Annotated in this window: 212 protein-coding genes, 1 tRNA gene, 1 rRNA gene, 2 pseudogenes and 1 riboswitch (1 of these 217 cut by a window edge); of the genes and pseudogenes, 133 read left to right on the forward strand and 83 right to left on the reverse strand. The window is 74.5% G+C overall.

Annotated elements, in window-relative coordinates:
* Positions 1-41: 41 nt before the first annotated feature.
* The 9 genes from rrf (at position 42) to ABD990_RS02450 (ending at position 14,887) form a co-directional block, all read left to right on the forward strand.
* Positions 42-158: ribosomal RNA gene (gene rrf / locus ABD990_RS02410) — 5S ribosomal RNA — on the forward strand.
* Between the two features lie 326 nt (positions 159-484).
* Complete coding sequence (locus ABD990_RS02415) at positions 485-1,000, forward strand: single-stranded DNA-binding protein (RefSeq protein WP_345378015.1); 516 nt, start codon at positions 485-487, stop codon at positions 998-1,000.
* Between the two features lie 25 nt (positions 1,001-1,025).
* Positions 1,026-2,702, forward strand: a complete 1,677-nt coding sequence (ettA, locus tag ABD990_RS02420; RefSeq protein ID WP_345378017.1) for an energy-dependent translational throttle protein EttA — start codon at positions 1,026-1,028, stop codon at positions 2,700-2,702.
* 802 nt (positions 2,703-3,504) lie between these two features.
* Positions 3,505-7,377 (forward strand): hypothetical protein, encoded by a 3,873-nt coding sequence (locus ABD990_RS02425; RefSeq protein ID WP_345378018.1) that lies wholly within the window; start codon positions 3,505-3,507, stop codon positions 7,375-7,377.
* Between the two features lie 413 nt (positions 7,378-7,790).
* A complete protein-coding gene (locus tag ABD990_RS02430; protein WP_345378019.1) occupies positions 7,791-12,512 on the forward strand; it encodes an NAD-glutamate dehydrogenase in 4,722 nt (1,573 codons plus the stop codon).
* A gap of 168 nt (positions 12,513-12,680) precedes the next feature.
* The gene (locus ABD990_RS02435; protein ID WP_345378020.1) at positions 12,681-13,079 is read left to right on the forward strand and encodes an STAS domain-containing protein; all 399 of its coding nucleotides are present in this window, start codon (positions 12,681-12,683) and stop codon (positions 13,077-13,079) included.
* Positions 13,080-13,125: 46 nt separating this feature from the next.
* Positions 13,126-13,782, forward strand: coding sequence for an alpha/beta fold hydrolase (locus tag ABD990_RS02440; RefSeq protein ID WP_345378021.1), 657 nt, complete (start codon positions 13,126-13,128; stop codon positions 13,780-13,782).
* Between the two features lie 20 nt (positions 13,783-13,802).
* The gene (locus ABD990_RS02445; protein WP_345378022.1) at positions 13,803-14,246 is read left to right on the forward strand and encodes an acyl-CoA thioesterase; all 444 of its coding nucleotides are present in this window, start codon (positions 13,803-13,805) and stop codon (positions 14,244-14,246) included.
* On the forward strand, positions 14,243-14,887 hold the full coding sequence (locus tag ABD990_RS02450; protein WP_345378023.1) for a DUF8185 domain-containing protein: 645 nt from the start codon (positions 14,243-14,245) through the stop codon (positions 14,885-14,887). Before ABD990_RS02445 ends, ABD990_RS02450 begins: the two co-directional genes overlap by 4 nt.
* Positions 14,888-14,958: 71 nt before the next feature.
* Here the strand turns inward: ABD990_RS02450 and ABD990_RS02455 are convergent, their stop codons facing one another.
* The 5 genes from ABD990_RS02455 to ABD990_RS02475 all read right to left on the reverse strand — a co-directional run bounded on the left by ABD990_RS02455 (position 14,959) and on the right by ABD990_RS02475 (position 20,810).
* Complete coding sequence (locus tag ABD990_RS02455; protein WP_345378025.1) at positions 14,959-16,710, reverse strand: alpha-amylase family glycosyl hydrolase; 1,752 nt, start codon at positions 16,708-16,710, stop codon at positions 14,959-14,961.
* Positions 16,711-16,749: 39 nt separating this feature from the next.
* On the reverse strand, positions 16,750-17,133 hold the full coding sequence (locus ABD990_RS02460) for a globin (RefSeq protein WP_345378026.1): 384 nt from the start codon (positions 17,131-17,133) through the stop codon (positions 16,750-16,752).
* Between the two features lie 73 nt (positions 17,134-17,206).
* Positions 17,207-18,199 (reverse strand): mechanosensitive ion channel family protein, encoded by a 993-nt coding sequence (locus ABD990_RS02465; RefSeq protein WP_345378027.1) that lies wholly within the window; start codon positions 18,197-18,199, stop codon positions 17,207-17,209.
* Positions 18,196-20,292, reverse strand: a complete 2,097-nt coding sequence (locus ABD990_RS02470; protein WP_345378028.1) for a prolyl oligopeptidase family serine peptidase — start codon at positions 20,290-20,292, stop codon at positions 18,196-18,198. The genes ABD990_RS02465 and ABD990_RS02470 overlap by 4 nt, the downstream gene beginning before the upstream one ends.
* A gap of 11 nt (positions 20,293-20,303) precedes the next feature.
* Positions 20,304-20,810, reverse strand: coding sequence for a GNAT family N-acetyltransferase (locus ABD990_RS02475; RefSeq protein ID WP_345378030.1), 507 nt, complete (start codon positions 20,808-20,810; stop codon positions 20,304-20,306).
* A gap of 46 nt (positions 20,811-20,856) precedes the next feature.
* Between ABD990_RS02475 and ABD990_RS02480 the strand changes: the two genes are divergently transcribed.
* On the forward strand, positions 20,857-21,396 hold the full coding sequence (locus ABD990_RS02480) for a TetR/AcrR family transcriptional regulator (RefSeq protein ID WP_345378032.1): 540 nt from the start codon (positions 20,857-20,859) through the stop codon (positions 21,394-21,396).
* A gap of 70 nt (positions 21,397-21,466) precedes the next feature.
* Here ABD990_RS02480 and ABD990_RS02485 read toward each other — a convergent pair whose 3' ends face one another.
* Positions 21,467-21,838, reverse strand: a complete 372-nt coding sequence (locus ABD990_RS02485) for a hypothetical protein (protein WP_345378034.1) — start codon at positions 21,836-21,838, stop codon at positions 21,467-21,469.
* A 132-nt stretch (positions 21,839-21,970) separates the two neighbouring features.
* Positions 21,971-22,648: a pyridoxamine 5'-phosphate oxidase family protein gene (locus tag ABD990_RS02490; RefSeq protein ID WP_345378036.1), complete on the reverse strand. Its 678-nt coding sequence runs from the start codon at positions 22,646-22,648 to the stop codon at positions 21,971-21,973.
* Positions 22,649-22,688: 40 nt separating this feature from the next.
* On the opposite strand from ABD990_RS02490, the gene pdxR reads away from it, so the two are divergent.
* A complete protein-coding gene (gene pdxR, locus ABD990_RS02495; protein ID WP_345378037.1) occupies positions 22,689-24,065 on the forward strand; it encodes a MocR-like pyridoxine biosynthesis transcription factor PdxR in 1,377 nt (458 codons plus the stop codon).
* 38 nt (positions 24,066-24,103) lie between these two features.
* Entirely contained in the window at positions 24,104-24,460 is a 357-nt protein-coding gene (locus ABD990_RS02500) for a nuclear transport factor 2 family protein (protein ID WP_345378038.1), read from the forward strand.
* Positions 24,461-24,584: 124 nt separating this feature from the next.
* Here ABD990_RS02500 and ABD990_RS02505 read toward each other — a convergent pair whose 3' ends face one another.
* Both ABD990_RS02505 and ABD990_RS02510 read right to left on the reverse strand, forming a co-directional pair.
* Positions 24,585-27,140, reverse strand: coding sequence for an MFS transporter (locus ABD990_RS02505; RefSeq protein WP_345378555.1), 2,556 nt, complete (start codon positions 27,138-27,140; stop codon positions 24,585-24,587).
* A gap of 229 nt (positions 27,141-27,369) precedes the next feature.
* Positions 27,370-27,801 carry a TIGR03618 family F420-dependent PPOX class oxidoreductase gene (locus tag ABD990_RS02510; RefSeq protein ID WP_345378040.1) on the reverse strand — a complete coding sequence of 144 codons (432 nt, stop codon included), beginning with the start codon at positions 27,799-27,801 and terminating at the stop codon, positions 27,370-27,372.
* Between the two features lie 49 nt (positions 27,802-27,850).
* On the opposite strand from ABD990_RS02510, the gene ABD990_RS02515 reads away from it, so the two are divergent.
* Positions 27,851-28,735 (forward strand): isocitrate lyase/PEP mutase family protein, encoded by an 885-nt coding sequence (locus ABD990_RS02515; RefSeq protein ID WP_345378042.1) that lies wholly within the window; start codon positions 27,851-27,853, stop codon positions 28,733-28,735.
* Positions 28,736-28,864: 129 nt separating this feature from the next.
* Positions 28,865-29,998 (forward strand): D-alanine--D-alanine ligase family protein, encoded by a 1,134-nt coding sequence (locus ABD990_RS02520; protein ID WP_345378043.1) that lies wholly within the window; start codon positions 28,865-28,867, stop codon positions 29,996-29,998.
* A gap of 193 nt (positions 29,999-30,191) precedes the next feature.
* Here ABD990_RS02520 and ABD990_RS02525 read toward each other — a convergent pair whose 3' ends face one another.
* Positions 30,192-30,770, reverse strand: coding sequence for a DUF3515 domain-containing protein (locus ABD990_RS02525; protein WP_345378045.1), 579 nt, complete (start codon positions 30,768-30,770; stop codon positions 30,192-30,194).
* Positions 30,771-30,793: 23 nt separating this feature from the next.
* Complete coding sequence (locus ABD990_RS02530) at positions 30,794-31,027, reverse strand: Lrp/AsnC ligand binding domain-containing protein (RefSeq protein ID WP_345378046.1); 234 nt, start codon at positions 31,025-31,027, stop codon at positions 30,794-30,796.
* Positions 31,028-31,111: 84 nt separating this feature from the next.
* Between ABD990_RS02530 and ABD990_RS02535 the strand changes: the two genes are divergently transcribed.
* Positions 31,112-32,122 (forward strand): thiamine-phosphate kinase, encoded by a 1,011-nt coding sequence (locus ABD990_RS02535; RefSeq protein ID WP_425569355.1) that lies wholly within the window; start codon positions 31,112-31,114, stop codon positions 32,120-32,122.
* A gap of 146 nt (positions 32,123-32,268) precedes the next feature.
* On the opposite strand, the gene ABD990_RS02540 is transcribed toward ABD990_RS02535, so the two are convergent.
* Positions 32,269-33,978, reverse strand: coding sequence for a hypothetical protein (locus tag ABD990_RS02540; RefSeq protein ID WP_345378048.1), 1,710 nt, complete (start codon positions 33,976-33,978; stop codon positions 32,269-32,271).
* 122 nt (positions 33,979-34,100) lie between these two features.
* Between ABD990_RS02540 and ABD990_RS02545 the strand changes: the two genes are divergently transcribed.
* Both ABD990_RS02545 and ABD990_RS02550 read left to right on the forward strand, forming a co-directional pair.
* Complete coding sequence (locus ABD990_RS02545) at positions 34,101-35,288, forward strand: MFS transporter (RefSeq protein ID WP_345378050.1); 1,188 nt, start codon at positions 34,101-34,103, stop codon at positions 35,286-35,288.
* Positions 35,289-35,423: 135 nt separating this feature from the next.
* The gene (locus tag ABD990_RS02550; protein WP_345378051.1) at positions 35,424-36,524 is read left to right on the forward strand and encodes an MFS transporter; all 1,101 of its coding nucleotides are present in this window, start codon (positions 35,424-35,426) and stop codon (positions 36,522-36,524) included.
* A 10-nt stretch (positions 36,525-36,534) separates the two neighbouring features.
* Here the strand turns inward: ABD990_RS02550 and ABD990_RS02555 are convergent, their stop codons facing one another.
* The 3 genes and pseudogenes from ABD990_RS02555 to ABD990_RS02565 all read right to left on the reverse strand — a co-directional run bounded on the left by ABD990_RS02555 (position 36,535) and on the right by ABD990_RS02565 (position 39,584).
* A complete protein-coding gene (locus ABD990_RS02555) occupies positions 36,535-37,875 on the reverse strand; it encodes an ABC1 kinase family protein (protein WP_345378052.1) in 1,341 nt (446 codons plus the stop codon).
* A 355-nt stretch (positions 37,876-38,230) separates the two neighbouring features.
* A pseudogene (locus tag ABD990_RS02560) lies at positions 38,231-38,638 on the reverse strand (AarF/UbiB family protein).
* A 418-nt stretch (positions 38,639-39,056) separates the two neighbouring features.
* Positions 39,057-39,584, reverse strand: a complete 528-nt coding sequence (locus tag ABD990_RS02565; protein ID WP_345378054.1) for a DUF1697 domain-containing protein — start codon at positions 39,582-39,584, stop codon at positions 39,057-39,059.
* 168 nt (positions 39,585-39,752) lie between these two features.
* On the opposite strand from ABD990_RS02565, the gene ABD990_RS02570 reads away from it, so the two are divergent.
* The 4 genes from ABD990_RS02570 (at position 39,753) to ABD990_RS02585 (ending at position 42,714) form a co-directional block, all read left to right on the forward strand.
* Positions 39,753-40,424 carry a DedA family protein gene (locus ABD990_RS02570; RefSeq protein WP_345378055.1) on the forward strand — a complete coding sequence of 224 codons (672 nt, stop codon included), beginning with the start codon at positions 39,753-39,755 and terminating at the stop codon, positions 40,422-40,424.
* 71 nt (positions 40,425-40,495) lie between these two features.
* Positions 40,496-40,747: a hypothetical protein gene (locus tag ABD990_RS02575; RefSeq protein ID WP_345378057.1), complete on the forward strand. Its 252-nt coding sequence runs from the start codon at positions 40,496-40,498 to the stop codon at positions 40,745-40,747.
* A 99-nt stretch (positions 40,748-40,846) separates the two neighbouring features.
* Positions 40,847-41,293, forward strand: a complete 447-nt coding sequence (locus tag ABD990_RS02580) for a nitroreductase family deazaflavin-dependent oxidoreductase (protein ID WP_345378058.1) — start codon at positions 40,847-40,849, stop codon at positions 41,291-41,293.
* A 464-nt stretch (positions 41,294-41,757) separates the two neighbouring features.
* Positions 41,758-42,714 carry a cation diffusion facilitator family transporter gene (locus tag ABD990_RS02585; protein WP_345378557.1) on the forward strand — a complete coding sequence of 319 codons (957 nt, stop codon included), beginning with the start codon at positions 41,758-41,760 and terminating at the stop codon, positions 42,712-42,714.
* A 179-nt stretch (positions 42,715-42,893) separates the two neighbouring features.
* Here the strand turns inward: ABD990_RS02585 and ABD990_RS02590 are convergent, their stop codons facing one another.
* Both ABD990_RS02590 and gltB read right to left on the reverse strand, forming a co-directional pair.
* The gene (locus ABD990_RS02590) at positions 42,894-44,345 is read right to left on the reverse strand and encodes a glutamate synthase subunit beta (protein WP_345378059.1); all 1,452 of its coding nucleotides are present in this window, start codon (positions 44,343-44,345) and stop codon (positions 42,894-42,896) included.
* Positions 44,338-48,903 carry a glutamate synthase large subunit gene (gene gltB, locus ABD990_RS02595; protein WP_425569419.1) on the reverse strand — a complete coding sequence of 1,522 codons (4,566 nt, stop codon included), beginning with the start codon at positions 48,901-48,903 and terminating at the stop codon, positions 44,338-44,340. Before gltB ends, ABD990_RS02590 begins: the two co-directional genes overlap by 8 nt.
* 571 nt (positions 48,904-49,474) lie before the next feature.
* On the opposite strand from gltB, the gene ABD990_RS02600 reads away from it, so the two are divergent.
* On the forward strand, positions 49,475-50,212 hold the full coding sequence (locus tag ABD990_RS02600) for a (2Fe-2S)-binding protein (protein WP_345378061.1): 738 nt from the start codon (positions 49,475-49,477) through the stop codon (positions 50,210-50,212).
* Here the strand turns inward: ABD990_RS02600 and ABD990_RS02605 are convergent.
* From ABD990_RS02605 to ABD990_RS02615, 3 genes are read right to left on the reverse strand one after another with little or no spacing between them, the layout of a single operon-like run.
* Entirely contained in the window at positions 50,209-50,622 is a 414-nt protein-coding gene (locus ABD990_RS02605; RefSeq protein WP_345378062.1) for an Asp23/Gls24 family envelope stress response protein, read from the reverse strand. The genes ABD990_RS02600 and ABD990_RS02605 overlap by 4 nt on opposite strands.
* Positions 50,619-51,281 (reverse strand): Asp23/Gls24 family envelope stress response protein, encoded by a 663-nt coding sequence (locus tag ABD990_RS02610; protein WP_345378063.1) that lies wholly within the window; start codon positions 51,279-51,281, stop codon positions 50,619-50,621. Before ABD990_RS02610 ends, ABD990_RS02605 begins: the two co-directional genes overlap by 4 nt.
* Positions 51,272-51,904: an RNA polymerase sigma factor gene (locus ABD990_RS02615; RefSeq protein WP_345378064.1), complete on the reverse strand. Its 633-nt coding sequence runs from the start codon at positions 51,902-51,904 to the stop codon at positions 51,272-51,274. Before ABD990_RS02615 ends, ABD990_RS02610 begins: the two co-directional genes overlap by 10 nt.
* A gap of 174 nt (positions 51,905-52,078) precedes the next feature.
* Between ABD990_RS02615 and ABD990_RS02620 the strand changes: the two genes are divergently transcribed.
* The 6 genes from ABD990_RS02620 (at position 52,079) to clpX (ending at position 57,487) form a co-directional block, all read left to right on the forward strand.
* Positions 52,079-52,252: a CsbD family protein gene (locus ABD990_RS02620; RefSeq protein WP_425569356.1), complete on the forward strand. Its 174-nt coding sequence runs from the start codon at positions 52,079-52,081 to the stop codon at positions 52,250-52,252.
* 106 nt (positions 52,253-52,358) lie between these two features.
* Positions 52,359-52,826 carry a hypothetical protein gene (locus tag ABD990_RS02625; RefSeq protein ID WP_345378065.1) on the forward strand — a complete coding sequence of 156 codons (468 nt, stop codon included), beginning with the start codon at positions 52,359-52,361 and terminating at the stop codon, positions 52,824-52,826.
* A 144-nt stretch (positions 52,827-52,970) separates the two neighbouring features.
* On the forward strand, positions 52,971-54,503 hold the full coding sequence (gene tig, locus ABD990_RS02630; RefSeq protein ID WP_345378067.1) for a trigger factor: 1,533 nt from the start codon (positions 52,971-52,973) through the stop codon (positions 54,501-54,503).
* Positions 54,504-54,769: 266 nt separating this feature from the next.
* Positions 54,770-55,375, forward strand: coding sequence for an ATP-dependent Clp protease proteolytic subunit (locus tag ABD990_RS02635; protein WP_345378561.1), 606 nt, complete (start codon positions 54,770-54,772; stop codon positions 55,373-55,375).
* Complete coding sequence (locus tag ABD990_RS02640; protein ID WP_345378068.1) at positions 55,372-56,001, forward strand: ATP-dependent Clp protease proteolytic subunit; 630 nt, start codon at positions 55,372-55,374, stop codon at positions 55,999-56,001. The genes ABD990_RS02635 and ABD990_RS02640 overlap by 4 nt, the downstream gene beginning before the upstream one ends.
* Before the next feature lie 208 nt (positions 56,002-56,209).
* Entirely contained in the window at positions 56,210-57,487 is a 1,278-nt protein-coding gene (gene clpX, locus ABD990_RS02645) for an ATP-dependent Clp protease ATP-binding subunit ClpX (RefSeq protein ID WP_345378069.1), read from the forward strand.
* A 59-nt stretch (positions 57,488-57,546) separates the two neighbouring features.
* On the opposite strand, the gene ABD990_RS02650 is transcribed toward clpX, so the two are convergent.
* Entirely contained in the window at positions 57,547-58,719 is a 1,173-nt protein-coding gene (locus ABD990_RS02650) for a CaiB/BaiF CoA transferase family protein (protein WP_345378070.1), read from the reverse strand.
* Positions 58,720-58,841: 122 nt separating this feature from the next.
* Between ABD990_RS02650 and ABD990_RS02655 the strand changes: the two genes are divergently transcribed.
* The 3 genes from ABD990_RS02655 to ABD990_RS02665 are packed head-to-tail and all read left to right on the forward strand — an operon-like array spanning position 58,842 to position 60,714.
* Entirely contained in the window at positions 58,842-60,227 is a 1,386-nt protein-coding gene (locus tag ABD990_RS02655; RefSeq protein WP_345378071.1) for an OFA family MFS transporter, read from the forward strand.
* Positions 60,224-60,361 carry an MFS transporter small subunit gene (locus ABD990_RS02660; RefSeq protein ID WP_345378072.1) on the forward strand — a complete coding sequence of 46 codons (138 nt, stop codon included), beginning with the start codon at positions 60,224-60,226 and terminating at the stop codon, positions 60,359-60,361. Before ABD990_RS02655 ends, ABD990_RS02660 begins: the two co-directional genes overlap by 4 nt.
* A gap of 44 nt (positions 60,362-60,405) precedes the next feature.
* The gene (locus ABD990_RS02665; protein ID WP_345378073.1) at positions 60,406-60,714 is read left to right on the forward strand and encodes a DUF6457 domain-containing protein; all 309 of its coding nucleotides are present in this window, start codon (positions 60,406-60,408) and stop codon (positions 60,712-60,714) included.
* Here the strand turns inward: ABD990_RS02665 and ABD990_RS02670 are convergent.
* Entirely contained in the window at positions 60,711-61,136 is a 426-nt protein-coding gene (locus ABD990_RS02670) for a PPOX class F420-dependent oxidoreductase (RefSeq protein WP_345378074.1), read from the reverse strand. The two genes, ABD990_RS02665 and ABD990_RS02670, sit on opposite strands and share 4 nt — an antisense overlap.
* Before the next feature lie 107 nt (positions 61,137-61,243).
* Here ABD990_RS02670 and ABD990_RS02675 point away from each other — a divergent pair, with 107 nt between their 5' ends.
* The 11 genes from ABD990_RS02675 to dapA all read left to right on the forward strand — a co-directional run bounded on the left by ABD990_RS02675 (position 61,244) and on the right by dapA (position 72,574).
* The gene (locus ABD990_RS02675; RefSeq protein WP_345378075.1) at positions 61,244-61,945 is read left to right on the forward strand and encodes a hypothetical protein; all 702 of its coding nucleotides are present in this window, start codon (positions 61,244-61,246) and stop codon (positions 61,943-61,945) included.
* A 132-nt stretch (positions 61,946-62,077) separates the two neighbouring features.
* Positions 62,078-64,744 (forward strand): valine--tRNA ligase, encoded by a 2,667-nt coding sequence (locus ABD990_RS02680; RefSeq protein ID WP_345378076.1) that lies wholly within the window; start codon positions 62,078-62,080, stop codon positions 64,742-64,744.
* Positions 64,745-64,778: 34 nt separating this feature from the next.
* Positions 64,779-66,272: a bifunctional tetrahydrofolate synthase/dihydrofolate synthase gene (folC, locus tag ABD990_RS02685; RefSeq protein ID WP_425569360.1), complete on the forward strand. Its 1,494-nt coding sequence runs from the start codon at positions 64,779-64,781 to the stop codon at positions 66,270-66,272.
* 28 nt (positions 66,273-66,300) lie between these two features.
* A complete protein-coding gene (locus tag ABD990_RS02690) occupies positions 66,301-66,693 on the forward strand; it encodes a DUF4233 domain-containing protein (RefSeq protein WP_345378077.1) in 393 nt (130 codons plus the stop codon).
* A 52-nt stretch (positions 66,694-66,745) separates the two neighbouring features.
* A complete protein-coding gene (locus tag ABD990_RS02695) occupies positions 66,746-67,294 on the forward strand; it encodes a DM13 domain-containing protein (protein WP_345378078.1) in 549 nt (182 codons plus the stop codon).
* Between the two features lie 45 nt (positions 67,295-67,339).
* Positions 67,340-67,750, forward strand: a complete 411-nt coding sequence (ndk, locus tag ABD990_RS02700) for a nucleoside-diphosphate kinase (RefSeq protein ID WP_345378079.1) — start codon at positions 67,340-67,342, stop codon at positions 67,748-67,750.
* An 86-nt stretch (positions 67,751-67,836) separates the two neighbouring features.
* Positions 67,837-68,115 (forward strand): hypothetical protein, encoded by a 279-nt coding sequence (locus tag ABD990_RS02705; RefSeq protein ID WP_345378080.1) that lies wholly within the window; start codon positions 67,837-67,839, stop codon positions 68,113-68,115.
* Between the two features lie 10 nt (positions 68,116-68,125).
* The gene (locus tag ABD990_RS02710) at positions 68,126-69,049 is read left to right on the forward strand and encodes an ABC transporter ATP-binding protein (RefSeq protein ID WP_345378081.1); all 924 of its coding nucleotides are present in this window, start codon (positions 68,126-68,128) and stop codon (positions 69,047-69,049) included.
* Positions 69,049-69,906, forward strand: coding sequence for an ABC transporter permease (locus ABD990_RS02715; protein WP_345378082.1), 858 nt, complete (start codon positions 69,049-69,051; stop codon positions 69,904-69,906). The genes ABD990_RS02710 and ABD990_RS02715 overlap by 1 nt, the downstream gene beginning before the upstream one ends.
* Positions 69,903-70,733 carry an ABC transporter permease gene (locus tag ABD990_RS02720; protein WP_345378083.1) on the forward strand — a complete coding sequence of 277 codons (831 nt, stop codon included), beginning with the start codon at positions 69,903-69,905 and terminating at the stop codon, positions 70,731-70,733. The genes ABD990_RS02715 and ABD990_RS02720 overlap by 4 nt, the downstream gene beginning before the upstream one ends.
* Before the next feature lie 962 nt (positions 70,734-71,695).
* Entirely contained in the window at positions 71,696-72,574 is an 879-nt protein-coding gene (gene dapA / locus ABD990_RS02725) for a 4-hydroxy-tetrahydrodipicolinate synthase (RefSeq protein ID WP_345378084.1), read from the forward strand.
* Positions 72,575-72,658: 84 nt separating this feature from the next.
* Here the strand turns inward: dapA and ABD990_RS02730 are convergent, their stop codons facing one another.
* Positions 72,659-74,257: a hypothetical protein gene (locus tag ABD990_RS02730; RefSeq protein ID WP_345378085.1), complete on the reverse strand. Its 1,599-nt coding sequence runs from the start codon at positions 74,255-74,257 to the stop codon at positions 72,659-72,661.
* A gap of 87 nt (positions 74,258-74,344) precedes the next feature.
* Entirely contained in the window at positions 74,345-75,178 is an 834-nt protein-coding gene (locus tag ABD990_RS02735; protein WP_345378086.1) for a class I SAM-dependent methyltransferase, read from the reverse strand.
* A gap of 113 nt (positions 75,179-75,291) precedes the next feature.
* Here ABD990_RS02735 and ABD990_RS02740 point away from each other — a divergent pair, with 113 nt between their 5' ends.
* On the forward strand, positions 75,292-77,238 hold the full coding sequence (locus tag ABD990_RS02740) for a TIGR03960 family B12-binding radical SAM protein (RefSeq protein WP_345378564.1): 1,947 nt from the start codon (positions 75,292-75,294) through the stop codon (positions 77,236-77,238).
* Positions 77,231-77,755 carry a GNAT family N-acetyltransferase gene (locus tag ABD990_RS02745; RefSeq protein WP_345378087.1) on the forward strand — a complete coding sequence of 175 codons (525 nt, stop codon included), beginning with the start codon at positions 77,231-77,233 and terminating at the stop codon, positions 77,753-77,755. The genes ABD990_RS02740 and ABD990_RS02745 overlap by 8 nt, the downstream gene beginning before the upstream one ends.
* A 6-nt stretch (positions 77,756-77,761) precedes the next feature.
* Here the strand turns inward: ABD990_RS02745 and ABD990_RS02750 are convergent, their stop codons facing one another.
* Positions 77,762-80,623, reverse strand: a complete 2,862-nt coding sequence (locus ABD990_RS02750; protein WP_345378088.1) for a lysylphosphatidylglycerol synthase domain-containing protein — start codon at positions 80,621-80,623, stop codon at positions 77,762-77,764.
* Between the two features lie 325 nt (positions 80,624-80,948).
* Here ABD990_RS02750 and ABD990_RS02755 point away from each other — a divergent pair, with 325 nt between their 5' ends.
* From ABD990_RS02755 to ABD990_RS02785, 7 genes are all read left to right on the forward strand, one after another.
* Positions 80,949-81,770: a TIGR03936 family radical SAM-associated protein gene (locus ABD990_RS02755; protein WP_345378089.1), complete on the forward strand. Its 822-nt coding sequence runs from the start codon at positions 80,949-80,951 to the stop codon at positions 81,768-81,770.
* 163 nt (positions 81,771-81,933) lie between these two features.
* Positions 81,934-85,662: a translation initiation factor IF-2 N-terminal domain-containing protein gene (locus tag ABD990_RS02760; RefSeq protein WP_345378090.1), complete on the forward strand. Its 3,729-nt coding sequence runs from the start codon at positions 81,934-81,936 to the stop codon at positions 85,660-85,662.
* 136 nt (positions 85,663-85,798) lie between these two features.
* Entirely contained in the window at positions 85,799-86,107 is a 309-nt protein-coding gene (gene rplU, locus ABD990_RS02765; protein ID WP_345378091.1) for a 50S ribosomal protein L21, read from the forward strand.
* Positions 86,108-86,120: 13 nt separating this feature from the next.
* Positions 86,121-86,378, forward strand: coding sequence for a 50S ribosomal protein L27 (gene rpmA, locus ABD990_RS02770; RefSeq protein WP_037043345.1), 258 nt, complete (start codon positions 86,121-86,123; stop codon positions 86,376-86,378).
* Positions 86,379-86,468: 90 nt separating this feature from the next.
* Positions 86,469-88,052 carry a GTPase ObgE gene (obgE, locus tag ABD990_RS02775; RefSeq protein WP_345378092.1) on the forward strand — a complete coding sequence of 528 codons (1,584 nt, stop codon included), beginning with the start codon at positions 86,469-86,471 and terminating at the stop codon, positions 88,050-88,052.
* Between the two features lie 127 nt (positions 88,053-88,179).
* The gene (gene proB / locus ABD990_RS02780; protein WP_345378093.1) at positions 88,180-89,292 is read left to right on the forward strand and encodes a glutamate 5-kinase; all 1,113 of its coding nucleotides are present in this window, start codon (positions 88,180-88,182) and stop codon (positions 89,290-89,292) included.
* Between the two features lie 68 nt (positions 89,293-89,360).
* On the forward strand, positions 89,361-90,551 hold the full coding sequence (locus ABD990_RS02785; protein WP_345378094.1) for a methyltransferase domain-containing protein: 1,191 nt from the start codon (positions 89,361-89,363) through the stop codon (positions 90,549-90,551).
* Here ABD990_RS02785 and ABD990_RS02790 read toward each other — a convergent pair.
* Positions 90,517-90,960: a nitroreductase/quinone reductase family protein gene (locus ABD990_RS02790; RefSeq protein ID WP_345378095.1), complete on the reverse strand. Its 444-nt coding sequence runs from the start codon at positions 90,958-90,960 to the stop codon at positions 90,517-90,519. The genes ABD990_RS02785 and ABD990_RS02790 overlap by 35 nt on opposite strands.
* A gap of 268 nt (positions 90,961-91,228) precedes the next feature.
* Between ABD990_RS02790 and ABD990_RS02795 the strand changes: the two genes are divergently transcribed.
* Entirely contained in the window at positions 91,229-91,489 is a 261-nt protein-coding gene (locus ABD990_RS02795) for a hypothetical protein (RefSeq protein WP_345378096.1), read from the forward strand.
* A 219-nt stretch (positions 91,490-91,708) separates the two neighbouring features.
* Here ABD990_RS02795 and ABD990_RS02800 read toward each other — a convergent pair whose 3' ends face one another.
* Together ABD990_RS02800 and ABD990_RS02805 are read right to left on the reverse strand one after the other, a co-directional pair.
* On the reverse strand, positions 91,709-92,167 hold the full coding sequence (locus ABD990_RS02800) for a DUF6918 family protein (RefSeq protein WP_345378097.1): 459 nt from the start codon (positions 92,165-92,167) through the stop codon (positions 91,709-91,711).
* A 474-nt stretch (positions 92,168-92,641) separates the two neighbouring features.
* On the reverse strand, positions 92,642-94,735 hold the full coding sequence (locus tag ABD990_RS02805; protein WP_345378098.1) for a RecQ family ATP-dependent DNA helicase: 2,094 nt from the start codon (positions 94,733-94,735) through the stop codon (positions 92,642-92,644).
* 154 nt (positions 94,736-94,889) lie between these two features.
* On the opposite strand from ABD990_RS02805, the gene ABD990_RS02810 reads away from it, so the two are divergent.
* Together ABD990_RS02810 and ABD990_RS02815 are read left to right on the forward strand one after the other, a co-directional pair.
* A complete protein-coding gene (locus ABD990_RS02810; RefSeq protein ID WP_425569364.1) occupies positions 94,890-95,774 on the forward strand; it encodes an AAA family ATPase in 885 nt (294 codons plus the stop codon).
* Between the two features lie 10 nt (positions 95,775-95,784).
* Positions 95,785-97,215 (forward strand): vWA domain-containing protein, encoded by a 1,431-nt coding sequence (locus tag ABD990_RS02815; protein WP_345378102.1) that lies wholly within the window; start codon positions 95,785-95,787, stop codon positions 97,213-97,215.
* Between the two features lie 40 nt (positions 97,216-97,255).
* On the opposite strand, the gene ABD990_RS02820 is transcribed toward ABD990_RS02815, so the two are convergent.
* The gene (locus ABD990_RS02820; RefSeq protein WP_345378103.1) at positions 97,256-98,095 is read right to left on the reverse strand and encodes a S41 family peptidase; all 840 of its coding nucleotides are present in this window, start codon (positions 98,093-98,095) and stop codon (positions 97,256-97,258) included.
* A 95-nt stretch (positions 98,096-98,190) separates the two neighbouring features.
* On the opposite strand from ABD990_RS02820, the gene ABD990_RS02825 reads away from it, so the two are divergent.
* The 3 genes from ABD990_RS02825 to ABD990_RS02835 all read left to right on the forward strand — a co-directional run bounded on the left by ABD990_RS02825 (position 98,191) and on the right by ABD990_RS02835 (position 100,338).
* Complete coding sequence (locus ABD990_RS02825; RefSeq protein ID WP_345378105.1) at positions 98,191-99,204, forward strand: iron-siderophore ABC transporter substrate-binding protein; 1,014 nt, start codon at positions 98,191-98,193, stop codon at positions 99,202-99,204.
* Positions 99,205-99,337: 133 nt separating this feature from the next.
* Positions 99,338-99,700: an SPW repeat domain-containing protein gene (locus ABD990_RS02830; protein ID WP_345378106.1), complete on the forward strand. Its 363-nt coding sequence runs from the start codon at positions 99,338-99,340 to the stop codon at positions 99,698-99,700.
* Positions 99,701-99,768: 68 nt separating this feature from the next.
* Entirely contained in the window at positions 99,769-100,338 is a 570-nt protein-coding gene (locus ABD990_RS02835; RefSeq protein WP_345378107.1) for a TetR/AcrR family transcriptional regulator, read from the forward strand.
* A gap of 1 nt (position 100,339) precedes the next feature.
* Here the strand turns inward: ABD990_RS02835 and ABD990_RS02840 are convergent, their stop codons facing one another.
* On the reverse strand, positions 100,340-101,527 hold the full coding sequence (locus ABD990_RS02840; RefSeq protein WP_345378108.1) for an MFS transporter: 1,188 nt from the start codon (positions 101,525-101,527) through the stop codon (positions 100,340-100,342).
* Between the two features lie 142 nt (positions 101,528-101,669).
* On the opposite strand from ABD990_RS02840, the gene ABD990_RS02845 reads away from it, so the two are divergent.
* The 9 genes and pseudogenes from ABD990_RS02845 to ABD990_RS02885 form a co-directional block, all read left to right on the forward strand.
* Complete coding sequence (locus ABD990_RS02845) at positions 101,670-102,293, forward strand: alpha-ketoglutarate-dependent dioxygenase AlkB (RefSeq protein WP_345378109.1); 624 nt, start codon at positions 101,670-101,672, stop codon at positions 102,291-102,293.
* 31 nt (positions 102,294-102,324) lie between these two features.
* Positions 102,325-102,936 carry a TetR/AcrR family transcriptional regulator gene (locus ABD990_RS02850; protein ID WP_345378111.1) on the forward strand — a complete coding sequence of 204 codons (612 nt, stop codon included), beginning with the start codon at positions 102,325-102,327 and terminating at the stop codon, positions 102,934-102,936.
* Positions 102,937-103,064: 128 nt separating this feature from the next.
* Positions 103,065-103,679, forward strand: coding sequence for a nicotinate-nucleotide adenylyltransferase (nadD, locus tag ABD990_RS02855; protein WP_345378112.1), 615 nt, complete (start codon positions 103,065-103,067; stop codon positions 103,677-103,679).
* A 75-nt stretch (positions 103,680-103,754) separates the two neighbouring features.
* On the forward strand, positions 103,755-104,141 hold the full coding sequence (rsfS, locus tag ABD990_RS02860) for a ribosome silencing factor (RefSeq protein ID WP_345378113.1): 387 nt from the start codon (positions 103,755-103,757) through the stop codon (positions 104,139-104,141).
* Positions 104,138-104,764 carry a histidine phosphatase family protein gene (locus ABD990_RS02865; RefSeq protein WP_345378114.1) on the forward strand — a complete coding sequence of 209 codons (627 nt, stop codon included), beginning with the start codon at positions 104,138-104,140 and terminating at the stop codon, positions 104,762-104,764. Before rsfS ends, ABD990_RS02865 begins: the two co-directional genes overlap by 4 nt.
* Complete coding sequence (gene octT, locus ABD990_RS02870; RefSeq protein ID WP_345378116.1) at positions 104,751-105,551, forward strand: diglucosylglycerate octanoyltransferase; 801 nt, start codon at positions 104,751-104,753, stop codon at positions 105,549-105,551. Before ABD990_RS02865 ends, octT begins: the two co-directional genes overlap by 14 nt.
* Positions 105,552-105,771: 220 nt before the next feature.
* A complete protein-coding gene (locus tag ABD990_RS02875; RefSeq protein ID WP_345378565.1) occupies positions 105,772-106,617 on the forward strand; it encodes a DegV family protein in 846 nt (281 codons plus the stop codon).
* A 256-nt stretch (positions 106,618-106,873) separates the two neighbouring features.
* Positions 106,874-108,016, forward strand: coding sequence for a helix-hairpin-helix domain-containing protein (locus ABD990_RS02880; protein WP_345378117.1), 1,143 nt, complete (start codon positions 106,874-106,876; stop codon positions 108,014-108,016).
* Positions 108,017-108,411: 395 nt separating this feature from the next.
* Positions 108,412-110,157 (forward strand): annotated as a pseudogene (locus ABD990_RS02885) (ComEC/Rec2 family competence protein); the annotation flags it as partial.
* A gap of 378 nt (positions 110,158-110,535) precedes the next feature.
* Here the strand turns inward: ABD990_RS02885 and thrC are convergent.
* Positions 110,536-111,801 (reverse strand): threonine synthase, encoded by a 1,266-nt coding sequence (gene thrC / locus ABD990_RS02890; RefSeq protein WP_345378119.1) that lies wholly within the window; start codon positions 111,799-111,801, stop codon positions 110,536-110,538.
* A gap of 6 nt (positions 111,802-111,807) precedes the next feature.
* Positions 111,808-111,952, reverse strand: a riboswitch (SAM riboswitch).
* A 213-nt stretch (positions 111,953-112,165) separates the two neighbouring features.
* On the opposite strand from thrC, the gene holA reads away from it, so the two are divergent.
* On the forward strand, positions 112,166-113,134 hold the full coding sequence (gene holA, locus ABD990_RS02895; protein ID WP_345378121.1) for a DNA polymerase III subunit delta: 969 nt from the start codon (positions 112,166-112,168) through the stop codon (positions 113,132-113,134).
* 290 nt (positions 113,135-113,424) lie between these two features.
* On the opposite strand, the gene rpsT is transcribed toward holA, so the two are convergent.
* The gene (gene rpsT / locus ABD990_RS02900; RefSeq protein WP_345378122.1) at positions 113,425-113,691 is read right to left on the reverse strand and encodes a 30S ribosomal protein S20; all 267 of its coding nucleotides are present in this window, start codon (positions 113,689-113,691) and stop codon (positions 113,425-113,427) included.
* A 403-nt stretch (positions 113,692-114,094) separates the two neighbouring features.
* On the opposite strand from rpsT, the gene ABD990_RS02905 reads away from it, so the two are divergent.
* Genes ABD990_RS02905 through ABD990_RS02915 form a run of 3 tightly spaced genes read left to right on the forward strand, consistent with a single transcriptional unit; the run spans position 114,095 to position 117,524 of the window.
* Positions 114,095-115,735 carry a circularly permuted type 2 ATP-grasp protein gene (locus ABD990_RS02905; RefSeq protein ID WP_345378566.1) on the forward strand — a complete coding sequence of 547 codons (1,641 nt, stop codon included), beginning with the start codon at positions 114,095-114,097 and terminating at the stop codon, positions 115,733-115,735.
* Positions 115,735-116,679: an alpha-E domain-containing protein gene (locus ABD990_RS02910; protein WP_345378123.1), complete on the forward strand. Its 945-nt coding sequence runs from the start codon at positions 115,735-115,737 to the stop codon at positions 116,677-116,679. The genes ABD990_RS02905 and ABD990_RS02910 overlap by 1 nt, the downstream gene beginning before the upstream one ends.
* Positions 116,680-116,681: 2 nt before the next feature.
* Positions 116,682-117,524 carry a transglutaminase family protein gene (locus ABD990_RS02915; RefSeq protein WP_345378124.1) on the forward strand — a complete coding sequence of 281 codons (843 nt, stop codon included), beginning with the start codon at positions 116,682-116,684 and terminating at the stop codon, positions 117,522-117,524.
* A gap of 58 nt (positions 117,525-117,582) precedes the next feature.
* On the opposite strand, the gene ABD990_RS02920 is transcribed toward ABD990_RS02915, so the two are convergent.
* Positions 117,583-119,019 (reverse strand): DHA2 family efflux MFS transporter permease subunit, encoded by a 1,437-nt coding sequence (locus tag ABD990_RS02920; protein ID WP_345378125.1) that lies wholly within the window; start codon positions 119,017-119,019, stop codon positions 117,583-117,585.
* A 156-nt stretch (positions 119,020-119,175) separates the two neighbouring features.
* On the opposite strand from ABD990_RS02920, the gene ABD990_RS02925 reads away from it, so the two are divergent.
* The gene (locus tag ABD990_RS02925; RefSeq protein ID WP_345378126.1) at positions 119,176-119,928 is read left to right on the forward strand and encodes an alpha/beta fold hydrolase; all 753 of its coding nucleotides are present in this window, start codon (positions 119,176-119,178) and stop codon (positions 119,926-119,928) included.
* 10 nt (positions 119,929-119,938) lie between these two features.
* Here the strand turns inward: ABD990_RS02925 and ABD990_RS02930 are convergent, their stop codons facing one another.
* Positions 119,939-121,012: a glycosyltransferase family 9 protein gene (locus ABD990_RS02930; RefSeq protein ID WP_345378128.1), complete on the reverse strand. Its 1,074-nt coding sequence runs from the start codon at positions 121,010-121,012 to the stop codon at positions 119,939-119,941.
* Between the two features lie 102 nt (positions 121,013-121,114).
* On the opposite strand from ABD990_RS02930, the gene ABD990_RS02935 reads away from it, so the two are divergent.
* Entirely contained in the window at positions 121,115-121,708 is a 594-nt protein-coding gene (locus ABD990_RS02935) for a maleylpyruvate isomerase N-terminal domain-containing protein (protein WP_345378130.1), read from the forward strand.
* A 65-nt stretch (positions 121,709-121,773) separates the two neighbouring features.
* Here the strand turns inward: ABD990_RS02935 and ABD990_RS02940 are convergent, their stop codons facing one another.
* Entirely contained in the window at positions 121,774-122,739 is a 966-nt protein-coding gene (locus ABD990_RS02940) for a YrzE family protein (protein WP_345378131.1), read from the reverse strand.
* A 108-nt stretch (positions 122,740-122,847) separates the two neighbouring features.
* On the opposite strand from ABD990_RS02940, the gene lepA reads away from it, so the two are divergent.
* Entirely contained in the window at positions 122,848-124,689 is a 1,842-nt protein-coding gene (lepA, locus tag ABD990_RS02945) for a translation elongation factor 4 (protein ID WP_345378132.1), read from the forward strand.
* Between the two features lie 123 nt (positions 124,690-124,812).
* On the opposite strand, the gene ABD990_RS02950 is transcribed toward lepA, so the two are convergent.
* Both ABD990_RS02950 and ABD990_RS02955 read right to left on the reverse strand, forming a co-directional pair.
* Entirely contained in the window at positions 124,813-125,247 is a 435-nt protein-coding gene (locus ABD990_RS02950; protein WP_345378133.1) for a MarR family winged helix-turn-helix transcriptional regulator, read from the reverse strand.
* A 123-nt stretch (positions 125,248-125,370) separates the two neighbouring features.
* Complete coding sequence (locus ABD990_RS02955) at positions 125,371-126,336, reverse strand: zinc-binding dehydrogenase (protein ID WP_345378134.1); 966 nt, start codon at positions 126,334-126,336, stop codon at positions 125,371-125,373.
* A 43-nt stretch (positions 126,337-126,379) separates the two neighbouring features.
* Here ABD990_RS02955 and ABD990_RS02960 point away from each other — a divergent pair, with 43 nt between their 5' ends.
* Positions 126,380-126,562, forward strand: coding sequence for a hypothetical protein (locus tag ABD990_RS02960; protein ID WP_345378135.1), 183 nt, complete (start codon positions 126,380-126,382; stop codon positions 126,560-126,562).
* Here the strand turns inward: ABD990_RS02960 and ABD990_RS02965 are convergent, their stop codons facing one another.
* Positions 126,563-127,462 (reverse strand): Sir2 family NAD-dependent protein deacetylase, encoded by a 900-nt coding sequence (locus tag ABD990_RS02965; protein ID WP_345378136.1) that lies wholly within the window; start codon positions 127,460-127,462, stop codon positions 126,563-126,565.
* A gap of 65 nt (positions 127,463-127,527) precedes the next feature.
* Here ABD990_RS02965 and ABD990_RS02970 point away from each other — a divergent pair, with 65 nt between their 5' ends.
* Positions 127,528-128,118 (forward strand): TIGR03086 family metal-binding protein, encoded by a 591-nt coding sequence (locus ABD990_RS02970; RefSeq protein WP_345378137.1) that lies wholly within the window; start codon positions 127,528-127,530, stop codon positions 128,116-128,118.
* A gap of 15 nt (positions 128,119-128,133) precedes the next feature.
* Here the strand turns inward: ABD990_RS02970 and ABD990_RS02975 are convergent, their stop codons facing one another.
* The 4 genes from ABD990_RS02975 to ABD990_RS02990 are packed head-to-tail and all read right to left on the reverse strand — an operon-like array spanning position 128,134 to position 130,020.
* A complete protein-coding gene (locus ABD990_RS02975) occupies positions 128,134-128,904 on the reverse strand; it encodes an enoyl-CoA hydratase-related protein (protein WP_345378139.1) in 771 nt (256 codons plus the stop codon).
* A gap of 39 nt (positions 128,905-128,943) precedes the next feature.
* Positions 128,944-129,378 carry an MmcQ/YjbR family DNA-binding protein gene (locus ABD990_RS02980; protein WP_345378140.1) on the reverse strand — a complete coding sequence of 145 codons (435 nt, stop codon included), beginning with the start codon at positions 129,376-129,378 and terminating at the stop codon, positions 128,944-128,946.
* Between the two features lie 13 nt (positions 129,379-129,391).
* Positions 129,392-129,814: a VOC family protein gene (locus ABD990_RS02985; protein WP_345378141.1), complete on the reverse strand. Its 423-nt coding sequence runs from the start codon at positions 129,812-129,814 to the stop codon at positions 129,392-129,394.
* A complete protein-coding gene (locus ABD990_RS02990) occupies positions 129,811-130,020 on the reverse strand; it encodes a DUF4177 domain-containing protein (protein WP_345378142.1) in 210 nt (69 codons plus the stop codon). The genes ABD990_RS02985 and ABD990_RS02990 overlap by 4 nt, the downstream gene beginning before the upstream one ends.
* A gap of 117 nt (positions 130,021-130,137) precedes the next feature.
* Here ABD990_RS02990 and ABD990_RS02995 point away from each other — a divergent pair, with 117 nt between their 5' ends.
* The 4 genes from ABD990_RS02995 (at position 130,138) to ABD990_RS03010 (ending at position 134,201) form a co-directional block, all read left to right on the forward strand.
* Positions 130,138-131,100 (forward strand): helix-turn-helix domain-containing protein, encoded by a 963-nt coding sequence (locus tag ABD990_RS02995; RefSeq protein ID WP_345378143.1) that lies wholly within the window; start codon positions 130,138-130,140, stop codon positions 131,098-131,100.
* Positions 131,101-131,213: 113 nt separating this feature from the next.
* Positions 131,214-132,452 (forward strand): LLM class flavin-dependent oxidoreductase, encoded by a 1,239-nt coding sequence (locus ABD990_RS03000; RefSeq protein WP_345378144.1) that lies wholly within the window; start codon positions 131,214-131,216, stop codon positions 132,450-132,452.
* Positions 132,449-133,270 (forward strand): alpha/beta fold hydrolase, encoded by an 822-nt coding sequence (locus ABD990_RS03005; protein WP_345378146.1) that lies wholly within the window; start codon positions 132,449-132,451, stop codon positions 133,268-133,270. The genes ABD990_RS03000 and ABD990_RS03005 overlap by 4 nt, the downstream gene beginning before the upstream one ends.
* A 1-nt stretch (position 133,271) precedes the next feature.
* Positions 133,272-134,201: an alpha/beta hydrolase gene (locus ABD990_RS03010; protein ID WP_345378147.1), complete on the forward strand. Its 930-nt coding sequence runs from the start codon at positions 133,272-133,274 to the stop codon at positions 134,199-134,201.
* A gap of 22 nt (positions 134,202-134,223) precedes the next feature.
* Here ABD990_RS03010 and ABD990_RS03015 read toward each other — a convergent pair whose 3' ends face one another.
* Positions 134,224-135,024 (reverse strand): helix-turn-helix domain-containing protein, encoded by an 801-nt coding sequence (locus ABD990_RS03015; RefSeq protein ID WP_345378148.1) that lies wholly within the window; start codon positions 135,022-135,024, stop codon positions 134,224-134,226.
* 88 nt (positions 135,025-135,112) lie between these two features.
* Here ABD990_RS03015 and ABD990_RS03020 point away from each other — a divergent pair, with 88 nt between their 5' ends.
* The 3 genes from ABD990_RS03020 (at position 135,113) to ABD990_RS03030 (ending at position 137,883) form a co-directional block, all read left to right on the forward strand.
* Positions 135,113-135,505 (forward strand): PaaI family thioesterase, encoded by a 393-nt coding sequence (locus tag ABD990_RS03020; RefSeq protein ID WP_345378149.1) that lies wholly within the window; start codon positions 135,113-135,115, stop codon positions 135,503-135,505.
* 103 nt (positions 135,506-135,608) lie between these two features.
* On the forward strand, positions 135,609-136,469 hold the full coding sequence (locus ABD990_RS03025) for an LLM class F420-dependent oxidoreductase (protein ID WP_345378150.1): 861 nt from the start codon (positions 135,609-135,611) through the stop codon (positions 136,467-136,469).
* 40 nt (positions 136,470-136,509) lie between these two features.
* A complete protein-coding gene (locus tag ABD990_RS03030) occupies positions 136,510-137,883 on the forward strand; it encodes a phenylacetate--CoA ligase family protein (protein WP_345378151.1) in 1,374 nt (457 codons plus the stop codon).
* A 16-nt stretch (positions 137,884-137,899) separates the two neighbouring features.
* Here the strand turns inward: ABD990_RS03030 and ABD990_RS03035 are convergent, their stop codons facing one another.
* From ABD990_RS03035 to ABD990_RS03045, 3 genes are all read right to left on the reverse strand, one after another.
* Positions 137,900-138,991, reverse strand: a complete 1,092-nt coding sequence (locus ABD990_RS03035) for an LLM class flavin-dependent oxidoreductase (protein ID WP_345378153.1) — start codon at positions 138,989-138,991, stop codon at positions 137,900-137,902.
* A 95-nt stretch (positions 138,992-139,086) separates the two neighbouring features.
* The gene (locus ABD990_RS03040) at positions 139,087-140,235 is read right to left on the reverse strand and encodes a hypothetical protein (protein ID WP_345378154.1); all 1,149 of its coding nucleotides are present in this window, start codon (positions 140,233-140,235) and stop codon (positions 139,087-139,089) included.
* A gap of 91 nt (positions 140,236-140,326) precedes the next feature.
* Entirely contained in the window at positions 140,327-140,518 is a 192-nt protein-coding gene (locus ABD990_RS03045; protein ID WP_345378155.1) for a hypothetical protein, read from the reverse strand.
* A gap of 230 nt (positions 140,519-140,748) precedes the next feature.
* On the opposite strand from ABD990_RS03045, the gene ABD990_RS03050 reads away from it, so the two are divergent.
* Entirely contained in the window at positions 140,749-142,632 is a 1,884-nt protein-coding gene (locus ABD990_RS03050) for an FAD/NAD(P)-binding protein (RefSeq protein WP_345378157.1), read from the forward strand.
* A 101-nt stretch (positions 142,633-142,733) separates the two neighbouring features.
* On the opposite strand, the gene ABD990_RS03055 is transcribed toward ABD990_RS03050, so the two are convergent.
* The 9 genes from ABD990_RS03055 to ABD990_RS03095 all read right to left on the reverse strand — a co-directional run bounded on the left by ABD990_RS03055 (position 142,734) and on the right by ABD990_RS03095 (position 151,404).
* Positions 142,734-143,711: a sulfite exporter TauE/SafE family protein gene (locus ABD990_RS03055; RefSeq protein WP_345378158.1), complete on the reverse strand. Its 978-nt coding sequence runs from the start codon at positions 143,709-143,711 to the stop codon at positions 142,734-142,736.
* A 93-nt stretch (positions 143,712-143,804) separates the two neighbouring features.
* On the reverse strand, positions 143,805-143,930 hold the full coding sequence (locus ABD990_RS03060) for a hypothetical protein (RefSeq protein WP_345378160.1): 126 nt from the start codon (positions 143,928-143,930) through the stop codon (positions 143,805-143,807).
* A 318-nt stretch (positions 143,931-144,248) separates the two neighbouring features.
* Positions 144,249-144,941: a sirohydrochlorin chelatase gene (locus ABD990_RS03065; protein WP_345378162.1), complete on the reverse strand. Its 693-nt coding sequence runs from the start codon at positions 144,939-144,941 to the stop codon at positions 144,249-144,251.
* Positions 144,942-145,124: 183 nt separating this feature from the next.
* Complete coding sequence (locus tag ABD990_RS03070) at positions 145,125-146,402, reverse strand: sulfate adenylyltransferase subunit 1 (protein ID WP_345378163.1); 1,278 nt, start codon at positions 146,400-146,402, stop codon at positions 145,125-145,127.
* A 2-nt stretch (positions 146,403-146,404) separates the two neighbouring features.
* Entirely contained in the window at positions 146,405-147,319 is a 915-nt protein-coding gene (gene cysD, locus ABD990_RS03075; protein ID WP_345378164.1) for a sulfate adenylyltransferase subunit CysD, read from the reverse strand.
* Positions 147,316-148,020 (reverse strand): phosphoadenylyl-sulfate reductase, encoded by a 705-nt coding sequence (locus ABD990_RS03080; RefSeq protein WP_345378165.1) that lies wholly within the window; start codon positions 148,018-148,020, stop codon positions 147,316-147,318. Before ABD990_RS03080 ends, cysD begins: the two co-directional genes overlap by 4 nt.
* Positions 148,017-148,187, reverse strand: coding sequence for an Insertion element protein (locus ABD990_RS03085; protein ID WP_181782410.1), 171 nt, complete (start codon positions 148,185-148,187; stop codon positions 148,017-148,019). Before ABD990_RS03085 ends, ABD990_RS03080 begins: the two co-directional genes overlap by 4 nt.
* Positions 148,184-149,866, reverse strand: a complete 1,683-nt coding sequence (locus tag ABD990_RS03090; protein ID WP_345378170.1) for a nitrite/sulfite reductase — start codon at positions 149,864-149,866, stop codon at positions 148,184-148,186. Before ABD990_RS03090 ends, ABD990_RS03085 begins: the two co-directional genes overlap by 4 nt.
* A gap of 281 nt (positions 149,867-150,147) precedes the next feature.
* Positions 150,148-151,404, reverse strand: a complete 1,257-nt coding sequence (locus ABD990_RS03095) for a serine/threonine-protein kinase (protein WP_345378171.1) — start codon at positions 151,402-151,404, stop codon at positions 150,148-150,150.
* Between the two features lie 258 nt (positions 151,405-151,662).
* Between ABD990_RS03095 and ABD990_RS03100 the strand changes: the two genes are divergently transcribed.
* From ABD990_RS03100 to ABD990_RS03110, 3 genes are all read left to right on the forward strand, one after another.
* Positions 151,663-152,847 (forward strand): hypothetical protein, encoded by a 1,185-nt coding sequence (locus ABD990_RS03100; RefSeq protein ID WP_345378173.1) that lies wholly within the window; start codon positions 151,663-151,665, stop codon positions 152,845-152,847.
* A gap of 485 nt (positions 152,848-153,332) precedes the next feature.
* Complete coding sequence (gene hemW, locus ABD990_RS03105; RefSeq protein WP_345378174.1) at positions 153,333-154,499, forward strand: radical SAM family heme chaperone HemW; 1,167 nt, start codon at positions 153,333-153,335, stop codon at positions 154,497-154,499.
* Positions 154,496-155,290, forward strand: a complete 795-nt coding sequence (locus ABD990_RS03110) for an esterase/lipase family protein (RefSeq protein ID WP_345378175.1) — start codon at positions 154,496-154,498, stop codon at positions 155,288-155,290. Before hemW ends, ABD990_RS03110 begins: the two co-directional genes overlap by 4 nt.
* A gap of 383 nt (positions 155,291-155,673) precedes the next feature.
* On the opposite strand, the gene ABD990_RS03115 is transcribed toward ABD990_RS03110, so the two are convergent.
* The 5 genes from ABD990_RS03115 to ABD990_RS03135 form a co-directional block, all read right to left on the reverse strand.
* Positions 155,674-156,504 carry an ABC transporter permease gene (locus tag ABD990_RS03115; RefSeq protein ID WP_345378176.1) on the reverse strand — a complete coding sequence of 277 codons (831 nt, stop codon included), beginning with the start codon at positions 156,502-156,504 and terminating at the stop codon, positions 155,674-155,676.
* Positions 156,501-157,454 carry an ABC transporter ATP-binding protein gene (locus tag ABD990_RS03120; RefSeq protein ID WP_345378177.1) on the reverse strand — a complete coding sequence of 318 codons (954 nt, stop codon included), beginning with the start codon at positions 157,452-157,454 and terminating at the stop codon, positions 156,501-156,503. Before ABD990_RS03120 ends, ABD990_RS03115 begins: the two co-directional genes overlap by 4 nt.
* Positions 157,451-158,548, reverse strand: a complete 1,098-nt coding sequence (locus tag ABD990_RS03125; protein WP_345378179.1) for a hypothetical protein — start codon at positions 158,546-158,548, stop codon at positions 157,451-157,453. Before ABD990_RS03125 ends, ABD990_RS03120 begins: the two co-directional genes overlap by 4 nt.
* Positions 158,549-158,594: 46 nt before the next feature.
* Positions 158,595-159,458, reverse strand: coding sequence for a DMT family transporter (locus ABD990_RS03130; protein WP_345378180.1), 864 nt, complete (start codon positions 159,456-159,458; stop codon positions 158,595-158,597).
* 142 nt (positions 159,459-159,600) lie between these two features.
* Positions 159,601-160,158, reverse strand: a complete 558-nt coding sequence (locus ABD990_RS03135) for an ASCH domain-containing protein (RefSeq protein ID WP_345378182.1) — start codon at positions 160,156-160,158, stop codon at positions 159,601-159,603.
* 199 nt (positions 160,159-160,357) lie between these two features.
* Here ABD990_RS03135 and hrcA point away from each other — a divergent pair, with 199 nt between their 5' ends.
* The 6 genes from hrcA to ABD990_RS03165 all read left to right on the forward strand — a co-directional run bounded on the left by hrcA (position 160,358) and on the right by ABD990_RS03165 (position 167,322).
* Complete coding sequence (gene hrcA, locus ABD990_RS03140; RefSeq protein ID WP_345378183.1) at positions 160,358-161,377, forward strand: heat-inducible transcriptional repressor HrcA; 1,020 nt, start codon at positions 160,358-160,360, stop codon at positions 161,375-161,377.
* 70 nt (positions 161,378-161,447) lie between these two features.
* The gene (gene dnaJ / locus ABD990_RS03145) at positions 161,448-162,605 is read left to right on the forward strand and encodes a molecular chaperone DnaJ (protein WP_345378567.1); all 1,158 of its coding nucleotides are present in this window, start codon (positions 161,448-161,450) and stop codon (positions 162,603-162,605) included.
* A gap of 10 nt (positions 162,606-162,615) precedes the next feature.
* On the forward strand, positions 162,616-163,368 hold the full coding sequence (locus ABD990_RS03150) for a 16S rRNA (uracil(1498)-N(3))-methyltransferase (protein WP_345378185.1): 753 nt from the start codon (positions 162,616-162,618) through the stop codon (positions 163,366-163,368).
* 209 nt (positions 163,369-163,577) lie between these two features.
* Entirely contained in the window at positions 163,578-164,351 is a 774-nt protein-coding gene (locus ABD990_RS03155) for a cyclase family protein (protein ID WP_345378187.1), read from the forward strand.
* Positions 164,352-164,358: 7 nt separating this feature from the next.
* Positions 164,359-165,981 (forward strand): thiamine pyrophosphate-binding protein, encoded by a 1,623-nt coding sequence (locus ABD990_RS03160; RefSeq protein ID WP_345378189.1) that lies wholly within the window; start codon positions 164,359-164,361, stop codon positions 165,979-165,981.
* 285 nt (positions 165,982-166,266) lie between these two features.
* Complete coding sequence (locus tag ABD990_RS03165) at positions 166,267-167,322, forward strand: PhoH family protein (protein ID WP_345378190.1); 1,056 nt, start codon at positions 166,267-166,269, stop codon at positions 167,320-167,322.
* Positions 167,323-167,371: 49 nt separating this feature from the next.
* Here ABD990_RS03165 and ABD990_RS03170 read toward each other — a convergent pair whose 3' ends face one another.
* Positions 167,372-168,136: an IclR family transcriptional regulator gene (locus tag ABD990_RS03170; protein ID WP_345378191.1), complete on the reverse strand. Its 765-nt coding sequence runs from the start codon at positions 168,134-168,136 to the stop codon at positions 167,372-167,374.
* Between the two features lie 91 nt (positions 168,137-168,227).
* Here ABD990_RS03170 and dhaK point away from each other — a divergent pair, with 91 nt between their 5' ends.
* The 9 genes from dhaK to ABD990_RS03215 all read left to right on the forward strand — a co-directional run bounded on the left by dhaK (position 168,228) and on the right by ABD990_RS03215 (position 178,324).
* Entirely contained in the window at positions 168,228-169,226 is a 999-nt protein-coding gene (gene dhaK, locus ABD990_RS03175; RefSeq protein WP_345378193.1) for a dihydroxyacetone kinase subunit DhaK, read from the forward strand.
* Positions 169,223-169,849, forward strand: coding sequence for a dihydroxyacetone kinase subunit DhaL (dhaL, locus tag ABD990_RS03180; RefSeq protein WP_345378194.1), 627 nt, complete (start codon positions 169,223-169,225; stop codon positions 169,847-169,849). Before dhaK ends, dhaL begins: the two co-directional genes overlap by 4 nt.
* A 4-nt stretch (positions 169,850-169,853) precedes the next feature.
* Positions 169,854-172,682, forward strand: coding sequence for a phosphoenolpyruvate--protein phosphotransferase (gene ptsP, locus ABD990_RS03185; protein WP_345378195.1), 2,829 nt, complete (start codon positions 169,854-169,856; stop codon positions 172,680-172,682).
* 110 nt (positions 172,683-172,792) lie between these two features.
* On the forward strand, positions 172,793-173,350 hold the full coding sequence (gene ybeY / locus ABD990_RS03190) for an rRNA maturation RNase YbeY (protein WP_345378197.1): 558 nt from the start codon (positions 172,793-172,795) through the stop codon (positions 173,348-173,350).
* Between the two features lie 32 nt (positions 173,351-173,382).
* Positions 173,383-174,780 (forward strand): hemolysin family protein, encoded by a 1,398-nt coding sequence (locus ABD990_RS03195; protein ID WP_345378198.1) that lies wholly within the window; start codon positions 173,383-173,385, stop codon positions 174,778-174,780.
* Positions 174,767-175,123 (forward strand): cytidine deaminase, encoded by a 357-nt coding sequence (locus ABD990_RS03200; protein ID WP_345378199.1) that lies wholly within the window; start codon positions 174,767-174,769, stop codon positions 175,121-175,123. Before ABD990_RS03195 ends, ABD990_RS03200 begins: the two co-directional genes overlap by 14 nt.
* Positions 175,120-176,352, forward strand: a complete 1,233-nt coding sequence (gene lhgO, locus ABD990_RS03205) for an L-2-hydroxyglutarate oxidase (protein WP_345378201.1) — start codon at positions 175,120-175,122, stop codon at positions 176,350-176,352. Before ABD990_RS03200 ends, lhgO begins: the two co-directional genes overlap by 4 nt.
* Positions 176,353-176,395: 43 nt before the next feature.
* Positions 176,396-177,322 carry a GTPase Era gene (gene era / locus ABD990_RS03210; RefSeq protein ID WP_345378202.1) on the forward strand — a complete coding sequence of 309 codons (927 nt, stop codon included), beginning with the start codon at positions 176,396-176,398 and terminating at the stop codon, positions 177,320-177,322.
* Between the two features lie 168 nt (positions 177,323-177,490).
* The gene (locus ABD990_RS03215) at positions 177,491-178,324 is read left to right on the forward strand and encodes a class II glutamine amidotransferase (protein ID WP_345378203.1); all 834 of its coding nucleotides are present in this window, start codon (positions 177,491-177,493) and stop codon (positions 178,322-178,324) included.
* Between the two features lie 4 nt (positions 178,325-178,328).
* Here ABD990_RS03215 and ABD990_RS03220 read toward each other — a convergent pair whose 3' ends face one another.
* The gene (locus ABD990_RS03220; RefSeq protein ID WP_345378204.1) at positions 178,329-178,478 is read right to left on the reverse strand and encodes a hypothetical protein; all 150 of its coding nucleotides are present in this window, start codon (positions 178,476-178,478) and stop codon (positions 178,329-178,331) included.
* Between the two features lie 78 nt (positions 178,479-178,556).
* Between ABD990_RS03220 and recO the strand changes: the two genes are divergently transcribed.
* From recO to ABD990_RS03265, 9 genes are all read left to right on the forward strand, one after another.
* Positions 178,557-179,312 carry a DNA repair protein RecO gene (recO, locus tag ABD990_RS03225; RefSeq protein ID WP_345378205.1) on the forward strand — a complete coding sequence of 252 codons (756 nt, stop codon included), beginning with the start codon at positions 178,557-178,559 and terminating at the stop codon, positions 179,310-179,312.
* 219 nt (positions 179,313-179,531) lie between these two features.
* Positions 179,532-180,491: an NAD-dependent epimerase/dehydratase family protein gene (locus ABD990_RS03230; protein ID WP_345378206.1), complete on the forward strand. Its 960-nt coding sequence runs from the start codon at positions 179,532-179,534 to the stop codon at positions 180,489-180,491.
* Positions 180,488-182,431, forward strand: coding sequence for a hypothetical protein (locus ABD990_RS03235; RefSeq protein ID WP_345378207.1), 1,944 nt, complete (start codon positions 180,488-180,490; stop codon positions 182,429-182,431). The genes ABD990_RS03230 and ABD990_RS03235 overlap by 4 nt, the downstream gene beginning before the upstream one ends.
* A complete protein-coding gene (locus ABD990_RS03240) occupies positions 182,428-182,775 on the forward strand; it encodes a DUF3492 domain-containing protein (RefSeq protein WP_345378210.1) in 348 nt (115 codons plus the stop codon). Before ABD990_RS03235 ends, ABD990_RS03240 begins: the two co-directional genes overlap by 4 nt.
* Positions 182,772-183,959 (forward strand): GT4 family glycosyltransferase PelF, encoded by a 1,188-nt coding sequence (pelF, locus tag ABD990_RS03245; RefSeq protein WP_345378568.1) that lies wholly within the window; start codon positions 182,772-182,774, stop codon positions 183,957-183,959. The genes ABD990_RS03240 and pelF overlap by 4 nt, the downstream gene beginning before the upstream one ends.
* Positions 183,956-185,371 carry a hypothetical protein gene (locus ABD990_RS03250; RefSeq protein WP_345378212.1) on the forward strand — a complete coding sequence of 472 codons (1,416 nt, stop codon included), beginning with the start codon at positions 183,956-183,958 and terminating at the stop codon, positions 185,369-185,371. The genes pelF and ABD990_RS03250 overlap by 4 nt, the downstream gene beginning before the upstream one ends.
* Positions 185,372-185,379: 8 nt before the next feature.
* A complete protein-coding gene (locus ABD990_RS03255) occupies positions 185,380-185,922 on the forward strand; it encodes a spherulation-specific family 4 protein (protein WP_345378214.1) in 543 nt (180 codons plus the stop codon).
* A gap of 12 nt (positions 185,923-185,934) precedes the next feature.
* Complete coding sequence (locus tag ABD990_RS03260) at positions 185,935-186,738, forward strand: endo alpha-1,4 polygalactosaminidase (protein WP_345378215.1); 804 nt, start codon at positions 185,935-185,937, stop codon at positions 186,736-186,738.
* A complete protein-coding gene (locus ABD990_RS03265) occupies positions 186,717-187,352 on the forward strand; it encodes a trimeric intracellular cation channel family protein (RefSeq protein ID WP_345378216.1) in 636 nt (211 codons plus the stop codon). The genes ABD990_RS03260 and ABD990_RS03265 overlap by 22 nt, the downstream gene beginning before the upstream one ends.
* A gap of 4 nt (positions 187,353-187,356) precedes the next feature.
* On the opposite strand, the gene ABD990_RS03270 is transcribed toward ABD990_RS03265, so the two are convergent.
* Entirely contained in the window at positions 187,357-188,259 is a 903-nt protein-coding gene (locus tag ABD990_RS03270) for a hypothetical protein (RefSeq protein WP_345378217.1), read from the reverse strand.
* A gap of 62 nt (positions 188,260-188,321) precedes the next feature.
* Here ABD990_RS03270 and ABD990_RS03275 point away from each other — a divergent pair, with 62 nt between their 5' ends.
* Both ABD990_RS03275 and ABD990_RS03280 read left to right on the forward strand, forming a co-directional pair.
* A complete protein-coding gene (locus tag ABD990_RS03275) occupies positions 188,322-189,098 on the forward strand; it encodes an isoprenyl transferase (RefSeq protein ID WP_345378219.1) in 777 nt (258 codons plus the stop codon).
* Positions 189,095-189,487, forward strand: coding sequence for a hypothetical protein (locus tag ABD990_RS03280; protein WP_345378220.1), 393 nt, complete (start codon positions 189,095-189,097; stop codon positions 189,485-189,487). The genes ABD990_RS03275 and ABD990_RS03280 overlap by 4 nt, the downstream gene beginning before the upstream one ends.
* Before the next feature lie 59 nt (positions 189,488-189,546).
* On the opposite strand, the gene ABD990_RS03285 is transcribed toward ABD990_RS03280, so the two are convergent.
* Positions 189,547-190,164 (reverse strand): hypothetical protein, encoded by a 618-nt coding sequence (locus ABD990_RS03285; RefSeq protein WP_345378221.1) that lies wholly within the window; start codon positions 190,162-190,164, stop codon positions 189,547-189,549.
* Between the two features lie 196 nt (positions 190,165-190,360).
* Between ABD990_RS03285 and ABD990_RS03290 the strand changes: the two genes are divergently transcribed.
* A complete protein-coding gene (locus ABD990_RS03290) occupies positions 190,361-191,134 on the forward strand; it encodes an SDR family NAD(P)-dependent oxidoreductase (protein WP_345378223.1) in 774 nt (257 codons plus the stop codon).
* Positions 191,135-191,197: 63 nt separating this feature from the next.
* Here the strand turns inward: ABD990_RS03290 and ABD990_RS03295 are convergent, their stop codons facing one another.
* Both ABD990_RS03295 and ABD990_RS03300 read right to left on the reverse strand, forming a co-directional pair.
* Complete coding sequence (locus tag ABD990_RS03295; RefSeq protein WP_345378224.1) at positions 191,198-191,599, reverse strand: Fur family transcriptional regulator; 402 nt, start codon at positions 191,597-191,599, stop codon at positions 191,198-191,200.
* A complete protein-coding gene (locus tag ABD990_RS03300) occupies positions 191,596-191,943 on the reverse strand; it encodes an ArsR/SmtB family transcription factor (RefSeq protein ID WP_345378569.1) in 348 nt (115 codons plus the stop codon). Before ABD990_RS03300 ends, ABD990_RS03295 begins: the two co-directional genes overlap by 4 nt.
* Positions 191,944-192,055: 112 nt before the next feature.
* Between ABD990_RS03300 and ABD990_RS03305 the strand changes: the two genes are divergently transcribed.
* Both ABD990_RS03305 and ABD990_RS03310 read left to right on the forward strand, forming a co-directional pair.
* The gene (locus ABD990_RS03305; RefSeq protein WP_345378226.1) at positions 192,056-192,382 is read left to right on the forward strand and encodes an antibiotic biosynthesis monooxygenase family protein; all 327 of its coding nucleotides are present in this window, start codon (positions 192,056-192,058) and stop codon (positions 192,380-192,382) included.
* An 88-nt stretch (positions 192,383-192,470) separates the two neighbouring features.
* Positions 192,471-193,868: a glycine--tRNA ligase gene (locus tag ABD990_RS03310; protein ID WP_345378227.1), complete on the forward strand. Its 1,398-nt coding sequence runs from the start codon at positions 192,471-192,473 to the stop codon at positions 193,866-193,868.
* A gap of 68 nt (positions 193,869-193,936) precedes the next feature.
* Here ABD990_RS03310 and ABD990_RS03315 read toward each other — a convergent pair whose 3' ends face one another.
* From ABD990_RS03315 to ABD990_RS03325, 3 genes are all read right to left on the reverse strand, one after another.
* Entirely contained in the window at positions 193,937-194,803 is an 867-nt protein-coding gene (locus ABD990_RS03315) for a DUF559 domain-containing protein (RefSeq protein ID WP_345378228.1), read from the reverse strand.
* A gap of 138 nt (positions 194,804-194,941) precedes the next feature.
* Positions 194,942-195,928, reverse strand: a complete 987-nt coding sequence (locus tag ABD990_RS03320; RefSeq protein WP_345378229.1) for a hemolysin family protein — start codon at positions 195,926-195,928, stop codon at positions 194,942-194,944.
* Positions 195,925-197,268 (reverse strand): hemolysin family protein, encoded by a 1,344-nt coding sequence (locus ABD990_RS03325; RefSeq protein WP_345378230.1) that lies wholly within the window; start codon positions 197,266-197,268, stop codon positions 195,925-195,927. The genes ABD990_RS03320 and ABD990_RS03325 overlap by 4 nt, the downstream gene beginning before the upstream one ends.
* Positions 197,269-197,484: 216 nt before the next feature.
* Here ABD990_RS03325 and ABD990_RS03330 point away from each other — a divergent pair, with 216 nt between their 5' ends.
* The 4 genes from ABD990_RS03330 to ABD990_RS03345 all read left to right on the forward strand — a co-directional run bounded on the left by ABD990_RS03330 (position 197,485) and on the right by ABD990_RS03345 (position 201,367).
* A complete protein-coding gene (locus ABD990_RS03330; protein ID WP_345378231.1) occupies positions 197,485-198,546 on the forward strand; it encodes an XdhC family protein in 1,062 nt (353 codons plus the stop codon).
* 137 nt (positions 198,547-198,683) lie between these two features.
* Positions 198,684-199,301 carry a YdcF family protein gene (locus ABD990_RS03335; RefSeq protein WP_345378570.1) on the forward strand — a complete coding sequence of 206 codons (618 nt, stop codon included), beginning with the start codon at positions 198,684-198,686 and terminating at the stop codon, positions 199,299-199,301.
* Positions 199,302-199,303: 2 nt separating this feature from the next.
* On the forward strand, positions 199,304-200,611 hold the full coding sequence (locus ABD990_RS03340) for a deoxyguanosinetriphosphate triphosphohydrolase (protein ID WP_345378232.1): 1,308 nt from the start codon (positions 199,304-199,306) through the stop codon (positions 200,609-200,611).
* A 150-nt stretch (positions 200,612-200,761) separates the two neighbouring features.
* Positions 200,762-201,367, forward strand: a complete 606-nt coding sequence (locus ABD990_RS03345; protein ID WP_345378234.1) for a carboxymuconolactone decarboxylase family protein — start codon at positions 200,762-200,764, stop codon at positions 201,365-201,367.
* On the opposite strand, the gene ABD990_RS03350 is transcribed toward ABD990_RS03345, so the two are convergent.
* The 4 genes from ABD990_RS03350 to ABD990_RS03365 form a co-directional block, all read right to left on the reverse strand.
* Entirely contained in the window at positions 201,349-202,194 is an 846-nt protein-coding gene (locus tag ABD990_RS03350) for a DUF732 domain-containing protein (protein ID WP_345378236.1), read from the reverse strand. The two genes, ABD990_RS03345 and ABD990_RS03350, sit on opposite strands and share 19 nt — an antisense overlap.
* A 61-nt stretch (positions 202,195-202,255) precedes the next feature.
* On the reverse strand, positions 202,256-202,981 hold the full coding sequence (locus tag ABD990_RS03355) for an HNH endonuclease family protein (RefSeq protein WP_345378237.1): 726 nt from the start codon (positions 202,979-202,981) through the stop codon (positions 202,256-202,258).
* 93 nt (positions 202,982-203,074) lie between these two features.
* A complete protein-coding gene (gene sigJ, locus ABD990_RS03360; protein WP_345378238.1) occupies positions 203,075-203,953 on the reverse strand; it encodes an RNA polymerase sigma factor SigJ in 879 nt (292 codons plus the stop codon).
* A 4-nt stretch (positions 203,954-203,957) separates the two neighbouring features.
* Positions 203,958-205,037, reverse strand: coding sequence for a serine hydrolase domain-containing protein (locus tag ABD990_RS03365; protein ID WP_345378239.1), 1,080 nt, complete (start codon positions 205,035-205,037; stop codon positions 203,958-203,960).
* Positions 205,038-205,114: 77 nt separating this feature from the next.
* On the opposite strand from ABD990_RS03365, the gene ABD990_RS03370 reads away from it, so the two are divergent.
* From ABD990_RS03370 to ABD990_RS03405, 8 genes are all read left to right on the forward strand, one after another.
* Entirely contained in the window at positions 205,115-206,035 is a 921-nt protein-coding gene (locus tag ABD990_RS03370; RefSeq protein WP_345378241.1) for an RNA polymerase sigma-70 factor, read from the forward strand.
* Positions 206,036-206,049: 14 nt separating this feature from the next.
* Positions 206,050-206,796, forward strand: coding sequence for an SDR family oxidoreductase (locus ABD990_RS03375; protein ID WP_345378242.1), 747 nt, complete (start codon positions 206,050-206,052; stop codon positions 206,794-206,796).
* Positions 206,793-207,251 carry a hypothetical protein gene (locus tag ABD990_RS03380; RefSeq protein WP_345378244.1) on the forward strand — a complete coding sequence of 153 codons (459 nt, stop codon included), beginning with the start codon at positions 206,793-206,795 and terminating at the stop codon, positions 207,249-207,251. Before ABD990_RS03375 ends, ABD990_RS03380 begins: the two co-directional genes overlap by 4 nt.
* A 70-nt stretch (positions 207,252-207,321) precedes the next feature.
* The gene (locus ABD990_RS03385; RefSeq protein WP_345378245.1) at positions 207,322-207,900 is read left to right on the forward strand and encodes a hypothetical protein; all 579 of its coding nucleotides are present in this window, start codon (positions 207,322-207,324) and stop codon (positions 207,898-207,900) included.
* A 1,028-nt stretch (positions 207,901-208,928) separates the two neighbouring features.
* The gene (gene dnaG, locus ABD990_RS03390) at positions 208,929-210,794 is read left to right on the forward strand and encodes a DNA primase (RefSeq protein WP_345378246.1); all 1,866 of its coding nucleotides are present in this window, start codon (positions 208,929-208,931) and stop codon (positions 210,792-210,794) included.
* The gene (locus tag ABD990_RS03395; RefSeq protein ID WP_345378247.1) at positions 210,791-211,240 is read left to right on the forward strand and encodes a hypothetical protein; all 450 of its coding nucleotides are present in this window, start codon (positions 210,791-210,793) and stop codon (positions 211,238-211,240) included. Before dnaG ends, ABD990_RS03395 begins: the two co-directional genes overlap by 4 nt.
* Positions 211,241-211,303: 63 nt before the next feature.
* Complete coding sequence (locus ABD990_RS03400; protein WP_345378571.1) at positions 211,304-212,062, forward strand: trans-aconitate 2-methyltransferase; 759 nt, start codon at positions 211,304-211,306, stop codon at positions 212,060-212,062.
* A 117-nt stretch (positions 212,063-212,179) separates the two neighbouring features.
* A complete protein-coding gene (locus ABD990_RS03405) occupies positions 212,180-213,580 on the forward strand; it encodes an FAD-binding oxidoreductase (protein WP_345378248.1) in 1,401 nt (466 codons plus the stop codon).
* Between the two features lie 42 nt (positions 213,581-213,622).
* Here ABD990_RS03405 and ABD990_RS03410 read toward each other — a convergent pair whose 3' ends face one another.
* Together ABD990_RS03410 and ABD990_RS03415 are read right to left on the reverse strand one after the other, a co-directional pair.
* A complete protein-coding gene (locus ABD990_RS03410; RefSeq protein WP_345378249.1) occupies positions 213,623-214,576 on the reverse strand; it encodes a thioredoxin family protein in 954 nt (317 codons plus the stop codon).
* Positions 214,577-214,660: 84 nt separating this feature from the next.
* Positions 214,661-215,452, reverse strand: a complete 792-nt coding sequence (locus ABD990_RS03415; protein ID WP_345378250.1) for an NAD(P)H-dependent oxidoreductase — start codon at positions 215,450-215,452, stop codon at positions 214,661-214,663.
* Positions 215,453-215,496: 44 nt separating this feature from the next.
* On the opposite strand from ABD990_RS03415, the gene ABD990_RS03420 reads away from it, so the two are divergent.
* On the forward strand, positions 215,497-216,504 hold the full coding sequence (locus ABD990_RS03420; protein ID WP_345378252.1) for a GlxA family transcriptional regulator: 1,008 nt from the start codon (positions 215,497-215,499) through the stop codon (positions 216,502-216,504).
* Here the strand turns inward: ABD990_RS03420 and ABD990_RS03425 are convergent.
* Both ABD990_RS03425 and ABD990_RS03430 read right to left on the reverse strand, forming a co-directional pair.
* On the reverse strand, positions 216,489-217,139 hold the full coding sequence (locus ABD990_RS03425) for an AAA family ATPase (RefSeq protein ID WP_345378253.1): 651 nt from the start codon (positions 217,137-217,139) through the stop codon (positions 216,489-216,491). The two genes, ABD990_RS03420 and ABD990_RS03425, sit on opposite strands and share 16 nt — an antisense overlap.
* A 98-nt stretch (positions 217,140-217,237) precedes the next feature.
* Complete coding sequence (locus ABD990_RS03430) at positions 217,238-217,447, reverse strand: hypothetical protein (RefSeq protein ID WP_345378254.1); 210 nt, start codon at positions 217,445-217,447, stop codon at positions 217,238-217,240.
* A gap of 161 nt (positions 217,448-217,608) precedes the next feature.
* Between ABD990_RS03430 and ABD990_RS03435 the strand changes: the two genes are divergently transcribed.
* A tRNA-Asn gene (locus ABD990_RS03435) sits at positions 217,609-217,681 on the forward strand.
* A gap of 255 nt (positions 217,682-217,936) precedes the next feature.
* Here the strand turns inward: ABD990_RS03435 and ABD990_RS03440 are convergent.
* The gene (locus ABD990_RS03440; protein WP_345378255.1) at positions 217,937-218,296 is read right to left on the reverse strand and encodes a DUF6616 family protein; all 360 of its coding nucleotides are present in this window, start codon (positions 218,294-218,296) and stop codon (positions 217,937-217,939) included.
* A gap of 344 nt (positions 218,297-218,640) precedes the next feature.
* Between ABD990_RS03440 and ABD990_RS03445 the strand changes: the two genes are divergently transcribed.
* Positions 218,641-219,552, forward strand: a complete 912-nt coding sequence (locus ABD990_RS03445) for an MEDS domain-containing protein (RefSeq protein ID WP_345378256.1) — start codon at positions 218,641-218,643, stop codon at positions 219,550-219,552.
* Between the two features lie 126 nt (positions 219,553-219,678).
* Here ABD990_RS03445 and ABD990_RS03450 read toward each other — a convergent pair whose 3' ends face one another.
* The 5 genes from ABD990_RS03450 to ABD990_RS03470 form a co-directional block, all read right to left on the reverse strand.
* On the reverse strand, positions 219,679-220,671 hold the full coding sequence (locus ABD990_RS03450) for a helix-turn-helix transcriptional regulator (RefSeq protein WP_345378257.1): 993 nt from the start codon (positions 220,669-220,671) through the stop codon (positions 219,679-219,681).
* Positions 220,671-221,627, reverse strand: coding sequence for a helix-turn-helix transcriptional regulator (locus tag ABD990_RS03455; protein WP_345378258.1), 957 nt, complete (start codon positions 221,625-221,627; stop codon positions 220,671-220,673). Before ABD990_RS03455 ends, ABD990_RS03450 begins: the two co-directional genes overlap by 1 nt.
* Positions 221,628-221,991: 364 nt before the next feature.
* Positions 221,992-223,236, reverse strand: a complete 1,245-nt coding sequence (locus tag ABD990_RS03460) for a PP2C family protein-serine/threonine phosphatase (protein WP_345378259.1) — start codon at positions 223,234-223,236, stop codon at positions 221,992-221,994.
* Between the two features lie 282 nt (positions 223,237-223,518).
* Positions 223,519-223,773 carry a hypothetical protein gene (locus ABD990_RS03465; protein ID WP_345378261.1) on the reverse strand — a complete coding sequence of 85 codons (255 nt, stop codon included), beginning with the start codon at positions 223,771-223,773 and terminating at the stop codon, positions 223,519-223,521.
* 42 nt (positions 223,774-223,815) lie between these two features.
* Positions 223,816-224,928, reverse strand: coding sequence for a sodium:calcium antiporter (locus tag ABD990_RS03470; RefSeq protein WP_345378262.1), 1,113 nt, complete (start codon positions 224,926-224,928; stop codon positions 223,816-223,818).
* Positions 224,929-225,139: 211 nt separating this feature from the next.
* On the opposite strand from ABD990_RS03470, the gene ABD990_RS03475 reads away from it, so the two are divergent.
* The 3 genes from ABD990_RS03475 to ABD990_RS03485 form a co-directional block, all read left to right on the forward strand.
* Positions 225,140-225,499, forward strand: a complete 360-nt coding sequence (locus ABD990_RS03475) for an STAS domain-containing protein (RefSeq protein ID WP_345378263.1) — start codon at positions 225,140-225,142, stop codon at positions 225,497-225,499.
* A gap of 58 nt (positions 225,500-225,557) precedes the next feature.
* The gene (locus tag ABD990_RS03480) at positions 225,558-225,905 is read left to right on the forward strand and encodes a hypothetical protein (protein WP_345378265.1); all 348 of its coding nucleotides are present in this window, start codon (positions 225,558-225,560) and stop codon (positions 225,903-225,905) included.
* A gap of 74 nt (positions 225,906-225,979) precedes the next feature.
* Positions 225,980-226,177 carry the 5' portion of a hypothetical protein gene (locus ABD990_RS03485; protein ID WP_345378266.1) on the forward strand. Its footprint extends 222 nt past the window's final position, so only the first 198 of its 420 coding nucleotides appear in the window; its start codon is at positions 225,980-225,982; its stop codon lies off the right edge, out of view.

Genomic DNA, 226,177 nt, shown 5'->3' on the forward strand with positions numbered 1-226,177 from the left:
CTCCGGACAGAGGGGGTGGGCGGGGATAGGTGAATAGTGTTGTCGGTGGTCATGGCGGAGGGGGAACGCCCGGTCCCATCCCGAACCCGGAAGCTAAGCCCTCCAGCGCCGATGGTACTGCACTCGCCAGGGTGTGGGAGAGTAGGTCGCCGCCGACATCAAACAACACGGAAAGCCCCGCAGCAGTCCTGCTGCGGGGCTTTCCCGCGTTCTCAGGGTCCTCTGAGCAGCGAATGACACCCTCGCCCACCGGGGATGAGCGAACGGCACTTTCGCTCATTCCTAGTGAGCGAAAGGGCCGTTCACCGTCTGAAGGCGCCCCTCTAACAGGCTCCACCGACAATCTCGTCGGTGGCGAGGCGCGCGTCGCTGCTCCGTCCCCAGCCCGTCGGCGGTGTCCACAGGAAGAGCATTCGCCCCGATCAGCTGCCTCCGGCGCCTCATGCTTGTCGCACCGATTCAGTCGACACGAGGAGCGAGAGCAATGACCGAGATCCTGACGACCGTGGTGGGCCGGCTGACGAACACGCCGGTCACGCGGGACCTGGGCGGCGGCCGTGAGGTCGTCTCCTTCCGGATGGCCTGCAACCACGGCTACCTGGACCGGACGACGGGGCAGTGGAAGGAGTCGTCGACCTCCTACGTGTCCGTCGACATCTGGCGCAGGCACCTGGGGCGCAACGTGCAGGGCTCCTTCGTCAAGGGCGACCCCGTGATGGCGCACGGCCGGCTGTACGTCCGGGACTACGAGCAGGAGGGTCGGAGCCGTACCGCGGTCACCCTCGTGGCCGACGCGGTCGGTCCCGACCTGAACACCGCGATGGCCGCTGTCACCAGGGTGCGCAGGACGGCTGACGGCAGCCTCGTCGAGGAAGCCGGGATGCCCGCGGCGGTCGACGACGGACCGGCCGACGAGGGCGTATCGCTCGGTCCGCGGCCCGCGCCGGACGAGGAGCAGGTCGGGCACGCGGCCGAGGCCGTACCGGCCGTGAGGGCCTGACCGGAGCGGAACTACCATCGTGGGCGTGGCGGAGTTCATCTACACCATGAAGAACGTGCGCAAGGCGCACGGCGACAAGGTCATCCTCGACAACGCCTCGATCAGCTTCTACCCGGGAGCCAAGATCGGTGTCGTGGGGCCGAACGGCGCCGGCAAGTCGAGCGTGCTGCGGATCATGGCGGGGCTGGACCAGCCCAACAATGGTGAGGCGTTCCTGGCGCCCGGGGCGACGGTCGGCATGCTCCAGCAGGAGCCCCCGCTGAACGAGGAGAAGACCGTCCTCGGCAACGTCGAGGAGGGCGTCGGCGAGATCAAGCAGAAGCTCGACCGGTACAACCAGATCGCCGAGCAGATGGCGACGGACTACTCGGACGAGCTGATGGAGGAGATGGGCACCCTCCAGGAGGATCTCGACCACGCCGACGCCTGGGAGCTCGACTCCCAGCTGGAGCAGGCGATGGACGCCCTGCGGTGCCCGCCGCCGGACGCAGAGGTCAGCCACCTCTCCGGAGGTGAGCGGCGACGGGTCGCGCTGTGCAAGCTCCTGCTGTCGAAGCCGGACCTCCTGCTGCTCGACGAGCCGACGAACCACCTCGACGCCGAGAGCGTGCTGTGGCTGGAGCAGTTCCTCAGCTCCTACCCGGGCGCGGTCCTCGCCGTCACCCACGACCGGTACTTCCTCGACAACGTGGCGCAGTGGATCCTCGAGCTGGACCGCGGCCGCACCTTCCCGTACGAGGGCAACTACTCCACCTACCTGGAGAAGAAGGCGGAGCGTCTCGCCGTCCAGGGCAAGAAGGACGCGAAGCTGCAGCGGCGCCTCAAGGAGGAGCTGGCCTGGGTCCGCTCCAACCCGAAGGCGCGGCAGGCGAAGAGCCGGTCGCGGCTCGACCGCTACGAGGAGATGGCGGCCGAGGCGGACCGGCACCGCAAGCTCGACTTCGAGGAGATCCAGATCCCGCCGGGCCCCCGGCTGGGCAACACGGTCGTCGAGGTCTCGCACCTGGACAAGGGCTTCGACGGGCGGCAGCTGATCAAGGACCTGTCGTTCTCGCTGCCTCGGAACGGCATCGTGGGTGTCATCGGGCCGAACGGCGTCGGCAAGACGACGCTGTTCAAGACGATCGTCGGCCTGGAGAAGCCGGACTCGGGCGACGTGAGGGTCGGCGACACGGTCAAGCTGTCGTACGTCGACCAGAACCGGGCGGGCATCGACCCGAAGAAGAACGTCTGGGAGGTCGTGTCCGACGGGCTCGACTACATCCACGTCGGGCAGACGGAGATGCCGTCGCGGGCGTACGTCGCGGCGTTCGGCTTCAAGGGGCCGGACCAGCAGAAGCCCGCGGGTGTGCTGTCCGGTGGCGAGCGGAACCGGCTGAACCTGGCGCTCACGCTCAAGCAGGGCGGCAACCTGATCCTGCTCGACGAGCCGACCAACGACCTGGACGTCGAGACCCTGGGGTCGCTGGAGAACGCGCTGGAGCAGTTCCCGGGCTGCGCCGTGGTGATCTCCCACGACCGCTGGTTCCTCGACCGCGTCGTGACCCACATCCTCGCGTGGGAGGGCACGGACGAGAACCCGGCCAGCTGGTTCTGGTTCGAGGGCAACTTCGAGGCGTACGAGAAGAACAAGGTCGAACGTCTCGGAGCGGATGCCGCGCGACCGCACCGTGTGACGCACCGTAAGCTGACCCGTGACTGAGAGCAATCACTCTCCGCTGGCCTGAGGCCACGGAGCGGCAGCGGGAGCGACCCCGGAGTCGGGGTGCACGGGAGGGTGCATGTCCGAAGTGGTCCGGCACGACGGGGACCAGATCTCGGGGGCGGCGACGATCGGTGTCGCGGCATCGCTGCGGTGGAGCAGGCCGGATCTCACGGCTGATCTCGCAGGGCACGTCGCCGAGGGTGCACGCTTCGGCGACCCGGCCCTGTGGCTCACCGCTCTCGGGTGGCGGGTCCACGGGATCGCCGCGGTCGGCGACGGCCGGTCGGCGGTCGCCGAGGCGCTCGCGGCGGCGACCGCGTCAGGCGCTGACCTCGCCGGCTCGGCCGGAACGCGCCTGATCGTCGAGGTGGCCGCGGCTTGTCGGGACAACGGCGACGTCGCCTTCGCGCGGCGCCTCGCGCAGGCCGTCCTGGCCTGTGCGGGCGGGTCTCCGGAGGCTCGGCTCGATGCCCGGCTCGTCCTCGTGCGGTGCTTGGACGGCGAGGAGCGGGCCGACGTGGACGGCCTTCTCGGCGAGGCGCGCGAGGGCGCCCGTGCCCTGTCCGGCCCCGCCTTCCCGGCTGCCGTGGCGCTAGCCCAGGCGGCCGTCGCGCGGGAGGGTGGACGACCGGCCGAGGCCGCGGAGGCCGCCGCGGACGGGCTGCGGCTGCTCGGATTCGGCGCGGGCGCCGCGCCACGATCGGTGGCCCCCCATCTGGTCGACGCGCTCACCGCTCAGCGGCTCGGTGCGCTGCTGGAGGCCGGGCGGCACGACGAGGCGCGTGCCCTGGCGCGCACAGTGGCCGGACGCGAGGGGACCAGGGCCACGCGCCAGGCCGCCCAGCTCCGCCTGGTCGTCGCCCAGGCGACCGCCGACGACGGGTCCGCGGCCGAGCGGGCGCTGTCCGAGGCGGCCGAGTACGCCGCCGCGGTCGACTGCCCGGGTCTCGAGGGTGCCTGTCGCGTCGCACTGGGAGAGCTCGCGGAGCAGCAGGGCCGGCTCGACGTCGCCCTGGCCGCGACCCGCGCGGGACTCGAGGCGGAGCATCGCGACGCAGAGCGCGCTCGACGGTTCCGCGAGGTGGTGTCAACGGTCGCGAACCGGCTGGTCGACTCCGAGAAGCGGGCCGGAGTGCGGTCCGGCGCCGGCATCGGCGCATCCGCGACGGGCTCCGGTGGTACGCCCACCGCCGCAGGCTCGGCACTGTCCTCCGCCGGTGGGTCGGTGTCGGCGGGCGGAACACGTGACGGCGCGCCTCCATCCCAGGAGGCCGGCACGAGCGGCGGGGCAATCAGCGCGATCGACGCGTTGCTCGGGGGGCTCGACGCAGGCATCTTGCCCGCTGCCTGGAGCAGCTCGATCGCAGATCCGTTGGCCGAGCCGCGCCCTGTGGGACGCCCTCGAGGCGTGGAGCGGCCGGCAGACGCAGGCGAACGCAGCGGTCGGCGGCGCAGGGCGGCGAGTGGGTTCGGCGAGGAGCCGGAGACACGGGCAGGTCGGCGGCGGAAGGACGAGCGCGACGCTGCACCGCGTGCAGGTTCCGCTCAGAGCGGCCATGGCGAGGACGCCGTGCTGACCGGTAGGCGACGCGCGCGGGCCGACCCCGGGCCGGTCGGTGACCGGATGGCCGGTATCCGAGGCGAGGGTGGCCACCAACGGCCGGCCGATATCCGGGGCGAGGGCAGCCACGAACGGACAGCCGGTATCCGAGGCGAGGGTGGCCACGAACGGACAGCCGGTATCCGAGGCAACGCCGACCACGATCGAACGACCGGCACCCGGAAGGATGCTGACCACGGCCGAACCAGTGGGATCCGGGAAGACGGCGGACATCACCGGCCGACGGTTACCCGACACGACGGGGGCCGGCGCTCGGCCCTCGACGTCGGCGGTCGGGACGAGCGTCGGTACGCCGGTCCGTCCGCGGACCTGGGGGAGACCGCCGACGACGTCGCGCGGACGAACATCGAGGGCGCACGACGCGCCGAGCGGGACCGTTCGCCGGGTGCGGGGCATGAACTGACGCGCAACGGCGCAGCGAGGGACTCGGCGGCCGACGGTCAGCCTGCGGAATCGCTCTCGGGGGGTGGCCGCGGGGGCAGCGGCTGGCGGGCCCTGCTCGGCGAAGCAACGGATGCCGCTGCGTCGGGCACCATTGCCTCGTCGGATGCCATCACCTCGTCGGACGACGTCACCTCGTCGGACGACGTCACCTCGTCGGACGACGTCACCTCGGCGGATTTCCTCACCTCGTCGGAGGCCGTCGCGCCGTCGAGCGCGGCGATCGACCGGGGTGAAGTGGCGAACGCGGAGGAGCCGCCCACGAAGCCGCGGCGGCGGGCCAAGGACTCAGCGGTGCCGATCGAGGATCCCGGCCAACGGCGCACCGAGTCCTACGGCTCGCTGCTCGGCGACGCGTTGATCTCCGAGCTACGGGCCGAGGGCCGGTGGAGCGAGGATGGCCGGTCGGCTTTCTGGTCCCGCCTCCACTCCGGCGACGACCTGCCTGGCGACGACCTGCCTGGCGCCGACCTGCCCGGCGAGGACCTGCCCGGCGCCGGACACCGGATCGGCAAGGACGACCGGGCGGGCGACGTGCAGAGCGGTCTCGGCGGAGAGGCGGCTGACGGCCCGAAGCTTCCTGGCGGTGGCGCTCCGGGTCGCAGGAGCCGCGGCGACGAGGCTCGTGGACGACGTCGTGACCGGGCGAGCGCCGACCGCTCCGGCGGCAGCCTCGAGCTCCGCGATCGTGAACACCCCGACAGCGAGGCCTCCGGTCGGACGCGCACCCGGGCTGCCGCTTCCTGGCTCGACGCAGCGGTGGATGCCAGCGCGAGCGCCGGCCGAGCGGCGAGACGTGCCCGAGGGGACGCTCAGGAGACAGCTGCGGGGCTCGGTTCGGCACAGATCGGTGGGCGGACTTCCGAGCGGCCGTCGCGTACGCGCCCTGCCGGGAACGGCCTGCGGGACGACTCGCGCGGGGGCACGCCGGTCGAGGGTGAGCGTTCCCGTTCCCGTCGCTCGGCGGATCGGCTCGCGGAGAAGGGTCGGCCGGGCGCGCGTCGCGCCGCGGACCTTCTCGCGGCCGCCGAGGGCGGAGGTCGCGCCGCCCGGCGTCGCGCCCGCGAGGCCGCGGAGGAACGGCCCGCGTCCGAGCACGGGAGGGACTCGGCGCCCATCTCCGGGGCAGGACGGATCCCGCACCTGCCGGACTCGGAGCAGGCGCTGTCGTCGCGCGCGAACGCGTCGGACCGTGCGGGGAACGGCTCACACGGCGGCGAGTTCGCGCTGGAGCGGGCGCGCATCACGACGTCGGGTCGCGCGGGTGAGTCCGCGAGTGCCGAGTCGGACCGTGCCGGGAACGGCCCACACGGCGGCGAGTTCGCGCTGGAGCGGGCGCGCATCACGACGTCGGACCGCGCGGGTGAGTCCGCGAGTGCCGCGTCGAACGGTGCGGGGAACGATCCACACGGCGGCGCGTCCTCGCAGAACCGGACGCATGCCACGAAGTCAGGCCGCCCGGGTGAGTCCGCGAGTGCCGAGCCGGCGCGTGCTGGACAGCTGGCGCGGTCGAACGACCCGGAGCGCGCCGCGCTCCCAGACGAGCCCGGGCGTGCCCCGGCAGGCGAGCCGATGCCGGCTGCGGCGCAGGTCGAACCGTCGCCCGCGGCCCGGGCGGCGGACGACTGGCTCCGCTCGGCGATCGCCGAGCTGGACCGGGTGTGGGGGAAGCCGGACGCGTTGTCGAGCGCGTCCCTCCCGATCGACCGAACCGAGCCCGCGACGCTTGCACAAGCCGGGTCGGGCGGCGACGGGGTCGGTCCCGCGGAAGCCGAGGCGGGCAGCGACGGGGTCGGCGCTTCGGTGGTGCTGGACCTCGTGGAGGGGGACCGGCGGATCACGTCGGCCGAGGCGGCTCGGGTCCTGCGTGGGCTGACCGACCGGATGCGCGTGCACCTGCCGAGCCGCGGCCGCGTGCGTACCGAGGACCCGAGCACCCTGAGGGTCGACCTGCCGGGCCGGGACCGGGCGGAGACCGCGGCGTGGCTGCATCCGGTGATGCGGGACCTGGCGGTGAGTGCCGACGTCGGTGCCGAGCTCCGGGGTGCGCGGTTGCGAGGCACCGTGCACGGCACCGACGGGGACAGCGGGGTCCAGCTGATCCAGGACATCGAGCCTGCGGGGCCGGGCATGGTGCGCCCCGCGAGCACGCCGGGTGCCGGTGCGTTCCGTCTGGAGGACCTCGCCGTGCGGCCGGGCAGCGGAGGCCGGAGGCACCGCCGTGCCGCCGCGACCGCCGGCTCGGAGCACCCCGACCGGGCGGACGACGAGAGCGACCCGGGCCCGCACGGCCCCGGTTCGGCGCCCGGCACCACGAACGCTGCGGGATCGGAGGGACACGCAACCGCTCCGAGCGGCAAGGGTGTTGCCGAGGGCAGCTCGGGCGCTCAGGCGGGCCGCAGCGGGCCCGACGAGACCGGCGGGAGGTCTTCCGGCACGGCCACGGGCGGCACCGCAGCGACGGCCGCCGAGGCGGAGGGCGTAGCCGCCGCGCGTGAGGAGGGCACCGACTCCCACGGTGACCCGGCCGCGACGAAGGAGGCATCGACCGAGTCCCTCGGTCTCGGTGATCTCCTCGCGGGCGCGATGGCTGCCTACCGGGGGCTCTGACGCCTCCGGCCGTCAGTCGGCGCGAACCCCGTGCCCGGGCACGGCCGCGCGGGCGCGTGGGGGTGGCGGTGGCGACGGAGCTGTCGAACCGTCGACGACCCGCCGCCACCCGCGCCGGTGCCGCCGGGAGCCGTCGCTGCCGCCGGGAGCCGTCGGAGTCCTCGACTTCCCGGGTGCCGTGGCGCCACCGGTGACGCCGGACCGTCGTCCAAGCCGATGCCCGGACCGTCGTCGGAGCGCCGGCAGGCGCGTCGCCGACCCGGCCGGCGCCCCCCGGCCGACCTCTCACCGACCACGATCGGCCACTCGGTGAGCGTGGGCGGGAGGCCTTCGGGTCCGCGGTGCGGGCGGCCGATCGGGGGCTAGGGTGGTCGCCACCCGAGCAACCCTCGCAAGACCCGGAGTCGCCGAGAATGAGCCGGACCCGTGAGCAGACGACCGCCGCGGAGCCGGCCGACGTCGAGCTGAACGGTCTCACCGCCCTGTACGCGCGTCACGCCCCGGCGGACGGGGCCTCCGCGCACGGCGACAGCCCCGAGCTGCCCCCGCTGAGCGAGGTGGCCGCGGAGCAGCGGGCCCTCGCCGCGCGCCGGCTGGTCGGCGAGCCGCTGGTCCGGGTCGAGGGAACGGCCGTCCGGATCGTCACCGACGACATGCCCTACCTGGTCGGTTCGACCCTCGCGGCGGTGTCGCGGGCGGGGGCGGAGGTGGGGCGGCTGCTGCACCCGATCGTCGTGGTGCGCCGGGACGCGACCGGACAGCTGCTGGAGGTCCTGCCCGAGGCCGATCCCGCCGACCCGCCGCGCGGGACGTTCGCCGAGTCCTGGATCCGGCTGGACCTGAGCGGGGCCGTGGACTCCGCCCTCCTCACCGAGGAGCTGCGCGACGCGCTGCACGACGTCCGCGAGATCGTCGAGGACGGCGACCGCATGGAGCGCCGGATCCGGACCCTGGCCGACGAGCTGCTCGCCGAGGAGCTCGTGCCCCGCGGCGTCCGCACGGACCGCGGATCGGAGCGGCACGAGGTCGCCCAGTTCCTCCGCTGGCTCGCCGACGGCCACTTCACCTTCCTCGGCTACCGCCACTACCGTCTCGACGGGGCGCGGCTGCGCCCCGAGCTCGCGTCCGGGCTGGGCGTCCTGCGCCGAGACACCCTCGACAACGGCGCCTTCGTGCCGGACACCGGCGCGGCGGACCGCGCCGAGGAGCTGCTCATCCTGACCCGCGCCGGCGTGCGCAGCCGGGTGCTGCGCCCGCTGCACCCCTACTACGTGGGCCTGCGGACCTTCGACCAGCACGGCGAGCCCACCGGGGAGCACCGCTTCCTCGGCATGCTCACCGTCCCGGGGATGTACGAGAGCGTGCTGGACATCCCGGTCGTCGCGCGCCGGACCCGCCGCGCGATCCGGCGGGCGGGCTTCCCGCTCGAGTCCTACTCGGGCCAGCAGATGCTCGAGGTGATCTCCGGGCTGCCCCGCGAGGAGCTGCTCAGCGCCACCACGGAGTACCTGCACGACGTCGCGGTCGGCGTCCTGGGGCTGGCGGGCCGGCGCGGGGTGCGGGTGTTCCTGCGTCGCGATCCGCACCACCGGTTCGTCTCGTGCCTGGTCTACGTGCCGCGCGACCGCTACACCACGACGAGCCGGCTGGCGATGGCGGACGTCCTGCGCGACCGGCTGCGCGGCAGCGCCGTCGACTACACCGCCCGCGTCACGGAGGCCTCGTACGCGCAGGTGCACTTCACGGTCCAGACCGACCCGGCGGACCCGCCGGCCGACCCGGACCCGCAGGAGCTCACGGACGCGCTCACCGAGGCCGTCCGGACCTGGGACGACCGGCTCGTCGACCGGCTGGGCCCGGCCACGGTGACGGTGCCCGGGCTGCTGGCCGGCATCCCGGACTCGTACAAGGCCGGCGTGCAGCCGGAACGCGCGGTGGAGGACCTGAAGCGGATCCTCGCGCTGCCCGAGGGCGGGTTCGACGTCCGGCTGCACCACGAGAAGGGCGAGCGCCGGCTGGCCATCTACCTCGACGCGCCGGTGTCGCTGACCCGGATCCTGCCGGTCCTGCAGCACCTGGGCGTGGAGGTCGTCGACGAGCACCCGTCGGAGTTCGTGCGCCCCGACGGGCGGCGGTGCTGGCTCTACGACTTCGGGCTGCGGATCGACACCACGGCGGACGCCCCCGACTCCGCGCTCGCCGGACGGGACGAGGCCGCGCTCGACCGGGACTTCTGCGCGGCCTTCCGCGCCACCTGGGGCGGTGACGCGGAGGCGGACCGGTTCTCCGCGCTGGTGCTGCACGCGGGGTTGCACTGGCGGGAGGCGGCGCTACTGCGCGCCTACGCCCGCTACTCCCGGCAGGTGGGTTCCACCTTCGGGGTGCAGTACATGGCGGACGTGTTGCTGGCCCAGCCGGCCGTGGCGCGCGGGTTGGTGCGGCTGTTCCGGGCGCGTTTCGATCCGGCCGAGGACGACCGGGCGAAGCTCACCGAGGAGGCGTTGACCGAGGTCACCGCGCTGATCGACCAGGTCACCGGGCTGGACGCGGACCGCATCCTGCGCGGGTTCCTGGCGATGATCGTCGCGACGCTGCGCACGAACTGGTTCCGCGACCGCGCGTTCACCTCGTTCAAGATCGACCCGGCGGCGGTGCCGGACATGCCCGCGCCCCGGCCACGGTTCGAGATCTTCGTGTACTCGCCGCGGATGGAGGGCGTGCACCTGCGCTTCGGCCCGGTCGCCCGCGGCGGGCTGCGCTGGTCGGACCGCCCGCAGGACTTCCGTACCGAGATCCTCGGCCTGGTCAAGGCGCAGATGGTGAAGAACGCCGTCATCGTGCCGGTCGGCGCCAAGGGCGGGTTCGTCGTCCGGGCCGCCCGACCCGACCCCGCCGAGGTCGAGGCCTGCTACCGGCTGTTCATCTCGGGCCTGCTCGACGTGACCGACAACCTGGTGCGCGGGGAGACCGTGCCGCCACCGGATGTCGTGTGCCACGACGGCGAGGACTCATACCTGGTCGTGGCCGCGGACAAGGGCACCGCCCGGTTCTCCGACGTGGCCAACGAGGTCGCCGCCGGCTACGACTTCTGGCTCGGCGACGCGTTCGCCTCCGGCGGTTCGGTGGGCTACGACCACAAGGCCATGGGCATCACCGCCCGTGGCGCCTGGGAGTCGGTGAAGCGGCACTTCACCGAGCTCGGGATCGACACCCAGACCCAGGACTTCACCGTCGTCGGGGTCGGGGACATGTCCGGTGACGTGTTCGGCAACGGCATGCTGCTCTCCGAGCACATCCGCCTGGTGGCGGCGTTCGACCATCGGCACGTGTTCGTCGACCCGACCCCGGATGCGGCACGCGGCTACGCCGAGCGACGCCGGCTGTTCGCGCTGCCCCGCTCCTCCTGGGACGACTACGACCGGGCCGCGATCAGCCCCGGCGGTGGGGTGTGGCCGCGCACGGCCAAGGCGGTCCCGGTCGGCCCGGAGATGCGCCAGGCCCTAGGGCTGGGCGAGCACGTGGTCAAGCTGTCCCCGCCGGAGCTGATCCGGGCGATCCTGCTCGCCCCGGCCGACCTGCTGTGGAACGGCGGCATCGGCACCTACGTCAAGGCCTCCACCGAGGCGCACGCCGACGCGGGGGACAAGGCCAACGACACCATCCGGGTCGACGGCCGGGAACTGCGGGTCAAGGTGGTCGGCGAGGGCGGCAACCTCGGGCTGACCCAGCGCGGGCGGATCGAGTTCGCCCGCCACGGCGGACGGATCAACACCGACGCGATCGACAACTCCGCCGGCGTGGACTGCTCCGACCACGAGGTCAACATCAAGATCCTGCTCGACCGGCTGGTCACGATCGGCGAGCTGGACCGGCCCGGCCGCGACGCCCTGCTGGCCGAGATGACCGACGAGGTCGCCGCCCTGGTGCTGGCCGACAACACCGACCAGAACGCCGTGCTCGGTGTCGCCCGCTCGCACTCCGGGGAGATGGCCAACGTGCACGCCCGGGTCGTCGCCGACCTGGAGGAACGCACCGGGCTCGACCGCGCCCTCGAGGTGCTGCCCACGGCGGCCGGGTTCGCCGCCCTCGAACGCTCCGGCGACGGCCTGACCGGCCCGGAGCTCTCGACGCTGCTCGCGCACGTCAAGCTCGACCTCAAACGCCGGCTGCTCGACAGCGACCTGCTCGAGGGCGCCGCGTTCGCGCCCCGGCTGCCGGAGTACTTCCCGCACCCGCTGCGCGAGCGGTTCCCCGACGCGGTCCGTCGCCACCCGCTGCACCGCGAGATCCTCTGCACCCTGCTGGTCAACGAGATGGTCGACGGCGCCGGGATCACCTTCGCCTTCCGCATCGGCGAGGAGACCGCGGCCAGCCCCTCCGACGCCGTGCGCGCCTACGCCGTCGCCACGGGGGTGTACGGGCTGCGGGCGCACTGGCGGCAGATCCGCGAGGCGGACCTGCCCGTGGAGGTCGCCGACCGCTTCGTCCTGGAGTCCCGCCGGCTGCTGGACCGGGCCGCCCGCTGGTTCCTCACCAACCGGCCCCAGCCGCTGGCCGTCGGCGCCGAGGCCGCGCGCTTCGCGGGGCTGGTGCGCACGCTGCGCCGGCGGCTGCCCGAGCTGCTCACCGGCCGGGAGCAGGAGGTCGTCCGCACGCGGATCGCCACGCTGCTCGACGAGGGCGTGCCGGAGACGCTGGCGCGGCGGGCCGCGACCGCGGTGCACGGCTTCGGGCTGCTCGACGTCGTCGAGCTGGTCGAGCTGTCCGAGCGCGACGGCGAGCCCCGCGACCCGGAGGAGGTGGCGCGCACGTACTTCGCGCTGAGCGACCACCTCGGCATCGACGTGGCGCTGACCTCGGTGAGCGCGCTGCCCCGCGGCGACCGCTGGCACCAGCTGGCGCGCCTCGCACTGCGCGACGACCTCTACGGCTCGCTGCGGTCGATCACGCTCGACGCGCTGCGTGAGGCCGCCCCGGGCACGCCGCTGCCGGAGACGATCGCGCAGTGGGAGCGCGCGAACGCCTCGAAGCTGGTGCGGGCGCGTGCGGCGCTGCAGGAGATCGCCGGGGCCGGGCAGCTCGACCTCGCCACGCTCTCGGTGGTCTCGCGGCAGCTGCGCGGGCTCGGGCGGTAGCCAGGGTCGTTGCGGACGCACGTTCTCGCCGCTTGCCTTCTCCGATCCGTGCTGATGGGATCGAAAGGTCCCGGCTTCCCGGGGGCCCGGCCGGGACCGCGCCACGGCCCTCCCGGCGCCGTGTCCGGAACCGGTGCGCTCGCGCGCCGGACGTCGAAGGAAGACCACGTGGACGAGCGGGACGCATCGGTGACGGCACTGCCGTCCGTGCGCGGGTACGGGCGCGGGTACGGGCGCGGCACCTGGCTGGAGATGCGGGCCGTGCGCCCCGCACCCTGGATCGCGCTGCTGGTGCTGTCGGGCGAGATCGACCTGACGAACTGCGTCGAGATGGGGACCTGGGTGGAGTCGCACCGGGCGGAGCGCGTCGTGGTGGACCTGACCGAGGTGGAGCTCCTGGCCGCCTGCGGCGCCCGCAGGCTGGCCGAGGTCCGGGAGACGCTGCACCGCCGGGGGAGCGAGCTGCGCGTCGTGCTGTCCGGCGATCCGCTGCAGGAACAGACCCTGCGGGTGACCGGGAGCTTCGATCTGTACGCCTCCGTCGAGTCGGCGTTCCGCAAGGGTTGAGATCCGGGGGCGATGAGTTCCGGCGGCCCGGCCGGTCCACCCCCGCGTGACGACGTTCCTGCTGCTGCCCGGAGCGGGTGGCGAGGCCTGGTACTGGCACCGGGTCGTCCCGGAGCTGGCCGCGCGCGGTCACGAGCCCGTCGCCGTCGACCTGCCCGCCGACGACGAGACGGCGGGCTGGGCGGAGTACACCGCCCTCGCCCTGGCAGCGCTCGGCGACCGGCCCGACCCGGTCGTCGTCGGGCAGTCGATGGGGGCGTTCACCGCCGCACTGGTCTGCTCGGCGGTCGAGGCGCGGCGACTGGTGCTGGTGAACCCGATGATCCCCGCACCGGGCGAGCGCGCCGGGGAGTGGTGGGAGACCACGGGGCAGTCCGCGGCCCGGGCCGAGGCGGGGTACGACGGGTTCGACCTCGAGCGGGACTTCCTGCACGACATCCCCGACGACCTGCGCGCGGAGCTCACCCGCGGCGGGCGGAACCAGTCCGACCGCTCCTTCGCCGAGCCGTTGCCGCTGGAGGCGTGGCCGGAGGTCCCGACGACGGTGCTGGCCGGGGCCGACGACCGGCTGTTCCCCCTGGCCTTCCAACGGCGGGTGGCGCGCGAGCGGCTCGGGCTCGACGTCGTCGCGGTGCCGGGCGGGCACCTCAACGCGCTGTCCCGGCCGGTCGAGGTGGTGGAGGCGCTGGTCGCGGCCGCGTAGCCGGGTGAGAGGGTGGGCGCGTGGCCCGCTACGTCGCCCAGGTCCCGCTGCGCTGGACCGACCAGGACTCCTACCGGCACCTGAACCACGCCCGGGCGGTCACGCTGCTCGAGGAGGCCCGCATCGACCTGATGTTCACCGCGGCGGGCGCCGAGGGCGTGGACACCTTCGCCGCCGGGCTGCTGGTGGCCGGGCTGAGCGTGGAGTACCGCCGGCAGATCCCGTACGGGGCGCACGACCTGCGGGTGGAGATGACGGTGCGGGACGTGCGCGCGGCGTCGTTCACGATCGACTACGTGATGCGGGCCGGGCCGGCGGAGTCCGACCCGGTCGGGATCGAGGCCGAGACCCGTATGGCGTTGTTCGACCTGGAGGGGCAGCGACCGCGCCGACTGACGGCCGACGAGCGGGCCTTCCTGCTCCGCTGGGCGCCGGAGACCGCGAGCACGGAGGCGGTGTCGTGAGCCTCCGGTTCGCCGACCCGTCCGAGCGCGCGGACCTCGGGGCGTTCGCCGCCCGGCTGGTCCGCCTCGACCAGTCGGCCCCGGTGCGCCTGCGTGCCGCGCGGGGCCGGGTGACGGCGTGGGCGCCGACGCCGTTCGAGGCGCTCGCGACCCGCTCGGTCGCCGCCGAGATGGAGCCCGCGGACGTCACGGTGCAGGGCTCGGCGCTGCTCACGGCGCTGGCCGTGGACCGGTCCGCGGAGGTGGACCTCGCCGCGGCGACCGGGTTCTGGACGGGCGCGTTGCCGCCGGACGAGGGCTGGACCCGGCTCGAGGACATCCCGGCGCGGGAGCTGGAGGCGCTCACCGAGCGCGGGCTGTCCCTGGCCCGCGAGCACGGCGGGCCACTGGGGCCGCCCGCGTCGCTGCTCGACCAGACCGTGCTGACGGTCTCCGGCGACGTCCCGGGGAAGGTGTCCGTGCCGATGCGGGCGCTGTTCGCCCTGTCCGGCATGGGATTCCTCGGCGGCGCGGACACGGGCGCGGGTGAGGGGCCGGAGCCGGTGGTGCGGGTCTCGGCGACGGGCTCGTGGATGCGGCTCGACGCCCGCTTCGGCGCGGTCGTGCGGCGGCGGGTGACCACCCTGCCCCTGCTGACCTGAACGCCGTCTGCGCAGCTCATCCAGGGTCGTGAGCGTTGACTGTCCGTCCAGGGGCAGGTGCCGCTCACGGGTCAGGCGAGCCAGGCGGCCGTGTCCGGTGGGAGCTCGCCGCAGTCCGTGAGCGGGCCGCTGGTGAGCAGGACGTCGCCGGGCGGCAGCGGGACGGGGCGGTCGCCCGCGTTCAGCGCGCACACGAGGGTGGAGCCGGTGCGGCGGAAGGCGAGGCAGCCCGCGGGCGCGCCGAACCACTCGACCTGGTCGCCGTGGAAGGCGGGGTGGCTCCGGCGCAGCTCGAGGGCGTACCGGTACAGCGAGAGCGTGGAGTCCGGGTCCTCGAGCTGATTGGCGGCGGTGAGCGCGCCGTACTCCTCGGGCACGGGCAGCCAGGGTGTGCCGGTGGTGAAGCCGTAGCCGGGGGCGCCGCCCTCCCACGGCAACGGGACCCGGGCGCCGGCGTGGCCGGGGCCGGTCCACCCGGACGGATCCACCGGGACCTGCCGCGGGTCGTCCGGGGACCCGTCGTCGGGCGATCCGGAGTCGGGGGATCCGGAGTCGGGGGATCCGGGGTCGGGGGATCCGGGGTCGGGGGATCCGGAGTCGGACGGTTCGGCGTCGGAGGATCCGGGGTCGGACGGCTCGGCGTCGGAGGATCCGTCGTCGGGCGGCTCGGCAGCGGGGGGCTCGGCGTCGGGCAGGCCCAGCTCGTCGCCGTGGTAGAGGTACGCGCTCCCGGGCAGGGCCAGCGCGACCAGCGCCATCGCCCGGGCCCGGGCGAGGCCGGGCGCCCCCTCGCCGTAGCGGGTGGCCGGGCGGACGAGGTCGTGGTTCGTCAGCGCCCACACCGCCGGCGCGCCCACGGACGTCGCGGCGTCGAGCGTGCGGTCGACGGCCTCGCGGACCGCGCCGGCGTCGAACGGCGCGTCCCGCAGCGCGGGGTGGACGGCGAGGTGCAGCTCGTCGCGGCGGACGTAGCAGGCCCACCTGGCGTCGTCGCGCACCGGCCCGACCTCGCCGACGGCCATCCGGTCCGGGTAGTGGTCGAGCACCGCGCGGATCATCCGGTGCACGTCGTGCACCGCGTCCTGGTCGAAGCGCGGATCGGTGAGCGTGTCGGACACCGGGGTCCAGCCCGGCTGGCGCCGGTCGTCGGGCAGCCCGGCGGCCTTGGCCATGCCGTGCGCGACGTCGATCCGCAGCCCGTCGACGCCGCGATCGCACCAGAACCGCAGCGTCTTCTCCAGGTCCGCCCAGACCTCGGGGTTCTCCCAGTTGAGGTCCGGCTGGCCGGGGGCGAACAGGTGCAGGTACCACTCGTCCGGCCGGCTCGTGCCGTCCTCGTCCGTGACCGTGAGCCGGGTCCACGCGGGCCCGCCGAACACGCTCTGCCAGTTGTTCGGCGGCCGCTCGCCGCGCTCGCCCCGGCCGGGGTGGAAGTGGTAGCGGGCGCGCTCCGGGCTGCCGGGCGCGGCCGACACCGCCGCCCGGAACCATTCGTGCTGGTCCGAGGTGTGGTTGGGCACCACGTCGACGATCACCCGCAGGCCGTGCGCGTGCGCGTCGGCGACCAGCCCGTCGAGGTCGTCGAGGTCGCCGAGCCGCGGGTCGACCTCGCGCGGGTCGGTCACGTCGTAGTCGTGGTCGAGGCCGGGCGAGGGGTTGACGGGGCTCAGCGCGAGCGCGTCCACCCCGAGCAGTTCGAGGTACCCGAGCCGGCTGCGGACGCCCGCGAGGTCACCGACCCCGTCGCCGTCCGAGTCCGCGAAGCTACGGACGTGGACCTGGTAGACGACGGCCTCCGTCCACCACTGCCCGTCACGCCGCACGGGGCATCATCTTGCCAAACGGATCGGCCGCGGCCCTACCTAGAAGCCGGAGTTGACCATGCTCGCGGCCGCGTACTCCAGGTACTGCCACAGCTGGGCGCGGTGGGCCTCGTCGAGATCGCTCTCGTCGACGGCCACCCGCATGCAGCGCAGCCAGGCGTCGCGCTCGATCGGGCCGATCGTGAACGGGAAGTGCCGCATCCGCAGGCGGGGGTGCCCGCGCTGCTCGGAGTAGGTGCGCGGGCCGCCCCAGTACTGCTCGAGGAACATCCGCAGCCGGTCCTCGGCGGGGCCGAGGTCCTCCTCCGGGTACAGCGGGCGGAGGATCTCGTCCTCCCGGACCTGTTCGTAGAAGCGGTGGACGATCTGGTGGAAGACCTTCTCGCCCCCCACCTCGGCGTAGAAGTTCTGCGGTGCACTCACGCAATTCCTCGCTGGCGCTCGTCGGCCGCGCTCGCGCGGCACTGCTGTGCTGACGGTGAGCCGGCTGGCTCGCTCACGCCTCCAGTCTGCCCCCGAGGCCGAGCGGCACGGGGCGGGGGACGCCGTGGTCGTCGAACGCGTCCGTGATGGCGGCGTTGAGCGCCCGCTGCACGGCCCACTGCTTGCCCGGGTTGACCTTGACCGTGAGCCGCAGCGTGGCGCCCTCCGCGGTGACCTTCTCGACGCCGAGGACCTCCGGGTCCTCCAGCACGTCCTCGGCGATGTCCTCCTGGGCGACACGCTCGGCGGCCACCCGCCCGGCCAGCTCGGAGGCCTCGGCCATGTCCGCGGAGTGCGCGAGCGGCAGGTCGACGACGGCCACGGCGTAGCCCTGGCTCTTGTTGCCGACGCGCAGGATCTCGCCGTTGCGGACGTACCAGACGGTGCCCTGCAGGTCCCGGATCGTGGTGATCCGCAGCCCGACGGCCTCGACGGTGCCGCTCGCCTCGCCGAGGTCGACGATGTCGCCGACGCCGTACTGGTCCTCGAGCAGCATGAACATGCCGGACAGGAAGTCCCGCACCAGGTTCTGCGCGCCGAAGCCGACCGCGACGCCGACGATCCCCGCCGAGGCCAGGATCGGCCCGAGCGCGACGCCGAACTCCGCGAGGATCATCACCGCGGCGATCAGCAGGACCACGGCGGAGGTGATCGAGCGCAGCACCGAGCCGATGGTGCGGGCGCGCTGGATGCGCCGCTGCGAGATCAGCGGGGTGGAGCGCAGCCGCCTCGGGGCGCGGCCGAGCAGCTTGGTGATCTTCCCGTTCGACGCGCCGTCGATCACCCGGTTGATCGCCCGGTGCAGCAGGTGCCGCACCACGACGGCGATCACGACGATCAGCGCGATCTTGATGGCGCCGTTGACGAGGGCGTCGGCCGAGTTGGCGAGGAAGTCGTTGTTCGTCCACTCGTAGAAGCGCGCGCACCACGTCCCCGCCTGCGCGGCGCAGGCGGGCGGGTCGGCGAGGGGCACGGCGTCGACGGCGTCCGGAAGGGGGATCGTCACGACAGCTCCAGACCGGTGTGGAAGGCCAGGAAGGCCAGGGTGTCCACGGACAGCGCGACGGTGCGCGAGATCGAACGTGCCCCGTGCCCGACGTCCGTCTCGCGGCGCAGCAGCACGGGGCGGTCGAGCAGGTCACCGGTCGTGGCGTGCTGCAACGCCGCGCACATCTTGCGGGCGTGCAGCGGGTCGACGCGGGTGTCCGACTCGAACACGGTGAAGAGCGTGGCCGGGTACGCCACGCCTTCCCGGACGTGATGGTAGGGGGAGTAGGAGAGCAGCCAGTCCAGCTGCTCCGGGTCGTCCGCGGTGCCGTACTCGTCGTTCCAGGTGCGGCCCAGCGAGAACAGCTCGTAGCGGACCATGTCCAGCAGCGGTGCCGAGCAGACGACGGCGGCGTACAGGTCCGGCCGCTGGGTCAGCGCGGCCCCGACGAGCAGGCCGCCGTTCGAGCCGCCCTGGATGCCGAGCTGCCTGGGGGTGGTGGTGCCCGCGGCGACCAGGGCCTCGCCGGCCGCGTGGAGGTCGTCGAACACGTTCTGCTTGTTCGCCCGGTTGCCGGCGAGGTGCCAGGCCTCGCCCTCCTCGCCGCCGCCGCGCAGCCCGACCAGCGCGTACGCGCCGCCGGAGGCGACCCAGGCCAGGGCCGACGACGTGTACGCGGGCTCGCGGGCGATCGAGAAGCCGCCGTAGCCGGTCATCAGCACCGGCCACGGGCCGTCGCCCTCGGCCGGCGTGACCACGAACATCCGGACCGTCGTGCCGTCCTTGGAGGTGAACTCGCGCAGCTCGGAGCGCACGGCGGGCAGCGCGACCTGGCCGGGGGCGGTGGCCTCGAGGACCGTCGCGCCGCGCTCGTAGCGGTGCACCTGCGGCGGGGTCACGAGGTCGGTCCAGCCGATCCAGACCTGGCCGTAGCGGTCCGGCGTGTCCCGGTCGGCGACCGTGAGCCCGGTCAGCGAGCCGGTGCCGGGCAGCGGGATCACGCCGGCCGGGGTGCCGTCGACGGTGTGCAGGGCGAGCTCGGCCACCGCGTGCCGGGCGCGGGCGAGGACGAGCCGCGGCTCGTCGCCGCTGCCCGGGGCGGGCTCGAGCCAGCGGACGGCCTGCAGCACCGAGCCGGGGTCCTCGGGGACGAGCTCGCGCCAGTGCTCGCGCTGGGGCGTCGCGGGGTCGGCGACGGCGAGCCGCCAGCGGGGCGCGCCGTCCGTGGTGTGGATGTAGAACCGGCCGTCCCGCTCGACCCAGCAGGTGGCCTGGACGTCGTCGGCCTGGGTGAGGACCGGGACGAGCTCGGGCGTCTTCCCGTCCGTCAGCTCGGTGATCCACACGCTGTCCCGGCGGGCGGTCCCGACGTTGGCGGTGACGACGAGCCACCGACCGTCCCGGGACACCCGGACCCCGTAGTACGTGTGGTCCTCGTACAGACCCGGACCGGTGACCAGCTCGTCCTCGGTGTCCGGGGTGCCGACGCGGTGCCGCCAGACGCGCCGGTGGAAGTCCTCCTCGCCGTCGTCGACCTCGCCCGGGGCGACCTTGCGCACGTAGACGAACTCGGCGCCGCCGGGCAGCCAGGCCACCGACGAGTAGCGGCAGCGGTCGATCGGGCCCTCGACGACGTCACCGGTCGCGACGTCGAGCAGGTACAGGACCGACTGCTCGTCGCCGCCGTGGGAGACCTGGTAGGCGATCCTCGTGCCCTCCAGGTCCGGCACCCAGGTGTCGAGCGTGGTCAACCCGCTCGGGTCGAGGGCGACCGGGTCGAGCAGAGCCCGCTCGGTCCCGTCGGGCTCGCGGACGTGGACCACCGCGTGCTCCTGCCCGGGCTCGCGGCGGGTGAAGAAGGCCCGCCCGGCCCGCCAGAGCGGCACCGAGACGGACCCGGCGGAGAGCAGCTCGCGCAGCCGCGCCTCGAGGACCTGCCGGCCGGGCAGGGCGTCCAGCCGGCCGCGGGCGAGCTCGTCCTGCGCCGCCGACCACTCGCGGGTGCGGGGGTCCTCCGGGTCCTCGAGCCAGCGGTAGGGATCGGCGACGCGGCGACCGTGCAGCTCCTCGACCAGGTCCAGCCGATCGGCCTCGGGGTAGGACGTGCTCACACGATCGGAGGCTACGGGACCACCCGGACGGGACCCGGGACCAGGGGCAGTGCGTAGTCCTGCCCGACGAGGTCCGCGCCGAAGCTGTGGTGGGGCTCCTCGGCGACCAGCCGGAACCCGGCGTCGAGGTAGATCCGGCGGGCCGCGGCGAGGACGTCGTTGGTCCAGAGCCGCAGCGTGCGGTAGCCCCGGTCCCGGGCGAAGTCGACGCAGGTGGCGACGAGTCGGTGGCCCAGCCCGTGCCCGCGCGCGTCGGGATGGACGAGCAGGATCCGCAGGACGGCGGTGTCGGGGTCGGAGCCGGTGACGCACAGCACACAGCCCACGCGCCGGCCGTCGAGCTCGGCGATCCAGCCGCGCTCGCGGGGGCCGGGCGTGAAGTCCGCCACGATCCGCGCCACCAGCGCCTCGAAGCTCGCGTCCCAGCCGAACTCGGCGGCGTACAGCTCGCCGTGCGCGGCCACGATCCACCCGAGGTCGCCGGGCCTGCCGATCTCGCGGATCTCGACGTCGGCCATCGAGGCCTCCTCGACTGAAACGAGTGTTTCAGTGCAGGATGGCGCGATGGGCGACGAGGTGCAAGGGGCGGGCTCGCCGCGGCGCGAGGAGCTGCTCGAGGCGGCCTACGCGTACGTCCTGCGGCACGGGCTCGCCGGGTTGTCGCTGCGTCCGCTGGCCCGCGAGGTGGGCAGCAGTCCCCGCGTGCTGCTCTACCTGTTCGGGTCCAAGGACGGGCTGGTCCGGGCCCTGCTCGGGCGCGCCCGCAGCGCCGAGCTCGCCCTGCTCGACGGGCTGCCGGAAAACGACGCGGCCGCGCTGCTGCGGACGGTGTGGGAGTGGCTCGCCGCGCCGGCACACCGCGACCTGCTGCGGCTGTGGGTCGAGGGGTACGGGCGCTCGCTCGTCGAGCCGGAGGGGCCGTGGGCGGGGTTCGCCGAGGCGACGGTGCGGGACTGGCTCGCGGTCCTCGGGCGGGTGCTGCCCGGGCCCGCGGCCACGGAGGCGCTCGCGCTCCTCCGCGGTGCCCTGCTGGACCTGCTCGCGACCGGGGACGCCGAGCGCGCCGGCTCGGCGGTGGCGGCGTACGTCGCCCGGCTGCGGTGAGCGCTCCGGGCGCCCCGCACACCGGACCCGTGGTGAAGGGCCGGGTGCGAGGCGCCGGAACGCGGTGCGGTCAGGGACGGCGGAGGGTGAGCTCGCCGATCTCCGGGCCGGTGAGGGTGAGCAGACGGTGGCCGTCCGCGCTGCCGGCGGAGCCGACCACCGCGGCCAACGCCGCGATCCCGCCCACGCGCGCCACGACCCGGCCCGGCGCCGCCTCCAGCAGCACGGCCGGCTCGCCGCGGAACCACCACGTCTCGGCCAGCACGGCCAGGCCCCGGCCGGTCACCTCGGCGGTCGCGGCCTCCTCGGTCCCGGCGGTGGTGATCAGCCCGCCGAACACCGACAGTGCCCGCCAGGTGCCTGCGGGATCGCGCTCGACGAAGCCGATGAGCTCGTCGTCGTCCGCCCGGCGGACCTCGGTGCGCGCGGTCGACCGGGTCATGGCCTCGCTCCTCTCGGTCGCCGGGTGATCGGGCGGAACGATCATCCGGGACGGGGCGAAGCGGGCGCCAGCGGTTTCCGCTGGTCCCTGGGGGTCGTGAGCGTGAACGCTCCTTCTGGGGGCAATCGTCGCTCACAGGGTGCGGGCGGTGACGTGCGGAGGGGTGGGGGCGTCGGCGGGCACGTGCGGGTCCGGTTCGGGTGTGCCGAAGGTGGTGGTCAGGGGGACGACGCCGGCCCAGACCTCCGGCGAGATGTCCTCCGGGTCGTCGGACGGCGGGCCGGTGCGGATCTTCACGCTGGCCTCGTCGAGGTCCAGCGCGAGCACGGCGGTGGCGGCGAGCTCGCGCCGGGTGGGCGGGCGCGCATGGTCCCAGGAGCCGGGGGCGAGGTGCTCGACGATGGCGCGCAGCGCCGCGGTGCGCTCGGGTTCCTCGGTGACCAGCCGCGCGGTGCCGTGCGCCACGGCGCTGCGGTAGTTCATCGAGAAGTGGAAGACCGAGCGGGCGTAGACGATGCCGTCGAGGTGCGTCACGGTCGCGCACACCGGGACGGCGCCCTCGCGCAGCCAGCGCGCGCCGGAGGAGCCGTGCACGTAGAGGGTGTCGCCGATGCGGCCGTACCCGGTGGGCAGCACGACCGGGGCGCCGTCGCGGACCAGCGCGAGGTGGCAGACGAGGCCGTGGTCGAGGACGTCGTACAGCGCGGCCCGGTCGGTCGCGCCCCGCTCGCGGAGGCGGCCGAGGGTGCTGCGCGGGGTGGGCGAGAGGGTGCCGGTCACGGGGTCGAGTCTGCGGGCCCGGGGTGGCATCCTGGAACGGCCACTCCGACTCGAATCCGGAAGGCCACTCGTGACCGAGCTGCCGCCGTTGCACCTGGACCGCGCGAGCCCGGAGCCGCTCGCCGCGCAGCTGGCGGACGCCCTGCGCGCCGCGGCCGCTGGCGGGACGCTCCGGGCGGGGGACCGGCTGCCGTCGACCCGCGAGCTGGCCGGCGTCCTGCGGGTGAGTCGCACCGTGACGGCGGCGGCGTACGACCAGCTGCTGGCCGAGGGCTGGGTGCAGGGGCGGGTGGGTGCGGGCACCTTCGTCACCGCCGTCCCGGCCGCCGGTCCGGTGCCCGGGCCGAGCCCCCGCGCCGAGCCCGCCGACGAGCACCCGCGGATCGAGCTGCAGCCGGGGACGCCGTGCACCGAGGTCCTGGACCGCGCGGCGTGGCGGCGTGCCTGGCGGGCGGCCGCGGACACCGAGCCCGACCTGCTGCCCCGGTACGCAGGGTTGCCCGAGTTCCGCGCGGCCGTGGGAGAGCACCTGCTGCGGCACCGTGGGCTCGTCGCCCGGCCCGGTGAGGTGCTCGCCACCGTCGGGAGCACCGGCGCGATCGCCGAGCTCGCCCGGGTGCTGCCCGCCGGGGCCCGGGTCGCGGTGGAGGAGCCCGGGTACCGGCGGGCCGCCGACGCGCTGGCCGCGGCCGGGCTCGAGGTGGTCGGTGTGCCGGTCGACGACGAGGGCCTGCGGGTCGAGGACCTGCCGGCGGGCCTGGCGGCGGTGTACTGCACCCCGGCGCACCAGTTCCCGGTGGGCGGGCGGATGCCGGCCGCACGGCGGATCGCGCTCGTCGAACGGGCCCGCGCCGAGGGGCTGCTCGTCATCGAGGACGACTACGACGGCGAGCTGCGCTACGACGTCGCCCCGCTGCCGCTGCTGGCCGCGCTGGGGCCGGACGTCGTCGCGCACCTCGGGACCAGCAGCAAGATCCTCACACCCACGCTCGGCAGCGGCTGGCTGGTCGCGCCGCCCGCGGTCCGCGAGGCCGTGCTGGACCGCCGGGAGCGGACCGGGTCGCGGCCGGCGCCGGCGGGGCAGCGGGTGTTCACGGCCTTCGCCACCTCGGGGGACCTGGCCCGGCACCTGCGCAGGCTGCGCCGGGAGCTGGGGGAGCGGCGCAGCCTGCTGGTCGAGGCCCTGGCGGGGGTGCCGCTGCGGGGCGACCGGGCCGGGGCGCACGTCCTCGTCCCGCTGCCCGACGCGGCCACCGCGCGCTCCGTGCAGGCCGCCGCCGCGGAGCGCGGGGTCGGGCTCGAGGTGCTGGAGCGGTACGCGGGTGCGGGCGCGCCGGGCGGGATCGTGATCGGGTACGCCGGACCGACCCGCGCCGGGTTCGTCGCGGCCCTCCCGGTCCTGGCCGCGGCTCTGAGAGGGCTGACAGGGCTGTCGAACGGTCGTTAGGCTCGGGGCTCCCGCACCGCCGCGAGAGGAGAAGCGCCATGCCGCGCACCGCCGTCGAGGTCCTCACCGACCACCTCAAGGCCCTGAACGCGCACGACGTGGAGGCGATCCTCGCCGACTACGCGCCCGACGCCGTCCTGGTGACCCCCGGCGCCACGCTGCAGGGACACGACGGGCTCCGCCAGGCCTTCGGCGGGCTGCTCGAGCAGATGCCGAACTGCGTGTTCACCGAGAAGTCGGTCACCGAGGCGACGGCGGGTGCGGACGGGGTGCTCCTCCTGGAGTGGTCGCTGGAGTCCGACGTCGCGACCGTGTCCGACGGGATCGACACCGTGGTGGTGCGGGACGGGCTGATCGTCGCGCAGACGGCGCGGTTCACCCCCGAGCCGCGGTGACGCCACTCCGACCGACTCCGCACTCCGAGGCCGCTCCGGGGACGCCGCTCCACCGTCGCGGACATCGGCTGATCGAGCCGCTCGCGGGAAGGCCGTAGACCCGCACCCACCGCGGTGTGCGGGCCTACGAACTCGTCAGTCCCCGGCCACGGGGGTGGTGCGGTGACCGGGCCCGGTCGGAGCCCGTGCCGTTACCCGTGCCGTTCCCTCCGCCGTCCTCCGTACCGTGCGCGGCCGACCCCACGGCGCCGAGCCGCAGCTCGACCTCCGTGGTGCCCGCCCCGGCCAGCTCCACCCGCGCGACCGCGGGCAGGTGCACGCTGGTGGTCACGGTGTAGGCGCCCGGCAGCATCCGCGGCACGGCGAACCGGCCGTCCGCCCCGCTCGTGGCCGTCGCGACGACCTCGCCGGCCCCGTCGACCACGGTGACCAGCGCGTCGGGCAGGAACCGGCCGTCCGGACCGGTGACCGTGCCGCCCAGCCCGCCGCCGGCGGCGAGCACCAGCTCGACGGGGGTGGCGCCCTCGCCGGTGACGTGCACCGTGGTGGCCCTGGGCTCGTGCCCGGCCAGGGTGGCGGTGAGCGTGGTGGTGCCGACGGGGATGCCGTCGAGGCGGAAGCGCCCGTCCTCGCCGGTCACGGTCCGGCCCACGAGCCGGCCCGTGCCGTCGAGCGCGAGCACCGAGACCTGCGGCGCGGGACGCTCGCCCGCGCGGACCAGGCCGTGCACCGCGCCGTCGCCGCCGAGGTCGAAGTCCTGGGTGGCGCCCCGGCCGTCGAGCGCGACGGTGGCCACCTCCGGCCGGAAGCCCGGCGCGGTCGCGACGACCATGAACGTGCCGCTCGGCAGGCCGTGCAGGGCGTACGTGCCGCCCTGGTCGACCTCGGCGCGGCCGACCTGCCGGCCGTCCGGCGCCGTGACGGTCACGACGCCGCCCGGGATCGCCGTGCCGTGCCGCGTGCGCAGCGCACCGAGGACGGTGCCCGCCGCAGGGACCCCGTCGGCCGCCCCGGCGAAGCTCGCGAGCGCGGCACCGCCGACGCCCGGCTCCGGGCGCACGGTCGGCAGCGGCGCCGTGGCGGGCTCGTTCCACCGGGTGCCGGTGAAGATCGACGCGACGGCCGCGACCACACAGGCCGCCACCGCGAACCAGAACGCCGCGGTGAGGCCCTCGGAGAAGGGCCCGGAGATCAGGTTCGGGAAGAAGCTGCGGCCGGTGAGGAAGCTCGCCTGGTCGGCCGGGATCCGGTCGAGGACGTCGCCCAGCAGCTCCTGGATCGGGTTGTAGCCGAGGAACGCGGCGAACAGCACGCCGACCGGCGGGAGGTCGGCGATGCGCGAGGCGTCGGCCGCCGGGGCGCCGTTCTGCACCAGGCCGGTCTCCATGACGGAGGGCAGGTGCGTGGACAGGCCGGCGATCATCAGGCTGAAGAAGAAGCCGATCGACAGCACCATCGCGGCGTTCTGGAACGTCGCCGTCATGCCCGCACCGGCGCCCCGGGCGTCGGCCGGCAGGCTGTTCATGATCTCGGCCCGGTTCGGCGAGGCGAACAGGCCCATCCCGATGCCGTTGACCAGCAGGACGACCGCGAACGCCCAGTACGCGAAGTCGACCGGCAGGATCTCCAGCAGGACGAAGCTGACCGCGGTGATCACCATGCCGCCGGTGGTGAACCACTTCGTGCCCCACCTGTCCGACAGCACGCCGGACAGCGGCGCCGAGGCGAGGAAGCCGATGGTCAGCGGGAGCATGTAGATGCCCGCCCAGAGCGGGGTCTGCTCGAAGCTGTAGCCGTGCTGCGGCAGCCAGATGCCCTGCAACCAGATGATCAGCACGAACTGCAGGCCGCCGCGGCCGAGCGAGGCGAGCAGGTTCGCCAGGTTGCCGAGCGTGAAGGCGCGGTTGCGGAAGAGCGAGAGCTCGAACAGCGGCGCGGCGACCTTCGTCTCGATGAGCCCGAAGATCACCAGCACCACGACCCCGCCGATGATGCAGCTCAGCACCATCGGGCTGCCCCAGCCCATCACGCTGTCGCCGTAGGGCTGGATCCCGTAGGTGATGCCGATCAGCAGCACGATGAGGCCCACCGCGAAGGTGATGTTGCCCCACCAGTCCATCTTCGCCCGCACGCGGCGGCCGTTGTCGTGCAGCTTGTAGTAGGCCCAGAAGGTGCCGAACACGCCGAACGGCACGGACACGACGAACACCAGGTGCCAGTTCACCGGGCCCAGCAGGCCGCCGATCACCAGACCCAGGAAGGACCCGGCGATCGCGGCGACGCCGTTGATGCCCAGCGCGAGCCCGCGCTGGTTGACCGGGAACGCGTCCGTGAGGATCGCGCTCGAGTTCGCCATCAGGAACGCGCCGCCGATGCCCTGCACGATGCGCCAGGCGATCAGCCAGACCGCGGCGGCGTCGCCCTGCTGCCAGGTGACCGCCAGCAGGATCGACGAGACCGTGAACACGGCGAAGCCGAGGTTGTACATCCGGACGCGGCCGAACATGTCGCCGAGCCGGCCGAAGCCGACGACCAGCACCGCCGTGACGACCAGGAAGCCCATGATCATCCACAGGAGGTAGCTGGTGTTCGACGACTCGAGCGGGTCGATCCCGATCCCGCGGAAGATGTCCGGCAGCGCGATCAGCACGATGGACGAGTTGATCGTCGCCATGAGCATGCCCAACGTGGTGTTGGACAGGGCGATCCACTTGTAGCCCGGGCCGGGGTCGCGGACGTCCCCCGGTCGGTCGATGACGGCAGCCTGCTCGGCCGGCACGGGTCCTCCCCACGGACGGCGAATTAGTTGTCTCAGGCTAACCGTTTCAGGGCGCCACGGTCGACCCGGAAGTTCCGCCGTCGGAGGTGGGATGTCCCACAGGAAGGTGCCGCGACCACGGGAGGTGCGCTCAGGCGTTGCCGTAGGTCGCCGTCGGGGTGACGAGCACGGCCACGCGGCCCTCCTCGCGCATCACGCGGTCGTAGGTCTCCCAGTCGTCGTGCGTGCCGCCCGCCGCGGTGAACACCGCCCGCAGCAGCAGCCGCAGCTCCTCCGGATCGCCGTCCCCCGGACCGATCAGCTCGCTCGTGCCGTCGACCGCCGCCCACCGCCAGCCCGCCCGCCAGAGCACGGAGGTGGCCGGCCTGGCCCGCAGGTTGCGCAACTTGACCGGCCCGTACGTCACGTACCCGACGACCGGCGCCCCCGTCCGCGGGTGCTCGAGCACCCCGGCGTTGACGAGGGACGAGTGCGGGGTGCCGTCCTCCCGCACCACACTGACCGACGCGAGCCCGTGCTCCTGCCCGACGATCCGGCGGACCGCCTCCAGATCCATGCTCATGTCCCCAGTGTGGACCCGGTCACCGACGAGTCTGTGCCACGCTCGTGCCATGTCAGACCTGCTGTCCACAGCTCCCCGCGCCCGGCTGCGCGACCTGCTCTGCGGGCCCGGCCCGCTCCTCGCCCCCGGCGCCTACGACGCCCTGTCCGCCCGGCTCGTGGAGCAGGCGGGCTTCGACGCGGTATACATGACCGGGTTCGGGACGACGGCGGGCCTGCTGGGGCGCCCGGACGTCGGCCTGCTCACCGGGACCGAGATGGCCGACAACGCCCGGCGGCTCGTCGCGGCCGTCGACGTGCCGGTGATCGCCGACGGCGACACGGGCTACGGCAACGCGATCAACGTGCTGCGCACCGTGCAGACCTACGAGCAGGCCGGGGTCGCCGCGATCCAGCTCGAGGACCAGGTCACGCCGAAGAAGTGCGGTCACATGAGCGGCAAGGAGATCGTGCCGCTGCCGGAGATGCTCGGGAAGATCCGGGCCGCCACCGAGGCCCGCCGCGACCCGGAGTTCCTGATCATCGCGCGCACGGATGCGGTGGCCGTCGAGGGTGTCGACGCGGCGATCGAGCGGGCCCGGGCGTTCCGGGACGCGGGCGCGGATCTGCTGTTCGTCGAGGCGCCCACCTCGGGGGCGGACATCGAGCGGGTCGCGGGCGAGCTCGCCGGCGTCGCCCCCCTCGTCTTCAACTGGGCCGAGGGCGGGAAGACCCCGCCGCTGACCCTGGAGCGCATCGCCGAGCTGGGGTTCGCGCTGGTGCTCTACCCGATCGGCACGCTGCTCGCGGCCACCGCCGGGATCCGGTCGCTGCTGGAGACGCTGCGCAAGGACGGCACGCCGCAGGCCGCGCTGCCCGGGCTGCCCGCCTTCGACGAGTTCACCTCGCTGGTCGGGCTGCCCGAGGTGCAGGAGCTGGAGCAGCGGTACCACTGAGCCGCCGAGGATGAGCGAGCGGCACCCTCGTTCAGTAGGTATGAGCGAGAGCGCCGCTCGCTCATGCGGGGACGGGGAACGGCGGGGCGTGCGGCGGTCGGCCGGTGGGCCCGCCTACGCTCCCCGGTCATGAGCGAGCCTGCGAACGCGGCGGTCCCGGCGACAACCCGGCGGGACCGGATCCGGGTGGCCGTCGTCTTCGGCGGGCGCAGCTCCGAGCACGCGATCTCGTGCGTGTCGGCGGGGAGCGTGCTGACCCATCTCGACCGCGAGCGGTTCGACGTCGTGCCGGTCGGGATCGCGCCCGACGGCGCGTGGGTCCTCGGCACGGACGATCCCGCCGCGCTGCGGATCCGGGACCGTGCGCTGCCGCAGGTCGACCCCACCGCCACCGCGCTCGCCCTGCCCGGCGACCCCACCCGGGGCGGCCTGCTGCGCCTCGACCCGGGGCGCGCGGGCGAGGTGCTCGCGGGCGTCGACGTCGTGTTCCCGGTGCTGCACGGCCCGTTCGGGGAGGACGGCACCATCCAGGGCCTGCTCGAGATGGCCGGGCTGCCCTACGTCGGCGCCGGGGTGTTCGCCAGCGCGGCCGGGATGGACAAGGAGTTCACCAAGAAGCTCCTGGCCGCCGACGGGCTGCCCGCCGGGAACCTCGTGGTGCTGCGGCCCCAGCAGCGGACCCTCTCGGCCGACGAGCGCGACCGGCTCGGGCTGCCGGTGTTCGTCAAGCCGGCGCGGGCGGGCTCGTCCGTCGGCATCACGAAGGTGAGCGACTGGGCGGACCTCGACACCGCGATCGCCACCGCCCGCGCACACGACCCGAAGGTGCTGGTCGAGGCCGCGGTCGTCGGGCGCGAGGTCGAGTGCGGGGTGCTGGAGCTGCCGGACGGCTCGCTGCGCGCCTCGCTGCCCGCCGAGATCCGGCTCGTCGGCGGGACCAGCGAGTTCTACGACTTCGAGGCCAAGTACCTCGACGACGTCTGCGAGTTCGACATCCCGGCCAAGCTCGACGACGCCGTCGCCGAGCGGCTGCGCGAGATGGCGGTCGCCGCCTTCCGCGCCCTGGACTGCCAGGGGCTGGCCCGGGTCGACTTCTTCGTCGGCGAGGGCGGGGAGCTGACCGTCAACGAGGTCAACACGATGCCGGGCTTCACGCCCATCTCGATGTACCCACGGATGTGGGCGCACACGGGTGTCGACTACCCCACGCTGCTCGCCACGCTGGTCGACACCGCTCTCGCCCGAGGCACCGGCCTGCGCTGACCGTCTCCGCGAGTCGGCACTCCGCGGTCACCGAGTCGCACGTCCCGGTCGCTTCCGAGACGTGGGTTCGGTCGCCCGGAAGCGCCGACTCGCGGGTGCCGTAGCTCCCGACTCGCGGTGCCGTGGCTCCCGACTCGCGCCCGATCGTCCGCGAGTCGGGGCTTCCTGCAGCGCGAGTCGGGAGTTCCCGGGGTCAGCGGACGGCGATGCCGGTGCGGGGGAAGGTGCGGGCGATCGTGTCGGAGACCGCCTGGACCGGGCCGGTGCCGACCGCGGTGGGGGTCGTGAGCGCCACGTAGACCTCGCGGTCCACGGCGACGTAGGTGACCAGCGTCGGCTGGGGGGTGCCGTCGGAGATCGTGAGCCAGCTGACGCCGTTGACGTCCGTGAGCGTGGAGGTCGGGGTCAGCTCCTGCGGGCGGGGGAGACCGCAGCGCAGCACGACCGGCCGGGGCGCGGCGGCCCAGGCGCGGGCGCCGGGCTGCACGGGCTCGGCGAGCGGCCGCGCGGGGAACGCGGGCTCGCCGGGGAGGTCGGCGGGCAGCGCCGCGAGCAGGTCCGTGCAGGCCTGCGAGGAGGCCGCCGGTGCGTCGACCGGCGCGAGGGCGAGCGGACCGGTCTCCGGGGCGGGGGCGGGCGCGTCGAACGCCCCGGCCCGCGCCGCGACGGCCAGGCCGGCCACGACCAGGGCGAGCAGGACCGGTAGCGCGATCGCGAGGACCACCGCCGGCCGTCGCAGGTCGGGGCCGTGCTGCGGACTGGTCGGGGACATGGGTGGGACCGGGCCGGCTCCGCTCAGAGCTTGACCACCGGGCAGGTCAGGGTCCGGGTGATCCCGGGGACCCCCTGCACCCGTGCGACGACGAGCTGACCCAGCTCGTCGACATCGGCCGCCTCGGCGCGGACGATGACGTCGTATGGTCCGGTGACGTCCTCGGCCGTGACGACGCCGGTGAGCGCGGCGATCTCGGCGGCCACCGCCGCCGCCTTGCCGACCTCGGTCTGGATCAGGATGTAGGCCTGCACCACGGCGTGCCCCTTCCGGTTCTGCTGGAGTCCCGCCGGAGGATGTCCGGTAGGAAAGTCGGAAGGCAACGTACCTGAGGAGAGCCCGTGTCCCCATCGTCGCGCACCCCGCCGGGGGCCACCGAGGCGAGCGACACACCGAGCGGACCGGACGAACCGCCCGCCCTGGCCACGATCGGGGAGTTCGGGCTCATCGAGCGGGTGACCCGCGACCGCGCGCAGCCACCGGCGACTCTGCTCGGCCCCGGGGACGACGCCGCCGTCGTGGCCCAGCCGGACGGGCGGGTGGTGGCGTGCGTCGACGTCCTGGTGGAGGGCGTGCACTTCCGGCTCGACTGGTCCACGCCGCGGGACGTCGGGCGCAAGGCGGTCGCGGCCAACCTCGCCGACGTCGCCGCGATGGGCGCGGTGCCGACCGGCCTGCTCGTCGGGCTCGCCGCGCCGCGGGAGACACCCGTCGAGACGCTCGAGGGGCTGGCCGAGGGGATGTGGGCCGAGGCCGGGGTCGTCGGCGTCGGGCTGGTCGGCGGGGACGTCGCCGCCTCGTCCACGCTCGTCGTCTCGGTGACCGCGCTCGGCTCCCTGGAGGGGCGCGCACCGGTGACGCGCGCGGGGGCCCGGCCCGGCGACGTCGTCGCCGTGTGCGGACGGCTCGGCTGGGCCGCCGCGGGGCTGGCCGTGCTGACCCGCGGCTTCCGGTCCCCGGGGGCGATCGTCGACGCCCACCGCGCACCCACCCCGCCCTACGCCGCCGGGCCCGCTGCCGCGCTCGGCGGAGCGACCGCGATGATCGACGTCTCGGACGGCCTGCTGGCCGACCTGGGCCACGTCGCCCTCGAGTCGGGGGTGCGGATCGCGCTGCGCCGCGAGGCCTTCGCCGTGCCCGGGCGGCTGGCGGAGATCGCGCCCGCGCTCGGCGTCGATCCCCTCGACTGGATGCTGACCGGCGGCGAGGACCACGCACTGGCGGCGACCTTCCCGGCCGGCACCGCCCTGCCCGAGGGGTTCGTCGTGCTCGGCGCGGTCGAGGAGGGGGAGGGCGTGGTCGTCGACGGCGAGCCCTACGCCGGGGCCGCGGGGTGGGAGCACTTCACCTGACCGCACCGCGGGCGGCGGTCGCGCGGAGGACGCCGCTCGTGCACGGTGCCGTCCCGGTGAGGATCGACAAGAGCTGCGTCGTTTCGCGATCTGGCGGAGATTCGGTGCGGGAACCGCTGTGGGGCGGCTCCTGCACCGCACGGCCGTCAGGTGCGCGGGCGACGGCGGAAGAGGCGGCGGAACAGGGACTCGGGCTTTCCGGGCACGGAGCGCTGCGGGTGCGCGAACGGGCGGTCCGCGGGGTCGACGGGGGCGATCGGCAGGGCCGGGATCGTCTTGGGCACGGGCCCCGAGGCGAGGGGCCGCAGCACCTTGGTGGACGGGCCGGTGGACGGGCCGGTGGTGGCGCGCGCCGGGGCAGGCCGGGTCGTGCCTGCTGCGGGGGCTGCCGGGGCCGCGCCTGGCGACGACGTGGGCCGCCCGGACAGGCCGACCAGCTTCGGAACAGGACGCGGGGTGCAGGCCTGCGGCCGCACGGCGGCAGGCGTCGCGGGCGCCCCCACGCCGGCCTCGGCTCCGGGTTCGCGGCCGGACCCGGGGCGGGACCCGGTGTCGGACCGGGCGCGGGACTCGGTGTCGGACTGGGCGCGGGACTCGGTGTCGGACTGGGCGCGGGACTCGGTGTCGGACTGGGCGCGGGACTCGGTGTCGGACTGGGCGCGGGACTCGGTGCCGGACTGGGCGCGGGACTCGGTGCCGGACTGGGTGCGAGGCAGCTCGACGGTCGTCTCGAGCTCCGACGCCTCGTCCTCCGGCCGAGCGCGCGACCGGTCCTCCGACTCGGAGGCGGGGGATGCGTCCTCCGGCTGCGCGTTCTCGGGCTGCGAGGGCCCGGCCTGTGTTGCCACGGGCTGCGTCGGCTCGGCCTGCGCTGCCTCGGGCTGCGCCTCCGGCTGCAGGGAGCCGGGCTGGATGGCTGTCGGCCGGGGCGCCTCGCGCTGCGTTGCCTCGGGCTGCGTGGCTTCCGGCCGGGGCGACCCAGGCTGCGCGGGCTCCGGCCGGGTCGACTCGGGCTGCGTGGCCTCGGGCCGGCTCGCCGTTGGCCGGGGCGGATCCGGAGAGGCCGTGCCATCGGCAACTGCTCCCGGGTCTTGCGGGTCCGGCACCTTCGCCGGGTCGGCCTTCGCGTCGGGCACGTCCGCAGGGTCGGCCTTTCCGTCGGTTACGGGTGCGGGGTCGGCGCCCGCGTCCGGGTGGTCTGACGGACGCTGCTCGGCGTCCGGCTCGACGGAGGGGTCCTCTGCCGTGCCAGCTGTGGCGCCCTCGTCCGAGTCGGGGTCGGCAGGACCGTCAGCCGGGGATGCCGTGGCGTCGGCGTCCTCGTCGTCCGGGGTCTCGACGGTGCCGGGGCTGCTGGAGCTGTCGGCGTCCGCCTCCACGGCGGCAGCAGCGCCGGCCTCCGCGTCGGCCCCGGTGGTGGCGTCCACCTCGGCGGCCGGGGTGGTGGCGTCCACCCCGGCGGCCGGGGTGGTGGCGTCCACCTCGGCGGCCGGGGTGGTGGCGTCCACCTCGGCGCCAGCGGTGTCGACGGCGCCGGTGCCGTCAGAGCCGTCGGCGCCGCCTGTGACGGCCGCGACCGATTCCTCGCACGCGGCAGCTCCTCGGGTCGCGGTGGGCTCGGCCGTGGGGTGGTTCTCGCCGGCCGGGCCCTCCTCGGCACCCGCCGCCCGCTCCCGTCCCGCCCCGGTCCCCGCCGCGGACGTGTCGCGCGCGTCCGCGGCGGGGGTGGTGCGGGGCCGCGGGCTGGGGCGGACCCGCAGGTAGGTCGTGCGCTCGGCGGGCCGGGCCCCGGGGTCGCCCGTGCCGTGGGTCGGCGCGGTCGATTCCTGGGTGGTGCGGGACCCCGACTCGCTCACGGCCCGGCTATCGGCGTTGCGCGCGGCCCTGTTACGCGGGTGTGCCGCGTCACACAGCGACCGGCCGGCTACTCACGGGTATCGATTCGGCGGAGAAGCGGCGGGTCGGGTACGCAGGAACGGTGACGACCCGGTCCGCCTCGCTCGTCCTGGTCGGCCTGCTCGCGCTGTCGTTGAACCTGCGGGCGGCGCTGTCGGCCTACCCGCCGCTGTTGGGCGAGGTGCGCGAGACGCTCGGGATCGCCGCCGGCACGGCCGGGGCCGCCCAGACCGGCGCCATCCTCGCGATGGCCGCGGGCTCGTTGATCGGTCCCCGGGTGAGCGCCCGGTTCGGCGCGGTGCGGGCGTTGGGCGGCTCGGTCGCGCTGGTCGCCGTCGGCAGTCTCGTCCGCGGCGTCCCGGCGCTGGCCGCGCTGTTCGCCGGGACCCTGGTGATCGGGCTGGGCATCGGCGTGGCCGGGGTGCTGCTCACGGCGGTCGTCAAGGACCGGCTGGCCAGCCGCGCAGGCACCGTGAGCGGCGCGTACGTCGTCGCGATGATGCTCGGCTCGACGGTCGTCAGCGCGCTGGCCGTGCCGGTCGCCGTCGCGCTCGGGGGCTGGTCGTACTCGCTGGCGCTGTGGGCGGTGCCCGCGTTGCTCGCGGTCGCGGTGTGGGCGGCGATCATGCGCGGCGACGCCGAGGCCCCCACCGGCGCCGCGACGACCCGCCGTCGGCTGCCGTGGCGCGACCCCTTCGCCCGGCTCGTGGCGACCTACCAGTCCGGCGTGTCGCTCACCGTCTACGGGTCGCTGACCTGGGTCGCCCCGGCCTACGTGGATCGCGGCTGGAGCCCGGCCGCCGCCGGCCTGCTGATCTCGGTGTGGAGCGTGGCGCAGATGCCGGCGGCGCTGCTCGTGCCGAGCCTGGCCGAGCGCTCGGGCCGGTTCCGGCGCTGGGCTCTGCTGATGGCCGGCTGCACGGTGGTCGCCGTCCTCGGGATGGTGCTGGTGCCCGAGCCGCCGCTGGTCGGGCCGTGGCTGTGGGTCGCGCTGATCGGCGTGGGCTGCGGCGCGGGCTTCCCGCTGGGCCTCGGGGTGATCGCGCACCGGACCCCCGACGCGGCCGCGAGCGCGGCGACGAGCGGCCTCGCCCTCGGCGTCGGGTACACCGTGGCGGGGCTCGGGCCGCTGCTGATGGGCGTTCTCGTCGACCTCACGCACGGCTACGCCGCGGCGCTGCTGGTGCTGCTCGGCGCCGCCCTGCTGCAGATCGTCGCGACGATCGGGATAGGCGACCACCGGCGCGAGCCCGCCTCCGCGACCACCTGAAAAGCCGGGGCGACGCGGCGGGGGCGTCGCTACGCTGCCGCCGTGCCCTTCCCTTGACGCACGTCCCGCCCCCTGCCGCCGGCCGCCCGCGGTCCGGCGCGCCTCGTCGTCGGCTGGGCGGTGCTCGCCGACGCCGTGCCCCTGTACCCCCTGTACGCGCTGTTCTTCGCCGACCACGGCATGTCCGGCGCGCAGATCTCGGCGCTGTTCGCGATCTGGTCGGTCACCGGGCTGGTCGCGGAGGTGCCGTCCGGCGCCCTGTCGGACCGGTTCTCCCGACGACGGGTGCTCGCCGCGGGCGGGGTCCTGCAGGCCGCGGCCTACGCGCTCTGGTTGCTCGCGCCCGGCTTCCCCGGCTTCGCCGCGGGCTTCGTGCTGTGGGGCGTCGGGACGGCACTGTTCAGCGGCACCGTCGAGGCGCTGGTCTACGAGACGCTGAGCGCCGCGGGTGCGGCCGACCGGTACGCCGGGGTCCGCGGCCTGGTCACCGCGGCCGAGCACGGCGCCCAGGTGCCCTCGGCCGCCGCCGCCACCGTCCTCGTCGCGACCGGCGGGTACGCGCTGGTCGGGTGGGTGAGCGTCGGGACCTGCCTCGCCGCGGCCGCGCTGACATGCGCCTTCCCCGATCCGCCCCGGGCCGGTCCGCCCGACGGCGAGGCGGACGGGCCCGGCGAGGACCTGTCGTACTGGCAGACCCTGCGCGCCGGGCTGGCCGAGGCGGTCGGCAGCCGCGCGGTGCGCGGGGCGCTGGTCGCCGCCGCCCTGGTCGGCGGCGTCGGCGCGCTCGAGGAGTACTTCCCGCTGATCGTCGGGCAGCAGCCCGCGGTCCCGCTCGTGGCGGTGCCGGGCCTCCTGGTGCTGGTGGCGCTCGCCGGGGCGGCGGGTGCGGCCCTCGGTGGGCGTGCCGCCCGGTTGCGGGGCGGCGGTCTCGCGGCGCTCCTGTTCCTGGCCGGGGCCGCGCTGCTGGCCGCGGACCACGCCGGGGCGGTCGGCCTGGTCGCGCTGGGTGTGCATTTCGCGCTGCAGCAGTGCGTCCAGGTCGTCACGGACACGCGGGTGCAGGAGCGGCTGTCCGGCCGGGCCCGCGCCACGGTGACCTCGGTGTCCGCGCTCGGCATGGAGGTCGCCGCGCTCGCCGTCGTGACGACGTGGGCCTTCGGCGGGACGCACGCGGTGGCCGTCGGGCTGCTGGCCCTGGCCCCGGTGCTGTGGTGGCTGCTGCGGAACCGGTCGTGAGGACGCGAGGTCAGGCGAAGCCGGGCACCCAGCGCTCGACGAGCCCGCGCGCGGCCACCGTGCAGTCCAGCCGGGCCAGGATGTTCATCCACCCCGAGAGCACCCGCATCACCAGCGCGTACTCGGGCGGGAAGGAGAGCGCGCGGCCGGTGTCGCGGTACGCGCGGTTGGTCGGGTTGGCCACCCGGGCGCCCTGCCGCGCGATCCAGGCCTCGGTGAAGTGGAACCGCTCGACGCGCAGCGGGTCCGCCAGCGCCCCGACCCAGCGCAGGACGTCCGCGGCCTCGGCGTCGGGCGCGAGGAAGCCCTCGCTGCGCAGCAGCCGGTCGAGGCCCTCGGCGTCCTGCTCCGCGGTCAGCCGCAGGATCCGGACGAGCACCGGCGGGATCCCGTCCGGCAGGGACGCGGCCGCGCCGAAGTCGATCATGCCGAGCCCGCTGCCGTCGGCCAGCACGAGGAAGTTGCCCGGGTGCGGGTCGGCGTGCAGCAGCCCGACCAGGGTGGGCGAGGCGAACATCGTCTCGACGACGGTGTGGCCGTAGCGGTCCCGGTCCGCCTCGGCGCCGCGCCCGCCGAGCAGGTCCCGCAGCGGGACGCCGTCGAGCCACTCGGTGACCAGCACCTGCGGCGCGGACGCCACCACCCGCGGGATGCGCAGACCGGGCCGGTCGGCGAAGCCGGCCGCGAAGGCGCGCTGGCGGTCCGCCTCGAGGCGGTAGTCGACCTCCTCCATCGTCCGCTCGCGCAGCTCGCGGATCAGGGCGCGGGCGTCGAGCGCGGGGAAGATCGCCCCGAACAGCCGGGAGAACCGCTCGAGCGTGCGCAGGTCGGCGTCGAGGGCGAGATCGGCGCCGGGGTACTGCACCTTGACGGCGACCTCCCGGGGCCGGCCGTTCGACCCGCGCCACACGGCCCGGTGCACCTGGCCGATGCTGGCCGCCGCGCGCGGTTCGTCGTCGAACTCCGCGAACCGCTCCCGCCAGCCGCGGCCGAGCTGCTCGGCGAGCATCCGGTGGACGTCCGCGACCGGCATCGGCGGGCTCGAGGTCTGCAGCCTGGCCAGCGCCTCCTGGTACGGCCCGGCGATCTCGGAGGGGATCATCGCGTCGTACACGGACAGCGCCTGGCCGAGCTTCATCGCGCCGCCCTTGAGCGTGCCCAGCACGGCGAAGAGCTGCTCGGCGTTGCGGGCGAGGGTGGCGGCGGTGACCTCGTCCGCGTCGGCCCCGGCGAGGGTGCGGCCCCAGCCGCCCACGGCACGGCCGGCGAAGGTGAGGGGCAGCGACGCGAGCCGCGCGGAGCGTCCGAACCCGCCGCGGGGGACGCCCCGGTCCGCCCTCTCGTCCGCCATCACACCCCTTCCCGCGACCGAGGGTGACCCTACTGTCACGCGCGGGAGCGAAGCCCGGCACCCACTCCCGGGCGAGCCCGCGCACCCCGACCGTGCAGTCCAGCTGCGCCAGGATGCTGAGCCATCCGGAGAGCACCCGCACGACGAGGAGGTGTTCCGGCGGCAGTGCCGGCCGCCGCCCGGTCCGCCAGAACGCCGGGGTGCGGGTCGGCGTGCAGCAGCCCGAGCCGGGCGGGGGAGCTGAGCTCCGACCCGACGATCGTGTGCGCGTACCGGTCCCGCGTCTCGCGAGGGGCACGGGCCGGGTCCGCGACGAGCGCGCCGAGCGGCTCCCCGTTCAGCCACTCGCTGACGATCACGGCGGGCGCCGAGGCCACGACCCGCGGTACCACCAGCGGTCCGTGGCGGCCGCGGGGAAGGCGGCGGCGAAGCGGCGCCGGCGGTCGGCCTCGGCACGGTGGTCCAGCTCGTCGAGCATCCGGTCGCGCAGCTCGCGGAGCAGGCCGCGGGCGTCGAGGGCCGGGACGACGGGGGTCAGCAGGGACGCGAAGCGCTCCAGCGTGCGCAGGTCGGCGGCCAGGGCCTCGCCCGCGCCGGGGTACTGCACCTTCACGGCGACCTCGCGCCCGTCGTGTCACACCGCCCGGTGCACCTGTCCGACGCTCGCCGCGGCCGCCGGGCGGTCGTCGAACGCGCGGAAGCGACGGGGCCAGTCCCGCCCGAGCTGCGCGGCGAGGACCCCGTGGACCTCGCGCGCCGGCATCGTCGGGCCCGTGGCCTGCAGCCGGGCCAGGGCCTCGCGGTACGGGCCGGCCAGCTCCGCGGGGATCAGCGGCTCGTGGACCGAGAGCGCCTTGCCGACCTTCGTCGCGCCGCCCTTGAGCCGGCCGAGCACCGCGAAGAGCTGCTCGGCGTTGCGTCGCAGCGCCTCGGCCGAGACCTCCTCGCGGTCGGCGCCGGCGAGGCGGCGGCCCGATCCGGCGACGGCGCGCCGGCGAACGACACGGGCAGCGCGGCCAGGGCGGCGGTGCGGGGCGGCCCCGCCCCGCGGAATCGTGGGGACGGTGGTGAGCGTGGTCGTGCGACCGAGCCTGGTCGGCGGCGGGCGGGGGCGTCGCCGGGGTCACCACCGAGATCGGGGTGTGGCCACCCCACCTCCGGTCCGGGCTCAGGGTCGGGGCTCAGTCGGGGATCGCCTGGAGGAGCTTCTCCAGGGTGTTCCAGTTGCGGCCGGTCGTCGGCACCTTCCAGGCCTTGCGGACGAACGCCGCGACGTCCGGGGAGTTCGAGATCCCGTCCGGGCACCACTGGTAGATCAGCCCGTTCCGCACCACGATCCGCTCGGGGTCGAGCTCGGCGGGGCTGGGCGCGTCGGCCGGGGGTGTGCCGAACAGCCAGAGCACGAGCATCCGGGAGCCGTTGTCGGCAATCTCACGCAACGGGTGTGCGTCGGCCGCGGCCTGCAGATCGGCGCGCGTCAGCACGAGCACCCTGATCTCCGTGCCGTACCGCTCGGCGAGCGCCGCCTCGATCCGCGCGGCGACCGCCGCGGCGGGCCCGTCGGCCGCGAGGACGGCGTTACCGCTCTGCAACAGCGTCTTGACCTGCGTGAATCCGAGATCGGCGAGCAGCTCGCGCAGCTCCGCCATCGCGACTTTCCTGTTCCCGCCGACGTTCACGCCCCGCAGGAGGACCGCGTAGCCCGTCACGGGGCGGGAACCTACACCCGCTCCGGCGACCCGACCGCTCACCGCACACGGAGCGCATCCGGCTGACCTCAGGGGCAGGACGGGGGTGTTCCCCCGTGACCTCGCTGTGACGTTCTGGGAAGGTGGTCCGAGTACTCCCCGAGACCCCCCGTGGGAAGGAATCCCTTCGTGCAGCTTCTCGACGCCGGTGCCCTCGTGGCGCTTTTCGACGCCGTGCTGCACAGCGTGTGGCTGCTCCCGGTGCTCGCCGTGCTCATCGCCTTCGACGGACCCTTCCCCGTGCTGCCCAGCGAGACGCTGCTGACGGTGGGTGCGGCCGCGGCGTTCGGCACCGGCGACGCGGTCGGCGTGCTCGGGCTGTTCCTGGCGTCGATGGTCGGCTCGATGCTCGGCGATGTGGCCGTCTACTCGCTCGGCCGGAGCTCGAACCGCGTCCTGCGTGGCGCCGGGCAGAAGGACGACGGGCTGGGCGCGTGGGTCCGCCGCAACCTCTGGAGCAGGCCGATCGTGGCCTGTGTCGGCGCGCGGCTCGTCCCCGGCGGCCGGCTGGTCAGCACCGCCGCCTGCGGACGCGTGCGGCTGCCGGTGCGGATGTTCCTGCCCGCCACCGCGGCCAGCTCGGCGGTGTGGGCCGTGTACATGCTGCTGGTCGGCGCGGTGCTCGGGCCGATCACCAAGGGCAACCCGCTGCTCTGCCTCGCCGCCGGCATGATCATGGCCGTGGTGACCGCGGGCGGCTTCGAGGCCGCGCGGCGCATCCGCCGCGTCGTGCTGTCCCGGCGCGCCGCCCGCGCCGCCCTCGCCCCGGTCCCCGCACCGGAGCCCGCGCTCGCGCGCTGACCCGTCCCACCCCCTGCGGCCCGTCTCACGCTGAGACGGGCCGCACGCGTGTCGGCACCGAGAATGATCGCGTGCGCGACGAGGCGTGGGTGGTCGAGGTGGGGGAGACGAACGCGGCCTGGCTGGCCACGGAGAGCCGGACGGCGCGGCTGGCCCGCGAGTACCGGCCCGTTGACCTCGGTGACGGCAGGGTCCGCTACAGCGCCCGTGCGCTGGGTGCGGCGCGCGAGCTGGGCGAGGAGGAGGACGGCTTCCTCACCGACGACGCCGACGGCCTGCGGGTCTGGATCGGCGACGACGCCTTCGAGCTCGAACGCGAGTAGGGCTCGACAACGAGAGCACCGCTCTTGACTCCTGCGCAGCGGTGCGCTTGACTGACGTCGTCACGAGAGCAGTGCTCTCGAACAAGACGAGGAGTCACGATGATCGAGCCGCAGCAGCGCTACCTGGCCCCGCGCACCGGGACCGCCGTGTTCAACCGGGTCGTCGCCGCCCTGACCCGCGCGGGGATCAGCGTCATGGGCAGCCGCGTGCTGGCCGTGCGCGGCCGCACGAGCGGGCAGTGGCGCACCGTGCCGGTGAACCTGCTGGTCCTCGAGGGGGAGCGGTACCTGGTCGCGCCCCGCGGGCACACGCAGTGGGTGCGGAACCTCCGCGCGGCGGGCACCGGCGAACTGCGCCTCGGCCGGCGGGTGGAGGCGTTCACCGCCACCGAGCTCGACGACGACGAGAAGCTCCCGATCCTGCGGGAGTACCTGCGGAAGTGGGCCTGGGAGGTCGGCGCCTTCTTCGAGGGCATCGACAAGGACTCGCCCGACGACGTCCTCCGCGAGGCCGCCCCCGGGTTCCCCGCCTTCCGAATCCGGTGAGGTTGCTGTCCGGTGCCGGTGGGGGCTCCCCAGTCCACCGGCACCGGTGTCGGGTTCAACGCGGGGGGCCGCCCGGGGTTTCGGTCGGAATCCCAGGACCCCCACCAGTCCCGCCGAACGTGGCACGAGATGCGCCGATCGGTCGCTCCCGCGCCGGACTGCGTGCCTCGGCAACGACTCCCCGGTGATCGCGTCGCGGCGACCGCGCGGCGCCGGTCCGGACCATCCGGACAACCCTCGCCGGGCACGGGCGTGGGTGGTCCTCGGGCCCGGCGGCGAGCGGGGACGGGCGCTAGGTTCGTTTTGTGGTGGAACAATCCGGGCCGGTTGAGCACGTGCAGGACGGCCGTGCACCGGGGAGGCAGGACGGCGGGCGGAACGGCCGGGCACCCGGCGGGCAGGACGGCCGGGCACCCGGCGGGCGGGATCGCGGGTCCGGCGGTGGGTCCGGCGGCGAGAGCACGCTGACCGTTCTCATCGCCGGTGGCGCCAACGCCGCGATCGGCGTCCTGAAGCTCGTGGCGGGCCTGCTGACGGGCTCGTCGGCGATGCTGGCCGAGGCCGCCCACTCCGTCGCCGACACCACCACCGAGGGGCTGCTGCTGGCCGCGTTGCGCCGCTCCGCCCGCAGGCCCGACCGCCGGCACCCCTTCGGCTACGGCAAGGAGCGCTTCTTCTGGGCGCTGATCGCCGCCGTCTCGATCTTCGTGTCCGGCGGCGTGTTCGCGATCTACGAGGGCGTGTCGACGATCCTCGGCGAGGAGGCCGCGCAGACGCTCGCCTGGGTCGCCTACGCCGTGCTCGGGGTGTCGTTCCTCCTGGAGGGCACCTCGTGGCTGCAGGCGGTGCGGCAGGTGCGCAAGGAGGCGGCGGCCGAGGAGAGCACCTTCTTCCGCTGGCTGCGGACCACCGACGACCCCACCGTGAAGACCGTCTTCTTCGAGGACAGCGCGGCGCTGATCGGTCTGGTGCTGGCGTTCGCGGGCGTCGGGCTGCACCAGCTGACCGGCTCGGGGATCTGGGACGGGGTGGCGTCCCTGCTGATCGGGCTGCTGCTGGCCGCGGTCGCCTACATCCTGGGCCGCACCAACAAGGGCCTGCTGATCGGCCGCCAGGCGGACCTGCGGCTCGTCACGGCGATCCGGCGCACCCTCGACGACCGGCCCGAGGTCGACGCCGTGGTGGACCTGCTGACCATGCAGCTCGGCACGGACAGCGTGCTGCTGTGCGCCCGGCTGGACTTCGACGACGCGCTCGGCGCCGCGGACGTCGAGCGGGCCTGCGTGGAGATCGACGCGGACCTGCGGGAGCGGTTCGGCGATCTCGCCGAGATCTTCCTGGAGCCGGTGCCGCGCACCGACCCGGTGATGCGCGAGCGGGTGCTCGACCGCTACGGCCGCACCCTCGCCCCCGAGACATGAGGAGCGAACGGCACTCTCGCTCACTAGGAATGAGCAAGAGCGCCGTTCGCTCACAGGGTTTGTGGTGAGCGCTCACACGGTCCGGGGGTGAGCTCGCCTCCGGCCCCGGACACACGAACGGCGCTCCTGCTCGTCGGATGAGCGGGAGCGCCGGCGTGCAGAGCGGAACGGTGCCGGGATCAGGCGATCTGGCGGTCCGTGGGGTTGATCGGGCGCGGGAGGACGTCCCGCCCGGTCAGGTAGGCGTCCACTCCGGCGGCCGCGGAGCGGCCCTCGGAGATGGCCCACACGATCAGCGACTGGCCGCGGCCCATGTCGCCGGCGACGAACACGCCGTCGACGCTGGACATGTAGTTCTGGTCGCGCGCGACGTTGCCGCGCTCGTCCAGCTCGACGCCCAGCTCGGAGAGCAGCTTGCCCTTCTCCGGCCCGACGAAGCCCATCGCCAGCAGGACCAGGTCCGCCGGGATCTCCTGCTCGGTACCCTCGACCGGCTCGAAGCCCTTGTCGGTGCGGTTGACCTGGACCAGGCGCAGCGCCTTGACCTTGCCGTTGCCGTCGTCGACGAACTCGGTGGTGTTGACCGAGAACAGCCGCTCGCCGCCCTCCTCGTGCGCCGACGAGACCCGGTAGACCATCGGGTAGGTCGGCCAGGGCATGCCCTCGGTGCGGTGCTCCGGCGGAGTCGGCATGATCTCGAGCTGGGTCACCGACGCGGCCTTCTGGCGGTGCGAGGTGCCCAGGCAGTCGGCGCCGGTGTCGCCGCCGCCGATGATCACGACGTGCTTGCCCTCGGCGGTGATCGGCGGGGCGTCGAGGTCGCCCTCCTGCACGTGGTTGGCCCACGGCAGGAACTCCATCGCCTGGTAGATGCCCTCGAGCTCGCGACCCTTGGCCGGGATGTCCCGCCAGGCGGTGGCCCCGCCGGCCAGGACAACGGCGTCGAACTCCTCGCGGAGCTGCTCGGTGGTGACGTCGACCCCGACGTCGACCGAGGCGCGGAAGTGCGTGCCCTCGGCCTGCATCTGCTCGAGTCGCCGGTCGAGCCGGGACTTCTCCATCTTGAACTCGGGGATGCCGTAGCGGAGCAGCCCGCCGATCCGGTCCGCCCGCTCGAACACGACGACCTCGTGCCCGGCGCGGGTGAGCTGCTGCGCGGCGGCGAGCCCGGCCGGGCCGGAGCCGACGACCGCGACCTTCCTGCCGGTCTTCACCGCCGGGACGACCGGGGTCACCCAGCCCTCGTCCCAGGCGCGGTCGATGATCTCGACCTCGACCTGCTTGATGGTGACGGCGTCGTCGTTGATCGCGAGCACGCACGCCGCCTCGCACGGGGCGGGGCACAGCGTCCCGGTGAACTCCGGAAAGTTGTTGGTGGCGTGCAGCCGCTCGATCGCCTCGCGCCAGTCCTTGCGGTAGACGAGGTCGTTCCACTCCGGGATGAGGTTCCCCAGCGGACAGCCCTGGTGACAGAACGGGATGCCGCAGTTCATGCAGCGACCCGCCTGCTTCTCCAGGGTGGCGCGCGGGAAGTCCTCGTAGACCTCGCGCCAGTCCATCAGGCGCAGGTCGACGGGACGGCGCTTCGGGGTCTCACGGGGGGTGGTCAGAAAGCCCTTCGGGTCACCCATGTGCGGCCTCCATGATCGCCGCGTTGACGTCGCGGCCATCCTTCTCGGCCTGCTCGCGGGCCTGCAGGACGCGCTTGAAGTCCTTCGGCATGATCTTGCCGAAGCGCTCCACCGCCACGTCCCAGTCCTTGAGCAGGGCGCGGGCGACCGGGGAGTCGGTCTCCGCGTGGTGCTTCTCGACGTACTCCCGCAGGAACTCGCGGTCGGCGTCGTCGAGGGGGTCGATGTCGACCATCTCGGGGTTGACCCGCCGCGCGAGCAGCTCGTCGTCCGCCTCGAGGTCGAGCACGTAGGCGATGCCGCCGGACATGCCGGCCGCGAAGTTGCGGCCCACCTTGCCCAGCACGATCACCTTGCCGCCGGTCATGTACTCGCAGCCGTGGTCACCCACGCCCTCGACGACCGCGACGGCGCCGGAGTTCCGCACGCAGAAGCGCTCGCCGACGATGCCGCGGATGAACATCTCGCCGGACGTGGCCCCGTACAGGATCACGTTGCCCGCGATGATGTTCTCCTCGGCCGCGAACGGGGCCGACGGGTCCGGCCGCAGGATCAGCCGGCCGCCGGACAGGCCCTTACCGAAGAAGTCGTTCGTGTCGCCGATCATCCGCAGCGTGATGCCCTTCGGCACGAACGCACCCAGCGACTGCCCGGCCGAGCCGGTCAGGGTGATGTCGATCGTGTCGTCCGGCAGGCCCTCGCGGCCCCACTTCTTCGTCAGCTCGTAGCCGAGCATGGTGCCGACGGTCCGGTTGACGTTACGCACCGGCAGGTCCAGCCGGACCCGGTCGCCGTTCTTCAGCGCGCCCTCGGCCAGCTGGATCATGGTGTTGTCCAGCGCCCTCTCCAGGCCGTGGTCCTGCGCCTGGGTCCGGTGCCGGGAGGCGCCCTCGGGCAGCTCCGGCGCGTGGAAGATCGGCCGCAGGTCCAGCCCGCGGGTCTTCCAGTGGTGCACCGCGGCGTCCGTGTCGAGAAGTTCCGCGTGCCCGACGGCCTCCTCGAGGCTCCGGAAGCCCAGCGCCGCCAGGAGCTCGCGCACCTCCTGCGCCACGAACCGCATGAAGTTGACCACGTACTCCGGCCGCCCGTCGAACTTCTCGCGCAGCGTCGGGTTCTGCGTCGCGACGCCGACCGGGCAGGTGTCCAGGTGGCAGACGCGCATCATGATGCAGCCGCTGACCACCAGCGGGGCCGTGGCGAAGCCGAACTCCTCGGCGCCCAGCAGGGCGGCGACGACGACGTCCCGGCCGGTCTTCAGCTGGCCGTCCGTCTGCACGACGATCCGGTCCCGCAGGTTGTTCGCCAGCAGCGTCTGCTGGGTCTCGGCCAGGCCGAGCTCCCACGGGCCGCCCGCGTGCTTGATCGAGGACAGCGGCGAGGCGCCGGTGCCTCCGTCGTGGCCCGAGATGAGCACGACGTCGGAGAAGGCCTTCGCCACGCCCGCCGCGACCGTGCCGACGCCGACCTGGCTGACCAGCTTCACGTGAATGCGGGCCCGCGGGTTGGCGTTCTTCAGGTCGTGGATGAGCTGCTTGATGTCCTCGATCGAGTAGATGTCGTGGTGCGGCGGCGGCGAGATCAGGCCGACGCCCGGCGTGGAGTACCGGGTCTCGGCGATCCAGGGGTAGACCTTGGCGCCGGGCAGCTGGCCGCCCTCGCCGGGCTTCGCACCCTGGCTGATCTTGATCTGGATGTCGTCCGCGTTGACCAGGTACTCGCTGGTGACGCCGAACCGGCCGGACGCGACCTGCTTGATCGCGCTGCGCCGGAGGTCGCCGTTCGCGTCGGGGAGGAACCGTGCCGCGTCCTCGCCGCCCTCGCCGGTGTTCGACTTGCCGCCGAGCCGGTTCATGGCGATCGCCAGGGTCTCGTGCATCTCCTGGCTGATGGAGCCGTAGGAGATCGCGCCCGTGCCGAACCGCTTGACGATCGACTCGACCGGCTCGACCTCGTCGATCGGCACCGGCGGGCGCACACCCTCCTTGAGGGCGAACAGCCCGCGCAGCGTCATCAGCCGCTTGGCCTGGTCGTCGACCGCCTTCGTGTACTCCTTGAAGATCTCGTACCGGCCGGAGCGGGTCGAGTGCTGGAGCTTGAACACGGTCTGCGGGTTGAACAGGTGCAGCTCGCCCTCGCGCCGCCACTGGTACTCGCCGCCGACGGCGAGCGCGCGGTGGCTGGCCCGGGTTCCGTCGGCCGGGTAGGCACGGCGGTGGTGCTTGAGCGCCTCCTCGGCGAGCACGTCGAACCCGACCCCGCCGAGGCGCGAGGTGGTGCCGGTGAAGCAGGTCTCCACGACGTCGGCACCCAGGCCGACCGCCTCGAAGATCTGCGCGCCGGTGTAGGAGGCGACGGTCGAGATGCCCATCTTGGACATCGTCTTCCGCACGCCCTTGCCCAGCGCCTTGACCAGGTTCTTCGCCGCCGTCCTGGCGTCGACGCCCGGGATGTCGCCGCGCTCGGCGAGGTCCTCCACGGTCGCCATCGCCATGTACGGGTTGACCGCCGACGCGCCGTAGCCGATCAGCAGCGCGATGTGGTGCACCTCGCGGGCGTCGCCGGACTCGACGATCAGGCCCACCTGGGTGCGGGTGCGCTCCCGGACCAGGTGGTGGTGCACCGCGCCGGTGAGCAGCAGCGACGGGATCGGCGCGTACTGCGGGTCGACGCCGCGGCTGGACAGCACGATCAGCCGGGCGCCGTTCTGGATCGCCTCGGAGACCTCGCCGCGGATCTCCTGGAGCCGGCGCAGCAGGCCCTCGCCGCCGTCGGCCGCCCGGAAGACGCCCTTGACGGTGTAGGTGGCGAAGCCCGGCAGGTCGCCGTCGTCGTTGACGTGGACGATCTTGGCGAGGTCGTCGTTGCCCAGGACGGGGAACGGCAGCACGATCCGCCGGCAGTTCGCCGGGCCGGCCTCGAGCAGGTTCTGCTCCGGGCCGAGCAGCGAGCGCAGCGAGGTGACGAGCTCCTCGCGGATCGCGTCCAGCGGCGGGTTCGTGATCTGCGCGAACAGCTGGATGAAGTAGTCGTAGATCTGCCGCGGCTTCTCGGACAGGAACGCAAGCGGCGCGTCGTTGCCCATCGAGCCGATCGGCTCCGCCCCCGAGGCGGCCATCGGCTTGAGGAGGACGGTGAGCTCCTCCTCGGTGTAGCCGAAGGACTGCTGGCGGCGGGTCAGCTCGCTGTGCGCCGGGATCTCGCGCTGCCGCTCGGGCAGGTCCTCGAGCGCGATGCGGCCGGCGTGCAGCCACTCCTCGTACGGCAGCGCCGCGGCCAGCTCGCCCTTGATCTCCTCGTCGGCGACGATCTTGCCCGCCTCGGTGTCGACCAGGAACATGCGTCCCGGCTCGAGCCGGCCCTTGCGCACGACCTGCGCCGGGTCGACGTCCAGCACGCCGACCTCGGAGGCCAGCACGACCAGCCCGTCCTCGGTGACCCAGTACCGGGCCGGCCGGAGACCGTTGCGGTCGAGCACCGCGCCGATCTGGGTGCCGTCGGTGAAGGCGACGAGCGCCGGTCCGTCCCACGGCTCCATCAGGTTGGAGTGGAACTCGTAGAAGGCGCGCCGCTTCGGGTCCATCTCGGCGTGGTTCTCCCACGCCTCGGGGATCATCATGAGCACGGCGTGCGGCAGCGAGCGGCCCGACAGGTGCAGCAGCTCCAGCACCTCGTCGAAGGTCGCCGAGTCCGACGCGTCCGGCGTGACGATCGGGACCAGCCGGTCCAGGTTGCCCGGCAGCACCGAGGACTCCAGCAGCGCCTCGCGCGCCTTCATCCAGTTGCGGTTGCCGCGCAGCGTGTTGATCTCCCCGTTGTGCGCGACGTACCGGTAGGGGTGCGCCAGCGGCCAGGCCGGGAAGGTGTTGGTGGAGAAGCGCGAGTGCACCACGGCCAGGGCGGTGGTGACGCGCGGGTCCGACAGGTCGGGGTAGAAGGCCTCGACCTGCGGCTCGGCGAGCATGCCCTTGTAGACCACGGTCCGCGGGGACAGGCTCGGGAAGTAGACGCCGGTCTCGTGCTCCACCCGCTTGCGCAGGCAGAAGGTGCGCCGCTCCAGCTCGATGCCGGTGGGCGGCGGCTTCACGATGCCGGTCTCGATGCCGGCCACGAACAGCTGGCGGAAGCCGGGCATGGCGGCCAGCGAGGTGGGGCCGAGGTCGGCCTTCTCCGGGTCGGTCGGCAGGTCACGCCAGCCGAGCACGCGGAGGTTCTCCTCGGCGGCCAGCTCGTTGATCCGCGCGACGGCCTCGTCGGCCTTCGCCTCGTCGCGGGGGAGGAACGCGATGCCGGTGGCGTACGCGCCCGCCTCGGGCAGGTCGAAGTCCACGACCTCGCGGTAGAAGCCGTCCGGGACCTGGATCAGGATGCCGGCGCCGTCACCGGTGTTCTCCTCGGCGCCACGGGCGCCGCGGTGTTCGAGCCGGAGCAGCGCCGTGAGCGCCTTCTCGACGATCGAGTGGTCGCGCCGACCCTGGAGGTCGGCCACCATGGCGACGCCGCAGGCGTCGTGCTCGTGCTCGGGGGAGTAGAGCCCGCCGGGCGCCGGCGCGCTCGTCACCGGAATCGTGTCCGTGGCGCCGGGGCGGTTGCTGATCGCAGCCAACAGCTCCTCCTGTCGTCTCGGTGCACCCCGACTTCGCATCGGGACGACGTGTGGGTGGTTCCACAAGGGGGTCCAGAATACAGCGATGCTCCGACGGAACGCTGACGCTGGTCCGTTCGGGTGCACCGTCCGGACTGCGCCTCAGTCGTCTCCTGCTGGTGTTCGGACGCACGTGTCTCGGCCGCGACCCGACTTCGGGCCCGGCCGGCGGCTTGCACTTGGGGGACCCCACGCAGCGTCGGGTGCGGTCTCGCCGGGAAAAGAGTGACACGCCGACGCGTTGATACGCCAGATCTGGCGGGCTGATGCGCTGTGACCTGCGTCGGAGGCGGCGCCACGCGGGCCCCGCGCGGCGTGTCGGACGATCTCGGCCGTCCGTCCGGGCAGGTCACGGCCCTCCGGCCCACCCGTGACCGGGCCCGGACGGCGAGACTGGGGTGATGCAGTGCACGCGGCACCCGGATCGCCTTCCCGGCGTGACCGGGACGACACCCGAACGGGCGCAGGCCGGGAAGGTGGGCGGACGGTGACGTCCTCGATGCGCACCGTGCTCGCCGACGTCGGACGGATCGGCCCCTTCTTCGCCGTCGGGACCGACCCGGCCGAGACCGCCGACCCCACGTGGCGGCCGCTGCGGGAGCTCGCCGCCGGTCCCGGGGAGCCGGGCGCCCTCGCGGACCGTGTCGCCCACGTCCGGCGGGTGCTCGCCGAGCAGGCCGGCTGCCCGGTCGAGGAGCGGGTGGCCGCGTCCATCGCGCTGCAGGGGCTGGCCGCCCGGCTGGTCTCCGCCCCGCTCGCGGCCGTGGCGCTGCACGGCGTCCTCCCCGACCTCGGGCGCGACGCCCTGCACTGGCGGGTGTCGCTCACCGGCCCGTGGCCCCTGTGGGCGGACCCCGACCGTCCCGCCCGGGATCCGGCCGGGCTGCCCGCCCTCGTGGCGGAGGAGATCGCGGAACCGCTGGTCGCCGCGGTCCGCGCGCTCGTGCCGGTCTCCGGGCGGGTGCTGTGGGGCAACGTCGCGTCCTCGGTGGCGGGGGCGAAGCGGGTGCTCGGCACGGAGCGGCCCGCCGCCGCCGTCCGCGCCGCCGAGGTCGCGGCCGCGGTCCTGGACCACCCGCTGCTGGCGGGCGCGGGGGAGCGGCGGCCGCCGGGCCCGCCGGACCACGGCTGGACCTTCCGCCGCCGCTCCTGCTGCCTCTACTACCGGCTGCCGGGCGGCGGGACCTGCGGCGACTGCGTGCTGTCCGGCCGGGCCGGTTCCTAGCGGAGGTTCCCCGGGAGGGGCTCCCGCGGCCCGGCGTCGAGCAGGACGTCGGCGACCGTGACCGTGACGAGGGCGTCCAGGCCGGTGTCCGCGCGCACCCGGTCCGCGACCGCCCGCTGCACGGCCGTACAGAGGTCTCGGGCGTTGTGGCCGAGGGTCGTGACCAGGGTCAACGAGACCTCGGCGCGCCTGCCCCGCACCGCGGCCGACGCGCCGGCCGCCGACAGCGCGTCCCCGGCGGACCGGTCGCCCAGCAGCGAGCCGGCCAGCCCGAGCAGCGTCTGCGCCAGTGCCGGCAGCAGCGCGACCACGCCGGGCACCTCGCGGGCGGCGGCCGCCGCGATCCGGGCGACGACGGCGTCGCCGACCGTCAGCCGGACCGGTGGGAGCTCCGGCTGCTCGGGCGTCACGGCTCGTCCCACAGGTCGACCACCGCGATGTCCACGCTGCGCACCGGCACCCCTAGGGCCTGCTCGCCCGCCGCCACCACCATCTGCCGCACCCGGGCCGTCACCGACGCCAGGTCGACGCCGAAGCGGGCGGTCACGGTGATCGCGACCGTCACGCCGAAGGGGTCCGCGCCGGCGGTCCCGCTGCCGTTCCCGAGCGGCCGGCCGCCGTTCGCCCCCGCCGCGACGGGCTCGATCCGGCAGCTGCGGGCCCGCATCCCGTCCATCCCGTCGACGACGTGGCGGAGCACCCGGGCCGCGGCGGGCCGGCTCAGCCGCGCGGGACCGGCGGGGGAGTCCAGTGCCAGCAGGTCCTGCGGGCGCAGCTCGGCGGTGACGGTGTCCAGCACCGCCTGCATGACGCCGTCGAGCACCGAGGGCGGCGGCACCGGGCGCTCGGCCGCCATCCGGTGGACGACGCCGTCGAGGCCGAGGGCGTCGGCGGCCGCGGCCCGGCAGTGCGGGCACTCCCGCTCGTGCGGGTCGAGGGTGCCCTCGACCGCGTGGTCCCAGACGTCGGCGGCGTCCCGGCCGCAGGCCAGCGGCTCGATCCGCTCGTCGGCCGGACCGGACGTCCCGCCGGTACCGGTCGCGCCCGGGGTCCCCCTGCCTACCTCCACGACCGCATCACCCCCGCGAGCGCCCGGCGGGCGCGGTGGATCCGCCCGCGCACCGCGGTCTCCGACGAGCCGGTGATCTCCGCGATCTCGGCGTAGCCCAGCCCCTCCAGCTCGCGCAGCACGAAGCAGGCCCGCTGGTCGTCGGGGAGGGTCCGCAGGGCCGCCCGCAGTGCCGCGAGGCCCGCGTCGACCTCCGCGGCGTGCTCGGGTGCGCCGGCCTCGGGCGCCGCGAGCCGCTCCGGGGCCACCTCCTCCACCTGCTCCACCGACACCGTGGCGCGGCGGCGACGCAGCAGGTCGAGGCACCGGTTCGTGACGATGCGGTACGCCCAGGTGGTGAAGGCCGAGTCGCCGCGGAAGCGGTCCAGCCGGCGCCACGCGTCGAGCAGCGACTCCTGCAGGGCGTCCTCGGCGTCCGCCGCGTTCCCGACCAGGCGCAGCGCGAGCCGGTACAGCGCGGCCTGGTGCCGCCGGGCGAGCTCGGAGAAGGCGCGCACGTCGCCCTCGCGGGCGCGCACGACGAGGGTGGTGTCGTCCAGCGCGCGCTCCACGGGGACCGGGTCGGGGGCGGCCGGGACGGCGGGCGGCGGGCACACGTCCTCCCGCGCCCCCCTCGTCCGCATCGCCTGCACCACGGTCCCGTCCGACAGCCCCGTCCCCCCGGCGCCGGGTGGTGACGCCGGTCACGCGCATCGTATGCCGGGCGGGGGTCGGGGGTAACCGCTCCGCGAGGCCCGACGCTAGCGGCCGGAGGGTCCGGCCGCGCGGCGGGCGCACGAGTCCGGGAGGTTCACCAGATGAGCATGAAGGACAAGCTGGACAACAAGAGCCAGGAGATGACGGGCAAGGCCAAGGAGGCCACCGGCCGCGCCACGGACGACGAGCGCCTCGAGGCCGAGGGCCGCACCGACCAGATGGGCGCCGACCTCAAGCAGGCGGCCGAGAAGGTCAAGGACGTCTTCAAGCACTGATCTCCACGCACCGGTCGGCGTCGAGCCGAGCGGCGCGCCCGCTCCCGACGGCGGCGTCCCGGGCATCCGGGGCGCCGCCGCCACGTGTGCCCGCTAGCGTGGAGCCGTGTCCACGGTGCCCCCGCCGTCGCGCGGCGAAGGCCGGGCCGACGGGCCCCTGCCGGAGCGGGTCGCGGCCGCCGTGCTGCGCCATCCCGCCGTCGCCCGGCTGGACGGCGGGCCGTTCGGCAGCGTCGCCTCCTACCTGCCCGGGCGGCGGGTCGTCGGGGTGCGGGCGGCGGAGAAGGCCCCCGGGGACGACACGGGGGGAGCACGGGCCGGCGAGCCCGTCGAGGTGTCGGTCGTCGTCCGCTGGCCCGCGGGGTCGTCCCTGCCGGAGCTGGCCGGGGAGATCGCCGCGCTGGTGCGGGGGGTGACGGGGGACCGGCCCGTCGACGTGACGGTCGCGGACCTCGTCCCCGCCCCGCCCGGACCGCTCCCCGGGGCGGGCGCCGCCGACCGGTCCGGCGACGATCCCGGCGGTCCGGCGACAGGGCGCGGACCGGCCGGAACGCCCGGGATGCGTCTCGCCTAGACTCGCCCGGACACGTGCCCGGCGCGCGTGACCGCCCCTCCCGACCCCGGTTGACGCGGCGTCGTGCCGCCGTCGCACCGAGGTACGAACCGAGCAGGGCCCCGCCACACAGCAGAGCCACACAGCAGTCCGAGGAGTTCCACCGTGAAGAGCACCGTCGAGCACATCGGCCCGACACGCGTCAAGCTCACAGTCGAGGTGCCGTTCGACGAGCTCAAGCCCGACTTCGACCGCGCGTACAAGAAGATCGCGAAGCAGGTCCGCATCCCGGGCTTCCGCCCGGGCAAGGCCCCGGCGCGCATCCTCGACGCCCGTCTCGGCCGTGGCGTGGTGCTGGACGAGGTGCTCAACGCCGCCGTCCCCGCCAAGTACTCCGAGGCCGTCGCGGCCGCGGACGACGTCAAGCCGATCGGCCAGCCGAACATCGAGGTCACCGAGCTCGCCGACGGGGACAAGGTCGCGTTCACCGCGGAGGTCGACGTCCGGCCGGAGATCACGCTCCCGGACCTGGACGGCATCACGGTGCAGGTCGACGACGTCGAGGTCACGGACGAGCAGGTCACCGAGCAGCTCGACCAGCTGCGCGCCCGCTTCGGCACGCTGACCGGTGTCGAGCGCCCGGCGCAGGAGGACGACTTCGTCCAGATCGACCTCTCCGCCGCCGTCGACGGCAAGGAGATCGAGGAGGCCACGACGACCGGGTACTCGTACCAGGTCGGTCAGGGCGGCCTGATCGAGGGCATCGACGAGGCCATCACCGGCCTGTCCGCCGGCGAGGAGCGCACCTTCACCTCGAAGCTGGTCGCGGGCGAGTACGCCGACCGGGACGCCGAGGTCACCGTGAAGGTCACCGCGGTCAAGGAGCGCCAGCTCCCCGACGCCGACGACGAGTTCGCCCAGCTGGCCAGCGAGTTCGACACCCTCGAGGAGCTCACCGCGGACCTGCGGGAGCGGCTCGGCCGGGTGCGCCGCATGGAGCAGGTCACCCAGGCCCGGGACAAGGTGCTCGACGAGATCGTCGACAACACCGAGGTCCCGCTGCCGGAGAGCGTCGTCGAGGCCGAGGTGGAGTCCCGCCACCATGACGCCGTGCACGCGTTCGACCACAGCGACGAGCAGTTCAACGAGTTCCTCGAGAAGCAGGGCAAGACCCGCGAGGAGTTCGACAGCGAGACCCGCGCGGAGGCCGAGAAGTCGGTCAAGACCCGCCTGGTGCTCGACGCGCTGGCCGACGCGGAGGAGGTCCAGGTCGGCGACCAGGAGCTCACCGAGCGGATCATCTACCAGGCCCAGCAGTACGGGATGGCGCCCGAGGAGTTCGTGCAGCGCATCCAGCAGGCGGGCCAGCTCGGCGCGATCTACTCGGACGTCCGGCGGAGCAAGGCGCTGATCGTCGCCGTCCGCGCGGCCACCGTCACCGACGCCGCCGGCGAGCCGGTGGACCTCTCGGACCTGCTCGGCACGGAGGAGGGCGCCGCGGTGGCCGTGGACGCCGAGGAGGCCCCCGAGGCCGCCGCCGAGGCCGCCGACACCGCCGCGGACACCGCCGCCGACGAGACCGCCGCCGAGGAGTCCGCCGCGGGCGAGACCGAGGTCGTCGAGGCCCCGGCGGCGGACGACGCGTCCGAGGCCGCGGTGGGCACCGAGGCCGCGGGCCCGGCCGCCGGCAAGGCCTGATCGCGCGCGCCTGACCAGCACGGACGGGTGGCCGCTGCGCTGTCGGCGAACACGCGCTCCGTGCGCGGACGCGGGGTGCCGCGGCCGCGTAGGGTCGGGCCCGAAGACAGGGACGGGCCGCCGGCCGGGACGCAGGTCCGACCGGCGGCCCATCGGAGGAGACGACCCCGAGTGACGCCAGCAGAAGGCAGGGTGAAGTGAGTCAGCAGGACACCGGTCCGCGGAGGACCGCGGACCGCCTCGTGGAGGACCGCCGCGCGCTGCAGATGCGTTCGGCCCCCTCGAGCATGACGCTGTCCGACTCGGTGTTCGAGCGGCTGCTGCAGCAGCGCATCGTGGTGCTCGGGCAGCAGGTCGACGACGAGATCGCCAACCGGATCGCCGCGCAGATGCTCCTGCTCGCCGCGGAGGACCCCGAGGCGGACATCGCGCTCTACATCAACTCGCCGGGTGGCTCCGTCACCGCGGGGATGGCCATCTTCGACACGATGGAGTTCATCCCCTGCGACGTCAGCACCTACGCGATGGGCCTGGCCGCGTCGATGGGGCAGTTCCTGCTCTCCGCGGGCACCCCGGGCAAGCGCTACGCGCTGCCGCACTGCCAGATCCTGATGCACCAGCCGTCGGCGGGCGTGGGCGGTTCGGAGTCGGACATCCGGATCCAGGCCGAGCTGTTCCGCCGGCACAAGCAGGAGATGGCCGAGCTGATCGCCGGGCACACCGGCCAGCCGGTCGAGAAGATCATCCGGGACTTCGACCGCGACCGCTGGTTCTCGGCGGAGGAGGCCAAGGAGTACGGCTTCGTCGACCAGGTGATCAGCCGGGCCGCGCAGGTCCCGGACTCGAGCTCGAACGGGGGCGTCTCGTCATGAGCGGTTTCCAGATGCCGCAGAGCCGGTACGTGCTGCCGTCCTTCGTGGAGCGCACGAGCTACGGGGTCAAGGAGTCGAACCCGTACAACAAGCTCTTCGAGGAGCGCATCATCTTCCTCGGGGTGCAGATCGACGACGCCTCGGCGAACGACGTCATGGCGCAGCTGCTGTGCCTCGAGTCGGCGGACCCCGACCGCGAGATCTCGATGTACATCAACTCGCCCGGCGGGTCGTTCACGTCACTGATGGCGATCTACGACACCATGCAGTTCATCCGCCCCGACATCCAGACCGTCTGCCTCGGGCAGGCGGCGTCGGCCGCGGCCGTGCTGCTGGCGGCGGGCACCCCGGGCCGTCGCCTCGCGGTGCAGAACGCCCGCATCCTGATCCACCAGCCGGCCACCGAGGGCTTCTACGGCCAGGTGTCCGACCTGGAGATCCAGGCCGCCGAGATCTCCCGCATGCGCAAGCTGCTGGAGTCCACCCTCGCGCGGCACAGCGGGCGCACGCCCGAGCAGGTGCACGACGACATCGAGCGGGACCGGATCCTCACGGCCGAGGAGGCCAAGGAGTACGGGATCGTCGACGAGATCATCCAGAGCCGGAAGCTGTCCGCCGTCGGCTGAGCCGGCCGGTGTCCCGGGGCCGTCGCAGGGCGGCCCCGGAGCACCCACCATCCCGTGACGTTGCGGGGTGGAACGCAGAACGACCGTCTGCCGACCCGATCCCGACAGGGCCTTGCGATCCTCGCAGCGACGGGCTCCGGCAGGTACCGTCATGACGACGTGGGCGCGCCCGGACGAGGGCGTGCCGGATGGGACTGGGGCTGCACTCATGGCACGCATCGGTGACGGCGGTGACCTGCTCAAGTGCTCTTTCTGCGGGAAGAGCCAGAAGCAGGTCAAGAAGCTCATCGCCGGGCCCGGCGTCTACATCTGCGACGAGTGCATCGATCTCTGCAACGAGATCATCGAGGAGGAGCTCGCCGAGACCGGCGACGTGAAGCTCGACGAGCTGCCGAAGCCCGCCGAGATCCACGAGTTCCTCGACCAGTACGTCGTCGGGCAGGCCGCCACCAAGCGCACGCTCTCGGTGGCCGTCTACAACCACTACAAGCGCATCCAGGCGGGCGACCGGACCCGGGGCGACGGGGACGGCGTCGAGCTGGCCAAGTCGAACATCCTCATGCTCGGCCCGACGGGCTGCGGCAAGACCTACCTCGCGCAGACCCTCGCCAAGCTGCTGAACGTGCCGTTCGCGATCGCGGACGCCACGGCGCTGACCGAGGCCGGGTACGTCGGCGAGGACGTCGAGAACATCCTGCTCAAGCTCATCCAGGCGGCGGACTACGACGTCAAGCGGGCCGAGACCGGGATCATCTACATCGACGAGGTCGACAAGATCGCCCGCAAGTCGGAGAACCCGTCGATCACCCGGGACGTCTCGGGCGAGGGCGTGCAGCAGGCGCTGCTGAAGATCCTGGAGGGCACCACCGCCTCGGTGCCGCCGCAGGGCGGGCGCAAGCACCCGCACCAGGAGTTCATCCAGATCGACACCACGAACGTGCTGTTCATCGTGGCGGGCGCGTTCGCGGGCCTGGAGAAGATCATCTCCGACCGGGTGGGCCGGCGAGGGCTGGGCTTCGGCGCGGAGATCCGCTCCAAGTCGGACCTCGACAGCTCCGAGAGCTTCGCCGACACCATGCCCGAGGACCTGATCAAGTTCGGGCTGATCCCGGAGTTCATCGGCCGGCTCCCGGTCGTGGCCTCGGTGACCTCGCTCGACAAGGACGCGCTGGTCAAGATCCTGACCGAGCCGCGCAACGCGCTGGTCAAGCAGTACCGCAAGCTCTTCGAGATGGACGGCGTCGAGCTCGAGTTCACCGACGACGCGCTCGAGGCGGTCGCCGACCAGGCGATCCTGCGGGGCACCGGCGCCCGTGGTCTCCGCGCGATCATGGAGGAGGTGCTCCTCCCCGTCATGTACGACATCCCGAGCCGCACGGACGTGGCGAAGGTCGTCGTCACCGAGGAGACGGTGAAGGAGAACGTCAACCCGACGATCGTGCCGCGGCGCCCGCAGCGCCGGGAGCGGGGCGAGCGCTCCGCCTGAGCGGACCTCGTGCGAACGCCCGCCCTCTTCGGGGGCGGGCGTTCCGCGTTCTCGGGCCCTCAGCCGGCGAGCTTCTCGATCTCCTCGGCGGTGTAGCCCAGCTCGGTCAGGATCTCGGCGGTGTGGGCGCCCAGGGCGGGGACCTCGGCGTCGAGCGGCGGGGGCCAGGCGCTGGAGTCGACGGGCGGGACCGCCATCGGCACCCGCTCGCCTCCCGGGACCGGCACCCCGACGAACCGCGCACGGGCGACGAGCTGGGGATGCCGGGGGAGCTCGGCGACGTGCCCGACCGCGGACCAGGCGATGTCGGCCTCGTCGAGCAGCGCGCCGAGCCGCTCCCGGGTCAGCCCGGCGAACCGCGTGTGCAGCAGCGCGTGCAGCTCCTCGCGGTGCTCGACCCGGGCCCGCACGGAGGCGAACCGCTCGTCGACCGCGATCGCCGCGTCGCCGAGCACGGTGGTGCACAGCCGCAGCCACTCCCGCTCGTTCTGCACGGCCAGGTGCACCGCGCCGTCGGCGCAGGGGAAGGGGCCGTAGGGCGCGATCGACGGGTGGTGCCCGCCGGAGCGCGCCGGTGCCCGCCCGGTGCCGAGCGCGTACAGCATCGGCTGGTGCATCCACTCCGTGAGCGCCTCGAGCAGCGAGATCCGCAACGTGGCGCCCTCGCCGGTGCGCTCGCGGTGGAACAGCGCCGCCAGCACCGCGGACTGCACCTGAACGCCGGCCGCGATGTCGGCGACGGAGATGCCCGCCCGGGCCGTCACGTCGCCGTCGCCGGTCAGCTCGAGCAGGCCGGCCTCGGACTGGATGAGCGCGTCGTAGGCCTTGCGGCCCGCGCTGGGTCCGCCCTCGCCGTAGCCCGACAGCTCGCAGGTGATCAGGGTCGGGCGCCGCCCGCGCAGGGTGTCGCCGTCGAGCCCGAGCCGGGCGGTGGCGCCGGGGCCGAGGTTGGCGAGCACGACGTCCGCGGTGTCGACGAGCCGGTGCGCGGCGGCGAGCCCGTCGGCGGACTTGAGGTCGAGTACCACCGAGCGCTTGCCGCGGTTGATCCAGGCGAAGTAGGAGGAGACGTCGCCGCAGGCCGCGTCGTAGCCGCGGGCGAAGTCACCGCCGCCCGGCCGCTCGACCTTGACGACGTCGGCGCCGAGGTCGGCGAGCAGCCGGCCGGCGTAGGGCACGGACACGGCGTGGTCGAAGGACACCACGCGGATCCCGGTCAGGGGGGCACTCACGCCCTCCACTCCACCACACCGCCGCGCCCCAGGTGTGGTGAGTCGGATCCCGGGGCATACCACGAGTTGCCGGGTCGAGTACCGGCTCACACTTCGCCCGCAGACGGCACGGAGGTGGTCGGATGTCGCCGACGTCGGCAAGGCCCGGATTCCTCACGCGGGAACGCATCGTCGCCCCACCGGGCTGGACGCGCTGGCTCGTACCGCCCGCCGCGCTGTCGATCCACCTCGCGATCGGCCAGGTCTACGCCTGGAGCGCGTTCAAGGGGGCGCTGGAGAAGGGCCTGGACATCAGCGGCGTGCTGAGCGCCCTGCCGTTCACGCTGGGCATCGTCATGCTCGGCATCTCCGCGGCCGTGTTCGGCACCAAGGTCGACACCAACGGTCCGCGGTGGGCGATGGCCGTCTCGTCGGCCTGCTTCGTGACCGGCTTCCTCGTCTCGGCGCTGGGCATCTGGCTGGGTCAGTACTGGCTGGTCATCCTGGGCTACGGCGGCATCGGCGGGATCGGCCTCGGCATCGGTTACATCTCGCCCGTGTCGACGCTGATCAAGTGGTTCCCCGACCGGCCCGGCCTCTCCACCGGCATCGCGATCATGGGCTTCGGCGGCGGCGCGCTGATCGCCAGCCCGTGGACCGCGTCGATGCTGTCCGCCTTCGGAGCCACCGGCAACGACCCCGACCCGAACGGGATCGCGCTCGCGTTCCTGGTCCACGGCGTGGTCTACGCGGTGTTCATGACGATGGGCTGGCTGCTCATCCGGGTGCCGGCCGACGGCTGGAAGCCCGCCGGGTGGGACCCGGCGAAGCAGAAGGCCCGGTCGATGGTCAGCGCCGCGAGCGTCTCGGCCGCGAACGCGATCAAGACCCCGCAGTTCTGGCTGCTGTGGATCGTGCTCTGCTTCAACGTGACCGCCGGCATCGGCATCCTCGAGCGGGCCAACCCGATCTACCAGGACTTCTTCCGGGACGCCTCGCCGGCCCAGACGCTCACCGCCGCCGCCACGGCGTTCGTGTCGATCCTGTCCCTGGCCAACATGCTCGGCCGGTTCGTCTGGTCGTCGCTGTCCGACGTCGTCGGCCGCAAGAACATCTACCGGATGTACCTCGGCGTCGGGGCGCTGCTCTACCTCGCGCTGACCCTCGTCGGCGAGGGCAACAAGGCCGTCTTCCTGATCTGCTCCATGCTGATCCTGTCGTTCTACGGCGCCGGCTTCGCCACGATCCCGGCGTACCTGCGCGACCTGTTCGGCACCTACCAGGTCGGCGCCATCCACGGCCGGCTGCTCACGGCCTGGTCCACGGCGGGGGTCCTCGGACCGATCATCGTCAACGCCATCGCCGACGCCCGGGCGGACGTCGCCGGCCCGTCGAAGTACACGCCCGCGTTCCTGATCATGATCGTGCTGCTGGTGCTCGGCTTCATCGCCAACGAGCTGGTGCGGCCGGTCGCCGAGAAGTGGCACGAACCGGAGCGGGCCCCGAAGGACGAGGAGGCACGGGCATGAGCACGCGTACGGAGGACCGGACGGGCCGCCCGCCCGTCGCGCTCGTCGTCCTGGCCTGGGTGTGGGTGGCCGCGCCCTTCCTGTACGGGCTGATCGCGCTGCTGCTGAAGATCCCCGCACTGTTCGCCGGCTGACCCGGCCACGGTTCGGTCCGCCCGCGCCGGGGTACCTTCCCGCCGTGAGTGACGACGCGAAGGCCATGTCGGAGTGGATCACCGCCGTGACACGTGAGCTGGGGCTCGAGGGCCAGGTGGACAGCGAGAAGAGCGTGAACGCCGTGCTGGACCTGACGTCGGACGTGGCGCACGCCGTCAGCCGGCCGGCGGCGCCGGTCACGGCGTTCCTGATCGGGGTCGCCGCGGGCCGGGCGCAGGAGCCGCAGGTCGCCGCTGCGGACTATTCCCAGAAGATCTCCGCGCTCGCGGAGGGCTGGGACGCCGACACCGAGCGCGGCGTCCCGTCGAACGACCCCGACAACCGGGGCTAGCCGGACACGTCCAGGTGCGCCAGGACCTTCGTCGGGCGCACCCGCACCAGCAGTTCCCCGGGGACCCCGTTGCGCTTCCCGAACTCCTCCGCGCGGTCGGCGCCCATGTAGCGCCCGCCCAGCGCGGTGGCGGTCCGGAGCAGCTCGGCGGGGTCCTCGCTCGTCTCGGCCACGCCCTGCACCTGGACGAAGGCGTACGGCGGCTCCGGCAGGTCGACCGCCAGCGCCACCCGCGGGTCCCGGGCGAGCGCGCGGCCCTTCGCGGTGTCCCGGCCGGTGTTGAAGATCAGGGTGCCGTCCTCGACCAGGAACCACACCGGCGCGGCCAGCGGGCGCCCGTCCGCGGCGGTCCAGGCCAGCATCCCGGTACGGGTCCCGTGGTTGAGGAACTCCACGATCTCCGGCGTCAGCTCCGCGCTCATGCCGCCAACCTAGATCGGGGACCGGGGGGCCGTCGTGCCGGGCCGCCCGGCCCGCCGCGCCCGGTCGGTGCCAGGCGTGCCGGTCCCGCCCCCGCTACCGTGACCGGGTGCGGACGGTGTCGGCGATCGGGCGGGCGGCGCAGCGGCTGGTCTCGCGGCCCGTACCGGTGCCCGTCGCGGCCGTGAAGGTCCTCTCCGGCGAGCGTCGGCCGCTGATCGGCGAGGCGCTCGGTGAGCAGCGGCACGCGGGCGCCCGGCTGGACCAGGTCGACGGCACGACCTGCGGCAGCGCGGTGCTCCTCGCCCTCGCCACTTGGGCCGACCCGGCGGAGCTGGAGCGGCTGGAGCTGCGCGGGACCGATGCGAGCGGGACGGTGCGCGGGTTCGCCGCCCGCTACGACGACCGGCAGCGCGAGATCCACGCCGCGACCAACCGGTTCTGGCCGAAGGCGCTCGGCACCACGCCGTGGGGGTTCCTGCGCTGGCTGCACGAGCACGCCCCGGCCGCGGGCCGCTACCGCATCCGCTTCGTCGACGACGCCTCGCCGGCGGACGTCGACACCGCGATCCGGGAGGTCGAGGCCGCCCTGGCCGCCCGCCGGCCGGTCCCGCTGCTCGTCGGGTCGCTCGTGCCGCGGCACTACTGCCTCGCGCTGCGGATCGCCGACGACGGGACCTGGCGGGTGTACGAGCCGTCCAGCGGCACGGTGCGTGCGCTCGACCCCGGGCTGGTCCGGGCCCGCGCGCTCGCCCCGGTGCTCGGGTTCCGCCACCTGCACGTCGTGTTCCTGCCGGTGCGGGGCCGGTGACCGGGCGGGACCGGAGCGCCGACTGGTGCGCCGACCGGGCGCGGACCGGGCGCTGACGGGCGCCGACCGGGCGGCCACGGGCCGTGACCCACCCGCGGAAACGTGTCGTACCCGGCTCGTAGACTTGACGGCGTGACCGAGACCCTCCCAGCGCGCACCGCCTCCCTCCCGCCGAAGTGGAACCCGGCGGAGGTGGAAGGCGTGCTGTACGAGCGGTGGGTCGACCGCGGCTACTTCGAGGCGGACCCGGCGTCGGGCAAGCCGCCGTACTGCATCGTCATCCCGCCGCCGAACGTCACCGGCAGCCTGCACCTCGGGCACGCCATGGACCACACGCTGATCGACGTGCTGACCCGGCGCCGTCGCATGCAGGGATACGACGCGCTGTGGCTGCCCGGTATGGACCACGCGGGCATCGCCACCCAGAGCGTCGTCGAGCGCCGGCTGGTCGAGGCCGGCGAGCCGGGCCGCCGCGAGCTGGGGCGCGAGGAGTTCGTCCGGCGCGTCTGGGAGTGGAAGGCCGAGTCGGGCGGCTCGATCCTCGGCCAGATGAAGCGCCTCGGGGACGGCGTCGACTGGACCCGGGAGCGGTTCACGCTGGACGAGGGCCTGTCCAGGGCCGTCCAGACCGTCTTCAAGAGGATGTTCGACGAGGGGCTGATCTACCGGGCCGAGCGCCTGGTCAACTGGTCGCCCGCGCTGCAGAGCGCGATCTCGGACATCGAGGTCGACCACAAGGAGGTCGAGGGCGAGCTCGTCTCCATCCGGTACGGCGAGGGCGAGGACTCCGTCGTCGTCGCCACCACCCGGGTCGAGACGATGCTCGGCGACACGGCGGTCGCGGTCCACCCGGAGGACGAGCGCTACGCCCACCTCGTCGGCCGGACCGTCCGCATGCCGATCACCGGGCGGGACATCCCGGTCATCGCCGACCCCTACGTCGACCCCGGGTTCGGCACCGGCGCGCTGAAGATCACCCCGGCGCACGACCCGAACGACTTCGAGATGGGCCGCCGGCACGACCTGCCGATGCCCACGATCATGGACGAGTCCGGGATCATCGCGAACTCCGGCACGCGGTTCGACGGCATGGACCGGTTCGCCGCGCGCGAGGCGATCCGCGAGCAGCTGCGCGCCGAGGGCCGGATCGTCGCCGAGAAGCGGCCCTACCTCCACAGCGTCGGGCACGACTCGCGCACCGGCGTGCCCATCGAGCCGCGGCTGTCGCTGCAGTGGTTCGTCCGGGTCGGGTCCCTGGCCAAGGCCTCGGGGGACGCGGTCCGCTCCGGCGAGACGCGGATCCACCCGCCGGAGATGTCCTCCCGGTTCTTCGACTGGGTCGACAACATGCACGACTGGTGCATCTCGCGGCAGCTGTGGTGGGGCCACCGCATCCCCGTCTGGTACGGGCCCGCCGGGGAGACGGTCTGCGTCGGCCCGGACGAGGAGCCGCCGACCGGCGAGGGCTGGCGCCAGGACGAGGACGTCCTCGACACCTGGTTCTCCTCGGGCCTGTGGCCGTTCTCCACGCTCGGCTGGCCGGACGAGACCCCGGACCTCGAGCGGTACTACCCGAACTCGGTCCTGGTCACCGGCTACGACATCCTGTTCTTCTGGGTCGTCCGGATGATGATGTTCGGCACCTACGCCATGGGTCGCTCGCCGTTCGAGCACGTCTACCTGCACGGGCTCATCCGGGACGAGAACGGCAAGAAGATGTCGAAGTCCAAGGGCAACGTCATCGACCCGCTCGAGCTGATCGACGCCTACGGCGCCGACGCGCTGCGGTTCACCATCGCGCGCGGCTCGAACCCGGGCACGGACATGTCGCTGTCCGCGGAATGGGTCGCGGGCTCGCGCAACTTCACCACCAAGCTGTGGAACGCGGTCCGGTTCGGGCTGGCCAACGGCGCCGACCCGGCCCTGCCGCTGCCCTCCGAGCCGACGGATGCGGACCGCTGGATCCTCGGCCGGCTCCGCGAGGTCCGCGAGCAGACGGACGCGCTGCTGGAGGACTTCCAGTTCGCCAAGGCGACCGAGGGCCTCTACCACTTCACGTGGGACGAGCTGTGCGACTGGTACCTCGAGCTGGCCAAGCCCCAGCTGGACGACCCGGCCACGGCGGAGGGCACCCGTGCGGTCCTCGGGCACGTGTTCGACGCGCTGCTGCGGATGCTGCACCCGATCGTCCCGTTCGTCACCGAGGCGCTGTGGACCGCGCTGACGGGCGGCGAGACGGTCGTGACCGCGGCCTGGCCGGGGGAGGAGGCGGGGCTGCCCGTCGACGCCGCGGCGGTCGCCCGTGTCGAGGCGCTGCAGAAGCTCATCACCGAGGTCCGCCGCTTCCGCACCGAGCAGGGCCTGCCGGACCGCCGGTCCGTCGCGGCGGTGCTGGTCGGGCTGGAGACCGCGGGCCTGGCCGGACACGAGAGGGCCGTCCGGTTCCTGACCCGTCTCGACGCGCCCGGTGCGGACTTCACGCCGACCGCAACGGTCGAGGTCGCGCTGGGTGCTCTGCCCGACGCCGCCTCCGCGGGAGGGAGTGCGTCGGCGGGCACCGTCCACGTCGAGCTGGACACCTCCGGCGCGATCGACGTCGCGGCCGAGCGTGCCCGCCTGGGGCGGGACCTCGCGGCCGCGCAGAAGGAGCTGGAGCAGGCCGAGAAGAAGCTCGGGAACCCCAGGTTCACCGAGAAGGCCCCGGCCCAGGTCGTCGACGGGATCCGCGCCCGGCGGGAGGCCGCCGTCGCGGAGATCGAGCGGGTCACCGCGCGGCTCGAGGGGCTGCCGGCCTCATGAGCACGCTCCGGCGGTCGGGTGCGGTGGTGCGGTCGTGACGGATCCGGAACCCCCCGAGGGTCCCGAGGGCACCGGCGAGGTCCCGGCTCCCGAGGAGCAGGCCCAGGACGCGGTGATCGCCCACGTCCTGGACCAGATCCGCGGCTCGGACACCCCGGACGTCGTGCCGGCCCAGTCGACCGTCGCGGAGTACGCGGAGTTCCTCGCGGTCGAGGCCGAGCTGGACCGGCGCTGGCCCGAGACGGTCATGGAGCCGTCGCTGGACCGGATCCGGGGGCTGGTCGAGGTCCTCGGCGACCCGCAGAACGGCTACCCGGTCGTGCACCTGACCGGCACGAACGGCAAGACCTCGACCAGCCGGATGGTCGACGCGCTCCTCAGCGAGATCGGCCTGCGCACCGGCCGCTACACCAGCCCGCACCTGCAGCGCGCCACGGAACGGATCAACCTGGACAACCGGCCGGTCTCGCCGGCGCGGTATGTGCAGGCCTACCGGGACGTCGAGCCGTTCGTGGAGCTGCTGGACGCGAAGAACGAGATCAGGCTCAGCAAGTTCGAGGTGCTCACGGCGATGGCGTACTCGGCCTTCGCCGACGCGCCGGTCGAGGCCGGTATCGTCGAGGTCGGGCTGGGCGGCCGGTGGGACGCGACCAACGTCGTCGACGCCCGGGTCGCGGTGATCACCCCGATCGGGCTGGACCACGCCGAGTACCTGGGCACGGACCTCCTCGGCATCGCGCGGGAGAAGGCCGGGATCATCAAGCCGGGCTCCGTCGCGGTGCTCGCCGCGCAGGACAAGGCCGTGGCCGAGGTGCTGATCGAGCGGTGCGCCGAGGTCGACGCCCAGGTGGCCCGCGAGGGCGCGGAGTTCGGCGTGCGCGAGCGCGAGCTGGCCGTCGGCGGGCAGCGGCTGGAGCTGCAGGGCCTGTCCGGCCGGTACGACGAGATCTTCCTGCCGCTGCACGGCGAGCACCAGGCGTCGAACGCGGCGATCGCGCTGGCCGCGGCGGAGGCGCTGGTGGGCGCGGGCCCGCAGCAGCCGCTGGATCCGGAGGCGGTGCGGGCGGCGTTCGCGTCCGTCACCTCGCCGGGGAGGCTGGAGCCGATGCAGGGCGGGCCGGGCCGGCCGACCGTGCTGATCGACGCCGCGCACAACCCGCACGGCGCCCGGGCGCTGGCCGCCGCGCTGATGTCCGAGTTCCGGTTCACGCGGCTGGTCGCGGTGGTCGGCGTGATGCGGGACAAGGATGCGAAGGGCCTGCTGGAGGCGCTCGAGCCCGCGGTGCACGAGGTCGTGGTGACCATGAACTCGTCGCCGCGCGCAATGGACCCGGACGAGCTGGCGGCCTTGGCCGTCGAGGTGTTCGGGCGGGAGCGGGTGAGCGTCGAGCCGCAACTGGCGGCGGCGATCGACGAGGGCGTCGAGCTGGCCGAGGAGGCCGGGGACTCGGGCGTCGGCGTGATCGTCACCGGCTCGGTGGTGACCGCGGGCGAGGCCCGGTCGATCTTCGGGAAGGAGCCGGCGTGAGCGCGGCGACCACGGGCGCGGTGCCGGCGTGAGCACGGAGCCGGTGCGGCCGCCCGCCACGGACCCCATGAAGGGCTTCCGTGGCGTGTGCGCGGGCCTGCTGGTGCTCGAGGCGATCGTCGTGCTGCTGGGGCTGCTCGTGGTCTCCCGGTTCACGCAGGGCGCGGTGAACCCGGTCGCGATGGGGGTCGTCCTGACGATCGGGCTGCTGATGATCGTCGCGGCGGGTCTGCAGCGGCGGCCCTGGGGGCTGGGGTTCGCGCTCGTCCTGCAGGTGGGCCTGCTGGTCAGCGGGATCTTCCACGTGTCCCTGCTGGCCATGGGGCTGATCTTCGCCCTGGTCTGGGGCACGGTGCTGTGGATGCGCCGGGACGTCGCCCGCCGGATGGCGCGCGGCGAGCTGCCCTCCCAGCAGCAGTAGCGGCGGACGTCCGGCCCTGGTCATCGGGCCGCGGGCGCGGCATCCTGCGCGCATGTCCGGTCGCCCGGGAGTGCGCCGCGGATGGCGGCGCCGGTCCGTCCTGCTGCCCGCCGCCGTCGTCCTCGCGCTGGTCGTCGCGGCCGGGCTGGTGTGGTTCGAGCCGTGGAAGCTCGTCGTCGACGAGTCGGTGGCCGAGCCGGCGCCCGCGGCGGCCGCACCCGCGGGCCCCGCAGGGTCCGCACCGGCCGGCCCCGTCGTGCTCGCCTCCGGCACGCTCGTCCCGCACGAGCACGCGACCAGCGGGGAGGCGCAGCTGCTCGAGCTGCCCGACGGCTCGCGCGTGCTGCGGCTCGAGGACCTGGTCACGAGCAACGGGCCGCGGCTGCGGGTCTGGCTGACCGACGCGCCCGTCCTGCCGGGGCGCGAGGGGTGGCACGTGTTCGACGACGGCCGGTACCTCGACCTGGGCCCGCTGAAGGGCAACCTCGGCAGCGCCAACTACCCCGTCCCGGCCGGCTCCGACCTCGCCGGGCTGACCAGCGTCAGCATCTGGTGCGAGCGGTTCTCGGTGTCGTTCGGCGCGGCCACGCTCGCCGCCTGACGGCCCCGTGACGACCCGGCCGGAGGCGTCGCTACGCTCCGTCGCGTGACTGAACGCACCCTGGTCCTCGTGAAGCCCGACGGCGTCGCCCGCAACCTGATCGGCGAGTGCCTGGCGCGCATCGAGCGCAAGGGCCTCACGCTGGTGGCGCTGGAGCTGCGGACCGTGGACCGCGAGCTGGCCAGCCAGCACTACGCCGAGCACGACGGCAAGCCCTTCTTCGAGTCGCTGCTCGAGTTCATCACCTCCGGCCTGGTGGTCGCGGCCGTGGCCGAGGGTCCGCGCGCCATCGCCGCGTGGCGGCAGATCGCCGGCGGCACGGACCCGGTGGAGAAGGCCACCCCGGGCAGCATCCGCGGCGACTTCGGGCTGGAGACCCAGTCCAACCTGGTGCACGGCTCGGACTCGCCCGAGTCCGCGGAGCGCGAGATCAAGCTCTGGTTCCCGAACCTCTGAGCACGCCGGCGTTGGCGGCCGGGCTCTCCGGGCCCCGGCCGGACACCGATCCCGACGCGCAGGCACTCGGCACGCTCTGGACAGCCGTGACCCGCGCGGGCGGGGCGGTCGGCTTCCCGGCCGACGCCCCCGAGGCGGACATCCGGGCCCTCGCCGAGGCCACCGCGGCGGAGGTCCGGGCCGGCACGCTGCACCTGTCGGCACGCGGCGGCACCGGGCTCCCGGCCTGGTACGCCGCCCGGGGCTGGACCGAGGTCGGCCGCTTCCCGGGGGCGCTGCGGCTCGGGCCGGACGACGTCCGGGACGAGCACTGGTTCCAGCGCGAGATCCGGGATCGACGAGAAAGTGTCGGCCCCTCCCGTTAGCGTGCAGGACGTGGGGGACGGACTGGTCCAGGCGCGGGACCTGCGCAAGCGCTTCGGCGGGTTCGAGGCCGTCCGCGGGATCGACGTGGACGTCGCGCAGGGCGAGGTCTTCGGCTTCCTGGGGCCCAACGGAGCCGGCAAGTCGTCGACCATGCGGATGATCGCGTGCGTGTCGCCGCGCACATCGGGGTCGCTGCAGGTCCTGGGCCTGGACCCGGACCGGGACGGGCCGCGGATCCGGGCCCGGCTCGGCGTCGTCCCGCAGCTGGACAACCTCGACATCGAGCTGTCGGTCCGGGAGAACCTGGAGATCTACGGCCGGTACTTCGGGCTGCCGCGGCGGCACGTGCGGGCCAAGGCCGCCGAGCTGCTGGAGTTCGCCCGGCTCACCGAGCGGGCCGAGGACCGGGTGGAGCCGCTGTCCGGCGGTATGAAGCGCCGGCTCACCATCGCCCGGTCCCTGGTCAACGACCCCGAGCTGCTGCTGCTCGACGAGCCGACCACGGGGCTGGACCCGCAGGCCCGGCACCTGCTGTGGGAGCGGCTGTACCAGCTCAAGCGCGAGGGCGTCACCCAGATCATCACCACGCACTACATGGATGAGGCCGAGCAGCTGTGCGACCGGCTCGTCGTGATGGACGGCGGCGTGATCGTGGCCGAGGGCTCGCCCGCCGAGCTCATCGAGCGGTGGTCCACCCGGGAGGTGCTGGAGCTGCGGTTCGCCGCCGAGGAGCGGCCGGCGGCCGGGGACCTCGAGCGGTACGCGGAGCGGGTCGAGCTGCTGCCGGACCGCGCGCTGCTCTACACCGCCGACGGGGAGCGATCCCAGGTCGCGGTGCACGCCGCGGGGTTGCGGCCGCTGTCGGCGCTGGTCCGGCGCTCCACGCTGGAGGACGTGTTCCTCCGGCTCACCGGGCGGACGCTGGTGGACTGATGGCGATCGAGGAGCGGATCCCGACCGGCTCCGTCGGCTCGGGCGTCCGGGCCGCCCCGGCGGCGGCCCCCGGGTGGGTGCGCGGCGTGCTGCTGGTCGTCGAGTCCTTCTGGCGCTGGTACCGGCGCAACTGGCGGGCCACGGCGGTGTCGTCCGTGCTGCAGCCGCTGCTGTTCCTGCTCGCCTTCGGCCTCGGCTTCGGCAGCCTCATCGCGGCGCGTCCCGGGGCGGAGGCGGCCACGGGCGGCGTGCCCTACCTGGTGTGGCTGGCGCCGGCGCTGCTGGCGATGTCGACGGTGCAGAGCGCGGCGTTCGAGATGACCTACCCCGTGCTGTCCGGGTTCAAGTGGCAGCGGATCTACCTGGGCATGGCGGCCACCCCGCTGACCGGCGCCCAGATCGCGCTCGGCCACCTCCTGTGGGTCGCCGCGAAGATGACGCTCACCGGCGCGGTCTACCTCGTGCTGATCGCCCTCTTCGGCGGGGCCGCGTCGCCCGGTGTGCTGGGCTCGCTCGCCGCGGCCGTGCTGACCGGAGCCGCCGTGGCGGCGCCGGTGATGGCGTTCTCGGCGAGCCGGGAGGACGAAGGTGCGGCGTTCAACGCCCTGTTCCGGTTCGTCGTGCTGCCGATGACCCTCTTCTCCGGCACGTTCTTCCCGGTCGCCGCGCTGCCCGGGTGGGTGCAGCCGATGGCGTGGGCGTCCCCGCTCTGGCACGGCACCGAGCTGGCCCGCGCCGCGGCGCTCGGCACGGGCACGCCCGGTGCGGTGCTCGGGCATCTCGCCTACCTGTCGGTGCTGCTCGCCGTCGGTGCGTGGCTGTCCGTGCGGCTGTTCACCCGGAGGCTCGCGCCGTGACCGCGCTCGACACCGCCGCACGGTCCGCCCCGGCGTGGACCCGCCTGTTGCCCGGCGGGAGCTACGCGGGCCGCTCCCGGATGCTGCTGCTGCGCTCCGCCACCGCTGCGCGCCGCACCTGGCCCGCGATCCTGTCCGGATTCGCCGAACCGGTGTTCTACCTGCTGGCGATGGGGACGGGGCTGGGCTCGCTGGTCGGCGCGCTGCCCGGCCCGGACGGCAGGCCGATCTCCTACGCCGCCTTCATCGCACCGGGGCTGCTCGCGGCGTCCGCCATGAACGGCGCGGTCTTCGACGCGACCTTCAACGTCTTCTTCAAGCTCAAGTACAACCGGCTGTACGACGCGATGCTGTCCACCCCGCTCGGCCCGGTCGACATCGCGCTCGGCGAGATCGGCTGGGCGCTGCTGCGCGGCGGGCTCTACGCCACCGGCTTCCTCTCGGTCATGGCGGTCGCCGGCCTGATCACCTCGCCGTGGGCGCTGCTGGCGCTGCTGGCCGCGCTCCTGGTCGCCTTCGCGTTCGCCGCGATCGGGATGGCGGCCACCTCGTTCATGCGCTCGTGGCAGGACTTCGACCTGGTCACCCTGGCCGTGCTGCCGATGTTCCTGTTCGCCACGACCTTCTACCCGCTCGGCGTCTACCCGCGGCCGCTGCAGATCCTCGTGGAGTGCCTGCCGCTGTTCCACGCGGTCGAGCTGATGCGCGGGCTCACCACCGGCGCCGTCCACCTCGGCCTGCTCGGTCACCTGGCCTACTTCGTGGTCATGGCGGCGGTCGGGGTCGTGGTGGCCGCGCGCCGGTTGGAGGCGCTCCTGCTCCGGTGAGCGCCGAGAGGCCGACCCGGGCGGTGTGTCGGACCGAGCCTCCGAAGGCGCCGACCGTGCCGACGGTGCCGACGGTGCGGTCCGTGCTGTTCGTGGCACCGCGGCGCCGGCCAGCGCGACCAGTCCCAGCAGCCCGGTGAGCCAGGCGCCGGGGGCGACGGGGCAGTGCGTGAGCGTCTGAGTGGCCGCGAGCACCGTCGCGGCCCCGGCGGCGGCCAGCGCCAGGCGGTGCGGCCAGCACGGCAGCCGCCCCGAGCGGGCGAGCCCGGCCGTCACCACGGCGAGGAGGGCGAGCCCGAGCAGCAGCAGGACGGGCACTCGCCCCGCGCGCCCGAGACCCAGGAGCGTGCGCACGTGCCACTCGGCCACGCGCGTGACCGGCACCTCGTGCCACGGCGAGCCCCACCAGCGCAGCCCGAGCGCGGCCACGGCGAGCAGGGCGGCGGCCGTGCCTGCCTCCCGCAGGCGCGGGAGCTCGACGGGGACGGGGCGGGACCGCCGACGGACCGACCGGACCGGGGAGGGCACCCCACTCATCGCGGTTCCTTCCTCACCCGGGGACGCTGCCCCGGAACGGTAGGGAGCGACGGGTGCCGCGGTCGTCCGTGCGAGCCCCCGTCCCCGTGCGCGTCCACCCCCGGATCGGGGTGGGGCCAGCCCCCTCCCCGGCACCCGTCCGTCGGTCCCGGGGCCGCCCGTGAGCGGCCCTCCGCACCGCCGCCGCACCATCCCGGTACCGCCGCGCACCGCCCCCGGTCCCGCCCCCGTTACCCGCCCCCGGGTACCGCCCCCGGTACCGCCACCGCACCGCCCCCCGCACCGCCCCTGCACCGTCCTCACACCGCCTGCGCGCCCGTGCACGCGTGCCCGGGGCCCTGGTCGCACGGGCCGGAACGCCCTGGGCCCGCCGCGTCCGCGCTTGCTACCGTCGCCGTCGCGTTCGCGTCACGAAGGGCATGATCATGATCACCGGAAGTCTCGTCGCGCTGGTCACCCCCATGCGGGAGGACGGCTCGATCGACCACGAGGCGCTGGAGCGGCTCGTCGAGCGGCAGGTGCTGGCCGGAACCGCGGCGATCGTGTCCGTGGGCACCACCGGCGAGTCCTCGACGCTGTCCGTCAAGGAGCACACGGAGGTCATCCGCCGCACGATCGACGTCGCCGGGGGCCGGGTGCCGGTCATCGCGGGCACCGGCGCGAACAACACCGACGAGGCCATCCACCTCACGCAGGACGCCGCGGCCGCCGGCGCCGACGGGGCCCTGCTGGTCACGCCGTACTACAACAAGCCCCCGCAGGAGGGCCTGTACCGGCACTTCAAGAAGGTCGCCGAGGCCGTCGACATCCCGCAGTACCTCTACAACGTCCCCGGCCGCACGGCCTGCGACATGCTGCCCTCGACCGTCGAGCGGCTCGCCGAGGTGCCGAACATCGTCGGGCTCAAGGAGGCCAAGGGCGACCTGGACCGCGTCCGGGACCTGGTCGCGCTCGGGCTGGAGGACTTCGCGCTCTACTCCGGCGACGACGCCACCGCCCGCGCCAGCATGCTCGGCGGTTTCCACGGCGACATCTCGGTCACCGCGAACGTGGCGCCCGAGCAGATGGCGCGGATGTGCAAGGCCGCCATCTCGGGCGACGGCGAGGAGGCGGCCTCCATCGACGCCGACCTCGCCCCCCTGCACCGCGCGCTGTTCGCCGAGCCCAACCCGATCCCGGTGAAGTGGGCGCTGGCCGAGATGGGCCTGATGCCCGGCGGCATCCGGCTCCCGCTGGTCCCGCTGGACGAGTGGCACCACGAGGACGTCCGCGCCGCGCTGCGCACCGCCGGCCTGCTCGACTGACCCCCGCCCGTCCAGCGTGAGCGAACGGCGCTCTCGTTCACATCTAGTGAGCGAGAGTGCCGTTCGTGCTGGTCAGGGCGCGTCTCAGGCCCGGAGCAGGGCGGGGTTGTCGTGCGGGAGTGCGCGGGCGCGGGCGTCGGCGGCGGCGTCCGGATCGCCGAGGCGGGCCCGGTGCCGGGCGGCGCGGACCGCGTACTCGGCCAGCCCGGTGTGCTCGGCGCGCCGGGCGAGGGTCGAGGCCTGACTCAGCGCCGCGTCCCGGTCGAGGTCCGCGGTGATCCCGCAGAGGGTGTCCCGCATGTGCAGCTCGATCCAGCAGCACACGTCGGCGTCGGCGACGAGGGTCGCGCAGGCGCCGTCGAGCGCCGTGACCGCGGCCGCGGGGTTGCCGAGGCGGGCGCGGGCGACCGCGAGACCGCGGCTGGTCAGGGCGATCCAGCAGGCGTCGTCGAGCACCTCGGCCAGGGTGTGGGCGTCGGCGAGCACGGCCTCGGCCTCGGCCGCGCGACCCTCGCGGAGCAGGACCTCGCCGTGGAGCACGTCGATCCAGGGCCGCATCGACGTCCACCGCAGGTCGGCGGCCATCCCCCGGGCCTCGGCCACGTCCGCGGCGGCGGCCTCGTCCTCCCCGCGCTGCAGCCGGGCCCGGGCCCGCATCGCCACGGCGGCGGTGAAGGCGCGCGGCCGGTCCGCGGCCTCGGCGAGCCCGACCGCGGCGTCGAGCTCGCGCACCGCCCACTCCGAGAGCCCGGTGTCGATCAGCGCGAACCCGCGCACGTGCGCCACGCCGGCCCGCTGCTCCGGCCGCTCCCCGGCGGCCGCGTCGGCGCTCTCGAGCATCCGCAGCGCCGTGGGGAAGTCGCCGGTCGCCGTGGCGACGAAGCCCAGCTCCCGGCGGGCGAGCGCGGCGACCTCGGCCAGGCCCTCGCGCGTCGCCAGCCGGTCGGCCTCGCGCAGGGCGGCGGCCGCACCCGGGTCGGTGCTGGCCACGGCGTGCACGTAGCCGCGCCCGTAGTGCGCGAGCGCCTCGGCGAGCACGACGTCGTCGCCCAGCTCGCGGGCCCGCCGGACGGCGCCGGCGAGGATCCCGGTTCCGTCGCGCGCCGCCCCCGAGTCCATCACGTGCTCGCCGATGCGGACGAGCTCCCGCACCGCCGAGCGGCTCGCGGGGGAGTGGTTGCGGGTCCGGTGCCGCCGCTGGAGCCGCGCCCCGGCCTGCGCCAGGGCGTGCCGCCGGCCGTGCAGCCACGCGGCGAACTCCGGCACGTCCGGCTCGGCGCACTCCAGCAGCGGCAGGGTGGCCTCGGTCAGCGGCCATCCGGCGGGTGCCCGCCCGGCCAGGAGGTCGACCACGTCGACCCGCACCCCCTCGCCGATCTCGCACGTGAGCGGGTCCCCGGCGATGCGTACCGCGTCCCCCACGGCGCGGCGCACCTGGCTCAGCGTCCAGCGCAGCGCGGCCTGCGGGTCCTCGGCGTCCGGGAAGAGCAGCTCCTGGACGCGCCCGCGCGGCACGGGTCCGGTCGAGGTCAGCAGCAGCGCGAGCAGCGCCCAGGGCTTGCGGCCGCGCGGGGCCGGCGGCGGTGTCCCGCGGGTCTCGACGCGCGGCGGCCCGAGCAACCGGACGACGACGGCGGGCCCCTCCCCGCCGTCGTCCCCCCGTTCCGTCTCGATCGGCTCCATCCGCGCGCCCCGTCCGCTGGGAAGGAGGTCAGGATGACACCGCCCGATACGTCCGGCGTCCTCCGTTCGGCCGTTTCCCGGCCGCCCCTAGACCCGTTCGGCCGTGACGAGGAGGTACTCCGACTCCCAGACCCCGCCCGACCGGGTGCGGGTGAGGAAGTCGAGGAAGGCCGCGTCGAGCTCGGCGGTGCGTGCGGGGTCGTCGGCGACGTTCTTGTAGACCGCGATGGTCGGGCCGTAGGTGCGCTTCCACCACTCGCGGAAGTCCTGCGGGGAGTCGGTGACGTCGAGGGTGTAGCTGCGCCGCTCGGTCCGGAGGTCGCGGACACCCGTGCCGAACAGCTCGGCGACGTGCTCCTCGCTGCCCCACAGCGGGGCGGGCCTCGCGCCCGGCGGGGGCGGCGGGGCGAACGGCTTCATCGTGGCGAAGAGCTGCCCGACGAAGCCCTCGGGCGTCCAGTTGATCATGCCGACGGACCCGCCCGGGCGACAGACGCGCAGCATCTCGGCGGCGGCGCGCTCGTGGAAGGGCGCGAACATGGCGCCCACGCAGGAGACCACGGCGTCGAACTCGCCGGTCTCGAAGGGCAGCTGCTGGACGTCGGCCTCGACCCACTCCAGGTCCAGGCCGCGGGCGCGCGCGATCAGCCGGCCCTGGTCGAGCAGTTCGGGGGTCAGGTCGGAGGCGACGACCTCGGCGCCGGCCTCGGCGGCCGGGAGGGACGCGTTGCCGGTGCCCGCCCCGACGTCCAGGACGCGCTGCCCGGCCCGGACGCCGGCGGCCTCGACGAGGATCGCGCCGAGGCCGGGGATCAGGTCGGAGGCGACCGTCCCGTAGTCGCCGGAGGCCCACAGCGCGCGGTGCTTCGGGCCGATGGTGCGGATGGGGTCGGTGGTCGGATCGGTGGTCGGGGTGCTCATGGTGTCTCCTCGCTCGGTGGTGCCGGTCACGAGGAGCGTGGCGGGGCGGCGTGTGCGGAACCGTGTGCCGAGGAGGATTCGCCGCGGGGCTACCCTGGGTCCGCGTGAGCGCTGTGCTGTCAGGGTCCGTCTTCCCTGCCCTCGAACCGCTGCTGCCGCGGGTGTCCAAGCCCGTGCAGTACGTCGGCGGCGAGCTGAACGCGCAGACCAAGCCGTGGGAGTCCGCCGACGTCCGCTGGGCGCTGCTCTACCCGGACGCGTACGAGGTCGGCCTGCCCAACCAGGGCGTCATGATCCTCTACGAGGTCCTCAACGAGCGCGCCGACGCCCTCGCCGAGCGCTGCTACGCCGTCTGGCCGGATCTCGAGGAGCTGATGCGCGAGCACCGGGTCCCGGCCTTCACGGTCGACACCCACCGCCCGGTGGGTGCCTTCGACCTGCTCGGCGTCAGCTTCTCCACCGAGCTCGGCTACACCAACCTGCTGACCACGCTCGACCTCGCCGGCATCCCGCTGCACGCCGTTGACCGCGACGAGTCGCACCCGGTGGTCGTCGCGGGCGGGCACGCCGCCTTCAACCCGGAGCCGATCGCCGACTTCGTCGACGTCGCCGTGCTCGGGGACGGCGAGGAGGTGGTCGGCGAGATCACGGACGTCGTCAAGGCGTGGAAGGCCGAGGGACGTCCCGGCGGTCGCCGGGAGCTGCTGCTGCGACTGGCGGACACGCCGGGCTGCTACGTCCCGTCGCTCTACGAGGTCACCTACGGCGACGGCGCGATCGCCGCCGTCGAGTCGCTGGACCCGCGGGTCCCGGCGACGGTGCAGAAGCGCACCACCAGCGACCTCGACGAGTGGCCCTACCCGAAGGCGCCGCTGGTCCCGCTGGCCGAGACCGTGCACGAGCGGGCCAGCGTCGAGATCTTCCGCGGCTGCACCCGCGGCTGTCGCTTCTGCCAGGCGGGCATGATCACCCGCCCGGTGCGCGAGCGGTCGCTGCAGGGGATCGGCGAGATGGTCGACAAGGCCGTCCGGGCGTCCGGGTTCGACGAGGTGGGCCTGCTCTCGCTGAGCTCCGCGGACCACTCGGAGATCGCCGACATCACGAAGGGCCTCGCCGACCGCTACGAGGGCACCAACACCTCGCTGTCGCTGCCGAGCACCCGCGTCGACGCGTTCAACATCGACCTCGCCAACGAGATCAGCCGCAACGGCCGCCGCTCCGGGCTCACCTTCGCCCCCGAGGGCGGCTCCGAGCGGATCCGCAAGGTGATCAACAAGATGGTGTCGGAGGAGGACCTCATCCGCACCGTCTCCGAGGCGTTCGCGCAGGGCTGGCGGCAGGTCAAGCTCTACTTCATGTGCGGGCTGCCCACCGAGGAGGACGAGGACGTCCTCGAGATCGCGGGTATGGCGCACCGCGTGATCGAGGCCGGGCGCAGGGCCTCGGGGCGCAACGACGTGCGGTGCACGATCTCCATCGGCGGGTTCGTCCCGAAGCCCCACACGCCGTTCCAGTGGGCGGCGCAAGCCCACCCGGACGTCGTCGACGCCCGGCTGCGCAAGCTCCGCGAGGCCGTGAACAGCAACAAGAAGCTCGGCCGCAACATCGGCATGCGCTACCACGACGGGCAGCCCTCGCTGATCGAGGGCCTGCTCGCCCGGGGCGACCGCCGGGTCGGCGCGGTGATCGAGCGGGTGTGGCGCGAGGGCGGCCGGTTCGACGGCTGGTCCGAGCACTTCTCCTACGAGCGCTGGGTCACGGCGGCGAAGACCGAGCTGGAACCCCTCGGCGTCTCGCTGGAGTGGTTCACCACCCGCGAGCGCGACGAGGACGAGATCCTGCCCTGGGACCACCTCGACTCCGGCCTCGAGCGGGACTGGCTGTGGACGGACTGGCAGGACGCGCTGTCCGAGCGGGAGCAGGACGACTGCCGCTGGACCCCGTGCTTCGACTGCGGCGTGTGCCCGTCGACGGGCGCCGACATCGAGGTCGGGCCGAGCGGCACGACGCTGCTCCCGCTGACGGTGGTGAACCCCGTCGGACGGGAGCTGGGTGGCTGAGGAACCGCAACCGGCCGGCCTGCCGTCGGCCGGCACCCGGCAGATCACCGTCCGCGTGGCGGACGAGCGGGACGTCGAGGCCCTCGCGACGCTGCGCCGGGCCTGGACCGAGGAGCGGGCCGGGCGCCCGGTCGCCGACCCGGGTTTCGAGGCGGCGTTCGCCCAGTGGGCGCGGGTCGAGCAGCCCCGGCGGACCTTCTGGCTGGCCGAGATCGGCAGCGACCGGGCCGGCTGGACGCCGATCGGCTCGATCAACGTCGTCGAGATCGTGCCGATGCCCCGGCCCGGGACGCGCGCGGGCAAGGTCGGGCAGGTGGGCAACGCCTTCGTGCTCGAGGCCTTCGCCGACCGCGGGGTCCCGCGCGCGCTGCTGCAGGCCGTCATCGACCACGCCCGCGACCGGCGGTACCGGCGGCTGATCCTCGCGCCGACGGCCCGGAGCACGACCTTCTACCGGCGCGCCGGGTTCCGGCCGGCGGGGGAGACCCTGCTGGTCCTCGACCCGGGAGCCGGGTAGGACCCGTCAGACGACCCCCCGGTGCTGCAGGTACCGGAACACCCCGATCCCGGGGAGCACCGGCAGCCAGTAGGTCAGCAGCCGCGAGGTGAGGGTGGCGGCGACGGCGGGGGCGGGGGCCACGCCGACGGCGATCATCCCGGCCACGAGCAGCGCCTCCACCGCGCCGAGGCCGCCCGGCGTCGGGGCGATGTGTCCGAGGGTCTGGCCGACGACGAACACCACGAGCACCTCCAGCCACGGGAAGTGCGGGTCGAAGGCGGCCAGGCAGGTGGCCAGGCCGAGCGCGGAGACCACGTGGTACGCCGTGGCACCGCCGAACAGCTGCACGGCGCGCAGCGGCCGCCGGATGGCGCCCCACAGCTCCCGGACGACCTGCAGGCCGGGCCGGACGATCCGCCGCCGGCCCAGCGGCGAACCCAGGAGGAGCCCGGCGACGACGAGGACCCCCGCCACGGTGCCCAGCAGCGGCCAGCCGGTCGGGATCCGGATCCCGCCGAGCGTCCCGGTGATGCCCACCGCGAACACCCCGACGACACAGATCACCGCCGACACGGCCCCGGTGGCCGCCAGGTTCAGCATCGTGACGCCGACGGCCAGCGAGCGCCGCATCCCCAGCTTCTCCATGAAGGCGATGTTGATGGCGAAGAACCCGACGCCACCCGGCGTGGTGCGGCCGGTGAAGGCGGCCGCGACCTGCACCTCGAGCGTGCGCCGGAAGGGGAGGTGGGTGTCGCAGGACCCCAGGAGCGACACGGCCGACATGGCGATCGCGACCATGCCGGTGAACACGGCCAGCGCCAGCCACCACCAGTTGGCGTCCCGGAGCAGCCCGACCGTCTCCGGGATGTCGGCGAGCTGGGGCAGCAGGAGGTAGATCGCCCCGCCGAGGAACAGCATCGAGACGAGGGCGCGCGGGCGCACCGGTGAGGGGTAGCTCGGCAGGGGCCGCCCGATCCGGTCGGCCAGGGCCTCGCGGAGCTCGCTGAACAGGTAGTGACCGTCGAGGATCTGCTCCCGGACGCCGCGGTGCAGGGCGAGCGGCTGCAGGTAGGCCAGGGCCGCCTCGAGCCGGTCCGCGGACAGGGTCCGGTGCGCCGCCTCCACGGTCCGGTCGACGCCGACCAGCGAGACGAGCGTGATCAGGACGTCGGCGAGGTCCTGGGCCAGGAGGCTCGGACCGGCCGCGACCTGGCCGAAGGTGAAGTTCAGCAGCCAGGGGTTTCCCTCGGCGTCGACCAGGATGTTCTCGGCGTGCAGGTCGTGGTGGGCGATGTGGGCCCGGCCCAGGATCGCGACCTGTGCGCAGACCGCCTCGACGAGCCGGTCGTCGATCTCGGTGGGCCGCAGCTCGGCGAGCGGGCGCCCCTCGACCAGGCGGTGGACCAGCAGCGGCGAGCCGTGCTCGATCACGCAGGCCAGCTCCACGTGCGGGGTGCGCACCCCGGCGCCCTCGGCCAGCAGCGAGACGTACGCCTCGTTCTCGACCTCGTGGTGGGTGCTCGACAGCCGGGGGACGTCCTGGAGGTCGACGGTCGCCAGCAGTCGCCGGAACCGGTACCAGGGCCCCGCGCGGCGGTGCAGCCGCTGCACCGCGCGCGCCCGCAGCACGCGCCCGTCCCGCGTCGTGATCGTGAACCGGAGCGGGGCCAGCAGGTGGGGCCGGATCTCCTGGATCGTGGCCGGGCACAGCCCGGCCTCCTCCAGCGTCCGGCGCACGGCCTCCACCGAGGTCCGGCGGCCCGGGGCCCCGCCGACGAGGTGGGAGGCCGAGCCCGCACCCCAGCCGATCACCGCACCGGCGAACACGGCGAGCGGCAACGCGCCCTGGTACACCTCGGCGATCGCGACCGCGATCGCGACGACCCACGCGGCGGAGGCGGCCTTCCTCGGGAGGTAGGGGGCGACGGCGGTGATCAGCGCCGCCGCGACGGCGGTGTGGGTGGCCGGGTAGGCGAACCCCTCCAGCCCCGGGAGGCGCAGGGGGTTGGCGCTCACCGACTCGGGCAGGGTCGCCAGCTCGGGCGGGACGGGCCGGTTCGGGACGAGCCGGTCGAGCCCCGCCACCACCAGCCACGCCACCCCACCGGCGGCGATCAGCTGCAGCGCGGCCCGGACGTACTTGACGTAGAGGGCGAGGGCCGCGGCCCCGGCCACGCCCGCCCAGGTCCCGATCCAGAGCAACCCCGCGGCCACCGGGGCCCATCCGGCGGGCAACGCGCCGATCTGCGCGAAGATCGCCGACTCGACCGGGTTCACGGCCGGCAGGCCCGCCAGCATGGTGCAGAGGGTGACGATCGCCGCGGCGACCACCACGCGCAGGACGTCGCCGAGCCGTCGCCCGACGGAGAAGCGGCGCAGCGCGAGGGAGCGCGCGCGGGGCTTCTCCTCCGCGGCCGGCCCGGCGCCGCCCTCGGGCTCGGCCCCGGCGTCGGACTCGGCCCTGCCGTCGGGCTTGGTTCCGCCGCCGGGACCGGGGTGCTCGGGCCCGGTGCCGGAAGCTCGGTAGCCGGCGGGCCCGCGGTCGGCGGGCTCGGAGCGGGTGGGCTCGGAGCCGGTGGGCTCGGAGCCGGTGGGCACGCCGTCGGTCGGTGCGCGGTCCGGGTCGGCGGGGCCGTCCGGTGTCACGTCCGCGGGTCCGCGGTACCGGGGCCCGGCGCCGTTGCCCGCCGCCGGGTCGTCGCTCCCGTGCGGGATCCGGTCCCCGGCCCGCGTCTCCGCGCGGGGGCCGGACCGGTTCGCTGTCGGTCTCCCGGCCCCGTTCGTCGCCCGCGTCCCGGCGCGGTCCCCTGCGCGGTCCTCCGTGCGGTCCTGTGCCCGCTCGTCCGCCCGCTCGTCGGCCCGTCCGGCCGTCCCGTCCTCGTCCACGCTCCCGACCCCGCCTTCGTCCGCTCCCGCGTCCGGCCCGGTCCTGCGGCGGCCCGGCGCCCGTGCCGACCGCGACGAGTGTGTCCCCGCCCGGGGCGGGGCCCAACCGCGGAACGGGGGGCTCCCTGTCATTGGTTTCGCTTCCGACGTTCGACAGTGCGGTCGCCCTGGCCGGTCCGGCCGGCGTCACGGCTCCGTGACGCGCTGCGCGGTGGCCTGCAAACGAGCTCCACGCCGTGTCCCAGCCGCAGGTCCGGCTGGTGTCATGGCTCCGTGGCGCACTCCGGCCGGAGGTCCGGGAAGGGCCACGGCCTACCCTGGGCGCATGGCTCGAGTGCGACCCGGGGAGGCCGCGAACCCCGCCCCGCCGACCGTGCAGCGCATCCGCGTGCGCTTCGCCAAGCGCGGGCGGCTGCGGTTCCTCTCGCACCGCGACGTGGCCCGCAGCGTGGAGCGGGCCGTGCGCCGCTCCGGTGTCCCCGTCGCGCACTCGCACGGCTTCAGCCCGCACCCGCGGATCTCCTGGATCGGTGCGGCGCCGACCGGCACGGCCAGCGAGGCCGAGTACCTCGAGATCGGCCTGACCCGTGAGGTCGAACCGGAGGTCGTGCGCGCCGCGCTCGACGCGGTGCTGCCCGAGGGCCTGGACATCCTCGAGGCCGTGGTCGCCGAGCCGCCGGCGCTCGCCGACCGGATCGACGCGAGCCTGTGGCGGATCGTGCTCACCGGCGTCCCGGAGCCCGCGCTGCGGGCGGCCGTCGAGGGGCTCCTGGCGCGGGACTCCCTCGTGGTCGAGCGGGTCATGCCGGCCGGGCGGAGGGAGATCGACGTCCGTGCCGCGGTCGTGTCCGCGACCGTCACGAGCTGCGACGATGCAGCCCCGGCCGGTCCGCTCGCGGGTGACGCACCGGGCGGAGTCACACCGGAACCGGCCGCCCCCGGCCCGGACTGTGCGATACTGACCGCGGTCGTACGGCAGACGACACCCGCTGTTCGACCCGACGACGTGTTGGGCGCACTCGACGTTGTCGCAGGCCTGAAGCCGCCGGTGCCTCCGAAGGCGACCCGGATGGCGCAGGGCCTGCTCGACGACCGGGGCCGCCTCACCGATCCGCTCGGTCCGGGCCGGGTCACCGCCCGGGCCTGACCGCCGCGGAGCGGTGCCGCCGCCGGCCCGGGGTGGGCCGGACGGACGCGGCGTCGAGTACCGCCGAGCGACCAGGATTGCCCGGCCCGCACCGCGGGACGGGAGAACGCGTGAGGCCCCTGCGCGGCCGCCCTCGAGGGGCGCCCGGGGGCGAAGGAGTTGAATGTCGATCAACGATGCGCCCGCCGGGGGTACCGGCGGGCAGTTCTCCGTGTCGGAACTGCCGGAGAAGCTGCGCGTCCATGCCCTCGCCCGGCTGATCGGGCGGACCAGCAAGGAGGTGCTCGCGGCCCTCGCCGACCTCGGCAACGCCGCGCGCAGCGCGCAGGCCGGCGTCGACCGGAAGACGGCCGAGCAGGTCGTCACCGTCCTGCTGGGCGAGCAGGCCGCGAGCGGGACCGCTCCCGAGGCCGGTACCGACACCCGGCCCACCGCGCCGGAGTCGGACGCGACCGAGGAGACGGCGGCCCCGGAGACGGTCGAGGCCGCGGAGGCCGGCCTCGCGCAGGAGACCACCCCGTCCGCCGACGGTCGCCCCGCCGCCGAGCAGCCCGCCCCCGAGCAGCCCACCGAGCAGCCCGCCGCGGACACCCCGACGGACGGCCCGCTCTCCCCGGTCTTCGCGCCGCCCGCCCCGCTCTTCCAGGCCCCCGAGCCCGACACCGCGCCCACCCGCAGCCGCCGGCGCAGGGCGGCCGCCGAACCGGCCGAGGCCGACACCACCGCCGAGCCGGCCGCCGAGGACGAGGTCACCCCCAAGCCCCGCCGCAGCCGCCGTCGCTCGGGCAAGGCCGAGCCCGAGGCCACCGACGAGGCGACCGGGACCACCGACGCCACCGGCACCGCCGACGTCACCGGGGCCGCCGCGGAGGTCACCGAGTCGGCCGACACGGCGGAGGCCGCCGACGAGACCGACACCGCCGACACCGCCGACGAGGGCGACGACGAGGCCGCGGGCCGCCGCCGTCGCCGCCGCGGCCGGCGTGGCCGGGGCCGGGGCCGTGGGGACAACGGCGAGAGCGGCGAGGACACCGACCTCACCGACCTCACCGACGCCACCGACGCCACCGACGGCGGGGACGGCGGGGACGGCGCTGCCGACGACACCGAGGCCGAGGACACGGACGCCGAGGCCGACGAGGACACGGACGAGACGGACGACGCCGAGGGCGAGGCCGGCACGCGCCGGCGCCGGCGCCGCCGCCGTCGTCGCGGGTCGGGCGAGGCCGCGGACGAGCGCGGCGAGGACGACCCGCCGAACACCGTCACGAAGGTCCGTCAGAGCCGCGAGAAGGACCGGGACCAGCGCGACTCCGGGGACGACGGGGTGCAGTCCGTCCGCGGCTCCACCCGGCTCGAGGCCAAGCGCCAGCGCCGCCGGGACGGCCGCGACGCCGGCCGCCGCCGCCCGCCGATCCTGTCCGAGGCCGAGTTCCTGGCCCGACGCGAGTCCGTCGAGCGGTCGATGGTGGTCCGCCAGAGCGGGCCGCGCACGGAGATCGGCGTGCTCGAGGACGGCGTGCTCGTGGAGCACTTCGTCGCCGGCGGCGGCAACGGGTCGCCCGGGCAGAACGCGCCCGCGTCGATGGTCGGCAACATCTACCTGGGCCGCGTGCAGAACGTGCTGCCCAGCATGGAGGCCGCGTTCGTCGACATCGGCCGCGGCCGCAACGCCGTGCTCTACGCCGGTGAGGTCGACTGGGACGCGGCCGGGCTCAACGGCAAGGCCCGCCGCATCGAGCAGGCCCTGAGCAGCGGCGACAGCGTGCTCGTCCAGGTCACGAAGGACCCGGTCGGGCACAAGGGGGCCCGGCTGACCACGCAGATCAGCCTGGCCGGCCGCTTCCTGGTCTACGTGCCGAGCGGCGGGGCGGCGGGAATCTCGCGCAAGCTGCCGGACGTCGAGCGCAAGCGCCTCAAGGACATGCTCAAGGAGATCGTCCCGGCCGACGCCGGCGTGATCATCCGGACGGCGTCCGAGGGCGTGAGCCACGAGGCGCTGGAGCGCGACGTCCGCCGGCTGCAGGCGCAGTGGGAGGTCGTCAAGGAGAAGGCCGAGAAGACCGGCCCGAAGGCGCCCAAGGCCCCCGCGCTGCTCTATGAGGAGCCGGACCTGCTGGTCAAGGTCGTCCGGGACCAGTTCAACGAGGACTTCTCCTCGCTGATCGTCTCCGGCGACGACGCCTGGGAGACCGTCTCGAACTACGTCTCGCACGTCGCGCCGGAGCTGGCCGACCGGCTGCACCGGCACGTCGGGCCGAAGGACGTCTTCGGCGAGTACCGGATCGACGAGCAGCTGCTCAAGGCGCTGGACCGCAAGGTCTGGCTGCCCTCCGGCGGCACGCTGGTGATCGACCGGACCGAGGCGATGACGGTCATCGACGTCAACACCGGCAAGTTCACCGGCTCCGGGGGCAACCTCGAGGAGACCGTCACGCGGAACAACCTGGAGGCGGCGGAGGAGATCGTCCGCCAGCTCCGGCTCCGCGACATCGGCGGCATCATCGTGATCGACTTCATCGACATGGTGCTCGAGGCCAACCGGGACCTGGTGCTGCGCCGGCTCACCGAGTGCCTGGCGCGGGACCGCACGCGCCACCAGGTCGCCGAGGTGACCTCGCTGGGCCTGGTCCAGATGACCCGCAAGCGGGTCGGCGGCGGGCTGCTGGAGCACTTCTCCATACCGTGCGAGCACTGCCGCGGCCGGGGCGTGATCGTCTCGACGGACGGCGAGCACGTGCACCCCGTGAACGACGCCGGCACCGGCACCGGGGGCGAGAGCGGCGGCCGCAAGCGCGGCCGGCGCCGTGGCGAGGACCGCGACCGCACCGAGCACGCGCCGGCGTCGGCGTCCGCGCCGAACGTGCGGAGCGCGGCGGCGGCCGCCGCCGAGATCGTGGCGGCGGCGCGGCACGCGACGAGCGAGGCCGCGCCGGTCCCGGTCGCGGACCTGGAGGAGACGGACACGCCCGCGGGGACCGTCGGCTCGGCCGTCGGCACCCCGGCGAGCGAGGTCATCCCGGCTCCGGTCGCCGACGCCCCCGAGGCGCCCGCCGGCATGGACGAGCCGGACACCGGCCGGCCCGCCCGTCGGCGTGGGCGGCGACGCGCCGAGCGCCCGGCCGGCAGCTCCGGCGGCGCGGAGGCCGTCGTCGTGACGGCCGAGGTGCCGGCGGAGGAGCCGACGGCTCCGGACACCCGGCCGGAGACCGCAGCGGCCGCGTCGACCGCCTCGGCCCAGGCGGGCTCCGCGTCCGACTCCGCGTCCGACTCCGCGTCCGACTCCGCGTCCGACTCCGCGTCCGACTCCGCGTCGGACACCGCGTCCGACACCGCGTCCGACACCGCGTCGGACACCGCGTCCGACGCCACGTCCGACACCGGACCGGCTGCTACGTCGACCGCGTCGACCGCGTCGGCCGCGTCGACCGAGGCCGCCGCGGCTTCGGAGTCGGCCCCGGAGTCGACCGCGGAGTCGACCCCGGCCGCGACGGCGAACGGGCACGCGCCCCGGACCCCCGCTGCTCCGGACACCACCGGTGTGAGCGGGCCCACCGGGACGTCCGAGACCCCGGCCAGGCCGGAGAAGCGCCGGCGGGTGACCCGCTCGGCCGGTGCGCCGAGCACGGCGGCCGAGCCGGTCGTCGTCACGGCCCCGCTGCCCGAGACCGGGTCGGCACCCGCGGCCCCGGCGGCACCCCCGCAGCCGGAGCCCGCGAACGACACGGCCGTCACCTCCCGCCCGCGCAGGTCGCGGCGGGCGGCGTCGCGCCCGGCCGGTCCGCCAAGCGAGGGGGACGCGGCCGGCACGGTCACCGTCCCCGTCACCTCCTCCGTCGGGGCCGGCACGCAGGGCGGTCCCGCCGGATCGGCCGGGGGGGACCCGGTTTGACCCTGCGATTTCCCCTTCCGTACCCTGGGAGTCAAGGAGCCGCGGCCCTGGTGCCGCAGCGTGCGCCCCGTGCTGTGTTCACCGGGATTGGGCGCCCATGAGTCCCCCCGAGAGTTTCAGGAGTCGTGCGTCAACGATGTACGCGATCGTCAAGACCGGCGGTAAGCAGTACAAGGTGGCCGTCGACGACGTGCTGACCGTCGAGAAGATCGACGGTGAGCCCGGCGCCGAGATCAGCCTCCCCGCCGTGCTGCTCGTGGACGGCGACAAGCTGACCACGGACGCGGATGCGCTGGCCAAGGCCTCGGTGACCGCCACGGTCGTCGAGCACACCAAGGGCCCGAAGATCCGTATCCACAAGTTCAAGAACAAGACCGGGTACCACAAGCGTCAGGGCCACCGTCAGCCGCTGACCAAGGTCCAGGTCACCGGCATCAGCGCGTAAGGAGACCTGCGCCATGGCTCACAAGAAGGGTGCGTCCAGCTCCCGCAACGGGCGCGACTCGAACGCTCAGCGGCTGGGCGTCAAGCGGTTCGGCGGCCAGACCGTCAACGCCGGCGAGATCCTGATCCGCCAGCGCGGCACCAAGTTCCACCCGGGCGACGGCGTCGGCCGCGGCGGCGACGACACGCTGTTCGCGCTCGTCGAGGGTGCCGTCCAGTTCGGTCACAAGCGCGGCCGCAAGGTCGTCAACGTGGTGCCGGTCGAGGCCTGAGGCCCGACCCACCGGTTTCGCGCGCGGCGGGCCACCCGGGGAGCAGCCCCGGGAGGTCCGCCGTTGTCGTGTGTAGAGGAGTGGTCAGACATGTCGCGGTTCGTCGACCGGGTCGTCGTGCACGCCACCGCGGGGGCGGGCGGCAACGGCTGCGCGTCGATCCACCGTGAGAAGTTCAAGCCGCTCGGCGGTCCGGACGGCGGCAACGGCGGCCGGGGCGGCTCGGTGGTGCTCGTCGTCGACCCGGGTGTGCACACCCTGCTGGACTTCCACCACCGCCCGCACGCCGTCGCGAAGAACGGCAAGCAGGGTCAGGGCGGATTCCGGGCCGGTGCCAACGCCGAGGACCTCGAGCTGCGCGTCCCGGACGGCACCGTCGTGTTCGACCAGCGCGGCGAGGTCGTCGCCGACCTGGTCGGGCCGGGCACCCGGTTCGTCGCCGCGGAGGGCGGGCGGGGCGGGCTCGGCAACGCCGCGCTGGCCTCGCAGGCGCGCCGGGCGCCCGGCTTCGCGCTGCTGGGCGAGCCCGGCGAGTCCCGCGACCTGACCCTCGAGCTGCGCTCGATGGCGGACGTCGGGCTGGTCGGCTTCCCGTCGGCCGGCAAGTCGTCCCTGGTCGCGGCCCTGTCCGCGGCCCGGCCGAAGATCGCGGACTACCCGTTCACCACGCTGGTCCCGCAGCTCGGCGTGGTCACCGCCGGGGACGAGGTCTTCACGGTGGCCGACGTGCCCGGCCTGATCCCCGGGGCCTCCGAGGGCCGCGGGCTGGGGCTCGACTTCCTCCGGCACATCGAGCGCTGCTCGGTGCTGGTGCACGTCGTCGACTGCGCCACCTTCGAGCCGGGCCGCGACCCCGTCGCGGACGTCCAGGCCCTGGAGGACGAGCTCGCCCGCTACACCCCGGCGCTCGGCGGCGACCTCGCCGACCGGCCCCGGCTGATCGCCCTGAACAAGATCGACGTGCCCGACGCGGCGGACATGGTCGAGATCGTGACCGCGGACCTGCGGGATCGGTTCGGCTGGCCGATCTTCCCGATCTCCACCGCAAGCCGGAAGGGCCTGCGCGAGCTGGCCTTCGCGATGGGCGAGCAGGTCGCGGCGTACCGGGCCGCGCAGCCCGTGCTCGAGCCCACCCGGATCGTCCTGCGCCCGCAGGCCGTCGACGACGCCGGGTTCACCGTCGAGCCGGACCCGCAGCTCGAGGGCGGGTTCCTGGTGCGCGGCGCCCGGCCGGAGCGCTGGATCCGGCAGACGAACTTCGACAACGACGAGGCCGTCGGCTACCTCGGCGACCGGCTCGCCCGGCTCGGCGTGGAGGACGCGCTGGCGGAGGCCGGCGCCGTCCCGGGCTGCCCGGTCACGATCGGCGACGTCACCTTCGACTGGCAGCCCAGCACCCCGGCCGGGGTCGCCCGCGTCATGTCCGGGCGGGGGACGGACGCCCGCGTCGAGGGCGGGTCCGCCCGCGTGTCGGCCGCCGAGCGCAAGCTCGCCAGGCTCGCCCGCCGTCGTCACCTCAGCGACGCGGAGCTGGCCGCGGGCGCGAGCTACGCGCACGAGGCCCGCTGGACGAACGACGCCGTCGAGAACGGGGACGACGAGGAGCTGTTAGAGCTCGGCGACGACGAGCTGGAGGTCTGGGAGGACGTCGACGACAAGGACGGCTCCCCGTGACCCCGTCTCCCGCGAGTCGGGCTCTCGGCTCCGGTGAGTCGCGCCCCGGGATTCACGGGGCGGCGCGGCGCGCGGAGCCCACAGCCCGACTCGCCCGACCCCACGGCGCGACCCGCGGGTGGTCGCGGTGACCGCCACGCGCCGCCTGCTCGGCGACGCCCGCCGGGTCGTCGTCAAGGTGGGGTCGTCGTCGTTGACCAGCCTGGCCGGTGGTCTCGATCCCGCCCGCCTGCACCGGCTCGTCGACGCGCTCGCCGCCCGCCGCGCCGCCGGGTCACAGGTCGTGCTGGTCAGCTCCGGCGCCATCGCGGCCGGCCTGGCCCCGCTCGGGCTGGCCCGCCGCCCCCGGGACCTGGCCACCCAGCAGGCGGCCGCGAGCGTCGGGCAGCTGCAGCTCGCGCACGCCTACTCGGCCTCGTTCCTGCGGCACGACCAGCGGATCGGGCAGGTCCTGCTCACCGCGGACGACATGATCCGCCGCTCGCACTACCGCAACGCCCAGCGCACCCTGGAGCGGCTGCTGGGGCTGGACGTGATCCCGGTCGTCAACGAGAACGACACCGTGGCCACGGACGAGATCCGCGTCGGGGACAACGACCGGCTCGCCGCGCTCGTCGCGCACATCGTCGGCGCCGACGCGCTGGTCCTGCTCTCGGACGTCGACGGGCTCTACGACGGCGACCCGCGCCGCGCCGGCTCCACCCTGCTCTCCGAGGTCGACAGCCCCGCGGACCTCGAGGACGTCATCGTGGCCAAGCCCGGCTCGGGCAGCCTCGGCACCGGCGGGATGGCCACGAAGATCACGGCGGCCGCGATGGCCTCGGCCGCGGGCATCCCCGTGCTGCTCGCCGCGGCGGACGAGGTCGCCGACGCCCTCGACACGGACGGACCCAAGATCGGCACGGCCTTCCGGGCCTCCGGCCGGCGGATGTCGGCGCGGCTGTTCTGGATGAAGCACGCCGCGGACGTCCGTGGCCGCCTGGACCTCGACGCGGGTGCCGTCACCGCCGTCGTCGAGCGGCGGCGCTCGCTGCTCGCGCCCGGGGTGCACGGCGTCGACGGCGACTTCGTCTCGGGCGACGTCGTGGACCTCGTCGGGCCGCACGGCACCGTCGTGGCCCGCGGCGTGGTGAACTACGACGCCGCCGAGCTCCCCGGCATCATCGGCCGGCGCTCGAGCGACCTGCCCCGCCACTACCGCCGCGAGATCGTGCACGCGGACGACCTCGTGCTGCTCTGACGCGGCCGCGGAGCGGGGCTCGCGGGGCGCGGATGCAGACGACCGTCCCGCGGGGGCAGACTCGGCGGATGACCGACCCCGGGAGCGATCCGGTGCAGGCCCGCGCGCGGCTGGTGCGCGGCCTCCGGACGCACGGGTGCGCGATCACCCCCGCGGTCGTCGAGGCGTTCCTGGCGGTGCCCCGGCACCTGTTCCTGCCCGGCGTGCCGATCGCCGACGCCTACGCCGACGAGGCCGTCCCCACCCAGGTCGTGAACGGGGTCGCGACCAGCTCCGCGTCCCAGCCCTCCATGATGGCGATCATGCTCGAGCAGCTCGCGCCGGCGCCCGGGCACCGGGTCCTGGAGATCGGCGCCGGTACCGGGTACAACGCGGCGCTGCTGACCCGCATCGTCGGGCCGTCCGGGCGCGTGGTGTCCGTGGACATCGACGGTGAGCTGGTCGAGGGGGCCGCGCGGCACCTGGAACAGGCCGGCGTGACGGGCGTGGACCTGCGGGTCGGCGACGGTGCGCTGGGCGTGCCCGACGCCGCCCCCTACGACCGCATCGTGCTCACGGTCGGCAGCTGGGACCTCCGGCCGGAGTGGGTGGCCCAGCTCGCGCCGGGCGGGCGCCTGCTGCTGCCGCTGACCGTCTGCGGCAGTCAGCTGTCCGTGGCGTTCGACCTGCGGCCCGACGGGGTGCTGGAGAGCCGGTCGGTCCGCAGCTGTGCCTTCATCCGGCTGCGCGGGGCGGGCGCGGGGCCGGAGGCGACCGAACGGGTCCGGCCGGGCTGGCTCGCACAGGTCCCCGAGGGCGCCCGGCCCGATCTCGACCTGGTCGCCATGCTGCTCGACGAGCCGGGGAAGCTGCACCGGTCGTTCGGGACCCTCGAGCGCGCGGACGTGTGGGACGGGCTGGGCCTGTGGCTGATGCTCACCGTCCCGGGCGCGCTGCGGCTGCTGACCGGCGACGACGAGGACGCGCCGGGGTACTGGCTGATCCCGACGGGCCAGGGGCGGGCCACGGTGGCCGTCGCGGTGCCGGGCGGGCTCGCCGCGCTGGTCACCGAGCCGTCCGGGGTGCGCGCGTTCGGGCCGGAGGGCGAGGCGGCGGTGCGACGGCTGCGGGCCGGCATCGACGCCTGGCACGCGGTCGGGCGCCCGCACGCCGCGGACCTGCAGATCCTCGCCGTGCCCGCCGGCGCGGCCCTGCCCGGCGAGGGCGCGGTCGTCGAGAAGGAGCTCAGCCGGCTGGTGGTGACACCGGCACCAGTCTGACCAGCGGGATCTCCCGGTCCGTCCGGCGCTGGTAGCCGGCGTAGTTGCGGTAGCGGGAGGCGATGCGCTCCCACAACGCGCCCCGCTCCTCCGGCCCCACGATCTCGGCCCGGCGCGGTTCCCGCGGGCCGCCGCGCAGCGAGACCTGCACCTCGGGGTTGTCCCGGAGGTTGAGGAACCAGGCCGGGTGGTGGTCGTCGCCGCCGCGCGAGGCGACGACCACGAGGGTGTCGCCCTCCACGAGGGGCGCGGTGAGCAGGACGGACCGGGGCTCGCCGCTGCGCCGGCCGACTGTCGTCAGCTCGAGGACCGGCATCCCGGCGGCCTCGTGGCCGACGCGGCCACCGGTGACCGCGAGGAGCAGGCGGTGTGCGGCGTTCATGCCCTTGAGCACGAGATCATGTGGCACGAGGCCGAGCCTAGGCGGGCCCGGCCGCGGTGACGGCGGGCGGTGCCGGGCCGGCGGTGGCGGCGTCGGACGGGGGCTGCGAAGCGGTTCCGGACCCGGAGGCGGCGTCGGGCCGGGGCTGCGGGGGCGGTACCGGGCCGGGCCGGCCGGGCTGCGGTGGGCGGTGCCGGGACCGGTTAACGGCGGGCGGTGCCGGGCCGAACCCCGGGGCGTGGATGTCGGGGACAGCAGGCGGGACGAGTCGGGAGCAGTGGTCCTGGAGCCGCCTGTGGGCCGGTGGACGAGCGGGCCGATCCGCGCCCGCCGGCCGTGGACCCCGCGGCCCTCGCCGTCGCCGCTGAACACCGACGACGTCCTGCGGATCCGGCGTGCGGCGGGAGTGGCACTCGACCGCTATCCCGGCGCGGTGGGCCAACTGATCGCGTCGGAGCTGCTCGACTACGCCGACCAGGGCTTCCGTGGCGACCCCGAGGGGCTGTCCGAGCGGCTGATCGCGGACCTGCTGGGCGTGGCGACGCCCCGAACCTGAGCCCGGTGGCCGCGAGGCCGGTGGCGGGTCCGGCCGGATCCGGCTGAGCCGTGCGGCGGACCGGGCGGACCGGGCGGACCGGGCGGACCGGGCGGACCGGGGCCGATCGGGGCCGATCGGGCCGGACGGGCCGGGGCGAGCCGGACAGGCTGGCCTGACGGGCGGGCCGGGGCGACGTCGTCGGCGCCCCGGGCTCCGCCGGCCTGCGGGGTCGGTCGGTCAGGCGCCGGCCGAGGCGGCGTGCCTGCCGATCAGGGTGCCGAGGCGGGGCAGGGCCTCCTCGACGTTCTTGCGCGCGTTCGGGCGCAGCTTGGAGTAGGCCTTCTTCAACGCGTCCGAGCTCGACTTCTCGGCGCGCCGGTCGGTGACGCCGAGGAGGGCGTCCGCGGCCTCCGGACGGCCGGCCAGGTAGGTACCGAAATCGGTGCCGGAGGCGGTGGCCCGGTAGTCGGCGTAGAAAGGCTGCAGCGCGCCGGCGAACTGCGGGAGCATGCGGTCGACGGCCGCGGGCACCACGCCCGGCTTGATCTTCGACACCGTCTGGTAGCCGAGCTTGACGGCGGCGCCGGACATGCCGCCCTTGTCCTTCACCTCCTGCCCGACGAGCTCGTTCAGGTCGGCGACGACGGCGGGCCGGCGCGCGGGATCGGTGAGGATGGTCTCGAGGGTCTGCGTCACGGGGGCTCGTCCTCTCTCACGGGGAGTCGGTGCGGGCGAGCCCGGAAGGTAGTACACAGGTGTGATTCACCCTGACGGGCCCCGTGAGCACCCGGCTACAGCGCGTGCGGTAGGCGGCGACGGGTTCGGCGCCGGAGGCCGGGAACCCGCCGGACGGGAGCAGCCGTACGGCAGCGGCCCGTGCAACCACGATCCGCCGAGCCCGCCGACAAGATCACCAATTCTGGAGCAGGACGGTCGAAATCCGACCCTCCCGCTCCACCGCCGATGATCATGCTGCTCCGCGCCGTTACCGTGGGCTCCTGACGGACCCGGGGAGCCGCCAGAAGATCCGTGGAGCGCTGCCAAGATTCACTGACAAGATCGCCGGTCGTGGAGCAGGACGGTCGAATCTCGACTCTTCCCATCCACGACCAGTGATCATGGGGCGTAGGGGGCGCGGTGCGCCCCGACCCACGGCCGCACGAAAGCGGGTCAGCCCGCCAGGGCCAGCGCGAGCGGGAGGACGGCCGGGGCGCCGGCGCGGCGGACGGCGCGGGCCGCGACGGTCATCGTCCAGCCCGAGTCGACCAGGTCGTCGACCAGCAGGACCGGTCCGTCGAGGCCCGAGAGATCGGGCAGCGCGGCGGTGTCGAAGGCCTCCCACACCGCGGCCAGCCGCTGCGCGGAGTTCTCGTGCGTGCCCGGGCGTTCGCCGGCCGGCGGGAGCGTGCCGAGCAGCGGCAGCCGGCCGATCTCCGCGATCCGCCGGGTCAGGTGCTCGAGCTGGTGCGGGCGGGTGCGCGACCCGATCCCGACCACCCCGACCGGCCGCTGCGCCCAGTCCCAGCCCGCGAGCACGCGCACCACGGCGTCGAGCAGGTCCGCCGGGACGGGCCGGTCGGGCCCGGCCAGCAGCTCGCGCAGCCGCGTGCCCCAGCCGATGTCGGAGAGCCGCCCGACCGCGCGGCCGGGCTCGGCCAGCTCGTCGGCCTTCAACCGGCCGGACACCGGGACGCCGATCTCCTTCATCCCGCTCGGCCACATGCGCCGCGGAGCGATCTGCACGCCCGGCTTCTGCAGGCGTTCGGCCGCCGCCGCGGACACCTCCGCGGAGACCTCGGGGGACCGGACCGTGCCGGTGCACACGTCGCAGCGGCCGCACGGGGTCGGGTCGGGATCGTCGAGCTGACGGCGCAGGAAGACCAGCCGGCACTCGTCCGTGGCGAGGTAGTCGAGCATCGCCTGCTGCTCGGCCTTGCGTGCGGCGGCGATCCGCTGGTGCCGCTCGCGGTCGTAGACCCAGTCGGCCCCGGTGCCGATCCAGCCGCCCTTCACGCGGCGCGCCGCCCCGTCCGAGTCGAGGACCTTGAGCAGCATCTCCAGCCGGGTCCGGGACAGGTCGACCCGCGTCTCGAGCGCGGCGGTGGAGATCGGCTGGTCGGAGAGCGTGGCCAGGGTCTGCCGCACCAGGGGCTCCGGCGGGAAGGCCAGGGAGGCGAAGTACGCCCAGATCTCCCGGTCCTCCCGGCCGGGCAGGAGCACCACCTCGGCCCGGTCCAGCGCGCGTCCGGCGCGCCCGATCTGCTGGTAGTAGGCCACGGGGGAGGAGGGCGCCCCGAGGTGGACGACGAACCCGAGGTCCGGCTTGTCGAAGCCCATCCCAAGCGCCGACGTCGCGACCAGCGCCTTCACCCGGTTCGCCAGCAGGTCGGCCTCGGCGTCCAGCCGCTCCTCCGCGTCCGTCTTGCCCGTGTAGGCGCGCACCGCGTACCCGCGCTCGCGCAGGAACTCCGCGACCTCCTCGGCCGCCTGCACGGTGAGCGTGTACACGATCCCCGCGCCCGGCAGCTCGTCGAGCCGCGAGGCGAGCCAGGCCAGGCGCTCGGCGGGGGAGTCGATCGACACCACCGAGAGCCGCAGCGACGCGCGGTCGAGCGAGCCGCGCAGCACCAGCGGCTGCCCGGACCCGAGGCCGAGCTGCTCGGTCACGTCCGTGACCACGCGGTCGTTGGCCGTCGCCGTGGTGGCGAGCACGGGGATGCCCTCGGGGAGCTCGGCGATGAGGGCGCGCAGCCGCCGGTAGTCCGGCCGGAAGTCGTGTCCCCAGTCCGAGACGCAGTGCGCCTCGTCGACCACGAGCATCCCCGCCGTACGGGTCAGCTCGGGCAGCACCCGGTCGCGGAAGTCCGGATTGTTCAGCCGCTCCGGGCTGACGAGCAGCACGTCCACCTCACCGGCGGCGATCTCGGCGTAGGTCTGCTCCCACTCGTCGAGGTTCGCCGAGTTGACGGTGACGGCGACGATCCCGGCGCGCGTGGCCGCGTCGATCTGGTTGCGCATCAGCGCGAGCAGCGGCGACACGATCACGGTCGGCCCCGCGCCCTGCTCCCGCAGCAGCGCCGTGGCGAGGAAGTAGACGGCGGACTTGCCCCAGCCGGTGCGCTGCACGACCAGCGCGCGCCGGTGCTCGGCGACGAGGGCGTGGATCGCCGTCCACTGGTCCTCGCGCAGCCGGGCGCCCTCGCCCGCGAGGGTCTGCAGCAGCTCCTCGGCGCGGGAACGGAGATCGGGCTGCGTGGTCGTCATGCCCCCATCGTGGCGGCACCCCCCGACAGGAACCGACCGGCCCCGGGGATCCGGCGCGGGGAACCGCGCTCGGCGGGGTGTGACGCATCACGCACCCCCAACTGAACGTCCGATCGGCAACACGGCTGGGCGAGGCCCACCCCCGCAAGGCAGGATGATCCGGGTGAAGGCCACCCAGTCACCGCTGTTCGGATCGGTCGACGAGGTCACCGAGCGCCTCGAGGGCGTCGGCTACCTCGCGTCGACGGCCGTCGCGACGACCGTGTACCTCGCCGACCGGCTCGGCAAGCCGCTCCTGGTGGAGGGTCCCGCCGGCGTCGGCAAGACCGAGCTCGCGAAGGCCGTGGCCGCCGCGACCGGGTCGGGGCTGGTGCGCCTGCAGTGCTACGAGGGCATCGACGAGGCCCGCGCGCTCTACGAGTGGAACCACGCCAAGCAGCTGCTGCGCATCACGGCGGGGCAGGGGCACGAGAGCTGGGACGCCACCCGGGACGACGTGTTCTCCGAGGAGTTCCTGCTCCCGCGGCCGCTGCTCACCGCGATCCGCCGGGAGGACCCGACCGTCCTGCTCATCGACGAGATGGACAAGGCGGACGTCGAGGTCGAGGGCCTGCTGCTGGAGGTCCTGTCGGACTACCAGGTCTCGATCCCGGAGATGGGCACGGTGACGGCGAGCCGCCGGCCGTTCGCGCTGCTCACGTCGAACTCCACCCGCGAGCTGTCCGAGGCGCTCAAGCGGCGCTGCCTGTTCCTGCACCTCGACTTCCCCGACCCGGACCTCGAGCGCCGGATCGTGCTGACCCGCGTGCCGGAGCTGCCGCAGGCGCTGGCCGACGCGCTGGTGCGGACCGTGCGCGTGCTGCGGGCCATGGAGCTGCGCAAGGTCCCGTCGGTCGCGGAGACCATCGACTGGGGGCGCACGCTGCTGGCCCTCGGCCTCGACACGCTCGACGACGACGCCGTCCGGCAGACCCTGGGCGTCGTCCTCAAGCACCAGTCCGACCAGGTCAAGGCGAGCGCGGAACTGCGCCTGAACTGAGGAGGCCCCGATGGCCGTCACGACTCCCGAGCACGGGCTGCCGGGTCACCTCGTCGACTTCGTCGGCGCCCTGCGCCGGCACGGCGTGGCGGTCGGGCCGGGCGAGACGGTCGACGCGGCCGAGGTCGTCGGTGCGCTCGACCTGCTGCGCCGGCGCGAGCTGCGCGAGGGGCTGGCGTCCGCGCTGCTGCGCCGCTCCGGCCAGCGCGAGGTCTTCGACACCCTGTTCGACCTCTACTTCCCGCCTGCCCTCGGGCTCGGTGCCCAGGAGGTGGAGGTGCCGCGGGCCCGGACCGACGACGGCTCGGAGGGGCCCGTGGACGTCGACGCCCTGCGCGACCTCCTCGCCGACCTCCTCCTGGCCGGGGACGAGGAGGCGTTGCGGGAGCTCGCCCGCGCCGCCGTCGACGCGCTCGGCACCGCCGGGGCCAGCGGCACCGGCGTGCAGGGCGTCAACGGCCAGCCGAGCTGGTCGGCCTACCAGGCGCTGCGGCTGATGTCGCCGGAGACGCTGCTCGCCCGGATCCTCGACGCGATGCGCCAGGAGGGCGACCCGACGGACGACTTCACCGACGAGGTTCGCCGCCGCGAGATCCGCGACCGGATCGCGCGCTTCCGCAAGATGGTGCAGGACGAGGTGCGGCGCCGGACCGCCGAGCAGCGCGGGCGCGACCAGGTGGCGAAGACCGCGGTGCCCAAGCAGGCCGAGCAGGTCGAGTTCCTCTCCGCCTACGCCGAGCAGCTCGCGCAGCTCCGCCGCACCGTGCACCCGCTGGCCCGGCGGCTGGCCAGCCGGCTCGCGGTGCGCCGCAAGCACGCCAAGCGCGGGCAGCTGGACATGCGGCGCACGCTGCGCCGCTCGATGTCCACCGGCGGCGTGCCGATGAAGCCCGCGTACAGGACCCGTCGACCGGGACGCCCCGAGCTGGTGATCCTCTGCGACGTCTCGGGCTCGGTCGCGGGCTTCTCGCACTTCACGCTGCTGCTGGTGCAGGCGTTGCGCGAGCAGTTCTCGAAGGTCCGGGTGTTCGCGTTCGTCGAGAAGACGGACGAGGTCACGCACCTGTTCGAGCCCGGCGCCGAGCTGTCCGGGGTGATGCAGCGGGTGCTGCGCGAGGCCGACCTCACCGCCTTCGACGGGCACTCGGATTACGGGCACGCGCTCGGCAGCTTCGCCGAGTTCTGGGGCGAGGCGATCACGTCGAAGACCTCGCTGCTGATCCTCGGCGACGCCCGCACGAACTACCGCGACCCCAACCTCGCGGTGCTGCGCCGGCTCACCGGGCAGGCCCGGCACGCGCACTGGCTCAACCCCGAGCCGCAGCGGCAGTGGGGGACCGGCGACTCGGCCGCCCACCGCTACGCGGAGGTCCTGCCGATGCACGAGTGCCGCACCGCGGGCCAGCTGGCCGACGTCGTCGAGGCCCTGCTGCCCGTCTGAGGTCGCGTCCGGCGATGGCCGCCGGAGCGGCGATCCGCACTCACAGGTCCCAGAGCGCCATGGACAGGGGGTCGTCGCTCGGGACGTCGGGCGGGACCGGCCCGCCGTACAGCTGGCCGGTGCGGTCGGCGAACCGGCTGGTCGCGACCGTGAGCACCAGCCCACCCGGGAGCGGCGCGGACTCGACGCCGGTGCTGAAGCCGAGCGTCGGGGCGCCGTAGGAGCGTGCGTCGGGGCGCCCGCGGAAGGCGACTGCCACGGCCTCGCCCGAGTTCGCCGTGTTCCCGTCCGTGAGCACGGAGACGGGCCCGTCGAATTGGCCGGGCGCGCCCTGGAGCTGCGGGGTCCCGCCCAGCGAGACCACGCCGTCCCGCACCGTCCACGGGGTGCGCTCGCCCTCGCGGTCCACGAGCGCCCCCACCTCGCCCTCCCCGAGCAGCGGCGCCACGGCGGCGAGCAGCGGCCACATCGACCCGCCCCCGGTCCCGCGCAGGTCGACGATCCAGCGGGCGGCGAAGCGCCCGTCGAGGGCCGCGCGGGCGGCGTCGACGTAGGCCCGGGACGCCTCGTCCGGGCAGGACGGCAGGGTGACGACGAGCGCCTCGCCCTGCTCCTCGACCGTCGGCAGGTCGGGCGCGCCGGTGCCCGGCCGGGCCCGGCGGACCCCGCCGTGCGGCCCGCCCGCCTGCCTGACCAGGTGGAAGAGCTTCAGCTCGAGCTGCTCGGGATCGTCGAGCGCCCCCCGGACGTCCCTCCGTGCGGCGGCCCAGTCGACCCGGTCGGCGTGCAGGGCCCGCCCCTCGAGGAGGTCGAGCGCGGCGGCCACCGCCCTCTCCGAGCTCTCCCTGGCCTTCCGCTCCCGCCTGCCGCGCCCGATCACCGACCCAGTATGGCGTCCGTCCCGACCCGTCCGATCCGGACAAAACTGAGGTTAGGCTCACCATGTTCGACAGTCGACGACCCGGGAGCCCGCACGTGCCGACCCTGTCCCGCCGATCCTTCGTCCTGTCCGCGGGCGGTCTGGCCGCGCTGACGCTCACCGGGTGCGCGTCCGGCGGCGGCATCCCGTCCTCCGGCGGCGGCGACGGCTTCCCGGTCACGATCACCCACCGGCTCGGCGCCACGACGATCGAGGCCGAGCCCACCCGCGTCGCGACGGTGAGCGCGGCCAACCAGGACGTGGCGATCGCGCTCGGCGTCGTGCCCGTCGCGATGCCGTTCTTCGACTACGGCGGCGACGCCGAGGGCGTGCTCCCGTGGGTCCGCGAGGCACTGGCCGGCAAGCCGATGCCGCAGGTCGTCGGGCGGTCGCTGGAGCCGATCGCGTTCGAGGCGGTCGCCGCCGCGCAGCCCGACCTGATCCTGGCCACCTACTCCGGCCTCACCCAGGACGAGTACGACACGCTCTCCCGGATCGCGCCCGTCGTCGCCTACCCGGACGCGCCGTACGCCACGAGCTGGCAGGAGCAGACCCGGATCGCCGGCCGGGCGCTGGGTCGCAGCACCCGGGCGGAGGAGCTCGTCGTGGCCACGCAGTCCCGGCTGGCCGCGGCGGTCGAGGAGTACCCGCAGCTCGAGGGGGCGACCTTCGCGTACACGGGCGGGATGGACGGCGGGCAGCTCGGCATCTTCCGGCCGACGGACGTCCGGGTCCGGCTGCTGGAGGACCTCGGCATGACGTCCGCGCCCTTCGTCGAGCAGAACGCCCCAAGCGGCGACGCCGTCTACTACACGGTCAGCGCGGAGCTCGTGCCGCGGCTGCGGTCCGACCTGCTGGTCGGCTTCTTCGGCACGCCGGACCTCGACGCGGCGTTCCTGGCCGACCCCGCCGTGCAGGAGATGCCGGCGGTGAAGGCGGGCGGCTACGCGCCGATCGTGGGGGCGGACCGGGTGGCGGCCAGCTCCTCGCCCTCGGTGCTCTCGATCCCGTGGGTGCTCGACGCCTACCTGCCGATCCTCGCCGACGCGGCCGCCCGCAGCCGCCGCTGAGGACCTCGCCCCGGCCGGCCGGCGGGCCCGATCGGTCGGTGCGAGGTGGATCACTCGATGCCGGTTGACCGGGCGGCCAGTCAAGGCGTACACCTGAGGCATCGGGAAGTCCTCCTGGAGGGAAGTGATCGTGATGACCGCGAAGGCGTGGACGCGGTGGCAGGACTGGGTCGCCCTGGTGATCGGTGTCCTGACCGCCCTGTCGCCCGTCGTGGTGGCCACGGACGCGGCCGCGGCGTGGACGCTGGTCGTCCTCGGCGTGGTGCTCGCCCTGACCGCCCTGTGGTCGCTCGCCGCACCGGGTTCGGTGGCGAGCGAGTACGGGCACGGCGTCGTCGGTGTGCTGCTGTTCATCGCCCCGTGGGTGATGGGCTACAGCGACCTCACCGGCGCCGCGTGGACCTCGTGGGTCGCCGGTGTCCTCGCGGTGCTCGTCGCCGCGAGCGCCCTGCCGGCGGCCACCAGCGCCCACCGCGGGCTGGCCGGAACGCACTGATCGGTTCGACGTCGAGGGGCCGCGACCCGCGGGGCTCGCGGCCCCTCGCGCGTGCAGGATGGGACGCGATGACCGCACCGGAACCGGCGCGCGAGCGCATCCTCGCCGCGGCGGAGGAACTCTTCGCCGAGCGGGGGTTCGACGCGACGCCCACCTCGAAGATCGCCGAACGCGCCGACGTGCCGAAGGGCCTGGTGCACTACTACTTCACGAAGAAGGTCGACCTGCTGTCGGCGCTGGTCGAACGGCTGCCCGAGGAGACCGTGCACCGCGCCGCGGTGGTCGTGCCCGGTGACGTCACGGAGAGCCTCTGCCGGCTCGTCGCCGTGCTCGACGAGCGGCTCGACTCCTCCGCCGTGCTCTCCCACCTGCTCTGGCGCGAGGCCGACACCCATCCCGCGGTGCGCGACGCGCTGCACGGCCGGTTCGACCGGTTCGTCGAGGAGATCCGGGCCGTGCTGCTGGCCGCGCGGGAGGGCGACGGCACGGGCGTCGACAGCGCGGCGGTGTTGCTGGCGTCGACGCTGAGCTACCGGCACTCCGTGTACCGGCACGCCGACGAGGAGTCGCCCGCGCGCGTCGACCTGCGGCCCGAGCTGCGCTTCCTCGCCGCCGCGCTCGAGGCCGGCATCGGCTGACTCACCAGCTGGGTTCGGGCTCGTCGCGGACCGGGGTGAGGGCGATCGCGGCCAGCGGCGCGGCCGCGGCGACCACGAACCCGAGGGCGTACCCCGCCGCCCCGACGACCGCGCCGAGCGCGACCGGGGTCAGCGACGACACGACGTTCTGCCCGGTGTTCTGGATCCCCAGCGCCCGCCCGGACCAGGTCGCGCCGGCGATCTCGGCGACGGCGGTGAAGGCCAGGCCGTTGTCGGCGACCGTCACGATCCCGCCGACGGCCAGCGCGGCGACGGCCAGCCAGGGGGCCACGGCGTCGCCCAGGGCGAAGACCAGGAGCACGAGCGCCGCCCCGACGGCGATCTGACGCATCGGGCGCAGCCGCGAGCCGACGCGGTCCGACCACACCCCGGACCCGATGCGCGAGAGCGCCCCGGCGATCTGGATCGCCGCCACGAACGCCCCCGCCCCCGCGGCGCTCCAGCCCTGCTGACGCACCAGGTACTCGGTCGCGAACGCGCTGATCGCGAACTGTGGCACGACGAGCAGCGCGCTCGCGGCGTGCACCCGCCACAGCAGCGGAGTCCCGTACGGCGAGCCCTCGCGCGCCCCCTCGGCCCGTGGCGGTCGCTCCGGGTCCGGCGCGAACGCGGCCACCAGCAGGGCCGAGACCACGCACAGGACCGCCGGGACGATCAGCGCATCGATCGTGCCGATCCGCTCGGCCAGGCTCGGCAGCACGAGTCCGGCGAGCGCGACGCCCAGCGGCTGCGCGGTCTGCCGGATGCCCATCGCCAGCCCGCGCTCGGTCCGCGGGAACCAGCCCATGATCATGCGCCCGCTCGCGGCGAACACGCTGGCCGACGCCGCTCCGCCCAGGGCCAGCAGGCCCAGCACGGCCGCGTGCCCCGGATGGGGCAGCAGTGCCACCGTGCCCACCACCAGACCCGCCAGCAGCAGGCCGGACGCCATCACCCGCCGCTCGCCGAACCGGTCCGCGACCGCACCCCAGGCGATCAGCGTGAGGAGGAGTCCGGTGGTCGGCGCGGCGACGTAGGTGCCCGCGGCCGCCAGCGACAGCCCCAGCGCGTCCCGCAGACCCGGCACCAGGAACGGGACGCCGTAGACGAACGAGCAGGCCGAGGTCTGGGCGAGGACGCCGATCGCGAGCACCACCCAGCGGCGGCGGGAGGCGGTGGTGGTGGGCATGGACGGACCGTACGCGGCCGTACCAGTGATTGGGAAAGCAGTTCCGGATGTTGAGATCATACCCACGTCGCCGATGACGTACGAGCGACGCGATCGAACGAAGGACTCGAACCGATGTTCGACAAGGGGTACCGTCGGGCCCATGGGAGTGGACCTCGTGTGGCAGCCCTCGTTGTTCGACGAGGGCGCACCCGCCGTCGAGGTCGACCCGGGCTTCCACGGGCTGGTCCGGCACGAGCTGGGCGCCGGAGCCTGGGTGGACCTCGTCCCGGGCTGGCTCCGCGGCGCGGACGAGCTGTTCGCCCGCCTCCTGGAGAGCACGCCGTGGGCGCAGCGGGAGATCCGGATGTACGAGCGCGTGCTGCCCGAGCCGCGGCTCACGCACCGCTGGACCGTCGACCAGGGGGTGCCCGAACCCGTGTTCGCCGAGGCCGCACGCCTGCTGAGCGAGCGCTACGGCGAGGAGTTCACGCAGGTCGGGGCGAACCTGTACCGCGACGGGGGGGACAGCGTCGCCTGGCACGGCGACCGGGTGGCCCGGGAGAGGGACACGGCCCTCGTCGGGCTGATCTCGCTGGGCGGGGTGCGGCCCTTCCGGCTCCGGCCGCACGGCGGCGGCGCCTCCGTCGGCTTCCTCCCCGGCCCCGGCGACCTGCTCGTGATGGGCGGGACCTGCCAGCGGACCTGGCAGCACAGCGTTCCGAAGGTGCGCTCCGCCTCGGCCCGGATCAGCGTGCAGTTCCGCCACGCCTACGAGCGCTCCTGACCGTCGGTCCTGCCCTCGGTACGGTGGCGCCATGGGGGCGCCGGAGTCCGAGCGGGACCGGCTGCTCGGCCTGATCGCGGACTACGTGCTCGAGCACGGCATCGCGGGGCTCACGCTGCGCCGGCTCGGCGGGGCCATCGGCACCAACAACCGGATGCTCCTGTACTACTTCGGCTCCAAGGAGCAGTTGGTCGCGCAGGCCCTCATCACGGCCTCGTCGCGCTTCCCGACCTTCACCGCCGCGCTGACGGCCCTCGACGGGCCCGGACCGCTCCGCGAACGCCTCGACGCCTGCTGGACCGGCATCGCCGCGCGCGAGAACCACCCCTTCCACAGGCTGTTCTTCGAGATCTACGGCGTGGCGCTGCACCAGCCGGGCCGGTTCGACGAGTTCCTGGCGCGGGTCGGACACGACTGGACCAACCTCGTCACCGGGCGGCTGCGAGCCGAGGGCGTGCCGGACCCGGAGGCGGGCACGATCGGGCGCGAGATCGTCGCCCTGTGGCGCGGCCTGCAGTTCGACCTGCTCAGCACGGGTGACGCGACGGAGGTCGCCGAGGCGCACTCCGCCGCGGCGGCCGCGTACGCCGAGCGGTGCGAGCAGGCCCGGGGCCGCGTGGCCACCGTCCAGCCGGCCGGCTGAGCGGGGCTCCGGATCGACGAGGTCGGGCACCGCGGCGGGAAGACGGGGCCCGGACGGGCGACCGCCGGCGGCGGGATGTGACGCCCGTATCTCCGTTGCCTGCCGTCGGGGCGGGATATCCTGCCGCGATGCAGCGCAAGATCGGGGTGATGGGCGGGACGTTCGATCCCGTCCACCACGGCCACCTGGTGGCGGCGAGCGAGGTCGCCGACCGGTTCGCGCTCGACGAGGTCCTCTTCGTGCCGACCGGCCAGCCCTGGCAGAAGGCGGCGAGGGACGTGAGCCCGGCCGAGGACCGGTACCTGATGACGGTGATCGCCACGGCGTCGAACCCGCGGTTCACGACCAGTCGGGTGGACATCGACCGGGGCGGGCCCACCTACACCGCCGACACGCTGGCCGACATCCACGCCGCGGTGCCCGACGCAGAGCTGTACTTCATCACCGGCGCCGACGCCTTGTCCCAGATCCTGTCCTGGCACAAGGTGGACGAGCTGTTCACGCTCGCTCACTTCGTCGGCGTGACCCGGCCCGGCTACGAGCTGGCCGACGCGCACCTGCCCAAGGGCGCGGTCACGCTCGTCGAGGTCCCGGCCATGGCCATCTCGTCGACGGACTGTCGCGACCGCGTCGCGGCCGGCCGGCCGGTCTGGTACCTCGTGCCCGACGGGGTGGTGCAGTACATCTCCAAGCGCCGGCTCTACACCTCCGAGGCGCCCGCCGGGGCGGGTATCCCGGCCTGAACCGGACCCACCGCGCGCGGCCTGCGACACTGGTGGGTGCGAGGGCCGATGTCCGGCCGCGCGGAGGGAGGCCGAGTGGCGGCAACGGCACAGGCGGTGGAGATCGCCCGGGTGGCGGTGACCGCCGCCGCGGACAAGCTGGCCCAGGACATCGTCGTGCTCGACGTGTCGGGGCAGCTCGTGATCACCGACTGCTTCGTCCTCGCCTCGGCGCCCAACGAGCGGCAGGTCCAGGCGATCGTCGACGGGGTGGAGGAGAAGCTCCGCGAGCACGGCGTGAAGCCGACCCGCCGCGAGGGCACCCGCGAGGGCCGGTGGGTCCTGCTGGACTACACGGACGTCGTGGTGCACGTCCAGCACACCGAGGAGCGCGGCTTCTACGGGCTGGACCGGCTGTGGAAGGACTGCCCGGCCATCGACTTCCCCGAGGCCCGCACCACCCCGCCCGAGGAGTCGGTGTGACGCTCCGCCGGGTCGTCCTGCTGCGGCACGGGCAGACGGACTACAACGTCGCCGGCCGCATGCAGGGGCACATCGACTCGCAGCTCACCGAGGAGGGCAGGGAGCAGGCGCTGCGGGCCGCCCCGGTGCTCGGTGCGATGCCCTTCGACCGCATCGTCAGCTCCGACCTCACCCGCGCGGTCGACACGGCGAACACCATCGCGGACGTCCTCGGCCTGCCGGTCAAGCTGGACACGCGACTGCGCGAGACGCACCTGGGCGAGTGGCAGGGCCGCCGCGTCGACGAGGTGGAGGTCGACTACCCGGGCCAGATCGCGGAGTGGCGCGGCGACCCGCGCTGGACGCCGCCGGGCGGGGAGTCCCGGGTGGACGTCGTGCGGCGGTCGTTGCCCGTCGTCGAGGAGATCGACGCCGACCTGGCCGAGGAGCCCGGCGCGCAGTCCCTGCTGATCGTGGCGCACGGCGGGATGATCGGCGGCCTGGTGTCCGGGCTGCTGGACCTGCCCGAGGCCGTCTGGCCGATCATCGGCGGCATGGGGAACTGCAAGTGGGCGGTCGTCGCGCGGCGCGCCGACCACCCGCGCTGGCGGCTGTCCGGGTACAACATCGGTGTCACCACCTGAACTGCTGGTCCTGGGCGACTCGCTCGCGTTCCACGGCCCCGAACGGGCCGAACCCGCCGACCACCCGCGGATCTGGCCGCAGGTCGCGGCGACCGCGCTCGGCGGCCGGGTCGAGCTCGTCGCCGGGATCGGCTGGACGGCCCGCCACGCCTGGCACGCCCTGACCCACGACCCGCGGGTGTGGGCGACGATGCCGCGGATCGACGCGCTCGTGCTCGGGGTGGGCGGGATGGACGCCCTGCCCTCGCCGCTGCCGACGGCGCTGCGGGAGCTGATCCCCGTCGTGCGTCCCGCAGCCGTCCGCGGGCACGTCCGCGACGCGTACCTGCGGGCCCAGCCCTGGCTGTCGCGGGCGTTCGCCTCGCTGCCCGGCGGCGGCCCGGTCGCGCTCCCGCCGCGGCTGACGATCTCCTACCTGGAGCGGTGCCGCGCGGCGGTGACGACGCTGCGGCCCGGGATCCCGGTCGTCGCGATGCTGCCGTCCGTGCACCGGGCCGCGGTCTACGGCGGCGTCCACGCCGGACGCACGGCGGCCGAGGGGGCCACCCGGGCCTGGGCCGGCGCGCACGGGGTGCGGGTGCTCGACGCGCCGACCCTGGTCGCGGCGCACGTCCTCGGCGGGCACGGCAACCCGGACGGGATGCACTGGGGCTGGGAGGCGCACCGCCGGGTGGGGGAGACGCTCGCCGACCTGCTGAGGGGGGAGTGGGAGCGGTGCGAGGGGGCCCGGCCCGGTACGGCACACGGCGTCGGGTCGCAGCCGGTCGTGGGAGCGCCACGGCGGTGAACGGCGCCGGTGGTTGGAGATCGACTGACGAGGTTCTAGGTTCGGCCCCGTGCCCGATCCCGCTCCCGACACGGAGCTCCACGCTGGGTCCGCAGCCGTGACCGAGCGAGCCGACACCGCGACCTTCGGCTGCGCGGACACGAGCGGCGCCGCGGTGGACGGTGCCGACCACGACTCGGGCGAGGCCGCGGGCGCGGCGGGGCGCGCCGGTGCCGAGAGCGTGGCGGGCCGGGTCGCGGTGGTGACCGACTCGACCGCCGACCTGCCGTCGTCCCTGGCCGGCGCCGTGCGCGTCGTGCCGTTGGAGGTGCGGCTGGGGGACCGGGTGGTGCGCGACGGCGTCGACATCGGTCCCGGCGAGCTGAGCGCGGCGATCGCGGACCGCCGCCTCGACGTCCAGACCTCGCGCCCCACCCCCGAGGCGTTCGCCGGGACCTACCGCGAGCTCCTCGCCGAGGGGGCCTCCGCGGTCGTCTCCGTGCACCTGTCCCGCGAACTGTCGGGCACCTGGGAGGCGGCCCGCCTGGCGGCCGAGCAGGTCGACCCGGACCGCGTCCGGGTCGTCGACTCCCGCGCGATGGGGATGGGCCTGGGCTTCGCGGTCCTGGCCGCCGACCGCGCCGCCGCCGAGGGCGCGGAGCCCGCGGAGGTCGAGGAGGCCGCCGCCGCCGTGGCCGCGCGCTGCCGCGTGATCTTCTGCGTCGACGAGCTGGACCGGCTCCGCCGCGGCGGCCGGATCGGTGCCGCCGCGGCCGTGCTGGGGACGGTGCTCGCCGTCAAGCCGCTGCTGCACCTGGTCGACGGCCGGATCACCGCCCTGGAGAAGGTGCGCACCTCCGCCCGCGCGACCCAGCGGCTGGTGGAGCACGCGGTCGCCGCCGCCGGTGGGGAGGCGGACGTCGCGGTGCACCACCTCGGCGTCCCCGAACGGGCGGAGGAGCTGGCGGACCGCCTCGCCGAACGCCTCCCCCGCTCCCCGCGGCCGGTGGTCTCGGAGATCAGCGCCGTCATCGGCGCCCACGTCGGCAACGGCGCCCTGGGGGTCGTGGTGGTGCCGCGGGGGTAGCGCGTCGGGGCACGGTCATGCCGGGGGAGTCGCGCGTCGCGCCCGGTCGGCGGCGACGGGTTCGACGCCCGCGCATGGTGGTGCGGTGGGGTGCGGCCTTCGCACACGACAGTCCTCCGCCCATCCTGCACCGCAGCGCCGACGCATCCGGGCGACGCCGGTCGCGGCGAGCCGTTCTGTCCCCACCCCGACCTCTCCGTCCACAGGCGACGCACCCGGCCCGGAAACGGCCGTCGGTGGCCCTAGCGTCGCGGTCGTGGCACGGAGCTCCCCTCACACCCGGTCCGCGGCGCGGCTGTCCGCGCTGCTCGGGACACCCGTGGGCCGCCCGTACCCCACGGGCGGGAGGGCGCACGAGGCGCGCTCCGCGCAAGCACCCGCACCCGGCACCCGTCCGCCGCGTCACGCACCGCTCCCGCTCGTCCTCCGACCGGCGCTCCCGCCCGGGCGGACCGCCTTCGACGATCCGCCCACCCTTCCGCTTCCCGTAGCCGGCCCGGCCCCGGCCGCGCGGCCGCACGCCGCCGACAGCACACCCGGCGATCCGCACTTCGCCGCGCTGCTCGCCGGGTCCGACGAGCCGTTCCGCGACGACGACGCCGCACCCGCGGACGAGTGGCCCGACGAGGAGCCACCCGCCCGCGCGCCCGGCACCCGCCCGGGCCGGCTCACGCGGGTCGCGTCGCGGTGGGTCCCGGCGGCCTGGCGTGGCGCCCGGCTGGATCCCGGTCGCGCGGGCGCTGTCGCCCTGGTGCTGGTCGCGGCGGTGGCGGCCGTCGTGGCCGCCGTCGGCGTCTGGAGCGCCCGGCCGCGGGCGGAGCACGTGCCGCCGCTGCCGACGGTCTCGCTGCACAGCGCGACCGGGTCGAGCAGCACCACCACCGCGACGGCGGCGCCGACGGCCACGCCGACCGAGCTCGTCGTCAGCGTCTCCGGGAAGGTACGCAGGCCCGGCCTGGTCCGCGTCCCGGACGGCGCCCGGGTCGCCGACGTCCTCGAGGCGGCCGGCGGCGCACTGCCCGGGACCGACCTGACCAGCCTCAACCTGGCGCGCCGGGTCGCCGACGGGGAGCAGGTGGCGGTCGGTGTCCCGGCCGCGGCCGACGCCGCCGGTGCAGCGGCCGGTGCCGCACCGCCAGGAGCCTCACCGACCGGAGGCTCACCGACGGGAGGCTCCCCGACGGGAGGCGGCGGTGCGGCACCCGCCGGGAAGATCGACCTCAACCGTGCCACGGTCGAGCAGCTCGACGGGCTGCCCGGGGTCGGGCCGGTCACCGCGCAACGCATCCTCGACTGGCGCACCCGCAACGGCCGCTTCGCCCGGGTCGACCAGCTGCGCGAGGTGGAGGGCATCGGCGAACGCCGGTTCAGCCAGCTCCGGGAGCTGGTGACGGTATGAGGCCGCGGGACGACCGCCGCGCGCTCGCCGAGGAGCCGCGAGCCCGGCCGGACCTGCGCCTGGTCCCGGCGGCCCTCGCCGCCTGGGCGGCGGTGCTCTGCGCGGTGCTCGGCGGGCCTCTCGCCGCCCTCGTCGCGTGCACCGTCGCCCTCGTCGCCCTGGTCGTGGCCGTGCGTCGGCGCAGGTCCGGCCGCAGCCGGTTCGCGCTGATCGCCGCGGCAGGGTGCGCCCTGGCGGTGGGCCTGCTCGCGGGGATCCACACCCTCCAGGTCCACGACCACCCCCTGCGTGCCGCCGCCGAGCGCGGCTCGGCCGCGGTCCTCCGCGTCACGCTCACCGACGATCCACGGCCCCTGCGCGGCCCGGCCTACGGTGCCGACTTCGGGGCCGATCGCATGCTGGCCTCGGCGAAGCTGGAGAGGGCGGCGGTCGGCGCGGGGGAGTGGCGGTCCGGCGGCCGCGTGCTGCTGCTGGCCCCGGCCGAGGGCTGGCGCGACCTCCTGCCCGGGCAGACGGTCACCACCGAGGGCCTGCTCCTGCCCGCCCAGCGTGCCGACCTGACCCTCGCGGTCCTTCGGGTGCCCGGGGCCCCGACCGCAGTGACCCCGCCGCCGTGGTGGCAGACCGCCGCCGGTGCGCTCCGGGACGGCCTGAGCCGGGCGGCGGACGTGCTGCCGGAGGATTCGGCGGGCCTGCTCCCCGACCTCGCGGTCGGTGACACCCGCGAGCAGACGACCGAGGTCGACGAGGACTTCCGCGCCGCCGGGCTCACGCACCTCACCGCGGTGTCCGGGGCGAACCTCGCCATCGTGGGCGGCGCGGTGCTGGGCCTGCTCCGCCTCCTCCGCGCCGATCCACGCTTCGCCGCGGTCCTGGCCGGAGCGGCCGTCCTGGGCTTCGTGGTGCTCGCCCGGCCGTCGCCCAGTGTCGTGCGGGCCGCGGTGATGGGCGGGATCGTGCTGCTGGCGCTCGCGCTCGGCCGCGGCCGCTCGACGGTGCCGGCGGTCGCGGCGGCGGTGCTGGTCCTGCTGGTCGTCGACCCGGCGCTCGCGGTCGACCTCGGATTCGCCCTCTCCGTCCTCGCCACGGCCGCGCTCGTGCTGGTGGCACCGGGCTGGGCCGCCGCGCTGCAGCGGCGCGGAGTGCCGCAGGGCGTGGCCGAGATGCTCGCGGTCCCGGCGGCCGCCTGCGTCGCGACGGCCCCGCTCGTCGCCGGGCTGAGCGGCCGGCTGAGCCTCGTCACGATCCTGGCGAACCTGCTGGTGGTGCCCGCCGTCGCTCCGGCGACAGTCCTCGGGGTGCTCGCCGCGCTGGTCTCACCCTTCTCGGCGGCCGCCGCCACCGCGAGCGCATGGCTCGCCGGACCCGCCGTCGCGTGGCTCGTGCTGGTCGCCGACCGCGCCGCCGCGGTCCCCGGTGCCGTGCTCCCCTGGCCCGCGGGTCCGGGCGGTGCGCTGCTGCTCACCGGCGTGCTGCTCGTGCTGGTGGTGCTCGTCCGCTACCGCCGTTCCCGGCTCCTCGTCCTGGCGGTCGTGATCGGGCTGGCGCTGGTCCTGGTGCCGACCCGCGTGGTCCGCCCCGGCTGGCCGCCCCCCGACTGGGTCGTGGTCGCCTGCGACGTCGGACAGGGCGACGCGCTGGTCCTCGCCACGGGCGTGCCCGGGCAGGCGGTCCTCGTCGACGCGGGCCCGGACGACGGTCCGACGGACGCCTGCCTGCGTCGCCTCCGGGTCGACGCGCTGGCGCTGGTGGTCGTGACCCACCTGCACGCCGACCACATGGGCGGGCTCGCGGGCGCGCTGCGGGGCCGGTCGGCCGGTGGGGTGGCACTGGGACCGGCGCACGAGCCGGCCGGCGCCCTGCGTCGGATCGCGCAGCAGGCCGCGGAGGCCGGAGCGCCGGTGCTGGAGATGACGGCGGGCCGGCGCCTGACGTGGCCCGCCCTGACACTCGACGTCCTGGCCCCGGACCGCGCACCGGAGTACGTCGACGGCGAGGACGGCACCGCCGTGAACAACACGTCCGTGGTGCTCCGCGCGACCACGCCCGCCGGTCGCGTCCTGCTGACCGGGGACGTGGAGCTCGACGCCCAGGCCGACCTCCTCCACGGCGGCGCGGACCTGCGGGCCGAGGTGCTCAAGGTGCCGCACCACGGCTCCCGCTCGACGAGCCCGGACTTCCTGCGGGCCGTCGCGCCGCGCGTGGCACTGGTCAGCGTGGGTGCGGGCAACACCTACCGGCACCCGAACCCCGGGGTGCTCGACCTGCTGACGGCGTCGGGTGCCGTCGTGCGGCGGACCGACCAGTCCGGCGACGTGGCCTTCACCGGTACCGACGAGCTCGTCGCCCGCGGGGACCCGCTCCCGGCCCCACGCCGCTCCCGTGCGGGGCGCCGGCGCCCCGGACCCCACGGTTCCCCGGAGCCCGGCATCGGCGGGTCCGGACGAGCGAGGGGCACGCGGGACGACGACGGGCCCGGAGGAACGCGTCCCCCGGGCCCGGCGTGGTTCTCGTACTGCTCAGCGACCCTCGAGCGCCTCGCGGACGGCCTTGCTGGTCGCCGGCACCGTCGCGGTCGGCCGGGCGTGGGCGGACACGGCGTCGAGCGTCTTGAGGCCGTCCCCGGTGATCAGCAGGACGGTCTCCGCGTCGGGGTCGATCTTGCCGGCCTCGATCAGCTTCTTCGCGGTCGCGACGGTCACGCCGCCCGCGGTCTCGGCGAACACGCCCTCGGTGCGGGCGAGCAGCCGGATGCCCTCGACGACCTCCTCGTCGGTCACATGGCCGACGGCACCGCCGGTGCGGCGCACGGAGTCGAGGACGTAGGGGCCGTCGGCGGGGTTGCCGATCGCCAGCGAGCGGGCGATGGTGTCCGGCCGGACGGGCTGGATGAAGTCGTGCCCCTGCTCGAAGGCCGAGGCGACCGGCGAGCAGCCGGTGGCCTGGGCGCCGAAGATCGTGTAGGGCTTCTCGTCGACCAGACCCAGCTTGACGAACTCGCCGAAGCCCTTGTCGACCTTGGTCAGCTGCGAGCCCGAGGCGACGGGGACGACGATCTGGTCGGGCAGGCGCCAGCCGAGCTGCTCGGCGACCTCGTACCCCAGGGTCTTGGAGCCCTCGGCGTAGTAGGGGCGGACGTTCACGTTCACGAACGCCCACTCCTCGTGCTCGGCGGCGAGCTCGGTGGCGAGCCGGTTCACGTCGTCGTAGTTGCCGTCGACGGCGAGGAGGGTGCCGCCGTAGACCGCGGTGGTCGTGATCTTCGCCTGCTCCAGCGAGGAGGGGATCAGCACGACCGAGTCCCAGCCCGCGCGAGCGGCCGCGGCGGCCACGGCATTGGCCAGGTTGCCGGTGGAGGGGCAGCACAGGACGGAGAAGCCCAGCTCACGGGCGGCGGCGAGGGCGACGGCGACGACCCGGTCCTTGAAGGAGTGCGTGGGGTTGCCGGTGTCGTCCTTCACCCACAGCTTGCGGACGCCGAGCTCCGCGGCGAGCCGGTCCGCCTGGATGAGTCGGGTGAACCCGGGCTCGGTGTTCGGGAAGGACTGCACGTTCGCCGGGACCGGGAGGAGGTCCTTGTAGCGCCAGATCGACTTGGGGCCGGACTCGATGGACTCGCGGGTGACCTGCGGGAAGTCGTAGGCGATCTCGAGCGGCCCGAAACACTGCGGACACGCGAACTCCGCGGCGAGCGGCGTCTGGTGGCCGCACTCGCGACAGGACAGTGCACGAGCGGAGCCGAGGTCGAAGGTGGTGCCGGCAGGCGTGTCTGCAGTGAGAGTCATCAGATCTCCTCATCTGTCCCGCTGGTGCGGGCCGGAATTGGCACCTGGTCCGTCGACGTGCAGGCACCTGACGGTGCACTGCGCGGATCGTCGTTCGACGCCGGTTGCCGGGGCTTCGTCGGGCCGTTCCCTCTGCCCCTCTGGATGAGCCATATGCGGTTGTGCCGTACGGGTCCCGTGTGCGGAGCGCGCGTGGCGGCCGGAGTGGTCCGGATGACCTGCACGTTACGGCACGTGTGCCGCTCCGAGCCAGCCGGGCACGGGATCTGGGAGGCGTGTCACGGAGTGTCGGCGCCGTGCGCCACGATGGCGTCGGAGCCCGGCACACGCGGGACCCGCGCCGCACGCGAGAGGAGGTGGACCCATGCCGGCCACCACGCCGCCCGCCCCCGTGCAGCTCGTCGTGGGCGAGGAGGAGCTGCTGGTCGAGCGGGCCGTGAGCGAGATCCTCCGCGCAGCCCGCGCCGTCGACGCGGAGGCCGAGATCCGCCGGTACCGCCCCGCGGAGCTCACGCCCGGCGAGCTCGTCGGGCACCTGAGCCCCTCGCTGTTCGCGGAGGGTCGCGTCGTGGTGATCCAGGGGGCGCACGAGGCGGGCAAGGAGCTGGCCGCGGCGATCCTGGCGTACGCGGCGGAGCCTGCCGACGGCATCGTCCTGGTCGCGGTGCACGCGGGCGGTGCCCGGGGCAAGCAGCTGGCGGACGACCTGCGCAAGGTCGGCGCGGTCGTGACGAAGTGCGACCGGCTGACCCGTGCCGAGGAGCGTGCCGACTTCGTCCGGGCGGAGGTGCGGCGGGCCGGTGGCTCGATCACCGCCGAGGCCGTCGGCGTGCTGCTCGAGGCGGTGGGCTCGGACCTGCGGGAGCTGGCGTCGGCCACGAACCAGCTGGTCTCGGACACCGGCGGGCAGGTCGACGGCCAGGCCGTGCGGCGGTACCACCGTGGCCGGGCCGAGTCGTCCGGGTTCGCGGTGGCGGACAAGGCGGTCGCCGGCGACCGGGCGGGCGCGCTGGAGGCGCTGCGCTGGGCGCTCGTGCTGGGTGTCGCCCCGGTGCTGGTCGCGGACGCCCTGGCGGACGCCGTCCGCACTCTCGCCAAGGTCGGCGCGGCCGGCCGGGGGGACCCGAACCGCCTTGCGGGCAGCCTCGGCATGCCGCCGTGGAAGATCCGCAAGGCGCAGGGCCAGGTACGGGCCTGGCACCCCGCCGGTCTCGCGACGGCGATCGCCGCGACCGCGCAGGTCAACGCGGACGTGAAGGGCGCGGCGGCAGACCCGGCCTACGCACTCGAGCGCGCCGTCCTCGCGGTCGTCGACGCCCGCGGCACCGGCTGACCGACCCCGCGCCACCGGCGTCATGGAGCCATGGCGTGCTCAGGGTGCTCAGGGACTCTGGACGACGAGCGTCATGGAGCCACGACGCGTTCGGAAGCCCGGCCAACGAGCGTTGTGGAGCCATGACGCTCGCCTCAGCGTCGGCCGGCCCCTCCCGCACCGGGACGGACCATCTCCGAGAACGCGTCGACGGCGCTGTCCCACGGGAAAGGACAGCGCCGTCGACGGGAACGCTCGACCGGGCTCAGTGAACCCGGGAGCTCACCGGGCACGGAGGACGCGCCCGAGGATCACGCGCCGATCTTGGCGACGCGCCTGGCGATGGCCGCCTTGCGGTTGGCGGCCTGGTTCTTGTGGATGACGCCCTTGCCGGCGGCCTTGTCCAGGGCGCGGGCGGCGGCGCGCTGCAGCTCGACGGCCTTCTCGGTCTCGCCGGCCTCGGCGGCCTCGCGGAACTTGCGGATCGCGGTCTTGACCGACGACTTGACCGACTTGTTGCGCTGACGGCGCTTCTCGTTGGTCTTGACCCGCTTGATCTGGGACTTGATGTTCGCCACGCTGGTGTGCCTCGAGTCTTCCTGGTGCTGGTACGTATCGGGGGGCTCAGGCGACCCCGACCGGTTCTCCACCGATGCGAGCGAGCACGCCGAGCACTCGGTCGTCCATGCTACAACCCGGCGCGGACGGCCCTGCACGGGCCCGCGGCCGGCGGGCCCACGACACCAGGATCGCACAGCTCGGGCCCTTCCGACCGCCCCCCACGCCGGTCCGGGGATACGGCACGTGGCGTCCGACGGCGGCGACCCGGCGTGACCGCCTCGTAACGCGGACGTAGCACTGCTGCGTTGGCTCCGGCCAGGGGAAACGGTCAAGATGACCCCCGTGAGCCGAGCAGTGGACCGCAGACCCGCAGGAGAGCCGGCACAGGACGACGGGGCCGCTGCCGTCGGCGGCTCCGCCCTGTTCGACGGCTACCTGGAGCCCGACCGGCCCAACCCGGACGCGTTCGACGAGATGTTCAACGTGGACGGCAGCGTCCGCGCCCCCTACCGGCACCTGCACGACGCGATCGCCCCCACCGCCGCCGCCGACCTGGCCGCGCGCTCGGAGGCGCTCGACCGGGCGTACATGGACCAGGGCATCACGTTCAGCCTGTCCGGCAAGGAGCGCCCGTTCCCGCTGGACATCGTGCCGCGGGTGATCAGCGCCAGCGAGTGGAGCCGGCTCCAGCGTGGCATCGTGCAGCGGGTGAAGGCCCTGGAGGCCTTCCTCGCGGACGTCTACAACGACGCGCAGATCGTGCGCGACGGCGTGCTCCCGCGCCGGCTGATCACCAGCTGCGAGCACTTCAAGCGTGCGGCGCACCTGCTCAACCCGCCCAACGGGGTGCGGATCCACGTCGCCGGCATCGACCTCGTCCGCGACCAGGAGGGCACGTTCCGGGTGCTGGAGGACAACCTCCGCAACCCCTCCGGCGTGTCCTACGTGATGGAGAACCGCCGCACCATGGCGCGGGTCTTCCCCGACCTGTTCACCCGCCAGCGGGTCCGTGCGGTCGCCGACTACTCGACCCACCTGCTGCACGCCCTGCGTGCGGCCGCGGCGCCCAACGTCGCCGACCCGACGGTCGTCGTGCTGACCCCGGGCGTCTACAACTCCGCCTACTTCGAGCACTCGCTGCTGGCCCGGCAGATGGGCGTCGAGCTGGTCGAGGGCCGGGACCTGTTCTGCCGCGACAACGTCCTCTACATGCGCACCACCGAGGGCGAGCAGCAGGTCGACGTCGTCTACCGGCGGATCGACGACGACTTCCTCGACCCGCTGCAGTTCACGCCCACGAGCGTGCTCGGCGTCGCGGGCGTCATGAACGCCGCCCGCGCGGGCAACGTCGTGATCGCCAACGCGGTCGGCAACGGCGTGGGCGACGACAAGCTCGTCTACACCTACGTCCCGCAGATGATCAGGTACTACCTCGACGAGAAGCCGGTCATCCCGAACGTCACGACCTTCCGGTGTTGGCTGGACGAGGAGCGCGGGCACGTCCTCGACACCCTCGACGAGCTGGTGCTCAAGCCGGTCGAGGGCTCCGGCGGGTACGGAATCCTGTTCGGGCCCGACGCGAGCGCCAAGGAGCTGCAGAAGGCGCGCAGGGCCATCAAGGACGATCCCCGCGGCTGGATCGCCCAGCCCGTCGTGCAGCTGTCCACCGTCCCGACCAAGGTGGACGACCGGCTCGTCCCGCGGCACGTCGACCTGCGGCCCTTCGCGGTCAACGACGGCGAGGAGGTCTTCGTGCTGCCCGGCGGCCTGACCCGGGTGGCCCTGCCGAAGGGCAGCCTCGTGGTGAACTCCAGCCAGGGCGGTGGGTCGAAGGACACCTGGGTGCTGGCGGCGAGCAGGTCGAGCGAGGCCGAGCGGGAGCTGGGGGAGCGGGGGATCGCGGCGACCGCCCCGGCGCGCGGCCCGGCGGCCGAGCACGGCCCCGAGCTGACCCTCGGCCAGCAGCAACAGCAGCAACAACAGCAGCAGGGCCGCCAGGTCCAGCAGCTCGGCGGGATGCGTCAGGAGCAGATGCTGCGCCGGACGGAGGTGGGGCGCTGATGCTGGCCCGCAACGCCGAGTCGCTCTACTGGATCGGCCGCTACGTCGAGCGCGCGGACGACACCGCCCGGATCCTCGACGTCTCGGTCCACCAGCTGCTCGAGGACGCCACGCTCGACGTCGACGCGGTCGCCCGCCGGCTGCTCGGCGTCATGGGCGTCGACCCCGGCACCGAGGAGCCGCTCGACGCCTTCTCCCTCACCGAGGTGCTCGGCTACTCCACCGAGGTCCCCGGCTCCATCGTCTCCTCGATCTCCAGCGCCCGGGAGAACGCCCGCGGCGCGCGCGAGGTCGTCTCGTCGGAGATGTTCGAGTGCCTCAACGCCACGTGGAACGCGCTGCCGGAGCGGCAGCGGTACGCGCGCTGGGTGGGGCCGCACGCCTTCTTCAGCTACATCGAGGACCGGGCGGCGATGTTCTCCGGGCTCGCCGCCTCGACGATGAGCCGGGACGACTCGTGGCGCTTCTACCTGCTCGGTCGCTCCGTGGAGCGGGTCGACATGGTGGTGCGGCTGCTGCTCTCCCGGGTCTCGGACCGGATGAGCTCGCCGGGCTGGCTGTCCGTGCTGCGCTCGGCCGGCGCGCAGGACACGTACCTGCGCACCCACCGCGGTGCCGTCGACGCCGTGCGGGTCGCGCAGTTCATGCTGATGGACCGGCTGTTCCCGCGGTCGGTCTTCTACTCGCTGCGCGAGGCGGAGACCTGCCTGCAGCAGCTGGACCAGCGGCCGACGGCCCGGGTCGGCGCCAAGGCCGAGGCGCTGCGGCTGCTCGGCCGGGCGCGCAGCGAGCTGGAGTTCCTCCGCCCCGAGGAGCTGCTCGACGACCTGCCCGCCCAGCTCCTATCCCTGCAGGAGACGATCCAGAAGGTCGGCGAGGCCGTCTCGCTGCAGTTCTTCCACGCCGCCCCCTGGGTGGCGTGGACGGCGCCGGAGGTGGTCTGACGATGGGCTGGCGCATCCGCGTGGTGCACGAGACGGGCTACAAGTACAGCTCGCCGGTGCACGAGACCTACAACGAGGTGCGGCTGACCCCGCGCAGCGACTCGCACCAGAACGTCATCGTCAGCCGCGTCGAGACGGTGCCCGCGACCCGCGCGTACCGGTACGAGGACTACTGGGGCACCCAGGTCACGGCGTTCGACCTGCACGCGCCGCACACCGAGCTGGTGGTCACCGGCACCTCCGTCGTCGAGACCGGGGACGAGACCGCGCCCGTCCACGGGGCGACCTGGGAGGACCTGGCGTCGGAGGCCGTCCGGGACCGGTACACCGAGATGCTCGAGTTCACCGAGTACGTCGGCCGGGACGCGGAGCTGGCCCGGCTCGCGAAGAGCCTCAAGCGCGGCAAGGACCCCGCCGACGCCGTGCTCGCCGCCTGCGAGCGCGTCCGCGACACCATGACCTACCAGGCCGGCACGACGGGCGTGCACACCTCGGCCACCGAGGCCTGGCAGGCGGGCAAGGGGGTCTGCCAGGACTACGCGCACCTCACCCTGGTCCTGTTGCGCGAGATGGGGATCCCGGCCCGCTACGTGTCGGGCTACCTGCTGCCGCGCCAGGACGTCGAGGTCGGCGAGACGGTGTCCGGGCAGTCGCACGCCTGGATCGAGGCCCGCACCGGCGGCTGGTGGGGCTTCGACCCGACCAACGGCATCCCGATCGGGCACCGGCACGTCTGGGTCGCCGTCGGCCGCGACTACGCCGACGTCTCCCCGCTCAAGGGCATCTACTCCGGCGGCACCGCCGAGGCGCTGGACGTCTCGGTGCACATGACCCGCCTGGCCTGATGCACGAACGGCACCCTCGCTCATTAGGTATGAGCGAGAGTGCCGTTCGCCGTGCCCGTCAGGCGGCCGCGGGGACCACCTGCGCCTGCTTCCTCCCGCCGACGAGCAGCGAGACCGGCAGGGCGACGGTGGCGATCACCGCGGCGCAGAGGAAGGCCGCCCGCGCGCCGGCGACGTCCGCCGCCACGCCCGGCGTGGCCGCGAACACGACCATGAGCGTGACGAAGAGCGCCGTGCCCGCCGCGCCCGCGACCTGCTGCAACGTGGCCAGGATGGCGCTGCCGTGCGAGTCGAGCTCGCCCGGCAGCCGGCCCAGCGCGTCCGTCATGAGCGGGGTGAACATGAACGACAGCCCGATCACGAGCAGGACGTGCAGCCCGATCAGCATCCCGACCGGGGTCGAGGCGCCGACGGTCGTGAAGCCCCACAGCGACAGCGCCAGCACCGCGGTGCCGGGGATGACGAGCGGGCGGGCGCCGACGCGGTCGTAGAGCCGGCCGACGAACGGGCCGAGCAGACCCATCACCAGGCCGCCGGGCAGCACCGCCAGACCGGTGACGAACGCGGAGACGCCGAGCACGTCCTGCAGGTAGAGCGGCAGCAGGATCAGCACGCCGAACAGCGCCATCATGCCGAGCACGACCAGCACCAGGGACACCACGAACGGCCGGAAGCCCAGGGGTCGCAGGTCGAGCAGGGCGCGCCCCTCGCGCTGCAGCCGCAGCTGCCGGACCACGAAGATCGCGAGCGCGACCACACCGATCAGGGTGGGCGCCCACGGCGGCAGCAGCGCCTCGCCGCGCGCCGACTCGCCGATGCTGGACAGCCCGAACACCAGCCCGCCGAAGGCCAGCGCCGACAGCACGACGGAGGCCCAGTCCAGCGGGATCCTCCGGGTCTCGCTGTCGAGCCGCAGCCAGGTGGCGCCGGCGGCCAGCGCCAGCAGCGCGATCGGCAGGATGACGATGAACATCCACCGCCAGCCCAGTGTGGACAGGATCACGCCGGAGATCGTCGGACCGACGGCCGGCGCGACGGCGATGACCACCGTGATGGTGCCCATCGTCGCGCCGCGGCGCTCGGCCGGGACGAGCCGGATCACCGTGGTCATCAGCAGCGGGATCATGACGGCGGTGCCGAGCGCCTGGACGACACGCCCCGTCATGAGCAGGCCGAAGCCGGGCGCGAGCGCCGAGATCAGCGTGCCCAGGCTGAAGAGCGACATCGAGGCGAGGAAGACGGTGCGCGGGGTGAGGCGCTGCAGGAGGAAGCCGGTGATCGGGATGACCACCGACATCGTGAGCAGGAAGCCCGAGGTCAGCCACTGGGCCGTGCCGACCGTGATCCCGAGGTCGGTGACCAGGACGGGCAGCGCGACGCTCATGATCGTCTCGTTGAGGATCATGACGAACGCGGAACCCACCAGCAGCCAGACGACCGTCGACGCCGACCGGGGCACCTCGACGGAACTGGGGGGTGCGTCGGGCGCGGTCATGCGGGGTTCTCCGATCGGGGGACGGCGTACGTGGATCTCACGTACGTACCGACGCTATCCGGACGCAAAGGTCATCGGCCACGCGGTTTCGCGTTGCGCGGACGGCACCGCGGCGAGGCCTCGAAAACCGTCGGTGGGGGCTCGTAGGGTGCCTGCATGACCGTCGTCCTGGTGCACGGCAACCCCGAGACGCCCGCGGTGTGGGACCTGCTCGTCCCGCACCTGTCCCGCGGTCCCGTCGTCCGGCTCGCCCCGCCCGGGTTCGGTGCGCCCGTGCCCGAGGGGTTCGGCGCGACGGTGCTCGAGTACCGGGACTGGCTGGTCGGGGAGCTCGAGCGGATCGTCGCGGAGGAGGGCCCGGTCGACCTCGTGGGGCACGACTGGGGCGGCGGGCACGTGGTGAACGTGGCGATGGCCCGGCCCGACCTGCTGCGCAGCTGGGCGTCGGACGTCGTCGGCATCTTCGACCCGGACTACGTGTGGCACGAGCTGGCGCAGGCGTGGCAGCAGGAGGGGGTCGGCGAGGAGGCGGTCGCCGGGATGCTCGCCGCCGGCCCGGAGGCGCGCGCCGCGCGGATGGCCGGGTTCGGCATGGACCCCCGCGTGGCCGAGCGGCTCGCCGCCGCGTTCGGCGAGGCGATGGCCGACGCGATCCTGCGGCTCTACCGGTCCGCCGCGCAGCCGGTCATGGCGGAGCTGGGCGCGGACCTGGAGAAGGCCGCCGTGCGCCCCGGGCTCGCGCTGCTGCCGACCGAGGACCACATGGTCGGCACCGAGGAGCAGCGGCACCGGGCCGCCGCCCGCGCCGGGGCGCGCGTCGAGGTGCTCGCCGGCCTCGGGCACTGGTGGATGACGCAGGACCCCCGGCGTGGCGCCGCCGTGCTCGACCTGTTCTGGGCGGGGGTGTGAGCCCGGCGGCCTACCCCGGGAGCAGGGCGAGCGCCGCGTCCAGGACCTCCGGCACCTCTACACCGGCCAGCACCGTGGCGTCGTGCCCGCAGGTGCGGCCGAGGTAGGGGTCGCCGCAGACCGCGCAGCGGCTCTCCCAGTCGACGACGACCCGGTGCCGCGCGCGGAAGAGCGGGCTGACGTCGACGAGGTTGGCGAGGGTGAACACGCCGACGGTCGGGGTGCCGACGGCCTCGGCGATGTGCCGCGGCCCGGAGTCGTTACCCACCAGCAGGTCCGCCCGCTCGGCCACACCCACCAGGCCGTTCAGGTCGAGCGTCCCGACCAGGTCGAGCACCGGCGCGTCGCCCAGCCCGGCCCGGACCTGCTCGGCGAGCTCCAGGTCGCCCTTGCCGCCGATGACCGCGACGCAGGCTCCCCGCTGCTCGGCCAGCGCCCGCCCGACCTGCCCGAGCCGCTCGGGCGGCCACTGCCGGCTGATGTCCGTGGCGCCCGGGTGCAGCACGACCAGCGGGCCGTGCAGGTCCGCGAGGGCTGCGTCGGCGGCGGCGCGGTCGGCGTCCGTCACGGTGAGCTCGGGCCGGAGCGTGACCGGGCGCGCGCCGACGAGGTCGACGACCTCGAGCCAGCGCATCACGTCGTGCTGGAAGGGCGTCCAGGGGATGGTGCGGGTCAGCGCCGGCGCGTCCTCCGCGCGGCTGCCCGCGGTCACCCGGGCGCCGAAGCGCAGCAGCAGCGGGTTGGCGTTGGCGCCGCCGCCGTGCAGCTGGACGGCGAGATCGAACTCCCGCGCCCGCATCGCGGCACAGAACTCCTCGACGACCTCGGCCGGGTCGTCCGGCGGCCCGCCGACCTCGCCCCGCACCCCGGGCACCCGCGGCGCCTCCAGCACCTCGTCGACCGGGAAGGGGCGCCCCCGCAGCAGCTCGGCGACGGGCGGCGAGGTCGCCAGGGTGATCGAGGCGTCGGGGTAGGCGGCGCGCAGGGCCGCCAGTGCGGGCTGGGCGACGAGGGAATCGCCGAGGCCGTTGGCGCGGAGCACGGCGATCCGCCGCACGTCGGGGAGCAGACCATGATCGGGCACGGAGGAGGGATGCCCGCTGGGGCCACCTGCACACACCTCCGCCGCCGCCCGGCCGGGTGGTGCGGGCTGTCGCGGGCGCCCGCCGACTCCTACCGTGGGCGCGTGCGCAGCGACGAGGTGCGGTCCGCGGCCGCCGCCTGCACCGGTCTGCTCGGTGGGGCGCTGGAGCGGGACTGGTCGGCGCGGGCGGGCACGCTGGACATGACGGTGGCGCAGGTCGTCGCGCACGTCGCCCAGGTGCTGCACTTCTACGCCGCCGACCTGGCCGGCGGCCCGGCCGAGATCGACGCCCTGGAACTGCGGGTGCACGCCGACCGCCCGCCGGCGACCCTCGTCGCGGCGGTGCGGGCCGCGGCGTTCCTGCTGGCGGCCACGATCGAGGCCTCGGACGACGACGCGCGCGGCTTCCACCCGAGCGGCGCCGCCGACCCGTCGGGCTTCGCCGCGATGGCGTGCGACGAGCTGCTCGTGCACACCGACGACGCCGCCCGCGGGCTCGGGCTGGCCTTCGAGCCGGACGCGCACCTCGCCGCCCACGTCGTCCGCCGGCTGTTCCCGTGGGCGCCGCACGGTGGGCGCTCCTGGCCCACCCTGCGCTGGGCGAACGGGCGCGCGGCGCTGGGGGAGCGGCCGCGCCTGGCGAATTGGCGGTGGCACTGCGCCCCGCTCGACGAGTGGGACGGCAGCGGCCCCTGACACCCGTGAGTGCCTACTGCCCCGAGAAGGGCAGTAGACACTCACGACCCGTCTGAGCAGGCCGATCAGGGCGTGAGTGCGGACTCCGCCGCCCGGTCCACCCGGCGGTGGTAGCGCTCGCCGGCCTTGCCGCCGACGACCGCGCCGATCAGCGCGACGACGGCCGCGATCAGCAGCGCGATCACACCGGACAGGGTCAGCGACTCCCCGGAGATCGCGACGCCGGGCACGCGCAGCGCGGCGAACAGGCTGTCCGTGGAGCCCGTGACCGCCATGGCGATCGACACCGCGACCGTGACGACCAGGCCCATCGCCCAGACCGCGACGCCGTTGCGCGCGCCGTCGAAGCGGGCGAGCCGGCCGGCCACGTACCCGCCGGCATAGTAGGCCAGCAGCATCACCACGACCGCGACGATCCCGCCGGTGATGCCGAGCATCCGCGGGTCCTGCCCGGGCGCGCCGCCGAGGTCCGGCGACACCCCGGCCAGCCGGACGACGAGCGAGGCGAGCGCACCGAGCAGCACCGTGAGGCCCACGGCGACGAGCCAGCCGAAGAAGGCCGACCCGATCTTGAGCCCCCCGAACCGCTCGTGCTGGTACTCGTGGGCGGCGGTCAGCGCGCCCCGGCTGGTGTAGTGCTGGGCGAGGTGGGCGTCGGGTTCGCGGCGCGCGGGGGCGCTGCGAAGGGTGCGCCGGTCGATCGGGACGGTCACCCCGCGGTCGTCGGGGGTCGCGCCGGTGAGGGGGATGGTGCGGGCGCCGCCGAGCCGGGGCTGCACGACGCCCCACGGCGTGCCGTCCGGCCCGTCGACGACGTCCGTGAGTTTCCCGACGGTGTTCCCGGACCGGCCGTGGACGGTGTTGCCGACCCAGTCGCGCGGCCCGGCCTGGTTCCGGGGGTGCTCGCGCGTGGTGGGGTCGGCGGTGGGGTCGGGCCCCGGGCCGGTCGGGGCGGGACCGGCCGGCGTGCCGGACGCGGACCGGGACGCAGGCCCGGACGGGGAGGGGGTACCGGTGCTCGCGGAGTCCATGGCGCCGTGTACCCGACGGTGGTCCGCCTCACACGTCAGCGGGCCTGCGCGGCACCTGCACCCGACGTGGGACGATGAACACGACCCCGTACCGGAATGGATGTCTGAGTGACGACGTACGCCGACCGCACGTTCACCCCGCCGGAGCGCATCCGGAACTTCTGCATCATCGCCCACATCGACCACGGCAAGTCGACGCTGGCCGACCGGATGCTGCAGATCACGGGCGTGGTCGACGAGCGCGCGATGCGCGCGCAGTACCTCGACCGCATGGACATCGAGCGCGAGCGCGGCATCACGATCAAGGCGCAGAACGTCCGGCTGCCCTGGACGGTGGCCGGCACCGACCACGTCCTGCACCTGATCGACACCCCCGGGCACGTCGACTTCACCTACGAGGTCTCGCGCGCGCTGGAGGCCTGCGAGGGCGCGATCCTGCTGGTCGACGCGGCACAGGGGATCGAGGCGCAGACGCTGGCGAACCTCTACCTCGCCCTCGAGAAGGACCTGACGATCATCCCGGTCCTCAACAAGATCGACCTGCCGGCCGCGGACCCGGACCGCTACGCCGCGGAGATCGCGCACATCATCGGCTGCGAGCCCGGGGACGTGCTGCGGGTCAGCGCGAAGACGGGCCTGGGCGTCGAGGCGCTGCTCGACGAGGTCGTGAAGCAGGTCCCGGCGCCGGAGGGGGACGCGGACGCCCCCGCCCGGGCGATGATCTTCGACTCGGTCTACGACACCTACCGCGGCGTCGTCACCTACATCCGCGTGGTCGACGGCAAGATCGTCCCGCGCGAGCGGATCAAGATGATGTCGACCGGCGCGACCCACGAGCTGCTCGAGGTCGGCATCGTGTCGCCCGAGCCGAAGGCGAGCGAGGGCCTCGGCGTGGGCGAGGTCGGCTACCTGATCACCGGGGTGAAGGACGTCCGGCAGTCGAAGGTCGGCGACACCGTCACGAGCCAGCGCCGCGGCGCCACCACGCCGCTCACCGGCTACCGCGAGCCGCGGCCGATGGTCTACTCGGGCCTCTACCCGGTGGACGGCTCGCAGTACCCGGACCTGCGCGAGGCCCTGGACAAGCTGCAGCTCAACGACGCCGCGCTCACCTACGAGCCGGAGACCTCGGCGGCGCTGGGCTTCGGCTTCCGCTGCGGCTTCCTCGGCCTGCTGCACCTGGAGATCACCCGGGACCGGCTCGAGCGCGAGTACGACCTCGACCTCATCTCGACCGCGCCCAACGTGGTCTACCGGGTGCTGAAGGACGACGGCACGGAGATGACCGTGACGAACCCGTCGGACTGGCCCACGGGCAAGGTCGCCGAGATCCACGAGCCGATCGTCAAGGTCACGATCCTGGCGCCGTCGGAGTTCATCGGCGCCATCATGGAGCTCTGCCAGAGCCGGCGCGGTCAGCTGGGCGGGATGGACTACCTGTCCGAGACGCGCGTCGAGCTGCGGTACACCATGCCGCTCGCCGAGATCATCTTCGACTTCTTCGACGCGCTGAAGTCCCGCACCCGCGGCTACGCCTCGCTCGACTACGAGGAGGCCGGCGAGCAGCAGTCGGACCTGGTGAAGGTCGACATCCTGCTGCAGGGCGAGCCGGTCGACGCCTTCTCCGCGATCGTGCACAAGGACGCGGCCTACTCGTACGGCACCACGATGGCCGCGAAGCTGCGCGAGCTGATCCCGCGGCAGCAGTTCGAGGTGCCCATCCAGGCCGCGGTCGGGTCGCGCATCATCGCGCGCGAGACCATCCGCGCGATCCGCAAGGACGTCCTCGCCAAGTGCTACGGCGGCGACATCAGCCGCAAGCGCAAGCTGCTGGAGAAGCAGAAGGAGGGCAAGAAGCGCATGAAGACCATCGGCCGGGTCGACGTGCCGCAGGAGGCCTTCGTGGCGGCGCTGTCCACCGAGTCGAGCGCGGACAAGGCCAGGAAGTAGCCCACCGGGGCGGGTCGGGGCGGGGACGCGGTCGGGCGACCGGGGTCTCCAGGGCCCGGCGTCGCTGCTGGAGCCGGGTACGGGGCGAGGGAGCCGGGGAGCTCGGGAGTCGCTGGGGGAGCTCTACTCGGGGTCGGGGTTCGCCAGGTCTTCGAGGAGGCGGGCGAGCTGCACGCGTTCGGGGGTCCGTACCGCGCCGAGTGCGGTGCCCACCCGGCGCTCGATGCTCCCGCACACCCGCTCGACGACCTCGCGTCCGCCTGCGGCGAGATGCACCAGCACCCGTCTTCGGTCCACCGGGTCGTTCTGCCGATAGGCGTGCCCGTCGGCGACCAGGCGGTCGACGACGCGCGTCGCGGTGGGGGCCGGGAGAGCGGTGTGCGACGCGATCTCACCCATGCTGCGGCCTCCGCCGCGGGCGAGCATCAGGAGCACGCGCCAGCCGTCGCGGCTGACGCCGTGCGCCGAGGTGGCCGGGGTGAGCGACGCCGCGACGGCGCGCTCCACCCGGTCGAGGAGCTCGACGAGACCGGGGACGCGCGGCGCCGGGACGGTCATCGTTCGACCGTGCACCGGCGCCGAGGGACTAAGTGGCTCAGGCACGATGACCGACTGTACTTGCTGAGCGGCACGTTTGCCGCAGTTCGCGAGGAGAAGACCGCTACAGCAACGTTGCCGGTGTCAGTGCGTGAACACGATCTTGCCCGCTGTATCCCCCTCGAGCATCGCCCGGAAGCCCTCCTCGGCCCGCTCGAGGGGCAGTTCGAGGCCGATCTCGGGGGTGATGCCGGCGTTGGCGACGAAGCTGAGCAGGTCCGCCAGCTCCTGCCGGGTGCCCATCGTGGAGCCCTCGACGCGGAGCTGGAGGAAGAACAGCCGCTGCAGGTCGGCGCCCGGGTTGGGGCCGGAGGTGGAGCCGCAGCAGATGATGGCGCCGCCGGGGCGCAGGGCACGCATGGAGTGCTTCCAGGTGGCCTCGCCGACCGACTCGAACACGGCGTCGACCTTGCCGGGCAGCTTCGCGCCGGACTCGAAGACGGCGTGCGCGCCGAGCTTCTCGGCAAGGTTGCGCTTGTCCTCCGTGCGTCCGGTCACCCAGACCGTCATCCCGGCCGCGCGGCCGAGCTGGACCAGCGCCGTGGACACCCCGCCGGAGGCGCCCTGCACGAGCATCGTCTGCCCGGGGTGGAGCCCGGACTTGGTGAACAGCATCCGGTAGGCGGTGAGCCACGCGGTACCCATCACGGCGGCCTGGCTCGCCGTGATGCCCTCGGGCTTGGGGACGGCGTTGCGCTTGGGGACCGCGATGAAGTCCGCCATCGCGCCCTGGTGCTTCTCGGTGAGCAGCGTGCGCTTGGGGTCGAGCGTCTCGTCGCCGCTCCACGTCGGGTCGCCGATGATCGAGTGCAGGACGACCTCCGTGCCGTCCTCGAGGGTGCCGGCCCCGTCGCACCCCAGGATCATCGGGAACTGCTCGGGCTTGATGCCCACGCCCCGGAGCGTCCAGAGGTCGTGCATGTTGAGGCTGGCGGCGGTGACGCGGACCTTGACCCAACCCTCGGGGACCTCGGGCTCGGGGCGCTCGCCGACGGTCAGCGAGTCGAGCGGAGCGTCGGCGTTGGGCTCAGCGGCGTAGACGGCGAACATGCCCAGAACCTAACCCGCCCGACCCGGCGCTACCGTGTGAAGCGTGGTGAGGGCGATCGCGGACTGGTGGGACGCGCTGGAGCTGTGGCTGACGCAGCTCGCGTTCCCGCTGCAGGTCGGGCTGGCCGTCGTGGTGGTGCTGCCGCTGTGCTGGGCCGTCGCCGGTCTGCTGGACCGGGTCGCCGGTGTGGTCACCGACGCGCTCGCCCGTCGGAAGCGACCCTGATCAGGGGGCCAGGTCCCGCCACTCCGGGATGGGGGTGTCCGCCCCGTCCACGATCGCGCCGCCGCAGGCGCCGGCGAGCGCGGAGAGCACCTCGGAGCAGCCGTCGTCGATGCGGAGTGCGGCCAGCGGGTCGCCCCGGGTCTCGCCCCGGTTCACGATGACCACCGGCACGTCGTGCTTCGCGGCGTGCTTCACGAACCGCAGCCCGGACATGACGGTCAGCGACGAGCCGGCCACGAGGAGCGCACCGCCGGCGGGCCGCAGCGCGTCGACCATCGCGTAGGCGCGGGCGACCCGGTCCTTCGGCACGTTCTCCCCGAAGAACACGACGTCCGGCTTCAGCGGGCCGCCGCACGTCGTGCAGCCGACCAGCCGGAAGCCCTCGGTGCGCTCGAGCAGGACGTCGCCGTCGGGCGCGGTCTCGATCTCCGGGCCGACGGAGTCGGCGAACCCCGGGTTGGCCTCCTCGAACCGCTCCTGCAGCACGGCCCGCGAGCTGATCTCCCGGCAGGACAGGCAGATCACGTCCGCGATCCGGCCGTGCAGGTCGATCAGGGTGCGGTTCCCGGCCTCGCCGTGCAGGCCGTCGACGTTCTGCGTGATCAGGCCCTGCAGCACGCCGCGGCGTTCGAGATCGGCGAGGGCGAGGTGCCCCGGATTCGGCACGGCGCGGCGCATCCGGCCCCATCCGACGTGGCTGCGCGCCCAGTACCGGCGTTGCGCGGCGGGCCCGGAGACGAACTCGCCGTAGGTCATCGGACGGCGCAGGGGCGAGCCCGGACCGCGGTAGTCCGGGATGCCGGAGTCGGTGGAGAGCCCGGCCCCGGTCAGGGCGACGAGCGGGCGCCCGGCGAGCAGGTCGAGCGCCGCGTCGACGGGCACGGCCAGGGCGTTCTGCACGATCTCCAGCGTACGTGGCGCGAATGTCCAATGCCGCGCGCTCGGGTTCGGCGAGGCTCTCGGGCATGAACGAGCAGAGCCTGTTCTCCGACGCCGTCGACCTCGCCGTCGCCGCCGTCCGCGGCGCCGCGGCCGACCGGTACGCCGACCCGACCCCCTGCACCGACCTCACCGTGGCCGACCTGGTGAACCACGTCGCGTTCGGCTTCCTGCTGGCGCACCACGCCGCCACCCGCGAGCCCTGGCCGGAGGCGTGGGGCGCGGAGGACCGGGCGCCGTTCCTGCGGGACCTGCCGGAGCGGGAGTGGGCCGCCGCCGCGGAGAAGGAGGGCGCCGCGGCCGCCGCCGCGTGGGCGGATCCGGCGGTGTGGGAGGGCGAGTCCCACCTGGGCGGCGGCCCGATGCCCGCGGCCGCGATCGGCGCGATGATGACCGGCGAGTTCGTGGTGCACGCCTGGGACCTCGCCATGGCGACCGGGCAGGAGTTCACCGTCTCGCCGGAACTGGGCGAGGCCACGCTGGAGGCGATGACCGGCATGGCCGCGATGGGCCGCGAGGCCGGGTGGATCGGCGCCGAGGTAGCCGTCGACGCCGGTGCGTCCGCGTTCGAGCGCGCGCTCGGGGTGAGCGGGCGGGACCCGGCCCGGCGGCCCTGAGGGCACCCGCGCGGCTCAGCCGGGGGTGACCCAGCTGGGCTTGCGCTTCTCGCCGAAGGCGCGGATGCCCTCCTGGCCCTCCTCGCCGGCGAAGTAGTCCGCGGACAGGGCGTTCATCTCGGCGAAGTCGTCGGACAGGGAGCTGGGGCGTTCGCGGTGCAGCAGGTCCTTGACGCCGGCGAGGGCGCCGGGTGCGCCGAGGCGGAGCATCTCGACGTAGCGGGTGACCTCGGCGTCGACCCGGTCGGCGGGAACGGCCCGGTTCAGCAGCCCGATGGACGCGGCGCGGGGGGCGTCGAAGGTCTCGCCGGTGAGGAAGAGCTCGTGCGCGGCGCGGGGCAGCAGCCGGGGGAGCACGGTCACGGAGATGACCGCGGGAACCACGCCGAGGCGGACCTCGGTGAAGGCGAAGGTGGTGGTGTCGGCGGCGATCGCGATGTCGCAGGCGGCGACCAGGCCGACGCCGCCGGCGCGGGCCGGGCCGGTGAGCCGGGCGACGACGGGCGTGGGGGAGGTCCAGATCGTCTCGAGGATCCGGGGGACCTCGTTGATGCCCTGCTTCTCGGCGCTCTTCCCCCTGGACTCCTTGAGGTCCATGCCCGCGCAGAAGACGGTGCCGGTGTGGGTCAGCACGATCACCCGCGCGTCCTCGTCGGCGATCGCGGCGTCGAGGTGCCCGATCAGCTCGCGACGCAGCTGCGCGGACAGCGCGTTGCGGTTGGCGGGGGAGTCGAGGGTGATCGTCGCGACGCCGTCGGCGATGTCGCGGTGCACGAGTTCGCTCACGCCCGGACCCTACCCAGCCCCTCCCCCGCGGGCACCGGCTCAGGCGTCGGCGGTGCCGTGGGCCGCGAGCCAGTCCCGCGCCCGCTTGGGCGAGGCGCGGGACAGCCAGGCGTCCTGCACGATCTCGGCCAGCTCGTCGCGGCCGATCTCGTGCAGGCGCGAGGCCCGCAGCAGCACGGACGGGTGGCCGTTGAAGTGCGGCGTGGTGAAGAAGGGCGAGTCCGGGTCCTGGACCAGCGCGGTCTTGTCCTCGTCCCCGCCGACCCAGAAGACGATCACGTCGTCGTAGCGTTCGCCGGTGTCGGGGTCGACGGCGTCGGGCCGGGGCGTGCGGAAGAAGACGAACGACTTGCCGCCCACCTGGTACACCGCGTTGCCGGCGTTTCCGTCCACGCGCGTGACGTGCGGCATCCCGGCGGCCAGCTCGTGGACGTCCTCGACCCGGGCCGGGCGGGTCCGCGCTGCAGGAGCCACCCGGCGGATGCTGTCAGACCGCGAACAGCTGGTCCAGGTCCGCGAAGGCCTTGAACTCCAGCGCGTTGCCGGCCGGGTCGAGGAAGAACATCGTGTGCTGCTCACCCGGCTCGCCCGCGAACCGGACGTACGGCTCGATCACGAACTCCACGCCCGCCGCCCGCACCCGCTCGGCCAGCGCGGCGAACTCCGGGACCGGCAGGACCACGCCGAAGTGCGGGACCGGGACCTCGTGCCCGTCGACCGGGTTGCCGCCGGCGACCCCGCGGTGCCCGGGGACCAGGTGCGTGACGACCTGGTGGCCGTGCACGTCCCAGTCGGTCCAGGCCTCGGACGAGCGCCCGCGCGGGAAGCCCAGGACCTCGCCGTAGAAGCGCCGGGCCGCGTCGATGTCGTCGACCGGGATCGCGAGGTGGAAGGGCGGGCGCGCACTCATCCGACGGGCCGCTCGAAGGTGACGAGCAGGCCCTCGACCCCGCCCGGCCCGATGCGCCCCTTGACGTCCGCGCTCGTGATCGTCCTCAGCTGCCAGCCGTCGGCGGCCTCGTTGTTGAGCACCTTCTCCAGCTTGTCCGCGGAGAGCTTGCCCCCGATCATCCCCTCGCGGAGCTGGACCACCTTGTACTCGAATCGCCGTGCCATGCGTCCGAGCATGCCAGCGGCCGGGTCCGGGCGGGGCATTCACGAACGTTCCGCAGGAAGCCATGATGGGGCCGACGCCGCCGACGCCGAGGTCGGCCGGCGCGGAGGGAGACGCCCGTGACCGCCGTGTGCACCGGCTCCGACACCGACGGCACCCAGGAGTACTCGCTCGTGGGGGTGCCCGAGCGGGACCGCGAGGAGCTCTGGGAGCAGGTCGTCTCGGAGGCGCACGCGCCCATGGCGCTGCGGTTCGCCGCAGGCCGGCCGGCGCGGCCCTTCCACGGCGTCGTGCGACGACGGCGGATCGGCGATCTCGAGCTCGTCGACTGCGAGTCCGACCCCTGCGACGGCGTGCGCGCCCGCTCCCGGATCGGCAGCACGGACGAGGACCTCGTCGGCGTCCTGGTGACGCGCTCGGGTGGCGAGCTCGTGCTGCAGGGCGGGGACGGGCGCCGGCTCCGCCCGGGTGACCTGCTGGTCTGGGAGGGCCGCCTGCCCGCCCGCTTCTCGGTCCGCGGGCGCTTCGCCAAGCGCACCCTGATCACCCGGCGGTCCGCGCTCGACGAGGTCCTGGGGCGGGGCTGGACGATCGGGCCCCGGCCGCTCGACGGGGCGGACCCCGCGGCGCGCCTGCTCGTCGCCTACCTCGACCTGCTGGCCGGGTCGGGGGAGCTGCCGCCCGCCGCCGTCGCGGCGGCCCGCAACGCCACGTTGGAGCTGGTCGCGGGCCTGGTCCGGGCCACCGGTGACGCGCCGCAGGGGCCCGGGCTGCGCGCGGCGATGGAGGCGTGGATCGACCGCCACCTCGGCGAGGAGATCACGCCCGCGGCGATCGCGGCCGCGCACGGGGTGTCGGTGCGCACGGTGTACCGGGCGTTCGAGTCCTCGGGCGACACGGTCGGCGCCCACGTCCGTGGCCGACGGCTGCTGCGGGCGCGCGCCGAGCTGGCCGCCGGCTCCGAGCCCGTCGCGCTGATCGCCAGGACCTGGGGCTTCAGCGACTCCAGCCACTTCTCCCGGGCCTTCCGTGCCCGCTTCGGCACGTCGCCGAGCGCCTACCGGGCGGCCCAGCGCCGATGACCGGCTCCGCTGGCAGGGAACGGCCGGATTCCGGCAGGCAGGTGCATGACTCGGCCGCCCCGCGCTCCGCAGGATCGAGGTGACCCGGATCACCCCGACGATGTGGAGAGCCGATGCGGTCGATCTTCTTCCATCTCATGCCCTACCGGGACCTCCCGGCCGACTTCGAGCAGCGCTACGAGAGCATCTGGATCACCCCGCCGAACACCGAGCTGTGCGACCCGAGGAAGGTCGCGCAGTACTACCAGTGGAACCTCGACGAGCTGGAGCTGGCCGACCGGCTCGGCTTCGACGGAGTCGGGGTGAACGAGCACCACCAGAACGGCTACGGCTTCATGGCCTCGCCGAACCTCATGGCCGCCGCGCTGGCCCGGCGCACGCCCAACAACTCCGCGATCATGGTGCTGGGCAACACCCTCGCCCTGTACTCGCCCGCCACCCGGGTGGCGGAGGAGTTCGCGATGCTCGACGTCCTCTCCAACGGGCGCCTGGCCGCCGGCTTCCCCGTCGGCACCTCGATGGACGTCAACTTCTGCTACGGCATCCCGCCGACCCAGACCCGGCCGCGGTTCCGCGAGGCCGAGGAGCTGATCACGCAGGCCTGGACGCGGCCCGGGCCCTTCACCTTCAACGGCCGCTACAACCAGCTGCGCTACGTCAACCCGTGGCCGCAGCCGCTGCAGAAGCCGCACCCGCCCGTCTGGCTGGCCGGCGGCGGGTCCGTCGAGACGTGGGAGCTGGCGGCGGCGAAGAACTACACCTACAGCTACCTGTCCTTCTTCGGCGCCAAGTTCGGCAAGAAGCTGATGGACGGCTTCTGGGCGAAGATGGACGAGCTCGGCGTCGACCGGAACCCGTTCCGCGCGGGGTTCGCGCAGCAGATCTGCGTGTCCGAGACGGACGAGCGGGCCGAGCAGGAGTACCTCGAGCACGTCACGTACTTCTTCAACAAGTGCCTGCACATCCCGTCCTACTTCTTCGAGGCGCCGGGCTACCGCACGCGCAAGTCCACCGAGTTCGCGATCAAGACGAACCAGCCGGGCGCGATCGCCGCGGCCGCGGCGCTGGAGAAGAACTGGAAGACGCTCAACGAGGAGGGCTTCATCATCGCCGGCAGCCCGTCCACCGTGGCCGACCGGCTGATCGAGGTCGCCAAGACCCTGCGGGTGGGCAACCTGCACGCCCTGCTGCAGATCGGCTCGATGCCGCACGAGCTGACGAAGAAGAACATCACGCTGTTCGCCGAGGAGGTCATGCCGCGGATCCGGCACATCTGGGACGCCGAGGGCTGGACACACGAGTGGTGGCCGTCCGGTGCGGCCAGCCGAGCGGTGACGGGAGTCCAGGCATGAGCGAGCTCGCGAGCGAGTCGGCAGTGCAGTCCACCACCGAGTCCCCGGTCGACGAGCGGATCGTCCAGGTCGGACCCATCGCGGCCCGCGTGCTGGTCGCCGGCACCGGCGAACCCCTGCTGTTCCTGCACGGCGCCGGCGGGCTGTTCTGGGACCCGTTCCTGGAGGAGCTGGCCCGCCGGCACACCGTCTACGCGGTCGAGCACCCCGGCGCCAACGTCTCCGAGGACCTCGACCACCTGCCCGGCCTGTGGGAGCTCGTCCTCTTCTACGACGAGCTGCTCGACGCCCTCGGGCTCGACGCCGTCCGCGTCGTCGGGCACTCCTTCGGCGGCATGGTCGCCGCGGAGCTGGCCGCCAACTCGCCGCGCCGGGTCTCCCGGCTGGTCCTGCTGTGCCCCGTCGGGTTCTGGCGCGAGGACCATCCGGTGCCGGACATCGCGGGCATCCCGCCGGAGACGCTGCCGCAGCTGGTGCTGGCCGACCCGGAGGGCCCGCTCGCGGCCACGCTCAGCCCACCCGCCGACGACCCGCAGGCGCTGTTCGAGGCCGCGATGCGGATGGCCAGCATCCTGCACTTCATCTGGCCGCTCCCGGACAAGGGCCTGTCCCGGCGCATCCACCGGGTGAGCGCGCCGACCCTGCTCGTCTGGGGGGAGCAGGACCGGCTCGTCGACCCCGCCTACGCCGAGGAGTTCACCTCGCGCCTGCGGGACTCGCGGCTGGCCCTGGTGCCGGACGCGGGACACCTCCCGCAGCTCGAACAGACCGGTGCCGTCCTGGCGCAGGTGCTCCCGTTCCTGGAAGGACCTTCCTGACATGCCGCTCGACCCGCAGATCGAGGCCCTGCTCGCGCAGATGGCCGAGCAGGGCGCGAAGGCGCCGGAGAGCATGACCGTCGCCGAGAACCGGGCGATGATCGACGACCTGGCCGGGCTCGCCGGGCCGCCCGCGGAGCTCGCCCGCGTCGAGGACACCAGCGCGCCGGGGCCGGACGGCGAGATCCCCGTCCGCGTGTACGTCCCGCCGGGCGACGGGCCGCTGCCCGTGCTCGTCTACTACCACGGCGGCGGCTGGGTGATCGGCAACCTGGACAGCCACGACGCACTCTGCCGTGCGCTCGCCGCGCGGGCGGGCTGCCTGGTCGCGGCGGTGGACTACCGGCTCGCACCCGAGCACCGCTTCCCGGCCGCGGTCGACGACGCCTACGCCGCACTGACCTGGGCCGCCGAGAAGATCGGCGACCACGGCGGCGACCCGGCGCGGCTCGCGGTCGGCGGGGACAGCGCCGGCGGGAACCTCGCGGCCGTCGTCGCGCAGCTGGCGAAGAAGCAGGGCGGGCCGCCGATCGCGTTCCAGCTGCTGGTCTACCCGGCCACCGACCGCTTCGACGACAGCCCGTCCATGCGGGAGAACGCGCTCGGCCCGCTGCTGTCCCGGGCCTGGATCGAGTGGTTCCTCGGCTGCTACCTGAACTCGCCGGACGACGGCCTGGACCCGCGGGTCTCGCCCGGCCGGGCCGAGGACCTGAGCGGCCTGCCGCCGGCCCTGGTGATCACCGCCGAGTTCGACCCGCTGCGCGACCAGGGCGCCGCGTACGTCGGGAAGCTGCGGGAGGCCGGCGTCGACGCGCAGCTGCTGCCGGTCGACGGCATGATCCACGGCTTCTTCCAGATGGCCGGGGTGCTCGACAAGGCCCGCGAGACCCTCGACAAGGCCGGCGACGCCCTGCGCTCCGCCCTCGCCTGAGCACCCCGCCCCCGCCGCCGACCTACCCGAAGCGCCTGCGCAGGTAGTCGGCGCTGGGGGCGTCGGCGGGGAAGAAGGACTCCACCGCGACCTCCTCCAGGGTGATGTCCAGCGGCGCGCCCAGCACCGAGACCGTCGAGAAGAAGGTCAGCAGCCCGTCGGGGTGGCGCAGCCGCAGCGGCAGCACGACCCGGTTGCGGGGATGGGCGTCCGGGTCGAGGCCGAGGGTGCGGCAGTGCCCCACCAGCTCGTCGAGCAGGGCGCCCAGCGCCGGATCGGCCGAGCGGTCGGCCTGCCGGCGCAGCCGCGAGACGAGGTGGGCGGCGTACTCGTCGAGGCCCTCGACGTAGCGGGCGAGCCCGCGCGGGTGCAGGGCGAGCCGCAGCACGTTGGCCGGCGGCTCGAGCAGGCCCGGGTCCACCAGCTCGACGAACACCGTGACGGCCGTGTTGGCGTCGATCATGTCCCACTGCCCGTCGACCAGGACGGCGGGGAAGGGGTCGTGCGCCGCCAGCAGCCGGTTGAGCGAGCGGTGCACCTCGGCCATCTCCGACGAGTGCAGCGAGTGCTGCGAGTAGGCGGGCGCGAACCCGGCCGCGACCAGCAGCTCGTTGCGGGCGCGCAACGGCAGGTCCAGCTCCTCGGACAGGTGCAGCACCATCTCCCGGCTGGGCCGGGAGCGCCCCGTCTCCAGGAACGACAGGTGCCGCGCGGACACCTCGGCCTTGTTGCCGAGGTCCAGCTGGGTGAGCCGGCGGCGCTGCCGCCACTCCCGCAGCAGGCCGCCGAAGGCCGTCTCGACCGGGACCGTCACCGCTGTCATGACCCGAACGATACGAAGCCGGGCGCGGCCGGGCGATGACCTCGGAGGTAATGGCGCGACCGCACGCCCGCGCGCGAGAGTCCGGGACATGGACCTGACCGAGCAGATGTACGCCGCCATGCCGTTCACGAGGACCCTGGGCGCGACGGCGGTCGCCGCCGACCGCGACGAGGTGCGACTGCGGCTGGAGTGGACCCCCGAGCGCTGCACCAGCGGCGGGCTGCTGCACGGCGGCGCCACCCTCGCGCTCGCCGACGCCGCCGGCGGCTGGGCCGGCTTCCTCAACCTGCCGGAGGGGGCCTCGGGGACGGCGACCACGTCGTCGTCGACGCACTTCCTGCGGCCGGTCACCGCGGGCGCGGTCGAGGCCGCCGCCCGGGTCCTGCACGCGGGGCGCACGGCGATCGTGGTGGTGGTCGACGTGACCGACGACCGGGGCCGGCTCACCGCGCGGGTGACCCAGTCGCAGGCGGTGTTGTAGGCGCCCAGGGTGGTTACCGACGGGGCCAGGCTCGGACCGGGCGCGCCGGGCCCGGCGCGGCTAGCGTCGTAACCGGAGGACCATCCACCTGTGAGGAGAGCGCGTGAAACTCGGCCTGCACATCGCGGACTTCACCTACCCGAGCGGCCCGCAGGGCCTCGCCGACGACCTCACCCGGATCGCCGTCACGGCCGAGGAGGCCGGGATCGCGCGGGTCAGCGTGATGGACCACGTCTGGCAGATCCGGCCCGTCGGGCCGATCGAGAACGACATGCTGGAGGCGTACACGACGCTGGGCTACCTGGCCGCGCGCACCGAGCGCGTCGAGCTGCTGGCGTGGGTCACCGCGGTCAGCTACCGCGACCCCGGCCTGCTCGCCAAGCTCGTCACCACCCTGGACGTGCTGTCGAAGGGCCGCGCGTGGCTCGGCATCGGCGCCGCGTGGAACGACGAGGAGGCCCGTGGCCTCGGCCTGTTCTTCCCGCCGACCGCCGAGCGGTTCGAGCGGCTGGAGGAGACGCTGCGCATCTGCCTGCAGATGTGGAGCGACGACGAGGGCCCGTTCGAGGGCACGCACTACCGGCTCGAGCGCACGCTGAACGTGCCGCAGTCGCTGACCCGCCCGCACCCGCCGATCCTCATCGGCGGCGGGGGCGAGAAGAAGACGTTGCGGCTGGTCGCGCAGTACGCGAACGCCTGCAACCTGTTCGCCGGCCCTGACCTGCCGCACAAGTTCGACGTGCTGCGGCGGCACTGCGAGGAGGTCGGCCGCGACTACGCCGAGATCGAGAAGACGGTCATGGGCCCGCTCGACCCGAGCGACCCGCCGGCGCTCGTCGAGCGGCTGACCGAGCTCGCCGCGCTCGGGGTGCAGGAGTACCACGGCATGGTGCCGGGGGTCTCCGAGCTCGAGCCGCTGCGCGTGCTGGGCAAGGAGGTCGTCCCGGCGGTCGCGGAGCTGTAGACCGCTTCCCGGGCGGGCCGGGAGGTCCCACACTGTCCCGATGGACGACGGAGATCGCGCGGTGTACCAGCGGCTCCGCGCCGCGCACCTGAGCGCGGTGCGGGCCGCGCTCGAGGACCACGTCGCGCGGCTCGACTGGCCGCCCGAGCGGATCGAACGGCACCGGACCGAGCGGCTGCGCGCGTTGCTCGGGTGGGCGCGCGAGCGGTCGCCCTTCCACGCGGCCCGGATGGGCGAGGTCGACCCGGCCACGGCGACCGTCGCCGACCTCGCCCGGCTGCCCGTGATGACCAAGCGGGAGGCCCAGGAGGAGTGGGACGCCGTCGTCACCACCCCCGGGCTGGACCGCGCCGGCGCCGAGCGGGTGCTCGCCGAGCAGCGCTGGTTCTCCTACACGCCCGCGGGGCACCAGGTGTTCAGCTCGGGCGGGTCCAGCGGTGTGCGGGGCGTGTACGTGTGGGACTGGGAGCAGTTCGTCACGCTCGCGTGCCTGGCGTGGCGCTGGCAGGCCCGGGCGGACCGGGCCGCCGGGACCGGCGGTCCGGCGCGGCTGGCGGTGCTGTCGGCCGGCGGGCCGCCGCACGCCAGCACGCCGCTCTTCGACGTGCCGACCGACCCGGCGACGGAGACCGTCGTGATCCCCGCCGCGGCGCCGTTCGACGACGTCAGCAAGGCCGTGGCCGACGCCGGGCCGACCGCGCTGGTGGGCTACGCCTCCGTGATCGGCCGGCTCGCCCGGGCCACGCTCGCCGGGGAGCTCGACGTCCGGCCGGTCCGGGTGAGCACCAACTCCGAGCCGCTGACGGACGAGGACCGGGCCGCCATCGCCGCGGCGTGGGGCGCGCCCGTGCACAACCTCTGGGGCTCGACCGAGATCGGCGTGCAGGCGGTCGGGTGCGGGCAGGGCGACGGCCTGCACGTCTCGGAGGACGAGGTCGTCCTCGAGCGGGTCGACGCGGACGGGCGCCCGGTCGGGCCCGGCGAGCCCGCGGCGCGCACCCTCGCGACGGGGTTGGCGGGCCGCACGTTCCCGTTCGTCCGCTACGACCTCGGCGACGAGGTCACGCTGCTCCCCGGGCCGTGCCCGTGCGGGAGCGCGATGCCGCGGGTCGCCGCCGTGGCCGGGCGGCGCGACGACGACTTCCACTACGGGACGCTCCTGGTCCCGGCCAGCGCGTTCCGGTACGTCCTGGGCACCGACCCGCTGATCTCGGAGTACCAGGTGCACCAGACCGCGGACGGCGCGGACGTGCTGGTGGTCGGGTCGCCGGACGTCCCGACGGTGACCGCGGCCCTGGTGGAGGCGCTGCAGCCCTACGGCCTCCCCGACGCCGCGATCACCGTCCGCACCGTCGACCGGATCCCGCGGCACGCCGCCACGGGCAAGCTCTCCCGCTTCGTCCCGCTGAGATAGCGCAACGCGTGCGCACTCAGGCCGCGGCGTCGCGCCTCGCGACCTCCTGGCGAACGAGCGGAATGACCTCGCGGCCGAACTCCTTCGCGTCCTCGAGCAGGTCGTAGCCGCGGGCGGACAGGATCCGGACGCCCAGGTCGTAGTAGTCCATGAGCGCCGCCGCCACGGTCTCCGGCGTCCCCACCAGCGCCGTCGAGTTGCCGGCGCCGCCGGTGGCCGCCGCCGTCACCGTCCAGAGCGCCCGGTCGTGCCGCTCGCCCTCGGCGGCGCTGGCGAGCAACCGCTGCGAGCCGGCGTTCTCCGGGTCGGTGAGCTTGTGCCGGCGGGTGAGCTGCCGCCCGCCGGCCGTCCGCTCGCGGATCCGCGCGACGGTCGCGTGCGCCTTCTCCCAGGCCTCCTCCTCGGTCCGGCCGAGGATCGGGCGGAAGGCGACCTGGAAGGTCGGCGCCGGGCGGCCGGCCTCCTTGGCGAGCTGGGTGATCGTCGTGATCTGCTCGGCGGTCCCGGCCAGCGGCTCGCCCCAGAGCGCGTAGATGTCGGCCTCCTCGGCGCCGACCTTGTAGGCGGCGGGGGAGGAGCCGCCGAAGGAGATCCGGGGCCGCGGCTTCTGCACGGGCTCGACGTCGAGCACGAAGTCCGAGAAGTCGTAGTGCTCGCCGTGGAAGTCCCACGGCTCCCTCTCCGTCCACGCCCGCTTGAGGATCTGGATCGCCTCGCGCGTGCGGTCGTAGCGGCGGTCCTTCGGCAGGACGTCGCCCTCGCGCTGCTGCTCGTGGTCGTTGCCACCCGTGATGACGTGCAGGGTGAGCCGGCCGCCGGACATCGCGTCGAGCGTGGCGACGGTCTTCGCCGTGAAGGTCGGGTAGGAGACGTTGGGCCGGTGGGCGAGCAGCAGCTGCAGCCGCTCGGTGTGGTCCGCGATGTACGCCGCGGCCTGCGCCGGGTCCGGGCTGCCCGACGAGTACGCCGTGAGGACGCGGTCCCAGCCGGTCTCCTCGTGCGCCCGGGCCAGGGCGAGGGTGAACGCGGGGTCGAACGCGGGGCCGGAGCGCGGACGGGTCTCGGTGCCGTCGTTCGTCGCTCCGATGCCGAGGAACTCCACGGGCATTGGCGTGCTCCTTCGCGGGCGGGAGTCGGCTCTCCCTCGGCACAAGGCCGCCGGGGCCCGGCGTGTTCCCCTCCGCGCATTCCCCGCGTGTCGCCTCAGGCGCTCTCGGCGAGCCGGCGCGCACGGCGGCGCAGGTCGGCGACCGACGCCAGGTCGCTGTCGACGGCCCGCACGGCCCGGCCGGTGTCGCGCAGCTCGTCGACGCTGCGGCGCACGGCCTCGAGCTGCTCCGTGGTCGCCTTCTCCCGGGCGGTCACCGCGGCACCGGCCGCGCGGCGCAACGCGGTCTGAGCGGTCCGGGAGGCGTCCCGCAGCTGCTTGACCAGCACGATCTGGAACTCGTCGACCACGGCGCGGAAGCCCGCGCGGGCCTCCTGACGGCGGCGGTCGAGGGCGCGCTTGCGCTCCGCCATCACCGCGGAGCCGCCCAGCGCGAGCGCGGCCGTCACGGCCCCGGTGATCAGGAGCCACAGCGGCAGGTGGATGCCCATGATCCTGGTCAGCACGAAGGCCATCATGATCCCGCCGTAGGAGGGCATGACGATCCCGACCATGCGGGCGGGCACCGGGAGGCGGCCGCCGCCCGACGACGCCGGGGGCGGCGCGAGGCCGTCGACGAGCGCGGCGGGGGTCACCATCGGCAGCGCCGGGACCTCGAGCGGGGTGTCGAGCTCGAGGTGCCGGCCGAGGCGGTCGGCGAGCGCGGAGACGGTGTCCCGGGCCTGGCCGCGGGCCCGGTCGGCCTCCGCGACCAGGCGGGTCCGGAGCTGCTCCTCGAGCCGGGCGCGGTCCCTGCGCGGGTCGGACGCGGCCAGGGCGGCCTCGGTCTCGGCGAGCACGGCACGGGACGCGGTGCGGACGGCGAACTCGGCGTCCGAGCCGAGGGTGGCGAAGCCGTCGGCGAGGAGCTGCGGCCACTCCCGGGCGAGTGCGCGCTCGTGCTCGGACCGGGTACGCGCGCGGGCGAACTCCGCGCGCAGCCGGTTCGCGCGGGCGGGGTCGGCGAGGGCGGCGCGGCGGAAGCGCAGGTCGGCGCCGAGGGAGGCGAGGGCGCGGTCGGTCTCCTCGCCCGCCGTGCGCACGGCGGCGGCCTCGCGCTCGGTGTTGCGGGCGAGCCGGAGCGCCTCGCGGGCCCGGCGCAGGCGGCGGATCAGGTCCTCGCGGTCGTTGGCCTCGGCACCCTCGAGGGTCTCGGACAGGAGCTCGGCGGCCTCGGCGGCGGGGCTGCGGGTGGGGGCGCTCATCTCCGGCTCCTCGGGTGCGGCGCTGCGGTCGTGCTCGGGTGCAGGGGGTGGTGCGGTCCGGCCGGCCCGCGGAACGGGCCGGCCGGGCCGGTCAGACGTCGTAGTACTCGTCGCAGCCGTCGTCCTCGGTGGACGCCTCGTCGAAGGTCTCGTCCTCGTCGTCCGTGGACGACACCTCCTCGAAGCCCTCGTCCTCCTCCGAGGTCTCCTCGACCTCCTCGGTCTCCTCCTCGTCGTAGTAGCCCTCGCTGTACTCGACGGTGTAGCTGCTGGCCCACGGCATGATGTGCTCCTCGGGTCGGTGGAGGCCCCCGTGCGGGGCCTCCGGTGCCGAGAACTGTGCCGATCCGCGCGGAGCGGGACGAGCGAGTCAACCCCCGCGAACCGGTCGTCGCCCCCCGTTCCGGATGTGGGGTGCACCCCACCCCACGGCGGGGGCAGGACCCCGGGAATAGCCGCGCTGGTCGCGGACGCTGTACAGCGCAAAGGCCGAGACGTGTGCCCGGGAGGACGATGAGCACCGCCATCGCGATCGTCGGGGCCGGCCCGCGCGGCGTGGGGATCCTCGAGCGGATCTCGGCCAGCGCGCCCGAGCTCTTCCGCGACGCCCTGGACGTCCACCTGGTCGACCCCTACCCGGCGGGTGCCGGACGGATCTGGCGGGACGCGCAGTCCCCCCTGCTCGCGATGAACTCGATGGCCGCGGACGTCACCATGTACACGGACGACTCCGTGGTCTGCGACGGGCCGATTATCCCCGGCCCGTCGTTCTGGGAGTGGGCCCAGGGGCTCACCGAGGAGGACCTCGCCGACTGGCCGCCGGAGCTGGCGGCCGAGCTGCGCGCCGTCACCGCGTCGACCTTCCCGAGCCGCCGGCTGCAGAGCCGCTACCTCGCGGCCGTGCTGCGCGCCGTCGTCGCCGCCCTGCCCGACACCGTCCGGGTACACGTCCACCCCGCCCGCGCCACCGGCCTGACCGAGCGCGCCGGCCGGCAGGTGCTCGCGATCGAGGGGGAGCCCGCACTGACGGTCGACGCCGTCGTGCTCGCGTCGGGGCACCTCGACGCCACCCCCGCGGCGGACGAGCAGGCCCTGCTCGACGCCGCCACCGCCCGCGGGCTGCGCTACCTCCCGCCGGAGCAGACCACGGACTCGGACCTCTCGATCGTCGAGCCGGGGGAGACGGTCGTCGCCCGCGGGCTCGGCCTGGCGTTCATCGACCTCGTGGTGCTGCTGTTCGAGGGCCGCGGCGGCCGGTTCGAGGAGGGCCCGGACGGGCTGACCTACGTGCCGTCGGGCCGCGAGCCACGGCTGGTCGCCGGCTCGCCGCGCGGCGCCCCCTACCACTCCAAGACGCACTACCAGCTGCGCGCGGGCCGCCCGCCGGTGCCGCGGTTCCTCACGTCGGCGGTCGTCGACGCGCTGCCGCGGCCGCTCGACCTGCGCCGCGACCTCTGGCCGCTGATGGCCAAGGAGATCGCCTTCGGCTGGTACCACGAGCTGTTCCTGGGCCACCCCGAGCTGGTCACGCTGCCGTGGACCGAGTTCGAGCCGCGCTACGCCGCCCTGGACTGGGACTCCCCGGAGATGGCGGGGCTGCTCGCGTCGGCCGTCCCCGACCCCGTCGACCGGATCGACTTCGCGGCGCTGGACCGACCCTTCGACGGGCTCGCCGCCGGGTCGCTGGAGGAGCTGCAGCCGCTGGTCCGCGCCCGGATCGCCGAGGACCTGCGCCAGCACACGGACGAGCGGCACACCCCGCACCTCGGGGCGTTCACGGCCATGCTCGCCGTCTACGGCGAGATCACCCGGGTGCAGGGCGCCGGCCTGCTCTCCGCCGCCTCGCGGGCGCGCGACGTCCCGTGGTGGCAGGGCTTCTTCAACTCGGTCGCGAGCGGCCCGCCCGGGTTCCGGGTGCGCCAGCTGCTGGCGCTGTCCGAGGCCGGGTTCGTGCAGTTCCTGGGCCCGGGCATGTGGGTCGACCTCGACGACGACGGGTTCCGCGCCGGCAGCAGCACGCTCGCCGGGGCGCCGCCGGTCCGGTCGACGATCCTCATCGACGCCCGGCTGCCCGACCCCAGCGTGGAGCGGACCGCGGACCCGCTGCTGGCCACCCTGCGCGCCGCCGGCGAGGTGTCCGAGGAGGTCCTGCGGGACGAGTCGGGCGCGGTGCTGCGGCGCACCGGGCTGGTGCGGGTGCGGCCGGCCGACGGGGCGCTGATCGACGCCGCCGGCAACGCCCACGGGCAGCGCTTCGCCGTCGGCCCGCACACCACGGTCAAGGTCGCGGGCGCCTTCACCCGGCCCGGGATGAACGCGCAGAGCCTGCGCTACAACGACGCCGTCGCCCGCGCCGTCCTGCTGTCCCTGCCGGGTGCGCGCAGCGCCGCCGCCTGACCCGGCCCGCCCCTGGCACACCGCCCGCCCCGGAACAGACGAACGGCACTTTCGCTCACATCTAGTGAGCGAAAGTGCCGTTCGCGTCGGGTGGGGTTTGTTCAGTCCTCGTCGGGGAGGGGGCGCGGGGTTGCGTCCGAGGGGATCCGCTCGGTCGACCCGCCGGCCGTCGCCCCGGCCAGCTCGCGGCCCTCGGGGACCGGCTGCACGGCGGCGGCGCGGGTGCGGCGGAGCCGCTGCACCGCGACGGCGACCGCGGCGACCCAGGCCGCCACGATCAGCACGTGGGCCGCGACGAGCACCGGGCCGGGGACGTCGAGCGCGTTCAGGATCGTCCGGGCGTTGGTGAAGACGATGATGCCGCCGACCGCGGTGCCCAGCACCGGCGCGGGGATCTTCGTGACCAGCCAGGCCGCGATCGGCGCCGCGACCAGCCCGCCGAGCAGCAGCCCGCCGATGGTCCACGGGTCGAGGACGGCGCTGCCCAGCCCGAGCAGGAACCCGAGGCTCGCGAAGATCGCGACCAGGAACTCCGAGGTGTCGACGGACCCGATCACCGTGCGGGGCGCGGTCTTGCCGGCCGTCAGCAGGGCGGGCGTCGCGACGGGACCCCACCCGCCGCCGCCGGTGGCGTCGACGAATCCGGCCACGAGACCCAGCGGCGACAGGAACTTCGACCGGTGCGGCGAGCGGCGGGCCGTCGCCTCGCGGGGCGGGCGGATCGAGAAGCGCAGCAGGATGTAGACGCCCAGGGCCAGCAGGATGCCGGACATGATCGGTGCGGCGTCCTCGGTGGACAGCGCCGACAGCACGGTGGCGCCGAGGAAGGCGCCGATCGCGCCCGGCACGCCGAGGCGGAGCACGAGCTTCCAGTCCACGTTGCCGAAGCGCCAGTGCGCGGCGCCGGCGGCGACGGTGGTGCCCACCTCGGCCAGGTGCACGGAGGCGCTCGCGGCGGCCGGGTTCACGCCGGCGATCAGCAGCAGCGAGGAGGACGTGACGCCGTAGGCCATGCCGAGGGCGCCGTCCACGAGCTGGGCGCCGAGGCCGACCAGGGCGAAGACGATCAGGGTGCGCATTGCGGAGTTCTCTCGCGGTGGTGGGCGCGCGCGAGGGCACGGCGGAGCGGCCGGGGGCGCGGCGCGGTCGAGCAGGGGAGGCGACGACGAGGGTCAGCGACAGAACTCGTCGAAGGCGTGGCCGCGACGGGACGGCCAGAACAGCTCCAGGTCCGTGACCCGGAGGGGCCGCACGGCGAAGGCGCCCGAGGGGGTCGGGCGCAGGTCGTCGGCGGGCACGACCCCATCGTGCGATCCGCGGCGGACGGGGACAACCGGGCGTCCGTGATGCGGGAGCAGCGGCAAATGTCCGGACGAAGTCGCAGGTCGGCGACGACGGTGCTGACGTGGGAAGACGCGGCGTCCGGTGATCGCCTCCGCTGATCGGCGTGGTCAGCCTCTCAGACCTGTCCGTCGACCTGTCCGGTTCGCGTCCCAGAGGAAGTCGCGTGGGACCGGACATTCGGGGGTGGGTCGTTCATGATCACCGGCTGCGTACCTCGCGGCCACACATGGCCGGCATGCACCGCAGGCGGTGATCGTGAGCCGGGGGCGAGGTCAGGCTGCGGCGGGGAGCAGGGCTGCGGCGGCGTGGTAGCGGGCCAGGACGACGTCGGCGATCGCGGGGTGCGCCCCGAGCGCCTCGGCGACGGGGGTGCCGCCGGCGTGCTCGTGCACCCGGTCGAGCAGGCGTCCGGGGGCGAGGAACCAGGACGCGACGGCGACGCGGCGGGCACCGCCGGCCCGCAGCTCCACGACGGCGTCGGCGACGCCGGGGGAGGCGGTGGCGAAGGCGGCGACCGTCCGCGGCCACCGCTGCGCCAGCCGGTGCACGACGGCGTTGGCCGCCTGGTGCGACGAGCCCGTTCCGGCGAGCACGAGCCCCAGGCCCGGGTCGCCGGGAGCGAGCCCGAGCGCCGCGAGCCTTTCGGCGGCGACGTCGAGCAGGGCGGGATCGGGCCCGAGGACGTCGGCGATCCGGACGTCGGGTGCCCCGGACTCCTCGATCACGGCCGGGATGTCGACGCGCGCGTGGTACGCCGAGCCGAGCAGCAGCGGCACCACGACGGCGGGCCGGTCCAGGCCGGCCAGCACCTCGCCGAACCCCGGTTCGTCGAAGTCGAGGAAGGCGGGCCGGACGTCGAGCCCCGGCGCGCGCGAGCGCACGACGTCGACGAGCGCCCGCACGGTCGCCGCGGACCGCGGGTCCCGGCTGCCGTGCGCGACGGCGACGAGCGTGGGGCTGGTCATGACGTCCTCGGTTCGTGTACTCGGCTGTTCGGCTCGCGGCGCGACTCGCGGAAGTTCAGAGCGCGACTCGCGGGAGCCCGGAGCGCGACTCGCGGAAGCTCAGAGCCCGACTCGCGGGAGCCCGGAGCGCGACTCGCGGTCCGGGAGCTCCCACCCGCGGTGCAGGAGCTCCCGACCCGCGGGTCAGAGGGCGGGGCCGAGCGCCAGCGGCGTGCCGACCAGGCCGGCGGCGAGCGTGTTGCCCGTCGGCGGGTCGATCAGCAGGAAGCTGCCGGTGGCACGGATGTCGGCGTAGTCGTCGACGGGCAGCGGGTCCGCGGTGCGCAGGGTGGCGCGGCCGATGTCGTTGAGCTCCAGGGTGGACGCCTCGACCTCGGTCAGCGTGTCCGTGTCGATCTTCGACTCGGGCGCGCCCACGATCACCTGCGTGGTGCGGGTGCCGTGCTTGAGCAGCAGCCGGGCGTTGGCGCGCAACGGCTTGTCGCTCAGCCAGCACAGGGTCGCGTCGATCTCGCCCGTCACCGTCGGCTGCGCGTCGGCGGCGACGAGCATGTCCCCGCGCGAGATGTCGATGTCGTCGGCGAGCCGGATCGTGACCGACCGTCCGGCGGTGCCCTCGTCGAGCGGCCCGTCGGCGGTGTCCACGTGGGTCACGGTCGTCTCGCGGCCCTCGGGCAACACGACCACCCTGTCGCCGGGCGCGACCGTGCCCGCCGCGATCTGACCGGCGTACCCCCGGTAGTCGTGCAGTTCCTCGGTCCGCGGGCGGATCACGTACTGCACCGGCATCCGGAAGGGCTTGGCCACCTCCGGTCCGACGACGGGGACGGACTCGAGGTGCCCGAGCAGCGTCGGCCCGTCGTACCAGGGCGTGTGCGCCGAGCGCTCGACGACGTTGTCCCCGACCAGCGCGGACACCGGGATCGTCTGGACGGCGTCGTCGGCGAACCCGAGCGACCTGGCCAGCCCGGTGAACTCCTTCTCGATGGCCCGCAGCGTCTCCTCGTCGTACCCGACCAGGTCGATCTTGTTGATCGCCAGGACGAGCCGCGGGACGCGCAGCATCGCGAGCACGGTGGCGTGCCGGCGGGTCTGCTCGACGATCCCGTTGCGGGCGTCGACGAGCAGCACGGCCAGCTCCGCCGTGGAGGCGCCGGTGACGGTGTTGCGCGTGTACTGGACGTGCCCCGGGGTGTCCGCGAGCACGAACTCGCGGGTCGGGGTGCCGAAGTACCGGTACGCGACGTCGATCGTGATGCCCTGCTCGCGCTCGGCGCGCAGGCCGTCGACCAGCAGAGACAGGTCCGGTGTGGCCAGTCCCTTGTCGACGGACGCGCGCCGCACGGCCTCGATCTGGTCGGCGAGGACGGACTTGGTGTCGTAGAGCAGCCGCCCGACCAGGGTGGACTTGCCGTCGTCGACGGAGCCGGCCGTCGCGAACCGGAGGAGATCCTTGCCCATGATCAGAAGTACCCCTCGCGCTTGCGGTCCTCCATGGCGGCCTCGGAGAGGCGGTCGTCGGCGCGGGTGGCGCCGCGCTCGGTGAGCCGGGAGGCGGTGACCTCGGCGATGATCTCGTCGAGGGAGGTCGCGGTGGACTCGACCGCGCCGGTGCAGGAGCCGTCGCCCACCGTGCGGTAGCGGACCGACTTCTTCTCGAGGGTCTCGGCGCCCCGTGGGCCGCCCCACGGGCCCTCGGCCAGCCACATGCCGTCCCGCCGGTAGACCTCGCGCTCGTGCGCGTAGTAGATGCTCGGCAGCTCGATCTGCTCGCGCTGGATGTAGCGCCAGACGTCCAGCTCGGTCCAGTTCGAGATCGGGAACACCCGGACGTGCTCGCCGGGGGCGTGCCGGCCGTTGTAGAGGTTCCACAGCTCGGGCCGCTGCTTGCGCGGGTCCCAGCGGCCGAACGCGTCCCGGAGCGACATGATCCGCTCCTTGGCGCGCGCCCGCTCCTCGTCCCGGCGCCCGCCGCCGAACACGGCGTCGAACCTGTGCTCGACGATCGCGTCGAGCAGCGGCTGGGTCTGCAGCGGGTTGCGGGTGCCGTCCGCGCGCTCGACCAGCCGGCCGTCGTCGATGTAGTCCTGGACCTTCGCGACCTCGAGCCGCAGGCCCAGGCGCTCGACGATGGTGTCCCGGAAGTCGATGACCTCGTCGAAGTTGTGCCCGGTGTCGACGTGCAGCAACGGGAACGGCACCGGCGCCGGCGCGAACGCCTTGACCGCCAGGTGCACCAGCAGGGTGGAGTCCTTGCCGCCGGAGAACAGGATCACCGGGCGGTCGAACTCGCCCGCGACCTCGCGGAAGATGTGGATGGACTCGGACTCGAGCGCGTCGAGCGCGTCGAGCGTGGCCTTCTTCTCGAGTGTCGTCATGAGACGTGCAGCCCGCATTCGATCTTCGACGTGCCCGCCCAGCGGCCGCTGCGCGGGTCGGCCCCGGGGAGGGGCTTGGCGGTGCAGGGGGCGCAGCCGATGCTCGGGTACCCCGCCCCGACCAGCGGGTTCACCAGGATCCCGTGGTCGGCGATGTACTTCTCCATGTCCTCGTCGCTCCACGCCGCGATCGGGTTGATCTTGACCAGCCCGAACTTCTCGTCGTAGGTGACCAGGGGGGTGTTCGCGCGCGTGGGGGCCTCGACGCGCCGGACGCCGGTGACCCAGGCGTCGTACTTCGCGAGCGTGTCCTGCAGCGGCGCGACCTTCCGCAGCGCGCAGCACCGGTTCGGGTCGCGCGACCACAGGTCCTTGCCCTCGGCGGCGTCCTGCTCGGCGACGCTCTGCGCCGCCTGCGCGTTGACCATCCGGACGTCGTAGACCTGCTCGACCGCGTCGCGCGTCCCGATGGTCTCGGCGAAGTGGTAGCCGGTCTCCAGGAAGAGGATCTCCACCCCGGGACGGGCCTTCGCAGCCAGGTCGACCAGCACGGCGTCCTGCATGTTCGACGCGACGATCAGGCGGTCGCCGAAGGTCTCCGCGGCCCAGGCGAGCACCTGCTCGGCGGTGGCGTCCGGCCCCAGCCGCTCGGCGCCCTGCTCGGCGAGGGAGCGCAGGTCCGTCTCGGTGGCAACACTCATGAGTCTGCTCCTTCGGGAACCCCGATGCCGACGAACGTCACGACGAAGGTGCGCAGGCAGGACGCGCACCACCACGCGGCACCGGGCACCTTCTCCGAACGCTCGGCGGGGGAGAGATCTTCCTCGCCGCAGTAGGGGCAGTGGTACGGGACGACCCTGGACGTCACTTGAGGTCCGCCTCGTCCGCGCGCAGCACCCACTGGGCGAAGCGCTCGCCCTGCTCGCGCTGCGCGACGTACTTGCGCACCACGCGCTCGACGTACTCGCCCAGCTCCTTGCTGGTCACCTTCAGCCCGCGGAGCTTGCGGCCGAAGCCGGCGTCGAGGCCGAGCCCGCCGCCCAGGTGCACCTGGAAGCCCTCGACCTGGTCGCCCTCGGCGTCCCGCACGATCATGCCCTTGAGGCCGATGTCGGCGACCTGGGTGCGGGCGCAGGAGTTCGGGCAGCCGTTGAGGTGGATCGAGACCGGGGTGTCGATGTCGCCCTGGACGTCGGCGAGCCGCTCCTCGAGGTCCGTGACCAGGCGGACCGCCCGCTCCTTGGTCTCGACGATCGCGAGCTTGCAGAACTCGATCCCGGTGCAGGCCATGGTCGCGCGGCGCCACGGCGAGGGGTTCGCCTGCAGGCCCAGCTCCTCGGCCTCGGCGACGAAGGACTCGACGGCGGCGTCCGGCACGTCGAGCACGACGACCTTCTGCTGCGGCGTGAGCCGGACCCGGCGCGAGCCCGCGGTCTCGGCGGCCTTGGCCAGCGCGACGAGGACGTCGCCCGACACCCGCCCCGACGCCGGCGCGAGCCCCACGTAGTTCGCCCCGTCCTCCTGCCTGTGCACGCCGACGTGGTCGATCGGACGCTCGGGGATCGCCGGGGCGGGCCCGTCGATCAGCTTCCGACCCAGGTACTCGTCCTCGAGGACCCGACGGAACTCCTCCGCGCCCCAGTCGGAGATCAGGAACTTGAGGCGGGCGCGGTTCCGCAGCCGTCGGTAGCCGTAGTCCCGGAACACGGAGACGACCCCGGCCCAGACGTCCGGGATCTCGTCGAGCGGGATCCACGCGCCCAGCCGCTGCGCGAGCTTGGGGTTCGTGGACAGCCCGCCGCCGACCCAGAGGTCGAAGCCGGGGCCGTGCTCGGGGTGCTCGACGCCGACGAACGAGACGTCGTTGACCTCGTGCGCGACGTCCTGCTGCCAGGAGATCGCCGTCTTGAACTTGCGGGGCAGGTTCGAGAACTCCTTGGACCCGATGTAGCGGTCCAGGATGGTGCGGATCGCCGGCTCCGGGTCGATCGGGTCGGCGGCCGCGATCCCGCCGACGGGCGAGCCGAGGATCACGCGCGGGGTGTCCCCGCAGGCCTCGGTGGTCAGCAGGCCGACGCCCTCGATCTTCTCCCAGATCGCCGGCATGTCCTCGACCTGGATCCAGTGGTACTGGATGTTCTGCCGGTCGGTGATGTCCGCGGTGTTGCGCGCGTACTGCTGGCTGACCTCGCCCAGGACCCGCAGCTGCTCGGTGGTCAGCGCGCCGCCGTCGCACCGGACCCGGAGCATGAAGTAGCGGTCGTCGAGCTCCTCGGGCTCCAGGGCGGCGGTGCGGCCGCCCTCGATCCCCGGCTTGCGCTGGGTGTAGAGGCCCCACCAGCGGAACCGGCCGCGCAGGTCGGAGGGGTCGATCGAGTCGAAGCCGCGCTTGGCGTAGATGTTCTCGATCCGCGCGCGGACGTTGAGCCCGTCGTCGTCGCGCTTGTTGCGCTCGTTCGGGTTCAGCGGCTCGCGGTGACCGAGCTTCCACTGGCCTTCGCCGCGCTTGCGCTTGGCAGGGGTGTCCGTGGGCGCGGAAGTGGGCATGGTGGTGGGAGCTCCTGGGCTCGGAGGAGGCTCGGGCATGCCGGGACGTTCGGGATGTCGGCGGGGCCGGAGCCTGGTCTGACGGGGTCGAGGGCGCAGCGCGGCGCTACCGTCGACAGAGCGCGCTGTTCACCCGGTGCAGGTCCACGTGGCGTCGGGCCACGAGGCGCAGGGTCAGCGCAGTCACGGACACCAGGGTGCCACGGTGTCCGGACGAAAGGCCACCGGGCGCCCGGATGCTGGGAGGGGATTCACAGCGATCAGGGGCACGGGCACCGGCGTCAGCCCCGGCCCCGTCCGTTCCCGTTGCCGTTCCCGTTGTTGCCGTTGCTCCGGTCGAAGTCCTCGTCCTCGTCGACGAAGCGGTCCTCGAAGTCCTCGAAGTCCTCGTCCTCGTCCTCGTCCCGCAGCACGACGCGGGGGGCCCGGGTGGGCGCGGCCGGCTCCGGGGTCGGGGTGGCCTGCTCGAGCGCGTCCCCGGCGGCGGTGGCGAGGTGCGGGACGGGCTGGAGGGTCGGCTCGACCGGCGCGGCGGGCGCGGGCGTGGGCACGGCGACCGCGGGGGCGACGGGATCCGGGCCGGACAGCAGGCTGGTGCCGAGGACGACGAGCCCGCCCGCGGCGGCGACCCCGCCGGCGAGGGCGGTCAGGACCCGTCGCCGCGGTCGCGCGGAGGCCGGCGACCGGTGCCGGGCGGGGGCCGTCGGTGCGGGCAGCGGAGCGGTCGCCGGGTGGACCGCGAGATCGCCGAGCCGCACGGCGACCTCGGCGGCCGTCGGCCGGGCCGTGGGCTCGTCCGCCGTCATCGCGATCAGCAGCGTCCGCAGCGGGGGATCGAGGTGCGGCGGCACGTCGGGGCGGCGGTGGATGCGCGCGACCGCCGACTCCAGCGCCGCGCCCGCGTACTCGCGCCGGCCGGTGAGCCCCTCCAGCAGGACGAGGCCGAGGGCGTAGACGTCGGCGGGCGGGCCGACCTCCCGGCCCTGGACCTGCTCGGGGGCCATGTAGGCGGGCGTCCCGACGGCGAGTCCCATCGTCGTGACGCGGGTGGCGTCGAGCAGCCGGGCGACGCCGAGGTCCGCGAGGAAGGCGCGGCCGGTGCGGTCGAGCAGCACGTTCGCGGGCTTGACGTCGCGGTGCACCACGCCGAGCGCGTGCAGGTGCGCGAGGGCGCCGGCGATCACCGTGCCGATCGTGATCACCCGCTCCGCCGGCACGGGGCCGAGCTCGACCAGGTCGGCGAGCGACCCGCCGTCGACCAGCTGCATGACGACGTAGCCCCGGGCCTCGCCGCCCTCACCGTCGACGCCGCTGTCGAGGACCTCGACCAGCGCCGGGTGGCGCGGCACCTCGTCGAGGCCCCGGACGCCGAGCCGGCGGACGTCGATCCCGGGGTGCAGCACCTTGACCGCCACCGCGCGCCCGGTCTGCAGGTCCGTCGCGCGGTGGACGTGTGCGGTCCCGCCCACGCCGATCAGCTCGTCGAGTCGGTACCGCTCGCCGAGCCGGTCCTCCACCGTGTCCGTCCCGCTGTCCATGCCGTGTGGGACCTCCTCCGCCGCCGTCGCGGCGACGGCCGCGCGATGCGTTCTTGGTACCCCATCCGGGTCGGCCCGCTCCGCACGCGCCCACGGGGAAGATCGGCGGCGGCCGAACGGCGGAGACGATCTCTCAGGTTCTCCCGTTCGCGTCGTGTCGGGGCGCCGGGGGTCGCGCGCGGGCGCGCGTGGCGGAATGATCCGCCGTGATTCGGAACGGCCGGGAGCGGGCACCCGGGCGCCGGCGGAAGGAGGGTCATGGCTCCGCGGCACGGACGCGCGCACGGGCGGATCCCCGCCGGGGAACTGCTGCGTCGCGAACGCCGGCCCCGGCGGCCCGGCCGGCGCGGGATGCTGGCGGCCCTCGCGACCGTCGGGGTGCTCGGGGTGGGCGGAGCGGCGACCTGGGCCGCGCTCACGACCGAGGATCCGGGGGAGGGGACGCCGACCGCGCTGCCGACCATCTCCTCCACGCCCTCCGCGGGCCCGACCCCGGACGGGTCTCCGCCGCCTGACGGCGGTGGGTCTCCGGGTTCTCCGGGCGGGCCGGGGTCCGACGACCGGGGTGCCGGCGGGTCCGGACCGGTGGGCTCCGAGACGCCCGGGGGTTCCGGGGGATCAGCTGGTTCGGGCTCGGCTGGTTCGGGCTCGGCCGGTTCCGGCGGGCCGTCGGGCCCGGGGTCCGGCGGTGCGCCCGGCTCCCCGGGTGGGGCGGCTCCGGGCGGCTCGGGCGGCACCGGCTCGGCACCGCCCGCCGGCGGCTCCGCTCCCGCTCCTGCCGGTCCCGCCGCTCCCGCACCCGCTCCGGCTGCGCCCGCTCCTGCCGGACCCACGCCCGTTGCTCCCGTTCCTGCTGCGCCCGTTCCTGCTGCGCCCGTTCCTGCTGCGCCCGCTCCGGCTGCGCCCGCACCCGGTGACCCTGCTCCTGGCGGCCCGGCGATCGCCGCGCCGCCGCCGCTCGTTCCGCCGCCCGGACGGGCGGGCGCGACCCCGCAGGAACCGGAACCCATCTACCCCGGGCCCCGCCGCGTCGTCCCCGACCCGGCCGACGCCCCCGTCGACGACCGGGGCGAGGACCGCGCGCAACACCGCGCGGACGAGGCCGAGCGACGCGCCGAGCTCGCCGCGGAGCAGGCCGAGCGCCGGGTCGAGCTGCGCGTCGAGCGGGCCGAACGTCGCGCGGACGAGGCCGAACTCCGAGCGGAGCCGCGCGCCGCCTCCCAGGAGCGGCACGACGAAGCCGCCGCCCAGGAGCGGCAGGACGAACTGGCCGCCGACCTGGCGGAAGCGGAGGAGGACGGGCTCTCCTCGGCCACCGGCCGTTGGATCTTCCGCGCGGACGAGCGGGTCGGATCCGGACGACACCGGGCGGACCGGGCGGACCGGGCGGACCGGGCGGACCGGGCGGACCGGGCGGACCGGGCGGACCGGGCGCAGAGCTGAGCAGCCGCCGGGGCGACCAGGCGCCCGAGCGACCAGGCGCCCGAGCGACCAGGCGCCGGGGCGACCAGGCACAGGGGCGGCTCCGGCCGGCGATGGACGCGTCGCTCGCCGATCGCCGTCGGTGGTGCCGCAGCACCTCGTCGCCACCGCGGCGTGGCCGACGTCATCCCCCGGAACACCTTTGCAGTGCTCGCGCATCCGCGTGCGGGAGGCCTTCGGCTGCGGGAGGCCTTCGCCTGCGGGAGGCCTTCGCCTGCGGGAGGCCTTCGTGTGCGGGAGACATTCGCGTGCGGGAGAGAGTCGCGTGCGGGAGATCCGGCGGCCGGCCGTACCACTCGCACTCCAGTCCGCGCCCCCTCGATCGCGAGTACGGAGCGCTGCCGGCGCTCAGTGCGGATCCCGTCCCTCCGCGGCAAAGACCAGTGTGAGCGCACCCTCCCCGGCTCGGCCGGAGGCCACTGCGGGGAGTCCGTACCGTGGGAGTCGTGAGCAGCACGCCGTTCGGGATCTACGTGCACGTGCCCTTCTGCGCGTCGCGCTGCGGCTACTGCGACTTCAACACCTACACCGCGTCCGAGCTGGAGGGGTCCGGCTCCTCGCCCGACGGCTGGCTCGAGGCCGTCCGCCGAGAGCTGGCGCTGGCCCGCCGGACCGTCGGCGACCGCGCGGTGGACACCGTGTTCGTCGGCGGCGGGACCCCGTCCCTGATCGGCGCCGCCCGCCTCGGCACGGTGCTCGACGCCGTCCGGGACGAGTTCGGCCTCGCCCCGGGTGCCGAGGTCACCACCGAGTCGAACCCCGAGTCGACGTCGCCCGAGTTCTTCGCCGAGCTCGTCGGTGCCGGGTTCACGCGCGTCTCGCTCGGCATGCAGTCCGCGGCCCCGCACGTCCTGCGGGTGCTGGAGCGCCGGCACACCCCGGGCCGGGCCGTGGAGGCCGCCGGCGAGGCCGCCGCGGCCGGGATCGCGCACGTCAACCTCGACCTGATCTACGCGACGCCCGGCGAGACCACCGACGATCTGCGCGCCTCCGTGGAGGCCGTGCTCGCCGCGGGCGTCGACCACGTCTCGGCGTACTCGTTGATCGTCGAGGACGGCACCGCGCTGGCCCGCCGGGTCGCCCGCGGGGAGCTGCCCGCGCCGGACGACGACGTCGCCGCCGAGCGCTACGAGCTGATCGACGACCTGCTCGGCGCGGCCGGGCTGCACTGGTACGAGGTCTCGAACTGGGCGCGCACGCCCGAGGCGGAGTGCCGGCACAACCTCGGCTACTGGCTCGACGGCGACTGGTGGGGCGTCGGGCCCGGCGCCCACTCGCATCTCGCCGGCCGGCGCTGGTGGAACGTCAAGCACCCGGCCCGCTACGCGGCCGCGCTCGGGGCCGGCGGCTCGCCCGAGGCCGACCACGAGGTGCTGACCGCCGAGGACCGCCACACCGAGCGCGTGATGCTGCGGCTGCGCCTGGCGAGCGGCCTCGACCTCGCGCTGCTCGACGAGCCCGCCCGCCGCGAGGCCGAACGCGCCGCCGCAGGCGGCCTGCTCGACCCCGCCGCCCTCGACCGCGGCCGCGCGGTGCTCACCCGCCCCGGCCGTCTGCTCGCCGACCGCGTGGTGCAGGACCTGCTCCTCGCGAGCGAGAGCGCCCCGGCGTGAGCCCTCGCCGGAGACTGCTGGTCGCGATCCTGGCCGCGCTCGTGCTCGTGGTGGCGGTGGTCGTCGGCGTGCGCGTGGTGGGATCGTCCGGCCCCAGCGTCGACGTCGACGCCCGCCCCGCCCAGGACCGCCCCGGTCCCGTGCTGCTGGTCCCGGGCTACGGCGGCGGGCGGGACTCCCTGCTGCGGCTCGCGGCGCAGATCGAGTCGACCGGCCGCGACGCGCAGGTGCTCACCCTCGTCGGTGACGGCACCGGCGACCTGTCCGCGCAGGTCCAGGTGCTCGACGGCGCCGTGGACGCCGCTCTCGCGGCCGGCGCCCCGTCCGTCGACGTCGTCGGCTACAGCGCCGGCGGCGTGGTCGCCGGGTTGTGGGTCGCCCGCGACGACGGCGCCGCCAAGGCCCGTCGGGTCGTCACGCTCGGCTCGCCGCTGAACGGGACCTCGCTCGCGGCGGTCGCCATCGCCCAGGCGCCGGACGCCTGCCCCACGGCCTGCCGCCAGCTCGCGCCCGGATCCGCCGAGCTCGCCGAGCTGGGTCGGGCCCGCGTCGGGAGCGCCCTGCCCTGGCTCTCGGTGTGGACCGGGAACGACGAGACCTCCACCCCGCCGGACACCGCGAACCTCCCCGGCGCGGTCAACGTGCCGGTGCAGCAGGTCTGCCCGGGCGCCCGCGTCACGCACTCCGGACTGCCGACCGACCCCACGGTGACCGGGCTGGTCCTGCGGGGCATCGCGGCGCAGCCGATCGACCTGACCGGCGCCGGCTGCGGCACCGCCGCCGCCCCCTGAGCCCCGCTCCCTGAGCCCCGCTCCCTGAGCCCCGCTCCCTGAGCCCCGCCCCCTGAGCCCCGCCCCCTGAGCCCGCCCCTGAGCCCCGCCCTGAGCCCCGCCAGTCCTGATCATCGCGCGCGGTACCTGACGGCCACCCACGGCCGCGAGGTACCGCACCCGACGACATGGTCAAAAGCACCTCCACCCCGGCGGTGATCACCGGTGGTGACCGATCACGGCCGTCTGCGGCCGGAAAGGGTCAGGAGCGGCGATCACGCGGTCCGACCCGCCGCACGATCACCGCGTGCGGTACCCGACGGCCACCCACGGCCGCGAGGTACCGCACCTGACGATCACGGTGACAAGGCGCCGCCACCCCGGATGTGATCGCCGGAGTCGCCTCACGTCGTCACGTCCTTGGTGCTGAAGTTGGCCCAGGCGGCGCCGAAGGCGACGACGACGTACCCGAGCTGCACCAGCGCCCCCTCCCGCACGTTGGTCCAGAGGATCGGGTCGCGGTAGAGGTCGATCCACGCCAGCCAGTGCGAGGTCGGCAGGTAGGGCTCGATCGCGGCGGCGGCGTCGAGCGGCTGCAGCGCCGCACTGGCCACGACGAACGCCAGCACCCCGAGCGTGGCGGCGAGCGGGGAGTCGGTGAGGGTCGAGAAGAACAGCCCCACCGCGCCGAGCGCGAGCATGCACAGCGCCAGGTACCCGACGGTCGTCGCGGTCCGGGCGATCACGTCCGCCGGCGTCAGCTCGACCCCGGACAGGGACGGGATCGCACCCGCACCGCCGAGCGAGGCGTCCGGCCCGAAGCCGAACGCGGCGATCCCCACGACGTAGGACACCAGGGTCACGAACAGCACCGCGAGCAGCACGAACGCCGCCACCGAGAGCAGTTTCGCGATCAGCAGCCGCGCCCGCCCGACCGGCCGCACCAGCAGGTACCGCAACGTCCCGGCCGAGGCCTCGCCCGCCACCGTGTCGCCCGCGACGATCGCCACCGTGATCGGTAGGAAGATCGGGATGACGAGCGCGAGCGCGGCCGCCGGGAAGATCTGCCCGTTGCTCACCACCGCCGACAGGAACGCGCCCCCGCGCCCGGGCGGCGGGGCCAGCCGGGTGGTGGCGAGCAGGATCGCGACGAGCGTGGGCAGCGCGCAGAGCAGCACCCAGCACAGCCACACCCGCCGGCGGCGCAGCATCAGCCGCAGCTCGACCCCGATCACCGGGGCTCCTCCGGCCGCCGGGACCCGGCCGGACCGGGTGTCGCCCGGTCCATCCGGTCGGTCCCGCTCCCGGTCAGCTCCAGCACCACCTGCTCCAGCGTCCGGCGTTCCTCGGTCAGCCCGGTCACCCGCACGCCGCCCGCGACCAGCCGGGCGTTGAGCGCCGCGGGCTCCACCCCGCGCACCGTGACCGTGTCCCCGCTGCGGCCGACGACCTGCCCGTTCAGCAGCCCGACGACGGCGTCGGGCTCGGGGGTGCGGACCCGGACCCGGCCGGTCGGGGTGCGCAGGGCCGCGAGCTGGGAGGTCAGCGCGAGCCGCCCGGCGTCCATCACCCCCACGTGCGTGCACAGCGCCTCCACCTCGGTGAGCAGGTGCGAGGACAGCACCACGGTGGTCCCCGCCTCGTTCAGCGAGGTCAGCAGCGCGCGCATCTCCTGGATGCCGCGGGGGTCGAGGCCGTTGGTGGGCTCGTCGAGCAGCAGCAGCTCGGGTTCGCGCAGCAGCGCGGCGGCGATGCCGAGCCGCTGGCGCATGCCGAGCGAGTAGGCCCGCACCGGGCGCCGGTCGACGCCGCCGAGCCCGACCCGCTCCAGGGCGTCGTCGACCCGCCGGCGGCGGTCCCGCAGCCGCCCGCCGCGCCCCGCCGCGTCGAGCAGCCGCAGGTTGGCGCGCCCGGACAGGTGGCTCCACGCCGCCGGGCCCTCCACGAGCGCCCCGACCCGCGGCAGCACGGACGCCGCCCGCCGCGGCATCGGCTCGCCCAGTACCTCGATCCGGCCGGACGTGGCGTGGACCAGCCCGAGCAGCATCCGGACCAGCGTGGTCTTGCCGGAACCGTTGGGGCCGAGCAGTCCGAAGCGCACGCCCGGCGGGACCTGCAGCGCGACGTCCCGCACCGCCGTGACCCGGCCGAACCGTTTGGTGAGCCCGCTCGTCTCGATGATCACGCGCGCCGCCCCGGGAGCTCCCGCACGGCCTGCTCCAGCACCTCGGGCGCGACGGTCCCGGCCAGCAGCACCCCGCCGCGCCGGATCCCGCCGCGCGCGACGACGGACAGCAGCGGCGTGCTGAGCCGCGCGGCCCGGCCGACGGGGACGTCGACGGTGACCCCGCCGGCGGACGGGGCGCCGTCGATCACCCGGTCGGCGATCCCCCGTGAGGCCGGGACCAGCACGAACCCGGCCACCCCGGCGCCGTACACCCCGACCCCGGGCAGGCCCTCCCCGAGCGGGACGCGGTCGCGGCCGGCGAGGCGTGCGGGCGGGTCGGCGGCGTCGAGCTGGCGGAGGGCCCCGGCGAGGTCGGCGGCCTCCGCGGCGACCGATCCGGCGCCGGGCGGCACGGCGGGGGTGAGGGTGCGGTCGTCGGGGACGGTCAGCGCGACCTCCAGGAACTCGGTGAACAGCAGCGGGCGGTCGTCCGTGCGCGCGGCCACCTCGACGCGCAGCGGCAGGCCGGACGACGGGTCGCACCAGACGTCGATGCGCCCGACGGTGGTGTCCGGGTCTGCCGGGCTGATCCGGAGGCCCGCGGCGGAGAACCCGGCGATCCGGCGCGGCTCGAGCGACATCACGGGGTCGGTCCGGGTCAGTCCGACGAGCCGGCGGGCCAGCTCGGAGGGCACGAGGTCGCCGGCCCGGGGGAGCCGGACCGGGGTCTCGCCGGTGACCGTGGTGAGCTGGTTCGCGCCGAAGTCCCAGAGGTACTCGCGGCCGTCGCGGCGGTAGGTGTCGCGCTCGCCGGCCGGGGTGAGCTCGTCGACCCGCCACCGGTCCGGTCCGGCCACGTAGGCGCGCAGCTGCGTGACGCCGGTGAACAGCGCCGTGACCTGCTCCAGCGCGGGGATCTCGGGCAGCCCGAGCCGACCGGTGCTCTCGGCGTACCCGACGTGCGGCGGGACCCCGGCCAGCACCCGGCCGCGCAGCGCCTCCGCCGGCTCGTCCGACCCGCTCGCCGGCAGGGTGGTCGCGGCCGCGCCGAGGAGTGCCGCGGTGCCGGCGACGACCAGCACCCAGCGTCGGGTCACCCGGGGAGCAGCCATCCCCGTCCAGACTGCCACCCGCGGGTGAAGGGCGTGTGTGGGCCGGTCATCCGTCCTCGCCGTCGCGCAACGCGGGGGAGCGGGCCAGCACGACCACCCCGAGGACGATCAGGGCCGCGGCCACCAGGGCCGCGGCCAACCGCCACCCGGTCGCCGTGGTCTCTCCGAACACGAGGACGCCCCAGAGCACGGCGACCAGCGGGTTGGTCAGCGTCACGCCCGGCCCCGCGGCGACGAGCGTGCCGGCGGCCAGCGCGTTCTGCAGCAGGTAGAAGGCCACCAGGCCGGCGGCGACGGCGGCGTACGCCTGCCAGGTCGTCAGCGCGGCCGCGGGGCCCTCCGGCCCGATGCGCCGGCCGGCGGCGGCGAAGAGCACCCCCGCCAGCCCGTACCCCGCCCCGCTCGCGACGCCCAGCAGCGCCGCCCGCGGTCCGGGGCGCACCCGCCAGGCGACGGCCGTCAGCACGCCGACCAGGACGAGCAGCGCGCCGACGCCGATCGCCCACGTCGCGCCGGTCACGGCGAGCGGGTCGCCGCGCTCGGGCGCGAGGAGCGCCACGAACCCGCCCAGGGCCACGGCCAGCAGCGCCACGGCGCCCCAGTCCCGGGCGGTGAGCCGGTGGCCGAGGAACAACGCCGAGCCCAGCACGGACAGCGGCAGCTCGGTGATCAGCACGGGCTGCACCACGGCGAGCTGGCCCAGGGACAGCGCCGCGACGTGCAGCCCGAGACCGACGAGGCTCGTCAGCACACCGAGCAGCCACAACGGCCTGCGCAGCAGCCGCACCAGCAGGCGCACGGACTCGTGGGGGTCGCTCTTCTCGTGGCGCGCCGAGCCGCGTTGCAGCACGTCGCCGGCCGCGGCGGCCAGCCCCGCCGCGGCGGCCAGGCCGATGGCCAGCCCCGTCACCGCACGTCCTCCCTCCCCGCTCTGCAGCGGGAGTACCCCGCCCACCCGCCTTCGAGCGCGGGCAGGGAGCGGCGATACCTGAAACGGGGCGCGGTAAACCCGGCGGACGGACGCCCGTGTCCGCGACCTGCGTCACCGGCCGCTACCGCCGCAGGTACGCCCGCCCGCGGGGGCTGAGCCGGTAGCCGACCTCCAGGCTCTCCGTGAGCCCGAGCTCCTTGAGCTTGCGGACGTCCCGCTTGAACGCCGCGGTCTCCCGCCCGAGGCGGGCGGCCAGGTCAGGCGCCCGGACGCCGGGGTTGTCCGCGATCAGCGCCAGCGTCCCGGCGGTCCACGGCCGGGTCCGGTCGAGCCGGGCCAGCCGGGCGTCGAGCTCGGCCCGCGCGGTGGCGTCCACCTCCGCCGAGCGCAGCGCGATGCGGGGGTCCGGGCCGTCGAGGTGCAGGTCCACCCGCCAGACGCGGCCCTCCCGACGGTCCAGCATCGCCCGCAGGTCGGCCAGGTCGGGGTGGCCGGCGGCGCGGGCGTCGGCCTCGGTCAGGTCGGCGGGCTCGACGGGTTCGACGGCGCTCACGGCGAGCACCCCGACGGCCGTGCGCAGCCGGGTCCCCGGCCTGACCCGCGGCCGGTCCCAGCGGCGGAAGGCGCAGGTGATCGCGCCGGCGGCGATGCCGTCGAGCGTGGGGCGGCGGAGCAGCACGGCGAACCCCCAGGTGGAAGGTGGTCGTGAGCGGCACCTGCCGTTCTAGGGGCAGCCGGCGCTCACGGGAAGGGTTGAGCGGGGGAGACGCAGAAACCTGAGCCGGGTCACACCTCGCGTCCGGGCGGCGGGGGGTCGCTTCCGCATAGACTGGACGAACGTCCGGTGACGTGTGCGGGTCAGCAGGGAGGTGTGTGCGGTGAACGCCGACGAACGCCGCTTCGCGGTCCTCCAGGCGATCGTGGCGGACTACGTCTCGACCCAGGAACCGGTGGGCTCCAAGGCGATCGTGGAGCGCCACAACCTCGGGGTCTCCAGCGCCACGGTACGCAACGACATGGCGGCGCTGGAGGAGGACGGGCTGATCGCCCAGCCGCACACCAGCGCCGGCCGCATCCCGACCGACAAGGGCTACCGGCTGTTCGTCGACCGGCTGGCCCAGGTCAAACCGTTGTCGGCCGCCGAGCGCAAGGCCGTCCAGACCTTCCTGGAGGGCGCGCTCGACCTGGACGACGTGCTCCGCCGCAGCGTCCGGCTGCTCGCGCAGCTGACCCGGCAGGTCGCCGTCGTCCAGTACCCGACGCTGACCCGGTCCACGGTCCGGCACCTCGAGGTCGTCCAGCTCACACCCGCGCGGCTGATGCTGGTGCTGATCACCGACTCCGGGCGGGTGGACCAGCGGATGGTCGACCTGGGTCAGGTCGTCACCGAGGAGGACGCGGGCCGGCTGCGCACCCTGCTGAACCAGGCGCTGGCCGGCAGGCGGCTGGCCGACGCGTCCGCGCGGGTGGCCGACCTGCCGCACTCCGTGCCCAAGGAGCTGCACGACGTCATGCTCACCGTGTCCACGGTGCTGATCGAGACGCTGGTGGAGCATCCCGAGGAGCGCCTGGTCCTCGGCGGCACGGCGAACCTGACGCGCAACTCCGCGGACTTCCCGGGATCGCTGCGACAGGTCCTCGAGGCGCTCGAGGAGCAGGTGGTGGTGCTGAAGCTGCTGGCCGCGGCCCAGGACCCGGGCCTGGTCACGGTGCGCATCGGCGAGGAGAACGAGTCGGCCGACCTGCACACGGCCTCGGTCGTGTCGATCGGCTACGGGCCGGGCACCGTCGTGGGCGGAATGGGCGTCGTCGGGCCGACCCGGATGGACTACCCGGGCACGATGGCGGCGGTGCACGCCGTCGCCCGGTACGTGGGTGAGATCCTGGCGGGGCGCTAGCGCCCCACCGGGCCGAGCCGTCGAGCGGTACTGAGCTGTCGAGCACAGAAGGATCATGGGGACTTCGAGGGTGGCACGGGACTACTACGGCATCCTGGGCGTCGAGCCGGGCGCGGATGCCGCCGAACTGAAGCGGGCCTACCGCAAACTGGCCCGGGAGCTGCACCCGGACGTCAACCCGGACCCGGGCGCGCAGGAGCGCTTTCGCGAGGTCAGCACGGCCTACGAGGTCCTCACGGACCCGGAGAAGCGGCGGATCGTCGACCTGGGCGGCGACCCGATGGACAACGGCCGCGTCGGCGGCGCGGGCGGGGGGGACCCGTTCAGCGCCTTCGGCTTCGGCGACATCATGGACGCGTTCTTCGGCGGCGCCGCGGGCGGCCGCTCCCGGGGCCCGCGCAGCCGGGTGCAGCCCGGGGCGGACGCGCTCATCCGGATGCAGCTCACGCTGGAGGAGTGCGCCACGGGCGTGCAGCGCGAGCTGACCGTGGACACCGCGGTGCTGTGCTCGGAGTGCGGCGGGGACGGCTGCGCCCCGGGCACCCGCCCGCACACCTGCGAGACCTGCGGCGGCCGCGGCGAGGTGCAGAGCGTGCAGCGCTCGTTCCTCGGCCAGGTCGTCACCTCCCGCCCCTGCCCGACCTGCCGGGGCCTCGGCGAGGTCATTCCCGAGCCGTGCCGGCAGTGCGCGGGCGACGGCCGGGTGCGCTCGCGGCGCAGCGTCGGCGTGCGGATCCCGGCCGGCGTGGCCGACGGGATGCGCGTGCGGCTGGCGGGCCAGGGCGAGGTCGGCGCGGGCGGCGGCCCGGCCGGCGACCTGTACGTCGAGGTCGAGGAGATCCCGCACGAGGTCTTCCAGCGCGACGGCGCGGACCTGCACGTCCGGCTGCCGCTGCCGATGACCGCGGCGGCGCTCGGGGCCACGCTCCCGCTGCCGATGCTCGACGGCTCCACGGAGGACCTGCACGTCGAGCCGGGCACGCAGGCCGGCACGCTGCGCACGCTGCGCGGGAAGGGCATGCCGCGGCTGCGCTCCACGGGCCGGATCGACGGCCACGGCGACCTGATCGTGCACGTCGACGTCACCGTCCCGACCAAGCTCGACAAGGAGCAGACCGAGCTGCTGCGCCAGCTCGCGAGGCTGCGCGGCGAGGAGCAGCCCGACCTTGCCGTCGGCGCCCGGAACGGGCACGGGCTCTTCGCCCGGCTGCGGGACTCCTTCCGGTAGTGGGCGGTCGGTGAGCACCGCCCCGCTGTTCCTGGTCGGGGAGCTCCCGGAGGCCGGGACCGTGCTGCTCGACGGGCCGGAGGGCCGGCACGCCGCCGCCGTCAAGCGGATCCGGGTCGGCGAGGTCGTGCAGCTCGGCGACGGCCGGGGCGCCGTCGCCCGGGCCCACGCGGTGTCCGTGGCCAAGGACTCGGTGGAGTTCGCGCTCGACGAGGTGGTGCGGCACCCGGCGCCCGCGCCGCGGGTCGTGCTCGCGCAGGCGCTGGTGAAGGGCGACCGCGGCGAGCTGGCGGTCGAGCTGGCCACCGAGGCGGGCGTCGACGCGATCCTGCCGTGGCGGGCGGCGCGCTGCGTCGCGCGCTGGGAGCAGGGGCCGCGCGGCGAGAAGGCCCTCGCCCGCTGGCGCTCCACGGTCCGCGAGGCCGGCAAGCAGGCCCGACGGCCCTGGATCCCCGAGGTGGGCGAGCCCGTCACCACCGCCGACCTGGTCGCCCGCGGCGGTCCCGCCCTGGTGCTGCACGAGAGCGCGGGGGCCGTGCTGTCCGCCGCCGACCTGCCGGCCGAGGGCGAGGTGCTGCTCGTCGTCGGGCCCGAGGGCGGGGTCTCGGACGAGGAGCTGACCGCCCTCACCGCGGCCGGGGCGCGTCCGGTCCGGTTGGGCCCGGAGGTGCTGCGGGCCTCGACCGCCGCGGCGGTCGCGCTGGGCGCGATCGGGGTGCTCACCCGGCGCTGGGCCGTCCGGTCCGCCGACCGCCCGGCGTGACGCGAGCCACGTGGCGCACACCGCACCGACTGCGTGACGTGGCAAGCACCTGGTCTAGTCTCGTGGCGGCTCACCCACCCCCCTGGTGAGCACCCGGTCCCGCAGCCCGTGCACGGCGCCGCGGGGGCCGCCGGACGAGGCGGCCGCGCCGCGACGGTCCTCCCCCCGGTCGTCGCGGCGCGCCACGGGGAGTCAGTAGGTTCCCGCTCATGGGTGTCCTGCAGGAGCTGCTCTCCGCCTTGTCCTCCCGGCGCGTCGAGGTCGTCGACCTGACCGCTCCGCTGCACTCCGGAACGCCGATCCTGCAGCTGCCGCCGCCGTTCGCGAACACGATCCCCTTCTCGCTGTCCGAGATCAGCCGCTACGACGAGCGCGGCCCCGCCTGGTACTGGAACGACATCCACACCGGCGAGCACAGCGGCACCCACTTCGACGCACCGGTGCACTGGGTGACCGGGCGGGACGGCGAGGACGTCTCCCAGGTCCCCGCGGGGCGGCTGCTGGCCCCGGCCGCGGTGCTGGACTTCTCGGCCGAGTCGGCCGCCGACCCGGACTTCCTGCTGGAGATCGACCACGTCAAGGCGTGGGAGGCCGAGCACGGCCCGCTGCCCGAGGGCGGCTGGCTGCTCTACCGGACCGGCTGGGACGCCCGCTCGGCGGACGCCGAGGCCTTCCTCAACGCGGACGAGAACGGCCCGCACACCCCCGGCGTCTCGGTCGAGTGCGCGACCTGGCTGGCCGAGGAGGCGCCGATCATCGGGTTCGGCACCGAGACGGTCGGGACGGACGCCGGGGCCGCGCACTCCTTCGACCCGCCCTTCCCGTGCCACTCCTTCCTGCTCGGCGCGGGCAAGTACGGGCTCACCCAGCTGCAGAACCTCGCGACGCTGCCGCCGACCGGGGCGGTGCTGCTCACCTCGCCGCTGCCGATCGTCGGCGGCTCGGGGTCGCCGGCGCGGGTGCTGGCACTGGTGGAGAGGTGATCGTCCCGTGATCGTCTCCGAGCTCGTCGGACGGACGCTCGCGGAGCTGGGCGTCGGGCACGCGTTCGGGGTGGTCGGGAGCGGGAACTTCCACGTCACGAACGCGCTGCGGGAGGCGGGCGTCCCGTTCACCGCGACCCGCCACGAGGGCGGCGCGGCGACGATGGCGGACGCGTTCGCCCGCATGTCCGGCCGCCCGGCGGTGCTGTCGGTGCACCAGGGCTGCGGGCTCACCAACGGCCTCACGGGAGTCACCGAGGCCGCGAAGAGCCGGACGCCGCTGATCGTCCTCGCCGCGGACACCGCCGGGTCCGCCGTGCGCTCCAACTTCCGCATCGACCAGGACGCGCTGGTCGCGGCCGTCGGTGCGGTCGCCGAGCGGGTGCACTCGCCGGAGACCGCGCTCGCCGACACCGTCCGCGCCCACCGGACCGCCGTCGAGCAGCGCCGCACGGTGGTGCTCAACCTGCCGCTCGACGTCCAGGCCGCGCCGGCCGAGCCCGCCCCGCTGCCCGCGCTCCCGCCCGTCGCCCCGCCGCGGGCCTCGGCCCAGGGGATCGCGGCCCTGGCCGCCCTGCTGGACGGCGCGCAGCGGCCGGTCTTCGTCGCGGGTCGCGGCGCCCGCGGGGCCCGGGAGGAGCTGCGCGCGCTCGCCGAGGCGTCCGGTGCCCTGCTCGCGACCTCGGCGGTGGCCTCCGGGCTGTTCCACGACGACCCCTGGTCGCTCGGGATCTCCGGCGGGTTCGCCTCGCCGCTGGCGGCCGAGCTGATCGCCGACGCCGACCTCGTCGTCGCGTGGGGGTGCGCGCTGACGATGTGGACGACCCGGCACGGCCGGCTGATCGGCGAGGGGGCGCGGGTGGCCCAGGTCGACCTGGACGTCGACGCGCTCGGCGCCCACCGGCCGGTCGACCTCGGGGTGGTGGGCGACGTCGCCGCCACCGCCGCGGACCTGCTCGGCGCGGTCACCCGCCACACGGGCTACCGGACCCCCGAGGTCCGGGCGGCGATCGGCGAACGCGTGCGCCTGCGGGACGTCCCGTACACGGACCTGACCGGCCCGGAGGGCATCGACCCGCGGACGCTGACGATCGCGCTCGACGACCTGCTGCCCGAGGAACGGGTCGTGGCCGTCGACTCGGGCAACTTCATGGGCTACCCGGCCGCCTACCTGCAGGTTCCCGACGAGTTCGGGTTCTGCTTCACCCAGGGCTTCCAGTCGATCGGGCTCGGCCTGGCCACCGCGGTCGGCGCGGCGCTGGCGCGCCCCGACCGGCTCGCCGTCGCCGCACTCGGCGACGGCGGGGCGCTCATGGGTGCGGCCGAGCTGGACACGGTGGCCCGGCTGGGGATCCCGATGGTCGTCGTGGTCTACGACGACCGCGCCTACGGCGCCGAGGTGCACCACTTCACCGACGCCGACCACACCACGGTCCGGTTCCCGGAGACCGACATCGCCGCGATCGGCCGCGGGTACGGGCTCGACGCGGTGACGGTCCGCGAGCCGGGGGACCTCAAGGGGGTCGCCGACTGGTTGGCGGGCCCGCGGAGCCGCGCGCTGCTGGTCGACGCCAAGATCGCGTCGGACGGCGGGTCCTGGTGGCTGCAGGAGGCGTTCCGCGGGCACTAGGGGGCACCGGGGGCACCGGGGCCGGGGGCACTGGGGGCACTGGGGGGCACTGGGGGCACTGACGGGCACTGGGGGCAATGACGGGCACTGGGGGCAATGACGGGCACTGGGGGCACTGACGGGCGCCTGGCGGGGCGTCCGCGGCGACCGCTCGAGGGTGAGCCTCGCGACGGCCGAATGGTGGGGCGGAGTGTCGGTGCCCGGCGGTAACATCGAACCGCCGACACCGCAGGGCACCCCCGTCACGGGGACCACAGAGCAGCAGGAAGCAGGCGACAAGACCACGTGACGCAGCCGGACCCCGTCCAGTCCCGCATCGCAGTCCCGGACACCGCGCTGCTCGCGCTGCTCGGCTCGAGAGACGAGTCCTTGCGCACCGCCGAGGAGCTGCTGGCCGCGGACGTGCACGTCCGGGGCAACGAGCTGACCCTCTCGGGCGAGCCCGCCGACGTGGCGTTCGCCGAGCGTGTGTTCGCCGAGCTCATCACCCTCGCCGAGCGGGGGCAGCAGGTCGGGTCGGACACCGTGCGCCGGACCGTCGAGATGCTCGGCGAGGCCGACCCCGCGGTCGCCGCCGTGCGCGGCGAGTCGCCCGCGGAGGTGCTGAGCCTCGACATCGTCTCGCGTCGGGGCAGGACCATCCGGCCGAAGACGCTGAACCAGAAGCGCTACGTCGACGCGATCGACGCGAACACCATCGTCTTCGGGATCGGCCCCGCCGGTACCGGCAAGACGTACCTGGCGATGGCCAAGGCCGTGCAGGCGCTGCAGGCCAAGCAGGTCAACCGGATCATCCTGACCCGCCCGGCCGTCGAGGCGGGGGAGCGGCTCGGCTACCTGCCGGGCACGCTCTACGAGAAGATCGACCCGTACCTGCGCCCGCTGTACGACGCCCTGCACGACATGGTCGACCCCGAGTCGATCCCGAAGCTCATCGCCGCCGGGACGATCGAGATCGCGCCGCTGGCGTACATGCGCGGCCGCACGCTGAACGACGCGTTCATCATCCTCGACGAGGCGCAGAACACCACGCCCGAGCAGATGAAGATGTTCCTGACCCGGCTCGGCTTCGGCTCGAAGATCGTGGTCACGGGCGACGTCACGCAGATCGACCTGCCGGGGAGCACCCGGTCGGGCCTGCAGGTCGTCCAGGACATCCTGTTCGGGGTGGACGACGTGGCCTTCCCCGAGCTGACCAGCAGCGACGTCGTGCGGCACCGGCTGGTCAGCGACATCGTCGACGCCTACGCCCGCTTCGACGCGGACCAGAACCGGGGGCAGCTGCGCAGCGCCGCCCCGCGCACCGGCCCACCGCAGGACCGCCGCTCCCGCCGCCGCTGAGCGGCGCCCGCGGCCTCCGGAGGCCCGAGGTCCCGGTCGCGGGCGGCGGTCAGGAGGCCGCCTCGTCCCGGCCCTCGACGACCGGGGGCCAGGTCGTGGCGCCGAGCTCCCGCGAGATCGTGCGGGCGGTGTGCCGCAGCGCGTCCGGGGCGCCGGGCGGCAGCGGCCACTCCCCGGCGGGCACCACGAGCCCGATCGCGCCCGCGACCACGCCGTCGGCCGCGGCGACGGGCGAGGCCAGCCCGCACTCGCCGAGCACGGCCTCCTCGACCTCGGTGGCGAGCCCGGTGCGGCGTACCGCGGCCAGCTGCGCGTCGAGCGCCCGCGACTCGGTCACGGTCTCGCCCGTCATCCGACGCGGCCGGTCGGCGCGTTCGCACGCGCCGTAGGCCAGCAGCGCCTTCCCCACCGCGCAGGCGTGCGCCGGCACCACGATGCCCACCTCGGTCATCTGCCGGCTGCCGTCGGGCCGGGGCTCGTGCCCGACCACGATCGCGTCGCGCTGCAGGGCCACCGCCACCCGCACCGCGCACCCCGTGCGCCGGGCCAGGTCCTCCGCCCACGGTTGGGCCCGGGCCCGCAGCTCGAGGTTGTCCAGGTAGACGTTGCCCAGCCGGAGCGTCGCCGGCCCGAGCCGGTAGAGGCCGGAGTCCCGCTCCTGGACGACCATGCCGTGCGCGACCAGCGTGCGGACGAGCCCGTGCACCGTCGAGGGGGCGAGCCCGCAGCCCGTCGCGATCTCGCCGAGGCTGCGCCGCCGCGCCCCCTGCAGCACCGCCAGCACCCGCAGGGCCCGGTCGACGGACTGGATCACCACTCGCTCCTTGTGTCGTGCGCCAGGTCACAGTAGCGTCCGACAGGTCTTCGGCATAGCCGAACGGGCTTCGGGTGCGACGGAGGACCCCATGAAGAAGCTGATCAACGACCCGGCCGACATCGTCGTCGAGGCGCTCAGGGGGATGGCCGCCGCGCATCCCGAGCTCCGCGTCGACCTCGAGAACCGCGTCGTCTTCCGCGGCGACGCGCCCGTCCAGGGCAAGGTCGGCCTGGTCTCGGGCGGTGGCTCCGGGCACGAGCCAATGCACGGCGGCTTCGTCGGCCCCGGCATGCTCGACGCGGCGTGCGCCGGCGAGGTCTTCACCTCGCCCGTCCCGGACCAGATGGTGGCCGCGACGGAGGGCGTCGACGGCGGCGCCGGGGTGCTGCACATCGTGAAGAACTACACCGGCGACGTCATGAACTTCGAGATGGCGGCGGAGCTGGCCTCGGCCAAGACGGGCGTCGAGGTGCAGGCCGTGGTCGTCGACGACGACGTCGCCGTGCAGGACAGCCTCTACACCGCCGGTCGCCGCGGCGTCGGCACCACGGTGCTGCTGGAGAAGATCGTCGGTGCGGCCGCCGAGCAGGGCCGCAGCCTCGCCGAGGTCGCGGACGTGGCGCGCAAGGTGAACGACCGCGGCCGCAGCATGGGCATGGCCCTGACCTCGTGCACCGTGCCCGCCGCGGGCCGCCCGACCTTCGACCTGCCGGACGACGAGATGGAGATCGGCATCGGCATCCACGGCGAGCCGGGCCGGCGCCGCGTGCCGCTCGCGCCCGCGAAGGAGATCGCGGAGATGCTGGTCGAGCCGATCCTGGCCGACGCGGACTTCACCTCCGGGCCCGCGATCTGCTTCGTCAACGGCATGGGGGCGAGCCCGCTGCTGGAGCTGTACCTGATGTACGGCGAGGTCGCGGCGCTGCTGGAGCGCGCCGGGGTGCAGGTCGCGCGCTCGCTCGTCGGTCCCTACATCACGAGCCTGGACATGGCGGGCTGCTCGGTCACCCTGCTCCGTGCCGACGACGACCTGATCGGTCTCTGGGACGCGCCGGTCCGCACGCCGGGCCTGCGGTGGGGCGCATGACCACCTCCGACCAGCTCCTCGGCTGGGTGCGCGAGTTCGCCCGGCAGGTCACCGAGCACCGCGACGAGCTGACGGCGCTCGACTCCGCGATCGGCGACGCCGACCACGGGATCAACATGGCCCGCGGGATGGGCGCGGTCGTCGAGGCGCTCGAGGCGAACCCGCCCGCGACCGCCGGTGCGGCGTTCAAGCAGGTCGGGATGACGCTGGTCAGCAAGGTCGGCGGGGCGAGCGGGCCGCTGTACGGGACGTTGTTCCTGCGCTTCGGCACGGCCGCCGGCGAGGTCACCGAGCTCGACCCGGCGGGCTTCGCCAAGGCGTTCCGGGCCGGGCTCGAGGGGGTCGTCGCGCGCGGGCGTCCGGAGGCCGGGGACAAGACGATGTACGACGCCCTGGCCCCCGCGCTCGACGCCCTCGACGAGGCCCTGGCCGGCGGCGGGTCGCTGGGTGACGCCCTGCGGGCGGCCTCCGCGGCCGCCGACGCCGGCCGGGACGCCACGATCCCGATGCTCGCGCGCAAGGGCCGGGCGAGCTACCTGGGCGAGCGCAGCGTGGGACACCAGGACCCGGGGGCGACGTCCGCGGCCCTGCTCGTCGCCGCCGCGGCCGCGACCCTGGGGTGAGCGGGTGACGCAGGGCTCCGACGCGGGCGGTGCCGGTGCCGCCGGTGCCGCCGGTGCCGCCGGTGGTCCGGCCGGGGGCGCGGGGTCGCCGGTCGGGCTGGTGGCGGTGTCGCACAGCCGGGCGCTCGGCGAGGCGGCGGTCGCGCTGGCCCGCGAGATGCTGCACGGCCCCGAGGGCGAGGCGGTCCGGATCGAGGTCGCGGCGGGCCTCGACGAGACGACCTTCGGCACGGACGCCACCGCGGTCGCCGGGGCGATCACGGCGGCCGACGCGGGCGCGGGGGTCGTGGTGCTGATGGACCTCGGCAGTGCGGTGCTCTCCGCGGAGCTCGCGCTGGAGCTGCTCGACGACCCGTCGGCCCGGGACCGCGTCCTGCTCTGCCCGGCGCCGCTGGTCGAGGGGCTGGTGGCGGCCGCCGTCGCCGCCGCGGGCGGGGCGGACCGGGCCGCTGTCGCGGCGGAGGCGACGGCGGGCGCGGACGCGAAGGCGGCGCAGCTGGTGCCGGTCGAGCCGGCGCCGGGTGAAGCGGCCGCGCAGCCCGGCGCGGGCACCGGGCCGGGCGCAGAGGTGGAGGCCCGACCGTCCGGGCCGGAGCCACGCGCCGGGGGCCTCGACGAGGGCGGCGTGGAGGCGACCGGGACCTTCGTGGTGACGCCGCCGCACGGCCTGCACGCCCGCCCCGCGGCCCTGCTGGTCCAGGCCCTGCGCGGGCTCGACGCGCAGGTCGAGCTGCGCGATCCGCGCGCCGGGCGCGGGCCGGTGCCCGCCGCGAGCCTCACCGGCGTGGCCTCGCTCGGCGCCGGCGCGGGCGCCGAGATCGAGGTGCGGGCCCGCGGGCCCGAGGCGCAGGAGGCGGTCGACGGCCTGCTCGGCCTCGCCGCCGGGGGCTTCGGCGAGGGGCCCGCGGCCCCGCCTGCGCCGTCCGCCGCGCCGGCGCCCACGGCTCCGCTCGCCCCGCCGGCTCCGGCGGCAGCCGCGCCGTCCGGCACCGCCGCCGCGGCCGCGCTGGACGCGGGCGGCCCCGCGGCTCCGGGGCCGGGGACTGCCGCCGAGCAGGGGAGCGGGCCGTTCCCCGCCGCGCCCGGCATCGCGATCGGCCCGGCCCGCCTGCACCGGGCCGTGGAGCTGCGGATCCCCGACGAGAAGGCGGAGGACCCGGAGGCCGAGCGGGAGCGCCTGGACCGCGCCCGGAACGCGGCGCGCCGCACGATCACCGCGGTCCGCGACGCCACGCCCGCGTCCGAGGCGGCGATCTTCGACGCCCATTTGCTGATGCTCGACGACCCCGCCGTGGTCGACGCCGCGCACGCCGGGATCGCCGCCGGCTCCGCGGCTCCCGCAGCCTGGGCCGCCGCCGTCGACGACGCGGAGCGCACCCTCGCCTCCCTGCCCGGCGAGTACCTGCGCGCCCGGGCCGCGGACGTCCGGGCGGTCGGAGACGAGGTGCTCCGCGCCCTGCTCGCCGACGCCACGGCCCCGACCGCGCCGGCCTCCACCCCACTGGTCCCGCCGGGCGCGGCGGTCCCGCCGGGCACGCCGACCCCACCGGCGCCGTCGGGCGTACCGACCGACCGGATCCACGCCGACCCCATCACTCCACCCGCGGTCCTCGTGGCCGCCGACCTCACCCCGGCCGAGGCGGCGGTGCTGGACCCGGAGGCCGTGGTCGGGGTCGTGCTGGCCGGTGGCAGCGCCACCGGGCACGCGGCGATCCTGCTCCGCGCCCGCGGCATCCCGGCCGTGGTCGGCGCGGGTCCCGCCGTGCTGGACCTGGCCCCCGGCACCCCCCTCGCACTCGACGGCACGGCCGGCCGCCTGGTCGTCGACCCGTCCGCCGAGGTCAGGGCGGTCTTCGGGGCCCGGTTCGCCCGCCGCGCCGAGCAGGCGGCCGCCGCGCGGGCCCGGGCGCACGAGCCGGCCCGCACCCGCGACGGGACCGAGATCCTGGTCGGCGTCAACGTCGGCGCCGACGCCGCCGGCGCAGTCGGCACGGGCGCGGACCTCGCCGGCCTGGTCCGCACCGAGTTCCTCTTCCTCGACCGGGCCGAACCCCCGGGCGTCGACGAGCAGGAAGCGGCCTACCGGGCCGTCGCCGAGGCGCTGGACGGGCGCCGGATCGTCCTGCGCACGCTCGACGTCGGCGGCGACAAACCGCTGCCCTACGTGCCGATGCCCGCCGAGGCGAACCCGTTCCTCGGCGTCCGCGGGCTGCGCCTGGCGCTGCGCCGCCCGGAGCTTTTCGCCGACCAGCTCCGCGCGATCGTCCGGACCGCCCACGCGACGCCGGTGAGCGTGATGTTCCCCATGGTCGGCGTTCCCGCCGAGCTGCGGGCCGCGCGGGCCGCCCTCGACGAGGCGATCGCCGTCGAGGGGCGCGGCCGCCCGCCGGGCCTCGAGGTCGGGATCATGGTGGAGGTGCCGGCGGCGGCGCTGACCGCGGCCGCGTTCGCCCCCGCGGTGAACTTCCTCAGCATCGGCACCAACGACCTCACCCAGTACACGCTCGCGGCGGAACGCGGATCGGCCGAGGTGGCGGCCCTCGCCGACCCGCTCTCCCCGGCCGTGCTGCAGCTGATCGCGGCGACCTGCCGCGGCGCGTCCGGTGCGATGGTCGCGGTCTGCGGCGAGCTCGCCGCCGATCCGGCCGCGGCCCCGCTGCTCGTCGGGCTCGGCGTCCGGGAGCTGTCCGTCGCGCCGCCCGCGGTCGCGCTCGTCAAGCAGGCCGTCCGGGAGGTCGACGCCGCGGAGGCGGCCGCGCTCGCGGAACGGGCCCTCGCCGCCCCGGACGCCGCAGCCGTGCGGGCCCTGCTCGTGGCCGACGGGACGGACTGACCGCGATCGACCACCGGAGTCGACCGTCCGGCCCCGACCGGGGTGCGACTACCCTCGTCGGGAGTCCGTCCGCCGACGTCGCCCCCGAGAAGGTTGGTCCGAGAACCGTCGTGAGCATCGAGGTCGTCAACGAGTCCGGCGTCGCCGTCGACGAGTCGCTGATCGTGTCCGTCGCCCGGTACGCGCTCGACGCCATGCGGGTCAGCCCGGCGGTCGAGCTGGCGATCACCGCGGTCACCCTCGACACCATGTCCGAGCTGCACGAACGGTGGATGGACGAGCCCGGCCCCACGGACGTCATGTCCTTCCCGATGGACGAGCTGGTCGAGGACACCCGCCGCCCGGACGCACCCGAGATCGGCCCCGCGCTGCTCGGCGACATCGTGCTCTGCCCGGCGTTCGCGAGGGACCAGGCGGTCAAGGCCGGTCACACGCTCTCCGACGAGCTGCACCTGCTGACCGTGCACGGCGTGCTGCACCTGCTCGGCTACGACCACGCCGAGCCGGACGAGGAGCGCGAGATGTTCGCCCTGCAGAACAGGCTGCTCCACGACTGGCGCACCGAGCGGGCCCAGGCCGCGGCCCGCGAGGCCCAGCGGCGCAGCGACTCCCGTGTGCTGGGTGCCGTCGGGCTCGACGACCCGGCCGGCCCGACCGAGCCGCGCTGACCGCGCCCCGCCCGAGGACCGCAGGAGAGTAGATGAACGCCGCCGGCCTGCTCGCCGTCGCGATCGTCCTGATCCCCGTCGCCGGGCTGTGCGCGGCGGCCGACGCCGCGCTCACCTCGATCTCCCGCGCCCGGGTCACGGACCTGGTGCGGGCGAACCGGCCCGGGTCGCGCGCGCTGTCGAAGGTGGTCGACGACCGCGCCCGCTACGTCAACCTGCTGATCCTGCTGCGGTTGATGGGCGAGACCGTCGCGACCGTCCTGCTCACGATCGCGCTCGCGAGCTGGTTCGACCCGGCCTGGCTCGGGGTGCTGCTCGCCGCGGTGATCATGGTCGTGGTCAGCTACGTCCTGATCGGCGTCGGTCCGCGCACGCTCGGCCGCCAGCACCCGTACGCCCTCGGCCTGGCGGTCGCGGCGCCCGTGCGGATCGTCGCCACCCTGCTCAGCCCGCTGACCAAGCTGCTGATCCTGGTCGGCAACGCGATCACTCCGGGCCGCGGCTTCCGGGAGGGCCCGTTCTCCTCCGAGGTCGAGCTGCGCGAGCTCGTCGACATGGCGAGCACCAGCGGTGTCGTGGAGGAGGGCGAGCGGAAGATGATCCACTCGGTCTTCGAGCTCGGCGACACGATCGTCCGGGACGTCATGCAGCCGCGGCCGGACGTCGTCTGGGCCGAGCAGGACACGCCCGTGCAGAAGGTGGTCCGGCTCGCGCTGAAGAGCGGTTACTCCCGGATCCCGGTGCTCGGCGAGGGGATCGACGACGTCATCGGCGTCGCCTACCTCAAGGACCTCGTCGGCGCGGGCTGGGACCGGCCCGACGCGCGGCTGGTCGAGGTCGTCCGGCCGCCGGTGTTCGTGCCCGACTCCAAGCGGATCGACGAGCTGCTCAAGGACATGCAGCGCACCCGCAACCACATGGCGATCGTGGTCGACGAGTACGGCGGCACCGCGGGCGTCGTCACGATCGAGGACATCCTCGAGGAGATCGTCGGCGACATCTCGGACGAGTACGACACGGACGAGGTGCCCGAGGTCCAGCGGATCGACGGCGGCACCCTCCGGCTCGCCGCCCGGCTGCCCGTCGAGGACCTCACCGAGCTGTTCGCCGGCGAGTTCAGCGGCACCGAGCGCGAGGAGCAGCTGCGCGAGGCTCTGGCGCAGGCGGACGTCGACACGGTGGGCGGGCTGCTCGCGCAGCGGCTCGGCAAGGTGCCGCTGCCCGGCGCCGAGGCCGAGGTCGACGGCCTGCTGCACCTGCGCGGCGAGGGCGGCAAGGACGCCCGTGGTCGCGTCCGCATCACCTCCGTGCTGGTCACGCCGATCGCCGTGCCGGACGCGACCGCACCTGACCCCGTCGAACCCGCCGAACCCGAGGAGGACGCCGCCGAGGAGGCCGACGTCCGGGAGGAGACCGATGTCCGGCAGTAACCCGCCCGAGCTCGACGCCGAGGACGCCAAGATCGTCACGCTGGCGCGCTCCTCGCGCGCCCGCACCGGCGCCGCCGAGGGCGCCGCGGTCCGCGACACGGACGGCCGCACCTACGCCGCGGCCTCCGTCGCGCTGCCGTCCCTGCGGCTCACGGCCCTGCAGGCGGCCGTGGCGGCGGCGGTGTCCAGCGGGGCGCCGGGGCTGGAGGCCGCGGCCGTCGTCACCGAGAGCGGTGAGGCGGACGAGGCCTCGGTCGCCGCGGTGCGCGACCTGACCGCGGCGGCGCCGGTGATCGTGGCGGACGCCTCCGGCACGGTCGTGCGGGTGCTGACGTCCGCATGAGCACGCCCCGGTACGACCTGGTCGTCGTCGGCGGCGGGATCGTCGGCCTGGCCACGGCGTACGCCGCCGTCCGGAGCGGGCTCGGCGTCGCCGTCGTGGAGCGCGAGCCCCGGCTGGCGGGGCACCAGACCGGCAACAACTCCAACGTGATCCACTCCGGGCTGTACTACGCCCCGGGTGGGCTGAAGGCCCGGCTCGCGGTCGCCGGGTGCGCCGAGACCGTCGCCTTCTGCCGCGAGCACGACCTGCCGCACCAGGTGTGCGGCAAGCTCGTCGTGGCGACCGAGCCGGAGGAGCTGCCCCGGCTGGCGGAGCTGGAGCGGCGCGGCGCGGCCAACGGCGTCGAGACCCGTCGGCTCGACGCGGCGGGCATCCGCGAGCGGGAGCCGCACGTCCGCGGGCTCGAGGCGCTGTGGGTGCCCTCGACCGGGATCTGCGACTACCGGGCGATCGCCGAGAAGCTCGGCGAGCTGGTGGCCAAGGAGGGCGGCGAGATCCACCTGGGCCGCGCGGTCACCGGGATGGTGCGGCGCGAGACCTCGGCGCGGCCGGACGTCGTCGTCCGCACCGGGCAGGGCGACCTGCTGGGGGAGCGGGTCGTGGTCTGCGGCGGCCTGCGCTGCGACGAGCTGGCCCGCGCCGCCGGGGCGGACCCCGGCGTGCGGATCATCCCGTTCCGCGGCGAGTACTCGGGCTTCACGGACGAGGCCGCGGAGCTGGTCAAGGGCCTGATCTACCCGGTGCCGGACCCGGCCTTCCCGTTCCTCGGCGTGCACGCCACGCGCGGGATCGACGGGCACGTGCACGCCGGGCCCAACGCCGTCCTGGCGCTGGCCCGCGAGGGGTACTCCTGGGGCACGGTCAAGCCGAAGGAGCTGCTGGGCTCGCTCGTCTACCCCGGGATGCTGCGGGTCGCGAGGCGACACTGGCGCTACGGGCTGGGCGAGGTGCACCGGTCGCTGTCCAAGGCGGCGATGGTCACCCAGATCCAGCGGATGCTGCCCGAGGTCGAGGCGCGCCACCTCACCCCGGCCGGCGCGGGCGTGCGGGCGCAGGCCGTGAAGCCGGACGGCACGCTCGTCGACGACTTCCTGCTGGTCGAGCAGGGCAGGGGGCGGGGTTCGATCCTGCACGTGCTCAACGCGCCCTCCCCGGCAGCGACCGCCGCCCTGCCCATCGGCCGCGAGATCCTCGAGCGGCTCACCGGCGACAACCCGGGTCCCCTGTGACCCGCATCGACGTGCCCGTACGGGCCGAGCGGAGCGAGGCGACATGACCGCGTTCGGATCCTGGCCGGAGGACTTCCGCTCCGGCTTCGCGTGCTTCGTCGGGCGGCCCAACGCGGGCAAGTCCACGCTGACCAACGCGCTGACGGGTGCGAAGATCGCGATCACCTCGTCGCGTCCGCAGACCACCCGGCACGCCATCCGCGGCATCGTGCACCGGCCGGACGCGCAGCTCGTCGTGGTCGACACCCCCGGCCTGCACAAGCCGCGGACGCTGCTCGGCTCCCGGCTCAACGACGTCGTGCGCGAGACGTGGGCCGAGGTCGACGTGATCGGCTTCTGCGTGCCCGCGGACCAGCCGGTCGGCCGCGGCGACGAGTTCATCGCCGCCGAGCTGAGGTCCGTCGCGGGCCGCACGCCGGTCGTCGGCGTCGTCACCAAGACGGACAAGGCGCAGCCGCAGCAGATCGCCGAGCGGCTCACCCAGATGACCGAGCTGATGGAGTTCGCCGACGTGGTGCCCTGCTCGGCGGCGAGCGGGTACCAGGTCCAGCTGCTCGCGGACCTCCTGGTCGCGAAGCTGCCCGAGGGCCCGCCGCTCTACCCGGACGGCGAGCTGACGGACGAGCCCGAGGAGACGCTGGTCGCCGAGCTGGTCCGGGAGGCCGCCCTCGAGGGGGTCCGGGACGAGCTGCCGCACTCGATCGCCGTCGTCGTCGAGGAGATGATCGAGCGCGAGGACCGGCCCGCCGACGACCCGATGCTCGACGTGCACGCCACGATCTTCGTGGAGCGGCAGAGCCAGAAGGGCATCGTGATCGGCCGCGGCGGCGAGCGCCTACGGCACGTCGGCACGGCCGCCCGGAAGCAGATCGAGGCGCTGCTCGGCACGAAGATCTACCTCGACCTGCACGTCACGGTGGCGAAGGACTGGCAGCGCGATCCGCGTCAGCTGCGCAAGCTGGGCTTCTGATCCGGTTCCGGCCCGTCCGGTCCCGCCAGGGCATGCCACCCATCACCTCCCGCCGCAACTGAGGTGCCCCTCACTTCTGCCGTCTCGCTGTCAAGGTCGTCCCGCGCGGGTGAGGCCCTGGTCCAGCGGGTAGGCGAGCGTGACGCGGACGCGACGAGGGAGACGCCGATGTGCCGGTGGCTGGGGTACTACGGCAACGCGATCGAGCCGAAGGAGCTGATCTACGACACCCGGCACTCGCTGATCGAGCAGAGCAGGCGCGCCTCCCCGGACAGCGCGATCGCCAACGGCGACGGCTTCGGGCTGGGCTGGTACGGGCGGGGCCCGGAGCCGGCCCTGTACCGCAGCGAGTCGCCGGCCTGGGGTGACCAGAACCTGCGCGAGATCGCCGGCGAGGTGCAGTCCGGGCTGTTCCTCGCGCACGTGCGCGCCGCGACCGGCACGCCCGTGCAGCAGACGAACTGCCATCCCTTCCGGTACCGGAACTGGCTGTTCGTGCACAACGGCTACGTCGACCGGTGGTCGGAACTGCGCCGGGACCTGCTCTACGCCGTGCGGCCGGACCTCTTCGCGAACGTCCTCGGCAGCACGGACTCGGAGGTGCTGTTCCACCTCGCGCTCACGTTCGGGCTGGAGGAGGAGCCGCTGCCCGCGTTGGAGCGGATGGCGGGGTTCGTCGAGGCCGCAGGGCGCGCGGTGGGTTCCGAGCACCCGTTGCAGATGACCGTCGGGGTGGCCGACGGCGAGCGGCTCTACGCGGTCCGGTACGCCAGCGGCCCCGTGGTCAACACGCTCTACGTGAGCAGCGAGGTCGACGCGCTGCGCCGGCTCTACCCCGAGGACGAGCGCTGGCAGCACTTCGCCGAGGACTCCCGGGCCGTCGTCTCCGAACCGCTCACCGACCTGCCGGGGCTGTGGCACGAGGTGCCGCCCTCGTCGGCCCTCGTGCTGCAGAAGGGACCGGACGTCGAACAGCCCTTCCGGCCACGGCCGCCGGGGTGAGGGGTCAGTAGCTGTCGGTGGTCTCGATGATCCGGTAGCTGGCCGCGGTCGGGGTCTCGGTGGCGCCCGCCGCGCGCATGACGTCCGGGATCTCGCGCTGCCCGCCGAAGAACGCCTCGAAGCCCTCCCTGCTGGTCCACTCGTCGAACACCACGACGCTGCCGTCCTCGGCCTCGACGGTCGATCGGCCGGTCGCGGCGTGGGTGCGGACCGGAGGTCGTAGGCTTCCCCGGTGAGCACCCTGTACCGCGACACCGGTGTGGTGCTGCGCGTGCAGAAGCTGGGCGAGGCGGACCGGATCGTCACGCTGCTGACCCGGCGCTACGGCAAGATCCGGGCGGTCGCGAAGGGCGTGCGCCGCACCCGCTCCCGCTGGGGCGCGCGGCTCGAGCCGTTCAACCACGTCGACGTGCAGTGCTACACCGGCCGCAGCCTCGACGTCATCACCCAGTGCCAGACCCTCGACGCGTTCGGCAGCGGCGTCGTCTCCGACTACTCCCGCTACACCGCGGGCTGCGCGATGCTCGAGACCGCCGACCGGCTCGTGTCCGAGGAGGGGGGCGGGGAGACGCTGCGGGTCTACCTGCTGCTCGTCGGCGCGATCCGGGCGCTCGCCGGACGGGAGCGGGACGCCTCGCTGATCCTCGACGCCTTCCTGCTCCGCGCGATGAGCCACGCGGGCTGGGCGCCGGCGATCACCGAGTGCGCCAAGTGCGCCTCGCCGGGGCCGCACCGGGCGTTCAGCGTCGCGGGGGGCGGCGCGGTGTGCGAGGTGTGCCGCCCGCCCGGCTCGGTCCTGCCCGGCCCCGCCGTGTTCACCCTGCTCGACGCGCTGCTGCACGGTGACTGGGAGGTCGCCGACGCCGCCGAGGCCCCCACCCGCCGCGACACCTCCGGCCTGGTCGCCGCGCACCTGCAGTGGCACCTGGAGCGCCAGCTCCGCTCGCTGCCCCTCGTGGAGCGCCGCGGCGACCCCAGCCTGCGGTGAGCTCGTCTCGCTCGGGAGGCCCTGTTCGTCTCGGGCCGTTCGGGTGGTCGTCTCCGCCGAATCCGCTGCGGCCGTTCGGGTCTCCTTGGGGCGAGGTGGACAGGAGCGACTAACGCGCCGCGCCGCCAGGACGAAGTCGTTCGCAGAATCTGGCGCGGTAGCGGGGCGGGAATCCCGTGATCGCCCTGCGTCGGGGGCGGCTCGCACAGTGGGGGAACGGTGGACGGAGCGGTCATCCCGCGCGCGGTCGTCACCGGCGGCGCGGGGTTCGTGGGATCCACGCTGGTCGGCGAGCTGGTCCGGCGGGGGACGCGGGTGCTGGTGGTGGACGACCTGAGCCGCGGCTCCGTCGCGAACCTGCACCGCACTGGTGGCGGATCGGCCGAACTGCTCCGCCACGACATCCGCGACAGGGGGCCGCTGAAGACGGCGTTCGCCGCTTTCGAGCCGGATGTCGTGTTCCACCTTGCCGCGCAGATCGACGTCCGGTTCTCGATGAGCGAGCCCTTCCAGGACGCGGGCGTGAACGTCCTCGGTTCGATCAACGTGTTCGGCGCGGCGACCGCGACGGGCGTCCGGCGGGTCGTGAACACCTCGACCGGTGGCGCGGTGTACAGCGTCGGCGTGCGGGTCCCGACCCCGGAGACCGCGCCGACCGCGCCCGAGTCCGCCTACGGCACGTCCAAGCTGGCAGCCGAGTCCTACGCCGAATGGTTCCGCCGCGCGGAGGGCCTGGACGTGCTGACCCTGCGGTACGGCAACGTGTACGGCCCGGGGCAGGACCCGCGCGGCGAGGCGGGCGTCGTCGGGATCTTCTGCGCCCGGCTGCTCGCCGGGGAGCGCCCGGTGATCTTCGGGGACGGGGCGCAGACGCGGGACTTCGTGCACGTCCGGGACGCGGCGGCGGCGAACCTCGCCGCGGCGCTCGCGCCCGCGCCGCGACACCGGGTCAACAACATCGGCAGCGGTCGGGAGACCTCGGTGCGCGACCTGGCCGACCGGATCGCCGCCGTGCTGGGATCGGACCTGGCCCCGGAGTTCGTCGCCGGGCGGCCTGGGGAGGTCCGGCGCAGCTGCCTGGACGTGCGCCGGGCCCGCGCCGATCTCGGTCTCGCCGCGCCGCTCCCGCTGGACGAGGGGCTGGCGGACACCCTCGGCTGGATCCGTACCCTGCGATGACCCGCCGTGCCGTCCCGGTCGTCCCCGTCGTCCTCCTCCTGCTCGCGAGCCTGGTGGCGACCGCACTCACCACCCCGCCCGCGAGCGCCGCGAGCCCCCGGGTCGAGATGCGCGTCCTGGTCGTGACCGACGGTCAACCAGAGGTCGAGGCGGTCCGCGACGCCCTGACCGCGGGCGGGGTCCCGATCGACGTCGTCGATCTCGCCGACCCGGTCCGCCCGCATCTGGACGCCGCCGCCCTCACGCTCCCGGACGACGTGCCGCACTCCCGTTACCAGGGCGTCGTGCTGCCGAACGAGTCGCCGGAGGCCCTCACCCCCGCCGAGTTGGCCGCCGTCCACGACCTCGAGCGGGAGTTCGGGCTGCGGCAGATCAACGCCCTGATCACGGCCCTCCCGGCCACCGGGCTCGCCGAGCCCTCCGACACCACCGGCTGGTCCGGGCAGGTGGATGGGATCACCACGCAGCTCACCCCGGCCGCGAAGGCGGACGGGTTCGGCGACATGCGCGGCCCGGTGCCGGTCGACGGGGACACCTGGGCCGAGATCGGTACCCCGCTGCCCGGCTATACACCGCTGCTCACCGCGACCTCGCCGGACGGCGGACGCAGCGGGGCCGTCGCCGGTGTCCTGGCGGTCGACGGGCGGGAGGAGCTCGGCCTGGCCCTCACCTTCGAGGCCGGATCCACCCAGTTCACCGCACTCGCACCCGGGCTGATCGAGTGGCTCACCCGCGGCACCCACCTCGGGGTGCGCCGGGACTGGTTCGCCGTGCACGTCGACGACGTGCTGCTCCCGGACGCCCGCTGGGTCGTCGGCGCGCACTGCGCGTACGGGGCGGACTGCCCTCCGGGGATTGCCGCCGTGCCGACGATCCGGATGACGGCCGCAGACGTCGAGTACGCCGCGGCCTGGTCCGCGCAGCACGGGCTGCGGCTGGACCTGGCGTTCAACGGGGCGGGCTCGGCCGCGGCGGTCCCGAACGGCGAGGATCCGCTGCTCGCCGCGCTCGTCGCGCACAAGACGGCCTTCGGCTTCCTGAACCACACCTGGTCCCACCTCTACCTCGGCTGCGTGCGCGACTACTCGGTGACGCCGTGGCGGTGCGCGACCGTCCCCATCCTCGGCTGGACGCGGTACGTCCCCGGCTCCGAGATCGAGGACCAGATCGCCCGCAACCTCGAGTTCGCGCGGGTCCACGGCCTGCCGCTGGACCCGGAGGAGCTGGTCACCGGCGAGCACAGCGGTCTGCGCGGGGACGAGGAGATGGCCGAGGACAACCCGTGGCTGGCCGGCGCGCTGGACGCCGAAGGCGTCCGCACCATCGCCTCCGACGCCTCCAAGGAACCCGCCCAGCGCCGGATCGGGGCGGCACTCACCGTGCCGAGGCACCCCATCGACCTGGACTACGACACGGCGACCTTCGCCGAAACCGTCGACCAGTACGCGTGGTCCCACACCAGCCGCGCGGACGGCGGGGACGGCACCTGCGAGGCGGACGGCGGCTGCGTCCCGGCACTCGAGCGGAGCGATCCGGCTGCGGCGTTCGCCCAGGTCATCGTGCTCGCGGAGGCGGCGAAGGCGCTCGGACACGTGCTCGGCAACGATCCCCGGCCGCACTACGTCCACCAACCGCAGCTCACCGAGGACCGCACGCTCTACCCGGTGCTGGAGAAGGTGCTCGACGGCCACGGGGCGCTCTACACCGAGGCCCGTCCGGTGCTGGTGCCGACCATGACGCAGAGCCGGGACGAGCTGCGGCGACAGGCGGACTGGGCGGCCGCGGCGCCGACCGTCCGGGCCTGGGTGCAGGACGGGGCGGTCACCGTGGTCGGGGACGGGCTGGTCCCGCTGACCATGCCCGCCGGGTCGTCGTTCGGGGAGGCGTACGGGACCACGCGCTCGGCGTGGGTGCAGGTGTCGGGGGAGCGGCGGGTATGAGGGTCTGTCTGATCACCGAGGGCACCTACCCGGTCCACCCGGGCGGGGTGAGTGACTGGTGCGACCAGCTGGTCCGCGGGCTGCCGGAGGTGGAGTTCTCCGTCGTCGCGCTGACCGGGTCCGGGCGCGAGCCGGCACGGTACGCGAGCCCGTCGAACCTCGTCGCGGTCGAGCGGGTCGGGCTGTGGGCGGACCCGCCGCGGCGGCGCCGCGCCCGACCGGCGGACCACCGGCTCGTCGCGGCCTACGCGCACCTCCTCGAGGCGGTCCTGCGGGACGCGCCGATCACCTGGTTCACCGAGGCCTGCGCGCGCTGCGGGAGCTCGCCCGCACCATCGAGCTGACCCCGGCGCTGCGCAGCCAGGCGGCCGTCGAGCTGGTCGTGGACGTCGCCGCGCGGGTGCCGGGCCTGGACCCGACCCTGGCGGACGCGCTCGCCGTGACGGACCTGGTGGAACACTTCCTGCGCCCGCTGCAGCTGCCCGCGCCGCGCGCCGATCTCGTGCACTGCACGGCGAACGGGCCGGGAACGCTGCTGGGGCTGCTCGCCAAGTGGGAGCACGACACCCCGGTGCTGCTCTCCGAGCACGGGGTCTACCTGCGCGAGCGGCTGCTCGCCTCGCGGCGGGAGGCGCCATCGCGAGTCGCCCGCGCGGCGCTCGCTGGCTTCTACGCCCGGTTGACCGAGCTGGGCTACCGCCGCGCGGACGAGGTGCTGCCGGTCAGCCGGTTCAACGCCCGCTGGGCCCGCCGCGGCGGCGCCGAGGCGGTCCGGGTGCTGCCCAACGGCGTGGACGTCCTCCCCACCCTGGAGACCGAGCCCGAGGTCCCGACCGTCGTGTTCGCCGGTCGGATCGACCCGCTGAAGGACCTGCACACGCTGCTGCGCGCCTTCGTGCTGGTTCGGGAGCGGGTGCCGCGGGCGCGGCTGCGACTGTTCGGTGGGGTGCCGGAGGGCAACGAGGACTACGCGGCCTCCTGCCACGCCCTGGCCGCCGACCTGGGGGTGGCCGCGGCCGTGGACTTCGCGGGCCCGGTCAGCCCGGTGACCAGGGCGTTTGAGGCCGGGCACATCGTGGTGCTGTCGAGCGTCTCCGAGGGCCTCCCGCTGACCATCATCGAGGCGGCGATGTCCGGCCGGGCGACCGTCGCGACCGACGTCGGGGGGACGGCCGAGGCGGTCGGGCCCGGCGGGATCGTCGTCCCGGCGGGGGACGCTGTCGCGTTCGCCGACGCCTGCGTGGCCCTGTTGACCGACCGGGAGCGCCGGGCGGCGCTGGCGGCGAAGGGGCGGGACCACGCGCTCGCGCACTTCACCCGGGCGGACTTCCTGAGTTCGGTTCGCGAGACCTACGCACGCCACACGGCGCTCGAGTCCGCCCTCCCCGACGCGCGGACGGCACCCTCGGGCGAGAGCTCCTTCCCGACGTACCGTCCGGGCGAGGCCGAGGTGGTGGGTGACCGGGGACCGATGGAGCCCGCGCTCCGGACCGTCGCGGATCTCGTCGGGCAGCGGGACCGGGCGTGAGCGCCCTCGATCCCCGGCGGGTCGCGCTGGACCATGCCGCGGCCTCCTCCACCACCCCGCTCGAGGCCGCGGTGGTGCTGGAGAGCGCGGGGATCACGGACGTGGTCGCCGCCGAGCGGTTCGGCACCACGGACGTCTTCGCCCTGGGTGAGCTCGCGCTCGCCGACCCGCACCGCGGGCTCTCGGAACCGGCGGCGCGACCCGGCCCGCGCGCGCCGCACGGTCGCTGGTGGTTCCACACCCGCGGCGTGCTCTACGCGATCCCGGCGCTGGTCGCGCTCGCCTCCCTGCCCGCCGGGGACCCGGTTGCGTCCGGGCTGGTCCTGGCCGGGCTGCTGGCCGCCTGGGCGGCCGGGTACGGGGTGACGAGCATGGCCTGGACGCACCTGAACAACCTCGATCTCCCCGGCGCCAAGCGGTTCCTGCGCCGGGCGCTGCTCGTCGGGATCGTGCTCGCGCTGCTCGCCTCCAGCGGGGCCGTGCTCGCCGCCCTGGTGTTCACCTCGACCATGTCCGTGGACCTCACGACGGTCCTACTCCTCACCGGGCAGGCCGCGTACCTGCTCGCCGCGGTCGTGCTGCTGCTCTGCGGGCGCGAGCCGTGGTTGCTGGTCGCGCTGGTGCCCGCGGTCGTCGGGGCGGTGATCGCGCTCCGGCAGCCCGGCGCGGGGCCGGTGAGTGCCTTCGCCACGGGGGTCCCCGTGCGGGACCTGTCGTGGGCCGCGAGCTCCGTCGTGCTCGCCGTCGGGCTCGCCCTGCTCGCCACCCGGGGTGCCCAGCGCCCGCTCGTCCGCCCCGCCCGCCGGGACCTGGCCGAGGCCGGGGTGCAGGTCGGACAGGGGTTGTTCGTCGCCGTGCTGGTGGTGTTCCCGGCGATCGACCATCTCGTGGACCCCGGCTTCGATCCGCTGCCGCTCTCGGTCACCCTGCTGGCGTTGCCGCTGGTCCTGGGCATGGGGCTGGCCGAGTCCCTGGCGCAGCGGTTCCGCGCGCGGTGTGTGGCGCTGCTCGCCGAGGAACGGTCGACCGCCCGGTTCGCCGTGCGGGCCCTGTGGCTGGCGGTGCGCGCGCACCTCGTGTTCGCCGGGGCCCTGGCGGCCGCCATGGCCGGCGCCGTGCTGCTCGCGGGTTCCGGGGACCCGCGGGCCGTGCTGCTCGGCGCGGACTACCTCGTGCTGGGGACCGCGTTGTTCGCCGCGACCCTGCTCGGTCTGCTGGGCCGCGGGGACCGGGTGCTCCTGGTCCTCGCGGCCGGCGTGACGGCGCTCGCCGCGCTCCTCGCCCACGGCGGACACCCGCACCTGTCGAGCACCACGGCGATCGTCTGGCACCTCGGCGTCGGCACGGCGATGCTGCTCGTCCTGGCCGTGCAGGTGCGCCGGACCGTCGGGATCCCGGTCCGGCACCGATGAGGGTCGGTGTGCCCGCGTACTTCCACCCGGAGCGGGAGGCGGCGGGCTGGGCGCGGCTCGGGCCCGCGGAGGTCGTGGTCGTCAACCCGGCCACCGGGCCAGGGACGGGCGACCCCGCCTACCGCGCGGCGATCCCCGCGCTGAGCGGCCTGGTCGCGGGCTACGTCGACACCGCCTACGCCCGACGCCCGGTGGCCGAGGTGCTCGCCGACGTCGAGGCCCACCGGCGGCTGCACGGCGTCGAGGCGGTCTTCCTCGACCGCGTGACCTCCGGGCGGGAGCACCTGGACCACTACGCGGCCCTCGCCGAGCACCTGCCGCGGCCGCTGCTGCTGAACCCCGGCGTGCGGCCAGACCCGGGCTATCTGGCGCTCGCGGACGTCGTCGTGACGTTCGAGGGCGACTGGGCCGCCCACGAGGCGCTGACCGGCCCGGATCCGGCCGGGGTCACGTGGCACCTGGTGCACGGAGTGCGCACAGAGGCCCAACCCGGGGTCCTGCGGCGCGCAGCCGCGCTCGGCGCGTGTCTCGGCTACGCGACGGAACCGTAGGATGCCGAACCCGTGGGACGGACTCCCCTCGGGGTGGCCCTGGTGAGGGCGTGGCGCGCGGGTGCGGTCGTCATGGCGGTGTGCGTCCTCGCGGCCTGCGCCTCGGCGACCGCGAAGCCGCCGCCGAGCGGGACCTGGCAGTACCAGCTCACCGGCACGATCGACACCTCCGTGCAGGCGGGCACCTTCGACGTCGACCTGTTCGAGACCTCCGCCCAGACGGTCACGGACCTGAAGGACCGGGGCCGCACGGTGATCTGCTACGTCAACGCGGGCGCCGCCGAGGACTGGCGACCGGACCACGGCGCGATCCCACCGGAGCTGATCGGCGCCCCGCTCGACGACTGGCCGGGCGAGCGCTGGCTGGACGTCTCGAGGCCCGAGGAGCTGCGCCCCTTCCTCGCCGCCCGCTTCGACCTGTGCAAGCAGAAGGGGTTCGACGGCGTCGAGCCGGACAACGTCGACGGCTACGCCAACGACTCCGGCTTCCCCCTCAGCGCCTCCGACCAGCTCGCCTTCAACCGGATGCTGGCCGACCTCGCCCACGAGCGCGGGCTGACGGTGGGGCTGAAGAACGACCTCGACCAGGTCCACGACCTCGTGGACGACTTCGACTTCGCGGTCAACGAGCAGTGCGCCCGGTACGACGAGTGCGCGGCCCTCGAACCCTTCGTCGACCAGGGCAAACCCGTGCTGCACGTGGAGTACGAGCTGCCGCTTGCCGCCTTCTGTCCGGCCCCGGCGGGCTTCCTGTCGATCCGCAAGCCGCTGGATCTCACGGCGGAGGTGCAGCCGTGCCCCGTCGCGGCCGTCTGAGGCCCGCCCACCTGCTGCGCACGGTCGACCTCGCCGGGACGGCGCTGTTCGCGCTGCAGGGCGGGCTGACCGCGGCCGCGGCGGGGCTGGACGTCTTCGGCGTCCTCGTGATCGCGTTCGTGACGGCGGTGGGCGGCGGGATCATCCGTGACCTGCTGCTCGGCGACATCCCGCCGGCCGTCTTCCGCGACCTCGCCTACCCGATCACGGCCTTCGCCGGCGGCGCGGTCGTCGTGCTGCTCCACAGCACGGTGAGCGAGGTCCCACGCGAGGTCCTGATCCCGCTCGACGCGGCCGCGCTCGCGTTGTTCGCGGTGGTCGGCGCGGCGAAGGCGATCGACCATCGGATGTCGCCGCTGCTCGCCGCGCTGCTCGGGACCACGTCAGGGGTCGGCGGGGGCGTGATCCGGGACGTCCTGCTGGGCGGCGTGCCGCTGGTCCTGCGCTCGGACGTCTACGCGGTCGCCGCGCTCGCCGGGGCGGGCGTCACCGCGGTGGGGCTGCGCTACGGCGCTCCGCGGGCGGTGGTGCTGGCGCTCGGCGCCGTCGTCACGATCGTGCTCCGGCTGGTCGCGGTGTGGCTGGGCTGGAACCTGCCGCGGGTGGCCGGCTGAACCCTCACACGGGCTCGGATTCGGTCGGTGCGACGGCGATCCGCGTCGCGCCGATCGGGCCCGCCCGCCGGACGGCCTCGGCGGCGTCGACCGCGGCCCGCTCCGCCTCCCGGTGCGCGGCCTCGGTGACGGCGTGGCGCTGCTCCGGGTCGGCGTCGAACCGGCCCGCGATCGCCTCCTGCACCGCGATCTTCGCCCGCACGACCGGCACCCGGAACCGCTTCTCCCGGTGCACCGCGCGCTCCATCTTCTTCGGCCGGACCAGGTACCGCCAGCGCGCCCAGGGCGAGCCGGGCCGCGCGAGCCGGATGGCCGTGACGAGCAGCAGCGGGGTGAGGAACAGGCCGAGCAGCCCGGTCCACAGCTTCCCCTTGGCGAGCGTGATCACCACGAGCAGCAGCTGCAGGGCGAAGAAGACCAGCGTGAGCGCGACCTCGAGGGCGTCGCCCGTGGTCACGCCGATGAAGTCGTCGTTGAAGCCGAGCGGGTGCAGCCCGCACAGGAACAGCCCGGTGACCGTGAAGGCGACGAACACGGCGTCGATCGAGCTTCGGCCCTGCGTGCTCCAGTAGACGTCCGACAGGTGCAGGATCAGCGCGAACTCGTCGAGCACCAGCGCCGAGCCGATGCCGAACAGGCTCGCCAGGATCACGTTCGGCACCATCGCGTCCGCGCTCGCCAGCGCGATCAGGCCGAAGCCCGCGACCAGCATCATCACCATGCCGAACACGACGTGGTGGATGTGCAGCCCGCCCGGCGTGACGTTGCCGGGCCACCACGACACCTGGGCGCGGATCATCCGCACGCTGAACCGGATGAACAGGAAGGCGACGAGGAAGGCGCAGAGGAAGGAGAACAGCGGGAGCCGACCGGTCGCCACGAACGTCTCCGTGAACCACGCCCCCATGTGCAGTGCGTACAGCAGGTCGGGCCCGGAGTCCAGGGAGCACGGTCGTAGGCTGCGTGTTCGTGCCCTTCCAGCCCCCGCCGCCGCACCCGTCGGGCGCCCGGCCGCCGGCGATCCCGCCGGAGCTGGTCCCGAACCACGTCGCCCTCGTCATGGACGGCAACGGCCGCTGGGCCAACGCCCGCGGCCTGCCCCGGATCGAAGGCCACCGCCGCGGTGAGGCCTCACTGATGGACGTCGCGCGGGGCTGCATCGACATCGGCGTGAAGTGGCTGTCCGCCTACGCCTTCTCCACCGAGAACTGGAAGCGCAGCCCCGACGAGGTGCGCTTCCTCATGGGCTTCAACCGGGACGTCATCCGCCGCCGGGTCGACGAGATGCACGCGATGGGCGTGCGCGTCCGCTGGGCCGGGCGGCGGCCGCGGCTGTGGCGGTCGGTGATCAGGGAGCTCGAGGTCGCCGAGGAGAAGACGAAGCACAACGACGTCCTCACCCTCACCATGTGCGTGAACTACGGCGGCCGGGCCGAGATCGCCGACGCCGTGAAGCAGATCGCGCAGCAGGTCGCCGAGGGCCGGATCCGGCCGGACAAGATCGACGAGCGGACCATCGCGAAGTACCTCGACGAGCCGGACATGCCGGACGTGGACCTGTTCGTGCGGTCCTCCGGCGAGCAGCGGACGTCGAACTTCCTGTTGTGGCAGAGCGCGTACGCCGAGATGGTGTTCCTCGACACGCTCTTCCCCGACTTCGACCGCCGGCACATCTGGGAGGCGATCGAGATCTACGCGAGGCGGGACCGCCGGTTCGGCGGCGCGATCGACAGGGCGAGCTCGTGAGCCTGGAGGTCGCGCGGAAGGCGCTGGAGCGCTACCACGACATCGAGGTCGACCCGGACGGCGCGCTCACCTTCGCCCACGGCGGGGTGCTGTGCGTGGTGCAGGGCACGGAGCTGGAGGAAGGGCTGCCCGTCCTCAACCTGACCTGCGTCGTCGCCTGGGACCTGCCGGTGTCCGAGGACCCGGCGACGGACGTCCCCACGCGCGTCGCACTCGGGGTGGGCGAGGGGCTGTTCGGCACGCCACGGGTGGTGCGCGGGGAGAAGGGCTGGGACGTCACGCTCCGCTATGCGTTCCCCGCCGCCGGTCTGGCCGAGGGTCCGATGGGGACGCTGCTGATGCTGGTCGTGAGCAGCGCGTCGAGCATGCGGGCCGAGCTCGTCGGGTAGCCTCCGGCCTTCCTCGCGGGTGGCGATGGTCGCCAAGGCAGCCATCGCCACTCACGGGGTCAGCCGACGGGGGACTCCGAGAGGTGCACGAGCGGCAGCTCGGCGAGCTGGGCCGCGGTCATCTGCCGGGCGGTCTCCAGCACCCGCGCCTGGGCCTCCTGCATGCGGCCGTCGACCAGCCCGGACAGGCCGTAGGCGATGCGGCCGAGCAGCCGGACCGTGGTGTCGTCGACCGGGGGCCGGGGCGCGGAGACGACGGCGACGCCCGTCGGGTGCCCGTCGTTGGCCTGCGCGATGCCGATGGTGAACGACTCGCGCGGGTTGACGTGCCGCGAGGCGTAGTGGTCGCGCAGGGTCGGGAAGGTCTTGTGGAACTTCACCACCTCGTCGTCCAGCTCGAGGGACTCGACGTCCGCGTCGGTGAGGATCTTCGTGCGGCCGGAGAAGCAGCGCACGTACCCGACCAGCGCGCCGGTCCACAGCGCCTCGACCAGCACGGCGTCGGGCCGGGGCACGGCGAGCGCCGCCACCAGGTGCTCGCAGCAGCGCAGCACGTACTGCAGGTCCTCGAACACCGCGGAGAGCTGGGCCAGCTCACCCGACTCCGGCGTGTCGAGCCTGCGCACCGTGCTCGGTGCCGTCGGGTTCGCGGCCTCCTGGGCCCCGCCGTCGGTCATGTCACGCCCTCCCCGCCTCGTCGCGTGTCGCGCACGGTAATGCGGTCCGGACGCCCGGTGGATCTCGATATGAGACGCCGGCCACTCCGCCGGGTGCCCCGATGTGGTCGACAGCACGTCGATGGCACAGCAGAGTGGGCCGACAATGCACGTGCATCACGGCGGCACCGACGCCGCCGCGGAGAGGAGAGCGTTGATGGACATCACGGGAGCCTCGGCGATCGTCACCGGCGGCGCGTCCGGTCTCGGGGAGGCGACCGCGCGGCTGCTGGCCCAGCGCGGGGCCAAGGTCGTCGTGCTGGACCTGCAGGAGGAGCGGGGCGAGAAGCTCGCCGCGGAGATCGGCGGCGTGTTCGCCAAGGCCGACGTCGCCGACGAGGCGCAGGTCAAGGCCGCCGTCGACGCCGCCTCGGAGCTCGGCCCGCTGCGCATCCTGGTCAACAGCGCGGGCCTGGGCCGGGCCGGCCGGATCATCGGCCGCGACCTCGAGCCGATCCCGCTGGAGACCTTCGAGTTCGTGGTCCGGGTGAACCTGACCGGCACCTACAACTGCAGCCGCCTGGCCGCGTCGGCCATGGCGAAGACCGACCCGCTCGAGGACGGCACCTCGCGCGGCTCGATCCTCAACACCGCGTCGGCGGCGGCCTTCGACGGTCAGATCGGCCAGACCCCCTACTCCGCGTCGAAGGGTGGCGTGGTCGGCATGACCCTGCCGATGGCCCGCGACCTGGCCCGGCACGGCATCCGCGTGAACACCATCGCCCCCGGTCTGTTCGACACCCCGATCTACGGCCAGGGCGAGAAGGCCGAGGCGTTCAAGGCCGCCCTCGGGGAGAGCGTGGTCTACCCGAACCGGCTCGGGAAGGCCGAGGAGTACGCCTCCATGGCGGTCGAGGTGCTCACCAACGACTACATGAACGGCGAGACGATCCGGCTCGACGGCGCGATCCGGATGCCCCCGAAGTCCTGACCCCCTCATGGACGAACGGCACTCTCGCTCACACCTAGTGAGCGAGAGTGCCGTTCGTGCACCTCAGGCGCAGGTCCGGCAGACGCCGAAGATCTCCACGGTGTGCGAGATCTCGGTGAAGCCGTGCTCCTGGGCGACACGCTGGGTCCACTCCTCGACGGCCGGGGCGTCGATCTCCTCCGCGGCGCCGCAGCGCCGGCACACCAGGTGGTGGTGGTGCTCGCCGGAGGAGCAGCGGCGGTAGACGGCCTCGCCGCCGGCGTTGCGCAGGACGTCGACCTCGCCGCCGTCGGCCATCGTCTGCAGGGTGCGGTAGACGGTCGTCAGACCGATGCCCTCGCCGGAGCGACGCAGCTCCTCGTGGATCTCCTGGGCGGACCGGAAGTCGGGGAGCCGGTCGAGCAGGGCGGACACGGCGGCACGCTGCCTCGTCGCGCGCAGCACCCGGGTGCCCCCTGTGGTCATGCGTCCTCCTGAACGTGCGCCACCGCGTCGACGACGATGTGCGCGAGATGGTCGTCGACCAGCGAGTACAGCACCTCGCGTCCCTTCCGCTCGCCCTCGACCACTCCGGCGGACTTGAGCACCCGCAGGTGCTGGCTGATCAGCGGCTGGGTGACGCCGAGCGCGTCGACCAGGTCGTGCACGCAGCGCGGGGAGTCGAGCAGCTGCAGCACGATCGCGATCCGGACCGGCGCGGCGAGGGCGCGCAGCAGGTCACCGGCGGCGGTCAGGGTGCGCGGCGGGTGGACGGGCGCGGGCTCGGCGGCCGGGCACAGCGTGCCCTCGTGCTCGTGGGTGATCGACATGACCGTCCCGTCCCCGGGGGCGGCGGCCGCACCCTCGGTCGCGTCGAAGCCTCGCCGGGCCGCATCGGCCATGATAGGCGTTTTCAACAAGGGGCTGGGTAGGGTCCGGCGCGTGCTGCTCGTGTGCCGTTTCGCACCCGCCGATCCCGCGACCTTCGCCGACCGGCTCGCGCACGCCCTGGAGCTGCTCACCGCCCAGCCCGGGTGCCTGGGCGGGGAGGCCGGCCGGGCCGTCGACGACCCGGCGCACTGGGTGCTCACCGTGCGGTTCACCGGGGTCGACGCCTACCGCCGGGCCCTGTCGCCCTTCCCGGTCCGCGAGCACGTCGTCCCCCTGCTGTCCGAGGCGCTGGCCGACTCGCCCGCCACGTACGAGACGTTGCTCGGGGCCGTCGGCGGCGCCGTCGAGCGGCGGGCGTCCCTGCTGACGGGGGACTAGCCGAACCCGTTCGCGACGGTCGATACCCTGGGTGTTCCGCCCCCGCATCCGGCGGGGTCGTTCCAGACCGTTCCCCGGGAGATCCTCCGTGGCCAGCAAGCCCAGTTCCGCCAAGATCGAGACCATCGTCGCGCTCGCCAAGCGCCGCGGATTCGTCTTCGCGTCGGGTGAGATCTACGGCGGTACCCGGTCGGCCTGGGACTACGGGCCCCTCGGCGTGGAGCTCAAGGAGAACATCAAGCGGCAGTGGTGGAAGGCGATGGTCACCGGCCGCGAGGACGTCGTGGGCATCGACTCGTCGGTGATCCTGCCGCGTCAGGTCTGGGTCGCCTCCGGGCACGTCGGCGTGTTCGCCGACCCGCTGGTCGAGTGCCAGCACTGCCACAAGCGCTTCCGCGCCGACCAGCTGGCCGAGGAGTACACCGAGCGCACCGGCAAGGAGGCGTCGGAGGACGACCTGTCGGACGTCCCGTGCCCCCACTGCGGCACCCGCGGCCAGTACACCGAGCCCCGCGACTTCAACATGATGCTGAAGACCTACCTCGGCCCGGTGGAGTCCGACGAGGGCCTGCACTACCTGCGCCCGGAGACCGCGCAGGGCATCTTCGTGAACTTCCTCAACGTGCAGACGACGTCGCGCAAGAAGCCGCCGTTCGGCATCGGTCAGGTCGGCAAGAGCTTCCGCAACGAGATCACGCCGGGCAACTTCATCTTCCGCACGCGCGAGTTCGAGCAGATGGAGATGGAGTACTTCGTCGAGCCGGGCACGGACGAGGAGCTCCACCAGTACTGGATCGACGAGCGCACGAACTGGTACGTCGACCTCGGACTCTCCCGGGAGAACCTGCGGCACTACGAGCACCCCAAGGAGAAGCTCTCGCACTACTCGAAGCGCACGGTCGACATCGAGTACCGCTTCGACTTCGTCGGGCAGGAGTGGGGCGAGCTCGAGGGCATCGCCAACCGCACGGACTTCGACCTCACGACGCACTCGAACCACTCGGGCGTCGACCTCTCCTTCTACGACCAGAACACGAAGGAGCGGTACCGGCCGTACGTCATCGAGCCGGCCGCCGGCGTCGGGCGCTCGATGATGGCCTTCCTCATCGAGGCCTACCACGAGGAGGAGGCACCCAACGCCAAGGGCGGCACGGACACCCGCGTCGTCCTCAAGCTGGACCGGCGCCTCGCCCCGGTGAAGGCCGCGGTGCTGCCCCTGTCCCGCAACGCCGACCTCTCGCCCAAGGCGCGTGACCTCGCCGCGAAGCTCCGCAGGAACTGGAACGTGGAGTTCGACGACGCCGGCGCCATCGGCCGCCGCTACCGCCGCCAGGACGAGATCGGCACCCCGTTCTGCATCACGGTCGACTTCGACACCCTGCAGGACGAGGCCGTCACGATCCGGGAGCGGGACACCATGGCGCAGGAGCGCATCCCGCTGGACCAGGTCGAGGGCTACCTCGCCCAGCGCCTCCTGGGCTGCTGACCCGGCCATGATCACTGCCTGAGACCGGGAACCGATGATTCCGGCGGTTCTCCGGTCGCAGGTAATGATCAGGCGGCCCTCGCCAGGGCGGCACGGATCTGGGCCAGGACCCGCTGCGGGTGCTCGGTCAGATCCGCCCAGGTGAACCGGAGCAGCGTCCAGCCCGCGCCGACCAGCGCGTTGCCCTTACGGCGGTCGTTCACGAACCGCTCGTGATCGGTGTGCCAGGCCCAGCCGTCGAACTCGACGGCGAGCCGGCGATCGACGAACGCGAGGTCGATCGTCCACGGGCCGAAGGGATGGCCGAGCACCCAGCCCGTCACGCCGCCCTCGCGCAGGATCACGAGCAGGACGCGCTCCGCCTCGGAGTTCGCCCGGTCGGCCGCCGCCCGCAAAAGCCGGCCTGCCCGGGCCGAGCCGTGAGCGCCGAGCAGTCGGTTGTAGGCCGAGTGGAGGTCGGCGAAGGAGACGTGCCGCTGCAGGGCACGGTCGAGGAACGCGGCCCCGTCGGGCAGCCGCACCGCGGTCTCGAGGGCGGTCAGTGGGGCAGCGGTGACCCACCATCCGCGGCGCCGGCGACGGTCGGCGGGGGCGAGGTCGCGGCGGCGGAGGCGCACCCCGGGGCGCGGCGAGCGGTGCGAGCGACCCGGGATCGTCGCGTCCACGTCGTCGTCGAGCCGGTCCAGCATCCCGTGCCAGAAGGCGGCTGCCGGGCCTGCGACCGTCGCGTCGTCGCCCAGCCACAGGGCCGCGGCACGGATACGCCCCGGCGTGTCGAGGGCGTGGCCGCGGACCAGGTACACGCGCGGGTGCAGGCGCACCCACCGGTCTGCCGCCACTCTGCGCTCGACGGTGCGGTCCGACAGGCCGCAGGCCCGGGCCTGGTCGAGCGACAGCACGCCGTTCTGCCGACGGAGCAGCGCATCGAGATCCATGCGCGGGAGGATGATCCGGCTTGCGTCGGTCTCGAGCCGGTTCGCCCGGTCCCGTCACTCCCGTGAATGATCATCGCCTGCGACCGGAAACCCGTCAGAATCGTCGGTTCCCTGTCGCGAGCAATGATCTTCGTGTGGTCAGGCGGGGAGGAGGCGGTCCACGACGTCCTGCATCGTGACGATGCCGAGCAGGGTGTCGTCCTCCGTGACCAGCGCGAGCTGGCCCCGCTTCTCCCGCATCGTGGCGAGGGCCTGGTGGACGGGGGTGTCGGCGGGGAAGGTGAGGACGTCCCGCACGAGGTCACGGGCGCGCACCGTCCCCGGCCTGCCCAGGGTGTCCCGGACGTGCACGAAGCCAATCACCCGGCCGCCCTCCCGGACCACGAGCCGCAGGTGCCCGCTCTCGCGCGAGACCTCACGGATCCGCGCGACGGTGTCGTCGCAGCTCACGCCGGCGGGGTCGGGGTGGACCAGCGAGCGCACCGCGGCCCGGTCCAGCTCGAGGGTGGTGACGAGCTGGTCGCGCCGCTCCTCGTCGAGCGCTCCGGCCCGCGCCGAGTGGTCGACGAGCTGACGGAGGTCGTCGGCGTTGCGGCCGGCGGCCATCTCGTCGACCGGCTCGACGCCCACGCGGTGCAGGCACCAGTTGGCCATCCCGTTGAGCGCCACCAGCAGCGGCCGCGTGACGACCATGAACGCCCGCATCGGCAGCGCCAGCAGCGTGGCCGAGCGCTCCGGGTGCGAGATCGCCCAGGACTTCGGCGCCATCTCGCCCACGACGAGGTGCACGAACGTCACGATCACCAGCGAGAGCACGAAGGCCACGACCCCGGCCGTGGCCGCGGGGAGCCCCCACCCGGTCAGCACCGGCTCCAACGCGGCGTCCACCGCCGGCTTCGCGACCGCACCGAGACCCAGGGTGCACAGCGTGATGCCGAGCTGGGAGCCGGCGAGCAGCAGCGAGATGTCCTTGGCGCTGCGGAGCGCGGCCCGCGCCGAGACGCTGTGCCCCGCCTGCTCCTCGAGCCGGTACCGCCGGGCCGCGACCAGCGCGAACTCGACGGCCACGAAGAAGGCCGACAGCGCCACCAGCGCGATCGACACCACGATCGACACGGCGCTCATCGCGTCACCTCCGCGGCCGGCTCCACGATCCGCACCCGGACCTGCTCGGGCACCCGCCGCGCGACCTCGCGGACCTCGATCCGCACCTCCCGGCCGGGCCCGTCCTCCTCGGGGCCCTGGGGCAGCCCCACGACGACGACGTCGCCGGGCTCGGGCAGCCGCTGCAGCTCGGCGATCACCAGGCCGCCGACGGTCTGGTAGTCGCCCTCGGGCAGGTCCGCCCCGACCAGCCGGCCGACCTCGTCGACGTGCATGGTGCCGGGGACGACCCAGCCGTCCGGCGCGCCGACGGGGCGGTCGGCCAGTGCAGGGTCGTGCTCGTCCGTGATCTCGCCGACGAGCTCCTCGGCGATGTCCTCCAGCGTGATCACGCCGGCCAGGCCGCCGTACTCGTCGACGACGGAGGCGAACTCGTCGCCCGCCTCGCGCAGCGCGGCGACGACCGCGGGCAGGGGGAGCGACGCCGGCACGACGACGGCCGGGCGCATGACCTCCGCGACGCGCAGCGCCGAGAGGTCGCGGCCCTCGAGGGCCAGCACGTCCCGCAGGCAGACGACGCCGACGACCTCCTCGCCGGTCTCGTCGAGCACCGGGTAGCGGGAGTGCCCCGCCGCCATGGCCTCGGCGAGCTCGGGCACGAGCAGGTCCGCCTGGACCGAGGTGACCCGCGGCCGCGGGATCATCGCCGCCCGCGCGGGCCGGTCGGTGAAGTCGAGGACGCGGTCGAGCATCGCGGACAGGTCGGGGCGCAGGTCGCCGCTGTCCCGGGACTCGTCGATGATCGCCTCGAGGTCGCGCGGCGTGGCGGCGTGCTCGACGTCGTGCACCGGCTCGATGCGCAGGGCCTTGAGCAGCAGGTTCGAGGCGGCGTCGAAGACCCGCACGATCCAGCCGAACGCGGCCAGGTACACCGTGGTCGGCAGCGCCAGCCGGCGGGCGACGGGCTCGGGCCGGGCGATCGCGAGGTTCTTCGGGAACAGCTCGCCGAAGACCATCTGCACCACGGTGGAGAGCAGCAGGGCGAGCACCGTGCCGAGGGCGACGGCCCAGCCGGCGCCGCCGAGCAGCTCGCCGACACCCTCGCCGATCAGCGGCTCGGCCACGTACCCGACCAGCAGGCCGGTGACGGTGATGCCCAGCTGCGCGCCGGAGAGCATGAAGGAGGTGCGCCGGGTGACGGTGAGGGCGCGTTCGGCGCCCGGGTCGCCGTCGGCCGCGCGGGCCTTGAGCCGCGACCGGTCGACGGCCATGTACGCGAACTCCTGGGCGACGAAGAAGCCGGTCAGGGCCGTGATGCCCACGACGACCAGCACGCCGAGGAGGATGCCGAGGATCGTCACGCGATCGCTCCGGCGGGGGAGGGGAACGTCCGTCCGTGCGGGACGGTGCCGGTACTGCAGGAGGGGTCCATGGCTCCGTGAAGAGTCGGTGGGGAGAAAGTCCGTTTCCCGGACAACGCCGATGATCCCGGCCCGGTTCCCGCAGCGCATCCCCACCCGCCCGATCGGGGCGAGGCCGGGCCTCGGCGGGCGACCGCGGTGGCTACCCTGGCGCCCGTGACCGCTCCCGCGCCGTCGTCGGACCAGTCCACCTCCCCGACCACCGATCCCCGCCGTGAGCTCGGGGCCGCGCTGCGCCGCTGGGCCGCGGGCGGTGCGGGCTCGATCGGCGTCGTGCGGGTCCTGGACCGGCACGGCTTCGGCACGGTCGAGTCGGGGCAGCTGCTGGCCGGCACCCCCAGCGGCGAGACCGCGGGGCTGCTCTACCTCGGCGCGTTCGACGACTCGGCCGTCCCGCTGGTCGGCGCCGCCGCCGCGCTCCCGCAGACCCGCGCCGCGCACGTCGCCGAGTCCGCGGCGCTGCAGGCGGGGCTGGCGTGCGCCGGTGGCGCGACGCTGCTCGGCCACCCGCTGCCCGCGGCCCTGGCCGAGGCCCTCGGCGCCGCGCTGGAGGAGGCCCGCCCGGCCGCGCTGATCTCGACGGTCGACGGCGAGGCGGCGCTCGTGCTCACCGGCCCGGACCTGGAGGACGTGCACGGCACCCTCGAGGACGGCACCCCGGGGCTCGACGCCGGGGCGGTCCAGGCTGCGCGCGAGCTGCTGCGCCGCGGCGCCACCGTGACCGACCGCCGGACCGTCGGCGACACCGAGATCCTGCTCGACCTGTGGGTGCCCGTGCCGTCCGTGCTGGTCGTGGGCGCGGGGGCGATCGGGGAGGCACTGCTGGCGCAGGCCGCGCTGCTCGGTTGGGCCGGCCGCACCGTCACCGACCTCGACGAGGCCCGGGCCGCGGTGCAGGCCTTCACCGAGGCGGACGTCCTCGTGCTGCTCGACCACGCCCCGCGCTTCGACGCGATGCTGATCGACGGTCTGCACCGCGGCCGCGGGTTCCTCGGCGCGCTCGGCTCGCGCCGCACGCAGGCCGCCCGCCGCGAGCGGCTGCTGCGGGCCGGCGTCACCGAGGAGGAGCTCTCCCGCATCCACGGACCGGTGGGGCTGGACCTCGGCGCCCGCACGCCGGCCGAGACGGCCGTCTCGATCGTCGCCGAGGTCATCGGGGCCCGCTCCGGGCGCGCCGCGCGGGCGTTGGGCGCGTCGGAGGGGAAGATCGGGGGGTGAGCGCACCGATCGGGCACCGGCGCCGTGCCGCCCGGGGCTCCCGCGAGCCCGCGACGGTCCGGCTGCGGCAGGTGCACTCCCAGCGCCCCGACCCCGAGGAGCTCCCGACCACGCCCACACCGCGCATCCGCACCGGGATGACCTGGGTCGCCCGGCTCGTCCTCGGCACGCTGCTCACCGCCGCGATCATCCTGGGCGGCACGATGTTCCGGGTCTGGCAGACCGCCCGGGTGGACGGGGACCGGCCGGTCGACGCCGTCGTCGTCCTCGGGGCGGCGCAGTACGACGGCGAGCCCAGCCCCATCCTGGCCGCCCGGCTCCGGCACGCGGTCGCGCTGTACCAGGAGGGGCTCGCGCCGCGGATCGTCACCGTGGGCGGCAACCGGGCGGGCGACGAGTACACCGAGGCCGAGGCCGGCACGCGCTACCTGCAGCGCAACGGCGTCCCGGCGAGCGCGATCACGACGGTCGCCGAGGGCGCGGACACCCTGGGCAGCCTCAAGGCCGTCGCGGCCCGGGCCGGCCGGGACGGCTGGAGCAGCGCCCTGATCGTCAGCGACCCGTGGCACTCGCTGCGCGCCCGCACCATGGCCCGCGACTCCGGGCTGGAGGCGTGGACCTCGCCGACGCGCAGCGGGCCCGTCGTGCAGACGCGGGAGACGCAGGCGCGCTACATCCTCCGCGAGACGGCCGCGCTGCTGTACTACCGGCTGACCCACGCCTCGGCCGAGACCGAGAACACCGGGCTCGGCTGACCATGACCGCGACGGTCCCGGCGCCGGCGCGGGAGGGCTACGACGACCACGACCGCGCCCGCCTGCTGCCCGAGCCGCCCAAGGGATCGGGGCTCGGCGAGCACCACCGGCCGGAGCGGCGCTCGCCGTTCTCCCGCGACCGCGCCCGGGTGCTGCACTCCGCGGCGCTGCGCCGGCTCGCCGGGAAGACGCAGGTGGTGGGGCCGGGCGAGGCCGCCGAGATCACCGGCATCCCGCGCACCCGCCTGACCCACTCCCTGGAGGTCGCGCAGATCGGCCGCGGGATCGCCGAGGAGCTGGGCTGCGACCCGGACGTCGTCGACACCGCCGGGCTCGCGCACGACATCGGGCACCCGCCCTTCGGGCACAACGGCGAGCGCGCACTCGACGAGATCGGCGCGGCCTGCGGCGGGTTCGAGGGCAACGCCCAGACGCTGCGCATCCTCACCCGACTCGAGCCCAAGGTCGCGGTGGTCGACGCGGCCGGCGAGCACCCCGGCGGCCTCAACCTCACCCGCGCGACGCTCGACGCGAGCTGCAAGTACCCGTGGCGGCGACGCGGCGACGAGCGCAAGTTCGGCGCGTACGCGGAGGACGGCGCGGTGTTCGACTGGGTGCGCGAGGGGGCGCCGGGCGAGCGGCGCTGCCTCGAGGCCCAGGTCATGGACTGGTCCGACGACGTCGCCTACTCCGTGCACGACGTCGAGGACGGCATCCTCTCCGGCCGGATCGACCTGGCGGCGCTGGCCGCGCCGGAGGAGCGTGCCGTGCTGGCGCTGCTGGCCGCCACCCACTTCGGCGCCGACCCGTCGGCCTGCGAGGTCGCGGCCGCCGAGCTGGCCCGGCTGCCCGTCGTCGACGCGGTCAAGGGCTTCGACACCGCCAGCGCGCCCGCCGTCGCGCACGCCGCGCTCAAGCGGCTGACCAGCGAGCTGGTCGGGCGGTTCGTACGCGCGGCCACGGACGCGACGCTCGACGCCCACGGCGACGGCCCGGTGCTGCGGTACGCCGCGGACCTGGTCGTCCCCGCGGAGGCGGCCGCCGAGGTGGCGCTGCTCAAGGCCGTCGCGCTGCGGTACGTCATGAGCGACCCCGACCGGTTGCGGATGCAGGCGCGGCAGCGGGAGCTGCTGGCCGAGCTGGCCGAGGCGCTGCTCGCGGGCGCGCCCGGCAGCCTCGACCCGGTGCGGGCGGGGGAGTGGGCCGCGGCCGGCGACGACGCCGCCCGGCTGCGGGTCGTCGTCGACCAGGTCGCGGTGCTGACGGACGCCGGAGCGATCGCCTGGCACCGCCGACTCTGCCCGGGCTGACCGACGTCAGACCGGGTCAGTGAGGGTCGTGAGTGGTGACTGCCGCTCCAGGGGCACTCGTCGCCCACGGATGAGCGTGATCTGGGCCACAGAGGCTCACGTCGGCGGCGTTCGCGTCGTCTCCCCGGTACCCGATCCGAGGAGGACGACATGGCACGCATCCCCGCCGTTCCCGAGGCCGAGGCCGGTGTGCTCGGCCGGCTGGTCTACCGCCTGATGCGCCGCAGGTTCGGCGCGGTCCCGGAGCCGTTCGCGATCGGCCTGCACCACCGCCGGCTGTTCTGGTCGGCGATGGTCGCGGAGCTGGCGTTCGAGCGCGCCACGCACGTGCTGCCCGCGCGGGTGCGGGAGCTCGCGGTGTACCGGACGGCGACGGTCGTCGGCTGCTCGTGGTGCGTCGACTTCGGCACCATGCTGCAGCGGCTCGACGGGCTGGACGTCGAGCGCCTGGCCCACATCGACGACTACGCCACCGACCCGCTGTACAGCCCGGCCGAGCGCCTCGCGGTGGCCTACGCCGACGCGATGACGGCCACCCCGCCGACCGTCGCCGACGCGCAGGTCGAGGAGCTGGAGCGGGAGTTCGGCCGGGCCGGGCTGATCGAGCTCACCCAGGCGATCGCCGTCGAGAACCAGCGGGCGCGGGCGAACCACGCGCTCGGGATCGTCGACCAGGGCTTCGACGCGGCGTGCCGCGTCCGCCTCGGGGACCGGGCGGGCCGGGCGGCGCAGCCGGTTCAGGCCCCCGGGCAGTAGCTCGCGCGGGCGGCGTCGACCAGCACCTGCGCGTCCCGGGTGCCGAAGCCGGCCGACACCGCGGCAGAGACCATGTCGCCGCGGGTCGCGCCGCCCTCGAGCGCCGAGCAGATGCCGTGGCCGAGCTCGATGAGGGTGTCCGGCGGGACGTCGGCGAGCGCCGGTCGGGTCGACACCGCGACCAGGAACGCGCGGTCGCCCGTCCCGGCGGCCACCGTGGAGGTCTCGCTGCTGCTCGCGGCGAGGGCGGCCGCCGAGATCCCGCCGATCGCGGCCCCGGCGCCGAGGATCACGGCGACGAGCGTGGCCGGCAGCACCCAGCGCGGCACGCGGGAGGCCGGTGCGGGCGGGAGCGGCGGGCTGTAGGGCTGCGGCCCGTACCCCGGCACGCCGTACCCGGGTGGCGGGGCGGAGGGGGCGAAGCGGTGCCCCACCGACGGCGCAGACGGCGCGATCGGCGCGGGCGGTGCGATCGGGGAGGCGGGGCCGGACCGGTGCCCGGTCGAGGGGCCCGGGGCGAACCGGTGTCCGGCGGAGGAGGCGGGTGGACCGGTGGGCGCGGGGCGGTGCCCGACGGAGGGATCGCGCGGCGCGGGGACCTGCGGGACGGCCGGGCCGGGGGGACCGGCGGCCGCGCGGCGACCGGGAGCGCCCACGGGCACGGTCGTCCCGGGCGGCGGGCCCGCCGGCCTCCGCGGCCGCGGAACGGCAGGCCCGTCACCGGCTCCGCCGCCCTGCCCGCCGTCCTGGCCGACGCGCCGACCGCCCTGCTCGCGGCCGTCCTCGTCCTCCTGCTCGCGGTCCTGTGCGTCCTGCTGCCCGGCCATCGTTCCCCCCGACTGCCGTGGAACCCCGTCCTCCGGTTCATCGCGCTCCCGGAGGCGGGCCTTACGCCCCGGAGGAGTGAACCGTGCCCGGCACGGTGTCGTCCACCGGGATCGGCTCACCCGGGCACCCGGCGAGGATGCCGGCGATGGCGTCGTGCTCGGCCTGGGTGACCCACAGCCCGTACTTGGCCTTCACCGCGACCTGGCGGGCCACGTAGTCGCAGCGGTAGGCGCGGTTCGGCGGGAGCCAGGTGGCGGCGTCGCCGTCGCCCTTGCGGTTGTTGGTGGGGCCGTCGACGGCGAGCAGGTTGAGCGGATCGTTGCCGAGGCGCTTGCGGGCGTCGGCGTCGAGCTGCTGCGCGCCCTTCTGCCAGGCGTCGGACAGGGCGACGACGTGGTCGATCTGCACGTCGTCGCTGGTCCCCTGGCCGCGGGTGAAGGCGATCGTGGTGCCGGTGTACGGGTCGGCGAGGGTGCCGGTGAGCACGACGCAGTCGTGCGTGCCGGGCTTGAAGGTCTCGCCGGTCATGTCCCGGGCCAGGACGTCGTTGCGCTGGTCGCAGCCGTTGCGGTCGACGTCGGACCAGCTCGGGCCGAACTGGTCCCGCGCGTAGCCGGTCTTCGGCGCCCGGCCTTTCACCGGGAGCTTCTCCAGGGCGTCCGCGGCGCTGCCGACCGGTGCCGCGGCGGGGGCGGCCCAGGGGGTGTACCGATCGGCGACGGCGGCACACCCGGATGCCGTGAGGAGGACGAGAAGGACTGCGATGAGGATCCGGGCGCCGTGCACCGGACGATCCTCCCCTCGCGCGGCCGGGCGGCGGCGGTGACACGCCGTGACGACCGGGTCACCTCCACCGTCACCCCGAACCGCACCCCGCCGTCACCACCACACCCGCAGCTTCGCGGGGTTCATGACCTGCCGGGCCGCCGCGATCCGGGGCTCGCCGGCCTCGTCGAGGACGACGGTGATCGCGGTCGCCGAGGCCGCCACCCGCGGCGAGGCCGGGGTGACGAAGCCGGGCTCGCCGTTGACCCGCACCGGGATCCAGGCGGCGGGGTCGAGGTCCGGGCCGTACTGCCGCAGGAGACCGGCCAGCAGCCGGACCATCGGCTCGGCGCCGACGACGGGCCGCAGCGCCGTCCGCACCGCGCCGCCGCCGTCGCTGGTGAGCACGACGTCCGGGTGCAGCACGCCGAGCAGCGCCTCCCGGTCCGCGCGGGCCAGGGCGTCGGCGAAGGCGGCGAGCACCTTCTCCTCGACCGCGGCCGGAGCGCGGGGCGGCAACGGGCCGGCCTCGGCGACGATCCGCCGGGCCCGCGCGGCGTGCTGCCGCGCGGCGGCCTCGCTGCAGCCCAGCACCGCGGCGATCTCCGCGTGGGCCTCGCCCAGCGCGTCGTGCAGGACCAGCGCGACCCGCTGGGCCGGGGTGAGGCGCTCGAGGAGCAGCAGCGCGGCCAGCCGCAGGTCCTCCCCGCGGACGACGGCGGCGAGCGGGCCCTCGTCCTCGGGTGCGGTGACCAGCGGCTCGGGCAGCCAGGGGCCCACGTAGGTCTCGCGCCGCGCCGCCGCCGACGTCAGCCGGTCCAGGCAGATCCGGCCGACGACGGTCGTCAGCCACGCCCGCGGGTCGCGCACCCCGGCGGCGTGGTCGGTCCAGCGCAGCCACGCCTCCTGCACGGCGTCCTCGGCGTCGGCGAGGCTGCCGGTGATGCGGTAGCCGACGCGCAGGAGGTGCGGCCGCAGCTCCTCGAAGTCCACCCGCCTATCGGACCGCGTCGAGCACCGCCGTGACCAGTACCCGTGCGGTCTCGAAGTCCATGCTCACCACGTTCTTCGTCACCGCGACGGCGATCCCGCGGTCCGGGTCCGCGCCGGCCCAGCTGCCGCCGGCGCCTGCCATGCCGAACACCCGGGGCGAGCCCTGCTCGTCCCACGGCACGCCCAGGGCGAAGCCGAGGCCCCACCGGCTCGGGTTGCCGTACACCCGGTCGGTCCCCGACGACGACTCGGTGTACGCGGCCGGGGTCCGCTCCCGGGAGACGACGGTGCCGTCGAGCCAGCCCGCGTACATCCGGGCGAGCGCCCGCGCCGTCACCTTGGCCCCGGCCGGGATGTCCGCCGCCAGGATCCGCGGGTCCTTGCCGAGCGCGGCGGTGGGGAACAGCGCCATCGGCACCGCACGGAGCATCTCCTCGGGCAGCGTGAACCCCTCCATTCCCGCCGGCATCGGCGCGTCCTCGGGCGCGGCCAAGCCGGACGCGTCGGCCATGCCGAACCGGATCTCGCCGGGGAACCCGATCGCGTCGGTGAGGTCGGCGAGCAGGTCGGAGAGCTCGCGGCCGCTCGCGCGGCGGGCGATCTCGCCGTTGAGGAAGCCGAAGGTGTAGGCGTGGTAGCCGACGGCCGTGCCCGGCTCCCACCACGGCTCCGCCTCCTCCAGCGCGGTGACCATGCGGGTCCAGTCGCAGACGTCGTCGACGCTCACGCCGGCCGGCAGGCCGGGGACGCCGGCGCTGTGGTCGAGCGCCTGCCGCACGGTGATCCCGTCCTTGCCGTGCGCGGCGAACCCCGGCCACACCTCGGAGACCCGGGTGTCGTAGCCGAGCACGCCGGCGTCGACGAGGCGGTGCACCAGGGTGGCGGTGGCGCCCTTGCCCACGGACCAGTTGTAGAACAGCGTCCCGGGTTCGACCGGGCGGCCGGTCGCGGGATCGGCGACGCCGGCAACCACGTCGACCACCGGTCGCCCGTCGACGTACGCGGCGACCTGCAGCCCCCGCTCGCCGCCGGACCGCACCAGCTCGGCCGCCCTCTCCGCCACGATCTCCTGCACGTCGGTCATCGACCACTCCTCTCCGGGGGGTAGGACCGTTCCGACCCCGCTCGGTCATCGGTCGGAGCCCTGGCAGTGTTCTCGACATGAGCACGGCGACGGATCCGGTGGCGGACTTCGAGGCTCAACGGCCGCGCCTGTTCGGGCTCGCCTACCGCCTGCTCGGTTCCGCCCAGGACGCCGAGGACGCGGTGCAGGACGCCTGGCTGCGCTGGTCGGGCGCCGACCACGCCGCCGTCGCGAGTCCCGCCGCCTGGCTCACCACCGCCCTGACCCGGCTCTGCCTGACCCGGCTCACCTCGGCGCGGACCCGCCGCGAGACGTACGTCGGGCCCTGGCTACCGGAGCCGATCCTCACCACCGACCCCGCCGTCGGCCCGGCCGAGACCGCGGCGCAGCGTGAGTCGGTGTCGCTCGCGCTGCTGGTCACCCTGGAGCGGCTGACTCCGCTCGAGCGGGCGGTCTACGTGCTGCGGGAGGCCTTCGGGCACACGCACGCCGAGGTGGCGGCGATCCTGGGGGTCACCGAGGCGCACTCGCGGCAGCTGCACACCCGCGCCCGGAAGCACCTCGCGGAGGCACCCGCCGGGCAGCCCGAGACCGACGCGGCCGCGTGGGGCGCGCTCGTCGAGAGGTTCCTCGCGGCGGCCCGGGAGGGCGAGATCGCCGAGCTGGAGGCCCTGCTGGCCGCCGACGTCGCCGCCTGGTCGGACGGCGGGGGCCGGGTCAGCGCCGCACGACGGCCGGTGGTCGGCCGCGCCGCGGTCGCGCGGTTCCTCGCGGGGGTGTTCGCGAAGTTCACGACCGGCCTGGAGGCGCGGGTCGGCGAGGTCAACGGCGAGCCAGCGATCCTCGCCCTCCGGGACGGCGAGCTCACCTCGGTGCTGGCCGTGGCGCGGTCCGGATCGCAGGTCACGGGCCTGCGGTTCGTGCTCAACCCCGACAAGCTCGCCTTCCTCGGCGGGCAGCTGTCACGCTCCGGGGGGCTGTCCGGTCACTCCTCCTGACGGAAGGAGCGGACATGCAGGAGACGCTGGTGACCGGGGGTACGGGAACCCTCGGCCGGGTGCTGGTCGCGCGGTTGCGGGAGGCCGGCACACCGACCCGGGTGCTCAGCCGCCGACCGGGCGAGGGGCACCTGGTCGGCGACCTCGCGACCGGCGAGGGGGTCGACGCCGCCGTCCGTGGCTGCGGCGTGGTGGTGCACTGCGCGACGGGCCGCAAGGACGCGGAGATGTCGGCACGGCTGGTCGAGGCGGCGCTGCGGAACGGCGCGCCGCACGTGGTGTCCGTGTCCATCGTCGGGATCGACCGCATCCCGCTCGGCTACTACCGGCAGAAGCTCGCGGTGGAACGGCTGCTCGCGGACTCGGGGCTGCCGCACACGATCCTGCGGGCCACGCAGTTCCACGACCTCGTCGCCGCGATGCTGGGCGTGCTCGGCCGGGTGCCCGGGGTGCTGCCGGTGCCGCGCGGGATCGCGTTCCAGCCGGTCGACGTGCGGGACGTCGCCGATCGGCTCGTCGCCCTCGCGGCGGGAGAGCCGGCCGGGCGGGTCGCGGACCTGGGCGGACCGGAGGTGCGGGGGTTCGACGACCTCGCGCGGGCCTGGCTCGAGGCCGGCGGACGACGACGCCGCGTCGTCGAGGTCCCGGCCCCGGGCCGGCTCGCCGCCGCGGTGCGGGCGGGGGCGAACCTGGTGCCGGAGCACGCCGACGGCCACATCACCTTCGAGCAGTACCTGCAGGGTGCGGGGGTGGCGTCATGAGCGGGCTGCGCGAGGCAGGCCGCGTCGAGGTGGGCGGGCTCGCGATCCGTGCCGGGCTGTGGTTCCTGGCGCTGACCGAGGTCGTCGTCGGGGTGTGGGCGCTGTTCGCGCCCGCGGGCTTCTACGCCGGCTTCCCGGCTCCGGGACACCCGTGGGTGTCGCTGCTGCCGCCCTACAACGAGCACCTGGTGCGGGACGTCGGGGCGCTGAGTCTCGCCCTGACCGTCGCCCTGGTCGGGGCGGCGCTGCGGCCGGAGCGGCGGCTCACCGTCGTCGTGCTGCTGGCCTTCCTCACCGCGACCGTGCCGCACGCGGTGTTCCACACCCTGCACCTGCACGGCTTCCCGGCGATCGACGCCATGGCGCAGACGATCGGGTTCGCGTTGCAGCTCGGCGTGGGGGCGGCACTCCTCGTGGGCGTGTCGCGACGGCGTGTCGTTCACTCGTCCGAATGACGGAGTGTCGTTCGCGCATTCTCAGGTCCGTCTGATGTAACGCTCAGCTTCGCGGCGCAGATTCGTAGGCATGAGCTTCTCCGCCGGACCCCTCGCCGACACGCTGACCGCGCTCGGTGCCGCCGCCGCGATCGCCGTGCTGCTCCTGGTCGCCGGCGCGCCGCTCCTGGCCGACCTCGTCGGGCCGCGGAAGCGGCGGCTCCCCGGCGGTGCGGTGGGCACGCTGCCCGCCGCGGTTCCGGCGGCGGCGGTTCCGGCTCCGGCGACGCCGCAGGACGCGGCTCCGGCGGGTGAGCTCGGTGGGCCGAGCGCGGACCGTGGGGCAGAGGGCGGGTCGGACACGGGTGCCGGGCCAGGCGCGGCCTCGGACGCCGTCGGCGGGCCGGACGCGCGGTCGGGCGCGGCCTCGGACGCCGTCGGCGGGCCGGACACGCGGTCGGGCGCGGCCTCGGACGCCGTCGGCGGGCCGGACACGCGGTCGGCGGCCGAGGTGCCGAGGCAGGCCGGCCCGGCCGACGCGGAGGCGTCCGAGCAGGCCCGCCGCACGCTCACGGTCCGGGGTGCGGCCCGGGAGATCACCCTCCCGCTGCAGCGCACCGCCCTCGCGCCCGCCATCCCGCTCCAGCGCCCGGTCTCCCGCTTCAGCTGACCCCGATCTCCGCCCCACCGGCCTTCGGGAGGGGGCCGGCCGCACGGCTGTCGTGATGACGCTGTCGTGTTCGAGGGCAGGGGAGGGGCTCGCAGATTCCGCGGAGCACCCCTACTTGATCACGCTTGCGCCCTGATCACTGTTCGTGGACGCAGAGGGTCGGAAATCGTCGCTCAGCGACCACAAGTAATGATCTTGCTCTGGGCTCTGGGCTCTGGGCTCTGGGCTCTGGGCACTGGGCTCCGGGCTCCGGGCTCCGGGCTCCGGGCTCTGGCTCCGGGTTCCGAGCTTCGGGCTTCGGCTTCGGCTTCGGCTTCGGGACGACGCTGCCACTCGAGATCACTGCTTGTGGACCGGGAGGGTCGAAATCCGGCGCGTCGGGTCCGCAGTCAATGATCAAGCTCGACGCCGAGCGGGTCGTCCCACGCCGCCTCCGAACGGTGGGCGGCCGGCGAGTCGGCGACGCGCGTGCCCTGGGCAGCACGGTGCCGGGCGCGCCGCCCGTCCCGCCGACCGGCGCCCCGTCACCCTCGACGCCTCGACGGTCGACTCGCGTGAGTCGCGCTCCGGCTCGAGGCGCCGACGTCGACCACCACGTTCGGGTGCTGTCGGCGGCGCGCGGCCCCTCGGCCGGGGCCGGGCCGGCGACGGGAAGCTCCCGGCGATCGGAGTCCCATGCCGCGGCCGTGATCGCGGCTCGTGGACGCAGAGGGTCGGAAATCGTCCCTCGGCGTCCACGGCCGGTGATCTTGCTCCGGAGGTCCCGCCGTCGAGGTCCGAGCTCGAAGGCCCGCCCCGCACCGCCCCACCAGCTCGCCCCGCACCGAGTCCGACAGCCCATCCTGCACCGCGTCCGCCAGCCCGCCCCGCACCGAGTCCGACAGCCCATCCTGCACCGCGTCCGCCAGCCCGCCCGCACCGAGTCCGACAGCCCATCCCGCACCGCGTCCGACAGCCGGCCGCGGCTTCCTGCGCCCGTCCGGCGACCTGCGGGACCGCGGGACGCCGGCACGCCTAGACTCGCTCCCGTGGCAGGCCGCATCCGGGACAGCGACATCGCGGAGGTCCGCGACCGCACCCGGATCGAGGAGGTCGTCGGCGAGTACGTCGCGCTCCGCCGGGCCGGGGCGGGCTCGCTGAAGGGGTTGTGCCCCTTCCACGACGAGAAGACGCCGTCGTTCAACGTCCGGCCCACGCACGGCACGTTCCACTGCTTCGGCTGCGGCGAGGGCGGCAGCGCGATCGACTTCGTCATGAAGATCGAGCACATCGGGTTCGTCGAGGCCGTGGAGCGGCTCGCGGACAAGGTCGGGGTGCGCCTGACCTACGAGGGCGGCGGGTCGAGCGTCCAGCGCGACCGCGGCACCCGCTCCCGGCTGCTCGAGGCGAACAAGCGCGCCGCGGAGTTCTACGCCGCGCAGCTGCGCACCCCCGAGGGTGCGACGGCGATGCAGTTCCTCACCAGCCGCGGGTTCGCGGCGAGCGCCGCCGAGCAGTTCGGCTGCGGGTACGCGCCCGCGGGCTGGGACACGCTCACCAAGCACCTGCTCGGCAAGGGCTTCTCGCTCGACGAGCTGATGAAGGCGGGCCTGTCGAAGGAGGGCCGGCGCGGTCCGATCGACCGGTTCCACCGCCGGCTGCTGTGGCCGATCCGGGACCTGGGCGGCGACGTCGTCGGCTTCGGTGCCCGCCGGCTGTTCGACGACGACGGCATCGAGGCCAAGTACCTCAACACCTCCGAGACCCCGGTCTACCGCAAGACCCACGTGCTGTTCGGGCTCGACCTGGCCAAGCGCGAGATCGCCAAGCGGCGCCAGGTCGTGGTGGTCGAGGGCTACACGGACGTGATGGCGATGCATCTCGCCGGCGTCCCGACGGCCGTGGCCTCCTGCGGCACCGCATTCGGCACCGAGCACATCACGGTGCTGCGCCGGCTGATGGGGGACGACTCCTTCGACCGCGGCGAGGTCATCTACACCTTCGACGGCGACGCGGCGGGCCAGGCGGCCGCGCTCAAGGCCTTCGACGGGGACCAGTCCTTCGCCGCGCAGACCTTCGTCTGCATCGCGCCGAACGGGCAGGACCCGTGCGAGCTGCGCCAGACGAGCGGCGACGCCGCGGTCCGCGACCTCGTCGCCCGCCGCGAGCCGCTGTTCGAGTTCGCGATCCGCTCGATCCTCGCCGAGCACGACCTCGACACCGCCGAGGGCCGGGTCGCCGCGCTGCAGCGCACCGTCCCGCTGGTCGCCCGGATCAAGCGCGAGGACCTGCGGGACGAGTACGCGCGCAGGCTCGCGGGCTGGACCAGTTGGGACGACATCGCGATGGTCGTGCGGCGGGTGCGCGAGGAGGCCGGGGTGGCGCCGGAGCGCCCGCGCGGCCGCCGCCCGGAGCCGGTCGCGGCACCGCGGCGGGACGACCCGCGCCTGCACCTGCAGCGCGAGGCGCTCAAGTCGGCCCTGCAGATCCCCGCGGTCGCCGGTCCGGCGTACGACGAGCTACCCGAGCAGATCTTCACGCACCCGGCGTTCGCCGCGGTGCACGTCGCGATCCAGAAGGCCGGCGGAGTGTGCGCGGGTATCGAGGGTCCGGCGTGGATCGAGGCCGTCACCGCCGAGTGCGGGCCCGAGGAGCGCAAGCTGCTCAGCGAGCTCGCCGTGGAGCCGTTGGAGCTGCCCCGCAAGCTCGGCGACGAGGCGCGCTACGTCGGCAGCGTGCTCGCCGGGGTGAAGCTCGCCCTGGTGGAGGCGCAGATCGCCGAGGTGAAGTCCCGTCTGCAGCGCACCAACCCCACCGAGGACCCGGAGCTCTACAACGAGCTGTTCGGCGATCTCGTCCCGCTCGAGCAGTACAAGATCGCGCTGCGCGAGCAGGCGTCCGGGGCCCACCGATGAACCTGCTCCGGCGGCTGTTCGGCAGGGACGCCCTGCCCGAGGGGTTCGCGGGCGTGCTGGAGCCGGAGGAGCACGTCGTCGCGGTGGCGGACGTCGTGCGCGGCGGGCACCTCGTCGTCACCAACCGGGGCGTGTGGTTCCCGGGTGAGCCGGAGCGCGTCGGCTGGCACCTGATCAGCAAGGCGACGTGGGCGGACGGGGCGATGACCTTCGTCGTGGCCACGCAGGAGGACCTCGGCAAGGCGTTCCTGCTGCACGACGGGCCGCCCCGGCGCTTCCCGCTCGGCGAGCCCGGGAAGGTGCCGCAGGCCGTGCACCAGCGCGTCACCGGCTCGATCGTCTCCCGCGAGCGCGCCACGATGCCGGACGGACGCGAGGCCTGGGTGCTCGAACGGCACGTCCCCGGCCGCGACGGCACCGTCCGCCAGATCCGCCCCGACCCGTGAGCGCCGACCGCCCCTAGGACGGGCAGTCGGCACGCACGACCTCCGCCGACCTGGGAGGACCTCATCGCGACCACCTGGGACCCCGCCCTCTACCTCGACTTCGACGACCACCGCTCCCGGCCCTTCCACGACCTCCTGGCCCGGGTGCGCACCGTCGACCCGCGCCGCGTCGTCGACCTCGGCTGCGGCCCCGGCCACCTCACCCCGGTGCTGGCCGCGCGCTGGCCCGGCGCGGTCGTCGAGGCGCTGGACGCGTCGCCGGACATGGTCGAGGCGGCGCGCGCCGCGGGTGTCGATGCGCGGCTGCAGGCGGCCGAGGACTGGACCCCCGCCCCGGACACCGACCTCGTGGTCACGAACGCAGTGCTGCAGTGGGTGCCCGGGCACGCCGACCTGATCCCGCGCTGGATCGCCGCGCTGCCGGCCGGGGCCACCTTCGCGATGCAGGTCCCCGGCAACTTCGGCGCGCCCTCGCACGCGCTGGTCCGGGAGCTGGCCGCCGAGTGGGAGCGGCCGATCGTGCTGCGCGGCGAGGCGGCGGTGGCCGAGCCGGTCGAGTACGCCGACCTCCTCGCCGCGACCGGCGCCGCCGCGGACGTCTGGGAGACGACCTACCTGCAGCGCCTCACGGGCGAGGACCCGGTCCTGCGGTGGATCAGCGGCACCGCCCTGCGCCCGGTGCGCGACGCGCTGGGGGAGGAGGAGTACACCCGGTTCACCGAGCGCCTCGCCCCGCGCCTGCGCGCGGCCTACCCCGCCTCCGCCGACGGCTCCACCTGGTTCCCCTTCCGCCGGATCTTCGCGGTGGCCCGCAAGGCCTGAGTGCCCCGGTCGGCCCCGGGCCGGACGGCCCTGTCCGGTTCGTGCCCCTGCTCCTAGCGTCCGGCGCGGGCGCGGCCTGGGCACTGGTCGCGCCCTCCACGACCCCGAGGGGGAGCCATGACCAGCACCGACACCACCGGCCCCGCGTGGGCGCCAGAGCTCGCCGCCACCCTCCGCGGCCCGGTGATCCGGCCCGGCGACGTCGGCTACGACGAGGCCCGCGCGGTCTACAACGCGATGATCGACCGCAAGCCCGCGGCGATCGCCCGGGTCGCCGACGTCGCGGACGTCATCGCCTGCGTGCGGGCCGCCCGGGAGCACGGGCTGCTGCTGTCCGTGCGCGGCGGCGGGCACAACGCCGCGGGACTCGGCGTGTCCGACGGAGCACTCGTCGTCGACCTGTCCGGCCTGCGCAGCACCACGGTGGACCCGGTCGCGGGCACCGTCCGCGCCGACGGCGGCTGCACGTGGGGCGACGTCGACCACGCCACCGGGGCCTTCGGCATGGCGACGCCGTCGGGGATCATCGGCACGACCGGTGTGGCGGGGCTGACGCTCGGCGGCGGCACCGGGTACCTGACCCGCCGGTTCGGCCTGACGATCGACAACCTGCTGTCCGCCGACGTCGTCCTCGCCGACGGCTCCTTCGTGCGCGCGAGCGCGGAGGACCACCCGGACCTGTTCTGGGCGCTGCGCGGCGGCGGCGGCAACTTCGGCGTGGTCACCTCGTTCGTGTTCCGCTGCCACCAGATCGGCGAGAACGGGACCGTGATCGCCGGCCCGGTGTTCTACGACCTCGAGGACATCGCCGAGGTCATGCGGTGGTACCGCGACCTCCTGCCGTCCCTGCCCGAGGAGCTCAACGGGTGGATCGGCGTGCTCGCCGTGCCGCCCGTGGAGCCCTTCCCCGAGGCACTGTGGAACCGCACCGTCTGCGCGATCCTCTGGTGCTACACGGGCCCGCACGCCGTGGCCGACGAGGTCCTCGCGCCGATCCGGGAGTTCGGGGCGCCGCTGCTCGTGGGCCTGGGCGCGATGCCGTACGCGGGGCTGCAGGGCGCCTTCGACGCGCTGTACCCGCCGGGGCACCAGTGGTACTGGCGGGCGGACGTGGTCCGCGAGATCTCCGACGAGGCGATCGAGGTGCACCGCCGCTTCGGCGAGCGCCTGCCCACCGGCCAGTCGACCATGCACCTCTACCCGATCGACGGCGCCGCGGCGCGGGTTGGGCCGGAGGAGACGGCCTTCCCCTTCCGTGACGGAGGGTGGAACGGCGTGATCGTCGGCGTCGACCCCGACCCCGCGAACGCCGAGCTGATCACCGGCTGGACCAGGGAGTACTGGGACGCGCTGCACCCGCTGACCGAGGGCGGGGCGTACGTCAACTTCATGATGGACGAGGGCGCCGACCGGGTGCGGGCCTCGTACCGCGAGAACTTCCCGCGGCTGCAGGAGGTCAAGCGTCGCTACGACCCCGGGAACCTGTTCCGGGTGAACCAGAACATCCCGCCGGGCTGACCGGTCGACGGGCCGGCCCCGCCGGGCCGGCCCGTCGCCCCGCTACCCGAACGTGAACACGTAGGCCTCGGCGCCGGGCCCGTCGAAGGTGATCTCCAGCGTCCGTTCGGGGGCCCCGTCGTGCTGGCGCACGAGCTGGTACAGGCGGCCGTCCCGGAGGACCCCGGTGCCGTCCTCGTCGACGTCCACGCCGTGCGACGGGCCCGGGGCCTCGCCGTCGAGCAGCACGCGGAAGGGGATCGGCCCGCCCGGTCCGCGGAGCACGAGGTGCGCGTCCCGGGCCTGGAACCGGTAGGCGATGCTCCCGCCGGCCCGCTCGAGCGAGACCGCCTCGCGCCCGATCGTCCACTCGCCGGCCAGAGCCCACCGCGCGACGGACAGGCGGTCGGGGATCCGGTACTCGCCGGGCTCGTCGAAGACGACCGGGTCCGGCGAGGCGAACTCCTGCCCGCGGGCGTACCCGAGGTACGTCTCGGGCGTGCGCAGGTGCTCCCAGTCGGCCTCGGCCTCCACGCCCCGGCCCTCCACGGACACGAGGTCGCGGTCGACGCCGAGCAGCCGCTGCAGGACGCGTTCGGACTTCGCGTAGCGGCCCTCGCCGAAGTGGTGGTCGCGGACGACGCCGTGCCGGTCGACGAAGTACTGCGCCGGCCAGTAGTGGTTGTCGAAGGCCCGCCACACGGCGTACTCGTCGTCGACCGCGACCGGGTGGTCGAGGCCGCGCTCCGCCGTCGCCCGCCGCACGGCGTCGATCCCGTGCTCGAACGAGAACTCCGGGGTGTGCACCCCGAGCACGATCAGCCCGTCCGTCCGGTAGGCCTCGGCCCAGGCGCGGATCCAGGGCACCGTGCGCAGCCAGTTGATGCAGGTCAACGTCCGGAAGTCGACCAGGACGACGTGGTCGGCCAGCTCGGCGGGACCGAGCGGCCCCGAGTTCACCCACCCCGTCGCGCCGCGCAGGGACGGCATGTGCAGACGTCCGGAGACCCTCGTCATGCCGCGGATCCTGCTCGCGGCGCCGACGGACGGCACCCGCCGAAGGTCCCGGCCCGCGCTCCCGCCGGCCGCAGGCCCGGGCACCTACCCGGCGGCACGCACGTCCGGCCGATCGGCGGTGTGCACGGACAGGCCCTCCCGCCCGGGCGCGAGGTGCGGGCGCAGCACCAGCCGCTCGTCGTAGTCCCCGCCGTGCTGGGGCCGGAAGGGGAGCGGGGCGTCGGTTCCCAGGCCGGCGAGCCGGGCGCGCAACCTCGCCCCGGCCTCGGCCCGGTCCTCCTCGGCGAACCGGTCCGCGCCGGGCACGAGCAGCGGCGGCAGGACGGTGGCCCCGGCGTAGAAGAGCGTGCCGTGCAGCAGCGGGAAGAGCAGCTCCTCGGCGTGCCCGTTGATCCCGCGCGGCCCGAACGCCGGATCGGGGCCCCCGGTGCTGGTGACGACGAGGGCCCGCTTCCCGGCGAGCACACCGTCGCCGTAGCGGCGCGTCCGCCCGTCGGCGCCGCGCACCCCGTAGGCGAAGCCCTCCACGAACACCCGGTCCACCCAGCCCTTGAGGATCGCGGGCATCCCGAACCACCACAGCGGGAACTGCAGCACCAGCGCGTCGGCCCACAGCAGCTTCTCCTGCTCGGCGCGGACCTCCGGCGGCAGCGTGCCCGCCGCGAACGCGCGGCCCGAGTCCGCCGAGACGAACAGTCGCCGGTCGGCGTCGAGGCCGTAGTCCGCCCGGGTCAGCACCGGGTCCCACCGCATCGCGTACAGGTCGGACGTCCGGACCTCGTGCCCCCGCTCCTCCAGTGCGGCGCGGCCCTCCGCGGCCAGCACGCCGGTCAGCGAGCGCGGTTCCGGATGCGCGACCACCCACAGAACGTTCATGTCCCCGATCGTCGGCCGCACGATCCGGACGGACCAGTGGCTCGATGGACAGCATGTGCGAGGATCGGGCCATGCCTCACGAGCGGCACAGGGTCGCGGTGCTGGTGCGGGACGGGCTGCTGCCGATGGAGCTCGGGCTCGTGCACCGGCTGTTCGGGCAGGCCCGCGACGCCGCCGACCGCCCCCTCTACGAGGTGTTGACCTGCACGATCGTCCCCGGTCCCGTGCGCACGGACGCGGACTTCCCGGTCCTGGTCGAGCACGGGCCGGAGGTGGTGGAGACCGCCGACACTGTCGTCGTGCCGGCGTCCGACCTCGACTACGCGCCCCCGCCACCGCCCGCGGGCCTCGCCGAGGCGCTGGCCCGGATCCGCCCCGGCGCCCGGATCGCGTCGATCTGCACCGGCTCGTTCGTGCTGGCGGCCGCGGGCCTGCTCGACGGCCGTCCCGCCACCACCCACTGGAAGTGCGCCGCCCGCTTCCGCGAGCTCTTCCCGGCGGTCGACCTCGATCCGGACGTCCTCTACACCGACTCGGACGGGATCCTGACGTCGGCGGGCGAGGCCGCCGGGATCGACCTGTGCCTGCACATGATCCGGACCGACCACGGCGCCGCGGTGGCCAACGAGGTCGCGCGGGGCACCGTCGTCCCCCCGCACCGCGACGGCGGGCAGGCCCAGTACCTGCGGCGGCCGGTGCCGGAGCCCGCGGTGTCGTCGACGGCCCGGGCGCGGGCGTGGGCCCTGGAGAACCTGCACCGCCCCGTCACGCTGCGGGAGCTGGCGGCGCGCGAGTCCACCAGCACCCGCACCTTCACCCGCCGCTTCCGGGACGAGATGGGCACCTCACCGGGGCAGTGGCTCGTCCGGCAGCGCGTCGAGCGGGCGTGCGCGCTGCTGGAGGAGAGCGACCTGCCGATCGACGACGTCGCGGAGCGGGCCGGGTTCGGTACGGCCGGGTCGATGCGGCTGCACCTGCAGGCGGAGCTGGGCGTGTCGCCGACCGCGTACCGGCGGACCTTCCGCAGCGAGGCGGCTCACCCGAGCAGGTGACGCAGGATCCGGTCCGGGTCGGCGAGGAAGTCGCGGGTGGCGCGGACGGGCAGGGCGTCGTCGTAGGCGACGGTGTGCAGGCCGCCGTCGTCGCCGATCTCGAGGATCCGGGCACCGGGCAGGGCCAGCAGGATCGGCGAGTGGGTCGCGATCAGGAACTGCGAGCCCTGGACCGTGAGCTCCTGGATCCGGGCGAGCGCCGCCAGCTGGCCGTTCGTGGAGAGCGCGGCCTCCGGCTCGTCGAGCAGGTAGAGGCCGCGCGGGCCGAAGCGGTGCGTGAGCAGGTCGAGGAAGGACTGGCCGTGCGAGCGCTCGTGCGGGGAGACGCCGCCGTACGGGGCGAGGTCGAGGCCGCGGTCCTCGATCTCGGTGGCCACGTTGTAGTACGACTCGGCCCGCAGGAAGAACGAGGTGCGCTCCTTCCCCGGCGCCCGCCCGAGCCGCAGCGACCCGCCCAACGAGGACTCGGTGGGGCGGGTGGCGAACTGGAAGTGGCGCGAGCCGCCCTCCGCGTTGAGCCCTGCGGCGACGGCGATCGCCTCGACCAGCGTCGACTTGCCGGACCCGTTCTCGCCCACCAGGAACGTGACGCCCGCGCCGAGCTCCAGGCGTCGCCCGCGCAGGCCGGCGACCACGGGCAGGGCGAAGGGATAACGGCCCCGGCCCGCCTCGGGCTCGTCGATCTCGATGCGCCGCAGGAACAGGCCCGCCCCGCGCGGGGGACGGGCTCGGCTCAGCGCGCCGACCCGTTGCCGCTCGGCGACGACTCCTTCGGGCCCTTCACGACCTCCTCGACGCGGGCCCGCACGACACCGGCCGCGCCCTGCACCGCGGGGTGGTCCGCGACGCGCTGGTAGGTGCGGTGCAGCTGTTCGTAGCGCTCGTGGCCGGCCTTCGCGCCCAGCACGTAGCCGACTGCGGCACCCAGCAGGAACTTGAGCATGTCGCCTCCACGGCAGGACGGTCGTGATCGGTCGTCCCATCCTGCCGCAGGGCGGCCGTCCTGTCCGGGCGAGGGCGGGGGAGGGGGGTGCGAACCGTCCGGAAGCCCGTGTTGTAGGGTTCCACCCGTCAGCGAGCGAAGCGCCGCTCGCGGGCCGGCGGTCCTCCGTAGCTCAATTGGCAGAGCATGCGACTGTTAATCGCAGGGTTACTGGTTCGAGTCCAGTCGGAGGAGCTTCTTCCCAGTTCAGGGCCCTGAAGCCCGATCATCTGTAAGATCGAGACTCTCTTGTGCGCCCGGAACCCGCTCGGGGGCCTGCTCGTCCGCGTCCCGGTGCGCCTGATCGAGGGCATCTGCGGCGGCACTGCTGACCGCTCGCCGGCCGAGATGGCGGTCCTGCGTCATGGACACCCTGGCGTGCCCCGGCTGGTCGGCGATCTGGACCTCGATCAGGGTCGACCGCCCGAACATTTCACAAGGCTTCCACGTTCACGCGTCGAGCCGGATCATGTCGGCGTTCATCACGTCCGGTGTGATGATGCTGCCACTGAAATTGACCTGCTCGAAGTAGTCGAGGAAACCTGCGTCCTTCGCGCCGGCTTCGAGCCTGTCGCTGAAAGCCTTGTCGGGCAGCTTCCAGACAGCCATGTACCGATAATCCATGCGCTCCGGACCCGTGTTGTCGTTGATGGCACAGCCGAGGAACTCGGCGCCCTGTTCGACCAGGCTCATGATCAGCGGACCGATCGTCTCGTGGAAGAACTGCTGTCGCTCCTCCACGGAAAGCGCGAGCCAGGACGGCCTGGCTTTCCAGATCTCGGTGAGGATGTAGCCGCTCTCACTGCCCATGGTGTCCTCCTGGTGCCCGCCTCGATTGTTGTGTTGCTCCACGGCCGTGCGGTGAGCTTCGTCGGGCGTTGCTGATCGGGGACAGCGGGTCGAAGTCGACACTGTGTGGGCACTGCACGGCCATCACTCGCCCCCCACCGAGACGTGCGACGAAGTGTTGAGCATCGCCAGGCCGATGTACAGCAGCTACGGGGTGTCCGCCCTGCACCGGCTGCTCGACGAGCTCGCACGTGTGCGTGGGTCGAGTTGCCGGTTCACGCGGAGTTCGTTTTTCGTACAGCCGACCCGCGAGGTGCTCGTTCGTGGTGCAGCCGATGCGGTGCGGCGGCGAGGAGACTGCTCAGATGATTCTGTATCGATGCGGGCAGGATCGCTGGGAGACCCTGTGCGGAGGAGATCCCGTCGTCGGTGAGCGGGGCGCGCTGTCGGCCGGGGAGGAGCCGGGTCCGGGCGCCTCGACCCGGCGGACGGAAGGAGCGCACACCGCGCTGATCGACCGGACCTCGGGTGTCGGGAACGACCGCGTCGGAGCGTGGATGGCCGAGGCGATGAGCCGGCGCCAGCAGGTCTTCTACAAGCACGCCGAGGCCGGACCGGCCGCCCGCCGACGGCTGGCCGTGCTCCTCGGCAGCGACGTGCTCGACTCCGAGCGGGTGGTGCTGATCGACGCGGCCCGCTGCCACGCCGACACCGGCGGCGAGCCCGCGGCGCTGCGGGCCTGGCATCGTGCACTGATCGAGCAGGCCTGCCGCGCCGGCCACCGGGGTGCGGCGATCGTCTGCGACGGGGCAGCCCTGCACACGATCACCCCCGACCCCGCGGCGATGCTGACCCACGAACGCGACCTCACCGAGCTGGCCGCGACGAACCCGCTCACCGTGCTGTGCCGCTACGACATCTCGGTCGAGACGGCCCCGGTCCTGCACCGGCTGATCGGCCTGCACACCGCGCTGGAGGACATCACGTTCGCAGCCCGCCGCGATCCCGGCGCGCTCACGGTCTCCGGGGAGATCGACATCAGCAACGCCGCCCGGCTCGGTGCCGTCCTGCGCGCCGCGATCGAGGAGGGCATCCGGATCGTCGACCTCGGCGAGCTGCGGCTGTTGGGCGCTGCGGGCGCGCACGTCCTGCTCGAGGCACTGCCGCTGTTGCGCGCGGGCCAGACCCTGACCCTGCACCGTCCGCACGACCTCGTGCGGCAGATCCTGGACATCACCGGTCTCGGTCGGCACGAGAACGTGGTCGTCTCCGAGTAGGGCGCCGGCCGTGGGACAGCCCGGAACCTCGCCCCTGCCCTTCTCCTCGCTCGGCGGCCCGGCCGAACCCGGGCGGCACGCGTGGCCGGCCCTCGTCCGCCCACGACCGGGCTGTCGTCTCCGGGACTACGGCGGCGTGGCGTCCTCCTGTTCGCGCAGGGTGTGGCTGGGCAGCTCGCCGTAGGTGGCTCGGTAGTGCTGGGTGAAGTGGGAGGGGGTGAACCCCCACCGCGCGGCGATGGTGGTGACGGTGCGCCCGTCGTCGGCGGTGGCATCGCGTAGCTCGTCACGGGCATGCTCGAGCCGCACCCGTCGCAGGTGACGCATGGGCGTCGTGCCCAGATGACGGCGGAAGGCCAGCTGCAGACCGCGAGGGGTGACCCGGGCGGCGCGGGCGATGTCGGCCAGGGTGAGGTCGAGGTCGGGATTGGTGTCGATGAACGCGACTGCGCGCGCCACCGTGCACGGGGTCGCGTCACGCCGGTCCGTCCTGTCCGGCACGGAGACCGCGGTGTTCGGGAAGGTGTGCAGCACCGAGGCGGCGAGGTACTGGCTCGCGGTCGAGGCCACGAGTGGTGCCCGGGCCGCGGCAGGAGCGTCCAGCACGTTGTCCCGCACGTAGGCGATGCTGCGCTGCAGCTGCGACTGGGCCTTCCGGGAGATCGGGCGGTGATCGAGGACCCGCACCGACTCCGCCCCCTCCTCCTTCCCGCTCGCGGCCACCCTGGCCAGGAGGGCGGGATCCATCACCGTGAACCGCAGCCTCGACGCGTGGGCCACTCCCGAGTACGGGAGCCCGGGGCGGCTGATCAGGAACTGGTCCCCGGGTCCGAAGGTCTCCTCACCTGCCGCATCGTCGCGCCGGATGGTGTTGGAGACGACGTCACAGACGATCAACAGGTCCGGAGGCTCGCCGGAGTAGCCGATGTCGAAGCTGTAGTCGAGATCGTCGAAGCCGACCTCGGGCGCCAGAACCCGTCGGTCGATCCGCGCACGCGTCGACGCTCCGACCGCGCCGATGTGCAACGTGGAGTAGATGGAGCTGACGAACGCCTCGATCTGGTCGACGTCGCCGCTGTCGAAGGTCTCCGCCCGGATGCGGGTTCGCCCGGTGCTCATCACTCCTCCAGCGTGTGGCCGGGAGGCATGCCGTAACGCTCCCGGTAGGAGACGGCGAACCGAGCCGTCGGCCCGAATCCCCAGCGGGCGGCGATCCCGGAGACGGTCGCGCCCGAGGTGGGGTCGGCGGCCCGCAGGTCACGGTGGGCACCCTCCAGCCGCACCCGACGCAGGTAACCCATCGGTGTGGTTCCGCGGTGGCGACGGAACGCCGCCTGCACCGCCCGGCCGGTCGTGCCCGATGCGGCGGCGATGTCGGCCAGGGTGATCGGCTCGTGCGCATGGGCGTCGATGTAGGCGACCGCGCGCCGCAGGACGGCCCGGTGGGCGTCGTGGTTGTCCTCGGCGGTCGGCTCGACGAGCGCGTTGTTCGGGAAGATGTCGAGCACGGTGGACGCCACCAGCTGGGAGACCGTGGAGACGATCAGCGGGGCCTCACAGGCGGCCGGATCGTTCAGGACATGATCACGCAGATGAGCGATGAGGCGGTTCAGCCGCCGACCGGCCGCCACGCTCACCGGCCGGTCGCCGGTCAGCCGGACGTGGTCGGCCGGGTGTCCGGGCCCGGTGGCTGCCACCTGGTCCAGCAGTCCGGGGTCGAACATCAGCAGGCTGTAGCTGGCGCCCTGGATGACACCGGCGTAGAGGCGGTCGGGAGGGGTGTACATGAACACGTCCTGCGCAGCGAAGACACCCTCGGTGCCCCCGGCGTACCTCCGGACGACGCCGCCGCTGTGCACGCTGCACAGGCACACCTTGCCGATCGGCTCGACCGCGTCGTGGCTCAGGTCGTGGTCGAAGTCGAGCTCGTCCACGTCGAGCGAGCCCGCGCTCTCCCGGGAGACCCGCGTCCGCGTCCGCTCGGCTCGCCCGCCGAGGTGCATTCTGGTGTAGGCCATGCTGAGGAACTCCTCAGTGCGGGCCAGGTCCGTGCTCTCGAAGCGCAACGTGGCCACGAGCGTTCGTCTCCCCTCCGCCAGCGGCGCTGGCGTGACCGGGCAACACGCTGTGCTGCTCAGAGTACGAGCCGGTCGACGAGACCACCGGGCCGAGGACCGATTAGGTCACCGATCCTGTGCACGCACGCTCGTCGGAGGCGCGGCGACTGGTCGTCGACCCGGCGGGGATCACCGGCCTCCTCCTCGGGGTCGCGGGCCTCGACAACCACATACCGACGTTCGACACCCTCGCGACAGCACTCCACGACGGCGAGGAACGGCTGCACCGGTCGGCACGCCGCACCGGCCGGAGGAGGTGCCCCCTCCACTCCCACGACCGCCGCCACCGTCGTGATCGCGTCGCGCCGAGCGCCCGGCTCGTTCACTCGTCGGCGCCGCCGCTGCTGCGTCGCCGCCGGGGTGGGCCGCCGTGCCAGTCGAGACACAGCACCGTGGCGTCGTCGCGCAGGTCGCTGTTCGTGGCCTCCAGGAGCGCCGCCCCGAGGGACTGCACGACCTCCCGCGGATGCGCGCTCCGGGTCTTGAGCAGCACGTCGGGCAGCTCCAGGTGGGCGGCGTCGCGTTCGAGCATGCCGTCGGTGAGGAACACGACCCGGTCCCCGGGCTGCAGCTCGAGCTCCTGGACCCGGTACGGCCAGGTGGGGTCGATCCCGAACGGGATGTCCACGGCGAGCTCGACCTCCTCGACGCTCCCGTGCCGCAGCCGCAGCGGCGGCGGATGACCCGCGTTGATGATCTCCGCCCGTTCGGCCTGCAGGTCGATCCGGACGATCTGGCCCGTGACCAGCTCGCCGGTCCCGCTGTGCCGGACCAGGTCGTCGTTGACGTCGTCGGCCTGGCCGGAGAGCGTCCGGCCGGCGCGGCGGCTGTTGCGCAGGCTGCTCACCGCCAGGGTGGCCAGCATGGCGGCGTCCAGGCCGTGACCGACGGCGTCGGTGATCGACAGCTGGACGCTGCCGCGGTCGAGGATGTAGTCGAAGGTGTCGCCGGCCATCCGGGCGGAGGGTTCCAGCCAGCCGGCGAGGGTGAACTGGCTGGCCTCGCAGGTGTAGGCGTCGGGTAGCAGCCGGTGCTGGATCTCCGCGGGGACCGACAGGGGGGTGGTGCGCTGGCCCCAGGCGTACAGGTCCGTGAAGCGGCGGCCGGCGATCACGATGTAGGCGAGCACGTGACCGGCGGAGGCGAGCTCGGCGAGCACGTCCCGACCGGGTCGCTCCGGCAGGGTCATCTCGAGGACGCCGATCGCGTCGCCGCGGTCCGTGACCGGGACGACGACGCGGACGTGCCCGGCGTCCTCCCCGGCGTCCTCCCCGGCGTCCTCGACGACGGGTTCCTGCGACTGCAGCACCCGGTCGTAGACCGTGCCCTCCAGGGGGATCTCCTCGGACTCGTCGGCGTGGTGCCCGCTCCGGCCCCCGTCGCGCCCGCGTGTCAGCCGGACGACCGCGCGCCCGCTCATGTCGGCGATGAGGAACGCGACCCGGCGCGCGTCGAACAGCTCGGCGAGCTGGTCGGCGACCGCGTCGACGGCGTCGACGGGGGCTGCCGCCTCCACCGCCTCGAGGAGCCCCTGCACCGTCAGCCGGGACACCGGTCGCCTCGCCATGGACTCTCCTCCTCGGTCGCGCGAACCCCGACCCCCGTCCGCCGCCTGACGAGCCTCGGTCCGGCAGCGTCCGCGGCAGCGAACGCCTGTCCGGGCCTTCGCTGCGGTCGCGGTCGGTCGCCACGTACGCAGGGAAGGCCGTCGATCACCGGTCCGCAACCGCTGGGGTTCCTCCCCGCTCCGGCACCCGGGAGGGCCTTCGGGTCGTTCTCGCAGCGGAGGGGATATCCTTTGGGTCCCGCCGCACAGGACCCGCCTCCCGCCCGCGCGCGGTAGACGGCATCACCGCCCCTGGTCGTCTGCGTCTCCGTCTGCGTCGTCGTCGCCGTCTGCGTCCTGCGGGTTCTCCGCCGGTGCCGGTGGCTGGTCCTGCGCGGGCGGTCGCACCTGGCCGCCCGGCGCCGGGGCGATCCGGCCGGTCGGCGTCGGTGCGGCGGGGGCCTCGTGCTCGGCACCGCTGCCGGTGAACACCAGCACGAGGCCGGCGACGGCCGCCGCGATCGCGAGGGCGGCCCCGACCCGGTCCTTCGTCAGCACTGCGTCTCCTCCTCGCTGTTCCGGGCCCGCGGGCCGGGCGGCTCAGTCGTCGAGTGGGACCTCGCCGAAGGCCACGAGGCTGACCCCGAAGTAGGCGACGTACAGGGCGAGCAGGACGATCCCGTGCCAGCGCCGCAGCCGGCCCGTCGCCAGGAAGACCGCCGAGAACGCCGTCATCACCACCAGGACCGGGAGGTGCCAGGTCAGCACGTCCCGGTCGACGGTGATCATTCCGCCCACCAGCAGGACGATCCCGAGCTTGCCGGTCACCGAGAACACGACGCTGCCGATGACGTTGGCGACGCCGATCTCCGGCGCACCGCGGCGGGCGGGTTCCACGGTGAGGAAGATGTCCTCGAGCGAGAGAGCCAGGGTCGCGATGGTGACGCCGAAGACCGTGCCGCCGATCTCGAAGGTGTCGAGGATCCCGTCCGTGCCCCGGGCTGCGACGAAGGCCCCGACGACGAGCCCGGCCAGCGCGAACACGGCGAACGCGAGGCCGGCCCACGGGGAGCGCCGGCGGGCCTTGAGGAAGCCCTGGTCGATGCGCAGATCGGTGGGGAGGTCGAAGCCGGCGAACCCGTGTCGGCTTCCTGTACCGCCAGGCCCGGCCGCCGGCGTGTCACCACCGCCGTGGGGCGTCATCGTCGCCGTGCCGCCGCCCCCGCCGACCTTCTCGAGCTGCTCGTAGAGCTCCGCGTTGCGGAACACCGGGCGCCGCGAGGCGTACTCGCGGAAGCCGATCCAGCCCACGAACGCCACGAACAGGACCACCAGCACGACCCCGGTGAGGAGCGTCAGCACGCCGGACAGCGCGAGCGCGAACATCACCACCGGCGCGGCCACGAAGAGCACGAGGTAGTCCTTGGGCACGTCGACGCGGCAGGGGGCGACGATCGCCGCCAGCGCGAGCACGATCCCCGTCATCGCGATCGTCGTGCCGATCACGGTGCCCAGGGCGACCTGCCGCAGACCCTCGACGTTCAGCACGACGCCGAACGCGAGGTCGTCGAACTCGATCCCGGTGAAGACGACGGCGATCAGGAACAGCGAGATCGCCCACCTGCTGGAGATCCCGACCAGGTGACCGATCAGCTTCTCGGCGCTGTAGACCAGCACCGCGACACCCAGCACGAACTCGATGATCGGGATCACGGGCAGCTCCTCGCCAGGCCGACGGCAGAGACCTTCGATGGTGATCGCCATCACTCCGTCGTGCAACGGCTTGACTCCGTTACTCCTCGGGGCTAGAGGCAAGATCGTCCGGCGTCCTACAGCGGCGCTCGGGGCCTGGACGTTCGTCGCGCCCGGCGTCGGGAAGATCCCGGGCGGGACCGGGCTCGTGTCCCGGGGAGCGGGGAAGCAGATGACCGTGTCCGTCCGGATGCTGCCCGGGCTCGTCGTGCGGCGGGTGATCGCCGCGCCCCCGGAGGTGGCCGTCGTGACGCTCGGGGGCGACATCGACCTGCGCAACTGCGAGGACCTCGCACTGATCCTGGCGCAGATCGCCGACGACCGCGCCGTCCGGTCGGTCGTCGTCGACCTGCTCGCGGTGCCCTTCCTCGCCGCGTGCGGGGTGCGCTGCCTGGCCCGGGTGCGGGAGGAGATCGAGTGCGACGGCCGCCGGATCTCCCTCGTCGTCCGGGCCGGTCCCGGCGCGGTGCGGCGGGTGCTGGACCTGGTCGGCGGGTTCGACGTCGTCGAGTGCGTACCGGTCGGCCGGTAGCCGGGCCCTCCGACGACCCGGCCGGGTTTCGCCCGCGGCCGGTGGGGCACAGGGGCGCATGGGCGACTCGCACGAACGGGACCCGTCCGGTCCGGCGGACCACGAACCGGGCCCGGAGGACGTGGAGGAGTGGCGACGCCGGGCGGAACGGTTGCGCGCGCAGGGGGCGCGTGTCGCGGCAGAGGTGGCCGACCTCGCAGAGCGGCGGATCGAGACCGAGGAGGCGGTGGCGGACGTCTTCGAGCGGACCGCGAAGATCCGGCCGGCGGAGGCGGAGCGGCTCCGGGGCGTGGCGGAGCACGCGCGCAGGACCGCGGAACACGAGCGGGAGCACGTCGACCGCTGGAGGCGCTACTCCCGGGACATCGAGGACCCCCAGCACGCCCGGTCCCCGGAGCCGTCGTAGGGAGGCCCGACCGCGGTCGGCGGGTCGGGGTGCCAGCGGTTGCGGGGCCGTGACGGTGGGCGTTCGCTGGTCCCGTGACGCGGGACACCCACGACTCGGGAGACTCCGCCGAGGCCACGGCACCCCTGCAGCCCGGCCACGGGACGAACGAGCTCACCGCCACCCTGCGCCGGCGCCGCGGGGAGATCGAGGAGCGCATCGATCAGCTGCGGGAGCGGCGGGCGGAGATCGCGGAGCGGGCGGAGGAGGGGCACGGCTCCACCCCCGAGGCC

It is taken from the genome of Pseudonocardia yuanmonensis, from assembly GCF_039542425.1.
GTDB classification, from domain to species: domain Bacteria; phylum Actinomycetota; class Actinomycetes; order Mycobacteriales; family Pseudonocardiaceae; genus Pseudonocardia; species Pseudonocardia yuanmonensis.

What these genes read in the sequence shown, in the direction of transcription:
- ABD990_RS02490 (WP_345378036.1), bottom strand. Translation starts at nt 22,648, where the DNA reads ATGCCACCCCGGGCCCGCAGACTCGACCCCGTGACCGGCACCCTCTCG.
- ABD990_RS02525 (WP_345378045.1), bottom strand. Translation starts at nt 30,770, where the DNA reads ATGTCCCCGACCAGTCCGCAGCACGGCCCCGACCTGCGACGGCCGGCG.
- ABD990_RS03335 (WP_345378570.1), top strand. Translation starts at nt 198,684, where the DNA reads ATGACCTGGGTCGCCCGGCTCGTCCTCGGCACGCTGCTCACCGCCGCG.
- ABD990_RS02615 (WP_345378064.1), bottom strand. Translation starts at nt 51,904, where the DNA reads ATGCGGACGAGGGGGGCGCGGGAGGACGTGTGCCCGCCGCCCGCCGTC.
- dhaL (WP_345378194.1), top strand. Translation starts at nt 169,223, where the DNA reads ATGACCACCTCCGACCAGCTCCTCGGCTGGGTGCGCGAGTTCGCCCGG.
- ABD990_RS02915 (WP_345378124.1), top strand. Translation starts at nt 116,682, where the DNA reads ATGGGCTGGCGCATCCGCGTGGTGCACGAGACGGGCTACAAGTACAGC.
- ABD990_RS03315 (WP_345378228.1), bottom strand. Translation starts at nt 194,803, where the DNA reads ATGGATCTCGATGCGCTGCTCCGTCGGCAGAACGGCGTGCTGTCGCTC.
- ABD990_RS03100 (WP_345378173.1), top strand. Translation starts at nt 151,663, where the DNA reads ATGGCTCCGCGGCACGGACGCGCGCACGGGCGGATCCCCGCCGGGGAA.
- ABD990_RS02715 (WP_345378082.1), top strand. Translation starts at nt 69,049, where the DNA reads ATGGCGATCGAGGAGCGGATCCCGACCGGCTCCGTCGGCTCGGGCGTC.
- ABD990_RS03070 (WP_345378163.1), bottom strand. Translation starts at nt 146,402, where the DNA reads ATGGGCAAGGATCTCCTCCGGTTCGCGACGGCCGGCTCCGTCGACGAC.
- ABD990_RS03215 (WP_345378203.1), top strand. Translation starts at nt 177,491, where the DNA reads ATGTGCCGGTGGCTGGGGTACTACGGCAACGCGATCGAGCCGAAGGAG.
- cysD (WP_345378164.1), bottom strand. Translation starts at nt 147,319, where the DNA reads ATGACGACACTCGAGAAGAAGGCCACGCTCGACGCGCTCGACGCGCTC.
- ABD990_RS02840 (WP_345378108.1), bottom strand. Translation starts at nt 101,527, where the DNA reads ATGCCCACCACCACCGCCTCCCGCCGCCGCTGGGTGGTGCTCGCGATC.
- era (WP_345378202.1), top strand. Translation starts at nt 176,396, where the DNA reads ATGACCGCGTTCGGATCCTGGCCGGAGGACTTCCGCTCCGGCTTCGCG.
- ABD990_RS03090 (WP_345378170.1), bottom strand. Translation starts at nt 149,866, where the DNA reads ATGCCCACTTCCGCGCCCACGGACACCCCTGCCAAGCGCAAGCGCGGC.
- ABD990_RS02660 (WP_345378072.1), top strand. Translation starts at nt 60,224, where the DNA reads ATGAGCACGCGTACGGAGGACCGGACGGGCCGCCCGCCCGTCGCGCTC.
- ABD990_RS03195 (WP_345378198.1), top strand. Translation starts at nt 173,383, where the DNA reads ATGAACGCCGCCGGCCTGCTCGCCGTCGCGATCGTCCTGATCCCCGTC.
- dapA (WP_345378084.1), top strand. Translation starts at nt 71,696, where the DNA reads ATGATCACCGGAAGTCTCGTCGCGCTGGTCACCCCCATGCGGGAGGAC.
- ABD990_RS02485 (WP_345378034.1), bottom strand. Translation starts at nt 21,838, where the DNA reads ATGACCCGGTCGACCGCGCGCACCGAGGTCCGCCGGGCGGACGACGAC.
- thrC (WP_345378119.1), bottom strand. Translation starts at nt 111,801, where the DNA reads ATGACTCTCACTGCAGACACGCCTGCCGGCACCACCTTCGACCTCGGC.
- ABD990_RS02520 (WP_345378043.1), top strand. Translation starts at nt 28,865, where the DNA reads ATGAGCGAGCCTGCGAACGCGGCGGTCCCGGCGACAACCCGGCGGGAC.
- ABD990_RS02590 (WP_345378059.1), bottom strand. Translation starts at nt 44,345, where the DNA reads ATGGGTGACCCGAAGGGCTTTCTGACCACCCCCCGTGAGACCCCGAAG.
- ABD990_RS03405 (WP_345378248.1), top strand. Translation starts at nt 212,180, where the DNA reads ATGACCAGCACCGACACCACCGGCCCCGCGTGGGCGCCAGAGCTCGCC.
- ABD990_RS02655 (WP_345378071.1), top strand. Translation starts at nt 58,842, where the DNA reads ATGTCGCCGACGTCGGCAAGGCCCGGATTCCTCACGCGGGAACGCATC.
- ABD990_RS03015 (WP_345378148.1), bottom strand. Translation starts at nt 135,024, where the DNA reads ATGACAGCGGTGACGGTCCCGGTCGAGACGGCCTTCGGCGGCCTGCTG.
- ABD990_RS03235 (WP_345378207.1), top strand. Translation starts at nt 180,488, where the DNA reads ATGACCCGCCGTGCCGTCCCGGTCGTCCCCGTCGTCCTCCTCCTGCTC.
- ABD990_RS02430 (WP_345378019.1), top strand. Translation starts at nt 7,791, where the DNA reads ATGAGCCGGACCCGTGAGCAGACGACCGCCGCGGAGCCGGCCGACGTC.
- rpmA (WP_037043345.1), top strand. Translation starts at nt 86,121, where the DNA reads ATGGCTCACAAGAAGGGTGCGTCCAGCTCCCGCAACGGGCGCGACTCG.
- ABD990_RS03350 (WP_345378236.1), bottom strand. Translation starts at nt 202,194, where the DNA reads ATGGCCGGGCAGCAGGACGCACAGGACCGCGAGCAGGAGGACGAGGAC.
- ABD990_RS03395 (WP_345378247.1), top strand. Translation starts at nt 210,791, where the DNA reads ATGAACCTGCTCCGGCGGCTGTTCGGCAGGGACGCCCTGCCCGAGGGG.
- ABD990_RS03055 (WP_345378158.1), bottom strand. Translation starts at nt 143,711, where the DNA reads ATGCGCACCCTGATCGTCTTCGCCCTGGTCGGCCTCGGCGCCCAGCTC.
- ABD990_RS03340 (WP_345378232.1), top strand. Translation starts at nt 199,304, where the DNA reads ATGACCGCGACGGTCCCGGCGCCGGCGCGGGAGGGCTACGACGACCAC.
- ABD990_RS03300 (WP_345378569.1), bottom strand. Translation starts at nt 191,943, where the DNA reads ATGTCGATCACCCACGAGCACGAGGGCACGCTGTGCCCGGCCGCCGAG.
- ABD990_RS03030 (WP_345378151.1), top strand. Translation starts at nt 136,510, where the DNA reads ATGGACGACGGAGATCGCGCGGTGTACCAGCGGCTCCGCGCCGCGCAC.
- ABD990_RS02940 (WP_345378131.1), bottom strand. Translation starts at nt 122,739, where the DNA reads ATGGACTCCGCGAGCACCGGTACCCCCTCCCCGTCCGGGCCTGCGTCC.
- ABD990_RS02515 (WP_345378042.1), top strand. Translation starts at nt 27,851, where the DNA reads ATGTCAGACCTGCTGTCCACAGCTCCCCGCGCCCGGCTGCGCGACCTG.
- ABD990_RS02970 (WP_345378137.1), top strand. Translation starts at nt 127,528, where the DNA reads ATGAACGAGCAGAGCCTGTTCTCCGACGCCGTCGACCTCGCCGTCGCC.
- ABD990_RS02760 (WP_345378090.1), top strand. Translation starts at nt 81,934, where the DNA reads ATGTCGATCAACGATGCGCCCGCCGGGGGTACCGGCGGGCAGTTCTCC.
- ABD990_RS03460 (WP_345378259.1), bottom strand. Translation starts at nt 223,236, where the DNA reads ATGGCGAGGCGACCGGTGTCCCGGCTGACGGTGCAGGGGCTCCTCGAG.
- ABD990_RS03020 (WP_345378149.1), top strand. Translation starts at nt 135,113, where the DNA reads ATGGACCTGACCGAGCAGATGTACGCCGCCATGCCGTTCACGAGGACC.
- ABD990_RS02735 (WP_345378086.1), bottom strand. Translation starts at nt 75,178, where the DNA reads ATGAGCACCCCGACCACCGATCCGACCACCGACCCCATCCGCACCATC.
- ABD990_RS03380 (WP_345378244.1), top strand. Translation starts at nt 206,793, where the DNA reads ATGAGCGGGCTGCGCGAGGCAGGCCGCGTCGAGGTGGGCGGGCTCGCG.
- ABD990_RS03240 (WP_345378210.1), top strand. Translation starts at nt 182,428, where the DNA reads ATGAGGGTCTGTCTGATCACCGAGGGCACCTACCCGGTCCACCCGGGC.
- nadD (WP_345378112.1), top strand. Translation starts at nt 103,065, where the DNA reads ATGCAGCGCAAGATCGGGGTGATGGGCGGGACGTTCGATCCCGTCCAC.
- ABD990_RS02755 (WP_345378089.1), top strand. Translation starts at nt 80,949, where the DNA reads ATGGCTCGAGTGCGACCCGGGGAGGCCGCGAACCCCGCCCCGCCGACC.
- ABD990_RS03295 (WP_345378224.1), bottom strand. Translation starts at nt 191,599, where the DNA reads ATGACCACAGGGGGCACCCGGGTGCTGCGCGCGACGAGGCAGCGTGCC.
- ABD990_RS03040 (WP_345378154.1), bottom strand. Translation starts at nt 140,235, where the DNA reads ATGAGCGCCCCCACCCGCAGCCCCGCCGCCGAGGCCGCCGAGCTCCTG.
- ABD990_RS03480 (WP_345378265.1), top strand. Translation starts at nt 225,558, where the DNA reads ATGGGCGACTCGCACGAACGGGACCCGTCCGGTCCGGCGGACCACGAA.
- ABD990_RS02805 (WP_345378098.1), bottom strand. Translation starts at nt 94,735, where the DNA reads ATGACGACCACGCAGCCCGATCTCCGTTCCCGCGCCGAGGAGCTGCTG.
- ABD990_RS03005 (WP_345378146.1), top strand. Translation starts at nt 132,449, where the DNA reads ATGAGCGAGCTCGCGAGCGAGTCGGCAGTGCAGTCCACCACCGAGTCC.
- ABD990_RS02925 (WP_345378126.1), top strand. Translation starts at nt 119,176, where the DNA reads ATGACCGTCGTCCTGGTGCACGGCAACCCCGAGACGCCCGCGGTGTGG.
- ABD990_RS03270 (WP_345378217.1), bottom strand. Translation starts at nt 188,259, where the DNA reads ATGGGGGCGTGGTTCACGGAGACGTTCGTGGCGACCGGTCGGCTCCCG.
- ABD990_RS02480 (WP_345378032.1), top strand. Translation starts at nt 20,857, where the DNA reads ATGGGCGACGAGGTGCAAGGGGCGGGCTCGCCGCGGCGCGAGGAGCTG.
- ABD990_RS02670 (WP_345378074.1), bottom strand. Translation starts at nt 61,136, where the DNA reads ATGAGCGCGGAGCTGACGCCGGAGATCGTGGAGTTCCTCAACCACGGG.
- ABD990_RS02510 (WP_345378040.1), bottom strand. Translation starts at nt 27,801, where the DNA reads ATGAGCATGGATCTGGAGGCGGTCCGCCGGATCGTCGGGCAGGAGCAC.
- ABD990_RS02830 (WP_345378106.1), top strand. Translation starts at nt 99,338, where the DNA reads ATGACCGCGAAGGCGTGGACGCGGTGGCAGGACTGGGTCGCCCTGGTG.
- ABD990_RS02950 (WP_345378133.1), bottom strand. Translation starts at nt 125,247, where the DNA reads ATGACCGTCCCGGCGCCGCGCGTCCCCGGTCTCGTCGAGCTCCTCGAC.
- ABD990_RS03450 (WP_345378257.1), bottom strand. Translation starts at nt 220,671, where the DNA reads ATGAGCACCGGGCGAACCCGCATCCGGGCGGAGACCTTCGACAGCGGC.
- ABD990_RS03420 (WP_345378252.1), top strand. Translation starts at nt 215,497, where the DNA reads ATGGACAGCATGTGCGAGGATCGGGCCATGCCTCACGAGCGGCACAGG.
- dhaK (WP_345378193.1), top strand. Translation starts at nt 168,228, where the DNA reads ATGAAGAAGCTGATCAACGACCCGGCCGACATCGTCGTCGAGGCGCTC.
- ABD990_RS02730 (WP_345378085.1), bottom strand. Translation starts at nt 74,257, where the DNA reads ATGGAGCCGATCGAGACGGAACGGGGGGACGACGGCGGGGAGGGGCCC.
- ABD990_RS03345 (WP_345378234.1), top strand. Translation starts at nt 200,762, where the DNA reads ATGGCACGCATCCCCGCCGTTCCCGAGGCCGAGGCCGGTGTGCTCGGC.
- ABD990_RS03385 (WP_345378245.1), top strand. Translation starts at nt 207,322, where the DNA reads ATGAGCTTCTCCGCCGGACCCCTCGCCGACACGCTGACCGCGCTCGGT.
- ABD990_RS03095 (WP_345378171.1), bottom strand. Translation starts at nt 151,404, where the DNA reads ATGGACAGCGGGACGGACACGGTGGAGGACCGGCTCGGCGAGCGGTAC.
- ABD990_RS03200 (WP_345378199.1), top strand. Translation starts at nt 174,767, where the DNA reads ATGTCCGGCAGTAACCCGCCCGAGCTCGACGCCGAGGACGCCAAGATC.
- ABD990_RS03285 (WP_345378221.1), bottom strand. Translation starts at nt 190,164, where the DNA reads ATGACCGACGGCGGGGCCCAGGAGGCCGCGAACCCGACGGCACCGAGC.
- ABD990_RS02845 (WP_345378109.1), top strand. Translation starts at nt 101,670, where the DNA reads ATGGGAGTGGACCTCGTGTGGCAGCCCTCGTTGTTCGACGAGGGCGCA.
- ABD990_RS02620 (WP_425569356.1), top strand. Translation starts at nt 52,079, where the DNA reads ATGAGCATGAAGGACAAGCTGGACAACAAGAGCCAGGAGATGACGGGC.
- ABD990_RS03125 (WP_345378179.1), bottom strand. Translation starts at nt 158,548, where the DNA reads ATGGCTGCTCCCCGGGTGACCCGACGCTGGGTGCTGGTCGTCGCCGGC.
- ABD990_RS02920 (WP_345378125.1), bottom strand. Translation starts at nt 119,019, where the DNA reads ATGACCGCGCCCGACGCACCCCCCAGTTCCGTCGAGGTGCCCCGGTCG.
- ABD990_RS02850 (WP_345378111.1), top strand. Translation starts at nt 102,325, where the DNA reads ATGGGGGCGCCGGAGTCCGAGCGGGACCGGCTGCTCGGCCTGATCGCG.
- ABD990_RS02555 (WP_345378052.1), bottom strand. Translation starts at nt 37,875, where the DNA reads ATGGCGGACGAGAGGGCGGACCGGGGCGTCCCCCGCGGCGGGTTCGGA.
- holA (WP_345378121.1), top strand. Translation starts at nt 112,166, where the DNA reads ATGCCGGCCACCACGCCGCCCGCCCCCGTGCAGCTCGTCGTGGGCGAG.
- ABD990_RS03035 (WP_345378153.1), bottom strand. Translation starts at nt 138,991, where the DNA reads ATGCCCGTGGAGTTCCTCGGCATCGGAGCGACGAACGACGGCACCGAG.
- ABD990_RS02910 (WP_345378123.1), top strand. Translation starts at nt 115,735, where the DNA reads ATGCTGGCCCGCAACGCCGAGTCGCTCTACTGGATCGGCCGCTACGTC.
- ABD990_RS02810 (WP_425569364.1), top strand. Translation starts at nt 94,890, where the DNA reads ATGATCCGGGTGAAGGCCACCCAGTCACCGCTGTTCGGATCGGTCGAC.
- ABD990_RS03440 (WP_345378255.1), bottom strand. Translation starts at nt 218,296, where the DNA reads ATGGGCAGTGAGAGCGGCTACATCCTCACCGAGATCTGGAAAGCCAGG.
- ABD990_RS02990 (WP_345378142.1), bottom strand. Translation starts at nt 130,020, where the DNA reads ATGGCACGGCGATTCGAGTACAAGGTGGTCCAGCTCCGCGAGGGGATG.
- clpX (WP_345378069.1), top strand. Translation starts at nt 56,210, where the DNA reads ATGGCACGCATCGGTGACGGCGGTGACCTGCTCAAGTGCTCTTTCTGC.
- obgE (WP_345378092.1), top strand. Translation starts at nt 86,469, where the DNA reads ATGTCGCGGTTCGTCGACCGGGTCGTCGTGCACGCCACCGCGGGGGCG.
- ABD990_RS03445 (WP_345378256.1), top strand. Translation starts at nt 218,641, where the DNA reads ATGATTCTGTATCGATGCGGGCAGGATCGCTGGGAGACCCTGTGCGGA.
- ABD990_RS02695 (WP_345378078.1), top strand. Translation starts at nt 66,746, where the DNA reads ATGTCCGGTCGCCCGGGAGTGCGCCGCGGATGGCGGCGCCGGTCCGTC.
- ABD990_RS03365 (WP_345378239.1), bottom strand. Translation starts at nt 205,037, where the DNA reads ATGACCGACGTGCAGGAGATCGTGGCGGAGAGGGCGGCCGAGCTGGTG.
- ABD990_RS03430 (WP_345378254.1), bottom strand. Translation starts at nt 217,447, where the DNA reads ATGCTCAAGTTCCTGCTGGGTGCCGCAGTCGGCTACGTGCTGGGCGCG.
- ABD990_RS03050 (WP_345378157.1), top strand. Translation starts at nt 140,749, where the DNA reads ATGAGCACCGCCATCGCGATCGTCGGGGCCGGCCCGCGCGGCGTGGGG.
- rplU (WP_345378091.1), top strand. Translation starts at nt 85,799, where the DNA reads ATGTACGCGATCGTCAAGACCGGCGGTAAGCAGTACAAGGTGGCCGTC.
- ABD990_RS02475 (WP_345378030.1), bottom strand. Translation starts at nt 20,810, where the DNA reads ATGGCCGACGTCGAGATCCGCGAGATCGGCAGGCCCGGCGACCTCGGG.
- ABD990_RS03370 (WP_345378241.1), top strand. Translation starts at nt 205,115, where the DNA reads ATGAGCACGGCGACGGATCCGGTGGCGGACTTCGAGGCTCAACGGCCG.
- ABD990_RS03065 (WP_345378162.1), bottom strand. Translation starts at nt 144,941, where the DNA reads ATGACCAGCCCCACGCTCGTCGCCGTCGCGCACGGCAGCCGGGACCCG.
- ABD990_RS03290 (WP_345378223.1), top strand. Translation starts at nt 190,361, where the DNA reads ATGGACATCACGGGAGCCTCGGCGATCGTCACCGGCGGCGCGTCCGGT.
- ABD990_RS02580 (WP_345378058.1), top strand. Translation starts at nt 40,847, where the DNA reads ATGATCGAGCCGCAGCAGCGCTACCTGGCCCCGCGCACCGGGACCGCC.
- ABD990_RS02985 (WP_345378141.1), bottom strand. Translation starts at nt 129,814, where the DNA reads ATGAGTGCGCGCCCGCCCTTCCACCTCGCGATCCCGGTCGACGACATC.
- ABD990_RS03010 (WP_345378147.1), top strand. Translation starts at nt 133,272, where the DNA reads ATGCCGCTCGACCCGCAGATCGAGGCCCTGCTCGCGCAGATGGCCGAG.
- ABD990_RS03045 (WP_345378155.1), bottom strand. Translation starts at nt 140,518, where the DNA reads ATGCCGTGGGCCAGCAGCTACACCGTCGAGTACAGCGAGGGCTACTAC.
- ABD990_RS03320 (WP_345378229.1), bottom strand. Translation starts at nt 195,928, where the DNA reads ATGAGCGCCGTGTCGATCGTGGTGTCGATCGCGCTGGTGGCGCTGTCG.
- ABD990_RS03155 (WP_345378187.1), top strand. Translation starts at nt 163,578, where the DNA reads ATGGGTGTCCTGCAGGAGCTGCTCTCCGCCTTGTCCTCCCGGCGCGTC.
- ABD990_RS03000 (WP_345378144.1), top strand. Translation starts at nt 131,214, where the DNA reads ATGCGGTCGATCTTCTTCCATCTCATGCCCTACCGGGACCTCCCGGCC.
- ABD990_RS02785 (WP_345378094.1), top strand. Translation starts at nt 89,361, where the DNA reads ATGACCGACCCCGGGAGCGATCCGGTGCAGGCCCGCGCGCGGCTGGTG.
- ABD990_RS03415 (WP_345378250.1), bottom strand. Translation starts at nt 215,452, where the DNA reads ATGAACGTTCTGTGGGTGGTCGCGCATCCGGAACCGCGCTCGCTGACC.
- lhgO (WP_345378201.1), top strand. Translation starts at nt 175,120, where the DNA reads ATGAGCACGCCCCGGTACGACCTGGTCGTCGTCGGCGGCGGGATCGTC.
- ABD990_RS02415 (WP_345378015.1), top strand. Translation starts at nt 485, where the DNA reads ATGACCGAGATCCTGACGACCGTGGTGGGCCGGCTGACGAACACGCCG.
- ABD990_RS02815 (WP_345378102.1), top strand. Translation starts at nt 95,785, where the DNA reads ATGGCCGTCACGACTCCCGAGCACGGGCTGCCGGGTCACCTCGTCGAC.
- ABD990_RS02635 (WP_345378561.1), top strand. Translation starts at nt 54,770, where the DNA reads ATGCGTTCGGCCCCCTCGAGCATGACGCTGTCCGACTCGGTGTTCGAG.
- ABD990_RS02835 (WP_345378107.1), top strand. Translation starts at nt 99,769, where the DNA reads ATGACCGCACCGGAACCGGCGCGCGAGCGCATCCTCGCCGCGGCGGAG.
- ABD990_RS02955 (WP_345378134.1), bottom strand. Translation starts at nt 126,336, where the DNA reads ATGTTCGCCGTCTACGCCGCTGAGCCCAACGCCGACGCTCCGCTCGAC.
- ABD990_RS02505 (WP_345378555.1), bottom strand. Translation starts at nt 27,140, where the DNA reads ATGCTCATGGCGACGATCAACTCGTCCATCGTGCTGATCGCGCTGCCG.
- ABD990_RS03080 (WP_345378165.1), bottom strand. Translation starts at nt 148,020, where the DNA reads ATGAGTGTTGCCACCGAGACGGACCTGCGCTCCCTCGCCGAGCAGGGC.
- ABD990_RS02500 (WP_345378038.1), top strand. Translation starts at nt 24,104, where the DNA reads ATGCCGCGCACCGCCGTCGAGGTCCTCACCGACCACCTCAAGGCCCTG.
- ABD990_RS03375 (WP_345378242.1), top strand. Translation starts at nt 206,050, where the DNA reads ATGCAGGAGACGCTGGTGACCGGGGGTACGGGAACCCTCGGCCGGGTG.
- ABD990_RS02640 (WP_345378068.1), top strand. Translation starts at nt 55,372, where the DNA reads ATGAGCGGTTTCCAGATGCCGCAGAGCCGGTACGTGCTGCCGTCCTTC.
- ABD990_RS03410 (WP_345378249.1), bottom strand. Translation starts at nt 214,576, where the DNA reads ATGACGAGGGTCTCCGGACGTCTGCACATGCCGTCCCTGCGCGGCGCG.
- ABD990_RS03475 (WP_345378263.1), top strand. Translation starts at nt 225,140, where the DNA reads ATGACCGTGTCCGTCCGGATGCTGCCCGGGCTCGTCGTGCGGCGGGTG.